Source organism: Ignavibacteriota bacterium, from assembly GCA_016713565.1.
In the GTDB taxonomy this organism is placed as follows: domain Bacteria; phylum Bacteroidota; class Ignavibacteria; order Ignavibacteriales; family Melioribacteraceae.
In genome coordinates this window covers 288,356-519,041 of record JADJOX010000008.1, presented here as the reverse complement: position 1 = coordinate 519,041, position 230,686 = coordinate 288,356, and the positions used below count along the sequence as shown (strand labels likewise).

General features: G+C 31.5%; 200 protein-coding genes, 1 tRNA gene, 1 other RNA gene and 5 pseudogenes (2 of these 207 cut by a window edge). 32 read left to right on the top strand and 175 right to left on the bottom strand.

Annotated features, from left to right (window positions below; genetic code table 11):
* From IPK06_16955 to IPK06_16940, 4 genes are all read right to left on the bottom strand, one after another.
* On the bottom strand, positions 1-36 hold the start of the coding sequence (locus tag IPK06_16955; GenBank protein MBK7981659.1) for a hypothetical protein. Its footprint begins 498 nt before the window's first position; 36 of the gene's 534 nt are visible here — the first part of the coding sequence; the start codon lies at positions 34-36; its stop codon lies beyond the left edge, outside the window.
* Entirely contained in the window at positions 33-854 is an 822-nt protein-coding gene (locus IPK06_16950; protein ID MBK7981658.1) for a purine-nucleoside phosphorylase, read from the bottom strand. Before IPK06_16950 ends, IPK06_16955 begins: the two co-directional genes overlap by 4 nt.
* A gap of 40 nt (positions 855-894) precedes the next feature.
* Entirely contained in the window at positions 895-1,593 is a 699-nt protein-coding gene (locus IPK06_16945) for a YggS family pyridoxal phosphate-dependent enzyme (GenBank protein ID MBK7981657.1), read from the bottom strand.
* 69 nt (positions 1,594-1,662) lie between these two features.
* Entirely contained in the window at positions 1,663-5,244 is a 3,582-nt protein-coding gene (locus tag IPK06_16940; GenBank protein MBK7981656.1) for a vitamin B12-dependent ribonucleotide reductase, read from the bottom strand.
* Between the two features lie 263 nt (positions 5,245-5,507).
* Between IPK06_16940 and malQ the strand changes: the two genes are divergently transcribed.
* Genes malQ through IPK06_16925 form a run of 3 tightly spaced genes read left to right on the top strand, consistent with a single transcriptional unit; the run spans position 5,508 to position 8,015 of the window.
* Positions 5,508-7,058 (top strand): 4-alpha-glucanotransferase, encoded by a 1,551-nt coding sequence (gene malQ / locus IPK06_16935; GenBank protein ID MBK7981655.1) that lies wholly within the window; start codon positions 5,508-5,510, stop codon positions 7,056-7,058.
* Positions 7,059-7,073: 15 nt separating this feature from the next.
* Positions 7,074-7,541 (top strand): TerB family tellurite resistance protein, encoded by a 468-nt coding sequence (locus IPK06_16930; protein ID MBK7981654.1) that lies wholly within the window; start codon positions 7,074-7,076, stop codon positions 7,539-7,541.
* Between the two features lie 18 nt (positions 7,542-7,559).
* The gene (locus IPK06_16925; GenBank protein ID MBK7981653.1) at positions 7,560-8,015 is read left to right on the top strand and encodes a heme-binding domain-containing protein; all 456 of its coding nucleotides are present in this window, start codon (positions 7,560-7,562) and stop codon (positions 8,013-8,015) included.
* 37 nt (positions 8,016-8,052) lie between these two features.
* Here IPK06_16925 and pta read toward each other — a convergent pair whose 3' ends face one another.
* The gene (gene pta / locus IPK06_16920; GenBank protein MBK7981652.1) at positions 8,053-9,033 is read right to left on the bottom strand and encodes a phosphate acetyltransferase; all 981 of its coding nucleotides are present in this window, start codon (positions 9,031-9,033) and stop codon (positions 8,053-8,055) included.
* A gap of 127 nt (positions 9,034-9,160) precedes the next feature.
* Here pta and IPK06_16915 point away from each other — a divergent pair, with 127 nt between their 5' ends.
* The 4 genes from IPK06_16915 to mdh all read left to right on the top strand — a co-directional run bounded on the left by IPK06_16915 (position 9,161) and on the right by mdh (position 14,049).
* Positions 9,161-10,561 (top strand): MBL fold metallo-hydrolase, encoded by a 1,401-nt coding sequence (locus tag IPK06_16915; GenBank protein MBK7981651.1) that lies wholly within the window; start codon positions 9,161-9,163, stop codon positions 10,559-10,561.
* Positions 10,542-12,488, top strand: coding sequence for a hypothetical protein (locus IPK06_16910; GenBank protein ID MBK7981650.1), 1,947 nt, complete (start codon positions 10,542-10,544; stop codon positions 12,486-12,488). Before IPK06_16915 ends, IPK06_16910 begins: the two co-directional genes overlap by 20 nt.
* A gap of 63 nt (positions 12,489-12,551) precedes the next feature.
* Positions 12,552-12,962, top strand: coding sequence for an ATP-binding protein (locus IPK06_16905; GenBank protein MBK7981649.1), 411 nt, complete (start codon positions 12,552-12,554; stop codon positions 12,960-12,962).
* 121 nt (positions 12,963-13,083) lie between these two features.
* Complete coding sequence (gene mdh / locus IPK06_16900) at positions 13,084-14,049, top strand: malate dehydrogenase (GenBank protein ID MBK7981648.1); 966 nt, start codon at positions 13,084-13,086, stop codon at positions 14,047-14,049.
* Positions 14,050-14,096: 47 nt separating this feature from the next.
* On the opposite strand, the gene IPK06_16895 is transcribed toward mdh, so the two are convergent.
* From IPK06_16895 to IPK06_16800, 20 genes are all read right to left on the bottom strand, one after another.
* A complete protein-coding gene (locus tag IPK06_16895; GenBank protein ID MBK7981647.1) occupies positions 14,097-15,221 on the bottom strand; it encodes a serine/threonine-protein phosphatase in 1,125 nt (374 codons plus the stop codon).
* A gap of 153 nt (positions 15,222-15,374) precedes the next feature.
* Positions 15,375-15,635, bottom strand: a complete 261-nt coding sequence (gene rpmA / locus IPK06_16890) for a 50S ribosomal protein L27 (protein ID MBK7981646.1) — start codon at positions 15,633-15,635, stop codon at positions 15,375-15,377.
* Between the two features lie 2 nt (positions 15,636-15,637).
* Positions 15,638-15,979 (bottom strand): 50S ribosomal protein L21, encoded by a 342-nt coding sequence (gene rplU / locus IPK06_16885; GenBank protein MBK7981645.1) that lies wholly within the window; start codon positions 15,977-15,979, stop codon positions 15,638-15,640.
* A 94-nt stretch (positions 15,980-16,073) separates the two neighbouring features.
* Positions 16,074-16,775, bottom strand: coding sequence for a phosphate signaling complex protein PhoU (gene phoU / locus IPK06_16880; protein ID MBK7981644.1), 702 nt, complete (start codon positions 16,773-16,775; stop codon positions 16,074-16,076).
* 21 nt (positions 16,776-16,796) lie between these two features.
* Positions 16,797-17,555 (bottom strand): phosphate ABC transporter ATP-binding protein, encoded by a 759-nt coding sequence (locus IPK06_16875; protein MBK7981643.1) that lies wholly within the window; start codon positions 17,553-17,555, stop codon positions 16,797-16,799.
* 16 nt (positions 17,556-17,571) lie between these two features.
* A complete protein-coding gene (pstA, locus tag IPK06_16870) occupies positions 17,572-18,480 on the bottom strand; it encodes a phosphate ABC transporter permease PstA (protein ID MBK7981642.1) in 909 nt (302 codons plus the stop codon).
* Between the two features lie 47 nt (positions 18,481-18,527).
* The gene (pstC, locus tag IPK06_16865; GenBank protein ID MBK7981641.1) at positions 18,528-19,538 is read right to left on the bottom strand and encodes a phosphate ABC transporter permease subunit PstC; all 1,011 of its coding nucleotides are present in this window, start codon (positions 19,536-19,538) and stop codon (positions 18,528-18,530) included.
* A 15-nt stretch (positions 19,539-19,553) separates the two neighbouring features.
* Positions 19,554-20,456, bottom strand: coding sequence for a phosphate ABC transporter substrate-binding protein (locus tag IPK06_16860; GenBank protein ID MBK7981640.1), 903 nt, complete (start codon positions 20,454-20,456; stop codon positions 19,554-19,556).
* Between the two features lie 175 nt (positions 20,457-20,631).
* Positions 20,632-22,227, bottom strand: a complete 1,596-nt coding sequence (locus tag IPK06_16855; GenBank protein MBK7981639.1) for a T9SS type A sorting domain-containing protein — start codon at positions 22,225-22,227, stop codon at positions 20,632-20,634.
* A gap of 19 nt (positions 22,228-22,246) precedes the next feature.
* Entirely contained in the window at positions 22,247-24,997 is a 2,751-nt protein-coding gene (locus IPK06_16850; protein ID MBK7981638.1) for a TonB-dependent receptor, read from the bottom strand.
* Positions 24,998-25,212: 215 nt separating this feature from the next.
* Positions 25,213-26,040 (bottom strand): PstS family phosphate ABC transporter substrate-binding protein, encoded by an 828-nt coding sequence (locus tag IPK06_16845; protein ID MBK7981637.1) that lies wholly within the window; start codon positions 26,038-26,040, stop codon positions 25,213-25,215.
* Between the two features lie 6 nt (positions 26,041-26,046).
* On the bottom strand, positions 26,047-27,681 hold the full coding sequence (locus IPK06_16840) for a M20/M25/M40 family metallo-hydrolase (GenBank protein MBK7981636.1): 1,635 nt from the start codon (positions 27,679-27,681) through the stop codon (positions 26,047-26,049).
* A 31-nt stretch (positions 27,682-27,712) separates the two neighbouring features.
* The gene (locus IPK06_16835; GenBank protein MBK7981635.1) at positions 27,713-28,795 is read right to left on the bottom strand and encodes a two-component sensor histidine kinase; all 1,083 of its coding nucleotides are present in this window, start codon (positions 28,793-28,795) and stop codon (positions 27,713-27,715) included.
* Positions 28,740-29,429 carry a response regulator transcription factor gene (locus IPK06_16830; GenBank protein ID MBK7981634.1) on the bottom strand — a complete coding sequence of 230 codons (690 nt, stop codon included), beginning with the start codon at positions 29,427-29,429 and terminating at the stop codon, positions 28,740-28,742. Before IPK06_16830 ends, IPK06_16835 begins: the two co-directional genes overlap by 56 nt.
* A gap of 4 nt (positions 29,430-29,433) precedes the next feature.
* A complete protein-coding gene (locus IPK06_16825) occupies positions 29,434-30,438 on the bottom strand; it encodes a Gfo/Idh/MocA family oxidoreductase (GenBank protein MBK7981633.1) in 1,005 nt (334 codons plus the stop codon).
* Entirely contained in the window at positions 30,435-32,354 is a 1,920-nt protein-coding gene (locus tag IPK06_16820) for a 1-deoxy-D-xylulose-5-phosphate synthase (protein MBK7981632.1), read from the bottom strand. The genes IPK06_16825 and IPK06_16820 overlap by 4 nt, the downstream gene beginning before the upstream one ends.
* Positions 32,355-32,382: 28 nt before the next feature.
* A complete protein-coding gene (gene xseB / locus IPK06_16815) occupies positions 32,383-32,583 on the bottom strand; it encodes an exodeoxyribonuclease VII small subunit (GenBank protein MBK7981631.1) in 201 nt (66 codons plus the stop codon).
* Positions 32,580-33,761: an exodeoxyribonuclease VII large subunit gene (locus IPK06_16810; protein ID MBK7981630.1), complete on the bottom strand. Its 1,182-nt coding sequence runs from the start codon at positions 33,759-33,761 to the stop codon at positions 32,580-32,582. The genes xseB and IPK06_16810 overlap by 4 nt, the downstream gene beginning before the upstream one ends.
* Positions 33,758-34,618, bottom strand: coding sequence for an N-6 DNA methylase (locus IPK06_16805; protein MBK7981629.1), 861 nt, complete (start codon positions 34,616-34,618; stop codon positions 33,758-33,760). Before IPK06_16805 ends, IPK06_16810 begins: the two co-directional genes overlap by 4 nt.
* Positions 34,619-35,446, bottom strand: coding sequence for a hypothetical protein (locus IPK06_16800; GenBank protein ID MBK7981628.1), 828 nt, complete (start codon positions 35,444-35,446; stop codon positions 34,619-34,621).
* Positions 35,447-35,557: 111 nt separating this feature from the next.
* On the opposite strand from IPK06_16800, the gene surE reads away from it, so the two are divergent.
* From surE to IPK06_16780, 4 genes are read left to right on the top strand one after another with little or no spacing between them, the layout of a single operon-like run.
* On the top strand, positions 35,558-36,322 hold the full coding sequence (surE, locus tag IPK06_16795; protein MBK7981627.1) for a 5'/3'-nucleotidase SurE: 765 nt from the start codon (positions 35,558-35,560) through the stop codon (positions 36,320-36,322).
* Between the two features lie 20 nt (positions 36,323-36,342).
* Entirely contained in the window at positions 36,343-38,436 is a 2,094-nt protein-coding gene (locus IPK06_16790) for a FixH family protein (protein ID MBK7981626.1), read from the top strand.
* A 14-nt stretch (positions 38,437-38,450) separates the two neighbouring features.
* Complete coding sequence (locus IPK06_16785) at positions 38,451-38,843, top strand: hemerythrin family protein (GenBank protein MBK7981625.1); 393 nt, start codon at positions 38,451-38,453, stop codon at positions 38,841-38,843.
* A 6-nt stretch (positions 38,844-38,849) separates the two neighbouring features.
* Positions 38,850-39,539 carry a ComF family protein gene (locus IPK06_16780; GenBank protein MBK7981624.1) on the top strand — a complete coding sequence of 230 codons (690 nt, stop codon included), beginning with the start codon at positions 38,850-38,852 and terminating at the stop codon, positions 39,537-39,539.
* Here IPK06_16780 and IPK06_16775 read toward each other — a convergent pair.
* The 5 genes from IPK06_16775 to IPK06_16755 all read right to left on the bottom strand — a co-directional run bounded on the left by IPK06_16775 (position 39,536) and on the right by IPK06_16755 (position 43,110).
* A complete protein-coding gene (locus IPK06_16775; protein MBK7981623.1) occupies positions 39,536-41,167 on the bottom strand; it encodes an arginine--tRNA ligase in 1,632 nt (543 codons plus the stop codon). The genes IPK06_16780 and IPK06_16775 overlap by 4 nt on opposite strands.
* 32 nt (positions 41,168-41,199) lie before the next feature.
* Positions 41,200-41,550 carry a ribosome silencing factor gene (rsfS, locus tag IPK06_16770; protein MBK7981622.1) on the bottom strand — a complete coding sequence of 117 codons (351 nt, stop codon included), beginning with the start codon at positions 41,548-41,550 and terminating at the stop codon, positions 41,200-41,202.
* Between the two features lie 2 nt (positions 41,551-41,552).
* Positions 41,553-42,047: a LytR C-terminal domain-containing protein gene (locus IPK06_16765; GenBank protein ID MBK7981621.1), complete on the bottom strand. Its 495-nt coding sequence runs from the start codon at positions 42,045-42,047 to the stop codon at positions 41,553-41,555.
* A gap of 80 nt (positions 42,048-42,127) precedes the next feature.
* Complete coding sequence (locus IPK06_16760; protein ID MBK7981620.1) at positions 42,128-42,607, bottom strand: hypothetical protein; 480 nt, start codon at positions 42,605-42,607, stop codon at positions 42,128-42,130.
* Positions 42,608-42,657: 50 nt separating this feature from the next.
* Positions 42,658-43,110: a RidA family protein gene (locus tag IPK06_16755; protein MBK7981619.1), complete on the bottom strand. Its 453-nt coding sequence runs from the start codon at positions 43,108-43,110 to the stop codon at positions 42,658-42,660.
* Between the two features lie 89 nt (positions 43,111-43,199).
* Here IPK06_16755 and mazG point away from each other — a divergent pair, with 89 nt between their 5' ends.
* Complete coding sequence (gene mazG, locus IPK06_16750) at positions 43,200-43,964, top strand: nucleoside triphosphate pyrophosphohydrolase (GenBank protein MBK7981618.1); 765 nt, start codon at positions 43,200-43,202, stop codon at positions 43,962-43,964.
* A 64-nt stretch (positions 43,965-44,028) separates the two neighbouring features.
* Positions 44,029-44,802, top strand: coding sequence for a chemotaxis protein CheW (locus IPK06_16745; GenBank protein MBK7981617.1), 774 nt, complete (start codon positions 44,029-44,031; stop codon positions 44,800-44,802).
* A 4-nt stretch (positions 44,803-44,806) separates the two neighbouring features.
* Here the strand turns inward: IPK06_16745 and IPK06_16740 are convergent, their stop codons facing one another.
* The 55 genes and pseudogenes from IPK06_16740 to IPK06_16470 all read right to left on the bottom strand — a co-directional run bounded on the left by IPK06_16740 (position 44,807) and on the right by IPK06_16470 (position 107,449).
* On the bottom strand, positions 44,807-45,766 hold the full coding sequence (locus IPK06_16740; protein ID MBK7981616.1) for a PhoH family protein: 960 nt from the start codon (positions 45,764-45,766) through the stop codon (positions 44,807-44,809).
* A 102-nt stretch (positions 45,767-45,868) separates the two neighbouring features.
* Positions 45,869-46,545: pseudogene (locus IPK06_16735) on the bottom strand (LysM peptidoglycan-binding domain-containing protein).
* A 29-nt stretch (positions 46,546-46,574) separates the two neighbouring features.
* Entirely contained in the window at positions 46,575-46,850 is a 276-nt protein-coding gene (locus tag IPK06_16730; protein MBK7981615.1) for a hypothetical protein, read from the bottom strand.
* 101 nt (positions 46,851-46,951) lie between these two features.
* Positions 46,952-47,629, bottom strand: a complete 678-nt coding sequence (radC, locus tag IPK06_16725) for a DNA repair protein RadC (protein MBK7981614.1) — start codon at positions 47,627-47,629, stop codon at positions 46,952-46,954.
* A complete protein-coding gene (gene guaA, locus IPK06_16720) occupies positions 47,630-49,171 on the bottom strand; it encodes a glutamine-hydrolyzing GMP synthase (protein ID MBK7981613.1) in 1,542 nt (513 codons plus the stop codon).
* Between the two features lie 62 nt (positions 49,172-49,233).
* Positions 49,234-49,614: a glycine cleavage system protein GcvH gene (gene gcvH / locus IPK06_16715; GenBank protein ID MBK7981612.1), complete on the bottom strand. Its 381-nt coding sequence runs from the start codon at positions 49,612-49,614 to the stop codon at positions 49,234-49,236.
* Between the two features lie 15 nt (positions 49,615-49,629).
* Positions 49,630-50,967: an acetyl-CoA carboxylase biotin carboxylase subunit gene (gene accC, locus IPK06_16710; GenBank protein ID MBK7981611.1), complete on the bottom strand. Its 1,338-nt coding sequence runs from the start codon at positions 50,965-50,967 to the stop codon at positions 49,630-49,632.
* 11 nt (positions 50,968-50,978) lie between these two features.
* Positions 50,979-51,452 (bottom strand): acetyl-CoA carboxylase biotin carboxyl carrier protein, encoded by a 474-nt coding sequence (gene accB / locus IPK06_16705; protein MBK7981610.1) that lies wholly within the window; start codon positions 51,450-51,452, stop codon positions 50,979-50,981.
* Positions 51,453-51,460: 8 nt separating this feature from the next.
* On the bottom strand, positions 51,461-52,027 hold the full coding sequence (gene efp / locus IPK06_16700; protein MBK7981609.1) for an elongation factor P: 567 nt from the start codon (positions 52,025-52,027) through the stop codon (positions 51,461-51,463).
* Between the two features lie 30 nt (positions 52,028-52,057).
* Entirely contained in the window at positions 52,058-52,741 is a 684-nt protein-coding gene (locus tag IPK06_16695; GenBank protein MBK7981608.1) for a tetratricopeptide repeat protein, read from the bottom strand.
* A 57-nt stretch (positions 52,742-52,798) separates the two neighbouring features.
* Complete coding sequence (locus IPK06_16690) at positions 52,799-53,842, bottom strand: CehA/McbA family metallohydrolase (GenBank protein ID MBK7981607.1); 1,044 nt, start codon at positions 53,840-53,842, stop codon at positions 52,799-52,801.
* A gap of 30 nt (positions 53,843-53,872) precedes the next feature.
* The gene (locus tag IPK06_16685; protein ID MBK7981606.1) at positions 53,873-54,175 is read right to left on the bottom strand and encodes a hypothetical protein; all 303 of its coding nucleotides are present in this window, start codon (positions 54,173-54,175) and stop codon (positions 53,873-53,875) included.
* Between the two features lie 8 nt (positions 54,176-54,183).
* Positions 54,184-55,065, bottom strand: coding sequence for a diaminopimelate epimerase (locus IPK06_16680; GenBank protein ID MBK7981605.1), 882 nt, complete (start codon positions 55,063-55,065; stop codon positions 54,184-54,186).
* 54 nt (positions 55,066-55,119) lie between these two features.
* Positions 55,120-57,225: a methyl-accepting chemotaxis protein gene (locus tag IPK06_16675; protein ID MBK7981604.1), complete on the bottom strand. Its 2,106-nt coding sequence runs from the start codon at positions 57,223-57,225 to the stop codon at positions 55,120-55,122.
* A 22-nt stretch (positions 57,226-57,247) separates the two neighbouring features.
* Entirely contained in the window at positions 57,248-57,802 is a 555-nt protein-coding gene (locus IPK06_16670) for a PDC sensor domain-containing protein (protein MBK7981603.1), read from the bottom strand.
* Positions 57,803-57,990: 188 nt separating this feature from the next.
* On the bottom strand, positions 57,991-58,965 hold the full coding sequence (locus IPK06_16665) for a Gfo/Idh/MocA family oxidoreductase (protein ID MBK7981602.1): 975 nt from the start codon (positions 58,963-58,965) through the stop codon (positions 57,991-57,993).
* 288 nt (positions 58,966-59,253) lie between these two features.
* Positions 59,254-60,243, bottom strand: coding sequence for a Gfo/Idh/MocA family oxidoreductase (locus tag IPK06_16660; GenBank protein ID MBK7981601.1), 990 nt, complete (start codon positions 60,241-60,243; stop codon positions 59,254-59,256).
* 6 nt (positions 60,244-60,249) lie between these two features.
* Positions 60,250-61,008, bottom strand: a complete 759-nt coding sequence (locus IPK06_16655; GenBank protein ID MBK7981600.1) for an SDR family oxidoreductase — start codon at positions 61,006-61,008, stop codon at positions 60,250-60,252.
* A 2-nt stretch (positions 61,009-61,010) separates the two neighbouring features.
* A complete protein-coding gene (gene galU / locus IPK06_16650; protein ID MBK7981599.1) occupies positions 61,011-61,886 on the bottom strand; it encodes a UTP--glucose-1-phosphate uridylyltransferase GalU in 876 nt (291 codons plus the stop codon).
* 9 nt (positions 61,887-61,895) lie between these two features.
* A complete protein-coding gene (locus IPK06_16645) occupies positions 61,896-62,891 on the bottom strand; it encodes a GHMP kinase (GenBank protein ID MBK7981598.1) in 996 nt (331 codons plus the stop codon).
* A gap of 19 nt (positions 62,892-62,910) precedes the next feature.
* Positions 62,911-64,206, bottom strand: a complete 1,296-nt coding sequence (locus IPK06_16640) for an MFS transporter (GenBank protein ID MBK7981597.1) — start codon at positions 64,204-64,206, stop codon at positions 62,911-62,913.
* Positions 64,207-64,234: 28 nt separating this feature from the next.
* Complete coding sequence (gene kduI, locus IPK06_16635) at positions 64,235-65,068, bottom strand: 5-dehydro-4-deoxy-D-glucuronate isomerase (protein ID MBK7981596.1); 834 nt, start codon at positions 65,066-65,068, stop codon at positions 64,235-64,237.
* A 34-nt stretch (positions 65,069-65,102) separates the two neighbouring features.
* Positions 65,103-66,557 (bottom strand): decarboxylating NADP(+)-dependent phosphogluconate dehydrogenase, encoded by a 1,455-nt coding sequence (gene gnd / locus IPK06_16630; protein MBK7981595.1) that lies wholly within the window; start codon positions 66,555-66,557, stop codon positions 65,103-65,105.
* A 34-nt stretch (positions 66,558-66,591) separates the two neighbouring features.
* The gene (gene pdxB, locus IPK06_16625) at positions 66,592-67,722 is read right to left on the bottom strand and encodes a 4-phosphoerythronate dehydrogenase PdxB (protein MBK7981594.1); all 1,131 of its coding nucleotides are present in this window, start codon (positions 67,720-67,722) and stop codon (positions 66,592-66,594) included.
* Between the two features lie 97 nt (positions 67,723-67,819).
* On the bottom strand, positions 67,820-69,091 hold the full coding sequence (locus IPK06_16620) for a DUF2088 domain-containing protein (protein ID MBK7981593.1): 1,272 nt from the start codon (positions 69,089-69,091) through the stop codon (positions 67,820-67,822).
* Between the two features lie 19 nt (positions 69,092-69,110).
* Positions 69,111-70,190 (bottom strand): sugar kinase, encoded by a 1,080-nt coding sequence (locus tag IPK06_16615; GenBank protein MBK7981592.1) that lies wholly within the window; start codon positions 70,188-70,190, stop codon positions 69,111-69,113.
* 27 nt (positions 70,191-70,217) lie between these two features.
* The gene (locus IPK06_16610; GenBank protein ID MBK7981591.1) at positions 70,218-71,069 is read right to left on the bottom strand and encodes an SDR family oxidoreductase; all 852 of its coding nucleotides are present in this window, start codon (positions 71,067-71,069) and stop codon (positions 70,218-70,220) included.
* 8 nt (positions 71,070-71,077) lie between these two features.
* Positions 71,078-71,716: a bifunctional 4-hydroxy-2-oxoglutarate aldolase/2-dehydro-3-deoxy-phosphogluconate aldolase gene (gene eda / locus IPK06_16605; protein ID MBK7981590.1), complete on the bottom strand. Its 639-nt coding sequence runs from the start codon at positions 71,714-71,716 to the stop codon at positions 71,078-71,080.
* Positions 71,717-71,718: 2 nt separating this feature from the next.
* Positions 71,719-73,260: a hypothetical protein gene (locus IPK06_16600; GenBank protein MBK7981589.1), complete on the bottom strand. Its 1,542-nt coding sequence runs from the start codon at positions 73,258-73,260 to the stop codon at positions 71,719-71,721.
* Between the two features lie 10 nt (positions 73,261-73,270).
* Positions 73,271-74,683 carry a glucuronate isomerase gene (uxaC, locus tag IPK06_16595; GenBank protein MBK7981588.1) on the bottom strand — a complete coding sequence of 471 codons (1,413 nt, stop codon included), beginning with the start codon at positions 74,681-74,683 and terminating at the stop codon, positions 73,271-73,273.
* Between the two features lie 8 nt (positions 74,684-74,691).
* On the bottom strand, positions 74,692-75,954 hold the full coding sequence (locus IPK06_16590) for a DUF4861 family protein (GenBank protein ID MBK7981587.1): 1,263 nt from the start codon (positions 75,952-75,954) through the stop codon (positions 74,692-74,694).
* Positions 75,941-76,651 carry a substrate-binding domain-containing protein gene (locus tag IPK06_16585; protein MBK7981586.1) on the bottom strand — a complete coding sequence of 237 codons (711 nt, stop codon included), beginning with the start codon at positions 76,649-76,651 and terminating at the stop codon, positions 75,941-75,943. Before IPK06_16585 ends, IPK06_16590 begins: the two co-directional genes overlap by 14 nt.
* Positions 76,566-76,961 (bottom strand): LacI family DNA-binding transcriptional regulator, encoded by a 396-nt coding sequence (locus IPK06_16580; protein ID MBK7981585.1) that lies wholly within the window; start codon positions 76,959-76,961, stop codon positions 76,566-76,568. The genes IPK06_16585 and IPK06_16580 overlap by 86 nt, the downstream gene beginning before the upstream one ends.
* A 334-nt stretch (positions 76,962-77,295) precedes the next feature.
* Positions 77,296-78,393: a sn-glycerol-3-phosphate ABC transporter ATP-binding protein UgpC gene (gene ugpC / locus IPK06_16575; protein MBK7981584.1), complete on the bottom strand. Its 1,098-nt coding sequence runs from the start codon at positions 78,391-78,393 to the stop codon at positions 77,296-77,298.
* A gap of 17 nt (positions 78,394-78,410) precedes the next feature.
* Positions 78,411-80,978: a hypothetical protein gene (locus IPK06_16570; protein MBK7981583.1), complete on the bottom strand. Its 2,568-nt coding sequence runs from the start codon at positions 80,976-80,978 to the stop codon at positions 78,411-78,413.
* A gap of 16 nt (positions 80,979-80,994) precedes the next feature.
* The gene (locus tag IPK06_16565; GenBank protein ID MBK7981582.1) at positions 80,995-84,111 is read right to left on the bottom strand and encodes a T9SS type A sorting domain-containing protein; all 3,117 of its coding nucleotides are present in this window, start codon (positions 84,109-84,111) and stop codon (positions 80,995-80,997) included.
* A 50-nt stretch (positions 84,112-84,161) separates the two neighbouring features.
* Positions 84,162-85,130 carry an aldo/keto reductase gene (locus IPK06_16560; protein MBK7981581.1) on the bottom strand — a complete coding sequence of 323 codons (969 nt, stop codon included), beginning with the start codon at positions 85,128-85,130 and terminating at the stop codon, positions 84,162-84,164.
* A gap of 14 nt (positions 85,131-85,144) precedes the next feature.
* Positions 85,145-87,601, bottom strand: a complete 2,457-nt coding sequence (locus IPK06_16555) for a hypothetical protein (GenBank protein ID MBK7981580.1) — start codon at positions 87,599-87,601, stop codon at positions 85,145-85,147.
* 11 nt (positions 87,602-87,612) lie between these two features.
* On the bottom strand, positions 87,613-88,851 hold the full coding sequence (locus tag IPK06_16550; protein MBK7981579.1) for a hypothetical protein: 1,239 nt from the start codon (positions 88,849-88,851) through the stop codon (positions 87,613-87,615).
* A 23-nt stretch (positions 88,852-88,874) separates the two neighbouring features.
* On the bottom strand, positions 88,875-89,783 hold the full coding sequence (locus IPK06_16545) for a glycoside hydrolase family 130 protein (protein ID MBK7981578.1): 909 nt from the start codon (positions 89,781-89,783) through the stop codon (positions 88,875-88,877).
* 15 nt (positions 89,784-89,798) lie between these two features.
* The gene (locus IPK06_16540) at positions 89,799-91,115 is read right to left on the bottom strand and encodes a glycoside hydrolase family 130 protein (GenBank protein ID MBK7981577.1); all 1,317 of its coding nucleotides are present in this window, start codon (positions 91,113-91,115) and stop codon (positions 89,799-89,801) included.
* An 8-nt stretch (positions 91,116-91,123) separates the two neighbouring features.
* Positions 91,124-91,864, bottom strand: a complete 741-nt coding sequence (locus IPK06_16535; GenBank protein ID MBK7981576.1) for a carbohydrate ABC transporter permease — start codon at positions 91,862-91,864, stop codon at positions 91,124-91,126.
* A 74-nt stretch (positions 91,865-91,938) separates the two neighbouring features.
* Positions 91,939-92,802, bottom strand: coding sequence for a sugar ABC transporter permease (locus tag IPK06_16530; protein ID MBK7981575.1), 864 nt, complete (start codon positions 92,800-92,802; stop codon positions 91,939-91,941).
* A gap of 1 nt (position 92,803) precedes the next feature.
* Positions 92,804-94,096, bottom strand: coding sequence for an extracellular solute-binding protein (locus IPK06_16525; GenBank protein ID MBK7981574.1), 1,293 nt, complete (start codon positions 94,094-94,096; stop codon positions 92,804-92,806).
* 5 nt (positions 94,097-94,101) lie between these two features.
* Positions 94,102-95,619, bottom strand: a complete 1,518-nt coding sequence (locus IPK06_16520; protein MBK7981573.1) for a hypothetical protein — start codon at positions 95,617-95,619, stop codon at positions 94,102-94,104.
* Between the two features lie 23 nt (positions 95,620-95,642).
* Positions 95,643-96,677 (bottom strand): PorV/PorQ family protein, encoded by a 1,035-nt coding sequence (locus IPK06_16515; GenBank protein MBK7981572.1) that lies wholly within the window; start codon positions 96,675-96,677, stop codon positions 95,643-95,645.
* 31 nt (positions 96,678-96,708) lie between these two features.
* Positions 96,709-99,963: a hypothetical protein gene (locus IPK06_16510; GenBank protein ID MBK7981571.1), complete on the bottom strand. Its 3,255-nt coding sequence runs from the start codon at positions 99,961-99,963 to the stop codon at positions 96,709-96,711.
* A 24-nt stretch (positions 99,964-99,987) separates the two neighbouring features.
* Complete coding sequence (locus IPK06_16505) at positions 99,988-102,678, bottom strand: TonB-dependent receptor (protein ID MBK7981570.1); 2,691 nt, start codon at positions 102,676-102,678, stop codon at positions 99,988-99,990.
* 78 nt (positions 102,679-102,756) lie between these two features.
* Positions 102,757-103,062 carry a T9SS type A sorting domain-containing protein gene (locus IPK06_16500; protein MBK7981569.1) on the bottom strand — a complete coding sequence of 102 codons (306 nt, stop codon included), beginning with the start codon at positions 103,060-103,062 and terminating at the stop codon, positions 102,757-102,759.
* A complete protein-coding gene (locus IPK06_16495) occupies positions 103,063-105,405 on the bottom strand; it encodes a hypothetical protein (protein ID MBK7981568.1) in 2,343 nt (780 codons plus the stop codon).
* Positions 105,402-106,427: a zinc-dependent alcohol dehydrogenase family protein gene (locus IPK06_16490; GenBank protein MBK7981567.1), complete on the bottom strand. Its 1,026-nt coding sequence runs from the start codon at positions 106,425-106,427 to the stop codon at positions 105,402-105,404. The genes IPK06_16495 and IPK06_16490 overlap by 4 nt, the downstream gene beginning before the upstream one ends.
* A gap of 3 nt (positions 106,428-106,430) precedes the next feature.
* Positions 106,431-106,634, bottom strand: a complete 204-nt coding sequence (locus tag IPK06_16485; protein MBK7981566.1) for a substrate-binding domain-containing protein — start codon at positions 106,632-106,634, stop codon at positions 106,431-106,433.
* Entirely contained in the window at positions 106,625-106,879 is a 255-nt protein-coding gene (locus tag IPK06_16480; GenBank protein MBK7981565.1) for a substrate-binding domain-containing protein, read from the bottom strand. The genes IPK06_16485 and IPK06_16480 overlap by 10 nt, the downstream gene beginning before the upstream one ends.
* Positions 106,852-107,388, bottom strand: coding sequence for a LacI family DNA-binding transcriptional regulator (locus tag IPK06_16475; GenBank protein MBK7981564.1), 537 nt, complete (start codon positions 107,386-107,388; stop codon positions 106,852-106,854). The genes IPK06_16480 and IPK06_16475 overlap by 28 nt, the downstream gene beginning before the upstream one ends.
* On the bottom strand, positions 107,357-107,449 hold the full coding sequence (locus IPK06_16470) for a LacI family DNA-binding transcriptional regulator (protein ID MBK7981563.1): 93 nt from the start codon (positions 107,447-107,449) through the stop codon (positions 107,357-107,359). The genes IPK06_16475 and IPK06_16470 overlap by 32 nt, the downstream gene beginning before the upstream one ends.
* Positions 107,450-108,883: 1,434 nt before the next feature.
* Between IPK06_16470 and IPK06_16465 the strand changes: the two genes are divergently transcribed.
* The 5 genes from IPK06_16465 to IPK06_16445 all read left to right on the top strand — a co-directional run bounded on the left by IPK06_16465 (position 108,884) and on the right by IPK06_16445 (position 112,837).
* The gene (locus tag IPK06_16465; protein ID MBK7981562.1) at positions 108,884-109,231 is read left to right on the top strand and encodes a hypothetical protein; all 348 of its coding nucleotides are present in this window, start codon (positions 108,884-108,886) and stop codon (positions 109,229-109,231) included.
* A 554-nt stretch (positions 109,232-109,785) separates the two neighbouring features.
* Positions 109,786-110,496 carry a hypothetical protein gene (locus IPK06_16460; GenBank protein ID MBK7981561.1) on the top strand — a complete coding sequence of 237 codons (711 nt, stop codon included), beginning with the start codon at positions 109,786-109,788 and terminating at the stop codon, positions 110,494-110,496.
* A 96-nt stretch (positions 110,497-110,592) separates the two neighbouring features.
* The gene (locus IPK06_16455) at positions 110,593-111,141 is read left to right on the top strand and encodes a hypothetical protein (GenBank protein ID MBK7981560.1); all 549 of its coding nucleotides are present in this window, start codon (positions 110,593-110,595) and stop codon (positions 111,139-111,141) included.
* 417 nt (positions 111,142-111,558) lie between these two features.
* Positions 111,559-112,062 (top strand): hypothetical protein, encoded by a 504-nt coding sequence (locus tag IPK06_16450; GenBank protein MBK7981559.1) that lies wholly within the window; start codon positions 111,559-111,561, stop codon positions 112,060-112,062.
* Positions 112,025-112,837, top strand: a complete 813-nt coding sequence (locus tag IPK06_16445; GenBank protein ID MBK7981558.1) for a hypothetical protein — start codon at positions 112,025-112,027, stop codon at positions 112,835-112,837. The genes IPK06_16450 and IPK06_16445 overlap by 38 nt, the downstream gene beginning before the upstream one ends.
* Positions 112,838-113,204: 367 nt before the next feature.
* On the opposite strand, the gene ssrA is transcribed toward IPK06_16445, so the two are convergent.
* The 4 genes from ssrA to IPK06_16425 all read right to left on the bottom strand — a co-directional run bounded on the left by ssrA (position 113,205) and on the right by IPK06_16425 (position 116,558).
* Positions 113,205-113,559: a transfer-messenger RNA gene (gene ssrA / locus IPK06_16440) on the bottom strand.
* Positions 113,552-114,100: a cob(I)yrinic acid a,c-diamide adenosyltransferase gene (locus IPK06_16435; protein MBK7981557.1), complete on the bottom strand. Its 549-nt coding sequence runs from the start codon at positions 114,098-114,100 to the stop codon at positions 113,552-113,554. The genes ssrA and IPK06_16435 overlap by 8 nt, the downstream gene beginning before the upstream one ends.
* A 2-nt stretch (positions 114,101-114,102) precedes the next feature.
* Positions 114,103-115,170: a hypothetical protein gene (locus IPK06_16430; GenBank protein MBK7981556.1), complete on the bottom strand. Its 1,068-nt coding sequence runs from the start codon at positions 115,168-115,170 to the stop codon at positions 114,103-114,105.
* Between the two features lie 14 nt (positions 115,171-115,184).
* Positions 115,185-116,558 carry a dipeptidase gene (locus IPK06_16425; protein MBK7981555.1) on the bottom strand — a complete coding sequence of 458 codons (1,374 nt, stop codon included), beginning with the start codon at positions 116,556-116,558 and terminating at the stop codon, positions 115,185-115,187.
* Between the two features lie 149 nt (positions 116,559-116,707).
* Here IPK06_16425 and IPK06_16420 point away from each other — a divergent pair, with 149 nt between their 5' ends.
* Together IPK06_16420 and IPK06_16415 are read left to right on the top strand one after the other, a co-directional pair.
* The gene (locus IPK06_16420) at positions 116,708-118,069 is read left to right on the top strand and encodes an LptF/LptG family permease (GenBank protein ID MBK7981554.1); all 1,362 of its coding nucleotides are present in this window, start codon (positions 116,708-116,710) and stop codon (positions 118,067-118,069) included.
* Positions 118,053-119,138: an LptF/LptG family permease gene (locus IPK06_16415; GenBank protein ID MBK7981553.1), complete on the top strand. Its 1,086-nt coding sequence runs from the start codon at positions 118,053-118,055 to the stop codon at positions 119,136-119,138. The genes IPK06_16420 and IPK06_16415 overlap by 17 nt, the downstream gene beginning before the upstream one ends.
* Here IPK06_16415 and IPK06_16410 read toward each other — a convergent pair whose 3' ends face one another.
* The 7 genes from IPK06_16410 to IPK06_16380 all read right to left on the bottom strand — a co-directional run bounded on the left by IPK06_16410 (position 119,139) and on the right by IPK06_16380 (position 128,448).
* On the bottom strand, positions 119,139-120,581 hold the full coding sequence (locus IPK06_16410; protein MBK7981552.1) for a hypothetical protein: 1,443 nt from the start codon (positions 120,579-120,581) through the stop codon (positions 119,139-119,141).
* Position 120,582: 1 nt separating this feature from the next.
* Positions 120,583-122,631, bottom strand: coding sequence for a hypothetical protein (locus IPK06_16405; GenBank protein ID MBK7981551.1), 2,049 nt, complete (start codon positions 122,629-122,631; stop codon positions 120,583-120,585).
* A 17-nt stretch (positions 122,632-122,648) separates the two neighbouring features.
* Positions 122,649-123,680 (bottom strand): T9SS type A sorting domain-containing protein, encoded by a 1,032-nt coding sequence (locus tag IPK06_16400; protein ID MBK7981550.1) that lies wholly within the window; start codon positions 123,678-123,680, stop codon positions 122,649-122,651.
* A gap of 112 nt (positions 123,681-123,792) precedes the next feature.
* The gene (locus tag IPK06_16395; GenBank protein ID MBK7981549.1) at positions 123,793-125,730 is read right to left on the bottom strand and encodes a hypothetical protein; all 1,938 of its coding nucleotides are present in this window, start codon (positions 125,728-125,730) and stop codon (positions 123,793-123,795) included.
* Positions 125,654-126,724, bottom strand: coding sequence for a hypothetical protein (locus IPK06_16390; GenBank protein MBK7981548.1), 1,071 nt, complete (start codon positions 126,722-126,724; stop codon positions 125,654-125,656). Before IPK06_16390 ends, IPK06_16395 begins: the two co-directional genes overlap by 77 nt.
* A 176-nt stretch (positions 126,725-126,900) precedes the next feature.
* The gene (locus IPK06_16385; protein MBK7981547.1) at positions 126,901-127,227 is read right to left on the bottom strand and encodes a DUF3467 domain-containing protein; all 327 of its coding nucleotides are present in this window, start codon (positions 127,225-127,227) and stop codon (positions 126,901-126,903) included.
* Between the two features lie 81 nt (positions 127,228-127,308).
* The gene (locus tag IPK06_16380) at positions 127,309-128,448 is read right to left on the bottom strand and encodes a tetratricopeptide repeat protein (GenBank protein ID MBK7981546.1); all 1,140 of its coding nucleotides are present in this window, start codon (positions 128,446-128,448) and stop codon (positions 127,309-127,311) included.
* A gap of 219 nt (positions 128,449-128,667) precedes the next feature.
* Between IPK06_16380 and IPK06_16375 the strand changes: the two genes are divergently transcribed.
* Genes IPK06_16375 through IPK06_16360 form a run of 4 tightly spaced genes read left to right on the top strand, consistent with a single transcriptional unit; the run spans position 128,668 to position 132,949 of the window.
* Positions 128,668-129,756 carry an adenosine deaminase gene (locus tag IPK06_16375; GenBank protein MBK7981545.1) on the top strand — a complete coding sequence of 363 codons (1,089 nt, stop codon included), beginning with the start codon at positions 128,668-128,670 and terminating at the stop codon, positions 129,754-129,756.
* A gap of 3 nt (positions 129,757-129,759) precedes the next feature.
* Positions 129,760-130,092, top strand: coding sequence for a hypothetical protein (locus tag IPK06_16370; GenBank protein ID MBK7981544.1), 333 nt, complete (start codon positions 129,760-129,762; stop codon positions 130,090-130,092).
* 2 nt (positions 130,093-130,094) lie between these two features.
* On the top strand, positions 130,095-131,750 hold the full coding sequence (gene hutU / locus IPK06_16365) for a urocanate hydratase (protein MBK7981543.1): 1,656 nt from the start codon (positions 130,095-130,097) through the stop codon (positions 131,748-131,750).
* An 11-nt stretch (positions 131,751-131,761) separates the two neighbouring features.
* The gene (locus tag IPK06_16360) at positions 131,762-132,949 is read left to right on the top strand and encodes a phosphoglycerate dehydrogenase (GenBank protein ID MBK7981542.1); all 1,188 of its coding nucleotides are present in this window, start codon (positions 131,762-131,764) and stop codon (positions 132,947-132,949) included.
* Positions 132,950-132,987: 38 nt separating this feature from the next.
* On the opposite strand, the gene IPK06_16355 is transcribed toward IPK06_16360, so the two are convergent.
* The 42 genes and pseudogenes from IPK06_16355 to IPK06_16150 all read right to left on the bottom strand — a co-directional run bounded on the left by IPK06_16355 (position 132,988) and on the right by IPK06_16150 (position 176,360).
* The gene (locus IPK06_16355) at positions 132,988-133,746 is read right to left on the bottom strand and encodes a hypothetical protein (protein MBK7981541.1); all 759 of its coding nucleotides are present in this window, start codon (positions 133,744-133,746) and stop codon (positions 132,988-132,990) included.
* A 51-nt stretch (positions 133,747-133,797) separates the two neighbouring features.
* On the bottom strand, positions 133,798-134,142 hold the full coding sequence (gene rplS, locus IPK06_16350; protein ID MBK7981540.1) for a 50S ribosomal protein L19: 345 nt from the start codon (positions 134,140-134,142) through the stop codon (positions 133,798-133,800).
* Positions 134,143-134,144: 2 nt separating this feature from the next.
* The gene (trmD, locus tag IPK06_16345) at positions 134,145-134,825 is read right to left on the bottom strand and encodes a tRNA (guanosine(37)-N1)-methyltransferase TrmD (protein MBK7981539.1); all 681 of its coding nucleotides are present in this window, start codon (positions 134,823-134,825) and stop codon (positions 134,145-134,147) included.
* Positions 134,815-135,330, bottom strand: coding sequence for a 16S rRNA processing protein RimM (rimM, locus tag IPK06_16340; GenBank protein MBK7981538.1), 516 nt, complete (start codon positions 135,328-135,330; stop codon positions 134,815-134,817). Before rimM ends, trmD begins: the two co-directional genes overlap by 11 nt.
* 4 nt (positions 135,331-135,334) lie before the next feature.
* Entirely contained in the window at positions 135,335-135,568 is a 234-nt protein-coding gene (locus IPK06_16335; protein ID MBK7981537.1) for a KH domain-containing protein, read from the bottom strand.
* An 89-nt stretch (positions 135,569-135,657) separates the two neighbouring features.
* Positions 135,658-136,125, bottom strand: a complete 468-nt coding sequence (gene rpsP / locus IPK06_16330; GenBank protein MBK7981536.1) for a 30S ribosomal protein S16 — start codon at positions 136,123-136,125, stop codon at positions 135,658-135,660.
* Positions 136,126-136,151: 26 nt separating this feature from the next.
* Positions 136,152-137,486 carry a signal recognition particle protein gene (gene ffh, locus IPK06_16325; GenBank protein ID MBK7981535.1) on the bottom strand — a complete coding sequence of 445 codons (1,335 nt, stop codon included), beginning with the start codon at positions 137,484-137,486 and terminating at the stop codon, positions 136,152-136,154.
* 23 nt (positions 137,487-137,509) lie between these two features.
* Positions 137,510-138,385, bottom strand: coding sequence for an ATP synthase F1 subunit gamma (gene atpG, locus IPK06_16320; protein MBK7981534.1), 876 nt, complete (start codon positions 138,383-138,385; stop codon positions 137,510-137,512).
* A gap of 6 nt (positions 138,386-138,391) precedes the next feature.
* Positions 138,392-139,945 (bottom strand): F0F1 ATP synthase subunit alpha, encoded by a 1,554-nt coding sequence (locus IPK06_16315; GenBank protein ID MBK7981533.1) that lies wholly within the window; start codon positions 139,943-139,945, stop codon positions 138,392-138,394.
* A gap of 24 nt (positions 139,946-139,969) precedes the next feature.
* The gene (gene atpH / locus IPK06_16310; protein MBK7981532.1) at positions 139,970-140,524 is read right to left on the bottom strand and encodes an ATP synthase F1 subunit delta; all 555 of its coding nucleotides are present in this window, start codon (positions 140,522-140,524) and stop codon (positions 139,970-139,972) included.
* A gap of 3 nt (positions 140,525-140,527) precedes the next feature.
* Positions 140,528-141,049: a F0F1 ATP synthase subunit B gene (locus IPK06_16305; GenBank protein MBK7981531.1), complete on the bottom strand. Its 522-nt coding sequence runs from the start codon at positions 141,047-141,049 to the stop codon at positions 140,528-140,530.
* A 55-nt stretch (positions 141,050-141,104) separates the two neighbouring features.
* Positions 141,105-141,323: an ATP synthase F0 subunit C gene (atpE, locus tag IPK06_16300; GenBank protein ID MBK7981530.1), complete on the bottom strand. Its 219-nt coding sequence runs from the start codon at positions 141,321-141,323 to the stop codon at positions 141,105-141,107.
* 27 nt (positions 141,324-141,350) lie between these two features.
* Entirely contained in the window at positions 141,351-142,199 is an 849-nt protein-coding gene (gene atpB / locus IPK06_16295) for a F0F1 ATP synthase subunit A (protein MBK7981529.1), read from the bottom strand.
* Positions 142,200-142,575: 376 nt separating this feature from the next.
* A complete protein-coding gene (locus tag IPK06_16290; protein ID MBK7981528.1) occupies positions 142,576-142,716 on the bottom strand; it encodes an AtpZ/AtpI family protein in 141 nt (46 codons plus the stop codon).
* Between the two features lie 76 nt (positions 142,717-142,792).
* Positions 142,793-143,173: a polymer-forming cytoskeletal protein gene (locus IPK06_16285; protein MBK7981527.1), complete on the bottom strand. Its 381-nt coding sequence runs from the start codon at positions 143,171-143,173 to the stop codon at positions 142,793-142,795.
* Between the two features lie 14 nt (positions 143,174-143,187).
* On the bottom strand, positions 143,188-144,021 hold the full coding sequence (locus IPK06_16280; GenBank protein ID MBK7981526.1) for a M23 family metallopeptidase: 834 nt from the start codon (positions 144,019-144,021) through the stop codon (positions 143,188-143,190).
* 75 nt (positions 144,022-144,096) lie between these two features.
* A complete protein-coding gene (locus tag IPK06_16275; protein ID MBK7981525.1) occupies positions 144,097-144,972 on the bottom strand; it encodes a lysophospholipid acyltransferase family protein in 876 nt (291 codons plus the stop codon).
* 5 nt (positions 144,973-144,977) lie between these two features.
* The gene (locus IPK06_16270; GenBank protein ID MBK7981524.1) at positions 144,978-146,342 is read right to left on the bottom strand and encodes a GWxTD domain-containing protein; all 1,365 of its coding nucleotides are present in this window, start codon (positions 146,340-146,342) and stop codon (positions 144,978-144,980) included.
* 31 nt (positions 146,343-146,373) lie between these two features.
* Positions 146,374-147,747: a GWxTD domain-containing protein gene (locus tag IPK06_16265; protein ID MBK7981523.1), complete on the bottom strand. Its 1,374-nt coding sequence runs from the start codon at positions 147,745-147,747 to the stop codon at positions 146,374-146,376.
* 107 nt (positions 147,748-147,854) lie between these two features.
* Positions 147,855-148,880: a PorV/PorQ family protein gene (locus IPK06_16260; GenBank protein ID MBK7981522.1), complete on the bottom strand. Its 1,026-nt coding sequence runs from the start codon at positions 148,878-148,880 to the stop codon at positions 147,855-147,857.
* Positions 148,881-148,903: 23 nt separating this feature from the next.
* Complete coding sequence (locus IPK06_16255; GenBank protein ID MBK7981521.1) at positions 148,904-152,170, bottom strand: T9SS type A sorting domain-containing protein; 3,267 nt, start codon at positions 152,168-152,170, stop codon at positions 148,904-148,906.
* Between the two features lie 41 nt (positions 152,171-152,211).
* Positions 152,212-155,220, bottom strand: a complete 3,009-nt coding sequence (locus tag IPK06_16250) for a TonB-dependent receptor (protein MBK7981520.1) — start codon at positions 155,218-155,220, stop codon at positions 152,212-152,214.
* 249 nt (positions 155,221-155,469) lie between these two features.
* On the bottom strand, positions 155,470-156,369 hold the full coding sequence (locus IPK06_16245) for a hypothetical protein (protein MBK7981519.1): 900 nt from the start codon (positions 156,367-156,369) through the stop codon (positions 155,470-155,472).
* Between the two features lie 144 nt (positions 156,370-156,513).
* Positions 156,514-156,831 carry a thioredoxin gene (trxA, locus tag IPK06_16240; GenBank protein ID MBK7981518.1) on the bottom strand — a complete coding sequence of 106 codons (318 nt, stop codon included), beginning with the start codon at positions 156,829-156,831 and terminating at the stop codon, positions 156,514-156,516.
* 27 nt (positions 156,832-156,858) lie between these two features.
* Positions 156,859-158,001, bottom strand: coding sequence for an acyl-CoA dehydrogenase family protein (locus IPK06_16235; protein ID MBK7981517.1), 1,143 nt, complete (start codon positions 157,999-158,001; stop codon positions 156,859-156,861).
* 10 nt (positions 158,002-158,011) lie between these two features.
* Positions 158,012-158,836: an SDR family oxidoreductase gene (locus IPK06_16230; protein ID MBK7981516.1), complete on the bottom strand. Its 825-nt coding sequence runs from the start codon at positions 158,834-158,836 to the stop codon at positions 158,012-158,014.
* An 80-nt stretch (positions 158,837-158,916) separates the two neighbouring features.
* A pseudogene (gene dnaE / locus IPK06_16225) lies at positions 158,917-162,365 on the bottom strand (DNA polymerase III subunit alpha).
* Between the two features lie 14 nt (positions 162,366-162,379).
* A complete protein-coding gene (dut, locus tag IPK06_16220) occupies positions 162,380-162,835 on the bottom strand; it encodes a dUTP diphosphatase (protein MBK7981515.1) in 456 nt (151 codons plus the stop codon).
* A 246-nt stretch (positions 162,836-163,081) separates the two neighbouring features.
* The gene (locus IPK06_16215) at positions 163,082-164,554 is read right to left on the bottom strand and encodes an oligosaccharide flippase family protein (GenBank protein MBK7981514.1); all 1,473 of its coding nucleotides are present in this window, start codon (positions 164,552-164,554) and stop codon (positions 163,082-163,084) included.
* A 189-nt stretch (positions 164,555-164,743) separates the two neighbouring features.
* Positions 164,744-164,989, bottom strand: coding sequence for an acyl-CoA thioesterase (locus IPK06_16210; protein MBK7981513.1), 246 nt, complete (start codon positions 164,987-164,989; stop codon positions 164,744-164,746).
* Between the two features lie 2 nt (positions 164,990-164,991).
* Positions 164,992-165,942: an acetyl-CoA carboxylase carboxyltransferase subunit alpha gene (locus tag IPK06_16205; protein MBK7981512.1), complete on the bottom strand. Its 951-nt coding sequence runs from the start codon at positions 165,940-165,942 to the stop codon at positions 164,992-164,994.
* On the bottom strand, positions 165,942-167,933 hold the full coding sequence (locus IPK06_16200) for a glycosyltransferase (GenBank protein ID MBK7981511.1): 1,992 nt from the start codon (positions 167,931-167,933) through the stop codon (positions 165,942-165,944). The genes IPK06_16205 and IPK06_16200 overlap by 1 nt, the downstream gene beginning before the upstream one ends.
* 3 nt (positions 167,934-167,936) lie before the next feature.
* A complete protein-coding gene (locus IPK06_16195; protein MBK7981510.1) occupies positions 167,937-168,653 on the bottom strand; it encodes a polyprenol monophosphomannose synthase in 717 nt (238 codons plus the stop codon).
* Positions 168,650-170,053, bottom strand: a complete 1,404-nt coding sequence (locus tag IPK06_16190) for a sugar transferase (protein MBK7981509.1) — start codon at positions 170,051-170,053, stop codon at positions 168,650-168,652. The genes IPK06_16195 and IPK06_16190 overlap by 4 nt, the downstream gene beginning before the upstream one ends.
* Positions 170,054-170,068: 15 nt before the next feature.
* On the bottom strand, positions 170,069-171,079 hold the full coding sequence (locus IPK06_16185; GenBank protein ID MBK7981508.1) for a glycosyltransferase family 2 protein: 1,011 nt from the start codon (positions 171,077-171,079) through the stop codon (positions 170,069-170,071).
* A 112-nt stretch (positions 171,080-171,191) separates the two neighbouring features.
* Positions 171,192-171,659 carry an N-acetyltransferase gene (locus IPK06_16180; GenBank protein ID MBK7981507.1) on the bottom strand — a complete coding sequence of 156 codons (468 nt, stop codon included), beginning with the start codon at positions 171,657-171,659 and terminating at the stop codon, positions 171,192-171,194.
* 12 nt (positions 171,660-171,671) lie between these two features.
* The gene (locus IPK06_16175) at positions 171,672-172,691 is read right to left on the bottom strand and encodes a Gfo/Idh/MocA family oxidoreductase (GenBank protein ID MBK7981506.1); all 1,020 of its coding nucleotides are present in this window, start codon (positions 172,689-172,691) and stop codon (positions 171,672-171,674) included.
* 20 nt (positions 172,692-172,711) lie between these two features.
* Positions 172,712-173,845 (bottom strand): DegT/DnrJ/EryC1/StrS family aminotransferase, encoded by a 1,134-nt coding sequence (locus tag IPK06_16170; GenBank protein MBK7981505.1) that lies wholly within the window; start codon positions 173,843-173,845, stop codon positions 172,712-172,714.
* A gap of 253 nt (positions 173,846-174,098) precedes the next feature.
* The gene (locus tag IPK06_16165; protein ID MBK7981504.1) at positions 174,099-174,452 is read right to left on the bottom strand and encodes a hypothetical protein; all 354 of its coding nucleotides are present in this window, start codon (positions 174,450-174,452) and stop codon (positions 174,099-174,101) included.
* The gene (locus tag IPK06_16160) at positions 174,434-174,700 is read right to left on the bottom strand and encodes a hypothetical protein (GenBank protein ID MBK7981503.1); all 267 of its coding nucleotides are present in this window, start codon (positions 174,698-174,700) and stop codon (positions 174,434-174,436) included. The genes IPK06_16165 and IPK06_16160 overlap by 19 nt, the downstream gene beginning before the upstream one ends.
* Before the next feature lie 23 nt (positions 174,701-174,723).
* Positions 174,724-175,167 carry a hypothetical protein gene (locus IPK06_16155; protein ID MBK7981502.1) on the bottom strand — a complete coding sequence of 148 codons (444 nt, stop codon included), beginning with the start codon at positions 175,165-175,167 and terminating at the stop codon, positions 174,724-174,726.
* A gap of 155 nt (positions 175,168-175,322) precedes the next feature.
* Positions 175,323-176,360 (bottom strand): glycosyltransferase family 4 protein, encoded by a 1,038-nt coding sequence (locus IPK06_16150; GenBank protein MBK7981501.1) that lies wholly within the window; start codon positions 176,358-176,360, stop codon positions 175,323-175,325.
* Positions 176,361-176,507: 147 nt separating this feature from the next.
* Here IPK06_16150 and IPK06_16145 point away from each other — a divergent pair, with 147 nt between their 5' ends.
* From IPK06_16145 to IPK06_16115, 7 genes and pseudogenes are all read left to right on the top strand, one after another.
* Positions 176,508-177,482 (top strand): NAD(P)-dependent oxidoreductase, encoded by a 975-nt coding sequence (locus IPK06_16145; GenBank protein MBK7981500.1) that lies wholly within the window; start codon positions 176,508-176,510, stop codon positions 177,480-177,482.
* Between the two features lie 7 nt (positions 177,483-177,489).
* On the top strand, positions 177,490-178,629 hold the full coding sequence (locus IPK06_16140; GenBank protein MBK7981499.1) for a LegC family aminotransferase: 1,140 nt from the start codon (positions 177,490-177,492) through the stop codon (positions 178,627-178,629).
* A gap of 43 nt (positions 178,630-178,672) precedes the next feature.
* The gene (locus tag IPK06_16135; GenBank protein ID MBK7981498.1) at positions 178,673-179,266 is read left to right on the top strand and encodes an acetyltransferase; all 594 of its coding nucleotides are present in this window, start codon (positions 178,673-178,675) and stop codon (positions 179,264-179,266) included.
* Positions 179,267-179,338: 72 nt separating this feature from the next.
* Positions 179,339-180,406, top strand: a complete 1,068-nt coding sequence (locus IPK06_16130) for an NTP transferase domain-containing protein (GenBank protein MBK7981497.1) — start codon at positions 179,339-179,341, stop codon at positions 180,404-180,406.
* The gene (locus IPK06_16125) at positions 180,403-181,545 is read left to right on the top strand and encodes a glycosyltransferase (GenBank protein ID MBK7981496.1); all 1,143 of its coding nucleotides are present in this window, start codon (positions 180,403-180,405) and stop codon (positions 181,543-181,545) included. The genes IPK06_16130 and IPK06_16125 overlap by 4 nt, the downstream gene beginning before the upstream one ends.
* Positions 181,542-182,060, top strand: a complete 519-nt coding sequence (locus IPK06_16120; protein MBK7981495.1) for an oligosaccharide flippase family protein — start codon at positions 181,542-181,544, stop codon at positions 182,058-182,060. The genes IPK06_16125 and IPK06_16120 overlap by 4 nt, the downstream gene beginning before the upstream one ends.
* Positions 181,982-182,548: pseudogene (locus tag IPK06_16115) on the top strand (oligosaccharide flippase family protein). Before IPK06_16120 ends, IPK06_16115 begins: the two are co-directional and overlap by 79 nt.
* A 245-nt stretch (positions 182,549-182,793) precedes the next feature.
* On the opposite strand, the gene IPK06_16110 reads toward IPK06_16115, so the two are convergent.
* From IPK06_16110 to IPK06_15985, 26 genes and pseudogenes are all read right to left on the bottom strand, one after another.
* The gene (locus tag IPK06_16110) at positions 182,794-184,122 is read right to left on the bottom strand and encodes an oligosaccharide repeat unit polymerase (GenBank protein ID MBK7981494.1); all 1,329 of its coding nucleotides are present in this window, start codon (positions 184,120-184,122) and stop codon (positions 182,794-182,796) included.
* Positions 184,115-184,696, bottom strand: coding sequence for a hypothetical protein (locus IPK06_16105; protein ID MBK7981493.1), 582 nt, complete (start codon positions 184,694-184,696; stop codon positions 184,115-184,117). The genes IPK06_16110 and IPK06_16105 overlap by 8 nt, the downstream gene beginning before the upstream one ends.
* Positions 184,697-184,886: 190 nt before the next feature.
* On the bottom strand, positions 184,887-185,309 hold the full coding sequence (locus tag IPK06_16100) for a hypothetical protein (protein MBK7981492.1): 423 nt from the start codon (positions 185,307-185,309) through the stop codon (positions 184,887-184,889).
* 97 nt (positions 185,310-185,406) lie between these two features.
* Positions 185,407-186,912, bottom strand: coding sequence for an SLBB domain-containing protein (locus IPK06_16095; protein ID MBK7981491.1), 1,506 nt, complete (start codon positions 186,910-186,912; stop codon positions 185,407-185,409).
* Positions 186,854-187,875: pseudogene (gene rfbB, locus IPK06_16090) on the bottom strand (dTDP-glucose 4,6-dehydratase). Before rfbB ends, IPK06_16095 begins: the two are co-directional and overlap by 59 nt.
* Before the next feature lie 4 nt (positions 187,876-187,879).
* Positions 187,880-188,605 (bottom strand): hypothetical protein, encoded by a 726-nt coding sequence (locus IPK06_16085; protein MBK7981490.1) that lies wholly within the window; start codon positions 188,603-188,605, stop codon positions 187,880-187,882.
* A gap of 196 nt (positions 188,606-188,801) precedes the next feature.
* Positions 188,802-190,028 (bottom strand): cell division protein FtsZ, encoded by a 1,227-nt coding sequence (gene ftsZ / locus IPK06_16080; GenBank protein ID MBK7981489.1) that lies wholly within the window; start codon positions 190,026-190,028, stop codon positions 188,802-188,804.
* 23 nt (positions 190,029-190,051) lie between these two features.
* Entirely contained in the window at positions 190,052-191,296 is a 1,245-nt protein-coding gene (gene ftsA, locus IPK06_16075; GenBank protein ID MBK7981488.1) for a cell division protein FtsA, read from the bottom strand.
* A complete protein-coding gene (locus IPK06_16070; protein ID MBK7981487.1) occupies positions 191,293-191,724 on the bottom strand; it encodes a cell division protein FtsQ in 432 nt (143 codons plus the stop codon). The genes ftsA and IPK06_16070 overlap by 4 nt, the downstream gene beginning before the upstream one ends.
* Positions 191,721-192,065, bottom strand: coding sequence for an FtsQ-type POTRA domain-containing protein (locus tag IPK06_16065; protein ID MBK7981486.1), 345 nt, complete (start codon positions 192,063-192,065; stop codon positions 191,721-191,723). The genes IPK06_16070 and IPK06_16065 overlap by 4 nt, the downstream gene beginning before the upstream one ends.
* Positions 192,049-193,442: pseudogene (locus IPK06_16060) on the bottom strand (UDP-N-acetylmuramate--L-alanine ligase). Before IPK06_16060 ends, IPK06_16065 begins: the two are co-directional and overlap by 17 nt.
* A 3-nt stretch (positions 193,443-193,445) precedes the next feature.
* Positions 193,446-194,558 carry an undecaprenyldiphospho-muramoylpentapeptide beta-N-acetylglucosaminyltransferase gene (gene murG, locus IPK06_16055; GenBank protein MBK7981485.1) on the bottom strand — a complete coding sequence of 371 codons (1,113 nt, stop codon included), beginning with the start codon at positions 194,556-194,558 and terminating at the stop codon, positions 193,446-193,448.
* The gene (locus IPK06_16050) at positions 194,558-195,634 is read right to left on the bottom strand and encodes an FtsW/RodA/SpoVE family cell cycle protein (GenBank protein MBK7981484.1); all 1,077 of its coding nucleotides are present in this window, start codon (positions 195,632-195,634) and stop codon (positions 194,558-194,560) included. Before IPK06_16050 ends, murG begins: the two co-directional genes overlap by 1 nt.
* A 6-nt stretch (positions 195,635-195,640) precedes the next feature.
* A complete protein-coding gene (locus IPK06_16045) occupies positions 195,641-196,987 on the bottom strand; it encodes a UDP-N-acetylmuramoyl-L-alanine--D-glutamate ligase (protein MBK7981483.1) in 1,347 nt (448 codons plus the stop codon).
* Positions 196,987-198,096 (bottom strand): phospho-N-acetylmuramoyl-pentapeptide-transferase, encoded by a 1,110-nt coding sequence (locus IPK06_16040; GenBank protein ID MBK7981482.1) that lies wholly within the window; start codon positions 198,094-198,096, stop codon positions 196,987-196,989. The genes IPK06_16045 and IPK06_16040 overlap by 1 nt, the downstream gene beginning before the upstream one ends.
* Entirely contained in the window at positions 198,096-199,472 is a 1,377-nt protein-coding gene (locus IPK06_16035; protein MBK7981481.1) for a UDP-N-acetylmuramoyl-tripeptide--D-alanyl-D-alanine ligase, read from the bottom strand. Before IPK06_16035 ends, IPK06_16040 begins: the two co-directional genes overlap by 1 nt.
* A gap of 1 nt (position 199,473) precedes the next feature.
* On the bottom strand, positions 199,474-200,937 hold the full coding sequence (locus IPK06_16030) for a UDP-N-acetylmuramoyl-L-alanyl-D-glutamate--2,6-diaminopimelate ligase (GenBank protein MBK7981480.1): 1,464 nt from the start codon (positions 200,935-200,937) through the stop codon (positions 199,474-199,476).
* Positions 200,938-202,944: a PASTA domain-containing protein gene (locus IPK06_16025; GenBank protein MBK7981479.1), complete on the bottom strand. Its 2,007-nt coding sequence runs from the start codon at positions 202,942-202,944 to the stop codon at positions 200,938-200,940. It abuts the gene before it with no gap.
* Entirely contained in the window at positions 202,937-203,140 is a 204-nt protein-coding gene (locus IPK06_16020; GenBank protein ID MBK7981478.1) for a hypothetical protein, read from the bottom strand. The genes IPK06_16025 and IPK06_16020 overlap by 8 nt, the downstream gene beginning before the upstream one ends.
* A 119-nt stretch (positions 203,141-203,259) precedes the next feature.
* A complete protein-coding gene (rsmH, locus tag IPK06_16015; GenBank protein MBK7981477.1) occupies positions 203,260-204,180 on the bottom strand; it encodes a 16S rRNA (cytosine(1402)-N(4))-methyltransferase RsmH in 921 nt (306 codons plus the stop codon).
* A gap of 3 nt (positions 204,181-204,183) precedes the next feature.
* Positions 204,184-204,624 carry a division/cell wall cluster transcriptional repressor MraZ gene (mraZ, locus tag IPK06_16010; protein MBK7981476.1) on the bottom strand — a complete coding sequence of 147 codons (441 nt, stop codon included), beginning with the start codon at positions 204,622-204,624 and terminating at the stop codon, positions 204,184-204,186.
* A 394-nt stretch (positions 204,625-205,018) separates the two neighbouring features.
* The gene (locus IPK06_16005; GenBank protein MBK7981475.1) at positions 205,019-208,144 is read right to left on the bottom strand and encodes an efflux RND transporter permease subunit; all 3,126 of its coding nucleotides are present in this window, start codon (positions 208,142-208,144) and stop codon (positions 205,019-205,021) included.
* 42 nt (positions 208,145-208,186) lie between these two features.
* On the bottom strand, positions 208,187-209,245 hold the full coding sequence (locus tag IPK06_16000; GenBank protein MBK7981474.1) for an efflux RND transporter periplasmic adaptor subunit: 1,059 nt from the start codon (positions 209,243-209,245) through the stop codon (positions 208,187-208,189).
* A gap of 14 nt (positions 209,246-209,259) precedes the next feature.
* The gene (locus IPK06_15995) at positions 209,260-210,582 is read right to left on the bottom strand and encodes a TolC family protein (protein ID MBK7981473.1); all 1,323 of its coding nucleotides are present in this window, start codon (positions 210,580-210,582) and stop codon (positions 209,260-209,262) included.
* Between the two features lie 2 nt (positions 210,583-210,584).
* Positions 210,585-211,226 (bottom strand): TetR/AcrR family transcriptional regulator, encoded by a 642-nt coding sequence (locus tag IPK06_15990; GenBank protein MBK7981472.1) that lies wholly within the window; start codon positions 211,224-211,226, stop codon positions 210,585-210,587.
* A 390-nt stretch (positions 211,227-211,616) separates the two neighbouring features.
* The gene (locus tag IPK06_15985) at positions 211,617-212,318 is read right to left on the bottom strand and encodes a hypothetical protein (protein ID MBK7981471.1); all 702 of its coding nucleotides are present in this window, start codon (positions 212,316-212,318) and stop codon (positions 211,617-211,619) included.
* A 359-nt stretch (positions 212,319-212,677) separates the two neighbouring features.
* Here IPK06_15985 and IPK06_15980 point away from each other — a divergent pair, with 359 nt between their 5' ends.
* Positions 212,678-213,922, top strand: coding sequence for a DUF4153 domain-containing protein (locus tag IPK06_15980; GenBank protein MBK7981470.1), 1,245 nt, complete (start codon positions 212,678-212,680; stop codon positions 213,920-213,922).
* Between the two features lie 158 nt (positions 213,923-214,080).
* Here the strand turns inward: IPK06_15980 and IPK06_15975 are convergent.
* The 11 genes from IPK06_15975 to IPK06_15925 form a co-directional block, all read right to left on the bottom strand.
* Positions 214,081-214,153: transfer RNA gene (locus tag IPK06_15975), tRNA-Thr, on the bottom strand.
* A gap of 115 nt (positions 214,154-214,268) precedes the next feature.
* A complete protein-coding gene (locus tag IPK06_15970) occupies positions 214,269-214,856 on the bottom strand; it encodes a tetratricopeptide repeat protein (GenBank protein ID MBK7981469.1) in 588 nt (195 codons plus the stop codon).
* An 18-nt stretch (positions 214,857-214,874) separates the two neighbouring features.
* Positions 214,875-215,177, bottom strand: coding sequence for an integration host factor subunit beta (locus IPK06_15965; GenBank protein ID MBK7981468.1), 303 nt, complete (start codon positions 215,175-215,177; stop codon positions 214,875-214,877).
* A gap of 143 nt (positions 215,178-215,320) precedes the next feature.
* Positions 215,321-216,934, bottom strand: coding sequence for a tetratricopeptide repeat protein (locus IPK06_15960; protein ID MBK7981467.1), 1,614 nt, complete (start codon positions 216,932-216,934; stop codon positions 215,321-215,323).
* 399 nt (positions 216,935-217,333) lie between these two features.
* The gene (locus tag IPK06_15955; GenBank protein ID MBK7981466.1) at positions 217,334-218,344 is read right to left on the bottom strand and encodes a guanosine monophosphate reductase; all 1,011 of its coding nucleotides are present in this window, start codon (positions 218,342-218,344) and stop codon (positions 217,334-217,336) included.
* Positions 218,345-218,358: 14 nt separating this feature from the next.
* Entirely contained in the window at positions 218,359-220,266 is a 1,908-nt protein-coding gene (gene pepF / locus IPK06_15950) for an oligoendopeptidase F (GenBank protein ID MBK7981465.1), read from the bottom strand.
* An 84-nt stretch (positions 220,267-220,350) separates the two neighbouring features.
* Entirely contained in the window at positions 220,351-223,851 is a 3,501-nt protein-coding gene (locus IPK06_15945) for a UvrD-helicase domain-containing protein (protein ID MBK7981464.1), read from the bottom strand.
* Positions 223,851-227,645, bottom strand: a complete 3,795-nt coding sequence (locus IPK06_15940; protein MBK7981463.1) for a HAMP domain-containing protein — start codon at positions 227,643-227,645, stop codon at positions 223,851-223,853. Before IPK06_15940 ends, IPK06_15945 begins: the two co-directional genes overlap by 1 nt.
* Before the next feature lie 99 nt (positions 227,646-227,744).
* Positions 227,745-228,593: a hypothetical protein gene (locus IPK06_15935; GenBank protein ID MBK7981462.1), complete on the bottom strand. Its 849-nt coding sequence runs from the start codon at positions 228,591-228,593 to the stop codon at positions 227,745-227,747.
* 146 nt (positions 228,594-228,739) lie between these two features.
* Entirely contained in the window at positions 228,740-230,029 is a 1,290-nt protein-coding gene (locus tag IPK06_15930) for a dihydroorotase (protein MBK7981461.1), read from the bottom strand.
* Positions 230,030-230,050: 21 nt separating this feature from the next.
* Positions 230,051-230,686, bottom strand: partial view of an aspartate carbamoyltransferase catalytic subunit gene (locus IPK06_15925; protein MBK7981460.1) — the 3' portion only. It continues 288 nt past the right edge of the window; only the last 636 of its 924 coding nucleotides appear in the window; its start codon lies beyond the right edge, outside the window; the stop codon is at positions 230,051-230,053.

Sequence of the window (230,686 nt, the reverse complement as noted above, 5' to 3'; positions counted from 1 at the left end):
CGGTGACAAATAATATTTAAGTTTTTTAAAGCTCATATTTGATTAATAACTTCTTTTAGTATTTTTGTCATTTTGGGTTCGGCTTTCATTGCGACTTCAATTATTTCATTAACATCAACGGGTTTTAACGAATCGGGAAAACACTCATCGGTAATTATACTTATTCCTAATACTTTCATTCCCATATGATTAGCAACAATACTTTCGGGAATTGTTGACATACCAACTACATCGGCACCGGTTGCACGTAAAAATCTATATTCTGCTTTTGTTTCTAAATTTGGACCCGGAACAGCAATATAAACTCCTTTTTGAACTTTTATGCCATTTTCCAAAGCAATCATTTCTGCAAGTTCAATTAATTTTTTATCATAAGGTTCACTCATATCCGGAAATCTCGGACCTAAAGAATCTTCGTTTTTTCCAATTAAAGGATTATCACCAAGAAGATTTATATGATCCATCATTATCATCAAATCGCCTTTTTTATAAATCGGGTTCATGCCGCCGCAAGCATTGGAAACCAATAAAGTTTTCACTCCAAGGAATTTCATCACTCTAACAGGATACGTAATATGCTGCATGCTGTAACCTTCGTAAAAGTGAAATCTTCCCTGCATTGCAATAACGTTTTTTCCATTTATAGTTCCCAGAATGAGTTTACCTGAATGGGATTCTACGGTTGATAAAGGAAAATGCGGAATTTTTTCGTATTCAATTACATTTTCAATATTTATTTCGTTAACCAAACCGCCAAGTCCGGTGCCTAAAATAATTCCAATCGGATATTCTTTTGCACTATATTTTCTTAATTCCGATAACGTTTCTTCAATTTTTTGTAATAACTCTGACATTATTTACCTTAAATTGGAAATGTAAACTTAACTAATTCTTTTATTTATTTAACAAATAATTTCTTTCTCCAAAAATTGCCGTCCCAATACGTAAAATTGTCGCGCCTTCTTCAATTGCTATCTCAAAATCACCCGTCATACCCATTGATAAATGCTGAAAATCAAAACCTTTATCGATTAATAATTTCTTAAAATTAGCCAATTTTTTGAATGAATTTCGAATAATAGTTTCATTTTCTGTAAAGGGCGCCATTGTCATTAGCCCTAAAATTCTAATATTCGGAAGATTTTTGCAATATTCTATTATTTTCACAAGACTATCAAAATCTTGAATTCCGTATTTCGAAATTTCATCGGATGTTTTAACTTCAAGTAATATTTTTTGAACTTTATCAATATTTTGTGCCCTTTTGTTAATTTCTTCAGCTAATTTAGTTGAATCAACCGAATGAATTAAATCGGCAATTGGAACAACGGTTTTAACTTTATTAGATTGTAAATGACCAATGAAATGCCAATTAAGTTCTTTCCCAAGATATTTGAATTTTTCATCCAACTCTTGAGCTTTATTTTCACCAAAATTTATTAGTCCAAATTTTGACGCAATTTTAATTTCTTCAATTGAATGAAGTTTTGAGACGGCAACCAAAGTAATTTCGGAAATGTTTCTTCCTGCTGAATCACATTTAGTTTTTATTCTCTGTAAAATATTCTCAATATTATTTTCAATTTCCCGCATAATTCTTTTTATTGGTAGTAATAAAAAAGGAGCGTTTCCGCTCCTTAAAAATACATTATGATTTTCAAATTAACTGCAGCCAGTTGTTGATCCGCAAGTTTCACATTTCAAACAAGTGCCATTTCTAACCATAGTCATACTTTGGCATTCGGGACAAATATCACCTGTATAACCTAAAATTCTTGCTTCTTGAACTTTTTTGGTCATTTGTGCTACTTTTGTATGTAATCCATTTCCATTTGAAATTCCGTTTCCGGAATTAGAATTTTTAACATTACTGTCCATAGAATTATCGAGATGGATCATTCTTTCGCTTATAACTTCTTCACTTACATATTCCGGTTCAGCAACTGTGCCATAACTTTTATTTCTTGTTAATTCATCCTCTTCAACGTGCGAAAGATCATTTCTGCTTAAATATGTAACTGCTAATTCTCTAAAAATATAATCTATTATTGAAGTAGCCATTTTAATTCTTCTATTTCCTGTTACCATTCCGCTTGGTTCAAATTTTGTAAAAACAAACGCGTCAACAAATTCTTCCAATGGAACACCATGTTGCAAACCTAATGATATTGCTATTGCAAAATTATTCAATAAGCTTCTTACAGCGGCTCCTTCTCTGTGCATATCCAGGAAAATTTCACCAAGTTGACCGTTTTCATATTCGCCGGTTCTTATATAAACTGTCTGTCCGCCTATTTTTGCTTTTTGGGTGTAGCCTGTTCTTCTATCCGGCAATCTTCTTCTTTTAGCAATATATCTATGAATAATTCTTTCGGCAATTTTAATAATTTCATTATTATTTTCATCTTCTTCTTCAATCGCGTCAATAATATCTTCCGAAGTTGAATTTAATGGTTGCGAAAGTTTTGATCCGTCTCGATATAAAGCATTTGCTTTTATCCCCATTTTCCACGAAGTCATATAAGCATCTTCAACATCCGTAATTTTTGCTTCACTAGGTAAATTTATTGTTTTGGAAATTGCCCCCGAAATGAACGGCTGAGCTGCTGCCATCATATTGATGTGCGCATGAGTTTTAATAAATCTTGTTCCTTTTTTCCCGCATTTGCTGGCTGTATCAAAAACAGGATAATGCTCATGTTTTAAGAAAGGAGCGCCTTCAATTGTCATTGTTCCGCAAACATAGTCATTTGCTATAGAGATTTCTTGTTTCTTAAATCCTATTTGTTCAAGAATATTTAGATTATAATCTTTGAATTGTTCATCCGTAAGACCAAGAACATTTTTACAAAAATCCATCCCTAGGGTATAGGTATTAATTGCAAAGTTCAATTCAAAAACTGTTGGAAGAATTGGTTCAATTTTCTTTAAAATTTCCTCAGTGAAACCTTTTAATTTTAATGTTTCATGATTGATATATGGACATCCGTTTAATGAGCCGGTGCCTTTTGCATATTTTACAATTTCATTTATTTGCTCTTGGTTATAACCAAGTCTTTTTAACGCTGGTGGAATTGATTGATTGATTATTTTGAAATATCCGCCGCCAGCCAATTTTTTAAATTTAACCAATGCATAATCTGGTTCAATTCCAGTAGTATCGCAATCCATTACCAAACCTATTGTTCCTGTCGGTGCAATAACTGTAACCTGTGCATTTCTAAAACCATATTTTTTCCCGAGATCAACCGCATTTACTGCGTCGTTCTGTGCCGCTTTCAATAAATCTGATGGACAGAATTTCGGATCAATTCCCATTGGATAGATTGAAAGACCTTCGTATTCTTCAACCGGAACATTAAATGCAGCTCTCTTGTGATTTCTGATTACTCGCTGCATATTTTCTTTATTCTGCTCATATTTTGCGAAAGTCCCCAATTCTTTAGCCATTTCGGATGATGTTGCATAAGATTTCATGTGCATAATTGCGGTAATTGCTCCGGCGATTGCCTGACCTTCTTTACTATCGTATGGAATGCCTTGGATCATTAATAATGAACCTAAATTAGCGTAACCCAAACCAAGTGTTCTGTAATCATAACTATTTTGCGCAACCGATTTACTTGGGTATTGTGCCATTAAAACACTTATTTCTAAAACAATAGTTAACAAACGTGTTGCATGACGAAATGATTTTATATCGAATATTTGTTTTTCCTCATCATAAAATTTCACCAAGTTCATTGAAGCAAGATTACAAGCCGTATCATCAAGGAACATATATTCGCTGCAAGGATTTGAGGCATTGATTTTTCCATCATTTATACACGTATGCCATTCGTTTATTGTGGTATCAAACTCTAATCCGGGATCTGCTGAAGCCCAAGCCGCAAATCCGATTTGCGCCCATAAGTCTCTTGCTCTCAATGTTTTGCATGCTTTAGGTTTTCTATTTTCTTTTTCCGCTTTTTTCTGTTCAACACGCCAAACCAATTCCCAATCAGAATCTAAAGTGACCGCATTCATAAATTCATTTGTAACTCTAACGCTGTTATTAGAATTTTGTCCGGAAACAGTAGCATAAGCTTCAGAATTCCAATCAGTGTCGTATTCAGGAAATTCTATTGAAGTAAAACCTAATTTTGCAAGTTGAATAACTCTCTCAATATAATTTTCAGGTATTTGAGATCTTCTTGCATTTATAATTGCAGCGTTTAATTTTTTATTGCTCTTTTTATTAAATCTATCATTTTCAGGATGTTCAGCATAGCATGCTTTAATAATATTATTGAGATGCAGATTGCACAATCTTGAACCCGTAACAATTGCGGCAACCTTTTGTTCTTCGTGTTGTTTCCAATCAATAAATTCTTCAATATCCGGATGATCGATATCCAATGTAACCATTTTAGCCGCTCTTCGGGTTGTTCCGCCTGATTTTATGGCACCTGCAGATCTATCTCCAATTTTTAAAAATGACATTAATCCTGATGATCTTCCACCGCCGCTTAATGGTTCGTCGGCTCCTCTAATTTTAGAAAAGTTTGTACCGGTTCCTGAACCATATTTGAACAATCTTGCTTCTCTTACCCAAAGATCCATAATTCCGTCTTCGTTTACCAAATCATCAACAACAGATTGAATAAAGCAAGCATGAGGCTGCGGATGCGTATAAGCATCTTCGGCTTGTGTTAATTCCGCTGTTTTATAATCAACATAATAATGACCTTGCGCCGGTCCGTTAATTCCATAAGCCCAATTTAATCCCGTATTAAACCATTGCGGACTATTTGGAGCTGCCATTTGATTTGCGAGCATATAACATAATTCATCATAAAATGCTTGAGCATCTTCTTCAGTATCAAAGTAATTTCCTTTCCATCCCCAATAAGTCCAAGTTCCAGCCAATCTATGAAAAACTTGTCGAGAATCTGATTCACCGCCAAATCTATCTTTTTCAGGTAGTTCATTTAACAGTTCATCATCAGGAATTGAAGGCTGAAGCCATTTTGGAACACCTTTTTCTTTCATTTTTTTTATTAACTTTGGAACGCCGGCTTTTCTGAAATATTTTTGAGTTATAATATCGGTAGCGACTTGTGACCATGATTTTGGAACCAAAACATCTTCCATTCTAAATACGATGGTTCCGTTGGGATTTTTAATTTCTGAAGTTCGCTTTGTGAATTCTATATTGGAATAAGGTTCCTGATTAGCGACAGTATAATAACGACTAATTTTCATTAAAGCCTCAAATTTTAATAAGTAAACAGATTGTCAATTTGTTATTGAAAAGTATTTTAATCCAGCCGATGATTTTGTAGGAAAAAGACTGACAACATCGGGCTCGAAAATTAAACAAATGATTTATATTTTCAAATAAATAATTTTAAAAATTAAGCGTAAAATTTATTATTTAGTTCAAAAATTTTGTGGTCAGAAAATAAAAAATAATTTATTAAACTCAATATTAATTTTCATTTTTTTTAATAAATGTAGGAATAGCAATGAAATTTGAAAGAAGTGCTGGAATTTTACTTCACCCAACTTCGCTTCCGGGTGATTATGGAATTGGGACAATTGGTAGAAATGCATATCGATTTGTTGATATTTTAGCCGAATCGGGTCAAAAACTATGGCAAATCTTTCCGCTTGGTCCAACAGGTTACGGAGATTCTCCTTATCAGTCATTTTCAACTTTTGCCGGCAATCCTCTGCTGATTGATCTTGATTTACTTAAAGAAGACGGTTTACTTTCCGAATCGGATTTAAATAGTATTCCCCATTTCCAAAATAATAATATTGATTTTGGAAAACTGATTGAAATAAAATATCAATTACTTTCTATTGCATTTCAGAATTATAAAATCTCTGGAAAAGTATTTTCAGAAAATTGCGGAACATTTTGCCATGAAAATGAATATTGGTTAAACGACTACGCTTTGTTTATGGCTGTTAAAGAATTCCATGGCGGAAAATTATGGACCGAATGGGATAAAGAAATTGCTTTCCGTTTGAACAATGCGGTAGAAAAATGGACTGAAAAATTAGAGTACAGATATAATTTTCAAAAATTTTTACAATATACTTTTTATACACAATGGAAAAATCTAAAGACCTACGCGAATTCCAAAGGAATAAAAATAATTGGCGATGTACCGATTTTTATAGCTTACGACAGTTCTGACCTTTGGGCAAATAAAGAATATTTCTCTGTTGGTAGTGACGGTAAACTTGAAACAAAAGCAGGAGTTCCGCCCGATTATTTTTCTGCTACAGGTCAGCTCTGGGGAAATCCGCTTTACAAATGGGATGTTATGCAGAAAGACAATTTCAGTTGGTGGAAAAAAAGAATTCAAAAAACGCTGGAATTGGTTGACATTGTTAGAATAGATCATTTTAGAGGATTGGAAGCATATTGGGAAATTCCCGGTGATGCGCCAACAGCTCAAATTGGTCGTTGGGTAAAAGCCCCTGGAAGAGAATTGTTTAATGAAATTAAAAAAGATCTCGGCGATCTTCCAATAATTGCCGAAGATCTTGGTGTTATAACTCCCGGCGTTGAAAAATTACGTGATGATTTTGAATTTCCGGGAATGAAAATTCTACAATTTGCTTTCGGTCCAAACGGAGACAAAAACTTTTTACCTCATAATTATGTAAAAAACTGCATTGTTTTTACCGGCTCACATGATAACGATACAACTACCGGTTTTTTCTATAAAGAAAAAGAAAATAATACCGGAGTTTATGAATGGGCGCAGAAATACTTAAATTACTTTGGCGATAATTTAACGCAAGAACTTATCAGAACAGCTTATGCGTCAGTCGCAAATTTTGTTGTTATTCCAATGCAGGATATTTTAGGATTGGGTTCAGAAGCCAGAATGAACTTCCCAGGTAAATTAGGAGGAAATTGGACTTGGCGTTTCGATTGGAGCCAAGTAAATTCTAATTTATCTTTATATTTAAAATCTTTAGTAGAACTTTATGAAAGAAATAAAGTTAAATTAGAAACAAAATCAGATACAAATACACCGGAAAAATATTTACCTTAATAAAAAAAGGCAATTATGTTTGAATTTATATTAGATAATTTTAGAAAATGCAAAGAAGGAAAAGATCTCGAAAATAAAAATCATGCAATTAAAATTGCGGCATGCGCTTTGTTTTTAGAAATGGCTCAAGCAAACGGCGATTTTAGCGAAGTTGAAAAATCCAAAATTTTTGATATTTTTAAGTCAAATTTTTCATTGACGGAAAATGAAATAAATCAGCTAATATCCGAATCACAAGAAAAAATAAAAAAATCTGTAAGTTCTTATGAATTTACAGAGATAGTTAATCAAAATTTTGATAATGAAGAAAAATATAATCTTATAAAAAGTCTTTGGCATATTGCTTTTGCTGACGGTAATTTAGATGAATTTGAAGATCATTATATAAAAAAAATCGCAAGCAATCTTAATCTATCGCATAGAGATAGAATTGCTGCAAAGTTGGAAGTTAAAACTGAATTGGGTTCATTAAAAAATAACTAAACTCTTAAAAGGAAAATAATGAATAAAATTAAAAAAATTATTTTGGTAGTAATTGCTGTTTTTGTAATTATACAATTTATCAGAATTGATAAATCAAATCCACAAACAAATCCGACAAGCGATATTATAAATATTACAAATCCGCCTTCAGAAGTGAAAAGTATTTTGAAGAACGCGTGTTACGATTGTCATTCCTACGAAACAAAATATCCTTGGTATGCGGAAATTGCTCCCGTTTCCTGGCTGCTTAAAAATCATATAAACGATGGAAGAAGACACATAAATTTTTCAACTTGGGGCGAGGTAAGTAACAATGAAAAAAAACTACATCGACTTGATGAGTGTGTTGAAGTTGTAAAAGAACGCGAGATGCCGATGAAACCTTATGTACTTATGCATAAAGAAGCCGAATTGACAGAAGAACAAGTTAATTTACTTGCAAATTGGTTTTCAGCTCAAAAAGATTCATTATAAAAATTAGCCGGATGAGAATTTTCATCCGGCTAATTATTTATGCCATTAAAGCAGCAATCGCCGAAGTATTTACAATATCATCAACACTGCATCCGCGACTTAAATCAAATAACGGTTTTTTCAAACCTTGAACAACCGGACCAACAGCTTCCGCTCCGCCTAATCTTTGAGCAATTTTATAACCAATATTTCCGGCTTGCAGATCAGGGAAAACCAAAACATTTGCGCGACCTGCAACAGTACTTTCCGGAGCTTTTTTCTTCCCAATTGAATCAACAATTGCAGCATCGAACTGAAGTTCACCGTCAATCATTAAATTTGGATTTTTTTGCTTTGCGATTGCAGTTGCTTCTAAAACTTTATCCACCAATTCATGTTTCGCGCTTCCTTTAGTAGAAAAAGAAAGCATGGCAACATAAGGTTCTTCACCGGTTAATTTTTTATGATTTTCAGCTGTTGTAATTGCTATATCGGCTAATTGAGCAGCATCGGGATTTGGAACAACCGCACAATCCGCAAAGCTGAAAACTCTGTTTGGAAAAATCATTAAAAAGAAACTTGAAACAATTGAAATTCCATCCGGCATTCCAACGCACTGCAAAGCAGCTCGTAAAACGTCTCCCGTAGAAGCGGTTGAGCCCGCAACAAATCCATCAGCTTTGGATTCTTTAACCATCATTGCGCCGAAAAATAAATCACGTTTTAATGTTTCTCTTGCCTGTTCAATTGTTAAGCCTTTGTGTTTTCTCATGTTAAAAAAAATATTGGCAAAATCGCTGAACATTTCTGATTTTTCATAATCAATTATTCTAACACCGGAAAGGTCAACTTCCAATTCTTTTGCTCTTGCACGAATTTTATCTTCATTTCCAAGTGTAATAACTTTCGCAATTCCTTCGCTTGTTAATTTTTGAGCGGCTTTTAAAACTCTGTCATCGTGTGATTCGGGAAGTACAATTGTTCTTCTTAAATTTTTTGCTTTCGATTTTATTTCTTCAATTAATTGTAAATCTGCCATAACTATCCATTTTTATTTTTTTTGTATGCTAAATATAATAAAATAGGCTATGACTTAATTATAATTTTATATTCAAATTTTGTTATTTTAAGAAAAATATTTTTATTAATAAAATTTTGGGATATTTATGGAAATCCAATTTATCGGCGCAGCGCAAACTGTTACGGGTTCAATGCATTTAGTTGCAACCGGAACTACAAAATTTTTGGTCGATTGCGGAATGTATCAAGGAAAAAGAAAAGAAGCTTTTGAGATAAATAGAAATTTTGAATTTTTTGATCCAAGAGAAATTGATTTTATAATTTTAACTCACGCGCACATCGATCACTCCGGCAATTTACCGACTTTGGTTAGTAAAGGATTTAAAGGAAAAATTTATACAACTTTCGCAACAAGAGATTTGGTTACAATTATGCTGAGAGACAGCGCACACATTCAAGAGATGGACGTTGAATTTGTAAATAAAAGAAGGGCAAAGCAGGGTAAAAATTTATTTGAGCCTCTTTATACTGCCAAAGATGTTTCTAATACATTGAAGTTAATTGTTGGATTAAACTACCATCATGATTTTGATATAACGCCAGATATTAAATTATATTTTGCGGACGCGGGACATATTTTAGGCTCTGCCGTTTCACATTTAACTATTAAAGAAAACGGGAAGGAAATAAATATTGGATTCAGCGGAGATTTAGGAAGACCAAATTTACCCATTTTAAGGGATCATGAAAAAATTAGAGACGTAGATTATTTCGTTTGTGAAAGCACATATGGCGGAAGAACTCATGATAATCCAAAGGATTCCGAACAAAGTTTGGCACGCGTTGTAAATAGAGCTGTTCAGCGTAATGCAAAGATTATTGTTCCGGCTTTCAGCGTTGGTAGAACTCAGGAATTAGTATATGCTCTGCATAGAATTTTCCTTAAAAATGATGCTCCAATTATACCGGTTTATGTTGATAGCCCGCTTTCAGTAAATGCTACGGAAGTATTCAGACTTCATCCAGAATGTTTTGATAATGAAACTGAAGAATTTATTTTAAAGAACAAAGACCCTTTCGGTTTTAATCAATTGAATTATATTTCCGAAGTTTCAGAATCAAAGGAACTAAACAATTATAATGGACCTTTGATGATAATTTCAAGTTCGGGAATGTGCGAAGCCGGTAGAATTCTTCATCATTTAAGAAATAATATAGAAGATCCTAACAATATTATTTTAATGGTTGGATATTCCGCTCAGGATACTTTAGGCAGAAGAATTATGGATAAAAGTGAATTCATAAAGATTTTTGGAGAAGAATTTAAACTTAAAGCCGAAGTAATTGTATTAAATTCTTTCAGTGCTCATGCAGATGCAAATGAGTTGATAGATTATGTTAATCAATTTGATAAGTCAAAATTAAAAGAAATATTTTTGGTTCACGGAGATTTTGATCAGCAGGAAATATTTAAAAATAGAATTTTAGAAAACGGTTTTGCTAAAGTTTATATTCCAAAACAAGGTGATGTTTTCGTTTTGGATTAGAGAAAAATATTCGGCATTATTTTGTGAAAAAATTACGAAAATATTCTTTTTTGTTTTAGCATTAACAAATATTTTGTTATCGCAAAACTTTAATGACAGTTTAAATTTTGCTTATGCCAAATATCAAAAAAACATGTTCAACAACGGATTTGAAAAAAGGCTGAATACTTTAAATCTTATTTCAAATTTATCTTTATCATCTAACACGGAAAATTTCTTTTTCGGACTTGACGAAAATTATTTTTCTTCTTTGGTCAGATCCGTCGAAAAAAATATTAAGGATGAACAATCTCTATCATTAATTGGTGAATATAAATTTTCACCTCTAATTCAGATTGGAATCTTAACAAGAAATAATATTTATTCGAATGACAGGAAAATTGCAATAAATGAAGCTTCTGTTCTTCATTCAACAGCTTACACAAAAATATCGCCGGTTGATCATCTAAAAATAATTCCATACGGCGGTTATTCAATAAACAGGCAAGTAAATGAAAATGATAACGGTTTAATTTACGGATCGAATATTTACCTGGAAAAATACAATTTAGATGAGTTTCAAATTTCCTCCAATCTTAATTTCCAAAATGAAGATATTGCTCCGCGACAAAACTACACACGATTGGCATCAATTAATTTTAAAAATGATTTTGACTATGATCTTACAAATATTATATCTGCCGATTACGGAAAAGTAAGAAAGGATTTTTATTTTGAAGCCGATTCTGTAACTTCCAGTCTTTACAATATTTCGAAAAATATTCAAAGCAGAATTGAAGATAGATATTTTATTGAAGAGAGAATTTTTAATTCAAGATTCAGTTCGGATCTTTATTTTGACTTGAGCGGAAGAGCTTCATACAGAAATATTGATAGAGTAACAAAATTTAAAAATCTTTCTAACATTCAAGTTTCATCTTTTGATTCAAGAATTAATGAATTCAGGCTGGATTTTTCGGCGCTAACGGAATACAACAGTCAACTTTTTTTTGGCAGAATAAAAGTAGATTACAGCGAGCGAGATGAAAAATACAACGCGCAGAAAATTAAAAATTCTAATCAGATATTGTATGATCAGCGAACCGAGCTTGAAAAAAGAAAAAATAACAATTCACAGTATACAACAATTTCAGGGACGGGAAATTTATCAATTTCGAAAAAAGATAATCTGCTTCTAACATTGCTGCACAGAAAATTAATTTACGATACACCGAGTGAAGAAAATTTTGACGACAGGGATGAACTGCTTTCAATTATTCGTTTGTCATATCTTAGAAATTTCAATCAGTTTTTTAATTTTTTTGTAAATCTCGAGGGAAGTTTTAACCACATTGTTTACATTTTTGCCGAAAGAAGTTCAAACAATAATACGAGAAGAAATATAAAATTAAATTCCGGCGGTGAATATACCGGTACAAATCTCTATTCAAAAAATACGTTTGAGGTTTCTGCAAATTATACTTCATATGATTTTGAAGATATAATTCCAAATATCAAAAGCTTTTCATTCAGACAGTTTAGCGCTAAAGATTCAACATCAATGAAATTGACAAAAAAACTTTATTTTGATTTTTCGGGATATATTAAATTATCAGAACAGGGTGATTTTGTGTGGGCAAATTTTACTAACAATCCAGAAAGGTTTTTAGCAGAATATTATTTGGAACCGATGCTGTATATAAAATACTCGAACCTAAATTATGGAGTAGGATTAAGATATTTTGATTTGCAAACTTTCGGATTTAATTCAAAAAATGAAAAATTTCTTTCAACAAAATATAAAAGTGTTGGACCAATAACTAACTTCCAAATCAGAATGATTAACGTCGATCTGATGTTGAATGGATGGTATGAATTTATTTCCAACGAAAAAAACAAAAAAAGAGAGCTGGCAAATTTGTTTTTCTCTGTAAATTGGCGAATTTAAAAAAATTGTATTTGTTTTAAATAAAATTTACTTTTAATATTATTAGTTAATCAGTATTGCAAAGTGACGAAAAGTTTTAATAAAACATATAAAAGTAATCCTGAAAATTTACCGGATATTGAAAAATTTGTTCTTGATACAATTCAGAATGAATTAAAAATAAATGATCAGAAAAAAGATTCGATAGAAATTGCAATAGCAGAAGCCGCTGCTAACAGTATAATTCACGGAAACCATAAGGATCCAAACAAATCCGTTTCTGTTAAAATAGTTTTAAATGCAAAAAAAATTGTTATATCCTTTAAAGATGAAGGCAACGGATTTACTCCTGAAAAAGTGCCTGATCCAACTAAACCGGAAAATATTTTAAAGGGCAGCGGACGCGGTATATATATAATGAAATCTCTTGCTGATGACGTAAAATATAAATTCACAAAAAGATCCGCAGAAGTAATTTTAACATTTAACTTATAAGTTTTAATTCCAATTTTTCATTCACACTAATAAATATTTTAAAGTATTTTCATGTAAATGAATTAACAAATTCTTATTTTAGGATAGCAAGGTTTTATTACAAATATTTAAGGAGATTATTATGGCTAAGAAAAAAATTGCATTAATTGGTGGAGGTCAAATTGGTGGAGTTTTGGCTCAGCTGATTGCTCAAAAAGAATTGGGAGATGTTGTTCTTTTTGATATAGTTGAAGATATGCCTCAAGGGAAAACGCTTGATATAGCTGAAGCTTCGCGTATTGACGGTTTCGATGTTAATTTGAAAGGCGCAAATCAATATAGTGAAATTGATAACGCGGATTTGGTTATTATTACTGCAGGTTTACCGCGTAAACCGGGAATGAGTCGTGATGATTTATTGGTAACAAATGCCAAAATTATGAAATCGGTTGCGGAAGGTGTTAAAGAATTTGCTCCAAATTCAATTGTTATAATTATTTCCAATCCTTTGGACGCAATGGTAACTCTTTTCCAAAAAGTTACAGGTTTTCCGCATAATAGAGTTATTGGTCAAGCAGGCGTCTTGGATTCCTCAAGATTTTCAACTTTTATAGCTTGGGAATTGGGCGTATCTGTTAAAGATATTAATGCAATGGTACTTGGCGGACATGGCGATACAATGGTTCCGCTTGTGCGTTATGCAAATGTTAACGGCGTTCCTGTTATGGAATTGCTTGAAAGAAAATATAACGATGCCGCTAAAGCAAAGGAAGTAATGACCGCTATGGTTGAAAGAACTAAAATGGCAGGCGGAGAAGTTGTAAAATTATTAAAAACGGGTTCGGCTTTTTATTCGCCGGCATCAGCCGCTATCTCAATGGCAGAATCGATATTAGGCGATCAAAAAAGAGTGCTCGCATCTTGCGTATATTTAAATGGCGAATATAACGTAAATGGATATTATGTAGGTGTTCCCGCTGTTCTTGGAGAAACCGGCTGTGAAAGAATTCTCGAAATTTCTCTAAACGACGAAGAGCAAGCATTATTTACAAATTCGGTTAACGCCGTATCAAGTTTAGTTGCAGATATGGAAAGATTAGGATTCTAATTTTCAAAATCATTCTAAAGCAAAACCCAACTTTTCGGTTGGGTTTTTTATTTACATTTTATTATCAGAAGTGATTGATCATCAATTTGATTTCCATATTCATTTACATTTTTTAGAAGAATTGAATAAAGCTCATCAGGTGATCTCGAAATATTTTTTTCAATAACGTTAATAAATTTCTCCAAACCATAACCGATTTTATTTACATTAAAGACTTCGGTCAATCCGTCGGAAAGTAAAATAAAAATATCTCCTGATTGATAATTGAATTTTTCACCGGTATAATTGAAATCGTGTTTCACCGAAATTGCGATTTGTTTATTCAGCAGTTTTCTCAATTCATTTTTTGAAGAATCAAAATATAAAATAGGTAAATGTCCCGCTACTGAATATTCCAAAATATTATTTTGTTTGAAGATTATTGCGGCAGCAGTTAAAAAAATGTTTTGTTTTTTCAGACTGTAAAGAGATTTGTTTGAATCATTGAATATGCCTTCCACCGTAAAATCTTTCATTAATATTGTATGAACCGAACTCTTGAACATTCCCATAAATAACCCGGATGAGATTCCATGACCGCTTACATCCGCAATATAGCAAAGGATTTCTTCATCTTTAAAACAAACATCCACTAAATCACCACCTACTTCATCTATAGGAATCGATTTACCGTAAATTAAAAATTTATTAGTCTGAATTTTAATTTCAGGAACCAAAGCTTTATGCATTTCTTTTGCTAAATCCATTTCGGCTCTTAGTTTTATTTGCGGAATTCCTTCGGTAGTGATAAAATTCATTAAAAATATATAAGCCAATATTATTGTAATAATAAGTGCAATTCCAAAAACAATATATTTTTCATGAGGTACGGTTTGTAAGGTTGAATTTTTTGTAAAATCAGATACATTAACGGAATATAAAATATGAATAAGTAAAGTTACGGGTATTAATTTTCTTTGCTTTATAAAGGAGTGGGCGAACATTGTTCCCAGAAATCCTGAAAACAGAACATTTAACGCAAGAAAACCATAGCTCTGTTTAAATCCTTGAAAAATATCTGAAGCAAAACCAATTTCAGAAAAAATTAAAAATATTGTTAGTAAAAGTTTATAATAAGATATTGATTTTAAATTTTTCCAAAATTCTTTTACATAATATTTTTTTTTCAGCATAGGAAGCCGACAATTATATTTTGGATTTTGGACGCCATGCAATTAAAAAAGTTTTGAATAAATTATAATATTTAATTTAAATTTTATTTTAGTAGTTTTAAAACAAATAACCCCTCGGTTGAGGGGTTATTTTTAACAAATATTTATCTGTTTCTAATTCTGATTTTCGTAAACGCTAACAAATTTTCTATCGTTTTTTCTAATTTCAAATTTAACAAAACCATCCATAAGAGAAAATAAAGTGTCGTCGCTTCCTTTTTTAACATTATTTCCCGGATGAAATTTTGTGCCTCTTTGTCTAACAATTATTGATCCAGCTGTAACTTTTTCACCGCCGAATCTCTTAACACCAAGATACTGCGGATTACTGTCTCTTCCGTTACGTGTAGAACCTTGACCTTTTTTATGAGCCATTATTAACTCTCCTTCTCTGCAGCTTTAGATTTTGAAGTAGAAATTCCAGTAATTTCAATTCTTGAAAGCTGTTGTCTATGACCATTTTTAATTCTGTATGATTTTCTTTTTGTTTTTTTGAACACGATCAATTTATCATCTTTTACATGTTCTAAAACTTTGGCTTTTACTTTAATGCCTTTAACGGAAGGATTACCAACTGTTGTTGTAGTTCCATCCGAGTAAATTAGAACATTATCAAAAGTAATTGATTTATTTATTTCAGAATCTAATTTTGGTACGTAGTATTTGTTTTTCTCTTCGACTTTAATTTGCTGTCCCAAAATATCAACAATTGCGTACATTTTTTCTCCATTAAATCTTAATTAGACTTGTAAAAGTACGTAAATGAATAAAATTTGTCAAATACTAAATTTATAATAATTTAACAAAATAATACTAATTGTCCTCTTCTTCATCTTCTTCTATTTCGGAATAAATATATTTTTCATATTTATGTTTAATCAGCTGGGCTTCAACTATAAAATAAACATCTTCCGCAATATTTGTTGAGTGATCGCCGGCTCGTTCAAAGTGTCTGCTTATTTCTAATAGACTTAAAGCTTCATCTATATTAGCGGAATTTTCTTTCATAATAGAAATAAGTATTTTCCTATTCTCGGCAAACAAATTATCAAGTATAACATCTGATTCAATTACTTTTTTAGCAAGTTCCGCATCGTTATTATTAAATGAGTCAATTGCGTCTTTTATCATTTTTTTTACAATTATGGTCATTTCATGATGTTTTGTTCGATTAAGAAAAAGAGGTTTTTTCTTTAGATTTTGGAAGCTTCTTGCGATATTTTTTGCCAAATCACCGAGTCGTTCTAAATTTGTATTTATGGTAAGGGCTGAAAGAACCAACCGTAAATCAATTGCTACCGGTTGACTTAGCGCAATAATTTTTTGACAAGTTTTTTCAATTTTTCGATCAAGTTTATTTATTTTATCTTCACGTTCTATAATTAAATTTGTAAGCTCGAGATTTTCTTCATTAATTGATCGAATAGCCAATTCCATTTGATCTTCTACTAAACTCGACATTTTTATTATTCGGGTTCTTAGTTTTCCCAAATGTATTTCAAATTGTCTTTCCATATTTCCCTCATTAAAAAAATTTTATCCAAATCTTCCGGTGATATAATCCTCGGTCTGTTTTTTATTTGGATTTGTAAAAATCTTAGATGTATTATCGAATTCAATAAGTTCGCCTAAATAGAAGAAAGCTGTTTTGTCGCTTACTCTTGCCGCTTGCTGCATATTATGCGTAACAATAACAATTGTGTAATTTTCTTTAAGTTCATGAATTAATTCTTCAATTTTTGCAGTTGATATTGGGTCCAACGCGCTTGCTGGTTCATCCATAAGAATTATATCCGGTTTTACGGCTAAAGCTCTAGCAATGCATAATCTCTGCTGCTGCCCGCCGGATAAACTTAACGCAGATTCATTTAATCTGTCTTTAACTTCATCCCAAATTGCGGATTGCCTTAAAGTGGTTTCAACAATTTCGTCCAATATTTTTTTATTCTTTATCCCATTAATCGATGGTCCGTAAATTATATTTTCATATATGGTTTTTGGAAATAAGTTTGATTTCTGAAAAACCATTCCAATACGTTTTCTTAAATTCACAACATCAATATCTTTTTCATAAATATCTATACCATCAACTAAAATTTTTCCGTTAATTTTAACATTTGGTATTAAATCATTCATTCTATTTATCACGCGTAAAAATGTTGATTTACCGCATCCTGAAGGACCAATAAAAGCCGTTACTTGTTTTTCAGGAATATTCACCGAAATTTCTTTAAGCGCAATTTTTTCACTGTAAAATAAACTCAATTTATCTGCGGATATTTTAATATTCTTCATTCAACATTTCTCAAAATTATATTTTACCAAGTTGTTTTCTATATCTATATCTCATTACGATTGCTGTAATATTCAGCAAAAATGTTATTCCTATTAAAACCAGAGTTGAAGCATACTGCAGAGGTAAAGTCTTTGTAGGATTTGCGGACTGCGTTGCCAAAATAAAAATATGGTAAGCCAAATACATAAATTGTTGAGCCGGATTAACCATTGTGATGCAATAATCGCCTATGCAAAGATCAACAACAGGTAAATTTGGCAGAAAAAATGCCGCGCCTAAAAATAAGATTGGAGCCGTTTCACCAACTCCTCTGCTTATAGCTAAAATAGTTCCTGTCATAATACCTGGTTTTGCCTGAGGAATAATAATTCTTTTAATTGTTTCCCATTTAGTCGCGCCTAAACCGTATGAAGCATCTCTATGACTTTTAGGCACGGAATTTAAGGCTTCTAATGTTGATACAATAACAATTGGCAATACTAAAACCGCTAATGTTGCTGATGCCCATAATAAACAAGGCTGACCCCACAATAAACCGGTTTCTAAAACTTCATCTAATCCTCTTCCTATAAACAAAACAAAAAATCCTAATCCGAATAAACCATATACTATTGAAGGAACACCGGCTAAATTATTAACTGCCGTTCTAATAATTCTTGTTAAGAATGTATCTTTAGCATATTCCGATAAATAAATTGCGGCAAATACACCAACCGGAACCGCGAATAGAACCATGAAAAGTGTTACTGCCAAAGTACCGAAAATTGCAGGAAATATTCCGCCTTCGGTCATATTGTTTCTGGGTTCATCTAAAATAAAATTGAGTGAAATTACAGAACTTCCTTCAATAATTATTTTCAATAGAATTAGAAACAAAACAAATACTAAAAAGAAAAAGATAAATTTTACGGCACTTATAAAAATTGTTCCGGTAAAATCTCTATGTTTTTTTGAAATTTCCAATTATAAACTCAAAATATATTTTTTTTGCGCATTTTATTAATAATAATTTCGGCAATTAAGTTTAAGAAAAACGTTATTGTGAAAAGTATTATTCCAATAAAAAATAAAGCATAATAGTGATCCGAACCTTGAGAGACTTCACCCATTTCGGCGGCGATAGTAGCGGTCATTGTACGTACACTTAAAAATAAATTTGTAGAAATATTTGCCGCGTTCCCCGACGCCATCAAAACAATCATCGTTTCTCCAATTGACCTGCCAAATCCTAAAATTATACTTGCTGAAACTCCGCTGAATCCTGCCGGAATAATTACCCTGCTTATAGTCTGCCATTTGGTAGCACCTAATCCGTACGAAGCCATCCTTAAATCATTCGGTATTGATCTTAACGCGTCTTCGGTCATTGATGCAATTATTGGAATTATAACGAATGATAATCCCAATGCCGCAATGAATGCGTTTAATCTGTTAACGGGATGAAACAAATCATTAAAAAAAGTAGCGCCCACAACCAATAATAAAAATCCAAGAACAACAGTTGGAATACTCGCAAAGAGTTCAATTAATGGTTTCAGGAACTCTCTTGCTTTGGGGTTTGCTATTTCTGAAAGGTAAACACCTGCCGCAACGCCAAGTATTGTTGAAAATATTGTTGCAGGAATTGCAGTTAACAATGTGCCCGCAATTAACGGAAGAAGTGAATAACGCGCAAAACTTGAGGTAGGATACCATTCGTAAACTGTTTCAATTATTCCTTTACCTTTGGGCTGATTGGAATAAATAAAATCCAAAATTCCAATATTGTTTAATGCTTGAATTCCTTCTTTAAATAAAAAAATAAAAATCAAAATTATAAACAATAACGCTACAGTACCGTTAACCGCAAAAAAATATTCAATTATCTTTTCTTTAATCCTAACTGATAATTTTATTTTTTTACTATATGGCGAAGGTTCCAATCTATTTTGATTAGAACCTTCTTCTTCAATATTTGACTCAACCTTAAGTAAATCTGACATTATAATTTTTAAGGATTATTGAGGTAACGGTATATATTCCATTTGCTTTACTAAATCTTGACCATCTTTTGATAAAATGAAATCAAGGAAATCTTGAACTTTTTTCTCGGGAGTACCATCAGTATAACAGTAAAGATAACGAGAAATTGAATAACTTCCATCCCAAATTACAGAATAATTTACCTTACCGTCTTGTGCTGGCGCTATTGCCGGAGAGTCTAAGTCCGATTTAATTTTTAATATTTTCACATCTTTTCTTTCGGCAAAGTAACCAACGCCACCATAACCAACTCCTTTACGGTCTCTCGCTACCGCCTCTCCTAATGCCGCTGTTCCTTGAAGGACTTGAGTTGAATTTGCGTAATCTCTTACATTTCCATGTTCATCTTTTCCTAAAACGTGATCTTTAAAAAATTCATAAGTTCCGCTGCTGTTTTCTCTTCCATATAGAACTATTGGTAAATCTTCACCGCCAAGTTGTTTCCAGTTTGTTAAAGTTCCTGTAAAAATATTTCTGAGCTGCTCAATTGTTAATTCATCCAATTTATTTTCAGGATTAACAATAACTGCAATACCATCTAAAGCAACTTTAATTTCTTTTGGAGTTATACCTTTGCTTTTTGCGTCTTCATATTCTTTATCTTTAAATTCTCTGCTTGCGTTTGCCAAATCAACAGTTTTATTAATTAAAGCGGCAATTCCAGTTCCTGAACCTCCTCCGGTAACTTGAATTGAAACATTTGGATTATTTTTCATATAAGTTTCAGCCCATTTCTGCGATAAGTTTACCATTGTGTCAGATCCCTTAACAGATATTACGGTTTTTTCAACTTGTTCTTTTTTCTTACAACCTGTAATTAAAACAACTCCAAGAACAATAATCGAGACTATAATTGATAATTTGCTTTTTATTTTCATTTTAACCTCTTGTGTAAATTTTTGTTAAATTATACTTTAACTTTATTCAGACAATAAAATTACTTTTAATCTGAATGACTGATGTTAAGTTTATGTTAAGAAATTGTTAAGTTTTAAAAATAAAGGACGTTCTGCAAGAACGTCCTTTTTGTCGAAGGAACCACTTGAGAGAAGGTTACTTTAATAATGTCATTTTTTTAACAATTGAGGTTGTTCCAGCATCCAACTTATAAATATAAATACCGCTTGAAATATCTTTTGCATCCCAAATTACATCATAATTTCCCGCACTTTTTGTCGCGTTAATTAAAGTCACGACTTCTTGACCGATTATATTATAAACCGACAGTTTAACATTACCGGATTTAGGTAAACTAAATGAAATTTTTGTAGTTGGATTAAATGGATTTGGATAGTTTTGTGATAATGAAAATTCTTGAGGTAAATTATTAACTTCCTCTTCTTCTTTTACGCCAACCGCAAAATCAAAGCTCGACCATCCTGCAGTCCAATTATTATTACCAAAGGCACCTACAAATGTAGCGGTTGCATCAAAGAAACCATCTGCGGGAGGTGTTCCTCCGCCTGTTAATAATGGTGATCCCGATTTCGGCATCGCATTTGGATTTTCTATATTATAAGCATCAGCTAACATTAAATCTGAATTGTTTGTATATGTTCTTCCTCCGTTATTCGTAAACCATGTCGGCATTTCTGTCTGGAAAACTGAATCTGTCGATTGAAATATATTTCCGCTTATTCCTGATATTACACTATTCTTTAAGTACATTGATCCGCTTTGTGCGTCTGATACTGTGTTGATTCCGTCTATCAATATTCCTGTCGGATATCCCATTATTACCGCATTGTTTATCTTGTTTTGTGATGATCTTCTTAAATGCATGCCTCTTTTGAATAATGAGTTTATTGTTGAGCTTGTTGTTTCTGCCGGTCCAACTAAGGTTACATTCCACCATGTTGGTGATGTTCTTGGTTCATTGGTTGATCCGCTTCCGTCATTATCTGATTCAAATCCGTTTGATCCGCTTTGATCAGCTATTTCAGGGTCTCTTACACCTAACAAAAATTGCAGCTTTCCTGAGAATCCGAAATCTGTGTCAAAATCATCATCCCACCCTCTGTAGGCTATCAAGTGTTTACAATTTACTGTTCCGCCAAACCATTCGTATGAATCGTCTCCGCTGTAGCTTACTTGTATATAATCGATTGTTGTGCCGCTGCCTACGCCGCCAAATGTCAATCCATTTATTTCATTATTAGGGGAAAATGCAATTCCCGGATATTCTATTCTTACATACTTCATTACTCCGCTGTTATCTGCCGCGTCTGTTCCTCCGTATGTATCTCCTGGTCCCTCGATTGATGCCGTTCCGCCTGCAACGTTAATTGGCGCTTTTCCTAATAATATTATTCCGCCCCAATCTCCGTATGTCGGTTCTTGGCTTGATCCTTCTTTTGTAAATTCACTTGTAAATACTATTGGACTTTCAGCTGTTCCTTCTGCCATTATTTTTCCGCCAGGTTGAACAATTAACGAGCCTTGTGAATTATATTCACCGTAAATTGTTGTTCCCGGTTCTATTGTTAATGTTGCGCCTTCTTTTACACGAACAAAACCGCTTAAAAGGTATGAATTATCAGAAGTTAATGTTAAATCGCTTGCAATATCTCCACTGATAATTTGCTGTGCAAAATTTAAGTTTGAAAAAAGAATTACAGCTTGAATTAAAATGAGTATTTTTCTCATTATTTATTCTCCATTTTTGTTACTAAAAATTATATCCGAAGCTTAATGATATCCCTCTTCCCATTATTATTTTTTCAGCAATTTTATCACCTTCGGTTGTTCTTTGCATAAAAACATGATTTTGGGAGAGTATATCTTTAGCCGTTAGTTTTAATGATAAGTTTTCTAATATGTTTTTAGAAATTGAAAAATCAACTTGGTCTCTAGGCAATTCTATAATATCACCTAAATTAGCAAAGCCAACTTTTGAAATTTTTTCACCGACCTTATTGTAAATTAATGAAGCGCTATATCCGTTTTTAAAATCATCATAGTACAAACCTAAGTTAAGAATAAAATCAGCTTGTCCTTGCAGCGGACGCTCACTTACTTGAAACCCATTTGCCTCTATTTCAATTTTTGATTTAATAAAACTTAAATTTCCAACAAATGAAAAGTCGTTAAACAGTTCGCCAATAAAATCGATATTTTTTCTTAATTCAAATTCAACCCCGTAATTCTTTGCTCTTTTTGCGTTTGAATAAGATCTCGTAGGCTCAAAACCGGAAGTAGCAATTAAAATTTGTTCAATAGGATCTTTAAAATCTTTGTAGAATATACCTAAAGCGAATAATTCTCGAGGTCCGGGAAACAGTTCAAATCTAAAATCATAATTATCAATCAAACTTCTTTTTAGTTCTGTATTACCTTGAACTAACTCTGCAGAAATAAAATCATAATAACTAAAAGGAGCCAGTTCTCTGAATTCCGGTCTGGCTAATGTTTTACTGTAGCCAAGTCTGAAATTCATAGTTTCGGTAAGAGGATAATTCAAATTTATGCTTGGTAATACATCATTATATGCATGATTTATTTTAACCAACTCTCCTGTTTGTGTTTCTGAATTCAATTTTTGAATTGAATTTTCATTTCGAAAACCGGCAACAAATTTTATAGAAAATAAATCAAAATTCGTCATCAAATAAAACGCGTAAACATCCTGATTTGATTTATAACTGTCGGATGGTTTAGTAATTTCAGATACTTCAATAAATTTATTACCGAAATTTTCCTGAGCGAAAATATTATTAACTCCGGATTGAATTACACTGTCTTCGTATGCAAAATTTCCGCCCGCAAGATTTTTGAAACCGAAAGTTCTAGCGTCGAAAATTCTATCTTTATAATCGTAATGATATCCTAACTTGAATTTAGGAAGGTTTGGGTTTTCGAATATATTTAAATTCAAATCGCTTCCGAATCCTAAATTTTCATCATTAAGATTACCGAAAAAACGTGTCGCCAGTGATTGGTCCAATTGAAATCTCAAAGGTTCCGACACATCATCGTAGCTTCTCAAATAAACATATCTTCTCGCATCGGGTTCATCTCTTTCCGATGAGGCATAATTTGCATTCCAGTTGAAGTCAATTCCGTTAAAAAGATCAAAGTGATGTTCGCCGATTACCTGAGATGAATACAGTGAACGTGAAACATACCGTAATGAACTTATTTGTCTGTAATCTGGATTATATAAATAATCTCCTTCATAAAATGTTGTTTCATCATCGGCATTTCGATTGAGAACATTTTTAAAACTAATTTTATGTTTTTGCGCAAATTTATAACTGATATTTAACAGTGCGCCAAGCGAAACTGAATGTGAATAATTAAAACCATCGTATAGATATCTAGGACCTTCAAACGTATAATTATTTTTTTCTATCTGTTGTGTGTTATATGAATTTGAATAATTTACCGAAGCAATGTAACCTAAAACATCATTTGCCGACAAATTAAACCTTTGTCCCAAATTTATTTTGAGATTACCGTTCAATGGCGTATTTGAATAGTTTGTCTGCCAATCGTTTTTAAATGACTGACCAATATTTATTAATTCATCCGCACTGTAATTTGAACGACCAACTTTTGTGTTGGTTATATATGACGGCAATGATCTTGTTCCGTCATCATAGCCCAGCCAATCTTTACTTCCACCGTTATATGATGAAAAATTTTTAAAATTTGTTACCGAATTGTAGCTTGTACCTAAATCAATATTTAAAATAAACTTTTCAGGAAACTCAACTGTATTTATTTCAACAAGTCCGCCGGAAAAATCCGCGGGTTTATCGGGCGTAAATGTTTTTGAGGTTAATATATTTTCAACTAAACTTGCGGGAAATAAATCATAAGAAAAACTTTTTTTTTCCGGATCCGTACTTGGCAAACTTGCGCCGTTTAGAAGAGTATTGTTGTATCTGTCTCCAACGCCTCTTACATAAGCGTATTTGCCTTCAGAAATTGTAACTCCTGTCATTCTTTTCAGAATATCTGTGCCATCCGAACTGTTGTTTTTACTTATTAACTCCGCGCTTAATCCGTCTACAATATTTAATGATTGTTTCTGAATATTAAGTAAAGCGCCTTCGGATGATTTAATTGCATCCGCAGTAACCAAAACTTCTTCTGTTTGAATTAAGTCGGAACTTAACGCAATATCTAATTTTACAGTTTCACCGGACTTGACAATAATATCGTTTACAATTATGCTTTGAAACGAAATAAATGAATATCTTATTTGATATTTTCCCGGAGCTAAGTTTTTAATTTCATAATGTCCGTCTATATCGGTAGATGATCCTTGCATTGTGCCAACAACCAGAACATTTGCGCCAATTAGAACTTCATTATTACCTTTATCTGTAACTTTGCCCGAAATGCTTCCGTTCTGTGCAAGTAAAGCTGAACTATATAAAAGAAAATTTAAAAATATTATAAGATTTTTTTTCATTAATAAGTTTTTACAAATAATTAAATTGAACAATTTGTTCATTTCTCTCCTCAAATTTTTAGATAAGATTTCTTCGACGTTGGAAACTTAGGCAGTTAACATTAAGAAATTGTTAAGCGTATATTAATGAATCGTTAAGATTGATTTGATTCGTGCTTAAGTAGATTTTTGAAATGATAATTAAGCAAATTGAAATGTTTGCAATTATTAGTAAACTATTTATTCAGCCAAATTGAAATATAGCCCGATTTTTCAACGACCTTTTGTCCATCCGGACTAACAACCCAATTAATAAAATCATTAACAATTCCTCTAGGTGTATCGAGGGTATAAAAACTAAGATATCTGCTGATCGGATATAAATTTTTTATTACATTTTCTTCAGTAGAAGAAATTCCATTTATTTTTGCATGAATAACACCTTCTTTATAACCAATTCCGCCATAACCAATTGCGTTTTCATGTTGTAACACTTCATTTATAATTTCATTCGTTGTTGATTTTACAACGGCATTTTCGCAATATTCTTCACCATCCAAAATGTGTTCCTTAAAATAGAAATGAGTCCCGCTATTAGGTGGTCTTATTATTGGAAGAATTTTTTGATCACTGCCATTAATTTCAGACCAATTACTAATTCCGCACGTAAATATTTTTCTCAATTGTTCCAAAGTTAAGTTATCAATTTGATTCTTTGGATTTAAGTAAATACTTAATGCGTCTTTTGCAATTAATGTCTGCATTCCAATTATTGAATATTTGTCGGCGATCATTTTAACTTCTGCGGGTTTTAAAGGGCGAGAAGCAGTACAGATATCAGTTTCTCCATTTGAAAGAGATTTTACACCTAATTCGGTTCCTCCACCTTCTACATATATCGAAACGAAAGGATGAGTTTTCATGTATTCATCAGAAAGATTTTTTGTCAGCAGAAACATTGTGTCGGAGCCTTTAATAAAAATAATATTTTCCTTTGCCGAATTATAGCTGCATGCAAAAGCTGCAATGATAATTAAAATAAATAAGATAAAATTACGGATCATAATAATTTACCTTTGCTCTGCGATTGTTTTCAATCTAATATTTTTAAAAGGAGAATTTTCATTCCATTCGGGAATTTCATCAGCGTTTGCAATTTTAAGAATAAAATTTTCCAATATTCCGATAAACTGTGAAGCCGCATTAAAATTAATCTTTTGCGAAAGGTCATCAAACGGCGTATGATAAACATTCTTGGCGAAATTTATTAAAATTTCATTTCCTTCAGACTTACTTAAATTTTCATAATCATTTCCTTCCATAAGCATTATTGAAGGAATACCGGCTTGGGCAAAAGCAATTTGATCAGATAGATAAAACGATTCATGCTGTTCAAACTGCGGAGGAATATTTGTAAGTGTAAGGTTGAGATCATTTGCGGTTTTTTGCAGAAATTTTTGCAAAGTGGAAAATTCATTACCTATTCCAATTATACTTTTTATTTTGTCAAACATTGAAATTCCATCAATATTTACATTTGCAATTGTTTTAAAAAGCGGCACAATCGGATGATCAGTATAATAAGAAGAGCCTAATAACTGTTTTTCCTCACCGGTTAAAAATAAAAATATAATTGATCTTTTTGGTTTGCACTTCATTTGCGATATTGAACGCGCTATTTCTAAAACCGCGGCAACGCCAACTGCATTATCGGCAACACCATTGTAAATTGAATCGCCGTTTATTTCAGGACTAATACCCAGATGGTCATAGTGAGCTGAAATAATTAAGTATTGATTTTTTAGAATATCGTCGGAACCTTCTAACATTGCCGCAACGTTGTAAGAAATAAAATCTCTTTCCAAAAAATTTCCGGAGAAGGACAATTTAACATTTAAAGGGAAACTTTTAATTTTATTTTGTTTGCACATTTCGAAAACATCGTTTAAAGAATATTGACAGTTTTCAAAAAGTGCGCTTGCTGAATTATTTTTAAACAATAAATTCAAATTACTTGAAACTGAATATGCCAGCGACATATCTTCAATTTCAAATTTACGCTGATAATTATTCCAATTATAAATTCGATCATCGGATGAATTTGGAATTATAATACTGCCGCTTGCACCTCTTGAAATGGCAATTCGCTGCTTAGCTTCAGCATAACTGTATAACGTTGGGAACTCTCCATTAAAATAATTTTCTACATTAGAATATGGTTCATCTGAAAGCATTACAACAATTTTTCCTTCTACATCAATATTCTGATAATCATTGTAATCAAATTCCGGCGCGGTTATTCCATAACCTACAAAAACCATTGGCAATGGTGAAGGAATAATTGTTTGTTCACCGGATTTATAAATAAAATAGTCTTTACCAAAAATAAAATTTCTTTTGGTTGTATCATTAAACAACGTAAGCTTCGAGCTTTTTAATGGAGTGCTTTGATGAATAGGCAAATTTTGATAATAGCCGTTTGCGGTTGCAGGTTTTAAATTTAATTCAGCTAATTGATTGGCAATAAACTCGGCAGCTAATACAGCGCCTTTGGTTCCTGTTTCTCTTCCTTCTAAAGAATCGCTTCCTAGAAATTCAATATTGCTTTTAAATTTTTCAATATTTACCAATAACTTTTCAGTAAAAGTTTGCGCGCTTATTTTATACAAAAGAAATGCAAAAAATATTAATAACTTTATTTTCATTTGTTTTTTTAATTTACAAATGAATAAATAACTATTCCCTCTTCAATTTAAAAGAAAATTCTGAGCCTACGTTTAATTCGCTCTGAACTTCAATAGCTGAGTTATGCGCTTCCAAAATATGTTTTACAATTGATAGACCCAAACCTGTACCGGGTATTGAACTTTCTCTATCCCTTTCGGTACGGTAAAATCTTTCAAAAATTCTGTCAATATCCTTTTCGGCAATTCCAATGCCTGTATCTTTTATCTTTATCAAAACGGATTTTTTATTCGCGATTACAATTATTTCAACTTTACCTTTTTGAGTATATTTTAAAGCGTTGCTTAACAAATTATTCATTACTTGTTTTAATTTATCTTTATCGCCATACACTTCAACATTTTTATCAAAATCAAATAATACAAGTTCTACATTTTCATTTGTTATTGTAGGTTTAATTTGCTTTACAATTTCATCAAAAAAATTAAACAAATTAAAATATCTATAACTCAATTGCATTAGACCGGATTCAATCATAGAAATGTCAATTAGATCATTTAACAGGACGTTTAGATTGTCTGAATGATATAGGGCTTTTTCAATGAATTTTTTGTTTACTTTAGGATCATTAATTGCACCATTTAATAGTGTTTCCAGATAACCTTGAATTGTAAAAATCGGTGTTCTTAATTCGTGTGAAACATAACCCAAGAATTCACTTCTGGCATTTGCTAATTTACTCATACTTGCAATGTCTTTTTGTGTTCTTAACAACATTGCCTTTATATTATCTTCCAAATCTTTTAAAGTGCCGCTTAACTTTATTTCGCTTTCATTAAGAATTTTATTTTTACGAATTGCCTTAATTACGGAATTTATTTCCTCAATTTCTTTCCTTCTTTTATTCCCTATTGAAAAAAGAATTATTAAATCAAAAATTAAAATTGTGATGATTGTAATAAATAATTGTGAGTGCGAAATATCAAAAAGTAAAATAATTAATATGCCGAATAACAAGCTTAATAAAAGAATTTCTTTAATATAAATTAATGAAGATTTGAGAATAGAAATAACGAGATTAAAATTCCTTGAAGCGATATCCAACACCTTTAATTGTTTCAATAATATCAGCATCTTTACCCAATTTTTCTCTAATTTTTCTGATATGAACATCAACCGTTCTTTCAATTACATAAATATCTTCACCCCAAACATCATTAAGAATTCTATCGCGCGGAAAAACTTTACCGGGCTTTTTTGCTAAATAATATAAAATCGCAAATTCTTTTTTGGGAAGTACAATAGTGTTTCCATGAATTTTTACTTCAAACTTATCTTTGTTTATTTCCAATGGGCCAATATTTATAACTGAAGAATTAAGTATTTGTTTTTCTTCGGTTTGTGATTTTTTCTTAACTTTTGATTTAACCCGAGCTACAAGCATTTTAGGTGAAATTGGTTTTTTAATATAATCGTCCGCACCAAGATCAAAGCCTTTCAACTCATCAAATTCACTTGTTTTTGCTGTTAGAAAAATAATTGGCACATCATTATATTGTTCGTTTAGTCTAATATTCTTACAAACTTCATATCCATTCATCTTGGGCATCATTACATCTAATACTACAATATCAGGTTTTTCTTGCATTTTTTCTAAAGCAGATTCACCATCATATGCAGTTAATACTTCAAATCCTTCAGACTCTAAGTTATATTGCAGAAATTCAACTATATCTTTTTCATCGTCAACTAATAAGACTTTTGCCATAATTTTATATTTCTATTTCAGATTGTGAATTTGCAGATTTATAAATACATTCAATTAATTTCATTCTAGAAATCGCTTCACTGCTTGAAGATATTAATGGAACAGAATCGTTTATTGCACCTACAAAATGCTTAAGTTCATTTTCGTAAGATTTCTTAAATAAATCTTTTGTCTGTGGTGATGAATTAGACGTAAAATCAACTCTATTAGAACCCATTTTTTTATAAGCTCTAAGCGGATTTAAATGACCGGTTCCTTTTGTTCCGTAAGCCGTTAATTTAAAACTTTCAACTTCATCATGAAAAGACCAGCTTGCTTCATAATTCACTACCGCAGAATTATTCATTCGTATAAAGCCAACCGCAGAGTCTTCAATATTTTGTATGGCGTGATAAAAATGCTGCGCGGAAACATTTTTTATTTTAGGATAATCCAATAGCCAAAGCGCCGTATCGATTACAACTACACCTAAATCGAACATCACTCCGCCGCCGGCAAGATTTTTTTTATTGAACCATTTTTCCTGACTACTTTGTTTACGCGACCAGCCGCTTTTTATATAAAATAAATCTCCTAATTCACCGCTATTTATTAAACTCTTAAGAAGCATTGTATCCGGTCGAAATCTGAAATTCATTCCAACCATTGCGTGACATTTATTTTTCTTTGCCTCTGAATCAATTTCTTGAGCTTCGGCTAAATTTAAGCCAATCGGTTTTTCAATTAAGACATGCTTACGTTTTGATAAACATTCAATCGCAATGCTTTTGTGCGTATTTGTAGGTGTAGAAATTACAACCGCATCAATTTCAACAGTTTCCAACATTTTTGTAAAATCTGTAAATCTGTTTTTTATATTGAATTTATCGGAAACGGAATTTAATCTTGTTTTATTGATATCCGAAACGGCAACCAATTCAACTAAATTAAGTTTTGCCAGAATTGGAACATGAACTAATTGTCCAACCGTACCTAAACCGATTACAGCAATTTTTGTTTTCTGATTCAACTAACTACCTCTTTACTTATTTTAGATTCCAAAAAATTTTGTACTATTTCAGAAATTCCATCAGGATCGATTCCGATAATTTTATGTAACTCTTGCTGTGTACCGTGATCAATAAATTTATCGGGAATACCAATTAGTTTAACATCATTTTTATAATTCATTTGATTAAAATATTCAAGAACTGCACTTCCAAAGCCACCGACAATTGAATTTTCTTCAAGCGTTACAATTTTCTTAAATTTTTGAGTTACTTCGTTAAGTAACTCAGTATCTAAAGGTTTAATAAATCTCATGTTAAATAACGCGGCAGAAATATTTTTTCCCTTTAATTGCTGAACAACTTTTTCAGCATAATTTACCATTGATCCTACAGCCAAAATCGCAATGTCATTTCCATCATTTATAATTTCTGCCTTGCCGATTTTTAATTCATCAAAACCTGGCTTAACTTCAACTCCCAACGCGCTTCCTCTCGGATATCGAATTGCTATTGGTCCAATTTTATTTTGTACGGCAGTATACAGCATATTTCGTAATTCTGCTTCGTCTTTAGGAGCCATTATAACGATACCGGGAATATATCTTAAAAAAGATAAATCAAATGTACCGTGATGAGTAGGACCATCAGCTCCGACTAATCCTGCTCTATCCAAAACAAAAACAACGTGAAGTTTTTGCAAAGCAACATCATGAATTAATTGGTCAATTGCCCGCTGAATAAATGTGGAGTATATGGCAACAACAGGAATTATACCTTGAGTAGCTAAACCTGCGGCAAAAGTAACTCCATGTTCTTCGGCAATACCCACATCAAAATATCTATTTGGAAATTCTTTTTCAACATATGAAAGTCCGGTTCCATCGGGCATAGCCGCAGTTATTCCCACAACTTTTTCATTTTGTTTCATTATTTCTACGAGTGCTTTTCCGAAAATGGAAGTATAAGACGGCGCGGCATTGGACTTTTTAATTATTTCGCCCGTAATTTTATCAAAAGGTGTAACACCATGAAACTCGGATTTACTTCCTTCAGCAGGTTTATATCCTTTACCTTTTTCACTAATAACATGGACCAAAATTGGACCGGAAAGTGATTTTACTTGTTCAAACAATTTCACCAATTTAGAAATATTATGACCATTCGCGGGACCAAAATATCTAAATCCCAGTGCCTCAAAAAGCATTCCCGGAGTAACAATCGCTTTTATTCCGGCTTCAACTCTTCCCGCAACTGTTCTTAATCTATCACCAAACTGATCAAGTTTCCCGGTTAAATCCCAAATGGCACCTTTAAATTTATTGTATTCCGGGTGTGATATTACTTCATTAAAATAATTGGAAATTTGCCAAACATTTGGAGCAATTGACATATTATTATCATTCAGCACAACAATAAGATTTTGTTTTAAAAATCCGGCATTATTCATTGCTTCATAAGCCATTCCGCCTGTCATTGCGCCATCACCTATTATAGCGATAACTTTTTTATAATCTTCACCTTTTATTTTATTTGCGGCCGCAATACCCAAAGCTGCGGATATAGATGTTGAAGCGTGTCCTGCTCCAAATTCATCATATTCACTTTCTGTTCTTTTTAAAAATCCGCTTATTCCATTTAGTTTTCTTATTGTTTTTAATTTATCTCTTCTACCCGTAATAATTTTATGCGGATAAGCTTGATGGCCTGTATCCCAAACTAATTTATCAACTGGTGTATCAAAAACTTTATGAAGCGCCACTGTTAATTCAACTGTTCCCAAACCTCCGCCGAAATGTCCTCCAATTTGAGAAATTACGTCAACCATGTAATTTCTTATTTCGCTGCATAATGTTTTAAGTTCAACTACGTTAAAATTTCTTATATCTTTCGGCGAGTTTACTTTAAATAATATTTTGTATTGTGATTCGTCTACCAATTACTTATACTCTTTCGTTAATTAATTATTAATTTTTAAATTCATTATTTAATTCTTGAACTTTTAATTCGGCATTTTCCAAAAGTTCATTACAATATTTAGATAATTTAATTCCCTCTTCGTATAACTTAATCGATTCTTCCAGAGAAACTTCATCATTTTCAAGCAGTTCCGAAATTTCTTTCAATCTGTTAAGAGATTCTTCAAAATTTTTTGTCTTTTTACTCATTTATTTAAACTCACGTTTCCGTCATAAAATTTAAGTTCTAAACCACGGTCAATTTTTAACTCAGTTTTCCTTTTAATTATTTTTTCATCCTGCTCAATAAGTACAAAACCTTTTTTTAGAATTGAATTTACGTTATTGCTCAAAATAATTTTAGAAAATAAAGATAAATTATTTTTATTCGACTTTAAAAAATTAGCAATAATAACTTGAATTCTAAAAATATAATTATCAATTGTTTGTTTTTTTGTATTTATTAAATTCGTTATATTCTTAAAACCATACGATTTATTTAAATAATTCAGCTCATATTTTAAGTTTTCAATTTTCTCTGAAATATAATTTTTATTATTATCTGAAATTTCTTCAAGAAAGCCAATAATTTCATCTTTATTTGGAGTAGCAATTTCCATTGCTGCAGATGGAGTTGGGGCTCTAAGATCGGCGGCGAAATCTGTAATAGTAAAATCTATTTCGTGACCAACACCCGATATAATTGGAATTTTGGATTTATAAATTGCCCTTGCTACAATTTCTTCGTTGAAAGCCCAAAGATCTTCTAATGAGCCGCCGCCACGCGCGATTATTATTAAGTCAATATCTTTGTGCTGATTTAAATTCTCAATACTTGCTGCAATTTGTTCAGCCGCACCTTCCCCTTGAACTCTTGTAGGAGCAATAATTAATTCTAAAATCGGATATCTTCTTTCGGCAACGCTTAACATATCTTTCAAAGCGGCAGTATCGGTTCCTGTAACAATTCCAATTTTTGCGGGAAATTTTGGAATTGGTCTTTTATGTTCATCATCAAACAAACCTTCATCGAATAATTTCCTTTTCAACTGTTCAAACGCTTTTTGCAATTCACCTTCGCCGGCTGGCTTCATTGACTTTACATCCAACTGATAATTTCCTCTGGGAGGATACACAGTTATTTTTCCGGTTACAACAATCTGCATTCCGTCCTGCGGAGTGAAAAAAACATAATTATTAAGTCCTTTCCACATTGTGCAGCTTATTTGCGCGTTTTTATCTTTTAATGTAAAATACCAATGACCTGAAGCGTGGGCCTTAAAATTTGAAATTTCACCAATTATCCTAACCTGTTCAAAGTTTTCTTCTATAACTCTTTTAATGTAATTTGTTAATTCACTTACAGAAATTGCCTTTTCCACTTTCAATTTCCTTTTCTAAAAATTAAGCAGTACTGATGATGCCTGTTACCAACCCAAGCACTGTTTACTCCAAGTGCGATAAGCGGTTTATCATCCTGAAGCCAAATTTTTTCATCTTTTAGTAACCAGCTTTTACTGCCTCTTTTTGTCAGCGAAACAGCAGTATCAAAAGCCAGCGGAAAAACCCGCCCATTGTGGAAAATGTTATTTGTAATAATTGTTAAATAACCTTTTTCTTTAGTTATATCATAAATTTGATCAAAAATTAACGCTTGTGTTTCCAAAAATTTTTCATATTCCGCAATATTCCCAATATCTTTTTTTTGTGTGGAGTATTTTGTGTCTAAACCGTTTTCATTTCTTTTTTTTTGACGTAGTGAATTTTTCTCCAACTGATTCCAATACGGAGGTGAAGTTATTGTAAAATCAATTTTTTGATTAATTTCATTTTTAATTAAAATTTCCTTAAGATTTAATGAATTACCTTTTAACGCCATTATATTATTTTCAAAATTACCGGTTTCAATTCTCTTTTTTGCAATTTTATAATACTTTTCGTTCAGTTCAATCCCAACCGCATTTCTAGTTAAATTACCGGCGGCAATTAGTGTACTCCCGCTTCCCAAAAACGGATCGAAAACCCATTCATTTTCCTTTGTAAAAAAAGCAATGAATTCTTCAACCAAACTTTCAGGATATTTTGCCGGATGCAAGATTTCATCGTTTTTCCTTCTAACCGGTTTATGAATAAACCATGATTTTGTAAATTTAATCCATTCTTTACCGGTAAGGTTATTAAGTTTATTTTTTATGTTAAACTTTCCCCTTTCACCAAGATCAATAATGCCGTTTTTATTTTTCATTTATATGTCAATTGTAAAGAAGTGAGAATACAGGCCAATGGAAATTTCATGAAAATATTTAGAAGTTTCATTTGGTTTTAAATTATATCTGTATTTTCCGTAAAAAGTAAAAACATCATATATCTTAAATAATCCTATTGAAACTTCGGCGCCAATTCCATTAAAACCTTTTAAATTACTGAATCCCGAAATTCCCGGAGCAACATATTCAATTCCCTTTATAGGGAAAAAATGTTTATAACCCAAACGGATAATATCACGAGGCTGCGCTTTGTATATGTGTGAATATTCAAATGTAATATTCCCGCTAGGATAATTATAGCCCGATCCGTAAAAAGTTATTAACGGAATTTCTTTTGTTAAACTAAAATAATTTTCTTTATTAAGTATTACCAAGTTAGGAGACGGAATTGCGTAAAGCAGCATTCCTAAAAATATAGTTGTAAACGGATTGCTGCCGGATTTTGTAAATATAAATTCATCATATGGAAGAATTACTTCAAATTCATCTGAAGTATTTTTTTCTCCGTTTTCATTTTCATAAATTATTTTATACGGTACAGTTTTATCTTTAAATTTAATTGTTGTAATATCGACTTCAATTTTATGATCTTCTAAATATTCATTACTTATGTCATATTTATATTTGTCATCGATAAGTAATTTTGTTTTTACCGGAACAGAAGTATAAAAACTAAGTTTAAAAATGTGTGGTTTTTCCGGAGTTACAAATCCATCAATAATAAAAATTTCGAGATCTTCTTGGGCAAAATTTATTGTAGTTGAAAGTAAAAACAAGAAGAATAAACTTTTAAGTATTTTTTTCATTTTATAGTTTCTAATTATTTTTTAATCAAATTAAGAACAATGCTTTAGCATTAAACTTTGGTATATTTGTATTTGTACAAAATTCTCTTTTAAAATATAGGAAAATAATTTATGAAAATTTTGGTTAGTAATGATGATGGAATAGGTGCCGAAGGAATTTTTCAACTTGCCGATGCTTTAAGTGAAATTGGAGATGTTGCAATAGTCGCTCCTTTAACGGAACAAAGTGCGGTTGGTCATTCAATTACGATGAAAGTGCCGTTAAGAGTTACAGAATATAATTTAAGAGATAAATTTGTTGGATACGCTGTAAATGGTACTCCGGCAGACTGTGTTAAGTTCGGGATTAAAAATTTGCTGCGCTCACGCCCGGATATTGTTGTTTCGGGAATAAATCATGGTTCAAATACTGCCATAAGCATAATTTATTCCGGTACTGTTTCCGCGGCAAGAGAAGCCGCTATAATGGATTGCCCCGCAATTGCTTTTTCTCTTACAAGCCACAAACCTACATTATTCGATTATGCGAAAAAAGTAGCTAAAGGAATTACTCTAAAAGTGGTAGAAAACGGTTTGCCAAATGGAACTTTACTAAATGTAAACATTCCTCATTTGCACGAAAATGAAATTAAAGGAATTAAAGCGACACATCAGGGAAATTCTAAATGGGCTGATATCTATGAAAAAAGAACTGATCCTTACGGAAATGACTATTATTGGCTTACCGGCGAAATGATGGATTTTGATAAAGACTTGAATTCTGATCAAATTGCGATTAAAAGTAATTTCGTAGCTGTAACTCCAGTTCATTTTGATTTAACAGATTATAAAACATTTAATGAGTTGCAGAATTGGAATCTATCTTCAATAAAATGAAAATTCGTTCTTGGTAATAGATGAATTTATTTGAAAATATTCGCGTGTCAATTTCCGGCAGCCCTGTCTTACTTTTTTTAGGTTTAATTCTAATATTAGTTTACTCAATTTTTGTATATAAAACCACTTTGCCTCAAATCAGAATTTGGTTAAAATCAATTTTGGTTTTCATTCGCGCACTGGCTTTAATATTAATTTATTTGTTACTTTTTGACCCGATTTTAATTACCACCACTAAAAATAAAATTGAGCCGAAAAATTTAATATTTATTGATAATTCAAAATCTATAAAGTTTATCGGCAATAACAGTGAAGTTAATAAAATTTTAAATTTATCAGAAGACCTTAAAACCCAAGTAACAAATTCCGAACTTTTTACTTTCAGCAATGAGATAAAAACATTAAAAAATATTGATTCATTGAATTTTAATAATTCGCCCACACAATTTGAAAATATAATCAGACAAATTAAAAAAACGCAAAACGTTGCTTCTGTAACAATTATAAGTGACGGATTAAATAATCAAGGAGTAGACATAACAAATGAAACTGCGCAGTTGGGAATTCCGTTTTTTACAATTGGCGTTGGCGATACTGCAACAGAGAAAGACATTGAAGTTCAGAAAATAACCGCGAATGAATTTATTTACTCTGGAAGAAAAACTGAAATTGAAGTTTCAATATCAAATAAAAATTTGACTGGTGATAAAGCCGAAGTTCAGTTAATAGAAAACGGAAAATTGATTTCGCAGCAGGAAATTATTTTAAGCGAAACGGGAATTAACAGGTTGAGATTTTCATATTCAAACGAAACTGAAGGCGAACACAAACTTGTAATAAATTCAATTTTAAATGGAAAAGAAAACAATATTCAGAATAATACTAAATCGATATTAGTAAATATTTTACCTTCCAAACAAAAAATTGCGGTAATCAGCGGCGGACCAAGCGCGGATTTATCAATAATTATAACTACTTTATCAAAATTTGAAGATTACGAAATTTTTCCAATTGTACAAACCGGCGGAAATAAATTCTTAAACGATAAAAATGATTTAAAAGTGATTAAAGAAGCTGAAATAATTTTTCTTGTAGGTTTTCCATCCAAATCTACAAACGCAAATTTATTAAAGTCGGTTTTCTCAGAAATTTCTAATCCCAATAAATCTGTATTTCTTGCGTTTTCAAATAATATTGATCTTGATATATTGAATGATTATAAAAATATTTTGCCTTTCGGCATTACTCAAATTTCAAATACTTTTGGAGAAGCTCAAATTTCGCCGCAAAATATTGCTTATTCAATTATTGGAAATTCAGAAGAAATAAAAAATTGGGAAAAACTTCCTCCGATAAATTTCACTAAAACAAAAATAAATCCAACTGCTGACTCGCAAGTTTTACTTATTGAAAATTCAGCTCAAAATCCTATTTTGTTCACAAATTCAACAAAGCAAAAATTCATAGTATTAAACTCGGCAAATTTTTGGAAGTGGAAAATTCAAACATCCGAAAAGCAATTTCAGCTTTGGGATAATTTAATTATAAATTCCATAAAGTGGTTATCGATCAATAAAGACAATCAAAAATTTAATTTAAAAACGCAAAAGAAAGTATATTCAATCGGTGAAAAAGTAATGTTCAGCGCTAATTATTATGATGCTACTTTTGAACCCGTAAACGACGCAATTATTGAAATTGAAATTTCAAGCGAAAATAATTCGCATAAAGTTGTTCTAAATTCTCTTGGCAATGGATTATACGAAGGTGAATTTATTCCGAATAAATCGGGAAAATATAATTACAAAACTGAGATCAATAATTCAAAATTTTCGAATTCGTTTATCGTAGAACCGGTTGAAATAGAAAATATTGTAAAAAGCTCAGATCGAAATTTTTTGCGCCAATTGGCTAGCCTGACAAATGGAAGTTATTTTGATTTAACCAATTCAAGCGAACTTTCCAATAAATTAAACTTATTGTATGAAAATAAAATAAGTTACAATTCTACGGATAATGAGTTGCGATTATCTTTTTTACATCTTATATTACTAATTGTTATTCTGCTTTTTACAATCGAATGGTTACTGCGTAAGATTTTTAGAATGTTATAAATTTTGAGGTAAGTATGGATTTTATAAAATTCGAAAGCAAACATGTTCTTGGCATTGAAGAAATTGATAACCAGCATAAGAAAATTTATGAAACGGTTAATAAGTTATTTGAAATGCAAAACTCAACTAAAGTAGAAATTATTGACATATACCAAAATCTACTAAAGGAATTTAAAATCCACTTTGAGACCGAAGAATCATTGATGAAAAAAAACAAGGTTGTTGAATTTATTTCACACAAACTTGAACATGACCGAGCGCTGCAAAAATATTCAGATTATTTAAAAACACTAAAAAAAGCCAATTCAAAATTGGATATGGAAATTTTAAAATCCATGAAAAATTGGCTGGAAAATCACTTTGAAAAAAAGGATATTAAGTTAAAACAATTTTTAAACTTAAATTAATAGATTTTGATCAAAGAAAATCTGAATTTACTTTTCGATTTTTTCCTTCCGCGGATTTGTTTAATCTGCAAAAACAAAATTCTAAATTCAGATAAAATTTTATGCTCAGATTGTTTCAATAAATTAGAAATAGCCCAGCATGATAGATTAGATTTTGAATTTGAGAGAAAATTTCTTTCGGATAAAATTGTACATGATTTTCAAGCCGCGTTTGTTTTTCAAGAGAACACACCCATTCGCCAAATAATTCACGAATTTAAATATGAGGACAAATTTATTATCGGCAAATATCTTGGTATAAAAGTTTCTGAATTATTGCGTGAAAAGATTGTCAATTGGAAAGCAGACATTATAACTGAAGTCCCGCTGCATAGTTTAAGAAAAGCCGAAAGAGGTTATAATCAAGCAGAAATTATTGCAATGGAAATTGGAAAACGAATTGGAATAAAATTTAACGGTAATATTTTAAAGAGAATTAAGTTTACTGAAACACAAACAAAATTGAATTTAACGGAAAGAAGAGAAAATATTAAAGACGCTTTTAAATTGAAAAAACAAAAATTAGTTAAGAATAAAAATATAATTCTGGTAGACGATGTAATTACAACAGGTGCAACAATAAGTGAATGTGCAAAAGTTCTTAAAAATAACGGAGCAAAAAATATTTATGCTTTATCCGTTGCGATTGCAGACTAATACATACTTTCGGGAGCTTCTATACCTAAAATTGTCAATCCATTTTTTAACACAATTTTAACCGCAATTATCAACGCTATTCTTGCTTCGGCTAATTTTTTCTCAGAACCTATTATTCTGCAATCCGTATAAAACTTGTGAAATAAAGCGGCAAGATTTTCTAAATAATTTGCAAGCTTATGCGGTTCAAAATTTATGGCGGCTACTTTAAGTTCTTCTTCAAATCTATGCAGATGTTTAATTAATTTTTGCTCAATTGGTTCTACTAGTAAATCTAGATTTTCCAGCGATAATTTTAATTCTTGATCCTGAGTTAATCTTAATATAGACGCAATTCTCGCGTGAGCATACTTTAAATAAAAAACGGGGTTTTCATCCGACTGCTTTTTTGCAATATCCAAATCAAAGTTCATATGAGAGGAATAATTTCGCATTATGAAAAAATAGCGGACAACATCTTTACCAACTTCGTCAATTAATTCATCCAAAGTTATAAAATTTGCTTTCCTTGTAGACATTTTAACAACTTCGCCGCCTTGCGTAATTGTTACAAATTGATAAATAATTACTTTCACTTTATCTTTCGAATAACCCAATGATTCAACTCCGGCTAAAACATCGGAATAAGTTGCGTTATGATCTGAACCGAAAATGTCAACTATCAAATCAAAACCTCTATCAAATTTTGTTTTATGATAAGCAATATCGGGAAGTCTGTATGTCGGTTCTCCGGAAGATTTTACAATTACTTTATCAGTTTCTTGTCCAAGCTCGCTGAACTTAAGCCAAATTGCCCCATCTTTTTCATATGATAATTTTTTATCTTCAAAAAATTTAAGTAAAGAATTTATATTTCCGTTTTTATAAAGGTCATCTTCATTATAGAAAAGATCAAAGACAACCGAAATTCTTTTTAAAGTTGATTTAATATCCGCAAATATTTCCTCTTCTGCAGTTGATTTGAAGATTTCATTCTCAAGGTCATCTTTAAACTTTTCGAAATATTTATCATAAATTTTTTTGGCAATGTCTTTAATATATTCGCCTTGATAATAATCATCATTGAATTTATTATTTACGTCAAAAAATTCTAAATAACGTTCAGCAACGGATGCACCTAAAACACGCATTTGCCTTCCGGCATTATTAAAATAATATTCGCGTTCAACAGAATATCCAACGGCTTCCAGCAGATTTGCGATCGTATCTCCAAGAACCGCATTTCTTCCATGTCCTACAGTCAATGGTCCGGTTGGATTTGCAGAAACAAACTCAACATTTGCTTTTTTGCCTTTAAATTCACTACTCAATCCAAATTTTTCGCCAAGTCCAATTATTGATCCTATCTTTTCATTCACAAATTTTGGATTAAAATAAAAATTAATGAATCCGGGACCGGCAATTTCGGTTTTACTTATTTTATTTTCATCTATACTTAAATTTGCAATAATTTCTTCTGCTATTTGTCTGGGATTTTTCTTTAATTTCTTCGTAAGCAGCATTGCCGCGTTGGATGAAAGATCACCATGATCTTCATCTTGAGGAACGTTGAAAAATAATGGAACTTCATTTAAAAATGATAATTTTTTAGAAGCCTCAATAAATAAGCTTTGTAAATATTCTTTCACATTATTCTCATTAAAATATTTTGGCGGGAATATTAATTTATATTTTCAATTTCGGTTATTTGGGCATCGCCCCAGAGTTTTTCCAAATTGTAAAATGCTCTCGCGTCTTTTTTGAATACATGAACTACAACGTCAAAATAATCAATCAAAACCCAATTTAACGCGTTGTAACCTTCTTTATTATGCGACTTAATACCATCGTCCCTTAGTTTTTTATCAATTTCATCCGCAATTGCTTTAACGTGTATATCTACGTCGCCGGAACAAATTATAAAATAATCTGCGACAGCCGATAAATTGGTCAAATCTAAAATTGAAATATCATAACCTTTTTTCGATTGAATAATTTCAACAATTTCATTAACAAATGTTTTTGTTTCCAAAATTAATTTTCACCTGTAATTGGTTTTAATTTATAATAATCTTTTCCTATAACTAAAGATACATCGAGAAAATAATTTTCATTCAACTGTTGAATTACTTTTACATTTTCAATACCCAATGCATTTGCGACTTTAACTGCGTTTGCTTTGTTGCCTATTCTATCAATTACGAAAGTTTCATCAACATCATATGAAACATAATTTCCAATTTCAACAACATCAAATCCTCTTGCTCTTAAAAAATCGGTATATCTATCGGCAACTCCGGATACACCGCATCCGTTTAAAACATCCAGCTGAATTATTTCTGCGGCAACACCGTTATTTTTTAATTCGTCAATTTTTTCAGATCCTTTAACTAATTTAATATAAGCCGAATAGCTTAAGTAAACTATTAAAACAACTAAAAAGAAAATCAGAATGTTATAAAAAATATTTACCGTCGATGTTTGATGATCGACTTTTTGTTCGCTCTTTTTCTTAATTGTTTTTTTCAATTCTCTTACTTCGAGTTAGGTAAACAAACGTAATATTTTAGTACCTAAAAATAATAAAATAAAATTTGTTAGCCTATTTACTAATCAAACCATCTGTTGTAATTTGAAGAGAATCTTCCGTATCCGTAATTTCCGTAATATGAATAAGGAGAGTTGGAAAACATTAGACTTATATTAAAATCTTTGGAAGGATTATAATTAATTCTTGCTCTATCAATGTAAAACCCGTTTATAGATTTTGTAAAAGATTCCCCCAAAGTGCTGTAAGGACTGTTTACAATGCTAGCATCCAGTTCAAAGTTAAAATCTTCATTAAATTTATAAGCCATATGGTTTGTATAAACGCCCAGAGCCAATCCTTCACTTCCAAAGGACGAATATGAGATACCGAAAGAATGACTCATGGAAAAATTTTCCGGGTTTATAAAACTAAATATTGAACTTACAGGATTGCTGCTCAAGATTCCGCTTTTAATATCTAAGGGTTTATTTTCATCACCTTTGAATTGCGCAAAGCTGATTGAGGAGATAAAAGTTAATATCAGTAATACTTTTTTCATTTTTATTTAACCTACTAAATAATAATTTTGTTTCAGAAAATCCAAAACAATTAAATCTCTGCAATCATTTCCACTTCAACTGAAGCATCAATCGGCAATTCATTAACACCAACGGCGCTTCTTACATGTTTGCCTTTTTCTTCAAATAATTCAACCAAAAGATCGGACGCGCCGTTAGCAACTTTTGGCTGATCCGTAAATCCATCGACACTGTTTACAAATACTGTAACTTTTACAATCTTTTTTATTTTATCTAAATCATCAATTTCAGATTTTATAACGCTTAAACAATTAATTGCGCATAATTTTGCCGCTTCTTTGCCGGTTTCCAAGTCAATTTCTTTGCCGATTTTACCTTTATATTTTAAGGTACCGTTTTCAAGAGGAATTTGTCCAGCGGTAAATACCAAATTTCCTACTCTTGTAACAGGAATGTAAGATGCCAAAGGTTTAGGCGCAACAGGAATTTTAATATTAAGCTTTTTTAATTTTTCTTCAATCATTTAAGAATCTTGTTTATATTTGTTTAAAAATAACTGATTTTTTGAAATAAAAAAATCCTAATTTTCAATCAAAAAAAGTTAAGGAAAAAATGCACAAAGAAAAATTTGATAATCTCGTTAAAATTATGCGAAGATTAAGAACGGAATGTTCTTGGGACAGTGTACAAACTTTCGATTCCATTAAAGCCGCTACACTTGAAGAAACCTATGAAGTTTTAGAAGCAATTGACGATAAAAATTATGAAACTCTTAAAAATGAACTCGGCGATCTTTTACTTCATATAGTTTTTCATTCGGTTATTGCCGAGGACTTGAATTTATTTACTATAAATGAAGTAATTGATTCAATAAGTGAAAAATTGATTAGAAGGCATCCTCATGTTTTTGAAAATTTAGCGGTTGAAAATAATAAAGAAATTGAACGAAACTGGGAGAAAATTAAAATGCAGGAAGGAAGAAATTCAATTTTGGAAGGAATTCCAAAAAATCTTCCGGAATTACAAAAATCATCAAGAATGCAGGAAAAAGTTTCTAAAATTGGATTTGATTGGGAAAACAAAGATGAGGTTTGGAATAAAGTAAAAGAAGAAATTGAAGAAATGCACGAGTCAGAAAGAACCGGCGATAGAAACCTTTTGGAAAAGGAAATGGGTGACGTATTTTTCGCGTTAATAAATTATTCAAGGTTTTTGGGAATAAATGCAGAAAATGCCTTAAGAAGGACAAATAAAAAATTTATGCAAAGGTTTAATTATATTGAACAAAAATTGAAGGAAAACAATAAATCAATAACAGAATCAAATTTGGAGGAAATGGATAAATATTGGGAAGAAAGTAAAAAATTTTTTAATTAAAAAGGATGAATAATATTTACTTTTTCAATTAATAAACGATAATATGAAAATTTTACGGTATAAAATGCTACCATCAATTATTTTTGAAAGCAATAATACTTTATTCTCAATTAATTCTGATAAAGTAGTATCAATTATATATTTACCGAAAGTAACTCAAGTACCAACATCCAATTTAAAAATTAGAGGTATTGTGAATTTTAGAGATGAAATTTTTACAGTTATTGATTTCCGTAAATTAATTTCTAGAACATCCGTTAGTGAAGAATTACAGAATTTTATACTTATGCTTGAAGAAAGAGAAAAAGACCACTTATATTGGCTCCAAACTCTTGAAAATTCAGTTATAGAAAATAAACCTTTTACATTAACAACTGATCCACACAAATGTAAATTCGGTATTTGGTACGATAACTTTAAAACTTCAAATATGGCAATTAGAAAAATATTAAAGCAATTCGACCAGCCGCACAAAAATATTCACGATTTAGCATTTAAAATAGAAAAGTGCAAATCTGAAAATCAATTGGGTAAATGTAAAGATATAATTGAGAGGAGTAGAAACAAAGAATTTAAATTATTAGTTTCGTTATTTGCCAAATTAAAACAAAATGCAAGTTTAGTGTTTCAGGAATCTGCTTTATTAATGAATTTAAACTCAAAAAAAATTGCTTTGGTAGTTGATAAAATTATTTCAGTAGAAAATATTGAATCTATAGATACATCAAATTTAGAAAATAACTCGCTTATTTCATTCAAAAAAAATTTTATTACGGGAATTGGTCAGTCGAAAGATAAAAAGTTAGTTCAGACAGTTTCGGAATTAATGCTTGTTTAATAAATTAATTTTTATTTCCGTTATTAAATTTTTCATACGCGTGAATAATGTCCTTCACTAATTTATGTCTAACAACATCACCTTTATTAAAATAAACAAAAGCGACTCCGTCAACATTTTGAAGAATTTCTTGAACCTGAATTAATCCGCTGTCGGCTTTTTTGGGCAAATCAATTTGTGTAACATCACCGGTTATTGTTGCCTTTGAATTAGGACCAATTCTTGTCAAAAACATTTTCATTTGTATATTTGTGCTGTTCTGAGCTTCATCTAAAATTATATATGAATTATTTAATGTTCTTCCTCGCATATAAGCTAAAGGAACAATTTCAATAATATTTCTTTCAATGTAATTTTTAAGCTGTTCATTTGGAAGCATATCCTGCAGCGCGTCAAACAACGGTCTTAAATATGGATCTATTTTTTCTTTAAAATCTCCGGGTAAAAATCCAAGACTTTCGCCGGCTTCAACTGCGGGTCGTGCTAAAACTATTTTTTTTACAATTCCCTTTTTCAATTGGGAAATTGCAAAAGCAACGGCAAGGTATGTTTTTCCCGTTCCTGCAGGTCCGATGCCAAAACATATATCGTTTTCGTTCATTGCCTTTAAATATTCAAACTGTGTTTCGGTTTTGGCTTTTACAACATCTTTTTTTGTATAAAGAATTATTGAATTATAGTCATCATTGCTGATTACATCTCGTCCGGAAAGCGTTAAATCAATAATTGTAGAAACATCATTAGAAGTTAAATTATTTGTAGTGTTTAAAACGTAGATCATTTCCTTAAGAATTTTTTCTACAAGCTCTACTTCTTCCGCAGAACCTTTTATTAAAGCCAAATCTCCTCGGATAGAAACAGTTGAAGACAATCTTTCTTCAAGAAGTTTTAAATTTGCGTCGTTAAAACCAAGCAGCGCAAGAAGATCAACATTTTCTAATTTTATTTTTTTTTCTACTTGTATAATTGCGGCCTCAAAACCAAAAAAGGATATTCTAAAAGTATTTGCATTAAGCTAATATGCAACTTTTAGAATATCCTAAAATTTTTAAAGAAGAACTAAAGACTATTGCATAGGAGCTGGTTTGTAATTAGCTCTTAATTTATTGTATTTAGCTGTTTCTTCTTCTGTTAAATTCGGAATAGTAAATTCTTGTTTTGGAAAAATTAAATCTGGATTTTTAATTTTATCTCTGTTTGCATTATAGATTTTTGGCCAAGCAAAACCGTTTCCATAATGTTCATTCTTTTTGCTATTCCCCAAAGATGATCACCACGAACAACTGTATAGTTAATTTCTTCAGCCGGCCATGCATCTAACATTTTTTGTAATTTACCATGAACGATATCATAAAATTGAGGTAAAGCGCTTAATTTGCTAGCTTTCAAAGCATCTAATTCAGCTTGTCTGTCTTTTTTGGTTGGTTTTTTAGCATTGATGTCAGCCATTAAAGCATTAACTTTTGCTTCATAAGCAGCAACGTCACTTTTTGAAGCGCCGACCATTGCATACATTTCTTCTTGGCAATCTTCATATGATTGTAAAGAATTTTTCTTATCTTTTAATGAATTAACAGAAGATTGCAAACTTTCTAATTCTGCTGATAAATCAGATTTTTCTTGTGTTAATCTTGCAATTTCAGCTTCCCATTCTTCAGAAGTCATTTCTTCTTGAGCGAAAACACTTGTTGAAAGGAAAACTAATAAAGCCAATAATGCAAGTAAGCTCTTAATTTGTGTCATTTATATACTCTCCTTTATTATTAAACTTTTTATAAACCTAATTTTTGTAAATTTGCTTTAGTAGCTTCCTTATCTTTTGCACATTGTGCAAGTTTAGCTTCCATTTCAGCAATTTCTCTTTCTAATTTTGTTTTTTCGCTCTTTAAAGCATTAACTTCTGTACCTAGTGCAGAAACTTCACTTCTTAAAGCATTTAATTGAGCCATTTGCTCATCACTTACACCACCACAGCCGGTCAAACTAAGTGAACCAGCAACAAAAACTACTGCCAAAGAAGTAGTGAGAAGTCTTTTGATTTTTGTCATTTGTTAATCCTCCTAATATAAAAGAATGATTTATTTATTTGTGAAAATTTTGCTAAAATATTTTAATCTTAGCATATAAGATATAAAATTTTTTTATAAAACTAAATAATTCTCTTTTCAACCAAACTTGTAAAATTTTCGCCTGCTATTATTAAATGGTCTAAAACGTTTATATCAAAAATTTTACCAGCTTCAACAAGTCTTTTCGTAATTGAAATATCTTCACGGCTTGGTTCTGAATTTCCGCTAGGATGATTATGTATTAAAAATAAACTCGCTGAATTATTATCAATCGCAACTTTAAATACTTCCCGCGGATGTACAATACTCGAATTCAAATTTCCAACGGAGATTATCTCATATTTAATTATTTGATTAGATGTATTAAGACAGACAACAATAAATTTTTCTTTATTTTCATCTTTCAGAATTGGTATAAAAATTTCGGCTAAATCTTCCGGTGATTTTATCTTTTTCTGTGAAAACCATTTTTCATTAAATTTTATTCTTCTCGAAAGTTCAAAAGCAGCGACTAATGTAGCTGCTTTATCTTTCCCAATTCCGTTTTGTTTTGTAAAAGATTCTACGGTCTTAGAAGCCAAAATTGCTATATTATCGTTACATAATAATTTTTGAGCCAATTCAATAACCGAAAGTCCCTTTGTTCCGGTTCTTAACAAAATTGCCAAAAGTTCCGAATTGCTTAAAGTCTGCGCGCCTCTTAAAACTAATTTTTCTCTAGGTCTATCATCTAAAGGCAATTCTTTAACTTTTAACATTTATTCCCATTCTATTGTTGATGGAGGTTTGGAGCTAATATCATAAACTACTCTGTTCACTCCGGAAACTTCCCTTATTATTTTGTTAGAAACATATTCTAAAAAGGAATTATCAAATCTGTACCAATCAGCTGTCATACCGTCTGTTGAAGTAACCGCACGTAAAACAATTACCGATTCATAAGTTCTCGCATCACCCATTACTCCAACGGATTGAACCGGAAGAATTACAGCAAATGCCTGCCATATCTTGTAATATAAGTCAAATTTCCTTAAAGAATCAATGTAAATTTCATCTACATCCTTTAAAATTTTAAGTTTTAATTCGGTAATTTCTCCCAAAACCCTAACAGCCAAACCCGGACCGGGAAAAGGATGACGATGAACAAATTCGTGAGGCAAACCTAAAATTTCACCTATTTCTCTTACTTCATCTTTGAACAATTCTCGGAATGGTTCAATTAACTTTAAGTTCATTTTTTCGGGCAAACCGCCCACATTATGATGTGTCTTTATTTTGTGCGATGCCGTTCCCGCAGATGCCGATTCAATTACGTCCGGATATAAAGTTCCCTGAACCAAATATTCTGCATTTTCTATTTTATTTGATTCCCGCTCAAAAATTTCTATAAATGTATTTCCGATAATTTTTCTTTTCTTTTCCGGATCTGAAACACCATTTAATTTATCTAAAAATTCTTTTGACGCGTCAACATGAATTATTTTTAAATCAAAATTTTCTTTGAAAAGCTTTACAACTTTTTCACTTTCATTTTTACGCATTAAGCCGTTATCAACGTGAACACAAGTTAAGTTTTCTCCAATTGCTTTATGAAGTAAAATAGCCGCGACCGATGAATCGACACCGCCGCTTAACGCACATATCACTTTTGAATCTTTAACTTTTTCTCTAATTTCCGCAATAGAATCTTCAATGAAATTTGTGGGTGTCCAATCCGCATTGCTTTTACAAACATCAAAAATGAAAGTTCTTAATATTTCTTTTCCGTTTTCAGTGTGGGCAACTTCGGGATGAAACTGTAGAGCAAATATCTTTTTATTATTATTAAAAATTGAACAAATTGGAGAATTTTCAGTTTGTGAATCAATCTCGAAATCTTGAGGAATTTTTGTAATATAATCACCATGACTCATCCAAACTACTGAATTTTCTTTAACGTTTTTGAGTAAACCTTCTTTTTTTAAAATTTGAATATTGGCCTTTCCATATTCCCTATTTTGCGCCGGCTCAACTTTTCCGTTATAATGCAAAGTAATGAGCTGCATTCCGTAACAAATCCCAAGTATCGGTATATTAAGATTAAAAATTTCCGGATCGATTTGCGGTGAATCTTTTTCATATGCGCTTGTTGGTCCGCCGGAGAAAATTATTCCTTTTGGATTTAGTTCTTTAATTTTCGTTAAAGAGGTAAAATATGGATAGATAATTGATCTAACCTTTTGTTCTCGAATTTTGCGCGCAATCAACTGTGTGTATTGTGAGCCAAAATCTAAAACTAAAATAGTATTATGAGTTTGCATTTTATTAAATTAGAAAAATTAAAAAATGCCGGGTTCCTAGAAGAAATCCGGCTATGTGATAATTATGCAGTAATTTGAGTTTGATAAGCTATGCTATCAAGCAGATCATCTAAATCATTAGAAGATGTAATTTCGATTTTAATAATCCATCCTTCACCGTAAGGATCGTTATTTATTAATTCCGGTTTATCGGTCAATTTGGAATTAATTTCCAAAACTTTTCCATTACACGGAGCAAATAAATCACTTACGGTTTTAACGGCTTCAATAGTTCCAAATGGTTCGCCTTTAATTATTTCACTTATATCCGATGAAATATCAACAAAAACTATATCGCCTAATTCACCCTGAGCATATTCGGTAATACCAATTTTAGCTTCGCTGCCTTCAACTTTAATCCATTCATGATCTTTGGTATATTTTAAGTCAGATGGAATATTCATTTTTACCTCAATTATTTATTTCGCAAAATATTTATCTATAAATGACGTATCATAATCGGCGTTTCTAAATTTTTCGTTCTGCAGAACTTCAATATGAAATGGTATTGTTGTTTTGATCCCGTCTATCGCAAATTCTTCAAATGCCCTTAAAGCTCGGTTAATTGCGTGTTCTCTGTCTCCGCCCCAAATTATAAGTTTTGCCAAAAGCGAATCATAATTAGGTGGAACTGTATATTGATTGTAAACATGAGAATCAACTCTAACGCCAAAACCGCCCGGGAAATGTAGATAATTTATTTTTCCGGGTGAAGGTCTGAATCCGTTTTCCGGGTCTTCGGCATTTATTCTAAATTCAAAACAATGTCCGTTTGGTTTCTTTGGAATTTCGATAATTTTATTGCCGGCAGCGACTAAAATCTGTTGTTTGATTAAGTCAATGTTATTTACCATTTCAGTAACTGGATGTTCAACTTGAATTCTTGTATTCATCTCTATGAAATAAAAATTTTGATTTTTATCGACAAGAAATTCAATCGTTCCCGCGCCTTCGTAATTTACGGATTTAGCTCCTAGAATAGCCGCTTCAGCCATTTTTCTTCTTGTTTCTTCCGTAATTATTGGACTCGGAGTTTCCTCAATTAATTTTTGATGTCTTCTTTGAATTGTACAGTCTCTTTCACCATATTGATAAACGTTTCCAAGCTGATCACCCATAACTTGAATTTCTACATGGTGGGGATTTTCAATAAATTTTTCTAAATAAAGTTCACCGTTATTAAATGCTGCCAAAGCTTCGTTGCTTGCTGTCTGGTAAGCTTTAGTAATCTCTTCTTCTTTCCAAACAATTCTCATTCCTTTACCGCCGCCTCCGGCAGATGCTTTTAACATCAAAGGATATCCAATTTCTTTAGCAATAAGTTTGGCTTCTTCAATATCTTTAACCGCGCCGTCGCTGCCCGGTACAACAGGAACGCCGCAATTTTTCATTGTTGTTTTCGCGTAGGCTTTATCGCCCATTCTATCTATCATATCAGGTGATGGACCGATAAACTTAATATTTGATTCAGCACAAATTTCGGAAAATTCGGAATTTTCGGCTAAGAATCCGTAACCTGGATGAATTGCGTCGGCACCGGTAACTTGAGCTGCTGAAATTATACTCGGGATTTTTAAGTAACTATCTTTGGAAGCCGCTGGACCAATACAAACCGCTTCATCGGCAAATACCACATGGAGCGAATCTTTATCAGCTTCTGAATAAACCGCAACTGTTGGTATGCCTAAATCCTTACATGTTCTAATAATTCTTAAAGCTATTTCACCACGATTAGCTATCAGTATTTTTTTGAACAAAAAAACTCCTATTAACTTTTTTCAATTTTGAATAAAGGTTGATTATATTCAACCGGCGTGCCGTCTTCGACAAGTATCTGAACAATTTTGCCGTCAATATCGCATTCAATCTCATTCATAAGTTTCATTGCTTCAACAATACAAAGCACAGATCCCGGATTTACAATTTCACCGACTTGAACATAAGGATCGGCGTCCGGAGCAGGAGCTCTGTAAAATGTTCCTACTATTGGTGATTTTATAACATGAAAGTTATCTTCTTTTCCTTTTGAAGTTTCCGAAACCTGTGATGAAGAACTTGATTCAGTAACAGACGAGGAAACCATTTGATTTTGAATCGGAATATTTTGGGTTGTATAAATTGGAGTATTAACGGATCCGTTTTTAGAAATTTTTATTTTTAAATTACCTTCTTGAACTGTTAATTCGGTAATTACACTTGACTCAAAAACTTTAATAAGTTTTTTTATTTCATTGATATCCATTTTTCCCCTTAAATTTTTATTCTTTCCATGTATTCGCCGGTTCTGGTATCAACTCTTAAAACATCGTCCTGATCAATAAAAAGCGGAACGTTGATAGTTACCCCGGTTTCTAATTTAGCCGGTTTCATCGCATTTGTTGCGGTATTTCCTCTAAAACCTGGCTCTGTTTCTATAACTTTAAGCTGAACAAACAATGGAATTTCTACGGTTACAATCTGTTCTTTATCGTCCATTAATAGGTCAATTTCTTCACCTTCTTTAAGAAATTTATCGCCGCCGTCAAACAAATTTTCGGAAACATTTATTTGTTCATACGTGTCGTTATCCATAATAACCAAATCATTCGATTCTCTGAATAAGTATTGGTATTTTCTTCTTTCTACTCTTACAATTTCTATACTTTCACCGGATCTGAAAGTATTGTCAAGAACTTTCCCGCTGCGGATATTCTTTAATGTTGTTCTAACAAAAGCGCCGCCTTTACCGGGTTTTACGTGTTGAAATTCTGTGATAGTATATAAATCATTCTTAAATTTAATGATTAATCCGTTTCTGAAGTCTGATGTATCTGCCATAAACCTAACAAAATTGTTAAAAAATATTATTTAAAATTTATATGTAAATCTATCCAACTCTCTTGCAGCATTTGTATTTTTATATTCGTCTTTAATCAAATCAAAAGCTTCTTTTGCTTTATCTTCGGAATTCGACTTTAAATAATTTTTACCTGCATTTAGCAAATAAGACGCGGCTTGTGTTTCAACCTTAACGATTGAAGAAGCCTTTTTATATTCTTCCGCTGCTTCAGAGTAATTTCCAAGCATTTCATCGCAAGCGGCTTTTCCCGCAATTGAACTTGCTTTAAATAAATCGCTTTTACCCGAATAATCTGAATAATATTCTTTGGCTTTTTGATAATTGCCAAGTGAGTAGTAACTGTTGGCTAAATACATTTTTGCAACTTCACCTTGTTCTGTACTGCCGAAATTATCAACTATTGAAGCCAATCCCACAACGTTTGTACCCGGCTCTCCGTCAATCGCCTTTTGATATTGTCCGCTGTCATAAAATGGAATTACTGCAGCCAATTGTGTAGTAGCTTGAAGATTATCATCATCAACTTTGCTGTTATACCAAAATACAGCTAAAATTACAGCCGCAATTACACCCAATCCAATTAAAAGGTTCTGCTGATTGTCTTTAAAAAATCCCTGAGTTTTAAAAAAGCTTGTAACAAGCTTATCTTCTTGAATCACTTTTTTAGTAATTTTTTTCTTTTTTCCTATCATCTCTTTATTCGTTTTTTTTGAATTAATATCAATTTTGAACGGGAAAAATAATAAATATTAGTTTTCAATCCTAATATGATTAGAAAAAATCCAAGCATGTCCTTCAAGATAAATTTCAACTCTATACTGTCCTGTTTTCTGAACAATAAAATCGGCTTCTGCATCTTCAACAGTGCTTAATGATTTTCCATTATGTATCAGAACAATTTTTGCGGATTTATTGGGCAGCGAAACTTTAAGATTTACTTTCTTGTTTAGTTTTATTGTTTCGCCCATCTGATAATGTTCATTTCCCATTTTAGCATAAAATTTGAAACCTTTTGAATCACCATAATAATCATTCGCAAAAAAACATCGTCCTTCTTCCAAACTTTCATAAATTATCTTTTTAGTAGTTTCAACGGAAACATTTTTTCCCCTTAGTTTTTTTTCGGTTAAAATATGCGTCCTAATTGATTTAAATAAAACTTTATATGGAAAAACTTCAACCTCAACAAATCCTAAAACATTTACTTTATGCGCGTGTGCGTCAATTCCGCCAATTCCCACAACTTTTCTTTTTTTATTAAGTTCATCCCATTTTTGCAGAGTTTTTTTTGTAGGTCCAACAATCGATTTCAACGGATGAATAAAATGATTATATTTATTTTGCTCCGTTAGACCTTCCATCCATTCGGACATATGATTCCAAATTTCTATTCCCGTAAATTCGCCTGCATCCCAATCCGTCCAAGGATAAGGCGGATGTTCTTTCATAGAATTACGTTCTTCAAACGGGTGGGCAATAAATCCAATGCCTCCCGCGTTTTTTACTTTTTTTACGTATTCTTTTGCCGATTGTCTAGTTGAATATGTTTCGGAAATATTCATTGCCAAATAATGGTTTTTATTAAATCTGTCATTTAATTCGCAGCCCACTAATAATAAAGTTTGACCATACCATTTTTCATAGCCTTCATTCAAAGCTCTTAAAGTGTTATGATCAGTTAGAATTATAAAATCCAACCCAACTTCATCTGCAAATTGGGCTATTTTGGCAGGATCTCCGGAGCCGTCGGAAAATTTGGAATGCATATGAATTGCGCCGACATATTCATACATTTTATTGATTCTTTGGTTTATGAAAGAATTTTAATTTTCAACTTCAAATAAAGTTGAATATTGTGTTGATTTTTCTTTGATCAAATCTGATAATTTAGTCATTAAAATATCTACTCTTTCATTTTCTGATTCATCAGAATCTTCCCAAGCTTGTTGAGATTTATAAACATAAATTTCTTGAAAGCTATTTTCTTTAGATTTTTGTTCAAAAACCGAATAACTTTCTAAACCATCAGATTTTATAATACTTTTTAATTCTCGAACAATTCCTAAGTAATCGTTTCTTTTTTCCGGTAAAATATCATAACTTATAGAAAATATAACTTTCGCCATGTAACTCCCTATTTTTGAAAATTGTAAGTTCCAATATAATTAATTTTTGCAGGTCCTGTTAAATTTATTTTTTCAAAATTCTCATTTTTTTTGACAAAATCCACCGTCAAAATATCATTATCTTTTGTTTTTATTGAAATCGGAGAATTTATTCCATAAATCAAATTCATTATTATTGCCGATGCGACGGTACCCGTTCCGCACGCAAAAGTTTCTTCTTCAACACCTCTTTCGTATGTTCGTATTTTATAATTATTATTTTCAATGTGAATAAAATTTACATTTGCGCCGCCGGGATTAAAATAATCATTAAATCGGATACATTTCCCTAAATATTGAATATCAAAATTATCAAAATTTTCTTCACATAAATTATTTATATCATTCCAAAAAATAACTGCATGCGGAGATCCGTTTTCTACAAAGTGAAATTTGATTTCATTTTCACCCAAAACTAATTTTTGATTTGTTTTAAGTTGATTAATTTTATTAAAATGAAATTTGATATTATCGAAATCAGTTTTTTCACCCTTATAAACCGAATTGTTGCATAAAAATTCGGTTTGATTTGCATTCAAATTTAGAAAATCAATTGCAAATTTAATTGAACATCTAGCGCCGTTACCGCATAATGAACCGAGCGAACCGTCGCAATTATAATATTCCAACTCAAAATCAAAATATTTATTTTCTTTTATAAACAGCAAGCCGTCGGCACCAATTCCTTTTCTTCTATTGCACAATTCTCTAACTAAATTTACGTTGGGGTAAAATTCCGGATTTTCTGATTGGCTGATTAAAATAAAGTCGTTTCCGGCGCCGTTCATTTTTATAAAGTTTACTTTGTTCATAAATGATAAGTTAACATTTTTTTTGATTGGTAGAAACAAAAAATCCCGCAGATGAAACTAAGCGGGATTTAAGAGTTAAGCTAAAAAATATTTTTACGAACGAACTAAAACGCCTTTTCTATTTATAACATGGTTTTTGCTAAAACTACTTGTTGCCGTTCCGTTATCTAGTTTGTATTTTGCAACCATTACTTGAAGCTGTTCGGCTAGAGAGTTAAGATTATTTGTTGCATTGGCTACTTGCTGTATTCCGCTTGATGATTCTTGAGCGACCGAGTTAATTTGTTCGATGTTCCTGCTTATTTGCTGAACAGTAGTTGACTGCTCTTCGCTTGTTGTAGCAACTTGAGATGAAAGTTCCAATACTCTGTCAGATGATTCCACAATATTTTTCATTGATTCGCCTGCACTTGTAACTTCTTCCATTCCCTTTGAAACTTCATCCGTTCCTTTCTTAATTGCAGATACGGCGTTGTTGCTGTCCTGCTGAATTTTAGTAATCATCCCGGCAATTTCATTTGTTGCAACCGTAGTTCTTTCCGCTAATTTTTTAACTTCATCTGCTACAACGGCAAATCCTCTTCCGTGTTCACCGGCTCTTGCGGCTTCAATAGCGGCATTTAATGCCAACAAATTCGTTTGATCTGCAATTTCATTTATTACTTTAATAATTTGTCCAATTTGTGTGCTGCTTTGTCCCAATTCAAATATTATTTCCGAAGCCTGTTTAACAACAGTTTCAATTTTTTGCATTCCATTAATCGTTGAATCAATCACAACCTTGCCTTGAATTGCCAAATCTTTTGAATCTTTTGCGACTTCGTTGGTTCTTATAACATTTCTAGTAGTTTCTTCAATAGTTGCAGCCATTTCTTCCATAGCAGTTGCAACTTCGCTGGTCTGACTGCTTTGTTCTTCCGAGCCCGCAGCCATTTCTTCAGTGCTTGATGTTATTTGATTTGAAGCGCTTGCCGTTGCTTGAATTACTTCCGAAAGCTGAACTAACAATTGATTAAATGATTCTGCCAAAGTATTAATACTATTTTTAATTATCTGATGATCGCCTTTGTAATTACCTTCAACTCGCGTTGTTAAATCGCCATTCGTCATTTCCTTTAAAACTGCGGCTCCATCTTCAATGGGAAGAATTACAGCATCGAGCATATCATTTATACCCTTTACTATTTCATAATATCCGCCATTGAATTTATTTGAATCTCCTCTTTCCTTCAATTTGCCTTCCAGCGCGCTTGAAGTTAAATAATCAATTATATTTTTTAAATTTTGAATTGTACTTCGCGTTTTTTCTAAAGCCGGGCTTATTTCATCTTCTGCGCTTAAAGAATTTACTGAGATATTGAAGTTACCATCCGAGATATTGTACATTTTATTCGATATATCCTGCAATGTTTCTGCGAAAGAATCCATTGATTTGGCTAAAATTCCAATTTCATCTTCGGTATCCAATTTTAATCTTTTATTTAGTTTGCCTTTTTGAAGTTCGTTCATCATTTCGGAAGCTTGAATTATAGGTTTACCTATACTTGATTTAACCAATCTCGAAATTACAAATGATAAAATTATAGATAAGATTATTCCGAAAACAATGACAGTAACCGCAAAGTTATATGAATCGTTGCTTTCCAGAGAATCTTTATCTGATGATTTCTCCAATATTTCTGTAATGTTATTTATATATTCTCTAGCATTTTCAAAAGAAGTTGTACCTTCACGGAATGAAAGTTCAATTGCTTCAATTCTTCCTTCAGGTGTATCGCTTGATCTTGCCTTTACTATTCTTTGAGAAATTTCAATCCATTTAGTTTTTGCATGTTCAAATTTTTCAATTATTTCACTGCCGATATCTACATGAGAAATTTCTTTAAATTGCTGCCATCGTTCGCCCAGCTGCTGTATATTTTCATCATTCTCTTTTAGCAATTTAGTAAAAGATTCGGAACCGACATTGGAAAAAATCATCGTCCGCTGGGCAACTAGTGCCTGCTGCATGTCTCTATCAATTTGCAGTATTAGATCCAAACTGTGAAGATCTTTTTCAGTAATTTTTAAAACTTTACCATGTATATTTGACATGTTGTAAATGCCCACGCCGCCAACAAACAGTATAAGTAAAATGAAAATTGCAAAAACAACTGAAATTTTTTTATTCACTTTTAAGTTTTTAAAAATTCGTATCATTTTTTTTCCAATCTATTATGTATTAAAGGCTATTAACGTCAATTCCAAAAGTTACTGCGCCAATTGTTTTACCGCCTTCAACAACAGGAACAGAAACTTGAATTAAATAAGTTTGAGTGCTTTCATCAAATGCCACTTTACCATAAAAAGTTGTTCCGTTTCCATTGTTGTAGCATTTAATAAATTTATCTTCATCGCCTTGCCAATAGTCGCTTGTCTTATTTGTCATTCCAACATTTGCTCCTTTATTATCCATTACGAAAGCTTCAATAACAAATTTATTTTCCTTTCTTAACGATTTTAAATATTCAGAACACTGGTTATTTAATATTTCATTCATAAAATCATCCAAACCCGAAGTTTCTGTCCATTTTTTATCTAGGCTTTTTATTTTTTCCAAAGAAATGTTTTTGGCATTCTGAGCTTTTACGGCGCTTATTATTTTGTCTGATGAAACCCAGCCGATAATTTTGGTTTTAGTTAGTTTAATTACAGATTCTGGTGTATTTTGAGCATTAAGTGAGAGTTTAAATGACAAAATAACGCAAATTATTAGAAAAGTAATTCTGATTTTCATATTTCCCCCGTAATATAAAATTAGAATAATTATTTTATTCTACTTTTATATTGATTATCGAAGTAATTTGAAAATGATTTAATCTAAAAACTTTATAAATTAGAAATTTATTAATACTAATAAAGATTTTGAAAATATCTTAGTTAGAATAAGTGAGCTAATTAGAAATATTTTTAAAAAGATAATTTTTAATAAATAATATCGGATAGAATTTTATTAGTCCTTGCGGCAGAAATTCCGGTACTGGAACAAATTCCCTTTCTTAAAATTTCTTCAACTATTGTTGTAATTAAATTTTGTTGAACATGCTGTGGGTATAGAATTTCAAATAATTCTATTTTTCCGTTTTTGTGCATTTCAATTGGTTTTGGCTCAAAAAATGAAAATACTATTTTCCCTTCTGTTCCTATTATTTCTGTTCTATCAAATCTTTCACAATTTGGCATTGTAAAACACCAAGTTCCGCTGCCAATTATATTTCCTTCAAAAATAAATGATGCTGATACAATATCTTCCACATCATATAAATTTTGCTGATTTGCCGCAATACCTTTTGCTATTTGAATTGGACCAAATAAGTAATCTAAAAAATCAAATTGATGAGATGCTAAATCATAAAAATATCCTCCGCCAGCAATTTCCTTTTTAACTCTCCAACTTAAATTACTTTTATCATAATCGGATTCATTCGGCGGAAATAATAATTGTGTATTTACCAATTTAACATTGCCAATTTCATTTTCATCAACTAGACTTTTTACTTTTTTAAAATACTCAAGTTCTCTTCTATAATAAGCGACAAATAACTTAACATTATTTTTTTCAGCGGCTACAATCATTTTCTGACATTCAGCATACGTAGCAGCCATAGGTTTTTCAACATAAATATGTTTTTTTGCTTGTGCGGCTTTAATCGCAAATTCCGCATGTGACGATGGCGGAGTTGCAATATATACCGCATCAATTTCCGGATTGTTGATAATATCATCCGCATTAGTCGTATAAGTTGGAACAGAGTGCCGTTTAGCATAACTTTTTACTTTATCTAAATTTCTTCTCATTACCATAACAATTTCAGAATTTTCAACTTTATTAAATGCTGGTCCGCTTTTCACTTCAGTAACATCACCAACGCCAATTATTCCCCATCTAACTTTATTCATTGTTCACCTTTTAATACTAAAACTTTAATAAGAATCTAATTTTTATAATATGAATTATAATATTATTTCTTCAATGATTATTGATTGTAACTAATCAACAATTGTTAAGTCCATCACCTAAAATCAAAAAATAATTAATATGATCAAATAAAACACAAACAAAGGTATTTTCGGCAAATATTACCTTACAGACAATACAATAGAAAGAGGAAAATACTTTTTACAATTTACTGTTTTAAATACGTTCAACAATTTATAATTATTTAAATTCGTTTTTGATTAATTATATCAATACTGATTTTGATATATTTCCAAAATCATTTCAGTGGCTAATTTAGCTTCTTCGCCGGATATTAAAGGCTCTCTATTATTATTTATCGCTTCAATAAAATCTTTGATTACCAATTCATGATTCGTTGTATCGTCAACTGAAGCAGTTGCAGAGCCGGTATGGGTATTTATATTTTTATGTTGTGAAGGATTTTCTACTCCATCAATTTCCCAATGAGATATAGTATCATTCTCAAGTATTAAAAACCCTTTTTCGGTATATATTTCCATCTTTGCAGGAAAACCAGGTTTAGTTGCTGTAGAACAAGTAATTGTTGAAATCATGCCATTATCATGCGAACAAATTACTGCGCCATGGTCTTCAACTTCAATATCATGAATAAAGGTATTTAGTTTACTCACCAATTTTGTTGGTTTTCCAAAGAACCAAATAAATAAATCAATATAATGCGAAGCTTGCTGCATAAATGGGCCACCGCCATCAAATTTGTATGTCCCTCTGTATTCAGAAGAATTATAATAAGCGTCATCTCTATAATTTTTAACTGAAAGATCAACCGAGAATATTTTACCTAATTTATTTTCGTCAATTAATTTTTTTATTATTGGATTATCCGAACTGAATCTTCTTTGGTAAGAAACTCCCAACTTAACATTATTTATTCTGCAACTCTCAATCATTTTATCAATCGATTTAATTTGAATGTCAATCGGTTTTTCGCATAAAATGTGTTTACCGAGTTCTGCCGCTTCAATAGCATTTTCATGATGAAAATAATTTGGAGTGCAAATAATTACCGCGTCAAAAGATTCATCAATTTCTGTAATATTTTTATAAGATTTTAATTCCGGAAATTTGGAGGGAGATTTTTGACTTCTTGAAATTACACCAATTACTTCTGCATTTTCAATATTTTTCGCAGCGGAAACATAAGTGTTCGCAATATTTCCGCTTCCGTAAATAACAAATTTTGTTTTCCTATCCATACAACATTATCTTCCCATCCATCCGCCATCAACCGTAATTACACTTCCATTAAGATAGTTTGAAGCATCAGAACTCAAAAATACTATAGCGCCCATTAAATCTTCCGGTGTTCCCCATCTTCCTTGCGGTATTCTATCGAGAATAGCTTTATTTCTAACTGCATCCTCTCGTAATGCTTTTGTATTATCTGTTGCAATATAGCCCGGAGCAATTGCGTTTACTGTTACGCCTTTTGACGCCCATTCGTTTGCAAATGACATTGTCAATTGTTTAACCCCGCCTTTTGAAGCGGCATAACCCGGCACAGTAATTCCGCCTTGAAATGCGAGAAGTGAAGCTATGAACACAACTTTACCATAACCTCTTTCAACCATATCTTTACCGAATTCCCTCGTTAAAATAAATTGTGATGAAAGATTTACTTCAATTACTTTGTCCCAATATTCATCAGGATGTTCAGCAATTGGTTTTCTCAAAATTGTTCCGGCATTGTTAATAAGGATATCAACTTTATCAATTTCAGATTTAACTTTTTTAATAAAAGCATAAACAGAATTTCTGTCGGAAAAATCTGCCGTATAAGATTTAAATTTTCTGCCTAAACCTGTAATAATTTTCTCTGTTTCGGTAAAATCAGATTCATATGAAACACCAATAATATTTGCTCCCGCTTCTGCAAGTGCTTTTGCGTACATTTGTCCAATTCCGCGATTTGAACCGGTCACCAGAGCGGTCTTTCCTTCCAATTTGAATTTATCTAAAATCATTATACTTCTCCAAATTTTTCGTTAATAATTTGCTTTAAAAATTCTCTGAATTCATTTTTAAATTCTTTTCGTTTCAATCCGAATTCCACTGTTGTCTTAAGATAATCAAGTTTATCGCCGATGTCATATCTTTTCCCTTCAAAAGTATATGAATAAACGCTTCCTCTCGATAAAAATATTCTTAGCGCATCGGTTAACTGAATTTCGTCATTCTTTCCGGCTTTTGTTTCTTCCAATGCTTTAAAAATATCCGGTGTTAAAATGTATCTTCCGGCAACTGCAAGATTTGAAGGCGCTTCTTCAATGTTTGGTTTTTCTATCATTTCATTTAATTGATAAAGCGAATCATTTATTTTTTCTCCGCCTACTATCCCGTATCTGTGAACTTTTTCTTTCGGCACTTGCTCTACACCTATTACAATTTGCTTATATTGTTCATAAATATCTATCAATTGCTGAGTGACCGGAATAACCGAACTAACGACAGTATCGCCCAATAAAACCGCGAAAGGCTCATTTCCTACGTGGTGTTTTGCGTGATAAATTGCATCGCCCAATCCTTTCAATTCTTTTTGCCGGATATAATGTATTTTCGCCATATCGGAAATGTTTTTTATTTCATTTAATGCCTGTTCATTTTTTTCTTCCAATGCAATTTCCAATTCAAAATTTCTGTCAAAATGATCTTCAATTGCGCGTTTGCCTTTGCCCGATATTATTAAAATATCTTCTATACCAGAATCAACAGCTTCTTGAACGACATATTGAATTGTCGGGGTATCAATTATTGGCAGCATCTCTTTCGGCTGTGCTTTTGTTGCCGGTAAAAATCTTGTACCTAATCCGGCTGCGGGAATAACAGCTTTTTTAATCATTAAAATCTCCTAAGAAATAAAAGGTTTTACAACTCTTACATTTACTTTTTTTAGTTCCATTATTAGTTTATGCAACATTTCGTCATTTTTGTATGTCCCGATTATAGATCCTCCGGAACCAGCAAATTTTGCAGATGCGCCGCATTTACGCGCTATATCAATCATAATTAAATTTTCATCACTTATATTCATAATTTTTTTACGCAGGTCAAAGTTTCTATTTATTAATTCCGCAAGTTGTCCGTAATCCTTTTTTAATATCGCTTTTTTACCTGCCTCAGCACAATTTGCAATTTCATTTAACGTTTCAATTACAAGCCTATCTCCTCTTTTATATCTGCTTGCAATATCATTTAATACAACACCGGAAATCTTTCCCAACGAATCTTTATAAGCCAAATAAATCTGTGGTAAATTTTCGACAGGCAATTGTTCGTACATTCCGTAATTATTTTTTTTTACAAAATCTTCATCAAAATCCATGTAAACCAAACCTTCATAAACTTGAATTACTCTATCTTGAAGTCCGGCATTTATACTTAATTCTTTTGTTTCCGCCGCGAGAATTAAGCTTGGCAGAAATTCTTTTTTAATTTCCACATTAAAAAAACTAAATAAAGCTTTCATTGTAGCAGTAAGAATCGCACTTGAGCCGGCCATTCCAACCTGTCGTGGAATTGAAGAATTATATCTTACGGAAAAATTTTTATTTTTAATTTTGATACCGTTTTCTAAACAATAATCATAAAAAGCTTTAATTCCTGCTTTTATAAGTCTATCGGCGCCATAATATCCGTGAAGTTTAATTCTATCGACAAGATCATAAATATTCTTAAAAACATTTTTATCCTGTTCAAGAACTTCTATAACCAATTCGGGAGATTCATACAATGAAATGTGAGCACCAAAATTTTTTACAATTAGTGAAATAGTTTTTCCATAGTAGCCGTCAGATGGATTTCCCAATAATCCGGCCCTTGCATAAGCTCTTGATTCAATAATCACTTTATTCTCTATTTATATATTAATCAATTTTTGCAGGTTCTAATTTAGGCACTAACAAATGCATAACAAGTAAAGCAATTAGATAAATTACTCCCGCAATTGCAAACATAATTTCATAGCTGCCGGTATTTTGTTTCAGCCAGCCGGCACCCAAATTCATAATAAATCCTCCCATTGCACCGGCAAAACCGCCAATTCCAACGACAGATCCAACCGCTTTTCGCGGAAACATATCTGATGAAATTGTAAATATATTAGCTGAAAATCCTTGATGTGCAGCTGCGGCAATTCCTATTAATATCACGGCAATCCATTGACCTTCGACATAAGGCGAAGCCGCGACAGGCAGTATTAATAAAGCACAGACCAGCATAGCGGTTTTTCTTGCAGCATTTACAGTCCAATTCTTTTTTAATAAAAATGAGCTAAGCCAGCCTCCTCCAACAGAACCAAAATCTGCGAGAACATAAACAACTACCATAGGAATCCCAATTGTTTTAAGATCAACTCCAAATCTGTCATTCATAAACAATGGGAACCAAAACAAGTAAAACCACCAAATTGCATCGGTTAAAAATTTACCTGAAGCAAATGCCCATGTTTGTTTAAATTGTAATAATCTAGACCAAGATATTGTTACTGAAGGATCCGGAGGATCACTTTCAATATAAGCTAATTCTGATTTAGAAACTTTGGGATGTTCTGAAGGTTTTTTATAAACAGGCCACCAAAAGAAAATCCAAATTAAGCCAGCCAATCCGGTAACAATAAAAGCTGATTGCCAACCCCAATTTAACGCTAACCAAGGAACAACGAGAGGAGCAATGACAGCACCAACATTTGTTCCAGCATTAAAAATACCAGTTGCTAAAGCTCTTTCTTTTTTGGGAAACCATTCTGCTACTGTTTTAATTGCAGCGGGAAAATTGCCTGATTCGCCTATGCCCAAAGCAAAACGAGCAATGCCAAATCCAAAAGCAGATTTTACAAGAGCATGTGCCGCTGCCGCAAATGACCAAACAATTAAATATAGTGTATAACCCAATTTTGATCCTACTTTATCAATAAACCAGCCTGCAAATAAAAATCCAATTGCGTAAGCCAAAGTAAATGCAGCGCTTATCATACCATAGTCTTGATCGCTCCAACCAATATCATGTCTTAATGTCGGTGCAAGAACACCAAGTACTGCTCTGTCAACATAATTAATTGTTGTAGCAAAAAATATCAAAGCAACAATAATCCATCTGTAATTTCCTATTTTTTGTATTGGATTATTTTCTGTTAACGGCAAATCTGTTTTTGATTCAAGCATTTTTATTCCCTTATTAAATGAAAAAATTTTATTTCAAATCTTTCATATCTATCCAATCCATGTCATCAAAGACTTGATTCTCGCCGCCCATTGCCCAAATGAATGAATAATTTTGAGTTCCGCATCCGGAATGCATTGACCAGCTTGTTGATAAAACCGCCTGCTCGTTTCTTATCATTACATGTCTTGTTTCCGATGCTTCGCCAAGTAAATGAACTACCAAAGATTCAGGTCGTAATTTAAAATACATATAAACTTCAGATCTTCTTTGATGAGTATGAGCTGGCATAGTATTCCAAACGCTGCCTTCGTCAAGAATAGTCAATCCCATAACCAATTGACATGATTCAACTTTACCTGGCAGAATATATTTATGAATTGTTCTTTTATTTGAATCTTGAACACTTCCGAGATTTACAGATTGAGCGTCCGCCAATTTTATTTGTTTTGTTGGAAATGATGTATGTGCGGGATAACTTACAAAATAATATTTCGCCGGTTCATTTTCATTTTCACTTTTAAATGATATTTTCTTTGAACCTTTACCTACATATAATGCATCAATATTATTCATTTCAAAATTTTTATCATCGACTAAAATGCTTCCTTTACCGCCAATATTTATTATTCCAATTTCCCTGCGTTCGGTAAAATACTCGGCAGCCATTTCTTGTTTTGTTGCCAATAAATCAAGAGTAGTTCCAACCGGAACAGCGCTTCCGGTAATTGAACGATCGACATCCGAATAAATCATTGGAATTTTATTTATTTCGAAAAGATTGTCAATTAAGAAACTTTTTCTTAATTCATCAGTAGGCATTTTCTTAAAACCATTTTTATCTGGTGAATATCTTACTTCCATTTCTATTACTCCTTATTATCAATTTCTAAAATTCTTAAACAGTATATGTTGTAGAGGCAGTTTCACCTCCGCGTCCAGTCCAATTTGTATGGAAAAATTCGCCTCTTGGTTTATCTGTTCTTTCATAAGTATGAGCGCCGAAATAATCTCTTTGAGCCTGCAGCAAGTTTGCTGGAAGTCTTTCATTTCTAAAACCATCAAAATAATTTAACGCTGTACTCATTGCGGGAATCCAGATTCCATTGGTAACAGCGGCGGCGACTACTTTTCTCCAGCTTTGCTGAGCTTCTTCAATTTTTGATTTGAAGAACGGATCAAGCAATAAATTTGTTAATTTGGGATTATTGTCAAACGCGTCTTTAATTTTACCTAAAAATACGGAACGAATGATACAACCGCCTCTCCACATTAATGCAATTCCTCCGTTATTTAAATTCCAGCCATACTCTTCTGCCGCGGCTTTCATTAAAACATACCCTTGTGCATAAGAAACTAATTTTGATGCGTATAATGCTTTTTCCAAATCATTTATAAATTCATTTTTATCGCCATTAAATTCCGGTTTAGGTCCCTCTAAAATTTTTGAAGCCTCAACTCTGTCATTTTTTTGCGCCGATAAGCATCTGCCGAATACAGATTCTCCAATTAAAGTTAAAGGAACACCCAAATCTAACGCGGCAATTCCAGTCCATTTCCCCGTTCCTTTTTGTCCGGCGGTATCTAGAATTTTATCAACTAAGGGTAAACCATCTTCATCTTTATACGCCAAAATATCGCGGGTAATTTCAATTAAATAACTGTCTAATTCACCTTCATTCCATTTCTCAAAAACTTCGTGCATTTCAAATGCAGACATACCCAGTAATTCTTTCATAATTTGATAGGTCTCTGTGATTAATTGCATATCTCCGTATTCAATTCCGTTGTGAACCATTTTAACAAAATGACCGGCACCGTTTTCTCCAACCCAATCACAGCAAGGCGTTCCGTCTGAAACTTTGGCGGCAATTGCCTGGAAGATCGTTTTAACGTGCGGCCAAGCTTGAGGAGATCCGCCGGGCATAATTGAAGGACCTAACAATGCGCCCTCTTCACCGCCGGAAACTCCGGTGCCAATATACAATAATCCTTTACTTTCAACATACTTTGTTCTTCTTGTAGTATCTGGAAAATGAGAATTTCCTCCGTCAATAATTATATCTCCATTTTCTAAATATGGAATTACAAGATCAATAAAATCATCAACCGGTTTACCGGCTTTCACCATTATCATGACTTTTTTTGGTGTTTTTAATGAACCGACAAATTCTTCAATCGTGTTTGTTCTAATAATATTTTTATCCTTACCTCTGCCTTTTACAAAATTTTCAACTTTTTCTAAAGTCCTATTATAAACCGCAACTGTAAAACCTTTGCTTTCCATATTGAGAACTAAATTCTCGCCCATAACTGCAAGTCCTACAATTCCGATATCTGCTTTTTGTTCCATTGAATTTCCAAGTTATTAATAAATATTTTAAATTTTATATTATTTGAAAACCTAATTTTAATAATTTATTCTTAAGCTCAATATCATTTAATATATTTTTGACGATGTAATTTTGAAATTCTCTTCTAATTGGGTAATCACCTCTTTGTTTTTCAAAAGTTTGAGGAGAAATTCTTAATCTCATGTCATCTTCTAAAATTTTATAAGTTGAAAAAATTATATCAGCGAAAATGTTTTGCTCACTTTTATTTTTGGTATTAACAGAAATTTCATTACCGTTTTTCGCAATTGGAACATTTTCAGGGAACCAATTTTTAGTTAAACCTAAATTAAAATATTCGTTAATTGCATTAACACAAACAGATGTACCATTTGCTTTGCCATCAGCTGAATATCCCGCAATATGCGGTGTTGCAATATCAACTATATCCAAAAGTTCCAAATCAATCTCTGGTTCATTTTCCCAGACATCTAAAATTACATTGCTAATTTTTCCCTCTTTTATTGCATTTTTTAAGGAAGATGTTTTTACAACTTCACCGCGAGAAGAATTTACTATTATTGGCTTTTTCTTAAGTTGATCAAAAAATAAATCATCTGCTAATTGATATGTTTTATCTATTCCATTTTTATTTAACGGCACATGAAAAGTAATAATATCAGACTCATTTTTAATTTTATCCAAACTGCAAAAATTTTTGCCGCCTTCTTTTCTTTCTCTCGGCGGATCATTGAGTAAAATTTTCATTCCCAATGCTTCAGCAACATTTTGGATTTTACTTCCAACATTTCCAACTCCAACAATACCAATCGTTTTATCTGCTAAATTGAATTTTTCTTTTTCAGCAATTGTGAATAATGCCGAAGTTATATATTGTTTCACTGAACCGGAATTGCAGCCTGGCGCGTTAAACCATTTAATATTATTTTCTTCACAATATTTTGTATCGATATGATCATAACCGATTGTTGCCGTTGTAATTAACTTGATGCTTGATCCATCAAGAAGTTCTTCATTACATTTTGTTCTAGTCCGAGTTATAAGCGCGTCGGCATTTTTAACTATTTCGCTGTTAATTTCTTTACCGGAATAATAATCAATATCGGCAACAGGTTCAAAAACTCCTTTAAGAAAAGGAATCTTATCATCAGCAATTATTTTAATTTTATTGAAAATATTTGTTTTTTCCATTTTGATAAAATTTTATTTGAATTAGATTCGCACTTAGCTTTACTCATCAGTGACGACTATCGTTATTTCATTAAATAAATTTTTCTTTCCAAGCCCACAATCCTAAAGCCGGATTTGATATAAAAAATATTTCCTCTCCATCAGGTAATTTATTAAAGCCGTCTTTAAGTTTATCAGGATTATAAATTTCTGTCATCTCCTTAAGATCCGCAAAATTAAAATTAACACTTTCAATTTCTTCTTTAGTTATGTTACCCGGACAATAAGTAATTTTGAATCTGCCTTCTGATGAACCATGAATTAAGTGTGCCGCGGCGCTTAAATTATTTTTTAAATCATCATTATTTTTCACAAATTCTAAAACTTCGGGAGTAGTTACATAGCCATATTTTCTAATTAATTTATCTATTCCCGGATCTTCACCAAATTCTCGTAATCCCGGTGCGAGAACAATCAATTCACCGTTATCTTCAATAGCCATGCGTGTTCTGTATATACTTTTATTTCCTAACCATGTTGTTTTAAATTCGGATGGATCTAAGTAAACAACAACTTTCTTCAAAGGATTATCAAGCATTTGAAAGTTTACTTGAAGAGATAAATCCGCCGCGAGCTTAAAACATTCAAAATCATCACCAATATATAAACCTCTGACAACTAACTTGCCATTTTCATCTTTCCCAACAACAGTTTGTACATACACTATAGGCATATGTTCAGCAAAATTATCCGAGGCATAATTTAAAACTCTTCTTACAGGTGTATCAGCTTTTCCCATCATTCTTTCCATTCCATAGGCTGCGCCTAGAAAATGACTTTTATTAATCCCTTCTGATCCGCCGGTTCCTACAAAAATATTTTTATTATAATTTGCCATACCAACAACTTCATGCGGTACTACTTGTCCAATTGAAAGAATCAGATCAAAATTTCCTTCAACCAAAAGTTTATTAACTTGAGCAGGCCAGTCATAGTCAACTCTACCTTCCGAAACTTCCTTTACAAATTCTGAAGGAACCTTTCCTAATGTAACTAAATCATTTCTCCAATTATGAACTCTGAACAAATTATGAGGAACTCCTGGAAACATTTTATCAATTTCTTTTCCAGTCATTGCAAAGTGAGTTCCGAGAGCCGGTAATATATCGGTTAATACATTTTTATAATTATCATAAATATAAGTCGTAAGTTCACCCGCACGTGAATGGTAACGGGTAAAATCGGGTGGGATAGCCAACACTTTATTTTTTTTACCTATTTTATCGAAGGATGTAAAAAGTGCTTCCTTTAAAGTTCGTGAATCGAGAACATCCTCAACAGAACCGCGTGAATAAAATAACATTTAATATTCCTTTCAATTATTATCTTTTAACTCTCGCATTGCCTTCCCAAACGCTCCAGATCATTTCCTCATCAGCAGGTTGAGCATAATCTGTTAAAAATGTTGTTGCTAATGCGCCGGAAGCCCAGCCGAATTGTATCCATTTTTCCGGAGACCAATTTTTTAAAATTCCATAAATCAAGCCGCCTACAAAACCGTCGCCTCCGCCAATTCTATCTAGTACATTTATTTGGCGTGGATTTATCACATGCCAGTTTGAACCTTCCAACATTATTGCACCCCAGAGGTGTGAATTGGTATTTTCAACTTCACGCAATGTAGTTGCAAAAACGGATGCATTTGAATATTTGTTTTTTACGCGTTTTATCATTTCCTTAAAACTTTCAATTTTTGCATCAATATCTTTTCCGCCGGCTTCCGGACCTTCAATATTTAAGCATAATTGAAAATCTTCCTCATTGCCTACAAGAATATCTGAAACTGAAGCAATCTCAGAAAATGCTGAAGCTAATTCGGCTTCTCTCCCTTTCCAGAATGATGCACGATAATTAAGATCAAATGAAATTTTTGTCCCGTACTTTTTTGCAGCCCTTGCAAGTTCTAAACAAAAATTACTTGTTTCGTGTGACAACGCTGCTATCAATCCGGATAAGTGAAGTATTTGTACTCCTTCCTTTCCAAAGATTCGATCAAGATCAAAATCTTTTACATTTAAAGTACAGCCAACCTCACCCGCTCTGTCATTATGAACTCTCGGTCCGCGCGAACCAATTCCACTATCTGCAATATTAAACTGATGACGATAACCCCATGGTCCTCCTTGGGCAACTTCTTTACCTTCATATTGCATATTTCTAGATCTAAGATTTGATTTAATTATTTGAGCAATTGGACTATCTTTTACAAAAGTTGTTAAAACCTTAACCGGCAAACCTAAATAGGAAGCAATACTTGCAACATTTGTTTCGGCACTTGTTACAAATAACGTAAAGTTTTCACTGGAATGTACCGGCTGACCATTTGCAGGAGTTATTCTAATACCCATACTTGTCGGTACTATTAAGGAATATTTGTAATCTTTTTTTAATTCGATATTCATATTAAAATCCAAATTTAATTTAATTTTTTAAACACCGCTGTAAATATTAAATCCGCCGTCAATTGGCAAAATTACTCCGGTAATGAAACTTGAAACATCCGAAAGTAAAAATAGTGTTCCGCCAATTAAATCTTCCGGTTCTCCGTATTTTCCCATTGGAGTGTTATCAATTATTTTCTTTCCCCTTGGAGTAAGCTCGTTTGTTTTTTCATCTATCAATAAAAATCTATTTTGGTTTGTAAGAAAAAATCCCGGAGCTACTGCGTTTACTCTTACATTCATCTTTGCAAAATGAACAGCAAGCCATTCTGTAAAATTATTTATTGAAGATTTAGCAGCTGAATAAGCGGGAATTTTTGTCAATGGTCTGAATGAATTCATAGATGAAATATTTAAAATAACACCTGACTTTTTTTCAACCATTTCTTGAGCGAAAACCATTGTGGGCAAAAGTGTTCCTAAAAAGTTTAAATCAAATACTTTCTGAAAACCTTCCATTTCCAAACCAAAAAATGTATCTGATAATGAATTAATATTTTCTTCAGTAATAAATTCTTCCTTTGTGGTAGCTTTAGGCGAATTTCCTCCGGCACCATTAATCAGAATATCAACTTTATTAAATTTTTCCAACACAACTTTTTTTGCTTCCAGCAATGACGATTTATCAAGTACATTTGCTTCAACTCCAATAGCTTCAGTACCAAATTCAATTCTTATTTGATCGGCAACTTTATCCGCGAACTCTTTCTTTATATCTAAAATAGCAAGTTTTACACCGGCGCCGGCTAAACCTTTTGCCAAAACCGCTCCAATAACTCCGCCGCCGCCGGTTAATACACAAACTTTATCTTTCAGATCATCAAACGAATATTTCTTCATTCAATCTCCTAATTTACTTCTAAATTTTCACAAAGCTTTTTTGCATTTTCGGTCAATGTTTTATAATCTTCTCTTTCAATTGCTTTATTGTCAACTAAAGCTGAGCCAATGCCAACAGCGCTTGCTCCGGCATTTATCCAATCAATTGCGTTTTCTAAATTAACTCCTCCGGTTGGAATAACTTTTAAGTGAGGAAGCGGAGCTTTAATTGATTTAATAAAACTCATTCCTAAATTATCCGCAGGAAAAATTTTAATAAAATCAGCGCCTTGTTCATAAGCAGTTTGAATTTCCGTTGGAGAAAAACAACCGGGAATCACAACAATATTCTTATCTATTACAGCCTGAACAACTTCTGCCTTATAAATTGGCGAAACTACAAATTTTGCTCCCGCATTTATTGCATCTAAGGCGGTTTGCTTATCTGTAACCGAACCAACTCCCAATAAAATATCGTCGCCAAATTCCTTATCCGCTGTTTCTATTGCTTGAATTGCATTTGGAATTGTCATTGTTAATTCTATTCCCGAAACGCCGCCAATTTTTATTGCTTCAATAACTTTTAATAATTGAGATGAATTTTTCATCCTTACAACAGCGACTACTTTTCTTTCTAATATTTTATTTCTTACTTCTTCTCTAGTCATAATTATTTAAATGGATTTAAATGATTTTTGAAATGGTTAATTAAATATTTATAGTGAACTTCTTCATTTTCTTTCAAACACTCGCAAATTTTATTTTTGAATAATGATGTTCCATCATCTTTTTTTGTTGTTAGCACTTTACCAAAAGTTACATGCAAAACTTGACGGGCATCATTCTGATTAAATAAATCTAATAATTGCACATCGGTATATTTATCAGAAGAATGAACATTTTCTAATTTTGCTGAAACGTGATAAGAATGTTTTTCTTTCTCATATTCTACTCTAGCAAAATCCAAAATTTTTCCGAATTCATCGGGCTGAGAAAACGCAACAACCTTCAGCGCTTCTAAATAACTTGTGCCTGCGGTTTTTACATGAGTGTATCCTCGTTTTAACTGTCCAATGGCTTTGTAAACTCCAAACTTATCACTGCCGGAATGTAAACTTATTTTATATGATCCAAAATATTCTGCAATTTTAACGTGTTTCAAATATTCTTTTTTGAAAATTTCAATATCGCCTTTGTAGTCTATTCCTTTCTCAAAATCACCGATAAATCTTGGAGCGAGACTAATAATTTTTACGCCTAATCTGTTAAGTTCAGAAGCCATAAAGAAATGTTCGAAAGGAGTTGTAACCGATTCAGTCTCGTCAACTGATATTTCAACTTCATACGGAAGATTTGAATACTTTGTGCTGAGATGATCGAATAATGTTTTTATATGCGCGACAGCGTTTCCATATTTAATTGTTGCTCTTAAAACATCTTCGTAAGAAGGTTTAATTACCAATCCTTCATTCAGATCAAATTCCTTTTCCGAATAGCGGTCAACCATTTTAGAAAATGAGTCGTTTAATTTTTCCCAGTTTATTTCTTTGGATTTATTTTCCAGTTCATGAATTGGAATTGAGTCAGCTTCATTTATCACAAATTCACCCGGATCAAATGTAAACATTGTAAATCCCGCATTCATCATTAAGTCAATATCATCAGTTGTTTTTAGGTGATCCGCATCTGAACCAAATCCGTTTTGATATCCTTCTTGAAAAACTGCCCAAATCGCGGCATCCATAACTTCATCCGGAGTTCTTTGGGTTCTTGTTAATTCTCTAATTGATTGCTGAGCAACAATAGGTTTAAATTCACTTCCTTCTAATGAGCGAAGATGCGCGGGATTTGCCAATCCGATTCTATCACCGAATCCGAAAGAATTATTTAATCCAAGCAAAATTGGTTTTGTAAATGGAAATATTTTTTGAAGTTTAACTGCATTTGCGTGAACTTGAGGACATTGCTTAATTTTTACATCAGCAGATCCAATAATCTCCCCGTGAAATTCATCTTGAGCCGATGATCCGATAGTGGATATAATGTAAAGAAATTTTTCGATACCATTTTTACCAATAAAATATGTCAATTCATTTTTCGTAATTATTGATTTAGCATAAACAGAAACATCTCCATTTGATAATGATTCTAATTTTACTAATTCGTTGTTTGCTGTTACTTCTTTTACTTTTTTAATTTCATCCAATAACATTCTTATACCTTTATAATTTATAAGCTTTTTTAACGAGATTATATGTAAGATCTTTAATTATCAATTTTGATTCTTCTAAACTTATAATTTGTCGAGCAACTAATTCAGCCAAGAAGTTTGAATCAACTCTTCTTGCCACATCATGTCTTGCCGGAATTGAAACAAACGCGCGAGTGTCATCATTAAAACCGACTGTATTATAAAATCCGGCTGTTTCAGTTATCATATGTCTATATCTATTCATTCCTTCTATACTGTCATGGAACCACCAAGCAGGACCTAATTTCATTGCGGGATAATGTCCCGCTAAAGGCGCGAGTTCACGAGAATATGTTGTTTCATCCAAAGTGAAAACAATAACCGTAAAATTCGGATTGTTTCCATAAGCATTTAATAATTCTTTAAGATTGTTGGTGTATTCGGTTTGCTGAGGAATATCGCATCCTTTATCCAAACCGTATTTATTATAAATAAACGAGTTATGATTTCGATTAGATCCGGCGTGTATCTGCATTGTTAAACCGTCTTCGCAGCTCATTCTTGCCATTTCCATTAACATGTTGGCGGTAAATAAATTTGCGTCTTTTTCATCAGCTTCATTTTTCAAAGCTCGGGAAAATATTGTGTTAACTTCATTCTCAGAAAGTTTATGAGTATATGGAGAAATAATTCCATGATCTGTTGATGTAGCGCCAATTTTCTTGAAATATTCTCTTCGCTTTTCAAGAGCAGTGATAAAATTTTTGTAATTATTTATTTCAAGTGATGTCAATTTTTCAAGCTCGGCAATTTCATTTTTCCAATTTGGATTTAAAAGATTTGTCAATCCATCAGGTCTGAAACAAGGAACAATTCTGCCGTCCCAACCCGATTCCATAATTTTTTTATGATTATCCAATTGATCCGTTGCCGCGTCGGTGGTTGATAAAACTTCAATTCTAAACCGCTTAAATAAATTTCTCGGTAAAAATTCTTTTGTTTGAAGTTTCTCATTTATTATATCATAATATTTTTGGGCATTGCTTCCGTTTAATTTCTCTTTAATTCCAAAAACAATATTGAATTCATAATCAAGCCAAACACCGGAAGGCGTTCCGGCAAATAAATAATAATTATCTCCGAATATTTGCCATACTTTGAGTGGATCGGTCCCAAGCCTTTTTCCATCTCTTTGCGGAATATCTAAATCTTCCAATTTTATTCCCTGTGAATAAAACATTCTGAAAACATAATGATCAGGTGTTATAAATAATTCCGTTGGGTTTGGAAATGGTTTATTATCAACAAATATTTTTGGTTCAACATGTCCATGCGGACTTACAATCGGCAAATCTTTTACATCATTATAAAGTTCACGAGCAATATTTCTTACCATAGGATTTGCGTCAAAAAATCTGTCTTCATGTAAATTAAATTCACTCATAAAATTCTCTAATTAATTGTAACGACCATTGGATAATTTAATTTTGTTAATTCATCATTTATATATTTTTCAAAACCGGCTTTGTTTTTAACGCCGTTTGGCTCAAGTTCCCAAGCTGCGGCAAACGCGTAATTAACTTTGCTATTTTTTGGTTTTAAAGAAACATAATAATTTAATTCGTCTTCTCCTTGCGAAATTAAATCTGAATTTTTATAAAATAGCACAATCCCGGCATTATCATTATTCAATGTTTGCTTTCCATACAAAGCTATGTATTGCCAGTCGCTGTTTTGTTTAGATTTAATAAAATCTGTATCCGGATGTTTAGCCAAGCCGGTAGTTATATTTTTGGCTCCATTATTAATAGTTAAATTTACATTTGTTATTCTGCTTCCAGCATTTATTGATAAATTGGAAACCAAATCATATTTCTTTTCGCTAACTATCCAGCCATAGTAAGATGTTTTTACTTGTGAAAATATTGGACCGTTCTCAGTTATTTCACAGGTTATTTCATTGGTTTTATGAACCATTTCTATTTTGCCTTTTTCCACCATGCCGATTGATCCAATTCCTAATGAATTGCCGACTTTAAAAATATCCATACCCCAATCCAACATGTTATGGTATGAATCTTCAATAGCAGTTACATCTTTATTTCCGACTTTACTTAAAACTAATTCGTTTACTTTTTTTCCGAATATGTCGGTCGCGTTTCTCCAATCGAGGTAAAATCTATATCCGACTTTTTCAGATTCCCAGCCGGGACCCTCATACTTAAATAACGCATCGTGATCGGTATGAATTTTAGGGACAAGCACTTTTGTGAAATTTTGAAAACCATCACCATTAAACTTTTTATCTTTATAAACGGCGTTGAATTTCATTGCCAATTCCGCGTAAGTTCTATTTTTATAATTTCTTCTCAGCTTTCCTTTTTCCAAATAGTTAACTGAAAAGATTTTTATTTCATTTGGTTTAAAATCACATACAAAGATTATTTCACAATTTAATTCACCGCAATTAAGTTGAGACGGGATTTCATTTTCATTTTCATAAATTACAAAACCATCTTTATTGAAATTCTTTTTTACCGTAGTTAACTTAGAAATATTTATTGATACCAATTCATCAATTCTTTCAATTTCAGTTGGATTTTTTACTTCAACCTTTATTTCATCGAAGAAATTAAATTCATTTTGATTCTGCGCGGATAAACTGGAAATCAATGCACAGATAATTATTAAAACTGATACATTATTTTTTAACACATGTACCTCTTAAAGTTAATTTAGTTGGGACTTCATATTCTAGCATTTTAAAATTTTCTTTGTTTTGAATATTGTCTAAAAGTATGGTAATAGCTTTTTCGGCAATCAATTCAGTTTGTTGATCAATGCAGCTAAGCGGAGGAGATAGAAATTTTTGTTCATTCGCGTTTCCAAAACAAATTATGTCTATATCATCAGGAATTTTCAATCCCAATTCATTAACAGCTTTGTAAACACCAAGCGCAACGGGATAAGTAACCGTAAAAATAACTTGCGGCAAATTATTATCTTTATATAATTTCATAAAAGAATCATAACCCGATCTTTCACCAAACTCACCTTGCATTATCCATTTTTTATTAATTGGTATCTTATATTTCTTCATCGCCTCAATAAATCCGGCATATCTCTGCAGTCCAATATTTATGCTTGAGTATCCCGCAAAATGAGCAATTTTTGTATAACCGGCTTTTATAGCTTGTTCAACGGCACAAAAAGCGCCTCCTTTATCGTCAACATAAACTTTGTTAATATTTTCCAGATTTGGAATTCTATCAATGAAAACAATTGGTACCCCTTTTTTCTTCACAGTTTCAAAAATGGAATAATCCTTAGTTTCTTGTGAAATAGAAATAATTATTCCATCCACGCGCATAGAAAGTAATGTTTGAATATGTTTTTCTCTCTCGTTCGGCATTTTCCTGAGAAACAGTTAATATTATTTCGTAATTATTTTTAAAGGCTGTATCATAAATTGATTCAATAATAGAACCGAAAAAAAAGTGCGCAATTTTTGGAATAATAACGCCGATAGTATTTGATTTTTTTGAGGATAAATTTCTTGCCATAAAGTTCGGCATATATCCAAGTTCTTCAGCGGTTTTTAAGATCAGCTTTTTAGTGGATGGCGAAATATCCGGATGATTTCTTAATGCTTTAGAAACGGTAACGGTAGAAACATTCAGCTTTTCAGCTATATCGCTCAGCCTAATTGATTTTTCCGTCATAAATTACTTTTAATTATTTATCAAACGAATTTTTTTCAATTGCGTTTCAGCTTAAGAAACCGCAATGTATATGTTAAATATGAACTTATAATTTCAGTTATTAACTATTTAAAATAATATAAACTTTTATCGATTACTTTATCATTTACTTAATCGCTAACTAAAATAATTAAATAAATAGATTTTTCAAATAATTAAAACATTATTTTAAAATAATCACAGATAGGTTTGAAAGAGAAATAAACATTTGCAAAAATGAAATCGGCAATTAATTAAACGATTTAAAATTCATAAAAGTAAAAAGAATATATGATCTCAAATTACTTAATGCGAATTAAATTTTAATTCCCGTTTCAAAATCAAAAAAGTTTATTTTCATGGCATCAATAAGCAACCCAAGCTGATCATCATGTTTTATAATTATATCTGCTTGTAATTTAGCCGTAAACTGAAGATCGTCAATATTAAAATAAATAAAAGTTTCGCTGCCCATAGGTTCAGCAACTTCTATTTTAACATTTAAATCATTTTTAATTTTATCAATTTGATTATTTGTTTTAAAATGTTCAGGTCTAATACCGGCAATAACTTCCTTACCAATATAATTGTTCAATCTTTGCGCAGTAATTGTCGGTATCGAAATTATTAGGTCCTTTTTATTTGATACAAATTTAAAACCATCATCTTTAATTAAAGTCCCATTTATAAAATTCATTGCCGGACTTCCGATAAACGAAGCGACAAATTTGTTTACCGGATTGTTATATAACTCAATTGGCTTATCAATTTGATTAATTTTGCCATCCTTCATAACAACTATTCTATCACCCATTGTCATTGCTTCAACTTGATCGTGGGTAACATAAATAATTGTCGCGTTTAATTTTTTATGAAGCTTTGAGATCTCGGTTCTCATTTGAACTCTTAATTTTGCGTCAAGATTACTTAATGGTTCATCGAATAAAAATACTTTGGGTTTTCGTACAATTGCTCTTCCGAGCGCCACACGCTGCCTTTGTCCGCCCGATAGTTGTTTTGGTTTTCTCTGCAGTAAATTTTCCAAACCTAAAATTTTGGAAGTTTCTTCTACTCTTTTCACTATTTCTTCTTTACTCATTTTTCTTATCTTTAAACCAAAAGCCATATTCTCGAAAACCGTCATGTGCGGATATAATGCATAATTTTGAAATACCATCGCTATATCTCTATCCTTTGGCTCAACGTCATTTACCAATTTATCGTCAATGTATATTTCACCTTTGCTAATTTCTTCAAGTCCGGCAATCATTCTAAGTGTAGTTGATTTTCCGCAGCCGGATGGACCAACAAGCACAACAAATTCTCTGTCATTTATTTTAAGATTTACATTATCTACTGCTTTTAAATTGCCGCTGTAAATTTTAAATACATTTTTAAGTTCAACTTCCGCCATTTAGCACCCAATATATATTATTCAAATTTTATTTCGTATATGTCAATTTTATTTACCGCGGTATTTTCAATCTTAAAACTATATACATTGTCTTCAAATTTTTCATTACTATCATTTAGTAAGGTTCCATTAATCTTAATAGAATTAATTTTATACGGTGATATAATTTCAAGATCAGTATGGTTTCCTTTGAAAGAGTCAGTTGAAAATTCCAGAGTCTTTCCAGTTTTATTGTACTCAGCAGAAATTATTTTAACATTAGCCGATTTAATGTAGGGTGAATTTATTTCTCCTAATTTTATATCTATTTTACCTTTTACGTTTGCGCCGGTTGGAATTACAGCCGATGGAAGTTCAATTCCATCATATAATATTTTGGAAATATATTTTCCCTTTCCCGTAATATTTATATTAAGCAAATTACCTTTAACTTCTAAAGGAATTTTCAATTCGTTGATATTATCCGGTTTAAAAGGATCAAAAGAAATATTCCAGTTATTCTCTCGTATTCCAAATAAATTATACAAAGAATAAAAATACCACCCGGCAGCCCACATGAATTGCGGTTTATCTATTTTCCCATATATTGCCGGATTATTTTTATCGCTTATTCTGTATTCATACATCGCCGGCTGACCATTGGGACTGTTCATAATTCCGTCGATCGTCATTGTTCTTTTAATGAAATCAAGAGCTTCTTCATTATGTCCCGTTTTAATAAGAACCAATGAATACCAAGAATTACCATGAGGCCAAATTCCGCCATTTGCATAATGATAAGGTTCACCAGCTTCATTATTTACAAAACCCATAAAATCACTTAAAGTTTTTAAATCCATCGGATAAAGAGTATAAACTCCCAAATTTTCATCCAATAAATTTTGATTAGCGGTTTGCAGCAGTTTGTTTTCCTTATCAAAGTCTAATTCGTCAAAATGCACGGCTAGCATTGAACCCATATAAATATGTTTATCTTTTGTACCATCATTATAATAACTAATCAAAGAATTTTGGTCCTCATCCCATAGTTTAGAAATTAAATCTGAATGTAAAGAATCGGCTAATTTATTATTCATTGAAATATAATTTTCATCTTTTCCAATTTCAGAACAGAAATAGTTAAACTCACGAAGAGCTTTTATTCCTAAAATCGTCATATAAGCGCGTGGACCAAAATTATGACCAATGTCCCACCAATCGGGTTGTGTAGACCAAAATAATCCATCCTTACCTCTATTTTGCATTACGGTTTCAAAGCCCCTTTTAACATAGGGAAAAATTTTCTCTGCAAACTCAATATCGTTTGAATGTCTTAAGTATCTTGAAGCGACGAGCATAAACCAAAAGTTATTCCAATTTTCGGGACCCGCATATTCCGTTGCATATGCGGAATCTTTCCAAAAATACGCGTGAGGAATTACATTATCTTTATTCGCGTGTTTTATAATGAAACTTAGATCATCTTTTACTTTTGCCAAATCAAAATTTACTCGAGCTAAATCTGTAAGCAGCACATCATGTGTAAAATAAAAATTGTATTCCGCGGGACAAGGCATTGGTTCTATTGAGCCGTCAATATAATGCTGAGTAGTCGCTAAAACCGCGTTTGCCCATTTGCTCGTAAAATCTAATATTTCATCATCTGTTTTAATTAAGTTTTTGCTATCCGCATTTTGCTCAATATATTTTTCATACTCATTAATTTCTTTAGTGTAATTATTTTTTAAATATTGTGATTTATCTGCACTATTTATATTGTTTGAAGAAATAACTTGAACGACTTTAACCGTTTCACCCGGTTTTAATTTTTTATTATAGGTAAATGCAGAAACAGGTCTTGAATTGTTTCCTTTATTAATGAGTTCGTTTGATAATTTTTTACCGCTTGTAAGCCATAGATTATCTAATGATTTGCTTTCGGAATTGTTTAAACATTTTGTTGTAAAGCTGCTTGGTTTTAAGCCTGTGTTTATTACAGATAGTTTGGTATACTTTGTTTCAACTGTATCATAAAAGTAATTAAAACATTCGTTTGCAGCATCATATTCAGTATATGCTTTTCTTATTGTGTTATAAGTATGAGAAGTTCTTAAAATCATTTCTAATTTTGTATATAGCTCATATTCTTTTTCTTTTTTTGATGAGTTTTTAACTTCGTAAGTAATTGCAAATGCCGATTCATTATTTAAAAAGTGGTAACTTATTTTAACTTCACTTTCGTCTATATTTTTATTGAATGATACCGAGTAAGGTGTTTGATCCACATTAAATGTTTCGTTTTCCAGCAGATGTTTCGGTAAATCTCCGGCTTTAAATCCAAAAGAAGTAATTCTATAATTTTCTCTTTTCCAATAATCTTCACTAATATCAATACTGTTTGCCGTAGGATAATAAAAACTGATCCTGTTTAATGTTGGAATACTTTTATGTATTTCAATTCCAACGTAATGTGAACCGACTTCAATTTGCCCGACTTCCTTCTTATTGAATATATGCAATCCATCTTTAACTTGAGAATTTATATTTATAAATAATGCGAAAACTAAAAATCCAATTACTAAAGATTTATTGAGGTCGAATCTCATTTTCCCTTTCCTCATTTTATTTTAAATAAACCAATTTAGCAGACGCATTAAAAGTATCTGTATGAAGTCTGATAAAATAAATACCGGAATTCGCAAATGTTCCGTTATCATTTATTCCATCCCAAGTTAAAGAATAATATCCAGGAGATTTTTGTTCATTTACTAACGTCTTAATTTTTTGTCCAAGCAAATTATAAATCTCCAATTCGATTTTCGTTATTTGCGATATTTGGTACCTTATGTTTGTGGTTCCATTAAATGGATTTGGATAATTTTGATATAAAAAGTTTTGTTCAGGAATTAATTTTTCATTTTCATTAATATAAGTTGACAAATCGTAAAGATTCACGATTTCATATAACGATAGTGCATAATCATAAATTCTTACATCATCAATAATGCCATTAAAGTTATAATTATTATTGCCAGGAACAGTTTGAGCAATTGTTAAATCGATGTCTGTTGTTAAAATAGCCCCTGACCAATTTTTAAATGCATCCAATTTTCCATTTAAATATATTTCAAGCTCGGCTCCTGAATATAATGCAGTAATATTATAAAGCTTATCTTTTACTAAATTTGTCTCGGAATCAAGATCAGTAATTCCACTGGCAGTTTTAATAGTAAATCGTAGTTTATTATTAGAGATCGATATTTTCCATCGTCTCTCCCAATTTCCATGAGAGATAATGTACTGTTCCCTTTCATAAAACGAATTTATTTTAAACCATAGATTTATACTAATGGAATTTGTAAAATTGAGTGAATTGCTGTTTGTAATTTTTACATAATCATTTACTCCGTCAAAGTTAAGAGCATTATTTGAATTGCCAAATCTATCGGAAACAAAGACCGCTCCACTTATTGTTCCATTATTATTATTACCGCTCTTATCGTCGGCATTTCCCGAAAATGGATAAAAGCAAATTAAGCTACCTGATTGAGTATTTGACAGATCTCTTACGGAAACCGCAATACTATCTTGTACGATTCCTCCGTTTCCGTCGCTCACTTTACAAGATATAAAATAATTACCAGCTGTGTTTGGAGCAGTCCATTTAATTGTTTCCCCGCTTCCAAAAACTATACCATTTTCTGCTTTCCATTCATATATCAATTCGTCACCGTCATCATCGGTAGCGAAACAAGTAATTTGCGTTTCGTCTCCGAGATCAATTTTACGGGGTTCTGCGTTAAAATTTAATATCACAGGATCATCATTGAATGATTCAATAACAGTAATAAATGTACTTAATGAATCTACTCCGCCGTTATTATCATTGACCATGACAGATATTTGAAATGTACCGGTTTTATTAGGAGCTGTCCAAATTATATTATCTTCGCCTGCAGATATTTTTCCATCTTCACTTTTCCATATATAATTTAATTGATCATTATCTAAATCTACCGCTGTACAAAATACTTTAATGGAATCATTGGTTGTTATTTTTATTGATTGTGGTGTTAACGCTTTAATTCTTGGCGGATGATTATTTATATTTTGTCCGGAATTAAAATCAACAACAATTCCATCCGCAGTAAATTTGTTCATATCAATTTTTTTTTCACTTCCCGTTGGCACCAATGTTACAACAATTGCACTTTTAGGAGGAATATTTAATTGTACATTTCCGGAAGCAGAACTCATGATAAAATTATTTGAGACCAACTCATAAAGATCGTTGTTGAGATTTCCGGAATCAAACTCCACACTTTTTTCGGTTTCATAAGGATTGTAAAACAAATATGTTGGATAGCTATGTTCATTAAAATAATCCGTTTTATTTAAATCTAATTTTATAATTCCTTTAACATTTGTCGTATCTATTATTCCGCCAAAAATACCAACATGCGACGAGCCGTAAAGAGCAAGGTTTGTAGAACCCCAAGCACCGCTTATCGCGTCTCCGGTAGCATATGGACTTGTACCGAAAACAGATTCCCTAATTGCTTCATGAGCAATGTAAGATTTTGTATCATATTTATGCGACCATTCTTCGCTATCTTGTTTATAATTAGGCAAATAATTTGTATAAAATAATCTTGAGGCATTTGAAGCATTTAGCATCCATTTACCAATTGCGTTTGCAAATCTATCATCATATTTTACTAACGGAACTAAAGCCGAAGCCAATTCAAAAGTATTCATTAAAAAGGCGTAATCATTGTTGCCGTTCACTTCACCGATTAATCCAGAAACATCGAGTCCGCCCCAATTTCCAATAATACTTCCCCAACTCCTTAACGAACCGATATCAAAGCACCAATTTATCAATTTAACTATATCATAATTTGTACCTAATTCCGCGTTCATTCTTGCTGCAGTATAAACACCGTATCCAAACTGCAATTCATAAGATGGGTTGAAACTCAAACTATTTAAATATTCCATCGACCACTCGGCGCCTATTCTATATTTAATTTCGTTCGTTTCTTTATACGCATTATATAATATCCATGCTATTGCTCCCGCTGCTTCAGGTTCTTTTACTCCACCTGAATAAGGAGTCATTGTTTCCAAATCATAACCACGGTAATTCATATAAGGAACCGACCAAGGATTTGATTTTCCACCCATTTGTTCAACTGACTTCAACCATTGATCAGCCACACTTTTTAGTTGCTTATCAAAGTCAATTGTATTTGGATAAAGATCATACAATTGATAGAAAAAAACATTCGGCATTGTTTCATACCACCAGTCGTCATAAGTATCGTCAACAGGATGGTTTTTATAGACATTTTGCGCAGGTCTGTTGTTAAAATATTCTTTGCACATTTTAACCCAATTATAACCGTTCTGATTTGATTTATCTACATCAACTAAGCTTGCGCCAATTACTGCCGGCAGTACATTTATTGCTTCACCTGAATTGGGAACCGTTGTTCCAACAACCGTGTGCAATCCAAAGCTTATATCGTTCGGATAGTTTACAGTGTTGTTCTCAAAATATATTAAAGGTAAGTAATCGCCTTGCAGAGTATGATTAAATACCAGCGAATCATATCCTAGGGTTACACTTTTCCAATCTCGCATCTCATACGGTACGGGGAAATCGGGCATTTGGTTTATTCTATTTATCTCAACTTGCTGAGCCAAGAAAGACGATGAATTTAAAATCAAGATCAAGTTTAACTTAAATAGAAATTTCATCAAAAAATTATATTGCTTTGTTATTTTTACCATGAGTAATATTGCGGCGCTTGACCGGCAGGCGGAAATATTTTATCAAGCTCATCCAATTGTTCTTTGGTGAATTTTATTTCAATGGCACTAACACAATTTTCAAGCTGTTCAAGTTTTCTCGGACCAATAATTGGAGCGTTGACCGCCGGCTGATGAATCAACCAGGCTAATGCGGCTTTTGCCGGCTCTTCATTAATTTGCTTACAGAAGTCTTCCCACTGAGTTATTTGAATTTTATTCTCAGCAAACTTTTTAACAACTTCATCCGTAGTTCGTCTTCCTTCTTTTGTTTTTTCAATAACACCGCCCAAAAGACCTCCTTCGAGCGGACTCCACGGAATAATTCCAACACCATAATATTCACAAGCGGGAATTACTTCCCTTTCAATTTTTCTGTTAAACAAATTATATTTGCTTTGTTCACTAACCAAACTAAACATATTATTATTTTTAAATTCATGACATGCAGTTGCTATATCCCATCCCGCAAAGTTGCTGCTTCCAACATAAATAACTTTTCCAGCATTTATTAATTGCTCCATGGCTTGCGCAATTTCATCCCATGGCGTGTTTCGGTCGATATGATGCATTTGATAAAGATCAATATGATCTGTTTTCATTCTTTTTAGACTGTCTTCGCAAGCTTTTTTAATATGGTACGCGGATAAATATCTTTCATTTGGCCAGTTTCCCATGTTACCATAAACTTTTGTCGCGAGAACAATTTTATCCCTATATGATTTATTTTCATTAAGCCATTCACCAATTATTTGTTCTGTTATTCCTTCGCCTATTTTACCGCCGTAAACATTTGCTGTATCAATAAAATTTATTCCTAATTCAATTGACTGACTCAATATATTAAAACTTGATTCCTTTGAAGTAATCGCTCCAAAGTTCATTGTTCCCAGACAAAGTCTGCTTACCTTTAATCCCGACCTCCCTAAAAAAGTATATTCCATTTCTTTACCTATTATTATATTAAAAATGTATTTAAAGAATAGATCTTTATCTTACTTATATTCATTTTATTTAAGTCGGCATAAATATTCACTATTACTTTTTCATTCGGCATAATTGAAAATCCGCGTTTTGAGAATGTTATTCCTTCAGCGAAAAGATCAACAAAATAAGCGGGTTTATCACTTAATATTTCAATTTGATTAGGATTATTTGAAACAATATTAATTTTAATTTTCGGTTGTGCCACTTTATAATATTTCCAAGGCAATTTATTATGGAACGAAAAACTTAACTGCTCTCCTTTATCATTTTTCAAATTAGCGTATAGAATAAACTTATCCAATATTTTATTATCAGAATATTTTAGCACTTCAATTTCCGATTTGTTTTTCAAAGATATACTTTTTGAAAACTCCTCAGTAACTTTTCCGGTTATTGTTTCTATGAGTTTTACCTCGCATTTAACAATTTTATTTTCATCAGCCTGATTTTGAATTTTAATGATTATGTTTTCATCTTTTTTATCAAAGTAAATTATTTGCTGAGCGAAAATATTTTTAACAAAGTGATAAGATATTTTTGGACTCTGTTCAGAATCAATAAGCGACCAACTGGCAACGGGCCAACAGTCATTCAACTGCCATATTATGCTTCCGAATGTTTTATTGTTTGTACGCCAATGTTTTAAACACTCATATAATGCATGTGCTTGATTCAACTGAGCTAAATAAATAAACTCGTCAAATTTTATGGATATTGGAAAGTGCTTTGCCAAAAATCTTATTATTCTTTCATTTCCTTCTATTTGCTTATTGTGAAATTCAAAAACAGAATCTTGAATATTTCTGTTTTGCGGCGGCAAACATTTTTCCATTGTAGTTATATTTGCCGGTGCTTGAAAACCAAATTCAGTTACAAATAGACTTTTATCATTTACTACTTCATTATAGTCAATCCACTTACTCCATAATTCCCATTGATGCCGGTTTCCGCTTAACGGTGAGTTCGGGTCTTTCTCAAAACTAAAAGGCGAAGACTGCCAATATGGTCTGTTATCAATTTGATTAATTATGTCGGGGATGATATCATTAAATATTCTAAATCCGGGCATATTTTTGTAGGAAATATTTTTCTCTTGATACCATATCCATTCATTCTCATTATTTCCGCACCAAATAATAATTGAAGGATGATGCTGTAATCTTAATACATTTTGTTTGATCTCGGTTTTAATATTTTTTATAAAATCTTTATGTTCCGGATATGCCGCACAAGCAAACATAAAATCCTGCCAAACCATTAAGCCTAATTCATCGCAAATTTCATAAAATTTATCACTTTCGTAAATACCGCCGCCCCAAACTCTAATGATATTCATGTTGGCGTCTTTTGCTGAACTTAAAAGATTTTTATATTTTGATTCAGCTATTCTTGGCAAGAACGAATCTGCCGGAATCCAATTAACACCTTTTGCAAAAATTACTTTGTTATTTATTTTAAATTTGAAAACATTCGTACCGTTTTCATTAAGTACTAGTTCGACAGTTCTAATCCCTACTTTCCTATTAAATTCATTTAATATTTGGTTGGATTTATTAATTATTTTGATTTTAAGCAAATATAAATTCTGAGAGCCTTCGCCGTTCGGCCACCATAATTCTGGATTGGGAATTTCCAAATCCACTGAATTGTTTTTTTGCTTTAATTTACTAATTGTTTTCCTTACTATTTGTTTGCAATCACTCAGTTCAACAATTACGGAATATTTTATTAAGGGTATTTTATCTAAATCGAAACCAATTCTTACCGATGCAACATTATTTTCATTTTCGATCGTTTGAAAAGTAGTGTTGATAATTTTTATTTTCTGTTTCTCTTCAATATAGATACTTTTCCAAATTCCGCTTGAAGGAAATATTGGACCCCAATCCCATCCAAATGAGTATTGAGCTTTTCTTATATAAACCCTGCTCGAATTTAACGCGACGTCTAATTTTCCATATTTTTCTTCTTGTCTATTCGCAAAATTTACCGGCGAATTAAAAATTATATTCAAGAAGTTTTTACCGTTTCGTAAATGTTTTGATACTTCAACAGTATAATTTAAAAACATATTTTCTGCGGAAAGAATCATTTTATCATTTAAAAATACTTCGGCAATTGTATCCAATCCTTCAAAAACAAGGTCGTATTTATTTGCTGTATTTTTATCTAAATTAAATTCGGTTTTATAAATCCAATCGCATTGTTCAATCCATTTTAATTTTTTTTCATTATCCGAATAAAACGGATCATCAATAATGTTATTATTCAGCAGATCAGTATGGATTGTACCGGGAACAACCGCATCATATAATTTATTTGTTTTTATTTTTAAGTTTGGATTATCTTTTAAATTAACTTTGCTTTTATACAAAGAAAATTTCCAACCCGTATTAAGGTAAAGTCTATTTGAATATTTATTTTCCATAAAGAATATTTTTAATGATTTATTTCATTTAACGATAATTTACGCGCATTAATTTCAAGTAATGATAAAAGCGCTTCAATTGTTGACTCTGCTCCGGAATTCTTGTTTACTTTTTTTTCCGATTCAATTCCGTCAAATACAATTCCTGTATTTTTGTCATACAATTTTATAGAATTCGGGTTTTTGCCTAAAAACCATTTTGCTATTTTCGCTGCACGTTCTTTATATTTTATTTCTTTTGTTAAATCACTAGCTTCTAAAAGCGCATAGATCATAGGTCGAATATTGTATGCTATCTGCGGATATTTTTTTTCATTGATAATACTTATTGTTGAGTCTGAACATGATATTTCAAATGAATTTAGATAACCGATCTTAATTAATTTTGGATAGAAGTCGTTTAATTCAAGCAACACTGAGTTTAGAATTTTATCATCTTGTAAAATTTCAAATGATTTTAATAATGCGTAAGCCTGGCAATTACCCCATGAATGCCAAGTATTTTGCCAGCTTAAAAATGCTCCGTAATATTCTGAATTCTTATCACGGATCTGCATTTCAACTAATCCATTGGTTAGCATTTTAATATAATTTAATAAGGTTTCATCTTTGTATTCATTATAGTAATTCACCAAACCAAGCAATAATATTGATGCCTGATCTGCTGCGTGTTTATATGGAAGCCAATTTGGAATTTTTATCCCGGCAATATCTTCATAATCATATTGTGTGGGAATATCTTTCTTAACCGCATTAATTAAAGATATAATGCTCGCGAGAATTTCTTCGGCGAATTTTGTATCGTAACTTTTGTAATATGTATATGATTCCGATAAAGCCCATAATGCGCGCCACGACCACCAATTAGGCTCCGCAATACTTGTTTTAAATTCTTTATTTATTGAATGGTCACTAAATATAAAGTTATAAAAGTAACCGTTTTTTGACTGCATATAAATTAAAAATTTTAGCAGTTTTTTATTTTTATCAATGTTCTCAATGTTTGAAGTCACAAAATAATTTTTAAGATAAAATATCGATGCTCTTGCCGCGTCATCAACACAAGCTGTTCCTTCATCTTCGTCATCAAGATAATTATAGTTTGGATAATTGCTATAAATGTGAATTATCGCCATTTGGATTTTATTTATCTTAATTTCTCGATATAAATGATCAAGGTGTTTTGTATTAATTTCCAATTCTCTTGAATGAATTTGTCCGCAGCCCAAAATGAAGACAATCTGAATCAATAAAAATAAATGAATTCTCCGCATTATATTCTCTTGCATACCGAAAGCAAATAATCAATTGTTGTTTCAGCAATGCAGATGTTCGTATCGGCGCCGGAATAATATATTTTAATATCTCCGTTATCTTCATCTATCCAGCCGTTAGAAAATACAACATTTCCAACATCTCCTATTCGTTCATAATCTTCTTCAGGACTTAAAATTGGTTCTTTAGTTTTTCCTTTAACAATCCATGGTTTTTCTAAGTCCAATAAAAACGCGCCAATTTTATATAATGAAGAAATACCAAATCCCCTAACGCCATGATATAGAATTAACCAACCGTCCTTTGTTTTAATTGGAGTACTCGATGATCCAATTTTATCATTTTCCCAAGTTCCTGGTTCCGGCTGAAATAATATTTTATAATCACCCCAATGTATAAGATCGGGACTTTTACTTATCCATATATCTCTATTGTTTTCGGCTGACGGTCTATCAATCTTCCAATAAAAACCATTTATCTTTTCAGGAAAAAGTGTACAGTCTTTATTGCAAGGTTCAGAAATAGGTCCGTGTATTTTAAATGATTGAAAATCTTCCGTTTCGGCAAGAATTACTAAGGGCATATATTTTGAATAGCCTGTATAAGTTAAATAAAACTTATTTTCCAATTTAGTAATTCTCGCGTCTTCAATTCCCCAATTCACATATTCAAAACAATTTTTATGATCTTCGGGAATAAGGACAGGTTTTTCAGAAACTTTGAATGTGTAACCGTCATCACTAACAGCTAAAGCAAACGATGATCTTCCAATCGGCATTTCTATTCTACAAAGCAATATATATTTATCATTAAATTTAACAGCACCCGGATTGAATATACTGTTTACTTTAAAAGGAACATCCTTATTAGTTAAAATTGGATTTCCAGAATATTTTATTATCCCCATTTTTGACTTCCGCTTTTATAAAGAAAAATTAATTTTATTTAAAATTTTATTAACATCGGCAAATGTGAATCCAGTTGCCGAATCGCTCATAGCATAAGGTATTACTAAATTGTTTTTATGAATTATTGAACCGCATGAATAAACAACATTTGGAACATAACCCTCACGCTCAATTTTATTTGGCTGAATGAGAGGTTCATCTAAAGCGCCAATTACTTTTGCGGGATTATTTAAATCCAATAGCAACGCGCTTATAACATATGTTCTAAAAGGACCAACAGCGTGTATTATTAAAAGCCAGCCTTTCTCAGTTTCAAGCGGTGAACCGCAATTTCCCAATTGAACAAATTCCCAATAATTTTGAGGCATCCTAATAATTTCTTTTGATTCCCACTTGTACAAGTTATCAGAATACATCATATATAAATTTTCACCGTCTTGTCTTGATGTAAATACAAACTTATTATTTATCTTTCGCGGGAACAAAGCAAAACCTTTGTCATAAACCGCATTTCCATACAAAGAACTTACTTTAAATTTTCTAAAATCTTCGGTTTCAAGTAATTGCGGTCTGAATGATTTTCCATTGTAAGCCGTATAAGTTCCATAATATTTAGTTATACCTTTATCCGTAAATTTTACTAAGCGTAAATCTTCCATCCCAATGTTTTCACTTGATGATTTTGGAAACAGTACTCTTTCTTCCAATGGAACTTTGGGATTAAACTCCGCTGTGTAATTAGTCAGTAAAAAATCTGTTCTTTCCTCATTCGATAAAGTATTTCCAAGTCTTCGTTTATCAATTTCCTTTTCCTGAGCAAATACATACTTCTGTGGAAGCGAGGCAAATCTGCTTTTATTTACTAAATCGATCTTGTTTTCTTTTTTTATTTTTCCTTCTCTAAATTCAATAGAAGAAATATGACCTTCACCCGCTGCGCGAAGACTTATAATAAAATTAAGTTCATCTTTACTTGATTTTGTCTGATTGGGATGAACAACAATTGAAGGATTGAAAAGAGCCGCAGCTTCAATAGAATATTCTTTGGAAAAATAAGAACCAATTAAGAGTTTTTGATCATTAGTCAACCTTTGTTTTTCGGCAATATTTTTTTTCGCCTTTTTATAATTTGCCATTAATAATTCTTCAAATAAGCGATGTCTTTTGCCAAAATCCGCAAAGACTTTAATTAATATTTTTTCTGTTATTGATTTATCTAATGATAATATTCTTTCAATCAGCTTTTTCGATCTTACTTCGCCAATATCAAAATATTGCAAAACTACTTTTTCCGAATTTGCTTTTAATTTTATATTTGATCTAGATACCATAGTTTTTATTATTCCTTAATTCCCGTTGAAGCCATACTCTGTATAAAATATTTTTGAAAAAATAAATACGCTGATATTATCGGCAATGCCAGCATAACCGCTGAAGATAGTTTTACACCAAGCTGAGATTCTGCTCTGCCGCCAACGGCAAAAAGTGTAACAAGCTGAGGCATAGTCATTAAACTTTCATCTCTAATCACAATTAAAGGCCAAAGTACTTCATTCCACGATGCCATAAAAGTAATTATGCCAATTGTTACCAAAGCGGGAATTGAATTAGGCCAAAGAATTTTAAATATTATTTGAAATTCACCGCATCCGTCCAAACGTGCTGCGTCAATTAAACTTTGCGGCAAAGTTTTAAAGTATTGCCTAAACATAATTATTCCCAAAGAGTTAATTAAATAGGGAACGATTAACGAATAAAAGGTATCAATCCATCCAAACTTTACCATAATTATATATTGAGGAATAAGTGTTATCTGAAACGGAAGCGTCATTGTAAAAATTATAATATAAAATATTGTATCCCTTCCTTTAAATTCTAACCTGGATAACGCGTAACCAATCATTGATCCGAAAATAAGGACACCAAAAGTTATAATTGAAGAAACAAACAAACTGTTTAACAAAGCTCTTCCAATTGGTATTTTGCTTATCATTTGAGAATAGCTGTTAAGTGAAATTGAAGATGGAAGCAATGTAAGATTACTTATTTCATTTTCCGGCGCAAGCGATGCCATTACCATCCAATAAAATGGATATAAAAACGATATTGCGCCAATCGTTAATAATGAATAAAATAATATTTTATTTAAACTTTTCAATTATCCGACTCTACAAACTTTTTCTGAATTACAACTACTAAAAAAATTATGAATGCAAAAAATAATCCCAAAGTTGCGGCATAACCCATATGATAATAAAAGAACCCTTGCTTATAAATATAAAGTACTGCCGATATTGTGCTGTTTAATGGTCCGCCGCCGGTCATAATATAAGGCTCAATAAAGAGTGAGAAGCCGCCGATTGTTGAAAGAATTACAATCATAAAAATTGTTGGATTTATCATTGGTAATGTAATTTTAAAAAATTTCTGTAATCTCGTCGCACCTTCAAGATCTGCGGCTTCATAATAGTGCGCGGGCACAGTTTGAAGTCCTACTAAAAATAACACAATATATAATCCGACATTTTTCCATGTCGCCATTACCGCAATAGAAATCATTGCAATATCAGGGTCGGTAAGCCAGCCTACTTTTCCAAGACCCAATTTTATTAAAGTTCTGTTCAATATTCCAGTATCAAATCCGAATAACTGCTGCCACATAATTGTTACAACCACTCCTGAAACAATCACAGGAAGAAAAAATGCGGCTCTGTAAAATCCTTGCAGCTTAATTTTTTGATTTAATATTTCCGCTAAAAATAACGCGACAATGATTTGAAGCGGGATGTGAATAACGAGAAACAAAAGTGTGTTCAATATTGATTTAAAAAATGTCGCGTCTTGAAATAGTCTTACGTAATTATTAATGCCAATGTATTTCATCGGCGAGATTATATTCCATTTGTGAAAAGTAAGTACTACTGAAAAAATGACCGGGAATGCAATAAACAATACGAAATGTATTAAGTATGGCGATACAAGAATATAAGGCAATATTTTCTTTTTATTAATTTTCATTTTATTCAAGGAATAATAAATTAACTGCATCGGCGGCGTCTTTAACTGCTTGTTCCGGAGATTTTGTTCCATAAACAACACACGCTTCATATTGCTGAGAGATCAAATCAAATATTTCTTTTAAAACCGGCGATGCGTCAGTTCCTCTTACATATTTTGCCTGCCGAGCAATAATTTTCATTTTGTGATTATTATTGAAATAATCTTCGAACAATGTATTTGTTAAGAGGTCTTTTCTTCTTGGTAATTGATTTGTGATTTTTAATAATTGCAAATCACCTTCATCATCAATCATGGTTTTTAAATATTGCCAAGCCCGTTCTGGATATTTACAAGTATTAAATATCACAATATTCTTTGGATCACCATAAGTATAAACCGGACCGGTATGATCATCCGGAATTGGCATTTCGGTAAAACTGTATTTGAAACCTTTCGGTGCAAATTTATCCGCGTGCGATATTTCCCAAGGACCTGTAAATCTTGTCGCTATTACGCTTGATAAAAACACATCCTGTCTCGATGATAATTTTTCAATTGAAAAATAATTTTTTGAATATAAAGTCCGTAGGAATTTAAATACCTCTACAGAATATTTATTGTTAAAAACGGCTTTCCTGTCTTTAATTAATGGCGCGCCGCCGGAGGCTGCAAGATACAATGGATAAAAATCGAAAAATCTCTGCCACCATGTAACTTGCACTTCGGAATATCCAAACCATCTATCTACATAGCCGTCACCATCTTCATCATTTTGAAACTCCTTTGAAGATGATAAAAATTCCGAATAAGTTTTTGGCGGCGAACCAAGTGTTAAACCATTTATTATATTTTCATTATAAATCAACATTATTGGATTTATTTTCCATGGGATTTGATATATATGTCCGTCTAATGCTCTAATTTCTTCAACAACCGTTGAATCGCATCTTTTATAAATAAACTGCATAAAACCGTCTAAGGTATCCAAGGGAATTAAAACTCCTGCTTCGGCATAAGCTTCAACATCGCCCTGCCACATATTTGAATAAATATCCGGAGTTGTTTTGCCTACGACCGCTGCAAGTATAATTTCTTCACTTGATTGACCTTCCGGGACGGGTTGAAAACTGACTTTAAAATGTTCATTATTATTATTCCAATTTTCAGTTGATGCTTTGGCAAATCTAATTTCATCCATATTGTTTGAAGACCAATATGTCAAATTATTTTCATCATGTTTATCACTAAAACCGCATGAAATAAAAACTGTGCATGTCAATAAGAACAAAATATTTATATGTGATATTTTCATATTAACTATTGCCAATTGGCCCAGTCCGGATCAATTGATGGAAATGCCGGACGCGGAATTAATCCATCTTTTTTCACTGTATAAAAGTCAATTGCTTTTCTATTATTTTCAGATGAAATATTAATTTTCTCTAGTACCTGTTTATTGATTGTGATCTTATATTTCTTCTTCAACTCCAATATCTTATATAAAATTTTTTTTGATAACTTATCATTAAGCTTTTCTTTTTCCGTCAAATTTGTATTTTCAAGACTTACTTCATTATTTTCCAAAACAATGGATTTTGAATATTGATCTCTTAATGCGGCGTAAGCAATTTTATCTTTCCACCATTCACTTTGTTTTTTCACCCAATCATTATCAAAGTAATTTTTTTCCCTTGCCTGCTTTGATAATAATTTATCTCTTAACATTTGCCATACGTAATTATCCAGCGATTTTGAGAATTCATCTCTGCTTGATTTATTGAATTTTAAGTATTGTTCCCTGTTATTATACCAATAAATAAAATCTTCCAGTTTGATATTTCCGTTGTTTGTTTCAATAAGGTTAATGCCGGGATATTTATCGTTTTTAGTCAAGCCCAAATTACTTAGAGATGATTCCAATTTTTTATCCAATTCCCATTCAGCATATAAATCTTTATTTAGAATATATTTTCCTAAATATGATCTTAAAATATTGAAAGCGTCTCTCTTAATTATTGGTTTACTTTTTATGATAAGCTCATTTACATAAACTTCCGATAGCGAATCGGATTTGCTTTTTAATAAGTATTCCTTAGCTTCTTTTTTTAGTTTATTTGATTCAGACTCAGTTTTAATTAAATCTGTTGTTTTGTTTACTACTTTAAAAATGTAAAATCCATCATCAGTTATTATTTTTGCCGAAGCATTTCCTACTGTCATTGTATCTATTATTTTTGCGAGTTCGTTATTTTTTTTTATGAGGTTGAATAACGAAATACGCATCGATCTCTGATCGGCAAAAACAGAATCGTTAATCTGTGAGTTGAACAAAGAATCAAAACTTATTCTATTGCTCAATGATTTTAAATAACCGTCAACTTTATTTTCATCTTTGGAATAAAGCCATTGTATATCCAACTCGCATTTTTTGTCCGCCGCAATTTTATTAATTTCAGAATCTTTAATTTGCACTTTATCATATATTTCATTTTTAAATAATTCTTCCGATGCAATATCTGCTTCAATATCATAATAAATATTCTTTGTGTTTGCATCATTAAACATGCCATGTGCGTAAGCTTCCAATGCGAGAAGTTTTTCATTGATCATATTATTCAGAAAAATATCCTTTGATTTTTTTTCTCTTTTTGCAAAAGCCGGACCATACTCATAATTATAAAAGAATTCTTCAGCGGTAACGCTAATAGTGTCAATAGAAGCGACAACAGTGTTTGGCTGAATTTTATTTTTGTTAAGTTCATCAAAAAAAGACTGAGCACTTAAATCATTTATACTTCCAAACAATATTAAAAAGAGAATATTATATTTTTTCATTAAAAGTAAAACAACTTTATTTATTAGAAATCAAAACCCAATGAAAAAGTATGAATAAAATTCAATCTTCCAAAATCTCTATAAGCATAATCAAAATTTACTTTCGCAGTACTGAGAAGCATTTTAGAATTAACTCCTACGCCTAAAGATAAGCCGCCTTCTCCATCCTGCAGAAATAATGAATTATATCCGCCACGTATTTTAATGTAATCCAAAAATGAAAATTCAGCGCCTACATTCATACTTTGATAATCACTATTCGGCACAATCGCGTCAGCGGCTATTAATAGTTTGTAATCATCATAATTAAATACAAATGTAGAAACGCCAATTTGGAATATTAAAGGAAGTTCCCATTGATCAAGTTCGATGTTGGTTGGTATTCTGTCGTTAGACCCCAATTTAGAATCATCCACGCGGATAAAATATCTAGTATCTCTTCCGTCCATTTTCATGGTTGTTCCAAAATTTGAAATAGAAGCACCAATAGTCATTCCACCGAAAAGATCAGTTTTAAAAAGCGTACCCGCATCAATGGCGAATGCGCTTGCCTTCATATGCCAAATATTTTGTTGTATATATTTTGCTGTAAAGCCGATTGAAAATCTTTCAGTAAGTTTTCTTGCGTATGAAACTCCAAATGAAATATCTCCCGCTGAAAAATATTCTCCTGTTCCTTCCGGAAGTTCGATAGTCCGAACTTTCATATCATCCATAGATAATGAAGTAAAACTAAATCCAATATTACCAAATTCGCCCATTGGAATGACTAACCCGGCATAGTCAAAACTTGTTTCGGCAATCCAGTTTGTATGAACAACAATACCCGAATATTTTTCAGAATTGGCAATACCACCGGCATTCCAATAAAGCGCCGAAGCGTCATTTGCCACACTTACAAATGCTCCGCCTAAACCAAGCGCATTGCCGCCAACGCCTATTCCTAAAAATTCCGCTGAAGTAGTTCCAGTCTTAGAAACATTCTGCGCAAGTGTTGAGTTAGTATACGAAATAAATAAAATATTGAATAAAATTATTATTCGAAATAATTTATTCATAGTTTCCCCCGAATAAATTGTTACCTTCTTATTATTTAATAATTGCAAATCTTCCTACTTTTTCACCTATACCGGGCGCATCAACGTGAAATACATATACTCCAAATGAAATATCCATTGAATCCTTTGATACTAAATCCCAGCTTTCCTGTCCGTCTTGAATATTACTGTCATGTTCAATTGTATCAACAAGTTTGCCGCTGATAGTATATATTCTTATGGTGCATTTGTGAGGTAAATGAATAAAATTAATTTTTCTTTCACCTCTTCCTACTTCATTTGAATATTTTTCCCAAGAAGCGGCGCCAACATATGGATTTGGTACAACGGCAATATCATCAAGTTCTTTTTTTGCTTTTGATAAATCCAATTTTTGTGCTTTAGTCGTAAATTGATAGAACTCATCATTTCTAAATGGTTTTTTTGTACTAATCTTATAAACGTCTCCATAACTTGGATGTATTCTATCACTTTCAATTATTGTTGTATCGTTTACCAAAGTCATAGACCAGCCTATTTTAAGATTTGATAAATTTGTCGCAGGTTTTCCAATCGAATCTCCAAATACAATAAATATTGCGTCGCCATTATCAAACTCCTGATTTTTGTTTTCATCTCTGAAAATAAACTGTGAATGCTCAATTCCATCGGTAATATTTTTAACAATAATATTTGATTGAATAGGCTGACTAAATGAAGTTGACGGAAATGATAAATCGCCTTGTCCTGGTTCCGTAATATGTATTTCAAAATCAGCGGGGTAATAAACTCTTTTACCTTGATACGCGGCCGCAAATCTTGAATCAAATCCAAGCTGAATTAAATAATTGCTGCTTCCGGCAAGCCATTTCGAATTATCGGTATCGATTGTAACAAGAGTGTCATTTACAATATCCAAGGTGAATCCATCTATAACTGATGATTGAATTTCCTGATCCTCAATAATTACATTTTTTACTAAAGTATCGCTATCTGTTAAATCAATTAAAGAATATAATGGATGCGGATCATTATGAAATACAGACTGCTCCTTAAAGACTAATTTATATGTATGAAAATCTTTAATAGAGTCAGGATCAAGAATTGTAATAGAAACATGACCGCTGCCCGGACCGCTTGCTTCAAACGATTGAATTTCGGGAGAAACATATCCGGCTGATGCGGGTCTTGGTGTAACAACCGCTGTATTCACATCGGTTGTAATTTGACCATTAATATCTTCTTTAAGAATGGTTGTTGTTTCTGAAGGCGGAATTCCTTCAAAATTTCCCGTTACATCAGTAGAAGTAAATCCTTGATCATAAGCGGAAACGGCATAATAATAAGTTTGTCCGTTTTGAACAGTTGTATCAACAAATGAATGCTTCAAACCTGTATCATCACCTAAGTAAAATAAAGCGCCGTTAACATTTATCGGATGCAAACCGGTCAGCCCGTCTACTACGTCAAATTGAGCAATCGGCGATCTATAAGTTGGTTTGCCGTAAGCATCGGTTATTATTTTATTTTCAAGGAAATTAGGTTCGGTTGAACGATAAATTCTATAACCTTCAAAATTTACTCTTTGATAAAATGCATCAAAAGATTTTTCCGCTCTGTCATCCCAAAATAACGTTACTTTTCCATCACCCGGAATTGCCTTTAGAATTGGCTTTTCAGGAGGCTTTGCAAATCTATAGTTAGCGTTGTAAATCTGCTGAACTGTTTTTTTCCTTCTGAATAAATCATTTTGGTTAATACCGAATATCATTGACATTGAAAATCTTTCCGTTTCGCCTGCTTCTTCATTTTCACCCGTCAAAGTTGAATAAGTATCGCGTCCATTCATACTGAAAAGATAGCTTGAAAAATAATTTGCTAAATTTACACCCGCTAATGTTTGTCCATGCGGTGACGGAAGTCCGGAAAGTACCGTCCAATTTTCTTCATCATTATCCAATTCATATTTATGTACGGGATATATTGCAAAACCCGTTAAACCCAATTGATCGGATTCATCTTTGTCGAGTATTCCAAAATTCGGTTCGCCTTGTTCGGGTCTACCGTTGCCTTCTGATCCATCCGTATCCGGACCTTGATATCCTTCATCAAAGGGACCAATTCCATCGGAACCAACATCATCATTTAATGATTCATTGCTGTCCCAAGTGCCGTTTTTGTTGGCGTCTAAAAAGGATCTCCAATTTGCGTTTTCATCTGCGTCCCAGTGCGGTCTCCATGAATATCCGTAAAATTCATTGAATTTAGTTGTATCGGCAAATACGTTGATCAAATAGCTGTCTTCATTTGGGGAGTTAATGAAAACTTTCGCATCATTGTCTCTTTTTTCATTTGTTAATCCATCAGAATCATTATCTCTGCTGTCGTCGGGAACGCCTGGGCTTTCCAAGAATGCATAACCTGCTAACCCAACCGGGCTCCAATTTCCGGGACTGCCGAATGAAACTGTTGACCAAGCGTATGACATGTCCAACAATTCGTTATAGTCTCCGGCATTGTTCGATGAATTATCATGCCCGCCAATTCCCCAATCGACATACTGCGCGAATAATGTTTTATCATAATTATAATTGCCGATATTTGTAATTTCGTAAAACCAAAAAATTACATCTTCCGCTAAAACTTGAGACCATTGAAAACCACGCGCGCGAACCTGCATTCCCAAGCCGCCTCTCAGTGGATCTTGATCGTCCGGTCTAAAATTATTCTCCAGCAAATATTGTCTGTCTTCATTATCATCAAACACAAAGTAAGTTTCAACATCCGCGTTAAAAATTCCCTTACCAAAATAGCCATTCCATGTTCCGTTCCAATCCGAAGGTCTATCCGGCCAGCTGTTAGGCCAGGTTTTCGGATCATCGCTTCTTGCTGGCGTTGAAATATATGGAGCGGCATATCCGGGTAAAGACCACCATCCGTATGTTACGCCTGTTGCCTGGTCATACCTAGTAAATTCGTAATAATTTGATTCCAACGGATGAATTAATTTTCCCTGCGGATCTAGAGCTTCTGCTTGAACGATAATTGCGACTCCGTCAACGTAAGTATGGTTTGTCCCTTTCGGCCAAACTCCGCTTCGACTTGGTTCATTTTCCCAATCAGCAATTTCACCAAAATTATAATATACTGTGGCGGCAAGGTTTCCATCCATAAAACCTTTCCTCGTTTGGTTGTGATCGCCTTTATTTTTATCAACTATTCTTTGTGCGTTAATAGTTTTAAAATGCGCGATCATACTTAAAAAACTAAGGATGAAAAAAACAGAATATTTTTTTATCCTCGACACATTTTCCTCCTGGAATAGATGTAACTATAATGTAATTGATGCGCCTAAAATAATTTGACGAGGCGCGGAATAAAAATCCGGTCTTGTAAAAAACTCTTTTAGTGTATTAACTCCTCTTGGCTGTTCCTGTTCTCTGGTTAATTCAAGTGAGTAACCAGATCTTCCCGTATCACCAAAAACATCTAACTCATTTTTTGTATCCAATAGATTAAATATTTTTGCGAAAACCGAAATTTGATGAGTGCCAATAGAAAAATATTTGGTAATGTAAAAATCTAAATTATATATCGCCGGTTTATTGTCGCTGTTTTCCAATCCTGTTCTTTGGTTTTGAACAGAAGGAGTATAAGGCAGCCCTGAACCTAATCTTCCAATCATGCTTGTAATATAATCGCCCGGAATTCCGGCAGTTAATGTAAAATTAAGTGAATGTGTTCTATCCCAATTTAATGGAACAAGCTGTTTATTTATGAGTATCGGCGGATTTGCTTGTGCTTTATTAAACGCGTCATTTGGATCTGAAGCATTTCCTTTGGCAACTTGATATGTGTAATCTACAGTTAACCCATATCCTTCGTTAAATCTTTTTTCAAACGTAAATGTAACTCCTTTAACAGCTCCATAGTCTTTATTAATCAATCTGCTGAATTTTCTAAATTCATTTTTAATAAATATTTCCGTGCTTAATAAATTTCTAATGTCTTTATAATAGCCTGTAACCGTAACACCAAACTGCTCATTTAATTCCTGCTGTAAACCAATTTCATACATTGTTGTTTGTTGAGGTTTTAAATTCGCATTGCCGATTGTATTTCCCACATTTTCAGGAAAGTCTCCCGTTAGTGGAATTCTATAATTTGGATTTCTATATAGATTTTCAAATGGAGGAATTTGGAAAAAATGACCATACGAAATGTGGATAGCACCTTTATCGGTTATCGGATATGATAAACCTATACGCGGACTAATTTGATATTTTGCGTCGGCTTTTTGAATAAGTGAATCTGGAAACGGCGGCTGTAATTCGTCCAATTCATTTATCTTATTCGGATTAATTAAAAATTCTCCGTCAGGTTCAAAATAATCTAAACGTGAGCCGGCATTTACAACAAGATATTCCAACTCAATTTTATCTTGTAAGTAATAAGCAAATTGAAATGGGTTTGCCTGATATACGTTGTAATTGAATGAACCCGGTGTTGGTAAAGTTGGATTAAAATTTGTCGACGCATCTATTACAATTTGGAAATCTTCATAATCCAACGAATGATGCTGAAATTCAAATCCGGTTTTTATTTGATTTATATTATCTATCTGCCATGTAAAATCTGTTTTTCCCGTTAAAGTTGTTGTTGTATGATTGAACTGCCAATTTTCCGTTCCAGCTGTTAAAAATGCGTTTCCACTTACTACTTGTTTCATCTGCGGATCAACATATCTTGAATCTAAAGGATTTTCAAAAACATATTGATTGAACTCCGATCTGATACCAGAAAAAATGAAATCAATAAACGCTGAATTATTCAAGACAAGTGTGTAGCTGCCGATTCCTAAAAAGCTATTATGATGCTTTTGATAATTGCCGTCGGGATTAAGTTTATAAGAATGATTATAATCATTATAATTTTGATTTTGATACATTCCTGTAAGTACAATTCCTTTGCTTCCACCAACATTAACCGACAATTTTCCTTGTAAAGACAATCTTTCGTTAAATGCCATTGGAATATATTTATTATCTCCGGTCGCGCCAATTATCCAATCATCGGGATTATTTGCAGAAAAATCAGAAACATCAGACGGATTGAACATTCTTTTTCCATAAATATATCCGTCATCGTAATTATATCTTCCGGAGACAAAGTACTTTAGCAGATCCGCAAGCCCCGGAATTGGACCGCTGAAATTTCCTTGAACATTGTTTACTTTAATTGGATTAATGTTATCAATATTTTCAAAAATATTTGAATGCGAACTTACATAATCGCCCATATACGCAGATACTTCACCTTCATAATTTTCTCCTGCAATTTTAGTAACCTGATTTACAACTCCGGATAAAGCTTCTCCATATTCAGCGTTGAATGTTCCGGTAAGAACTTGAATTTCTTCAATACTGTTAACTTCAGCAGATAATGAAGACTGTCCGGAAAAAGCGTCATTAACAGGAACACCGTCTATCAAATATTTTACTTCATTACTTCTGCCGCCTCTAAAGTGTCCGTCAACAACGCCTGCCTGCAGATTAACAACTGATGCGACATCTTCCAACGGAAGCATTGAGATTTGATTACCGCTTATACTAGCTTCAGTTGATGTAAGATCATGCTGAACAATCGGTTTTTCAGCAGAGATTACTACTTCATTAATTTGAATAGATTCAGAACTTAATGAAAAATCCAAATTTGTTGTCTGATCGACAGAAACCCTTACACTTTTATATGAAACTTGAGTATAACCAATACTTGATGCTCTTACTTCATAATTACCGGGTGGAATATTGATGATGAAATAATTACCATCCATATCTGCCGCACCGCCATAGTTTGTTCCCACAATTAAAATGTTGGCGCCAATTAACGGCTCTCCTGTAGATTTATCAATTACTTTACCTGCAATTTTACCGGTAGTTCCGGCAAAACTCAGGGAAACAAACACAAAAGTTAAAATCGGAGTTATAGAAAATATTTTTCTTATATTGTCTAAAGTGAACATTAAATTCACCTACATTTGTTGGATTTTAATTTTTAAATTTGAAAGAAGGACACCAAAAAGTGTCCTTCTTTATATTTTTTACTTCAGCAGCATCATCTTTTTGGATTGAATAAAATCACCGGCTTTAATTGTAAAGATATAAGTACCGCTTGCAACTTTACTTCCCGAATTATTATCACCATTCCATTGAATGTAGTTTACACCTGAACTCTGTATATCATTAACTAACATTTTTATTTCTTTACCAAGCATATCATAAATCTTAATTGTAACGAATGAAGCTTTTGGTAAAGCATAGCTAATTACTGTTGAAGGATTAAAAGGATTCGGATAATTTTGGAATAAAGTATAAGTTGTTGGAATAAATTCATTTTTTAACGCCAGTTACTTCAGATATTTTTTTTCCACAGTCAATCCGTCAAAGTATACCGTTCCTTGGAATCTTCCCAATGGATGTAATCTCAATGAAAACGCTTTCGATCCTTCGGGAACTGTTACGTCTATATAAAATTGTGTCCAGTCAAATTCAGTTACTTTCGGGAAGGCTAACGCTATGTCACTTGACCAGAATTCTCCCCACCCTGAATTATTGCCTACTGTATTATGGAATATTGGGGTTAATGCTACACTCCATTGATCGCCTACCGCTGAGGCTGAATCCGGTTTCAAGTCTTTTCCCTTTATCCAAACGCTTACTCTAAGTACATCGCCCGGAACTACGCCGCTTAATTCACTTATGTCTTTACTTCCTCCATTACTAACAGCTTTACCCAAAGCGCTTCCGTCTATAGCGTATTTTCTTGTTCCTACAAATCCGTCATGCGTTCCCGGCAGCATGTCAAACTTTAATGATTTCTTTCCATAATACGACTCTTCTTCTGTTACTACTGTTCTTTCATATCCGTCGCTTAACTTTCCGTCATTGCCTCCAACCGGTGGTAACCAGTAAAACCATCCCGTCGGTACGCCCAATTCCGTGTTCCAGTTTTGTCCTGCCCAGCCTCCTCTGCCTACAAATACATAATTATCTGTCCATACCGTGCCTACAGCATCTTTTCCGCCTACAAACCTTATTATTGTCTTGTAACTATCTTCAGGCAAGATTATCTCGCCTACTTCAGTCGTATCCTCTACCCATCCGCTTGTACTTGATACACTTTGATCTAGTTCAAACTTCTTCTCGCCTATCAGTCCTCCGTCTTCTCTGTAAAAACTATAACTTACATACCATTTCGAATCTTCATTGCCTGGGTTTGTATTTACTCCGCTTGTCTTATACGATACTCCCATCTTTATATCTACATCCTTAAAATGATGTTCCGACCATAGATCAGCCATATTTTCACTTTCCCACATTGCTGCTTCACCCGTACTGTTCTTTTGTATCTTCAAGCTTCTGCCCATTGATATATACTCGTCATTTGACCAGGTTAATGTTGATCCGCCCGGTTCTTTGCCTTTGGTCCAATATGACGGTAATTCCTGTTCAAAGCTGCCTATCTCACTTATTTTCGGCAGATCTAATTTTTCTACGGTCAATCCGTCAAAGTATACCGTTCCTTGGAATCTTCCCAATGGATGTAATCTCAATGAAAACGCTTTCGATCCTTCGGGAACTGTTACGTCTATATAAAATTGTGTCCAGTCAAATTCAGTTACTTTCGGGAAGGCTAACGCTATGTCACTTGACCAGAATTCTCCCCACCCTGAATTATTGCCTACTGTATTATGGAATATTGGGGTTAATGCTACACTCCATTGATCGCCTACCGCTGAGGCTGAATCCGGTTTCAAGTCTTTTCCCTTTATCCAAACGCTTACTCTAAGTACATCGCCCGGAACTACGCCGCTTAATTCACTTATGTCTTTACTTCCTCCATTACTAACAGCTTTACCCAAAGCGCTTCCGTCTATAGCGTATTTTCTTGTTCCTACAAATCCGTCATGCGTTCCCGGCAGCATGTCAAACTTTAATGATTTCTTTCCATAATACGACTCTTCTTCTGTTACTACTGTTCTTTCATATCCGTCGCTTAACTTTCCGTCATTGCCTCCAACCGGTGGTAACCAGTAAAACCATCCCGTCGGTACGCCCAATTCCGTGTTCCAGTTTTGTCCTGCCCAGCCTCCTCTGCCTACAAATACATAATTATCTGTCCATACCGTGCCTACAGCATCTTTTCCGCCTACAAACCTTATTATTGTCTTGTAACTATCTTCAGGCAAGATTATCTCGCCTACTTCAGTCGTATCCTCTACCCATCCGCTTGTACTTGATACACTTTGATCTAGTTCAAACTTCTTCTCGCCTATCAGTCCTCCGTCTTCTCTGTAAAAACTATAACTTACATACCATTTCGAATCTTCATTGCCTGGGTTTGTATTTACTCCGCTTGTCTTATACGATACTCCCATCTTTATATCTACATCCTTAAAATGATGTTCCGACCATAGATCAGCCATATTTTCACTTTCCCACATTGCTGCTTCACCCGTACTGTTCTTTTGTATCTTCAAGCTTCTGCCCATTGATATATACTCGTCATTTGACCAGGTTAATGTTGATCCGCCCGGTTCTTTGCCTTTGGTCCAATATGACGGTAATTCCTGTTCAAAACTGCCTATATTGTTAATGCCGCTTTGCGCATTAATTGGAATGCCATTTATCAAAAAAAGTATAGATAAATTAATTATACACCACTTTTTTAAGCGCGTAAATCTACTCATACTGCCTCCTTGATATTATTTTTATATTGATACTTAATTATCCGAGAATTTGAAAAATTTCCTAAAACATTTTGAAGTTGATTTAAAGAAATAAACTCATTTACTAATTTGTCAACCTTTATTTTATTATTTACCAATAAATGAACCGCTTGTTGAAACGTATTAGGGTTTAAAAGAGAATTAAAAATTTTAATTTCATTTTGAAATAATTTCTGAAGATTTAATTGTACATCATGATTTTTGGGGGCTAATCCGAATATGACTATTTTTGTTCCTTTACCAGCCAAATTGATTGAAAGTTCTACCGTTTCCTTACTCCCTACACATTCAATAATAACACCAACATCTTTTTTTGTCGCATCATAAAAATTTTCTAAGAAATGTTCAGCTTTCGGATTGAATACATAATCTGCTCCTAACTGAAGACCCAAATTTCTTTTAAATTCTACCGGCTCAATTAAAAATACATTTGAAGCACCTGCCAGCTTAGCTAATTGAATAAACAGCAATCCAATTGATCCTCCGCCTATTACGACTGCATTTTCACCTAATATATTGTTTAGTTGATTAATTCCATGAAGACAACATGAAAGTGGTTCCGCAAAAGCAGCGGTGCTTAAGTCAAATTCATTTGGTAAAGTATATAATTGAGAAGTGGGAACAATAGAATATTCTGCAAAACCGCCATTTAAAGTAACACCTAAAGCTTTAAGATGGGTACATAAATTAATTTTACCCTTTTTACAAAATGTACATGTACCGCATATTATATTAGGATCAACTACAACTTTATCCCCATGTTTGAATTGAAGATTATTATTGTTGTCTACAATAATGCCAGAATATTCATGTCCTAATATTACAGATTTTGCCGAAGGTGCCGTACCTTCAAAAATATGTTTATCCGTGCCGCAAATTCCGCAATTTGTTACGTGAATTAAAACTTCATTGGAGTTCAATTTACGAATTGAATAATCTTCAATATCTATATTTTGAATATTCTTTAAAACTGCAGCTTTCATTTATTATTTTTCTAATTGTTTCGTTGACTTTCTAATTATTAATTCAACAGGAACAAGAATTTTTTTTGCATTGGATTTGTTCTTTATAAGTTCAATAATTACTCTAAGCGCTTCAGCGCCTAATTCAACTTTTGGTACCCTAATTGTTGTTAACGGAGGATCAAGTAATAGATCCGCTTCAACATCATCAAATCCTATTATTGAAATATCTTCAGAATTTTATAATTATTTTCTTTCAAAAAATGCATAGCTCCAATAGCCATTGCGTCATTACAAGCAAAGATTGCAGTCACATTTTCATTTTGCTTCAGTAACTTTTGTACCGACCTGTATCCGTATTGTCTATCGGGATAAGCAGCATCAATAACAATTAAATTGTTTTTAATTTTTAAATTAGCTTTTTCAAGTGCATGTTTGTAACCATTCAACCTTCCCCTAATACTTGGGTGCATAATATCACCGCCAATAAAACCGATATTTTATGTCCCAACTGAATTAAGTGCTGAGCCGCCAATACTCCGCCTTGAAAATTATCAATTAAAATGGAAGGGCAATTATTATTACTTATCTCAAAATCAACAAATACAATTGGAAGTTTTAATGTGCAAATTCTATCAATAAGATTCTGGGGAACTTTTCCTGCAATAATAATACCATCTACATTTTTTTCAAGAATGTACCGAGGTAAAGGAGAATTTTCATCAAAATCTGATTTAATTGTTGTTAGTAAAACATAATATTCACCATCGCGTGCTTCAAACTCAGTACCCAAAAATATTCTTGTATAAAATGGTTCGGTTCTTAAAAAATGATCATCAGTTAAAATGAATCCTATGTTTCCCGTAATTTTTGATACTAATCCTCTTGCTGAGCGTGATGGATGAAAATCCAAATCTTTAATCGCATTTTGAACTTTCTTTTTTGTCTGGTTAGAAATTCTTGAATTGCCGTGAATAACCAAAGGAAACTGTGGCTGTTGAAACACCAGCTTTTTCTGCTACATTTTTTATTGTCGCACTCATTTCACACTCGGTTAAACGTTTAACTAAACTTACATTATTTTTCTCTTTCGGTCAAGATATTTTTTAATATTTTTGGATTAATTACAAAACTATACAAATAGATATTTTCAACAGCTTATGCCAATTGGATGTGAGAGACTATTTATTAAAATGTATTATTTTAATAGTAAACAATTTATTTAGATTAAACGTTTAACTTAATTAACAAATAATCATCATAGTATTATATGTAATACTATAATTTAGATTAGAATTTTTGTTGAAAATATATCATATATAAGAATTTGAGGAATTATTTTAAAATTGTTTTTTAAATAGCAGCTTAACAAATTTATTACCCCATCTTAATTCAATTTCATTTTTATCTATTAGTTACACTTTTTTCATTGTGTAATAATTTGCAATTTTTTTAATGTCGACGTAAGTAAAATGATCATCTATTTTTTTTTAAGGAATGATAAGGACTCAGTGATTTTTCGGAATTAAAGAATTTGGGAATTGAATTAGTAAAGCAAATTTTCCTTTTTATTAAGATATTTTGCAATATTATTTATTGCCTTTTTGTATTCGACATACTCAAAAACTAAAGCTGCAATTATTAAATTAACTTTGCTTATTTTATAACTTTAATATGTAATATCAGCACAATTGAATTCAATTCCATTGGCTTTATTTTTATTTCTTTCTTCGGAAGTTTTCATGAACGCTGGATTTATATCATTACAAATTATTTTTTAATTTGGGCTATTCACTAATCTATCAAATCTGTTTCCGCCTTAAATAGCCTTGTATTGCCGCGGTATACGATAAGTAAGTATAAATGGTTTTTATACATGATCTGATATTAATTGAGCTTGTCCAATTTCGGGTATGGACGTATGTTTTTTAGAATCATCTAATGTGATATTATTCCAAATATTTTTCATTCACTTATATAATATTATCTCATCTATATAAATTTATTGTAATTCGAAAATATTTGCTGTAGAAGTCGATTTGCTTTTGCATGGAATTTGTTTTATAAAAATATCTAATTCTAAATTGTACGTATTTATACTTATTTACAATAAGATAATATTCTCTTATATTATATTTATATTTTAAGTTAATACTATAAAACTGAGATTAATGTAACTTAAATGGCGAAGTTTTGTAAATAATGACAAACAAATATTTTTTTATGTCATATTCTTTATTATCTGAAAGATTGGAAGTTACTAAATATAATAAAAGTATAAATTTTATCGAACTAAGGGATTTCAATATATTCATTTCAGAATTACTAAAATTTAATTCAAATATTGAAATGAAATAATACCAAACTTATCTTATCAAATTTCCTTAGGAAATGAATGTTCAAAAAAACTATTAAGCTGCGGACAACATTCAGCAAGTTAATTTTTTTTTAGCAAAAATACATAGGAGAAAAATAATATGAGAATAAAAATAATTATTGTATCAGTTATTTTTTTTATAATTGGCTGCGTTGAACAAAAAGTCGATTATTTAAATATGGGTAAGGATATTTTATCAACAAATACTATGGATAAAACCGAATTATTACGCGCTATAGAATATTTTAACTCTGAATTAAAAATAAATCCAAACTCAGTTGAAACGTTAAAAAATCTCGCAATCGCTTATAGCAAAATACATGATGATGAAAAATCATATAAAGTACTAAGTAAGGCAATAGATCAAAATAATATAATTGCGGAGGAACTTCATACTCTTAAAGGCTTACAGTATTTTGCAAAAATAAATATGAAGAATCAATATTAAATTTTCAAGAAGCTCTTAAACTTAATCCAGCAAATCAAAATATTTACAAGTTAATATTTACTTCTAAATTATGGCAGAAGTATAAAAAAAATGGAGCGTGGGAAAGTTTTGATAAAAGCGATGTACAATTTTTAATAGATGAAGTTTATGGAGAAAGTTCAGTTAAGCCAACTTATGAAGAGCTGATTGCGCTTTTTAACCAAGCAAAGTAACATTTGATAAATGTTGTGATATGGAATGTAAAATTGTTAATGTTAACATAGAACCAACCTTAATTAAAGCAGAAATTATAGCAAAAGAACTTCAAAAATATTTTGACAATTACCATCAACAGCTTGCCGAAAAATATTTATGTCTATAAACAAAATAAATAGGTAAATGTTAAATATGGATTTAATTGCGGCTACTCTAAAATTGAAGTTCTGTTTATTAAAATATGCAGAGGTTATTATAATTTGGAGTACTTAGTAAAATATGAGCAATATAATACAATGCAATTAAGCTGATTTAATTCCATAAAAAAATAAAAAATTAGCAATTAAAAGAAGGTTAAAATGAAAAGTATATTCTTCACGTTTGTCCTATTTTTATTCTTAAGTTGTGAAAATCCATTAGAAGATAGAGTAGATGATCTAGAAAAACGGCAAGTGGAACAAGAAATAAAATATCAAGAAACATTAGATTCGTTAATGTTGATAATTCAAAATCAAAATGAGCAAATTGCCGGAATAATTGTTAAAAGTCAGAAAATGATCGATTCACTATCAAATCTTTACAACAGTCAATTAGATTCTTTAAGCTCGGCTCAAAGATCACTGATCGATTCATTGATCAATGAGCAACAAACCACTATCGATTCAATGCTGGCTTATCAGCAAAGTTTAATTGAAAGTATTATTAAAACACAGCCCAAAAAAGATTTTGTTGATGAACAATTATTTAATTCTTTATGTCCGCAAGAATGGACAGAATTTGATGTTAGTCATATTGTAGGAAAAAAGAAAACACTTTTAATTTTAAGAGTTGATCGAGTATTGACAAATTCAGATTACATAGCTTTTAGACCAAACGGAGAAACGAAAGATTGGTTATCAGATAGTTCAAGTTGGAAGAATGGAGCTAATTCATTATCAATTGTAAATTTAAAATACGCGGAATCCGGCTTAGCGATGGTTTATACAGATGATGAAGGTAAAATTGAGATGAGAGCTAATCTTGAAAGCAACGTTTATATCATACTTAAGTTAATCTTTTATATTAACTGATAATGTATATATGAATAATAATTTTTTTACTAAAGCATTGTCTACATAAATTTTGATTGTCATGTTATTTTAACATCATTATACTGCGATAAATAAATGGAAATTAAAAACATTATAGTAATTCTAATAATTTTATTTTGCGGAAAATTATTTAGTCAAGCTGATACTTCTTCTGCGAATCCAAATAAGTTACTTAAAAATTCAAAATTTTTTGGGATTCAAATTGAAGCCGTTTCCGCAATAGCAATAAATGAAATTGGGATTTCCGGTGATTATGATTTTTATTCTTCAATAAATAAAAAATATAATTTTGGATTACGAATTAGTACGGAATATTATAAAATACTGGATTTGGATGTTGGTGGCGGAAGCACATTTGGACCTTATTGGGATTTTAGTCTTTTAGGTCGTTATAGTGTTAGGGGTAATTTTATTTGGTTTTCTCCATTATTGGGAATTACATTGCATAATAATTTAGAAGAGACAAAATCTGATTCTAAACTATTGATGAAGTTGGGTATTGAGTTTAAATTTAATTTGTACAAAGATAATATTGGCTTACTTCTAAAATTTATTTCCGGACTTGCAGAAGAAAGGTCCGGATATGGAGGAATTGGCTTAACGATTGGTTTTTATAATAATTAATTCGGCATAACTAACAAAACCTCTTTGATCCAAGGGTTGCCATTGGCAGAGTCCTTTGGACAACTTGACTTCTAATGAATCGTGACAAGCTGCGCGCTAATTTGTTAGAATTTTGTAAAAAATAACCTTCAATGTTTTGTGACAGAATAATAGATTGACTTGCTCTTATACAAAGTCAAAAATAAATCTCTATGAAAAATAATTGTGTATTTAACAAACGAATATTTTAATTTAATTTTAGAACAATTTGTTTAAATGATTTATGGAGTATTTTAATGAAATTAAAAATCTTTTTGTTTCCAGTAATACTAACAATAATCATATGTAATTCAATTTTCCCCAGAAGTATTAATAAAAACAACAAAATTGATAATCTTATGTCACAATATGAGGATTTAACAGAATTTTTCTTTAAATATGCGAAAATATAAAATTGTAGAAAGTATAAAAAATATAAATGAGGAAATTAATCTTATTAACAATATTTTAACTATCGAGAGTTTTAATCAACTAAAAGCAAACCAAAATGAAATTAGTAAATTATCAAAAAATCAAGACTATGCTTCAATAGCATTAATAGCGGTTGATTCATACAAAATTTTAGCTTTAGAATTAGATTATACAAAACTGAAAATTCCACAAGAAGTAGTTCTTTTCGATTATGTTGGATTCAAGATTAAATCATTATTAATTCAAAAAGTAATTGATTGGAACAATATAAAAGCAATTTCAAAAACTACGGAAAATTTATGGGATAATGTAAAAGTACGAATCAAAAATGATGCCTTAAAAGATTTAGTGAGCGACATTGTTTTAGGCTTAAAAAATTCAGTTAGTACCCAAAATAAGAATATGCTAAATTTTGGGGCTCAGATGAATTTAGATGCTGTTGATCTTTTGGAGGCGTATTTTGAAAAATAATATTTTAAATAATCCAACCGAAGCAAATAATGTAAAATTACTAAACAGAATTCCGCAAATTGTTTTTATTTACTGGGTTATAAAAATTGCCGCAACCACTTTATGTGAAACTGTGGCAGATATGTTTTCAATGACTCTGAATTTGGGTTATGGTGAAACAATAATTATATTCCTTGTATTATTTATTATTCTACTTTCTTACAAAATTAAAATTAAAAAATACGAACCAATAGCCTACTGGCTTGTTTTTACTTCTACAGCAATAGTTGGAACCGGAATTTCAGATTTTATTGATAGAACACTTGGTATTGGATACACATTTGGTTCTATACTTTTAATATTTCTTTTATTAATTATTTTAATGCTCTGGTATCAAAAAGAAAAATCAATTGCAGTAGAAAATATAACTTCTACTTCAGCAGAAATTTATTATTGGATTGCATTTTTAATTGCCAATACATTAGGCACTGCTGCCGGTGACTTTCTTTCAGATAGTTTAGGATTGGGTTTTTTAATTAGCGCTTTATTAATTACTATATTATTAGTTATAATAATTTTTTTACATTTTTATTCCAAACTGTCAAAAACTTTTCTCTTTTGGTTTGCGTTTGTTTTAACTAGACCTTTTGGCGCAACATTCGGAGACCTATTAACAAAATCCGTTGATAAAGGTGGTCTTAATTTAGGGACTATTGGCGCCTCTATTTTTTTTACAATTTTATTAATTTTTGGACTGTATAAGGAAGTGCAACTTGAAAAAGTTAGAAATTTATAAATTCATAATAACTAATAAATCAGAGTAATTACTGCAGAATGCTTTTGGTAAAATTTTGAGATTATTTTATAAAGAAAGTTCAGAAGTTTAATTTTTATTTCGGTAAGCATAACATTAACTTTAAGGCGGCAAGTAATATGCTATTGTTAAACAAAAAAATCGCAATTATTAACGTAATGGGTTATTATATCTCTTATAATAAAAAGTTTTGTTGAAAATTACCCAAACAATTATTTAATCATTAATGAGTAAACAAACATCCTTCAACTTATTCTGGTTAAAGAAAAAAAGTAAATGGAGATTAAAATAAATTTTGGACTTAGTGATGTTTTAAGGTGTTACTAAACTCACTATTTTTATTATAATTTTGTGGAGGTGGCGGGAGTTGAACCCGCGTCCGAAGATACCTTTCAGTGAACGTCTACACACATAGTTTATTATTTAAATTTCAAAAACCAAACCCAAACAAACATGGTTTTAATTTTCTATCTCCGTTAAAATTTCGCTTCATCTACCAGAGAACTCGAATCCACTAGTGCACCTAACGGCGTTCATCCTAATTTCGGCACACACAAATTAGGCGAACGGCTACTTACAAATTAAGCAGCTAATGCGTAGTTATAGTCGTCGTCTCGACTTTGTTCCGTCGTTTAGCGTGTCTACGGAGAACACGGTGCGCAGTTCAAAGAACAAATAACCCCGTCGAAGCCAATTTCACCCCCGAGGTTTCCAAATTATTTCAGCAGTTGACCGCGATAAATTATGATATCGCGCCAAAACAAAAAATAAATCGGAAAGTCTGTTAACATAAATTAACACATTCTTGCTTACCAATTCGAATTCTTTTAATTCCACAATTATTCTTTCCGCTCTTCTGCAAACAGTACGCGCAAAATGTAATTGCGCGGCGGAATTATTTCCTCCGGGTAAAATAAAATTCTTTAACGGAGGCAATTTTTCATCGAATTTATCAATTAGAGTTTCTAAATTTTTTACGTCCTCTTCGGAAGTTCTTTTAATAATATTGCTTTTAACATTCTCCGGTGAAGCAAGTTCCGACCCGATTTGAAATAATACATTTTGAATATTTTCTAATTCAAATTTTATTTCATCATTAATATCGCCGGATACAGCTATTCCAATTACTGAATTCAATTCATCAATTGTACCGTAAGCATTGATTCGAATATTATTTTTTTGAACACGTGTTCCGCCGAATAAACTTGTACTTCCGTCGTCACCGGTTTTTGTATAAATTTTCATAACTAATCTAACAATTTAACTAAAAATTTTTGATCTGTATTATCACTTTGAGCTAATTCAAATTCTATATTTTTATCAATTAGAGCTTTCTTAAAGTATCCCAAACCTTCAAATTTATTCAGCTCAATATTGTCTGTAAGTGTCGTAATTGTGCAAACTACCTCGTTCTCGGTATTTACCAAGTCGGCTGGTAATTTTATATTATTTGAGTTAATGACAAATTTTTTAAGATCCTTCTGAACTTTATCGTAAGTTTCTAATCGAGCAATGACTTCCTGTCCGATAAAGCATCCTTTAGAAAAACTTACATCATTTATTAAATTAGCTTCATGCGGATTATATTTATCGGTTATTTCTCTTCCGCCTTTGGAAACTTTGTTTATCACTCTGTATCTATCAAACGCCGCTTCTCCAATCATCTCCAAATCAAATACGCTTTTATGATTTAAAAGATATTCTATCATCGCTTCAGCATTTTCAACCTTCGATAGCAACCAATAAATAATTTCTCCGCTGTGTGCTTTTTTCTTTAACAGGAAAGCCGTTTTAGTATCAATAATAACTTGGTGAAGTCTGTTATTATCAAGTTCATCAACTTCCTTTCCGCAAATCAATGTTAAATATGATTCAGCCTGCGGACCAATAATATCGAGTATTAAATATTTGTTCGAACAATTTTCACACTTTACGTTTTCGGTAATAATATATTTTTCAATCCACCTTAATAACATCATATCGTTAAATTTACTTCCAATTAAAAAATATTCATCTTCATATCTTATCAGCGCAGTTCTGTCAATCAACTTCCCTTTCTCGTTGGTAAATAATGTACTTACGTAATGGTATGGTTCTAAATTGATAACTTCATTTGTTGATATTCTGTTAAGAAAATCCAGGACATCTTTTCCAACAAGTTTTAAAACAGCAGATTCCGATCTATCGTAAATTCCAACTCCGAATTTAATCGCGTCATTTTCTATTTTATAATCAGAATAAATTTCAACCGTATCATCCGCGTTGATCTTTAAATTTTCAAATCTTTGTTTATAATATGAATTTAATAAACCCAAAATACTCCTCTTAACTAAATTTTTATTTGCGAATACTCGTTAATAAAATATGCCGAACTTAAAATTCCCAATTCAAAGCTTTTCAAACTAAAATGCTCGTTAGGCGAATGAATATTATCGGAATCCAATCCCAATCCCATAAGAATTGCCGGAGCTTTAAGCTGTTTAACAAAATCAACCACAATTGGTATTGAACCGCCTTCCCTTGTATAAACTGTTTTTTTACCAAACGCTTTTTCAACCGCTTTTGAAGCTGCCATTATTGCCGGATCTTCCAACGATACAACAACCGGATAACCGCCGTGCATATCTGTTATTTTTACGCTAACGCTTTTCGGCGCAAGTAATTTAATATATTTTGTAAATTCCTTCGAGATTTTTTTCGGATCTTGATTCGGAACCAATCTCATACTGATTTTTGCGGTTGCTTTTGAAGGCAGAACCGTTTTTGCTCCTTCGCCTGTAAATCCTCCGAATATGCCATTGCAATCTAAAGTCGGTCTTCCCCAAATTCTTTGTAAAGTGTTAAATCCTTTTTCGCCTTGCAGTTCTTTTACTCCTAATTCTTTTGCGTAATTTTTATCGGAAAATTTTAAATTATTAATATTCTCAATTTCCTTTTTTGTAAATGGAAGTACGTCTTTATAAAAGTCAGGAATTGTAACTTTTCCGTTTTTATCATGAAGTTTGCTTATAATTTTTGCCAATTCATTTATGGGATTAGCGACTGAGCCGCCGAAACTTCCGGAATGAAGGTCTTTATTTGGTCCGGTAAGTTCAACTTCCATATAACTTAAGCCGCGTAAGCCGTAATTTAATGTCGGAGTTCCTTCTTTGTATAAGCTAGTATCTGAAATTAACACCGCATCGCATTTTAATTTATCCTTGTTGGCTTTAAGAAATTTCTCTAAATTTTCGCTGCCGACTTCTTCTTCACCCTCTATTAAAAATTTAACATTAAGCGGAAGTTTATTTTCAGATTTTAAAAATGCTTCAACACTTTTAATGTGAACAAAATTTTGACCCTTATTATCATTTGCGCCGCGTGCCCAAATTTTACCATCTTCAATTACGGGTTCAAAAGGATCTGATTTCCATAAATTTATCGGATCAACAGGCTGAACATCATAATGACCGTATATTAAAACTGTTGGTTTTCCGGGAGCATTAAGCCATTCTCCGTAAACCAATGGGTTGCCTTCAGTTTTGAGTATTTCAACTTTATCTAATCCGGCGTCTTTCATTTTTTTTGATACAAATTCGGCGCATTTCAACATATCATTTTTGTGTGAACTTAATGTAGAAATACTCGGAATTCGTAAATAATCTTTCAATTCATTTACATAATTCTCTTTATTTTTAGATATATAATTTAATACTGATTCCACGATCTCTCCTTTTGTTAAAGATGGAAAAACACTTTTAAAACTTAAGAAATTCTTTTTAATTATAATAGAAATAGAAGGAATAGAATTGAGATTTCCCAAATAAAATTGAAAAGATTATTTATTTTTGAAAAAGTATTAACTTATAACATATGATATTATTCAAATACATATCTAAAAATTTGCTGATGCCGTTTTTGTTTGCGCTGTTTACATTAATGTCGGTTTTTCTTTTGCAGTTCTTAATGAAAATTGCGGATAAACTTGTCGGTAAAGGTTTGAGCTTTATTGTAATTTCCAAATTGATAATTTACAGCTTAAGCTGGATGTTTGTTCTAGCCGTTCCAATGGCTGTTTTAATAGCCACTTTAATGGCTTTCGGAAGTATGGCTCAAAATAACGAAGTCGCAATAATGAAAGCTTCCGGAATTAGTTTGTACAAAATGATGCTGCCGCCGCTTGCCGGAAGTATTCTGATCGCCTTCTTGCTAGTTCAGTTTAACAACAATATTTATCCCGAAGCAAATCACGCTTTAAGAGTTTTAACTCAGGATATTTCCAATCAAAAGCCAACTTTATCTTTGGTACCGGGAGTATTTTCTCAAGAAATGCCGAGATATTCATTATTGGCAAGAGAAATTGATTCTGAAACTAATGAACTTAAAAATCTTACAATATATGATTATTCTACCGCTCAGAGTTATAATGTTGTTACTGCCAAACGAGGTGAAATTTATTTTACAGCAGATAGAAAAAAATTAATTTTAAATTTATTCGACGGTGAAATACATACGTCAAATATCGGAAACCTAAAACCATACAGAAAATTAGAATTTAAAAATCATATTATAGCAATGGACGCGGATCAATTTTCACTTAGAGAATCCGCGCTCGGCGGCAGACGCGGCGATAGAGAACTTGGTGCGCCCGCAATTTTAGCTTTAGTAGACAGCATTGCCCAATTGAATAACGAAGAAACAAAAAGATTGGAAAAACAAATTACATCTAATTTCGTTAAGGATACTTTACATTTTGCAAATATTGAAAAACATAATAAAAGTCTAAAGATAAGTTTATTTCATGCTGAAGATAAAGTAAGAGCGACAAAGAACGCGCTTATGCCAATTTTAAGGCGCATTGACGCCAATGAAAAAAGAATGGATAGCTACTGGGTTGAGATTCATAAAAAATACTCAATTCCATTTGCCTGCATAGTGTTTGTTTTAATCGGTGTTCCTCTCGGCACAATGACTCGAAGAGGGGGTTTTGGCGTTGCCGCGGGAATTAGTTTGGGATTCTTCCTTGTTTACTGGGCATTTTTAATCGGTGGTGAAAAACTTTCCGATAGAGGAATGCTTTCACCTTTTTGGGGCACATGGACGGCAAATATTGTTTTAGGTATTATTGGAATTATTTTAGTTCGTAAGGGCGCGAAAGAAAGAGTAGAACTGAATTTAGATTTTTTCAAAAAATTCGTACCAAAAAGCTGGAGAATAAATTCTGAAAATAATTGATAAATATCTGATTAGACAATTTATTCAAACCGTACTTTTTGGTTTGATCACATTTACATTAATTTTTGTTGTAATTGACATGATGGAAAAACTTGATGATTTCATCGACGCAAACACAACATGGAATATTGTCGTTCAGTATTACTTTGTTTTTATTCCTGAAATAATAAGATTGATGATGCCGGTCGCGGTTATGCTCGGCGCGCTTTTCACAGTTGGTAAACTATCAAATCAAAATGAATTGACGGCAATAAAAGCAGGCGGAATAAGTTTCTATAGATTCACATTGCCGTTTTTGTCAACCGCATTTATTATAAGTCTCTTCGCTATTTATTTTGGCGGATTTGTTGTTCCTGAAGCAAATAAAAATAGAATCTTTATTGAGCAAAATTATTTAAATAAAAATATGATCAGCTCCGGCAGTAATATTTATTTTCAGGATTCAGCAACCAGAATTGTAACTATAACTTATTTTAATGTTAAAATGGGTCGTGCCAATAGAGTTAGTATTCAGGAATTTGATGAAAAAAATATTGAAAAAATGATTTCAAGAATCGACGCGCAATCAATGAAATACGATTCTACAAAAAAAGCTTGGCAATTATCTGACGGGGTACAAAGGTTTTTCTTTAACGGGAAAGATTCTGTTTCCGAATTTAAAGAACTAGATGTAAACTATCTTACTTTTACACCAGATGAAGTTATACAAAAACAAAAAATACCCGATGAAATGACTTTAAGTGAATTGAAAAAATATTCGCAGGAACAATTTAATGCGGGTACAGATCCAACGAGAATTGAAATTGAATATCACTCAAGAATAGCTTTTGCATTCGCCAGTTTTGTAGTAATTTTGTTTGGAATGACAATTTCCGCTAATAAGCGCAAAGGCGGAACCGCTATCCAATTCGGTATAAATGTTTTGCTTACTTTTGTTTATTTGGTTTTTATGAAAATAAGTCAAGCGTTTGGTAAAAACGGTGTGTTCAATCCGCTTATTACAGCATGGCTAGCAAACATTATATTTTTTATCGCGGGAGTATTTAACCTAATTCGAATAAAAAAATGATCAGAATTTCCATCTGCTTGACATTGCAAATCCCAATCTTTTTGCGTTGTTTCCGTCAAACAAAGAGTGAACATACGAAGCCGCAAAATCGAAATCCAATAATCCCGAACTGAATCCTAACCCAAATGCCCAATTAAAATCTTCAATTCCTCCGTAAGAAATTCCGCTTCTCAAATTAAACCAGTTCCATGGGCTGTATTGAGAACCTAATGAAAATCTTGGCTCTGTAGTGTTTGCGGGCATATTATTAAAACCCTGCTGATAGTTGAATTCAATTAATAATTTTCCCGGGAAATTTCCATTTAAAAATTTATCAAGTTTAAATGCAACTCCCAATTTCATTGCGGTTGCCAGACTTGTAGAAAACTCATTAATATATCTTCCCTCGCCTGTTATAGCTTTGCCAAGAGAATCTAAAAGTGTTTCATCGGTAATATCTTCCAAAAGATACGTGGTTGAAGAAGCGTATTCAATTGATTCATTATTCCAGTTTATTTTACCAAGATCTGTTAAGGCAACAGCGAAAGACCATGCTTTATTCAATTCCGCGTTAAATCCTAAATCCATTCCAAAACCCGTTCCCGCTGGTTTATTAAATAGACCTAATTGTGTTTCTTTCTCAATTCCGTCTTCATCAAAATCGTACTTAATGCCAAAATTTGGCGAAGCAGCCATAAGCATTCTTGAATTGCCGTTGACTTGAATACCGAAATTATTTTGCGTCTGAAGCGTGGTATTCATATTTTCAAAACCTGCATAGAAATAACCGTGCACCATTTTTAAGGTGATGCCCGCGGTAAAGGATCTAAATGCGTCAGGAAATAAATTCGATAAATCTTTAGCATATGAAAGCGTATAATTTCTTAAATACCAGGTTTTCAAATCCATGTCGCTTAAGTCAAAAACTTTTTCCGTTTCATTTCCAAAAAGAACTAATTCAAAAATTTGTTTAGGCAGACTTACATTTGCGCTAACCCAATCCTGGACTGAAATTCCAAACGCGCCCAATTTTTTTGATGGATAAAAAGTAGCGGAAAATATTGTAGTTCCGAAATTTGTATTTATCATTGAACCGTTTGAAAATAAATCTAAAAATTTATTTTTCTCAGCTTCATTCAAATATTTACCTACTATTTGGCCAGAACTATTCTCTTCGCCTGTGAAAAAATATTTGTAATCACTAATTGTAATAAAATCATTTCCCGCTGAAAAATTTAAATTAGGAAGCGGTAAAACTGTTGATATTTCAATTTTATGTTCTTGTTCTGTTGCTAAATTTGCGGGGTTAACTCCAATTGCATAAACTCCTGTTGATGAAACAGCGTTTGTTCCTGCCATTGAAATATTTTTTGCGTCAACAGAACCGAAAGATCCGAAACCTTGAGCAAATTCAAGTGATGAAATAAATAAACTTAACAGTATGATAATTTTTCTAAATTTCATATTATTCCCCGCTAAAATCAGCTCTGTAACTCGCTTTAACTTTAATACTGATATTGATTTTATTGCTCGTTCTGAATTTTACATTTTGTTCATCTGAATTCGGGGTTTCAAACGCGAACATTATTTTTAGGAACGGATGTTTAATTAGTTCAATTATTTCATCATTATACAATTTCAATGTATGTTCGGATTTAACCGTGTTCAGTACATCGCCTTCACTTGAAACCGTAGGAGATTGAACTTCCAAATATGACGTTGGATTATTTTCAGTCGGCAGCGGCATTATTTCATTATTATTTGAATCCAGAACCATTGCGTTGAATCTAAGATTTACAGGCACGCTGTTTTCAATATTTACTGTAACTTCCCCGTAATTAATGTTATCAATATCATCATCTTTAATATCACCTAAGTTAAGATCGATTGTATCAATAAATGTTGCTTCGCCAATCCCGACATTCAAAGGTATTTCAAATTTCATATTGCCGAAAATAGAATCTTGAGAGCTTACAGTTCCTACTTCATAATCCGGATTAATTATTCCACTGCCGATGAGTTTAAAATTATACGGCAGATCTTTGGAGTAATCATTTAATAATTCAGAAATATCTACTTCGCCTCCGTTATCTGAAGGAAGAATTATATTATCTAATATAATTGATTTTGTTGTTTGTCCATTGGTTGAAGTTATAACTCCATTTATTTTAAACTTTAAGTTAGATGAACTTCCAAGATTAAGCAGAATTTTCGAGTTTTTAAATTTAGCCGATTGAAAATCTAAATTACTATCAAAACTTCCATAATCGAGATTAAATTCGCTTTCGGTAATGTTGAATGGAGTCGGTTTAAGTTTACCAGTTATAGATTTTAATATTATATCATCAAAATCTATATTAAATGAAATACTGTCGTTTTTTTCGACTGTTGAGATTTCACCGGTTGAATCCGTTACAATTTCAAATTTATAATTTAACTTATTTGTTAATTCACCCGGACTTGTGGAAGAAATAAACCAACCCGATAAATCATTTATGTTAACAACTTTTTGCTTTTGATTTTTTTCGAGAGGAACAAAAATTGAATATTTATTTTTACTTGCATCCAAAATATTTTCAAATGTGATTTTCACATTCAAATGAACGTCTAAATTGTTATTAAAAATAATATTCCCGCGTCCGTCCGAAATTTCCGCGGTTTCAATATATGTAGAGTCATCGAGAACAATTGCCTTTTCCGCGGTTATATTTTGAACAGGTAGCGGAGCAGTAGCGCCGGAAATTGTTAGATCGTCAAATAACGCTAAAATTGTTGTTCCGGATTCTTCAGGAATTACAACTTCAATTCCATCACTTCCTTTACTGTAAATGGTTCCAACGTATTCTAATTGATTTGAGATTTCGGAATTTATTAGCGGAAACTTTAACGAATCAATCTGATATTTAGGAACCTTCACCCAATTATCTATTGTATTAATTTGCTCAGCTACAATGCTTTGATCTATTTTATTTCTAATAATTATTCCTCTTAGTTCAATATCAACCGGAAGATTATTGAAGATAATTAATTTAAGAACACCATCTTCAACATATATTTTTTCTACAGTTTTAATACCTTCCACATCTAAAGTAACATTACCTTCCTGTTCAGGGAAAATTTGTGTCGAGCCGCTTGTTACATCTTCAGCCCATTCTTCAACTTTAATATTGGTTGCAGTGGGAATTGGAATGTTTATTTTTATTGAACCAAGCTGCTGTGAATTATTTATTTGAAATCCGTTAATGGAAAGCTGATTATCAATTTTTACCGTTGATATTGGCTTTTCGTCTCCAAAATAAATCAAGCCCATTGATTGCGGATCTTCCGAAGATTTTAAAAATGAGCTGTCCTTTTCAACAATCTCCAAAAGTGAAAATTCTTTTTTTGTTATAGGAATATTTAAATCAACATCCCAAGTGGGACTAACAAACTCGTTAGGTTTATCGAAACATGAATTAAGAAATAATGCGACTATTAAAACAATATAAACTTGATTTTGTTTGACAAACTTCATTTGAATTCCTATGTAAATTATTTCGTCAGAATCATTTTCCGCACAACCCTATAATTATCGGCCTGCAATGAGTAAAAATAAATTCCACTCGTCATTCGGATCAGTTGATTCGTATCAAAATTAATTTCGTAAACACCTGATCTTTTATTTTCATTAACCAGAGTTAATATCTGCCTACCGAGAACGTCAAAAATTTTAATAGAAACTTTTGCGGAATTTTTGTTATAAAGTTGTGGGATTGAAAATTTAATTTTTGTACTTGGGTTAAAAGGGTTTGGATAATTTTGAAATAGTTCAAAATTATTGGGGATTTCATTTAACTCATTTAGCTCAATTCCGGAAGTAGGATTCACTTTCGCAATTGCTTTCTTCTTTCCGCCTCCGATTCTGGATAAATGAATTGCTTTAAATTTAATCGAATCCGCTGTCTCAATTGTTTGAATTCCTTCAGGTGTCCAATCATCTACATTTTTTAAATTAATGTTCTGTTCTTCCAAATAAGCAAAGGCAAGACTATCATCCTGACTTATATTTGTCATATTCAAGAATTCTAAAAATTCCGGAGATTTTGGAACAGAAAAATATGCATGATAACCTTCATTAAAATAATAGCTGGTTTTTTCCGGGTATAAATTTGAATCCGGCAATTCCCAAATTCTAATCTCAAAATATGAGAACAGCGTATCTTTATCTACTCCTAAATTTAAATATGTATTTCCATTTGGCACTAATTTTCTAATGAAGATTTTCATAATTATGTCATTATTTAAAGCACCGTATTCAACTGTGAAAACACCGCCGGTAAGAGCATCATATAATTTTTGATACATCGAAAAGTCAATTGGGCTTGAAGGTAACGTTGTTTTAGGAATAACAAATCCTTTTCCTTCTTTAAAAGAGCCTTCATCAACCTTTGTATCCAATGTGCCGAATGACACAGGTTTCTCAAGCCACAAGCTATAATTTACCACATTGGAATCTTGCGCATATATCGAAATTTTTAAAAAAATGATTAAAAGTAAAAAACTAAATTTTACTGCAGATTTCATTATTTCCCTTTTAGATGTAATAATTACCGATATTTAATTAAAAGGAATAATAGCATAAGTCAAGATTTGAATACGATAATTAACCAAATACTATAAATTTATAATCGTATTATTAGCCGATATGTTTAAACTGAAATTGAGATTTAAATTCTGATTTATTCTTCATTGAAAGGTTTTCTCTATTTTGACCTTTCACATAATACATATCAATACTTCCTTTGCCTTTTGTATCAACTTTTCCGCGGTATTCGCATTCAAAATGATCTCTGACAAGCATATAAGTATAACCTGAAATGTTTATTTCTCCGGGTTCTCCGGAACTTTCCATCCTGCTTGCAATATTTACAGTATCGCCCCAAATATCATAAGTAAATTTCTTTGTTCCTACAACTCCCGCAACAACGCTGCCTGAATGAATTCCAAGACGCATATCCCATTTTATTGCAGAGGCTTTATTTCTTTCTTTAATAAATCTCTGAAAGTCTATTGCGGCATATACAATTCTTACAGCATGATCATCTAGTTCATTCGGAATTCCGCATGCGGCCATGTAAGAATCGCCAATGGTTTTTAATTTTTCCAAACCGTATTTATCAATTAATTTATCAAAGTTTTTAAAGATATCGTTAAGCTCATTTACCAATTCTTCAGGTGGAAGCACACTTGTTGTGTAAGTAAATGCTTTAAAATCAGTAAATAAAATTGAAACATTTGAAAACTTTCTGGGCTTTACTCTCCCATTTACTTTCAATTCATTTACCAAAGAGGAAGGTAAAATGTTATGCAGCAATTCATCACTTTTATTTTTTTCCAATTCAAGTTCGCTCGTTCTTTTTCTAACCATTGCTTCAAGCGCTTCATTTCTTTTTTGAACTTGCAGTGTTTTATAATAATAAAGGTAATAAGCAAAACTTGATATGCTTAATATTGTCAAAGTTATAAACCACCAAGTTTTATAAAATGGGGGAGATATCTTAAATGAACTTAATATTTTTGCTTCTCCAATCGTATTATCGCTGTTTTTTGCTCTTACCCAAAAATTATAACTACCTGGCGGAAGCGCTCTATATGTTACTGTATGCTCTTTTGTTTGAGCCCAGTTATTTTCAATTCCTTCTAATTTAATTTCAAAAATTGTCTCTTCGGGTTTTGAGAATGAAATTCCGTAAAACTCGAATGAAATATTGTTCTGATTATAGTCAAGTTCATCTTGATTAAATGATTTGAATGGAATTTCATTTTGTCCGTCTGATACTTTTGCATTGGTAAGAAAAACCGAAGGATTTTCATCTAAAGCTGCTTTGTTCGGATTTATTTTAATTACTCCGTTCATTGTTCCAAACCATAATAAACCATCTCTGTCTTTAAAAAATGCTTTTTGGTTGACTTCTATATTTGGAATTCCTTCATTTTTTGTCAGATATCTAAACTTTATTTTATTTTCGTTTTTAAATTTTTGATTATCTAAAATTGAAAGTCCATTTATGGTTCCGATATAAAGCTTATGATTATCTTCTAAAATAAAATAGCATGTATTTGCAGAAAGACCTTCTTTTTCAGTAATAGTTTGAAAGTTTTTTCCATCATAACGTGTAATTCCGCCGCCATCGGTTCCAAGCCAAAAATAACCGTATTCGTCTTGCATAATTGAAAAAATGTTATTTACTGGCAGACCCTTTGCCGTATCGATTTGCACAAAAGTTTTACCATTATATTTTAGCAATCCGCTGTAATGAGTTGCAAACCAAATATTCCCTTTTTTATCTTCAAGAATGTCGTTTACTTCAAATTTGTTAAATCCTTGTACATCGGTAAGAACCTCTGTAATATTTCCGGTTTGTGGTGAATATTTACTTATTCCGCCAACAGCGCCAAACCAAATGTCGCCATTGCTATCTTCATAAACCTTTAAAATATAATCGTGTTTTAAGCCTCTGTTTCTATCGAATGAAACAACTCCTCCCTTTCCAAATTTAGTAACTCCGGAAAGTGTTCCGAACCAAAGGTTTTTTTTTACTGTCCAATAATATTGAACTGAGGTCGTTTCCAATCAATCCCGAAGCTGTAGTTAACCTGCTGAAATATCCGTTATCCAAAACCGTAACGCCTTTCCCATAATGTCCAAAATACATTTTACCATTATCGTCCTGCGAAATTGGATAAACCGCTCTATCTGCCAAACCGTTAGAAGTAGAATAAATTTCAAACCAATCGGCAGGCAACCTGCTAACGCCGCCTAAAAAAGTTCCAAACCAAATATCTCCTCTTCTATCAACAAATCCGGATCTAATTTCATCACTTTGCAGTCCTTCATGACGGTAGATTTTTTTCCCGTCATAACGCATAACGCCGTTATTGTATAATCCAAGCCAAATATTCCTATTTGCGTCTTCAAGAATAACACTAACTTCTTCTTCAGGAAAACCGTCTTTTGAGGAAAAATTATAAAAATATTTACCGTTAAAGGTTGAAACTCCTCTATCCGATCCGATCCACAAAATTTTATCGCTGTCTTCAAAAATGGTTAAAATATTATCACTAATTAATCCGTTCTTTGAATTATAAACCGTGAAATTTTTCCCGTCATATTTAATTAAGCCTTTATTTGAAGAGGTAAACCATAAATTTCCATTGGAATCAAGAAGTACATCCGAGAGCTCATTGCTTGGAAATCCATTCTGCTCGGTATATTTGGTTATTTTTTTACCTTCAAATTTACACGCGCCGCCGTATCTTGTAGCAACCCAAATATTATTTTTTTTATCATTTGTTATGCCTTCTATAAAATTATCACTCAATCCGTTGGCGGTTGTAAAACTTGTAATTTCGTCTTCGAATAAAAGTGACAATCCGTCATTTGTGCCAATCCAAAGCGTGCCATGCTTATCCATAAATAAAGCCCAAACATTGGTTCCAACCAAACCATCAGATAAGCTGTATGTTTTAACTTTAATACCGTCAAATCTTCCAACTCCTGCTTCTGTTCCAAACCAAATAAAGCCTGTGGAATCTTGAACAATATCGTAAACTGTGCTTTGAGGCAAACCGTTGTCGGTTGAATAGTGTTGAAAGTTTAAAGATTGGGATAAGAGGACATTCCAATATAATGCACTAAAAATTAGCGCCGAAATAATATGTTTGAAGAAATTGTACAATAATTTTCTAATTTATTTGATATTTTCTATTTATTATCGGCGAAAATTTTATTTCTGTTAGATTATTAATTAATTCTTTCGTCTTTATTCAAATTGGTAAAGCCAAATTGAGGGGACGATTGACCATCTATATTTATTTCACCGAATCTTTTTTCAAATTTTGAAATATTATCTTGTAATGCTTTTAATAGCATTTTGGCATGCTGTGGCGTTGTAATTATCCTTGCATGTACTTTTGCTTTCGGCACACCCGGTACAACTCTGGTAAAATCTAAAATAAATTCTGCCGGAGAATGCGTAATAATTGCCAAATTGGAGTAAATTCCTTCAGCTTCTTTTTCACCAAGTTCAATATTGATTTGCTGTGCCTTATTTTCGCTGTTTTTTTCCATTGTAGTCCTCAATTAAATGAAAAGCCCATAGGTTGTCAAGAAAGACAAAGTATGGGCTCCTAATAATTATTAAAAATTTAATTATTTGTACATATCAGCTTTTTTGAATGCATCTTCGGATTTATCTTTCATTCCAAGATTTGCATAAACTTTGCCCAATAAATCCCAAACTGCCGCTTCTTTTTCGTTTATTGAAAGAAATTTTTCGAGATATGGTAATGCTGCTTCAAATTTTTGTTTAAATTCGTCTGATTTCAATTCTTTTGCTTCTGATTCTTCTCTAATTGTTGCACCCCATTTAACATAAGTAACTGCCAAATTGTAAAGTGCGTTTTCATAATTCGGATCAATCTCAATTGCCTTTTTCAATTGCACTTCAGCCTCAGGATATTCTTCAGCATTAAGCAACAATGAGCCATAGTTATATCTGTAAAATTTATTTTCTGGTTCTTGAATAACGCCGGCTTTGAAAGCTTCTTTAGCAACGTCAAGTTTTTCGGCACCAATGTATGCATTAGAAAGTAACAATAAAATATCGCCATTAGAGGGATGTTCTTTTCTTCCTTTTTCCAAAATTTCAATAGATTTATTAAAAGATTCCATGCTTTTGTCTTTATCACCTGCTTCTTTTAATTCAACGCCTTTTTGAATATAAATTTCACCGAGCTGAACATATGAATCAGGACTATTTGTTAGTTCCATAATTTTTTTGAAAGGTACAATAGCAGCTTCTCTGTCGCCTTGATTCAAATGAGCATAAGCCAAATTCAAGTATGTGTCAGCAGAATCCGGTTCGCAGGCGATTGCATCGTTAAATTTGTTAATTGCATCACCAAATATAACTTTGGCGCTATCAGTATTTCCTGCTTTAGCTCCGCGGTTGAATAATTGAACTCCTTTATTGAAATTATCTGCCCAGTGGTATTTTCTGGATTCAGTAATATTCTTTTCAAATTTATTGCTGATTTTTAATGACTGATCGAAATTTTCCAACATCTTTGGTATATCACCTTTTTCACCATGTAAAAAACCTAACAGGTAATAACCCTCATCGCTTTTAGGATTTTTTTGAATTTCTTTTTCAAGTGATTCCATTGCTTTATCATAATTATTTTGTTGAATATACAATTTTGCACTTGTTAATTCTGTGGATGAGCATTGAAATGCTGAAAATCCCAAAACAAATGAAATAATTAAAATTACACTTACCGTCCTCTTCATTTAGACCTCTTTTTTATTTTGATTTTAATTTTTAAAGTTATTTTACGTTTTTTCCAGTATGTAAAATTAACATTTTCCATACTATTTTGCTTTAATTAATTAGCCAACTTTGCAATTTATTCTTATTCATATTTTGTATATTATAACTCATTATTGTTTTTACCTAAAATTGATTTTACCGGTTAAAAAGAATATTTTTATAAATAAAATAAGACTTTTATGACCACTGAAAATATAATAAGAGAAGTTCCTAAAGTATTGCTACATGATCATCTTGACGGCGGATTAAGACCTGAGACAATAATTGATTTAGCAATAAAACAGAACTATAAAAAACTTCCAACTAATAACCCCGTTGAATTAGCTGATTGGTTTCACCGCGGTGCGAATAAAGGAAACTTAGTTGAATATCTTCAAGGCTTTGAACACACTTGCGCACTTATGCAGACAAAAGAGTCGTTGGAAAGAGTTGCTTATGAAATGATGGAAGATATGCATAACGATGGTATCTGTTATGTTGAAACGAGATTTGCGCCGATTCTGCATTTAGAAAAAGGCCTTCATTATGATGATGTAGTTAGCGCGGTTTTAGAAGGTTTGGAAAAAGGTAAAAAGGATTTTGGCGTTGGTTACGGACTTATACTCTGCGGAATGAGAAATATGAAAAAATCACTGGAGATTGCAGAGCTCGCAGTAAATTACAGAAACAAAGGTGTTGTTGGGTTTGATTTGGCAGGTGAAGAAGGCGGCTATCCTCCTAAAGATCACCTTGACGCATTTCAATTTATACAAAGAGAAAATTTCAATATTACTATTCATGCGGGTGAAGCTTTTGGTAAGGAATCAATATGGCAGGCAATTCAATTTTGCGGTGCTCACAGAATCGGTCATGCAACAAGATTATTGGAAGATGTAATCATTGATAAAAATGGTGAAGTTGTTGCTTTAGGTGAATTAGCACAGTATGTATTGGATAAACGTTTGCCGTTGGAAATTTGTCTTTTAAGCAATGTCCATACTGGTGCGGTAGACCTTTTAGAAAACCATCCGTTTAGCATTTTTTATAAAAAGAAATTTAGAGTTTTTCTTAATACCGACGACAGATTAATGAGTGACACAACGCTCACAAAAGAATATTTGATTGCTACTCAATTGTTCGGAATATCACTTGACGATATTGAAAAACTCAATATCAATGCGATGAAATCATCCTTTCTAACTTACGAAGAAAGATTAAAATATATATACAATATCATTAAACCCGGCTATCAAAAAGTCCGGGAAAAATTATTATCCCTTAAAGTATAGTCTATGAAAAAATTATTCAAAAATTACGAATTCGAATTTGATAATAATCAGAAAAAAATAATAACTTCGTTTTCCAAACAAGCAGTTAAGCAAATGGAAAGCGACGAAAGATTTGCAAGAGATGTTAATATTTTCAAATCAATTATTGATAAGTTGAGTTCCGCTGAAGAAAAAGTAAAATTAACAAAGGAAGAAAAAACTCGTTTAAGTTTTCAGCTGAAAGAAAATACAAAACATTTGGATAAAAAAGTTAAATCGAGTTGGTTTCTTACAAAATGGTTTTATAAAAACATGCTGAATCAGTATAACAATATTTTATCTATTTTTGAAGATTAATCATGGTTAATAAATCAATTAAAGCTCCAACCGGAACATTACTTACTTGCAAAGGGTGGATTCAAGAAGCGGCAATGAGAATGCTGATGAATAACCTTGATCCTGAAGTTGCCGAAAATTCCGATGAATTAATTGTTTATGGCGGTTCCGGTAAAGCAGCCCGCAATTGGGAATCTTATACTGCAATTATTGATTCGCTTAAAAAATTAGAAAATGATGAAACTTTACTAATTCAATCAGGCAAACCCGTCGGTATATTTTCTACACATTCCAACGCGCCTCGCGTTATTATTTCTAATTCAATGTTAGTTCCGGATTGGGCAAATTGGAATGAATTCCGCAGACTTGAAAAACTTGGTTTAACGATGTACGGTCAAATGACAGCAGGAAGCTGGATATACATCGGAACTCAGGGGATACTTCAAGGTACATATGAAACTTTTGCGGAATGCGCAAGGCAGCATTTTAATGGAACTTTAGAAGGCAAATTTCTTCTTACTGCAGGAATTGGAGGAATGGGCGGCGCACAGCCTCTTGCCGCAACAATGAACGGTGCTGCGTTTTTAGGAATTGACGTAGATAGATCCCGACTCGAAAAAAGATTAAATACCAAATACCTGGATGTAATTTCAGAAAATCTTTATGAAGCTCTTGACATTATTCTAAAAGCAAAAGAAAATAAAAATGCAATTTCTGTTGGATTGGTAGGAAATGCGGCAGAAATACTTCCGCGAATATTAGAACGTGGAATTGTTCCCGACGTTTTGACAGATCAAACCTCGGCGCATGATACTTTAAATGGTTATGTTCCAATGGGGATAAGTTTTGAAGATGCAAAAATTCTAAGAAAAAATGATCCTGATGAATACATTAAACTAGCAAAGCATACAATTGTAAAGCACGTTCAAGCAATGCTTGAATTTCAAAAGTTAGGTTCAATCACTTTTGATTACGGAAATAACATCCGTGGTGAAGCAAAAGAAAACGGCGTTAATAACGCATTTGATTTTCCTGGTTTTGTTCCCGCATATATTCGTCCTTTATTCTGTGATGGAAAAGGTCCATTCCGCTGGGCTGCGCTTTCTGGTGATCCGAATGATATTTATGAAACTGATAAAGCCGTTCTTGAAACCTTTCCGGAAAATAAAGCATTGGTTAGATGGATTAAAATGGCTCAGGAAAAAGTTGCATTCCAAGGTTTACCATCGCGTATATGCTGGCTTGGATATGGTGAACGCGCTAAAATGGGTACAATTTTTAATAAAATGGTAGCCGACGGAAAATTAAAAGCTCCTATTGTTATTGGCAGGGATCATCTCGACTGCGGTTCTGTAGCATCGCCTTACCGTGAAACAGAAGGAATGATGGACGGAAGTGATGCAATTGCCGACTGGCCGATTCTTAATGCGTTACTTAACTCTATTGGAGGTGCAAGCTGGGTTTCTGTTCATCACGGCGGTGGAGTTGGCATTGGAAAATCAATTCATTCAGGAATGGTTGTTGTTGCCGATGGAACAAAAGAGGCTGAAGAAAGATTGAATAGAGTTTTAAATTATGATCCCGGGATGGGTATTATTCGTCATTCAGACGCCGGCTATGAAAGAGCAATAGAAAACGCAAAATACTTTGAAATAAAAATTCCAATGATGAAAAAATAAAAGGTAATTAAATGAAAGTTTTAATAGCAGACTCGCTACCTGATTTTTATATCGAGCGTTTAAGAAAAAACAATATAGAAGTTATTTACAGTCCTAAGTTAGGTGAAAATGATTTACCCGAAGCAGCAAAGGATGTTGATATTATTGTTGTAAGATCGACAAAGGTAAATGAAAAAACTATTTTAGAATCAAAATGTTTAAATTTAATTGTAAGAGCAGGAGCCGGATATAACAACATAAATGTTGCCGCCGCAAACAAACGAGGAGTTTATGTTGCCAATTGCCCGGGTAAAAACGCTCATGCCGTCGCTGAATTAGCAATCGGGTTGATGATTTCATTAGATAGACAAATTCCCTCTAATGTAAGTGATTTTAAAAACGGAGTTTGGAATAAGGCAAAATATTCAAAATCTAAAGGCTTGTTTGGTAAAACTTTGGCTATTGTAGGAATGGGAAATATAGGTCGGGAAGTTGCTACAATCGCAAATGCAATGGGAATGAATGTATACGGAAAAGATATTTCAAGAATTGAAGGTGTTGAATATAAAGATTTTTCAGAATTTGATCAGGTATTGCCACTGGCAGATGTTATTTCACTCCATTTACCTGTAACAACACAAACTAAAGGTATGTTTGATGATAAAATGTTTGGATACATTAAACCCGGAGCAATATTAATAAATACTTCACGCGCGGAAGTTATCAACGAAGATTCACTAATTAAAGCGGTAAAAGAGAAAAATATTAAAGTAGCATTAGATGTTTTTGCCGGTGAACCGGAAGGAAAAGATGGCGCGGTAAGTTCAAAGTTGCAAGATTTGGAAAATGTATATGTCACTCATCACATCGGCGCATCAACTGAACAAGCTCAAAATGCCGTAGCCGAAGAAGCGGTTAATATAATATTAAAATATATTGAAAGCGGAACGATTGCGCATTGGGTAAACAAAGCTAAATCATTAAACTCTTATTACCAGTTAGCAGTAAAGCATTTTGATAAACCCGGAGTCTTAGCTTCAATAATGGATGTTTTACGTCAGGGAAATATTAATATTGAAGAAGTGGAAAACATTATTTTTGACGGCGGTTTGGTTGCGCTTTGCACAATGAAATTAGTCGACCCGGCTACAAACAATATGTTGGAAGCAATAAGAAAAAATCCAAACATTATAAATGTTTCACATACTGTTATAGGATAAATAACATTTTAAGCTGTTGAAATTATTTTCGGCAGCTTTTAAACAAACTTCACGTCAATCATATCGTTTAATATTTGATGAAAATATAAAAGTTTTACTAGTTCCAAATAACTTTCATTTCCATATAATTCAAAATTATAAATCAAACAATCGCTGTTGGTTATTAAGAAATCGTTTATCTCTTCACCTAAATTAATTTTCTTTATCATCTGTTCAAAATTTGAGGATAAATTATTTAGCAGATCTTTATTTTGTTCATGAAAATTCTCGAGCTGGGTTTTTGAATTTGAAACTAATAAATAATTTATATAAGGCAATTCTAAAAACTCAGTAATTTGTTCTGAAAAACTTATACCGATTCCAAATCTATTGTTATTCCAGTTCAAGTTTCCCGAAACTAAATAATTTTTAGCGTCATTAAACTTTTCATAAACATCTAATTCAATTTCCGGCTGAATATTATATATTTCTTTGAATATGATTTTTGAAAGCAGAACTTCATTGGCGCTGACATCACCTTTTAACAAAACTTTTTCAAATTCATTCACTGCACTTGCAAAATACAAATATGAATTGGAAATGTACGATTCAAAGCCAATACAGAATTTGCTTGAGACATATAGATCTTTGTGATTAATTAAATCCAATGATGGAATAAATGCTAATGTTTCTTGATCCTTCAGTAGTTCTTTCACAATAAGCGAAGATTCTTTAACCAGGAATTCGGGCTTAAATTTTTCATCAATTGCTAAATAAAAAAGAGAAGAAAAAATATTGTTCGGTGCAATTAGTTTCATACGTTTAAAAATTAAAAAGTCCGGCAGAACCGGACTCTCCAAAAATTCTGATTAAATATTTTTTGATTTAATACGGGCTGCTTTACCTGCAAGATTTCTAAGATAAAACAATTTTGCTCTTCTAACTTTACCTTTTCTAACTAATTCAATTTTAGCAATTTTTGGTGAATTCATATGGAAAATTCTTTCTACACCAACACCGCTGGAAATTTTTCTTACGGTAAAAGTTTTACTGTTAGCCGCGCCTCTAATACTAATTACGTCACCTTCGAACGGCTGAATTCTTTCCTTGTTTCCTTCAATAACTCTAACGTGAACTTTAATTCTATCACCGGAATTAAAATCTGGGAACTCTGTTGTTCTTGGTTCTTCAATTAGTTCTTTTAACTTATCCATTACTACTCCAAACTATTTATTTTTTTCCAATTTTCTGTTAAACTTTTTGATTTTTCTTCTTTCCACAATTTAATTTCTTTTTCATTGCCGGAAAGTAAAATATCGGGTACTTTCATACCTTTATATTCCGCTGGTCTTGTATAATGCGGTGCTTCTATTATTTCACCATCCATAAAAGAATCATTCAGCATCGATTCGCTGTCGCCGATTGCTCCAGGTAAAATTCTTACAATAGAATCCGTAATTATTAAGGTTAAAAGTTCGCCGCCGCTAATAATAAAATTTCCAATTGAAATTTCATCTGTTGCAAATTTTTCTCTTACTCTATCATCAATGCCTTTATAATGCCCGGCAATAATCATAATATTATCTGCAAGCGAAAATTTATTCGCCAATGCTTGATTATATATTTTTCCTTTTGGAGTCGTAAAGATAACGTGATCATATTTTCTTTCGCTCAGCAGTTTTTCCAAACATTCAAAAAAAGGTTCCGGTTTCAGCAGCATTCCTGCGCCGCCTCCAAAGGGTTTATCATCAATTTGTTTATGTTTATTATATGCAAAATCTCTTAAATTATGGACGAATATTTCTACTGATTTTTTTTCAACGGCTCTTTTAATGATACTTGTATTTAAAGTACTTGCCAAAGAATCGGGTACAGCAGAAACTATATCAATTCTCATCTTTAAAAATCTCAGCCTCTTGTGAGAGATAAATCTTTTTTTCTTCAGGCAGTATTTTATCAAAATATTTTTTCACAGCTGGAATCAGAATTTCATTATTATTACTGTCCAAAATTACATAAACATCATTATTCTGCAAATTTAAAACGTCAGTCATTTTTCCAAAGAACACATTTCCAAAATAAACTTCACTTTCAATCAGATCATGAATATAAAAGGAATCTTCCGGAAGTTTAAAGAGATTTTCTGAATCAACGTACAATTTTTTTCCTATTAAAAATCGTACATCTTCTTCTGTATTAAATTTCGCAAATTTTAATACAATATTTTCATTGATCTTCTTGGATTTCAGAACAATTAGTTCTTTTTTTCTGCCTCCAAAATCAATATAGACTTTCTTGAGTTTATTAAACCGGTCCGGAAAGTCCGAAAATGATTTTATAATAACGGATCCATCTGAATTAAATGAACCGGAAATTTCCGCTATTAAAAAAAAATCACTCAATCAATTAGTCAAGAATTTTAAGTATTGCTCTCTTACCTTCTTTAGCGGCAATTGCCGTAAGAAGAGTTCTCATTGCTTGAGCAGTCTTACCTTGTTTGCCAATAACTTTACCAACGTCATCGGCGCTAACTTTTAGGGTAAGCTCCACAGTATTTTCGTTGGGTACAGACTCCTGAATGCTCACGCCGTCAGGGCTATCGACCAAGTGTTTTGCAATAAATTCAACGAATTCTTTCATGAGACTACCTTTAGATAAATTTGAGAATAGGATACTCTTAATAAATCTAAAAAGTTTCTAAATAAATTACATTGACGATTGATACTAAATTAAGAAACTTCCCCAGAAGCTGTATCCTTAACTTCCGTATTTTCAGATTCTTTCTCTTTCAATTCTTGTGCTAACTTTTTCTTATCAGCTTCAGCTTTTTCTTGTTTCTTTTTTTCAGCTTTAGCATTTTTATCTGCAAGAACAGAATTTTTCAAATTTTTCCAATCTTCAAACTTTGCATTAATTTCACTTTCGTTAAGACCTTGTTTTTTAAGATCTCTTTTGAGCAAAATTCCTTCTTTATTTAACAAAGTTTTTACCGTTATTGTTGGCTGTGCACCGCAGTTTAACCAATAAAGAACTCTTTCTTCATTCAGATCTACCGCAGCAGGATTACTTTTTGGATTATAAGATCCAACAGCTTCAATAATTTTTCCATCTCTTGGTGAACGAACATCAGCAGCTACAACTTTATAAATAGGTTGTCTTTTTTTGCCCATTCTTAATAATCTTAACTTTACTGCCAAATTAAATTATCCTCCGATATATTACATTAATTATATTTCAAATTATTTAAATTTCCAAGTAGTTTTTTTCCTCCCTTGGAATTAAATTGTTTCATCATTCTAAGCATTTCGTCATATTGCTTTATCAAACGATTAACATCTTGTATAGAATTTCCGCTACCTCTTGCAATTCTTTTCCTTCTACTGCCGTTTAAGATTTTAGGTTTTGCCCTTTCCTCTTTTGTCATTGATTGAATTATTGATTCAACTCTAACTAATTGCTTATCATCAATTTCGGCATTTTTTACCGCAGAGCTAACCCCAGGAATCATACTTATCAATGATTTTAAAGAACCCATTTTCTTAATCATCTTAATTTGCTTAAGAAAATCTTCAAAGTCAAATTTATTCGCAAGTAATTTTTTCTCTAAATCTTCGGCTTCTTTGTCATCAAACTGCTGTTGAGCTTTTTCAACAAGCGAAATTACATCGCCTCGGCCAATAATTCTTGAGGCTAACCTATCAGGATGAAAAACTTCTATTGAATCTAATTTCTCGCCTAAACTTACAAATTTTATAGGCTTTTCAACTACTGCTTTAATAGAAAGTGCGCATCCGCCTCTTGAATCTCCGTCTAATTTAGAAAGAACTACTCCGTCAAAATTCATTACATCATTAAATGCCTTTGCCGAGTTTACCGCATCCTGACCTGTCATTGAGTCTACAACAAATAAAATTTCCGTTGGATTTACTTTATTTTTAATTGCAAGAACTTCATCCATAAGTTCTTGGTCAACATGCAATCTTCCGGCTGTATCAATAATAATCGTATTTAAAGAATTTTCTTTGGCAAATTTAACAGATTCTTCTGCAATTTTCACAGCGTCTTTACTGCCGTCAATGCTAAATACAGGAACATTTATCTGCTTTCCTAGCATTTTCAATTGATCAATTGCCGCGGGTCTGTAAATATCTGCCGCGGTAAGCAGTACTTTTCTTTTTTTATCGGAAAGGTATTTTGCCAATTTTCCGCTAAAAGTTGTTTTACCGCTTCCCTGTAATCCAACCATTAAAACAACCGTTGGACCATTTGGGTTTAATTTCAGTTCTTGACTCGTAGAGCCCATCAGTTTTGTCAATTCATCATAAATAATTTTTGTGATGAGTTGACCAGGCGTAACTGAAACAAGAACTTCCTGACCTAAAGCTTTTTCTTTTACTTGTTCAATAAAATCTTTTGCGACTTTATAATTAACATCAGCATCTAAAAGAACACGTCTAATTTCCCTAAGGGTTTCGGAAATATTATTTTCGGTAATTCTTCCTTGCCCTGTAACTTTTTTTAAAGCTTTTTCAAATTTTAAAGTAATATCTTCAAGCATCTAAATTAGAACCTTAAAACAAGTTACGCGGATTTAAGTGCATTTGCACCTGAAACTATTTCTAAAATTTCTTTTGTAATAGAAGCCTGTCTTTCCTTGTTATATTTAATTTGCAATGTCCTTATCATTTCTTTAGCGTTTTCAGTTGCCATTTCCATGGCTGTCATTCTTGCGCCTAATTCAGCTGCGTATGAATCCAAAAGAACAGTCCACATTTGACCTTTTAAATGTCTTGGCAACAGTGAATCAACAATTTCTTTTTGATTCGGTTCATAAATATATTCAATATGTTTTATTCCGGAATCGGCAGAGTTTTCAATATTTTGAATTGGTAAAAATTGTTTTAAAGTAATCTTCTGTTGAATTACGGATTTAAATTCATTATAAATAATTAGAACTTTATCATAAGCTCCGCTTAAAAATTTTGCAGATAAATCATTTGCAAGAGTCGCGGCAAATTCAAATTCCAGTTTTGAAAATATACCTGGATATGCGCCAACAATTTTTACATTACTCTTTGTCTTAAAATAATCATAACCTTTTTTACCAACACAATATAAATCAACATTACCAAGATTTTTTAATTCATTATTAAGCGTGTCTTCAGTCAAGCGGATAGCATTCATATTAAAACCGCCGCATAATCCTCTATCTGAAGTTACAACTACAACCGCGCAAGATTTAACTTCTCTTTCTATGAATAAAGGATTATTATTGCCCAAACTTTTCAATAGATGACTCAATACTTCAGCCATTTTTCTTGAATATGGTTTGGCATTAATAATATTTTCTTGAGCTCTGCGCAACCTTGCAGCGGCAACCATTTTCATTGCTTTTGTAATTTGCTGAGTACTTTTAATACCGCTAATTCTTTGTTTAATATCTCTTAATGTTGCCATTTAAGATTATTCGCTTTTCTTAAATTTCGAAATAAAATCTGATACAATTTTCTTAATATTTTCAATTATTTCATCGTTTAATTGTTTTTTTACTCTAATGTCTTCAAACAATTTTTTATTATTTACTTCAATATATTCAAGCATTTCTTTTTCAAATCTTTTAACATCTTTAACACTTATGCTATCCATAAATCCATTTGTTGCGGCAAAAATACTAACCATTTGTTTTTCAACAGGAACCGGATTGTATTGACCTTGTTTTAAAAGTTCAACTAATCTTTCACCCTTTGCTAACGTTCTTTGTGTAGCTTGATCTAAATCTGAACCAAATTTGGCAAAAGCTTCTAATTCTCTATATTGTGCTAAATCTAATTTAAGAGTTCCGGCAACTTTTTTCATTGCTTTAATTTGAGCGTTTCCGCCAACTCTAGAAACGCTTATACCAACGTTAATTGCTGGACGAACACCGGCATTAAATAAGTTCGGTTCCAAATAAATTTGTCCGTCTGTAATAGAAATTACATTAGTTGGAATGTAAGCTGAAACGTCGCCTTGCTGTGTTTCGATAATAGGCAGCGCGGTTAAACTGCCGCCTCCGAGTTCTTCGCTCAATTTGGAAGCTCTTTCCAAAAGTCTTGAATGCAAATAGAAAATATCACCAGGATAGGCTTCACGTCCTGGAGGTCTTCTTAACAAAAGAGAAAGTTCTCTATACGCGACAGCCTGTTTAGAAAGATCATCATAAACAGCTAAAGCATGTTTTCCATTGTCTCTAAAATATTCTGCCAAAGTTGCGCCTGAATATGGAGCAATATACTGTAATGGTGCCGGATCAGAACTAGAAGCCGACACAACCGTTGTATAAGCCATTGCTCCCTGCTCTTCCAACTTTTTAACAACTTGTGCTACAGTAGAAGCTTTTTGACCAATTGCAACATATACACAATAGACTGGTTTTATTCCATTCGCTTTTGCTTCTTCTGTATGCGTATATTTTTGATTTATTATTGTATCAATGGCAACTGCGGTTTTACCGGTTTGTCTGTCGCCTATTATTAATTCACGCTGACCTCTGCCAATGGGAATCATTGCGTCAACAGCTGCAATTCCGGTTTGCAAAGGTTCTGTAACGGGATGCCTGGCAACAACACCTAAAGCTTTTCTTTCAATTGGAAGGTATTTATTAGACTGAATTGGTCCTTTACCGTCTATCGGAATACCAAGCGGGGTAATAACTCTACCTAAAAATTCTTCACCGACTTGTATAGAAGCAACACGTTTTGTTCTTTTTACTTCGTCACCTTCTTTAATAAGTGAGCTATCACCAAAAAGAACGCAACCTACGCTGTCTTCATCCAGATTTAATACCATTCCAATTATATCGTTAGGAAATTCAATTAGTTCACTCGCCATTACTTTTGAAAGTCCGTAAACTTGGGCAATTCCGTCACCAACAGATAAAACAGTTCCAACGTCATAAATATCAATTTCATTATCAAAACCGGATAATTGTTTTCTTAAAATTGCAGAAACTTCATCTGGTCTAACGTGAGCCATTATAATTACCTTTTAAAATTTTCAAAATTAATTACTTAAGTAACTTTGCTTTAACAATCGTTTCTTTAATAATTCCAATTGGTGCTGAATTGATGCATCAATAATTGAGTCATTGAATTTTGCTTTAAAACCTCCAATGATTGAATTATCAATTTCATACTCAGCAATAATATTTTTATTAAGCATTTCTTTCAATTTAGTTTCAATGTTAGTTTTTTGGTCAATACTTAACTCAATTGCGCTTATAATATTTACGTTTGCGTTATTCAGTTTTTCATCCGCTAAATTTAAAAACCTTTTCATAATATCCGTTAAAAGATTTTCTCTTTTTTTAACTACTAAAAATTTTAAGAAATCACTTAATTCTTTACTTATGTGCGAATTAAAAATTTCATTTAAGATTGTTATTTTCTTTTGTGAATTTATTGTTGGATTAACGAGTAAATTTCTCAATTCCTTTGAATTTGATAAAGTTTTACTTATAAATTTAACCTCTGCAATAATTTGCGGAAAAAGATTATTCTTTTCGGCAATACCCATAAAGGCATTAGCATATCTTGTTGAAATTACAAATTCACTCATTTATTAATTCTTCGATAAATCTTTAATAAATTCACTCACAATTTTTTCTTGTTTATCTTTATCTAAGTTTGCTCTTAGAATTTTTTCTGCAGCTTGTACTGCTATTGAAGCAACTTCATCTTTAAGAGTATTGAAAGCTTCAGCATTTTTTCTTTCAATTTCCAATGAAGCGTTTTCAATCATTTTCTTTGCTTCGTTTTTACTTTCCTCAACTATTTGGGATTTCAAACTTTCGGCATATTCTCTGCCTTGCGCAATTATCTTCTGAGCTTCATCTTCGGCTTTTGCTAAATTCTGCTTATTTTGTTCAAGAAGCGCTTCCGCTTCTTTTTTCGCAGTTTCAGCTTTTTCAACCGATTGTTTAATAAAATTTTCTCTTTCATTAAGCGAGGTCAATATTGGTTTCCAAGCCATCTTTTTCAGTACTAACAGCAATAAAATAAATGTTACAGCTGTCCAAACAATTAAGCCTGGATTAACATCTAAAAGACTGCCGGAACTTTCACCGCCTGAAAAAAGTAACATAATGAAAGCGGAAAATGTAGTCATAATAATTTTCCTATTTAATTAAATATATAAACTATTTAAGAGCTAAAAGAATACAGATTACAAGTGCAAATAGCGAAATACCTTCAATAAGAGCAGCAGCAATAATCATTGAAGTTCTAATATCTCCGGCAGCTTCTGGCTGACGACCACTTGCTTCCATTGCTGATGCAGCTAATTTTCCAATTCCTAAAGCACCGCCAAAAATTGTTAATCCGGCACCCAAACCAGCAGCTAAATAAGCAAATTCCATTTATATCCTCCTAATGTTAAATAATTATTAATGTTCTTGATGAACTGCCATACCTATAAACAGTGATGACAACATTGTAAATATATATGCTTGAATCAATGCAACTAAAATTTCAAGTAAATAAATAAATAAAGCAAATGCGACCGAAACCGGCGCAACAAAATAAGTGTGTAAAATAAATATAAGTCCGAGCAAAGCCATAATAACAATATGCCCGGCTGTCATATTTGCAAATAACCTGATTGCTAAGGCAAATGGTTTTGTAAATAAACCAAGTATTTCAACAACAAACATTATTGGTAACAGCCAAGTAGGAACGCCATGCGGAATTAACCCTTTAAAGTAACCGAACATTCCATTCTTGATCATTCCACCAGCCTGAATAACAATGAAAGAAATTATTGCCAGCGTAGCCGTAACCGAAATATTACTTGTTGCTGTTGAACCATAAGGAAGCAATCCTAAAAAATTACATACAAGAATAAAAAAGAATACAGTCAATAAATATGGTAAAAACCTTTCGTAACCCTTTCCAATTGTTGGTTTGGCAATTTCATCTCTTACAAAAAGAACCATTATTTCCATAACATTAGTGAGTCCTTTTGGCAATAATGATTTTTTATATGATTTAGCGACCAGTCTGAAAATCAAAACCAAAATTGCGAAAGCGATCCACATAAAAACAATATGCTTAGTAATTGAAATATCAAGACCAAACAAATGAATTTGAGGTAATGGAATAGAAAAAAACGGTTCAAAATCCAGTGTTCTGCTATCCATTATATGATGCATTATCCAACCGGTACCGCCTTCACTATGTGCATTCGCCGTCGTTTTCAAACTATCAGCAATGTTATTAATCTCTTCGGAATACATCAAGATTTACTATTTTCTTTATATTTAATGTAAAAAAACACTTCTAGTATCAATGAAATAAAGTAAAATAAAAAGAATATAAATATAAATGCATATTTATCAATATTCAAGAATTTTATTATTATTAGAAATACGACCAATAGTCCCATTAGTCTAATTCCCAAACCACCAAAATTATAAATTAAAAATGATGTACTGCCTTTTTTATATGAAATTTGAAATAATTTTACTGCGACAAATGCATTAAGTAAATTCAATCCGGCAGCCAAAAGTGATGAAGTAAAAAACAAAAGTGAAATAATATTAAGGAATAATAGTATTACTAAAATTATTAAGCTTATTGTATACAAAAAAAGAATTTGCTTATAAAACTGTTTCACTTTTTCTTTTTATTTAATTCAAGAGTAGCTTTAATTACATTATAAATTCCGGCAAATCCGCCCAGTAATGTGAAAATTATTGTAAGAACAGGGTAAATTTGAATTTTATCATCTAACCATTTTCCTAAAAAGAACATTAGAATTATTGAAGCTGCCAATTGAGTTCCTAATCCTAAATATGGACCTATTTCTTTATATGAATTTATTAACTTTTTATTTTGTTCCACTTTCAGAAAATAAATTATTTGACGTATTGTTTGTCATTGAACTTTTTCCATCAAATTTAGCGCCTTCAATAACAACTAAAATTTTTGTTATAATATCCCCTTTAATTACACTTGATGCTTCAAGAGTAAGTTTTTCTTCAATTTTAAGTACACCCTCAACTTTACCGCTAACAGTCATGTTTTTAGCTGAAACTTGTCCCTTTATTTCAGCAGATTGTCCAAGAGTAAGATTTCCTTTTACATTTACATCACCGTTAATTTTACCATCAATTCTAACATTACCATTACTTGATATTTTACCTTCAATATTAACACCGTCACTTAAAATACTTACATCTTCAGAATAACCATTTTCTTTTTTTGACATTTTTATTAATCCTATCATTTGATGAAAAATTCTTTTGGATTTACCGGTTTGCCTAATTTCCATATTTCAAAGTGAAGATGCGGACCGGTTGTGTTTTTTCCAGTATTTCCGCTTAAGCCTATCAGCTCACCTTGATTTACAAAATCTCTTTCTTTTTTTAATATTGTCGAACAATGTTTATAAATTGTTATATAACCGTTTTCATGCTGAATTATTATTTTATTACCGTCGTCAAGTGTAAAATCGGCAAAAATTACTAATCCACCCGAAGATGCATAAATTGAAGTGCCTGATGATACGGCAAAGTCAATTCCAAAATGTCCTTCTTCAGGATTGAAATCATTTATTATTATTCCCGAACTCGGTTTTATAAAAATACTTTTCTCTGCATCTTGAAAAAAAGTTATTTTATTTATAAAAGAATTTATAATAAACAATAAACTCCCGCCGTAAGGAAGGTTTTTATTAGGTTCATATTTAAGACTATCATAAATCGCATCTGTAGTATCAATTGAATCCGAGGTTGCGAGTAAATATGCGTATTTCAGTTTTTTATTTGTAGATGCTATCGATTCCAACTCTTTGGTAAGAATAATTACTTTTTTTTCCAGCTCAATTGTTTTTTTAGCTTGAGTTTTCATCTGACTATTTTCATAATAAAAAAGTGAATTTTTTAATGGAGTTAGGTAAAGAATTATTACGGTAAAAAAGACAATTAAAAAAGTATACGCCAATAAATAAAGCAATAATTCCGTTATTCTAAATTTATATCTTACTGTTTCATTGCTGAAAATATTCGGCGTAATATAAATGCTTGTCTTTAATAATTCTTTGAAGTTTATTTTCATATTATTGAATTTTTGTATATGTAAATATAGTAATAAAATGAAAATAAAATATTTGCGTCTTTATAAATGTTTAATTCAATATTTCCAAATGTTATGCATCCATAACCACTGATCGGGATATTTTCTAATTATTTCTTCTAATTGCTCCATAAAATATTGATTAAAATAAAATATCTTTTCTTCCTTTGTTTTAAGACTTTCGTCCATTTTAAATTCTGTTAAAATCAAATCGAATTGACCATTTTGTTTTCTTACAATGAAAACAAAAATTACCGGACAATTAGTTTTAACAGCTATAGTTGCCGTTCCGCTGAAAACAGAAGTTTTTCTGCCAAAAAAATTTACTTTCATTGCATCTCTTGGTCCACGCTGATCGCCAACAATTCCAACAATTTCACCTTTTTTTATAGCGGAATAAATTTCTCTAACATTGGTTCCTAAAGTAATTTGTTTGTTCCCAAATTTTTCTCGTATACTTTTCATCCAGTCGCGTACATATGGATTTTTTTGATTTTTAATTAATACATTTACTTTGCTTTCAAGAATAAGTCCGCCGACCAATGCGCCAAGCTCCCAATTACCAACATGACCTGTAAGGAAAATTATTCCTTGCTTATTTTCAGTAATTTTTTTCAGGTCATTTAAATTTTCTTCGGTAAATAAGGAGAGTAATTCATTTTTGCCGAATTTTTCTAAATGGAAAATTTCTAAAAACGTTTGGGCAACATTTATATAATTTTTGAATGCTAATTTTTTAATTTCATTTTTACTGAGATGCGGAAAAGCAATTGAAAGATTTTTAATCACTACTTGTTTACGAATTGGAATAAGATAGAAAAAAATAATCGCAAAAAATTTGGCGGAATGCTTAGCATTTTTAAATCCAAAAACGCCTAATAGTTTTCCCAAAATAATAAAAAAGTAGAATTCTAATTTATATTTATCTGGCATAATTATTAATTTGCGCTAATTCTGTTAAGCCAATTCGGGTCTTGAATTTCACCGCGTTTTGTAGAATGGATTAGTTCGTAATTTCCATAACCGCTAAAATCTCCAAAAATAAAAATTACTCCGCCTTCAATATCATTGTAAGCCCAAATTTCGTATGGCTTGGTATCCGTTTCATTGGGAAATCTATCAATTTCATCGGGCTCACCGTATAAAATATAAACTCTTCCTCTATCAGTTTTAAATCCGGATGTTGAAAGAAATTTATATTTAGAATTGGAAATTTCTACTCTTGATAGATATATTTTCTTAAACTCATTTGATTGTGTTTCCGGCGATTCATCTCTTTTTTTCCAAAAATTAAAGAGAAATTCTCTCTTTTTATCTATTGAATCTAATTTTTTATATTCGTCAATTTCAAATTTTTCAGCTATAAATTTTGATTTTTCAAAAAGATCATCACATTCTTCCAATTCCATCACACCAAATTCTGAGTTGATGTAATTAGGATTTTTGTTCGAATTTTTTGCAACTGCAATACCGGGATTAACAAAATAAAATTTCTTGCTGGATGTTGTGGACTGTTTAGATTTGCTATCAATTAATTTTATGACAAAAGTGTAAGTATCAGTTGGAAATTTTTTTAGACTTACAATCCCAACTTCAACTATAGAAGTTTTATTTGCCTGAACCTCTTTTGAATTTTCATAAACTAAATTATTTTTGCTGTCGTATAACTTTCTTTCAAGAATTACTTTTGCAGCAGAAATATTTTGTAGATTGTAAATTTCTGAATAATAAAAAAGTACTGGTGATTTATCAGAATAAACTATTGAAGGATTTGGAAAAACCTCAAGTGTGTTTTTATAGAATATAGAATTCTTATTAGCGTTTTCATTTATAATTCTTGTGGCTAACTCAATATCGCTAATCGCAAAATTTCTTCTGGAAAAAGGTATTATAATTATGTTTTCTGTAAATTCTTTTCTTGCATTCTGATTAAGTATATCTTCAATGCTTATATCAATTGAATAAGAACCGGTTTTCAGATTGAATCCAACAACACCAAGTAGCGACTTCCCATTTTTATAATCGGCCGTATCTTTCATTGGCTGTGTTAATTTCCAATCTTTATTTACAACCAATTCGTCAGTTGTACTGTTTTGAATTTGAATCGTCATTTTTGCTTTTATTACTGTTTGTCCGTCTTCTTTAATTGTTTTAAAGTCAGCTGGATAAAAAGCGTAATAAATTTCCAAATAATTGTTAGTTGAATCATATTGGAATTGAGCAAAGTCAAAATCAAATTTTACATTGCTTTGACAAAAAAAAGAATTAAGAAAAAGAAAAAAAACAAGAATAGTTTTTTTCATAGTTAATAATGTTAGTAATATTTAATAATTTTTATTGATTTGTATCATAAATTGAAATTCTGTCTCCCCATGATTCATTTCGAATTTCTCCAATTTTAGTTGAGTGAAGCAGTTCTAGATCAGAAATTCCCATAGTGTCGCCAAAAATAAATTGAACACCGCCTTCAATAGTGTCATAATACCAAATCTCGTAAGGCTTAATTGTCGATTCATTTTCAAATTTATCTATTCTGTCGGGCTGTCCGTATAATAAAATTACTCTTCCTCTATCCGTCTTATAACCATCTTTAAATTTATTACCAAAATTTGAATTGGCAAAGTCCAATCTTTCAAAGTACTTTATTTTATATTCATTGGAAACTGTATTTTGATCACTGTCTCTCTTTCTCCAGAAATCTGAAAGAAATTTTCGTTTTGCCTCTAACTGAGTAAGATTTTCGTATAAATCGATTTCTGGTTTTGCCGCAATAAATCTTGATACATCAAAAGTATAATCACATTCTTCTTCATCCATTAAATCAAACTCATTTCCGCCTAAATTAGCAATTGCATTATTTTCTTCTTCTTTTACATTTGGATTAAAAACATAAAATTTCTTAGAACTATTTGCCAATAATTTATTTTGTGAATCAACAATGTTTATAGAAAGAGTATAAGTTCCGGAGGAAAATTTTGATATTTTAATAAATCCGGCTTTTACTAGAGCATTATTGCTAAAATTTAAATTTTCTTCATCACTGAATTTAATCGTTTCATTTTTATAAATAACTCTTTTTAACTTAAGGTTTGATGGCAATGGATTTAGATTGTTGTAAACTTCAAGATAGTAAAACATTACCGGAGAATTTACACCATAAATTCCTTGAGGATTTGGTATTGTTTCAAGGCTATTTTTAAAATAAATAGAATTTGGGTTTGCATCTTCTCTAATAATATTTGAACATAACTGAATATCGCTGATTTGAATTTTATTTACAGACGTAAAATCAATTTTTTCACTTATTGATTTAGAATTATTTTTATTGTAGTTGTCGATAACTTCAATTTTAAAATCATATTTACCGAAAGGAACTTTATAACTTAACATTCCCACTAAATCTTCCGATTGAAATTTTAACGAAGCAGTATCGGCTTTGGTTTTCATATTATAATTTTCGTTTATTACTTTTTCATTTTGATCATTTACCAATAAAATTTTAATCCCCGCAGAAATAAAATTTCCCGAATCGGTTTTTGAAACTGAAAAAGTCTTTTGCGCTATAGAATAGTAAATTTCAAAATAAGAATTATTTTCATCATATTTAAATTTCGCGTAATCAAACTCAAATCCAATATTTTTTTGTCCGAATAAAAGCGCAGAATATAAAAAGATAATTGTAAGAAATAAGTAAATTTTGATTTTCATAACCCCTCATCCAAAGAAATAAAAAAGTCAATTTAAAATAAAAATTCCTGAGTCTAAGTAAATAGACCCAGGAAAATTAATTATAATTGACTAAACTAAAAGTGCAATTATTCAATACCTAATGATAAAGAAATTAGGTGTGTGTCGTCAAAGAACTCTGTTGGTAAATAAGCGTAATCAATTTTAACACCAACACCGCTTAAATTATAATTGATACCAAATCCGGCACTGAATTTATAAAGAGTTTCAGTTGATTCGAATTCGGTTGTATAACTATAACCGCCTCTAAAGAAAAGCAAATTGTCATAGCTATATTCTGCACCAACTTTGTATTGATCGGTATAGAAATTATGATTAACAAAAGTACCAACAAAGTTAAGATGGTTTTCTGCATCAATTGCAACATCATAACCTAAGCCGATATCTAAAGTTGTTGGCAATGAGAAAGAAGCCGCATCTATTTTGTAGAATTGTTCTCCTCTTGATTGATCATCATTTGTAGCATTTATCCACAAACCTGAACCGTCATATTTCATATCACTTCCGATATTTTTAAGAATAACGGCCATATCAAAACCATTAATTCCACCAAGATCAGAATAAGTAACGCCAAAGTCAAAACCCAAACCTGAAGCACTTACAAGATCAATGGTTTCATTAACATAGTTTATGTTTAAACCGACTGATACTCTGTCGCTTAACATTTTAGAATATGATAATCCTAAAGTTGTATATTGCGGAGCAAAAGTCTGTCCGGTTCCATCTGGATTGTCAACAGTTGTTTTAAGAATATCACCTATACTGAGTGATTTAATACTGAAAGCTATACTTCCAAAATCCTGAAAATTTACGCCAACTGCACCAAATTCAACGCCAATATCTGCGATATATGTCATATGTGAAACCATAACATCAACAGAATTTGTTGAACGAGCAATATTAGCAGGATTCCAGAAAATAGCATCAACGCCAATTGAATTTGTTAAATTAGCACTACCCATTGCAACGCCGCGTCCGCCAACCGGGATAAGCAGTTCAGTAGCACCCGCAGTCCCAATTCTATCAGATTGACCAAACAGCATGCCAGTAGCAACGAGCATTAGAATCATTAAAATTAAATTTATTTTCTTCATTTTTTTCTCCTTTAAATTAAACACTAAAATCTGTCAAGAATTTGTGTTTCCTGGATTATTGCTACTTTTACTATTTTGGTTTTGCCCAAGCCTGGCATATCAATGTATGCAATATAAACGCCGCTTGCAACTGGTAATCCGTTATCATTTTGAAGATTCCATCTTGCAAATTGTGTTGCATCATCTTTTTCAATTGTGCTTACCAACTGTCCGCCCATGTTAAACAACCTAATTGTAGCTTTTGCAGGTAAATGATTAAAGGTTACATATCTTTGATATTTGTTAATTTCATTTGGATTAACTCCATAATATGGATTTGGGAAAACGTTAATTTTCTTAACATCTTCTTTAGCTTGTGCAGCATCAGTACTAAAATCTGGAGCAGTAAAAGTAAATTTATCATTAGCAGTTACTGGTTTTGATGTAATAATTCTAACTGTTGTACCTGCCGGAGGAGGTGTACCGTCTTGTGCGTAATCACAAACAGTCATTCTTCCCCATGGATATACAAATCCACCGTAGAAATTAGCATTGTAATCGCCAGCTGCAGGATCAGTATCAAATTGATAATCATAAATTGCCCCTGCACCACCGGATTGCGTACATGAATTTGCAAATTGATCATAACCAACAGAACCAGGAGTTGCATCTTTAGGATCCATCCAATAAATCCAATCAGATTCTGCGTATCCAAAATATGGATCTGTTCCGGTTGCATAACCCCAGAATGGTTTTGTTGAATCGTTTTCAACAATAAATGGAATCATTCTTATATCATCAGAAGGATCATTAACTGTAGCAACGCCAATATCCCAAAGTTCAAATGGAACTGTACAAATTTTATCATCTGTAAAAGCATAAATACCAAAACCACCGGCTTCTGTAAATCTTAATTCAAAATCTCTTGGTGAGGCATAAGTAACCCAACGATATAATCTATCTAATCCGCCGGTTCCACCGCCTGCACTAATATAATAATCATTAGTAGAATTAAGACTATGCCAAACTTTATTTCCGCCATATGGTGCACCACCGGCGTCAGTTTTAACTGGAGATACTCCACCATAAGCAACTTCAACCAATGCGTTTCCGGCGCCTTTTATTTCTGCGCTTGCACTTTGAGGAGCTACTTGCAAACCTTCAGCAATTAAATAGGTATTTTGAACACCGCTTAAATTTGTTTGATTTGCTAATACTGTTGCTCCACTAGTAACATTTACCAAATTCCAACTAATAGTACCAGCTTCGTCTTCAGCGAAATCAACTCTATAGTTATCACCAGTTACAGCTTTTGGATCAACAACTTTTACATTTACCACACCGTCACTAACACCGGTTGAATGTGCAACTTGAATTGCATCCTCAACTTCTGATTCCGCTGATTCTCCTGGTTTTAATGTTTGAGGAATAATTTCTTTTACTATTACAGGGCTTTCCAAATAATTAGGAACAACACCAAGATCTTCATTAACGCAATAAGCAGTTACTGCATAATAATATGGCGTACCATTATTAAGAGGTGTGTTTCCTTTAAATAGATCTTCCTTTAATGTAATATATCTCTTTATTCCCGAATCACTACCAAATTTTAATACTTTATCCAACACAACACCGCCACTTACATCAAACTGTGGACCGATAACTTTTCCTATACCATCAACTAAATCATAAGTTGCAACAATTTTTGCATCTTCAAATTGAGCATTCGCAGATGGGTATTGATAAACAACGTAACCTTGGAATTTATATCCTAAAGCGTCATAATTTTCAATTGCCTGTCTTGTTGCTGCGTCTTGATCCCAAATAAGTACTACTTCTTCATCCATTTCGCTAACTGTTACAACAGGAGCTTTGGGTGATTCTGGAACTTTAAAGAAATTGTCATAAGCTGATTGAGCTTCAAGATCATAGAATTTTAATAATTGAACTGCACCTAACCTATCTACAGATCCGAATGCGCCAGCTACTAATTCAGCAACAACTATTTCTTGAGTATCACCAGGAGCCATTGTAAAAGGACCTGAAACCATTCCCTGTCTTCTGTCGCCAGGTGAATGTAAAAGTCCATCAACCCAACCTTGACCTGTAACAGGATCCCCTGACAAGGTGAATTTTGTATCTTCACCAGTTGTTGGATCCACGAAAGGTTGTCCGGTACCAGAAATTAATCCTCTAAACAAGTTATGAAATTGCAATGTACCATTAACATAATCACCTAAATCTGGATCAGCATAAATAGGGTCACTATTTATAAAGAAGTAATGAGCTGACATAGGTAAATTTTTATAACCTGTTTTAACTTTATTGTTAAAAATTGCTTCATCGGTAGGTTCACCAGGAACTATAGGTCCTTGGAAAAAGTCGAACCCAGTAGCGGGAGGTGTTTTTCCATAAACACCATCATCAGCATCACCATTGTAGGTAAACATCAATGATTTTTCAACATCGCAACCTGAATAATCGTCGCCAGCATCACCAAGATCAACGTCAGACCACATAGAAACATACATATCTTCAAATGTATCTGCACTTTTGTTAATTATAACATACTTTCTAAAAAAAGTATTTCCTAATGCGCTTGAACTTTTGTATGACCAAAATGTTGCTTGCATTTCAATACCCATAGGATCTGAGCCATATAAACTTTGACATGTTGCTGAATCTAAGTCATTTGCAACATACCAAATGGTTTGATTTGCGCCTGGGAAACCAGGTTTGTCAACATCGGCATTAAATTGTCCATTTCCATCAACATCTTCGTATGGCGCACCGTAAGCAACCGGCCATTCATTCCAATCTTTTTCATATTGGGCCTTAACCTCAGCTTCAGTTCCTTCACCGTCATTTACTTCTGAACTAAAGTCTACATTTGGATCATTCCAATCAGGTCTAACTCTATAAATACGAACATGAGATGCGTTTTCATCTTCTCTTTGTCCATTGGGAAGAATAGCGCCTGGAATTAATCCTTGCGAATATGTTGAACCGCCTACTCTTTTTTCACCGTTAACATCAGCACCCCAAACAAATCCTGATTCAAATACTGCACCTTTATTACTTCCTTTTGGAAATATCAAACCAGAGTTACCATTAGGGTCTATATCTGAATTTCCGTTATTGTAAATCCATGTTGATATATTATTTATATTCAATCTGGTTCTAGAAGGTGTACCGCTAATTTTATTTAGCTTACCCCCTCCATGATTTACATCTCCTTCTGCTTCTATTTGAACTGTACTTAGTACAATTGCCAAGAATAAAAAGAGAAATTTAATTTTTGTATAAGTCATATATTTAACTCCTATTTCTTTAATTTCTCAATAAAAATTGACTAATATTCTAATCTAATGCCGAATAAAACTTGTCTTGCATCTGAATAGAAACCATTGTAATCAATTTCTAATGCATTATAAATTTTGCCGTAAACAGCACCATAGGTTTCTAATAGTTTGCCACCAAGATCAGGATCAGCTATGTAACCATCGTCATTTGCAGCACCGGTTCTTATGTAAACTTGATCTACATTTCTATTATCAAATAAATTGATTACACGAATGTATACATTAGCAAATAATTGATCAAAAATTTGGAATGATTTATCAATTTTTAAATCAACATTAAATGTAGAAGGAGTTAAAGATGAATTTAATGGCTCCAACGGTTGTCTAAATCTTGCATCGTCTTCAATATTAGCACCACCAAAACCTCTTGTAAAAGGATGACCACTGCTGAAAGATGCTAACACAGATACACCCAATTGTTCAAGTACTGCAGGACCATCATCAATACCAAAACGGTAATCCAAGAATAAATTGCCTTTGAATGGTCTATCATAAGTTAAAGGAGCAACATAATTTGGTCTATAAATCGTAACACCATCAAGAGGCGCACCAACTATACCCGCATTGCTATTTGGATTAGTACCGGTACCTTCAGCATCTTGGAAAGATAATGAAGCAGATCCGCTCAACCTTTGATATCTTCTCATTGTTAATTGAAGTTCAACACCTTTTGTTGTAGCAAAATCACCATTTGTCTTTATATTGTAACCTTCGTAAGCTGAACTTTGATCAGTTTGTTGTAAATCAAAATAAACTTGACCTTTAATATCATCATAGAATCCAGTAATATCAAATGCCATAAAATCAGTCAATTGTTGTCTGAAACCGAATTCATAGTGTGTTTTTCTTATTGGTCTTAAATTTTGACCAGTAGGATCTGAGAAGAAGAAACTTTGACCCATTTCATAAGCTAAACTATGATAACCTAAATATGCTTCGCTTAAAGCTGGCTGTTGAACATATTTACCAAAACCAGCATGAAATACTGTTCTGTCTGTTACAGGGAAAGAAACACTTAATCTAGGGCTTAACGAGCTAAATGTTGGAACTTCTTTAAATCCTGTCATATCTAATTTACCACTGTTCCAAACTGATGACAAACCTAATTCAGGCATGCTTGGATCAACTAGTTGTAGATTATCCATATCAAAATAGTCATATCTTAAACCTAGATTTAAAATAATGTCGTCGAATTCAACTTTATCTTGAATATAGAAACCAACTTCAACCGGTTTATGAGGAGCGTAAAATCCTTCAGCATCCGTTTTATTTCCATAAATATCATAGCCGTAATTATTAACACCAGAGTTATATAATATTTTTGCTTTCTCAGAATTAATTTGTTCTAAAGTTGGGTTATCACCATATTGTTCAAGGTTATTTGCAAGTGTTCTTGCATAACCATTTTGAGTGGTTCTTGTACTCCAATTTCTAAGAGTATATTGTTTAAACTCACCACCAATTTTTACGTTATGATGCTTTGATGGAAGATAAGTAAGATCAAATCTTCCAGTTAATCCTAATTGTTCAAATTTAGATGTATTAGCTGCTAGAGCCCCATCAGCATCAAAATTATAACCATAAATTGAATAATCAGTCGGTTCCAAGTAACGAGTATCAGCTGGAGTTAAATTATTTTGGTTAACCCATGTATCAATTTCTCTAGCTTTTCTAACCCAAACATTTCCAGCTTGAGCATTTGCAACGCTATCTCCGTATGCCCAAAAATCTGTTGATAAGAATGGATCAGATACTTCACCTTTGTTTAGTGAAAGTCCGCCAGTTAATTCATAAAATAAATTTCCGCTAACTACATGTTTCAACTTTAAACTAAAACTTCCGTTTGCCCAATTATTAGTTGAAACTCTGCTGTTAAGAACATCAAATACTCCGTCACCACCAACATCATTCCAACCGTCGGTATATGTTCCAGTTAATCTAATTAAGAATGGATTAAAATCCATAGTAACTGTACCGGAATGTGTATAAGCTTCTCTTAATTGATTTTGTTTTATACCTTGTGGGTAAAACAAGTTTATAGTATCATTATAAATAGCTTTTGAAGAAAGACCATCGCCAATATTTCCAAATTCTAATCCAGGGTATCCTTTTTTAGCTTGGCTTCTATCAAATTTATAATCTAAATTGTAGAAAAATTTAATTTGATTTTCTACAACAGGACCGCTTAATGAAAAACTAGTTTCATTATTTCCATACCAGTATGATCCTAGTCTTTGAGATTGATCCCTAAAATTATCTTTTGAACTGAAACCAACATTGTCAGTAATATATTCAACACTGGCATGAAAATCATTTGTTCCTGATTTTAATTGAGAACGAATAATACCGGCATTTGAACCACCGAAATCAGCGGTAAAGCCACCGGTTTCAACTTGTAATTCTTCAACCGCATCATTTGATAAAGTTACTGCTCTTCCGCCATCTTCAGGGTCGGCAATGTTAATTCCTTCAAGATAATAACCAACTTCATCAGGTCGGCTACCGCGAATATGAATGTTTCCGCCATCAACTACAACGCCAGCTTGTAAACCAATAATATTTGTAACTCCCCTAACTGGTAAATTTGAAATGTCTTCACCAGATACACTGCGAATTGAGCTGGTAGCGTCTTTTGTTATAAGCGGTTTTTGTGCAACAATTGTAACTGTTCCAACAGAAATTTCTTCTGCAGGTAATTGAAAATCTACTTCCGTAGTTAAATCTAAACTTACTCTCACATTTGTAATTGTAATACTTTGATATCCTAAATAACTGGCTTTAACTGTGTATTGACCAGCATCAAGGTTCATTATTACATAGTCCCCGTTAACATCAGTTGCAGCACCAAAGCTGGAACCTACAACAACAACGTTAGCGCCAACTAATGCTTCACCTGTTGATAAATCTGTTACTTTACCTTTAATTCTACCGTCTCCGGCAAATACTTGAAGTGGAACTAAGGCAAAGAGTAATAAAACGTAAATAATTTTACGACTCATATTTTTCTCCTAAATTAGTTTTTTATAAAGCGTTTGTACAATTAAAATGCTTAACAACTATTCATCAAGACCTCCGTCTTTAGGTGTGTTACTATTATTAAATAATTCAGCAATATTGAATATTAAAAAATTCTGCAAAAAATAACAAATTTTAATTTGCTATTTTAAATTTATAATTAGTCTTATTTACAAAAAAAACAAGTTAATTTATCAGTTTCAATTCACAAAATTAGTAGCATTTTTATTTATTTACTTAAAAATATAAATTCCCTTAAAATGTGTTCCAACATATTTGTTACCATTTTTATCTATTTTAACTCTATAAACCAAATTATCTTCCAAAAAAGAATTTGTTTTGTCAAATACTTTCCATTCATTTCCGCTTATTCTAATTAGTCCTGAACCAAATGAACCAACCCAAATTGAACCATCTATATCTTCAGCTAATGAATAAACAACATTTGAAGGTAACGCCGAATTTTCTCTCGTAAAAAGATTTGTCTTATTTTTTTTTATCTTACCAACTCCGCCGTGTTTATAACCAACCCAAACGGTTGAATCATTATCAACTATAACAGAATAAACACTCACGGACGGCAGGCCTAAATTTTCTGCGTAGTTAAACCAATTATTATTGTTGTCAAATTTTAACAGTCCTTTTAATGTTCCTACCCATTTATTATTGCTTTTATCAATGAAAACAGACGGAACTTTATAAGTTGGAATGGGTGAATTTTTATCGTTATATTCTGTCCAATTTTCATTATCAAATTTAATAAGTCCGCTGCCTGATGTGCCAAACCATTTGTTATTTTCTTTATCAATAGATATTGAATAAATCCAGTTATGTTTAATTCCCGAATTATCAACGTTATAAACAATTATTTGACTATCAGACAAGTCCATTTTTGCGGCACCGCCTCCAAATGTTCCTATCCAAAGAAAATTTGATGAATCTAAAGCCAAAGTGTAAACATTATTATGAGGTAAGTTTGAATTATTTATGTTAAAATTAGTAAATTCATTTCCATCAAACCTAATTAACCCTGCATCGGATGAGCCGAACCAAACTATGTTTTTTTTATCAAATTCTATTGTCTGGATTGTATTGGAAAAAATTGGAGAATTGCTTTGATTAAAGTTTTTCACTTCAAAGTCTTGAGAGAATATTACTAAATTGTAAACAAACAATATAAAAAAAAGTAACTTTAAGATAAAAAAGCTCTCCTAATAAATTTAAAACTTGGATAGAAGTAATTTAATTATCCAAGTTTCAATATTTTTTGAATTTTATTATAGCGCTTTTATTTTATCTAAAAATACTGCTTTTGGAACAGCGCCTATAATAGTGTCTTTAACTTTTCCATCTTTTAATAACAAAACCGTAGGTATGCTTCTAACTCCGTATTTTATTGCGGTTTGCTGATTAACGTCAACGTCTAATTTACCCACTTTTAATTTTCCATTAAATTCATCGGCAAGTTCTTCAATAATTGGAGCAATCATTCTGCAAGGACCGCACCATGCAGCCCAAAAATCAATCAAAACAGGTAATTCAGAATTTATGGCTTCATTTTCAAAATTATCATCAGTAAATGTTATTGGTTTCATTAAAATTTTCTCCTTTATTTTATATGCTTACATTGTTCCTTTTTTCTTTAAAATATCTCTGGCTATAATTGTTTTTTGAATTTCATTTGTGCCTTCAAAAATCCTATTTATTCTGGAATCTCTATAGAATCTTTCAATCGGCAATTCTCTCGAGTATCCCATACCGCCATGAATCTGCACAGCTCTGTCAGCAATTTCGTCTAAGGATTCTGAACAATATAATTTTACCATTGCTGATTGGCGCGAAATGTTCTTTCCTTTATCATATTCAACTGCTGTTCTATAAACAATAGATTCCATATTATAAATCATTGTTGCCATTTCAGCTAAATAAAATTGAATTGCTTGAAAATGGCTTATCGGTTCATCAAACTGTTCTCTTTCCTGAGCATATTGAGCAGACATTTCCAATAATTCTTTAGCGGCTCCTAAACAAGCGGCACCCAAACCAAGTCTGCCTGCATCAAGCGTTTTCATTGCTAAAAGAAACCCTCTGCCATCAGTTCCGATTAAATTTTCTTCAGGAATTTTTACATTATCAAATGTGATTGCATTTGTTGTACTGCCTTTAATTCCCATTTTCTTTTCAGGGGGACCTGCAAAAAATCCTTGCGAATTAGTTTCAACAATAAATGCGCTTATTCCTTTTGGGGTTCTAGCAAAAACAGAAACGATATCCGCAATTCCTCCGTTTGTAATCCATAATTTTTCGCCATTTAAAATCCAATTGTCATCAATTTTTTCTGCTTTTGTTTTTAAATTAAATGAGTCTGATCCTGCTTGTGCTTCTGTTAAACAAAATGCAGCTATTTTTTCTCCATTTGCCAAAGGAGTTAGATATTTCTTTTTTTGATTTTCATTTCCGCCGAGATAAATAACATTAGCACCAATTGATTGATGCGCACCAATTGTTGTTGCGGTCGACATACAGCCTCTAGCAATTTCTTCTTGTGCAATGCAGTAACCAACTTCACCAAATCCGCCTCCGCCGTACTCTTCGGGAAATGAAATTCCCAATATTCCAATCTCACCTAATTTATTTAATAATTCTTTTGGAATTTTACCTTCTTCGTCAATTTTTGAAGAAATTGGTTTAATTTCTTTATTAGTAAAATCCCTTACCATTTCACGCAGCATTTGCTGGTCTTCAGAAAAACCGAATTCGAACATAAATTTCTCCCTATTTAACAGGTTTACAAATAATTTCTCCTGTATAGCTTACATTGTATTCTCCGCCGTCAACACCAATAACGTTGCCGGTTATCCAATCTGCTTCAGGATTACATAACATTACAATTGCTTTAGCAACTTCTTCGGGAACAGTGAGTTTTCCCATAGGGTTTTTTTCCCTTGCAGCTTTAATCATCAATTCATTACCAGGAATTTTTCTTAAAGCAGGTGTATCAGTTACTCCTGCCATAATTGCATTTGCGGTTATTCGCATTGAGCCTAATTCAACTGAAAGCTGACGAATATGCGCTTCTAATGCTGCTTTTGCGGCAGATACAGCCCCATAAGTCGGTATTACTTGTTGCGAACCGGCACTTGTTAAAGCGAATATTCTGGCACCTTTTGCAAGTAAATCTCTATGAACCAAACCCTGGGTCCAATAAACTAAAGTATGCGCCATTACATCAAGTGTCATTTCCATTTGCGATTTGGAAATACAATCATTAGGAGATTTAGTTATAAACGGTTTTAAAGCTCCAAAGGCTAATGAATGGATAAGTACGTTAATTAATGGATGTTCTTTTGTGGCAAATCTTTCTTTTATTTCATCAAGGGTATCGTTTCTTTTCAATTGATCGGCAGCATTCATATTATAAAATACAGCTTGATGACCGGTTTTTTCTATTTTTTTAATTATTAGATCAACTTTATGCATTGTACTTTGACGATCTAAATGAATTCCAAAAATATTATAACCGTTCTTAGCTAATTCGATTGCAGATGCACCGCCAAACCCGCTTGATGCACCTAAAATTAATGCCCATTTTTGTGTCATGTTTTCCTTTGTTTGTATATTTGTTTGTAAAAATTAAATAAATAAAAAAGCTAAATCAATAATTGATAATTTAATAACTTTTACATAGTTTGAAGAGCAACTGAATCCTCGCCAAGAAATTCATATAATTTTTGTATTAATTTTTCGTTTACAGATACTTTATTTTGAATAATATATCTTTTAGAAGAACCATTAATTTTTACATAAACCCAAACAGGAATTTTGCCGTCATTTTTATCAAAGATTGCTTTTATTTTTTTTACGGTATCAGGCGTGTGTTTTTCTTCATCGAATAAAATTCCGATGCTTTTTGTAAATTTTTGTGCAACTTTATCCAGTGAAATTGCGTCATCGGCGTGAAGTTTTACTGCGTCTCCACTGCTCTCTAATTTACCAATCACCATAATCGTTGACTCGGGAACTATTAAACTGCCAAGTTCACTATAAGCTTTGCCGAACATTATACATTCGCATGAACCGGAAAAATCATCTAAAGTAAAAAATGCCATATTTTTTCCGGACTTATCCATTCTTGTCCTAATTGAGGTAACAACTCCGCATGCTCTTACACTATCTAAAAAATTATATGTATCTGGATCACCTAATTTTATGGTTGAAAAGGAATTATATTCAATTTCATATTTTCTAAGCGGATGATCGGATAAATAAAATCCTAAAGCTTCACGTTCCTTAGCAAGCGCATATTTTTGATCCCATTCTTCAACATCGGGTAGTATTGGTTCTGTAAAATCCACCGCTTCTATATCACCAAACAAACTTTCTTTTTGATTTTCCATTGCCGATTGAACTTTATTACCAAAAGAAAGCGCGCTTTCAATTGCAGCAAAATTTTTGGCTCTTCCTCCATCAACAGAATCAAAAGCGCCGGCAAGCACTAATCCTTCCAAAGCTCTTTTATTTACAATTCTTGTATCAACATTGGATGTAAAATCATATATACTTTTGAAATTTCTATTTAAATTTTTATGCGAATCTTCTATAGCTTTAACGGCATTAACCCCAACATTTTTAATTGCGGACATGCCAAAAACTATTTTTCCTTTATCAACATTAAATTTAACCGAAGGTCTATTTATATCCGGAACCATGACAGGAATTTTTAATTTTCTGCAATCTTCAAGTAATAACGTAACTTTATCCGGATTTCCAAATTCGTTTGTAAGGTTTGCTGCCAAAAACTCAGGTGTAAAATTAGCCTTTAAATAGGCGGTCTGATAGGCAACAACAGAATAAGCAACTGCATGACTTTTGTTAAATCCATAATTTGCGAATTTATCAATTACAACAAATATTTCTTCTGCAATTTTTTGCGGAATTTCGCTTCTTACGGCTCCATCAACAAATTTACTTTTTTGTCTCTGCATTTCATCTAAATCTTTTTACCCATTGCTCTTCTTAAGATATCGGCTTCGGCAAGTGTCATTCCCGCAATTTTATTTGCAATTTGAATAACTTGTTCTTGGTAAACAATAATTCCATAAGTTTCACTTAAAATTTCTTCCAAAGATGAGTGTAAATACTCAATTGGTTTTTTGCCATGCTTTCTATCAATAAAATCCGGAATAAAATCCATTGGACCCGGACGGTATAAAGCATTCATTGCAGAAAGATCTTTTATTGAAGTCGGTTTTAAATTCTTTAAATGTTCTTTCATTGGAGCAGATTCAAATTGGAACACTCCGGTAGTCTGCCCATTCCAAAAAAGTTTATACGTTTTCTCATCATCTATTGGAATTGAATCTATATCTATATCAATATTTTGGGTTAACTTAATTAAATCAATTGTGTCGCGAATTATTGTCAAAGTCCGCAAACCTAAAAAATCCATTTTTAGAATTCCGGCTGAATCCAATTCCTTCATGTTATACTGAGTTACAAGATCGCCGTTTGCTCCTGCAGAAGCTAAGGGAACCAAATCACTTACTTCACCTGGAGTTATAACAACGCCGGCAGCGTGTTTGCTGGCGTTTCTATTCATACCTTCTAAAATTCTTGCGTACTTAAATAAGTTTTGAATATTTTCATCGTCGGAATCTTTTACCCATTTCAATTCAGGAACTTCATCCAATGCTTGATCTATTGTAAAAACTCTTCCAAATTTTGAAGGGATCCACTTAGTAATATTATTTACGGTTGGTATAGGAATATTTAAAACTCTAGCAACATCTCTTAAAACCGCTTTCGATGATAATCTATTAAATGTTATAATTTGACTAACGGAATTTTCACCATATTTTTCTTTTACATACTCAATAACTTCACCGCGCTGATCATCTGCAAAATCAATATCAATATCGGGCATTGATTTTCTTGAAGGATTTAAGAATCTTTCAAACAATAAATCATATTCAAGCGGATTTACATTTGTAATTCCCAATGAATAAGCAACCAAGCTCCCGGCGGCACTTCCTCTTCCCGGGCCGACAGGAATTCCCTTATTTTTTGCGGCATTAATAAAATCTTGAGTAATTAAAAAATATCCGGAATAACCCATGGTTTTAATAATTTCAACTTCATATTTGAATCTGTCTTCAATAGTTGTATTTAATTTATCAAATCTTTTGTGAAGTCCTTCTCTGGCAAGGATTTCGAAATACTCATCTAAATTTTTTGCGTTTGAGTTATCTGGAATTGGAAATATTGGGTAATGAAATTTTTCAAAATCCAGACTAACGTTAATTTTTTCTTCAACCGCCAATGTATTTTCAATTGCTCCTTTGTATGAAGAAAATAATTTTTTCATTTGCTCTGATGACTTAAAATAAATTTCATCTGTTCTATATCTTAATTCTTTATAATCTTTAGTTCCGGTTTTATCTGATAGCAATAGTAAAATATTATGGGCAATTGCGTGTTCTTTTTCAATGTAATGAATGTCATTTGTCGCAATCATAGGAATTCCAAGTTCTTTGGAAAGTTTTGGAATTCCTTCCAATACAGCTTTATCCTCTTCCTGCCCATGATCTTGTAATTCAAGATAAAAATCATCGCCAAAAATTTCATGCAGGATTATTGAATTTTCCTTAGCTTTTTGATAATCACCGTTGAGCAAATGACTGGCAACAGGTCCGGCCAAACATGCTGAAGTACAAATTAATCCTTCTGATCTTTCACGCAGCAAATCCAAATCGATTCGTGGTTTATAATAAAATCCTTCAGTAAAACCCAACGTAGAAAGTTTAATTAAATTTTTATATCCAACCTCATTTTTTGCAATAAGTACAAGATGATTATATTGTTTTGATTTTTTCCTTAAATTCGTGCTTTCGTTTTTTTCAAAACGTGTTCCTTCAAAATTGATGTAAGCTTCAACACCGATTATTGGTTTGATATGCGCTTTCTTTGCTTTTTTATAGAATTCGGAAATGCCGTACATAACACCGTGATCGGTTAATGCTATCGCGTGCATATTATTTTTTTGCGTTGCGGTAATTAACGAATCAATTGTGCATGCAGCATCCTGCAAGCTGTAATGAGAATGGTTATGTAAATGTACAAAATCACACATAATTATTTTTCATCCTAAGATTTTCCGGTGTGACCAAATCCACCTTCTCCCCTTTGAGATGAATTTAAATCTTCAACTTGATTAATATTTGCTAAAATTACTTGCGCTAAAACTAATTGAGCAATTCTATCGCCTCGTTTAATAATAAAATCTTCTTCGCCAAAGTTAAACAAAATTATTTTTAATTCGCCTCGGTAATCAGAATCTATTGTTCCCGGTGAATTTAAAACACCGATTCCGTTTTTTGCGGCTAATCCGCTTCTCGGTCTAACTTGAATTTCATACCCGATTGGAATTTCAACAGATAAATTCGTCGGGACTAAAACAATTTTTCCGGCTTTAAGAATTATTTCGCTTTCAACTGCCGCTCTTATATCCATGCCTGAACTTCCCTCGGTTGAATAAGCAGGAAGAGAAATATCTTCAAATGTTTTTGAAATTCGTTTAATATTTAAATCGATTTTTTTCATAAGGATTAGGATTTATTTTGGAAGATTTACAAAATGAATTTATAAAAAAATATGTAAAGGAAAAACTTGCAGTTTAAAAAAGTTATTTACTGTTAAGTAATAATTGAATATCTATGTAAAAAAATATGGATTAAATTTTTTTTATTTAGACATATATTAAGGAAAAAAGTTGAGTCAATTTTTCAGTTCAAAAATAGGTAAGATAATCCAAAAATATACAACATTACCTTTAGAGAATGTAAAAATCTATACAGCCGGATTATTTTTCTTTTTGAATATTAAATTCAAAGTTGAACTTATATCTTTTTTCTTTACAATTTTTAATATTGCAAAAGCGCTGAAATAAAAAAGTAATAGAATAATTTTTATTGAAAACGTAATTCCTGTAGTAAACACATAATAATAGAAAACGCCGCAAACCAAAAATATTATTGTCATAATTTTTATTATCACAGAATATTCATAATCAATTTTATAAAATTTCTGCGATACTATAAAAATTCCGATAGACATAAAAATGTAACTAAATAATGTTGAAATCGCGCCGCCGAAAATTCCAATAACAGGTACTAATATAAAGTTGCTGACAATATTTATTAACGCGCCAATTCCGGTAATAGCCGGAAGATATTTTGTTTTCTCTTCCAAGTAAATTCCGGCAATAAAATTTATATAAAGACCATGAAAAATATATGAAAGAAGAATAATTGGAACTATATAAATTCCGGTTAAATACTCTTTGCCAATCATACTTCTGCCGTGATAAAATTGAAGACTTGCAATATTATCAATAAAAAGGGAAAGTATTATCCACATAAAACTTGAAAAAATTAAAAATAGACTGAGTACTTTTGAAAATATTTTTTTGGCGTTTTCTTCCTTTGCATTTGTTAGGAAAAACGGCTGCCAAGCATATTGAAACATGGAAACGAAAAGCATCATAAAAATTCCGAGTTTATAATTTGCCCGGTAAATTCCTAATGTTGCTTCGTTTGTAAGAGCACGAACAATTGGCACATCAATAACTTGGACAATCATTGCGGCAACGCTTGCGGGCAAATATGTCAATCCGAAAAACAGCATTTTCTTAAGATAAAATTTATTAATCGTAAATTCCAAATTTCTGTAAATATCCGGAATTAGTGTGACGAAAGAAAAAATTGAAGCGGCTAAATTGCTTATGAAAATTGCTTCAATTCCAAATTTATATTTTAGAATAAGAATAAAATTTAAGCCGACATTTATCAAAATATTAATGATTTTTATTAAGGCAAATTTGAAAGCTTTTCTCTCTAAACGAAGATTTGAAAATGGAATTAACGTGGCAGTATCAAGAAACAGTATTCCAATTACATATAATAAAATATAAGAATAATCCGATAAATCTGCTTTATCAGCAAGCCATTGATGAATTAGTACTAGAAAAATAGAAAATAGTAAAGTTGTAACTGTAACAAAAATATAACCGGTAGAATAAACTTTTCTTTTATCGCTTTCTTCAACAGTAGCGTATTTCATAAACGCGGCATCCATACCGTAGATGTAAACAATATTTGCAAATGCTAAAAAAGCATAAATATATGATTGAATACCAAAATCTGTTGGAGAAAATACATTGGTATAAAACGGAACCAAAATAAATCCTAAAAATCTTCCAACAATTGTGCTTATTCCGTAAAGTGCCGTGTCTTTTGTTAATTCTTTAATTTTATCTAACATCGGAATTCTTCATTTTGCAAAATTTACACAAAATATTTTTTGAGAGCGTTTATATAAATTTCAGGTGGTTTGGTCGGTCTTTTTGTTTCTTCCCTAATAAACATGTGAGTTGTAAATCCTGTTACTAATATTTCTTCGGAGTTTTCTCTTTTAATAGAATATTCTATGTGTACTTTTGCGGAATATAATTCAGAAATTTTTGCCGTAATTAAGTAAAACATCATCATAATATGCGGGCATTTTATATTTTAATCCGGCTTCAATTAGAGGCAGTTGATAACCAATTTTTTCCAATTCACTATATGCTAATCCGCAGCTTCGCAACAATTCAGTTCTACCCACTTCAAAATACTCTAAATATTTACCATTATACACAAACTGCATTTTGTCTGTATCAGCATATCTTACTCTAATTGAAGTTGTATGAGAGAGCATAATTATTCTTGGTACACTCCCATTTTACCGAATTTCTCAATTCTATTTGAAATTAATTTTTCCGGTTTAATTTTCTTTAACAGCGAAATTTCTTCAATTAAAATTTGTTTTAATGTATCAGCTATTACTTTGTGATCTCTGTGGGCTCCGCCAAGTGGTTCAGGAACTATTCTATCGATAATATTTAATTCAAGTAAATCCGGTGCGGTTAATTTTAAAGCTTCTGCAGCTTGTTCTTTAAATTCCCAGCTTCTCCATAAAATACTGGAACAAGATTCGGGACTTATTACAGAATACCAAGTATTTTCTAGCATTAAAATTCTGTCGCCAACGCCCATTCCCAACGCGCCGCCGCTAGCGCCTTCACCAATAATAACAACAATTACCGGAACTTTCAAACGGCTCATTTCAAATAGATTTTTTGCAATTGCTTCGGCTTGACCTCTTTCTTCGGCTTCAATTCCCGGGTATGCGCCCGGAGTATCCAATAAAGTAACAATTGGAATATTAAATTTCTCGGCAAGTTTCATCAATCGTAAAGCTTTTCTATATCCTTCCGGATTGGGCATTCCAAAATTTCTTTCCAAATTTGATTTTGTATCTCTTCCTTTTTGATGTCCGATTAACATTACTTTTTGACCATCAATAGTCGCAAATCCGCCGACTATTGCTTTATCGTCTTTAAAATGTCTGTCACCGTGAAGTTCAATAAAATTCTCAGTCATTAAGAAAATATAATCAAGAGTATAAGGTCTTTCCGAATGCCGGGCAAGCTGCACTCTCTGCCATCGAGTTAAATTTTCATATATATTTTTTTTAAGTAGATTTACCTTACTTTCCAAATTTGAAATTTCCGCGGTTATATCAAGATTGTCCTCAAGTTTTTTCATTTCCTCAATTTTCTTTTCAAGCTCAAAGATTGGTTTTTCAAATTCCAATATATTTTTTGCCATTATTTCTCCATGTTTTCAAATATTTTAGAAATAGATTTACCTAATATTTCTAAATCTAACCATATATTTTGATTTTTTGCATAAAATAAATTTATTCTGATTTTTTCTTCTACGTCGTTTTCATTTATATTTTCAGTAAACCAAAGTCCTGTAATTCCCTTTTTTCCCAAATATAAATCCTGATAAAATTCCTCATTTTGCGGACCGACAAAACTTTTTCTTCCAATAAAAACTTCAGGAATTTGTAAAAGTGAATTAATTAAAAATGTTCTTTTCAAACCAATTTTTGAAAACAGCCATACAAACGGATAAATCAAAAACATTAAAATTAAGGAAAGAATTATATCAAAAATTCTTTTAATAAATTTATGAATAAACATAGAAATATTATATTCAACTTTTAACAGCGGAACATTTTCAACATGAGTTATGGTCGATTTACCTACCATAAAATCAAGTTCGCTTCCGGACATTAAAAAATTAACGTTTTCACCTTGGCACTGTGAAACTGTTGAAAAAATTTTATCGAAGCCAATGCTTTCTGTTGAAAAAATAACATTGCTAATTTGATGTTCACGAATTACTTTAGTTAAATTTTCCAGTGAACCAATCACTTTTAAATTCTCTATTTGCTTATCAATATCTTTGATATTCAATCCAATTAATCCGACTAATTTATATTGAATAGTTAAATTAGATCGAAGTTTATTTAAAAAATTTAATGCTGTTCCGTCAATTCCAACAAGAACGGTTCTTAAAGGCAAATCGTTACTCGATGATTTATTGAGCCAAATTAATTTGTAAATTATTCGCCACAACGAAAACGCAATAACGGCAAATACGTATGTTAACAAAACTACAACTCTACTGAAAGCAAATTGTTTAAAGAAAAAAGTCAATGATGTAATTGCAACCATTCCAATGAACAAAGCAATAAAATTTTTCAACACAGAAAAGGAATTTCTTTTATAAACTCCGCTCAAAGTAGAAATTAAAATTTGAATAACCGCTGGAATTATGTAGACCCAAGGTTTGAATATGTCTGGAAAACCGGGCCATTTTTCATTTGAATGAATTTGTTCTGAGAAATAAATTAGAAAAATGTAAATTATAAAATCAAAAGTTACGGAAATAATGACGAGTTTATTTTTATTTGCAAAAGCAAAAGCTTTACGCAATATTATTGCAAATTGTAGAATGATTTCTACGATAAATGAAGAAGAAAAATGTTTACTTACAAAAAGATGCATCGCATTATAAAAGATTTTCGTCTCGTCAATTTTACTTCGTTTTGTACTTTCTCCTTTGTAATGAATAATTTCCGTTTTGTGCACATAAAATACTTTTAAACCAGCTTTTTGAATTCTATAACACAAATCTAAATCTTCGCCGTACATAAAAAAATCGGTATCAAATCCGCCAACTTTATTATACGCTTCTCTGGTCATCATCATAAACGAACCGGAAATTGCGTCGACTTCATATGATTTATTTTCGTCAAGATATGTCAAATTATATTTTGCGAACAATTTACTATTCGGAAAAATTTTGCTCAAACCGGTAACTTTTGTAAAGGAAACCCAGGGTTTTGGAAAACTTCTTCTACAGGCTAATTGAAGAGTGCCATCGGGATTTAAGACTTTACAACCTGCAATTCCAACTTTTGGATTTTGTTCAAGAAAATTTATCATTTCAGAAAATGTATTTTCTCTTACTATAGTATCAGGATTTAAAAGTAAAATAAATTTACCGGAAGAAATTTCCAATGCTTGATTATTTGCTGCTCCAAAACCAACATTTACGTTGTTTTGAATAGTACGAACTTCCGGATATTTTTCATTTATTGCGGGAATGCTGCCGTCATCGGAATTATTATCAACAACAATTATTTCAGTAGAAATATTCTTTGAAGCTTGTTTTATAGAATCAAGCAAATTCAATAAATATTCCTTTACGTTATAATTAACGATTATTATTGATAGATCAATCATTTATTATTTCAAAATTCCAAGCATGTGTCTAAATCGTAATTTCCAAACTCTGAAGATTGCTTCTTTAACAATTTTTTTCGACATTTTTGAAGTACCAGCAACTCTATCCATAAAAATTATAGAGACTTCTTTCAATTTAAATCCTTTTATCCATGCTTTGTAATTCATTTCGATCTGAAATGCGTAGCCGTTTGATTTGATCTCATCAAGATTTATTGTTTCTAAAACTTTTCGTTTAAAACATTTAAAGCCGCCGGTGCTGTCTTTAAGCGGTAATCCAGTAATAACTTTAGTATAATAATTTGCAAAATAACTCAGCAACAGTCTTTTCATTGGCCAGTTTATAACATTAACTCCTTGAATGTATCTGCTTCCAATTATAAGATCATATTCATCAACATACTTTAAAAAATTAGAAATTTCTTTTGGATCATGAGAAAAATCAGCGTCCATTTGAAACGCAATATCATAACCATTTTTAAGCATATATTTGTAACCGGCGACATATGCTGTTCCAAGTCCTTGCTTTTTAACCCGTGAAATTAATTTAACTCTAGAGTTGTCTTTGCTTAAATTATCTATAAAACTTCCCGTTCCGTCGGGCGAGTTATCATCGACAACGAGAATATCTAAATTCTCATAAAGAGTTAAAAGCTCAGGTACTAATTTCTTAATATTGTTCAACTCATTAAATGTTGGTATAATAACAATTGATTTCACTCGAAATGTCCCTTGCCGAATATTACAACAAATATTGTTCTGAATAAAATTTTAAAATCCATTCTTAATGACATATTTTCTATATAAAAAAGGTCAAATCTTAATTTTGTATGAACATCTTCAATGCTTTCATCATACTTATGTTTTACTTGTGCCCAACCCGTTATTCCAGGTCGAACTTTTAATCTTCTTTTATATAACGGAATTTCTTTAGCTAATTTCTCAACAAAAAAAGGTCGTTCCGGTCTAGGCCCGACTAAACTCATTTCACCTTTTAAAACGTTGAACATTTGAGGAATTTCATCAATTCTTACTTTTCTAATAAACTTTCCCACATTTGTTATTCTCGGATCATCTTTTGAAGACCAAACCGGTCCCGATTTTCTTTCGGCATCTTTAACCATTGATCGAAATTTATAAACATTAAACACCTTTCCATTCATTCCGGTTCTTTCCTGCTTAAAAATTAATGGACCTTTACTGTCTAATTTTATTAAAATTGAAACAATCAATAAAATCGGCGATAAAAATATTATACCAATTAGTGAGAAAAAAATATCCAAAAATCTTTTAACTTTTTTTTCCCATTCCGGCATGAGCTGCGGCATGATGTCTATTAAAGGAAAACCATAAATCTGCATTGTTCGTGCTTGACCGCTTATAATTTCGTATAAGTCCGGAACAATTTTGAGATTAACTTTTTCATCCTCGCATTTTGAAATAACATATATCAGTATATCATCTTCATTTTTTTCTAAAGATAAAATCACTTCTTGAGCATTAACTTTTTTTATAACTTTTTCAATATTTGTAACATTATCCAAAACTTCTACACCGTCAAATTTTTTACCAATATTTTTTTCATTCACCGCAATGTATCCGGCAACGTCAAGTCCGAGTCCTCGGTATTTTTGAATTTTTCTATGAATATCTTTAGCTTTTGAATTGAATCCGACAATTAGTGTATTTCTTCTTCCAAAGCCATTGATAAGTAGTTTTCTTTGCAAGCTTCGTACAAACAACCTTCCGAAACCAACGAAAAAAAGAAACATTCCCCAATAAAAAAATATTAAAAAACGATTTCCGGATTGTTCATTGTGCAATAAATCGTCAGACAATATAAGAGTAAAAAGAATAAAGATTCCTGCAAATGAAGCTTTGAATAAAGAAGTTAATTCATCAAAACGTGAGCTTGCAAACCAGGTTCTATACATTCCTACAAATGTAAAAATTAGCAGCCAATAGAAATAAATAATCAGCATACTAAGAAAAAATTCCGGTGAAGTAAATATGCTGAATAACCCGGAATTTACTCTTACAAAATAATATACAAACCAAGTAAGATTTATCGTTAAAAAATCGATTCCTACTACAAATATTTTTTCTAATTTTTTATTCAATTTTAAATAAAAATATTAAATTACAGTTTCTTTAGATTTTATAAGTCCATATATAAAACCTGTTCCCCAACTAATGTGCATAATAAAAATTAAAAAAGGCATAAATAATAAATAACTTAATTTATTAGGAAATAATTTCAAAAAGATCGTGATAATATTTATTAAAAAATAAATTCCGAGCTCGATCAATAAGACATTAAAACCAACTTTATATAATAAGCTAGTTAAAAAAGTAATAATCAAAATAATAACAAAAATTGGCGGAATTAAATGAAGTAGTTTAATTGAATTAAAATGTTTTTTAACAACATTTACTCTAAGAATTCCATATCTAAAAATTTGTTTAATAAAACTTATTATGGAATCTCTCGGATAATAGTAACTTTTGATTTTGGGTGAATATAATATTTTGTATCCGGCATTTCTAATTCTCCAATTTAATTCGGCATCTTCCGATATTGTAAAATTTTCTTCAAAATATCCAATTTCATTAAAAAGTTCCTTTTTATACGCAGCGTAAACAACAGTGTCAACATATTGTTCTTTATTACTCCATCTGTACTTCGCACTTCCCATTGCAAACGGAAGCTCCATAGCAGTTCCAATTAAGTTTTGAGTAAAAGTTAACCCCAAATTTTCTTGTGTTCCGCCAGTTACATAAACATTTTTTTCCTGGATTAACTCATTATTGAACTTAATAAAATTTTTATCAATTGTAGCGTGAGCGCCAAGTATTACAATTATTTCGCCGGAAGAATTTTTTATACCAATATTTAAGCCTTGAGGAGTTTTTTTAAATTGATTTGTTAACAAAATAATGTTATTGAATTTTTTTTGATATTCCTTAATAATATTTATTGTATTATCCTCAGAAATTCCGTCAACAACAATTATTTCAATTTTTGATATTGGATAATTTTGATTAAAAATAGAATCTAAACATTTACCTATATATCTTTCTTCATTACGGCAAGGAATAACAACTGAAAATTTTTGTTCTCGTATTTTTTCGGAATTATTGACCAATTTTTTACCAAGTTTAATTTTAACACAAAATTAAATATAGTATTATTTTTTTATTTAAAATTAGGAAGAAATATAGATAAGCCGTTAAATTTTAACGGCTTTTAAGGATTGATTATAATTTTTTAATGATTTTAGCAGGTACACCGGCTACAACAACATTTGCAGGAACATCTTTTGTTACTACTGCTCCGGCACCTATTATTGAATTTTCACCAATTGTAACGCCACCCATAATTGTAGAAGATGAACCAATTGAAACTTTATCTTTTACAAATGTTTCAATTAGTTTCCAATCAGCTTCAGTTTGCATACTGCCATCTGGATTTACCGCACGCGGATATTTATCATTTATAAATGTAACATTATGCCCTACAAAAACTCCGTCGCCAATGTGAACACCTTCACAAATAAAAGTGTGCGATGAAATTTTGCAATTTTTGCCAATTGATGCGCCTTTTTGAATTTCAACAAAAGTACCGACTTTTGTTCCGTCATCAATTGAACATCCGTACAAATTAACAAAGTCGAAAATTCTAACATCTTTTCCTAATTTTACATTATTGATATTTTTCTTTTCCATAAGAAATCCAAATTATTTAACTGATTCTAACTGATTGATTTCAATTAGCTTGCCTTTATTTTTAATTGATTTTTCACTTGCTTCTAAAATTTTAACAACATTTAATCCGTCAACACCATTTGTAATAGGAGCTCTGTTTTCTTTAATTGCAGAAATAAATTCAGAGGCACCCAATGCTAATGCTTCTGTTGCTTTAACTTTTGGCGAATACATATCACCCATTCTATATTGCACAAGGGCTTCGTGAATTTTTTCTTTGGATGACATTTCAACTCCTGCGTCGTAAACTTTAATTTTTTCAAAGTTTTCCATATCATCAAAAACGAGCATTTTTTTATCTCCGCCGACAAGCATTCTTCTTATTTTTACCGGGGATGTCCAATTTACATGAAAATGAGCAAAGCAATTATTTTCAAAATAGACAGAAAGATGAGCTACGTTTTCATGATCATAATAATTTGCAATTCCATGAGCTGAAACTGCAGAAACTTTATAATTCGGCATAAGATAATTCATAATTGATAAATCATGAGGTGCCAAATCCCAAATCACATTTACATCGTGCTGGAACAAACCTAGGTTAATTCTTACGGAATCAAAATACCTAATTTCACCCATTTCTCCTGAATCGACAAGTTGACGCATTTTTTGGACAGCTCCTGTATAGATAAATGTGTGATCAACAAATATTTTTAGATTCTTTTTTTCAGCTATTTCAATTAATTGAATTGCTTCATTAGAAGTTGCGGTAAATGGTTTCTCGACCCAAATGTTTTTTCCTGCATCAAGAGCCATTTTTCCAAATTTGAAATGCGTATCAACAGGAGTTGCGATTGCAATAATGTCGATATCTTTAAGCAGCAGTTCGTTATAATCCTTTAAAACTTCTACCGAGGGAAATCTTGATTTAATGAATTTTAATCTGTCATCACTTAAATCGCATCCATATACCTGCTGAACTTCCGGATGTGCCATAAAATTTCTAACTAAGTTTGGACCCCAATATCCTAATCCAATAATTCCAACTTTCATTTTAACCTCTTACAATAAAATTATTTTTTAAAGAACTCATGAATTTTTTCCGAAACAAAATTTATTTGTTCGTCAGTTAATTCCGGAAACATAGGTAAAGATAATCCTTGTTCTGCTAAAGCTTCAGTTACTGGAAAATCTCCGTATTTATACCCTAAATTTTCAAAACATTTTTGCTGATGTAAAGGAAGCGGGTAATGTAAACCTGTTGCAATATCATTATCACCAAGAAATTTTTGCAAATTGTTTCTAACTTCAGATCTTCCTTCACCGTCTTTGCCTAATACTTGAATTACGAAGAGATGATAAACATGTTTTGCATAATCCATTTCAGTGGGAAGTTTAATTCCATTAACATCCGACAGAAGCTCTCTATATTTTGCTGCTACACTTCTTCTTCCATCAGTCCAATTATTCAAATGATTCAACTTAACGCCTAATACAGCTCCTTGAATTCCTTCCATTCTATAATTATGGCCAAGAATTTCATGATTATATTTTTCTTTACCTCCGTGATCTCTAAGCATTTTTGATAAAGTAGCTAATTCATCACTATTTGTAGTAATTGCACCGCCTTCACCATATGCCCCAAGATTTTTACCAGGATAAAAACTATAAGAAGTAATATCTGAAAGTGCTCCAATTCTTTTACCTTTATATTCTGCAAAGTGTGATTGAGCAGCATCTTCAAGCAAATAAATATTATGTTTTTTTGCAATTTCTCTTAGCGGATCCATATCGGCTGCTTGTCCGTATAAATGGACTGCCACAATAGCTTTGGTTTTAGGAGTAATTGCGGCTTCAACTTTGGAAGGATCAATATTGTAACTTTCTGGATGACAATCTACAAAAACAGGAGTTGCGCCGCATAAAGTTGCACCCCATGCAGTTGCAATAAAAGTATTAGCTGGGATAATAATTTCATCTCCCGGTTTAATTCCCAATGCCCATAAAGCAACATGATTTCCATCTGTTCCGGAACTTAAAGCAACGCAATGTTTTGCTCCATGTTCAGCTGCAAAACGCGATTCAAATTCAAAAACGGGTTTTCCTAATACATAAGCTGTATTTTCAAGTACATTATGAATTGCGGGCAAAACTTCGTCTTTAATTGTATTATATTGAGCTTTCAAATCAAGAAAAGGAACTTTCATAAAAATTGCCTCCAAAGAGTGATATAAAATATTTTAATATGTTCAATAAGTAGAATTTTAATTCACATGCAAAGAAAAAAAGTCAACAAAAATGGACAAATTTAATTAAATGTGATTTAAAATAAGACATATAAAATTACAATTGATAAAATAATGGATTCCAATGTCTAATAAAAACCATTTTTCAATTAGTTAATATATTGTCGGAAGTTATTGTAGAATTTTGAGACAGGAAAATATAATTTTAATCGAATTATCTCGGTTGATTTAAGAAATAATATTCATTTGGCGTAATAAAAGTAACATTTTGAGATTCTAAATATTCTAGACATTTTTTAAATTCATCAAATTTTAAACTATCCCACATATTTGGGTGAAGTTGGAAGGTTAGTACACTATCGTTCGGTAAATAATTATTTAAAAATTTTTGATAATCCGGAAACCCATAAGGAAATTCGATTTCGGACTTTCTTTCCAAAATCATTTTTGAGGAATTTTTATTACCGAAAAACCAAATTTTAATATCATTTGTATTATTAATAACATCATTTGTAATCTCATCAATTGCATTTCCCGGAGCGCCAAAGGTTATAGGAGTATAACCCAAGTATTTATTGCACAGAAATTCTGTTCTGTTGAGCGCATAAAACTGATAATCATAACTAGTTTTTTGAAATTCTGAAAAACAGTGCCATCATCACTTATACCACCAACAATATGTTTATAACCGTGATTCCAAATTTCAAAATAATTTGATTTAATTAAGTCCTTGAGAAAATTGTAATATTTTGAATTTCCTGCTTCTAGAGAATTTCCAAGAATACCGAGTGATGCTACTATATTTTTTTCAAACATATAGTCTATAAAATTATGCCAATTTAAAGAAACAATTGAAGCATTGTTAAAATAAGATCATCAGCTTTAAGAATAACAAACTGTTTGTAAACAAAGATATGTACAGAATCAATTTGTTCAACTTCGTCCGTTCCGGTCGGATAAAAGATAGATGTGAGTCCCACACTATCTGAGGCAACAAAAAAAAATTTCGAGTTATGTATTTTAATTTTATTTCTTTTTGAGTTAACCCTAAATCTATTTTGATTCTGATAAATATTTTCATAAAAATCGATTGCAACGGAATCATTAATCTTTATACATTTCGGAAAGGCTAATTTTTTTTTATCAAAATTAAAATTCTCATTAATAACATTTCTCATTGGCATTTTAATTAATTCTTGGTCCAACGGATTTTTTGAGTCACATGAATAAAAAGAAATAATAATAAATGAGTATATTAAATATGTAAAGTAAATTTTTTTCATAAATTCAAAATAAAAGATAACCAAAACATTTAATTAATTAATTAATGAATAATATAAATTAATTAACACATTTGCATCATTATTCCAATTATATTTTTCTTCAACTGCTTTTCTACCATTTTTTCCATAATCAAAATTTTTATTTGAAATTTCAATCAACTTTTAGCAAAATCATATTCATCATTTGATTTAAAGACTTTGCCGGAATTGGTTTCTAAAATAATTCTGCTCATCGGTTTTGCATCAGAAACTAAAACAGTTTTTCCTTGTGACATATATTCAAATAATTTATTAGGTACTCCAGAATTAATAAAATCATTACTAGGTTGTGGTATAATACAAACATTTGCAGAATACATATAATCAGCAATTTTACTATGTCCAGGCCATGAGAAAAATTCAACATTATCATTTATATTCAAAATGTTCACAAATTTAATCAAATCATTTTTTGCTGGTCCTTCACCTACAATCATAAATAAAACATTATGTAACACTTTTTTTATTATAGGAATTGCCTTAATAGGCACTTCCAAACCTCTTTCATTGCTAACTATCCCGGTATAAAGAAATATAAATTTATCATAATATTTTTCTTTAATTGAAGTTTTAGGATTTTGAATACAAAACGTTTTTAAATCAACAGTATTGGAAACTACAAATATTTTATTTTCAGAAACATTTTGATCAATTAATTTTTGTTTATGTTCTTCAACTACAACAATTAGTATATCTGATTTTTTCAAACAGTATTTTTCAAGAATTTTAGCAAGTTTAGGATTTTTAAATAAAAAATTTACAAAACCTTTCTTTTTGAAAAAAATCAAAGCTTCGGGATAGCTTTCATGAACATCAAAAACGACAGGTTTTTTAAAAAACTTCTTAATAAGCAAAGCTAATGGAACCATAGGTAAATCGTGTGCATGAATAAAATCTGGTTTAAATTTCCAATAAATTTGAAAAATTTTAATAACAAATCTAGGATTTATAAACAAAGGAAAATTTAAAATTTTATTTAGTATTGTATTACTAAATAAAGCATTAATTCTAAAGATTTCACAGTTTGGAAATTTAGGCGAGTTGTTTTTGATATATTGATTACATAAAATTCCAATTTTGAATCCATTTTCGAATAATGAATTTATTTCTCTTTCAACTCTAATATCCGGTGGAAATGGAGACTGTAAAAGCATTAAAATTTTTTTATTTTTATTTTTTTGTATCAATTTAATTTTTAATAAATGAAAAATTATTCTTCTTTTTTGATGACGTAAATTTATCTAATAATTAATAAAAATTTCACTATAATTATTTGTAAAAATTTAATTTACTGAGGAATTATGCGGAAAATATTGGTAACTGGAGCAGCAGGTTATATTGGATCAGTATTAACAAGACAATTACTTGAAAGGGGCTATTATGTTTTAGGAGTAGATTCCTTGTTTTTTGGTGGTGAATCTTTAATTGGAATATATAATAATCCAAAATTTGAATTTATTAAAGGTGATTTAAGAAATAGTGTATTTACCAATAAAATTTTAAATGGAATAACAGATGTTGTTCATTTAGCTGCAATTGTTGGTGATCCAGCATGTTCAAAACAACCTACACTTGCCCAAGAAATCAATTGGATTGCATCTAAAAATTTATTCGATTTTTGTAACGAAAATGAAAAAATAAATCATTTTATTTTTGCTTCTACCTGTAGTAATTATGGTAAGATGAAAAGTGGAGGTTATGTTACTGAAGATTCGGAACTGAGTCCTGTTTCACTTTACGCTGAATTGAAAGTTAAATTTGAAAATTATATGCTCAACGAAAATATTAGGAATAATTTCTACCCAACGTCTTTGAGATTTTCTACTGTATATGGGTTGTCTTCAAGGATAAGATTTGATTTAACTGTTAATGAGTTTATTCGTGATGTCACGTTCGGTAAAGAATTACAAATATTCGGCGAACAATTTTGGCGACCTTATTGCCATGTTGAGGATCTAGCTTATTCTTGTATAAAAGTATTAGAATCGCCTATCGAGAAGGTCAAACAAAATGTATTTAATGTTGGCGCTACAGAAGAAAATTACCAAAAGAAAATGATTGCAGAAGAAATTTTAAAGATTATTCCAACTGCAAAAATTACTTATATAAAAAAGAATGAGGACCCTAGAGACTATCGTGTCGATTTTTCAAAAATAAAAAATGTTTTAAATTTTGAAATTTCGAAAAAGGTGCCCGATGGACTAAAAGAGATAAATAAAATTTTGGAGGATGGTTTACTATCAGATCCGTATTCAGAAAAATTTAAAAATATTTAATATCGATATGATCGAAAAGACAATTAAATTTATTAAGCAGCTTTATAATACTGATAACTTTATTGCGCTGCACTCGCCGGTCTTCATTGGTAATGAAAAAAAATACTTAAATGATTGTATTGACTCAACGTTTGTTTCTTATATTGGAAAATATGTTACTAAATTTGAAGAAATGACAGCAAAATATACAGGTTCTAATTATGCAATCGCTGTTGTAAATGGAACAACTGCTCTGCAAATTGCTTTGAATTTACTTGGTGTTGAAGACGGTGATGAAGTTATTACTCAACCTCTAACTTTTGTTGCTACTGCAAATGCTATCAAACATGCTGGGGGTGAACCTGTTTTTGTTGATGTTGATATCGATACACTAGGCATGTCTCCAAATAAATTAGAAGATTTCTTAAAAAAAAATTGTGAAATTCGAAATGAGTTATGTTATAATAAATATAGCAAAAAAAAAATTAAAGCAATTGTTCCAATGCATACATTTGGTTTTCCTGTTAGAATTAAAGAAATTATAAGTATAGCGAATAAATATCATATTAAATTAGTTGAAGATTCAGCTGAATCACTTGGTTCATTTTACGAAGGTCAGCATACCGGAACATTTGGTGAAATTGGAATTTTAAGCTACAATGGAAACAAAGTAATAACGACAGGTGGCGGTGGTATAATATTAACCAATAATAAAGATTTAGCTCAAAAAGCTAAACATATTACAACAACTGCCAAAATTCCGCATAAATGGGAATATGTTCATGATATGGTAGCATATAATTATAGAATGACTAATGTAACTGCAGCATTGGGTGTAGCTCAAATGGAAAATTTAAATGAATTTTTAGAAAATAAAAGAAAAACTGCTGAACAATATGACAAATTTTTTACAAATTCAGAATATAGGTTAATTAAATCTCCCCTTAACGTTATAACAAATAATTGGTTAAATACAATTCAAGTTAGTAATAAAATTGTACGAGACGAGTTTCTCGAAAAAACAAATAATGTAGGCATAATGACAAGACCTGTTTGGCAGCTAATGAATAAATTAGAAATGTTTAAAAATTGCTTTAAAGGAAATTTAGATAATTCAGTTTGGCTTGCCGATAGATTAGTAAATATTCCTAGTGGTTTTAGAAAATAGCTATTTATGAAAGAGAAAATTGTTATCATCGGTGGAGGCGGACATGCAAAAGTTATTGCGTCTATCATTAAAAAAGATTGGCGAATTTGAAATAATTGGTTATACCGATGAAGAAGATAAAGGCGTTATACTTGAATTTCCTTTTTTAGGAAATGATAATCAATTCTTATCAAATAATTTTCAAAATATTAAATGCGCTGCAATCGGAATTGGACAAATCAAATCATCTGCATTAAGAAAAAAAGTCGTTGATCAATACAAAAATGCCGGATTTCATTTTCCCATTATCATTTCGCCATATGCAATTGTTAATGAGAATGTTGGAATAGGTGAAGGTACAGTTATTTTTGATGGTGCAGTAATTAACACTTATTCTAGTATCGGTAGTTTTGTAATTATTAATACAAATTCAACCGTAGAACACGATTGTAATATTGGTGATTTTGTTCATTTAGCTTCAAACTCTGTTTTAAGTGGAAATGTAATAATTGGTAATGGTACATTTATAGGTGCAGGTGCAACAATAATACAAGGAATTGAAATTGAGCATGATGTAATCATTGGTGCTGGTAGTACTGCTACAAAAAATTGTTTTGCTGGAAAAACTTATATTGGAGTTCCTGCAAAATTATTATAAATATTATCTTTTTCACATAATACTATTTCATATTTCTTACTTTAATTTTGATTAAAATAAAAACTTACAAAAATGAAATTTGACGAAAGAATTAATAAGCTAGTAATTTCACCTGAGGATTCATTAATTAACGCAATGAAGTTGATGGATAAATTAGATTCTAAACTTTTATTGGTAATGCTTGATAAAAAATATATTGGCATAATAAGTATTGGTGATATTCAAAGAGCAATCTTAAAAAATATTTCAATTACTGAAAAAATTAAAAATATTATTAGATCAAATATTCGAGTTTGTTACAGTACCGATAATTTTGATAAAATAAAATCAACTATGATTGAATTCAGGACGGAATTTATGCCTATACTTAATAGTAATGATGAACTTGAGAAGATAATTTTTTGGTCAGATATTTTTGAAGAGCAAGTTGAATCATTTAGAAAGAAATTGACTTTACCTGTTGTGATAATGGCTGGCGGATTAGGTAAACGACTGAAACCTTTTACAAATATTATTCCTAAACCACTAATTCCTATGGGTGAGAAGCCAATTATTGAAATTATTATGGATAAATTTAATAGTATCGGCTCAAATGAGTTTTATATAACTGTTAATTATAAACGTGAAATGCTCGAATATTACTTAGATAGAAATATGTCACAAAATTATAAGATTAATTATGTAAGAGAAGATGAACCATTAGGAACAGCAGGCAGTCTCTATTTATTAAAAGATAAAATAAAATCAACATTTTTTGTTTCTAACTGTGATATTCTAATAAATCAAGATTTAAGAGATGTCTATCAATATCACAAATCAAATAATAATGAATTAACTGCAGTTGGTGCCATTTTAAATAAAAGTATTCCTTACGGAATTTTTGAAACCGGTAATAATGGTCAATTGTTAAATTTAACCGAAAAACCGGAGTTTTCATATCTTGCAAATACAGGTGTTTATATACTTGAACATAAATTATTAGACGAAATTCCTATTGGTAAATCATTTAACATTACAGATCTAATTTTAAATCTCTTAAATCAGAATCGTAAAGTAGGTATTTTCCCAATTAGCGAAAAATCTTGGTCTGATATAGGAGAATGGAAAAGTTTTTGGGATATAAATTTAAATAAACAATGAACTTCCTTTTTATTGGTAACCCAGCATCCACACTTATTCAGCAATTGTGTTATGAGTTAAAAAAAAATAAAAATATAAGCATCGATATAATCTCTACATCTTTTTTTGATTCACAAATTAATTATTCTAATTATTTCAACAACATATACTACTTAGAAGATAAATATAAATTACTTCGAAAAATACCGTATTTAAAGATTATATATTTTATTTATAACTTAAGATCACTATTAAAAAAATTACCTACTTATAACGCTGTTTCAATACATTATGTATACTATTTCTATGCCTTTTTAATTGAAGATTTTAAAAGCAAAGGAAACAAAATTATTTTAAGTTTTTGGGGAAGCGATTTTAATAGTACAAATTATTGGCAAAAATATTTTATTAGAATTGCAGTTAATAACGCTGATATAATTACAACTGCAAATGAAGAAATGAAAGATCGATTAATTAAAAAATATAAAATTCCAAATGAAAAATGTATAATTGCCAGGTTTGGTTTAAATATCCTTGAAATTATCAAAATAAATTTTGAATTATTAAATAAAAGCAATGCTAAGAAGTATTTTAAAATAAGTGACAATTTTATTATAACCATTGGCTATAACTCAAATAGGAATCAGCAGCATATAAGAATTATTAATGAAATAAATTCGATTAAAGATAAACTTCCCCAAAATTATATTCTACTTTTTCCATTGACATACAATTTTAAGAATTCATCAGATTATATTGCTTTAATTCAGAATAAACTTATTAAATATAAATTAAATTATAAATTTATTGATTACTATTTAACTGATATTGAAGTAGCAAATTTAAGAGTTGCCACTGATATTTTAATTCAACTTCAGAAACACGATTTATTTTCCGGATCAATGCAGGAGCATTTTTCAGCAGGCAGTCTTGTTATTACAGGAAGGTGGTTACCTTATCAAAAATTCAAAGATGTAGGAATTTATTTTCGTGAAATTGAAGACTTTTCGAAATTAAATAAACTATTATTAGAAGCAATCTCTAATTATAACGAGGAAAATAAACTTCTAAAAAATAACTTTATAAAAGTATGGAACTTAAGTAGTTGGGAAAAAGTAATTTCGAAATGGGAACACATATTAGGAATTATTAAAAATTGAAAAAATTATTACTAGAAATAAAAGAATTATTTATTATTACTAAAAATAAAGGTTTTTTTCATTTATTGTTTTCAAATATTTTTGTAAACTTCTTTGCTTTTGGTAGCCAACTTCTTGTTGCTTGGATATTAACACCTGTTGAATTAGGCCAAATAAAAATATTACAAGCATTTGTTTCTGTCGCTGTAATCTTTGCAAGTTTTGGTTTTGATTCTTCAACTTTAAAATTATGTTCTGAAAATATTGATATTACAAAAAAGAAAGAACTATTTAAATCTGCAAATATTTTTACTACTTATACTACACTTTTCACATACATAATATTATATATTTTATCATTTTTTAATATAATTTCGTCTGATAATTTTATTAATAAATACTTTAATTTATTTTTTATCGCTTTAATACCACAAACATTTAACATGCTTCATTTCTCATATTTACAAGCATTAAAAAGATTGAACTCATTGCAAAAATATCAGTTTATTCTAAAACTATATCGTTTATTTTCATAATAATTATTACTTACTTTTTTAATGTTTTTGGTTTCATTATTGCATTTTTATTAGGGTACCTTTTTACAAGTATTTTTTTATATAAAAACATAAAAGCTGATTTAGCAAAAATTAGTGTTAGTTTATACAGTTATTTTCCAGTTCATTGGAAATATTCCAAATTTGCGTTCTTATCTAATTTAACAAGTGGACTTACAAGATATTTGGATTTATTTATTATAAATTATTTTATAGCTGACCGTATTTCTATCGGGATGTATAGTTTTGCACTAAATGTAATTTTAGTTTTGCAAATTATTGGGGATACTATTCAAAAAATCTCCATTCCGCACTTTTCAGAAAATTCTTCAAACATAAATAATTGGAAAATAATTTTTAATAAATACTACAAAATTTTCATTATCATTACTTTAATAATTTTAATAATTTTAAATATTTTTATTGAACCATTTATAAAATTTATTTTTAATAACAAGTATGATAATTCACTAATATTCATTAGGATTTTATCATTACGATGGTTTTTTTATGCACTTGTTCAATTTCAAGGTTCTGCTCTTTTTGGATTAGGTAAAATAAATTATAATTTTTATGGATCTCTGGTATTCCTAATTATTAATTTTATAATTCAATATATACTTGTAATTAATTATGGTATTTTTGGTGTTGTTTATGGTGTAACAATTGGTAATTTTATTTACTATTTTATTTATAGTATAATTTTCAAGTATGCCTATAGGTCGTCTTGATTTCTATTTGTAAATTTTCGATATAGCAAATATGAAAATTCAATAATGATTATATGAAAGAATAAATTTATAGACAGTAAAACTGATTTAATCATATAAGAAAAGAAAGACATTCCAATAACTATTGTAAGATTTACTAAACCTAAGAAATAATATATATCATTACTTTCGTAGAATTTTATCCAAAAAAAAGAAGCAAATAATCCAACAAAGAATGGAAACCAAATTATTCCTAGCGGACCAAAATCCCTATATAAATCTCTAAGATAAGAACCTGAATTTGTCCAATAAGGAATATAATAACCTGGCATATCATATCCAATTTTTTCGTGTAATCCGAAAATACCTAGGATTGTATATAATTCTCTAAACGTATTTTGTGCCCAATAAGTATTTTTTTCTTCCATTGTAATGGATCTTGATAATACAGCAACATGTGAAGATAGATATAAATAAATTGACGGCGAAATAAATGCACCTCCGTCAAATTGAGTTAGTGAACTGCTTGTACCACTAAAATTGTCAGGGGCATTACGACTAACTTTTACAAATCCTGCAGCTGCAACTAAAATGGAAATAACTATAAAAGCACCTATAATTATTTTACGATTTGATTTTTTATTTTTTCCGAGTGAATCAGCCGCAACTGAGTATCTGAAATAAATATAAGATGTTATATACAATAACATACCAACTAAAATTCCACTTCTCACAAACCTTGCCATTTCTTTTAAAATAATTCCAAGTATTGCTATAATTGTAACAAATTCAATTTTCCCTTTTTTTGCATTACTAATGCCAGCATAAAAAACTGCTAAATAAGAGCCTAACCACAAATAGGGAATACTATTATCATCAAGACCATCAGCTCTCTGTCTATATATTCTTGCAGCATGAAATATTATCTTTGTGAAAGAACCATATTCCTCGAGCAAAACCCACCAATGATGTATTGCTGCAAATAGACCAATTAATGCAAGAGACCAAATAATTCTATTAAAAAATTTATTATTATTAAAAAAAATAAAATCACTTTTTTTAGAATTAATAGTCCTATAATTTATATTAAAATTAACTCCTTTGGTCGTAAAACAAATTGCAACGCCTAAAAAAAAAGCTAAATAACTTCCAATTATTATTATCCATGTATCAGACGAAAGATTGATGAAAGGCATTAATTTCAATTCATAAGCACTTAACATTGATCCCCAAACAATGCTATAAATTAATAATGAATTAAACCATCTTTGGAAAAAATATTTAGAAATTCCAATGGCTATTATAATTACAATTAAAATAAAGAAATTACTCATCTGTTTTAATTTTATAGAATTTTTCTAAAAAATTATAAAATCTTTTTTCTTTTTCAAGTAGCGGGTTTCGAGGAACGATATTTTTGAGGTTATCAGCTCTAAAAATAAATAATATTGTTACTAATAAGAAAATCGAAAAAATTGTAATAATAACTAATGCTTTCTTTGGTCCATATTTTAATTGGGGTGGAACTGCTTTATCAACAACAATCAATGTTGGGATACTTTTTTGTTCATCAATCTTTGCTTGCTCATACATAGGATAAAGAAATTCTTTAATTTTACTCTGGATTTCAAGTTCCCTAAAGAGTCTTAGATATTCAAAAGATAAATCTGGAATTTTCTTAAATGATAGGAAATAACTTCCTTCATTTTTATTTTTAAAGTCTCCAAGCTTTTGCCTAATTGATAATATCTGATATTCAATATCTTTGTATTGTGGAGAATTTTTGTTGATTTGATTTGATATTGAATTAAGATATATCTCCTTTTGAATGAGATTTTTTTCTAATTCACCTGCAGCTTGAACTGCAACTTTTATCTGTTCAGGAATATCAAATACACCATTATTCAATTGAAATTTATGATAAGCAACTTCTGCATTTTCAAGGTCAATTTGGTTTTGTAAAAATCTTTTTTCTATAAATTTTCTATTATTTTTGGCATTTTCTGTCTTTAATACAATATTTAGACTATCAGCTAAGTAAGCAAAGTAATTTGAAATATCAGCACTTTTTGCGGATTTTTATTTATAGTGTAAATCTCTAGCAATCCAAATTCATTTGGAGTAAAATGAGATCATCTTTGAAACTTTTAATAACTTTATCATAGTTTCGATCTGTTATATTATAATCATAAAAAAGATTAAATTTGTTTATTACTTTTGTCATAATATTTCTACTATTTAATAACCCAAGTATTAAATCCATATTAGGAGAACTACTTCCTAATAAACTAGCTCCAAAGGATAATGCGGAATTATCAGAAAGTAAATTCCCGATTCCAAATTCTTTTTCTTGAGGAATCATCATTAGTGCTTTTGATTTATATGTTTCGGGGATACTAAACGAATATATTGTTGCGACTATAAAAATAATTGACAAATTAATAATAATTAATTTTTTCCATTTGTAGAGAGTGTATAGATAATCAGATAAACCTTTTTCATTTCTTGAAACTGTCGTCATATATAATCCCATAATAATACTTGACCAAAAAAATTATGTCATTTTAAAATCATTTATTTAATAAAGTTATTAATTATTATAATAAAATTTATGATAATTATTTAAAGGCAAGATAAATTGTAGCTAATCCACCAAAAATTCCTGCAACTGCCCCAATTCTACCTAAATAGTACCAAAATTCTTCAGTAGGCCTTTCTTTTTTAATATAAATATAATCACCAGCTTCTATATTGAATGTATGGTCGTCATCTACCTTTAACCAATCACAAGATTTTCCTTTTATTAAGTAAACTTCATCATCGCCGTAAGCAATGTCAGTATATCCACCTGCATTGTTGATATAGTCAAATACATTATATTCTTTTATAAATTCATAATAACCAGTCTTTTTAACTCCACCCCAAACAAATACTTCATTGGTTTCTTTTGGCACAATAATTATGTCTCCATCATTTAGAATAAATTTACTCGTAAATGAGTTATCATCCTTTAATTCTTCAAAATTCAGTTGATAGTTTTTTTCAAGCATCCTTAATTTATTATCAATATTAAAATATAGAGTATCCCTTATTTGCAAGTTTGCATTTCTCAAAATTTCTAATTCATCTAATTTTTGCAATTGTAAAAGTTTAAGCTTAAGATCAATTATAGTGTTTGGATTTTCAAAAGTCTGCATAACAGATTGTTTCCTCAATGTCGAATAAGAATCATTTTCTCTCATTAATTCTGAGAATTTTAATGAAGCTTGAGAAGTAAAACCGCCTGCTTTTTTTATCGCTACTTTAATTGTAGTAGAATCTTTAGAAATTGAAATATATCCAGGATTATTAACTTCTCCAACTATTAAAACTTTATAATCTCTTCGATAGGTATTGTCAGAAATTACTCTGATTCTATCACCTGCCATAAGGTTAAACTCTTCATTTTCATTAACCACAATAATATTTTCTTTATTACCGTCAAAATTTAATCTGGATATTTCAATTCGTTCTATTTTAGGATATGCTTTGTTAATTCCCTGTGCAAATAAAAGCGCATCGCTTAATTTATCACCTTGAACAAATTGGAATTTACATTCTTTGTTAACCGCACCGGATATATCAATAAAGTTTTTATCCAAATCCGGAGTGGGGAATATAAGTACATCATCATTTTTTAAATAAGGATTATTGATAAAATCTCCGGTAGCTCTAAATTTCTGTAAGTCTATCTTAACCGTTTCTCCGGAAAATCTCTTTAACATTATATTTCTTTTTGCAATGCCATCGATATTAGTTTTAATAAGTGTAAGAATCTTTTCATCCTGCGTAACCTTAAACAGTTCGGCTTTATATTGTTCTAAAATTCTTGTAATTAATTGATCAACTCTTTCTGTTCGAGATGCCGGATAAGTTCCACTCATGGGAAAACTTCCGCCTATGGTAACATTTATTAAATTCAGAGCTTCCAAACTACTAGAACTCATATCTGAATTGGATAATGATTGCGCTTGGAAATTAGAAACAAAAAAAGGTAATAATCCAAATAATATTATTAAAAATAATTTATTTCGCATTTTTTTTGTATCCATATTGTTGCTGGTAGTAGTCTTTGTAACTTCCATTAATAATTTTTCCCACCAATTTTTATTTTGTAAGTACCAATCTATTGTATTTTCTATCGCATTTTCAAAGTCAAATTTTGGTGACCATCCCAAGTCTTCGCGTATTTTGTTGAATCAATTGCATATCTTCTGTCGTGACCAAGTCTGTCTTTTACGTACTCAATTAGACTTTCATCTTTACCTAACTTATTCAATATCAACTTTATTATATCAATATTTTTCATTTCTCTGCTGGCGCCAATATTATAAACTTCGCCTACTTTACCGTTTTCTAAAACTAATGTTATAGCCTTGTTATGATCAATAACGTAAATCCAATCTCTTACATTTAGTCCATCGCCGTAAACAGGAAGTTTTTGTCGTTGAGTGCATTTATGATCATTAGCGGAATTAATTTTTCTGGGAATTGGAATTGTCCATAGTTGTTGGAACACCTCGTAATTACAACCGGCAATCCGTATGTGTGATAAAATGAAATAGCCATCATGTCAGCCGATGCTTTGCTGGAAGAATAAGGACTATTTGGAGAAAGCGGAGTGTTTTCTGTAAATAAACCGGTGTCACCCAAACTTCCATATACTTCATCAGTGGAAACCTGAAGAAATTTTTCAACGTTATATCTTTTAGCAGCTTCCAATAAAACGTTTGTGCCAATAACGTTTGTAGTAAAGAATATTTCTGAACCAAGTATGCTTCTATCTACGTGGGATTCCGCGGCAAAATTTACCACATAATCAAATTTATATTTTTGAAATAAATAATCTATAAGCTCTTTATTGGTAATGTCACCTTTAACAAATGTGTAATTTTTATGGTTTTCTATATTTTCAGGTTTTCAAGATTTCCGGCATAAGTAAGCTTATCAATATTTACAATTTGAAGGTCATCTCTTTCTTGAAGAAGAGAATTTAAATAATTGCTGCCTATAAATCCGGCACCGCCGGTAATTAATATTTTTTTCATAATTTTAGAATGCAAATAGTCCTATAAAAATACCAGTTTGTATTAAAAATCCGCTTCCGTTCAATCCTGATGGAGCATCATTTAATTTTTTTCCGTTTGAAAATGACCAATCATTTCCAAAAGTAAATTGATATCCAACTCCGCCTCGAAAGGCTAAAAATCTTGTTATTGGAAAATCAAGATTTAAAGTCGGTGAAATTAAAAAAAATGAGTTTGATAAGTTATAATTTTTATCGATATCATTAGTATTATTAATCACATTTTCCCAAATATTTTGCCAGCTGTAAGATCCGGAATTTTTATAGATATTTATATCAATTCCGCCGCCGCCCAACATTATTCCAGCCGAAAGCGCCATATTTTTTACAAATGGAAAAGTATATTCTATTGTTAAAGCACCGCCGCCTAGAGAATATACCAATTCGTTATCAAAACCATTTAATTTATTTTTTTCCGATTGAAATCCGCTAAATCCAATTCCGCCTAATCTAAGATTATCAATTATCATAACATAAACATAACCGCTTCCGCCCCATCCAAATAACGGACCGCTTAATTTGTTCATCCCAAGTTTACCGGCTTTAACATTAACGGCATTGTAATTGGGAAAAAGGATAATTGGCGAAAATCCTCCCGCGCCTCCAAATTTTGCAACCCAGCCAACTTGTGACTCAGTTTGAGCAAAAATTGTTGACATAATAAAAAAATAAATGAATAGATATTTTTTCATACTTACACTTTTTAGAGTATCAAATTTAATGAATTTACCGTTATTATAAAATTAAATATGATTCAAAATAAAAGGCTGTGATGATTTCCGTGGGTAACTGACGAATTACCAACAACAAGGATGAAATCGATTACAGCCTTTATAAAAACGAAAAATTTACTAATCCATCATCATTCTTAAAAATGACGAACCGCCTCTATTTTTCTTTTCTTCTTTTTCCTTCAACTTGAACACCATCAAATGCATCCAATTGATCAATTTTAAAACCGCTTCTTGGTATTAAATTTTCTTCTGAAAGAATTTTATTTGTGCCCTTCACCCTGAATATTGTTGGTGTATCTAATTCTTCAGCACCATTTGGAACTTCAAAATTCTCAACTGTATATCCAGCGAACTTTTTATCTTTATCTTCTATCTGTTCTTTTTTCTCTGTAACAATCTTGCTTTCTTTTTTATTGCTGTTTCCAAATCCGGTCGCAATAACAGTATAAGAAACACTGTCATTCATTTCTTCTTTACTCACCCATCCAAATATTACATTGGCTTCTTCTCCTGCCGCCTCATAAATAACTTTGTTGCCTTCGTCTATTTCCTGCATAGTCAAATCATCAGAACCGGTTACGTTCAATAAAATATTTTTTGCGCCTTTAATACTTATACCATCCAATAGAGGTGAAGATATTGCTTTTTGAGCTGCTTCAATTGCCCTATTTTCTCCGCTTGCAGTTCCGGCTCCCATTAAAGCTTCTCCGCTTGCATTCATTACAGATCTTACGTCGGCAAAATCAACATTAATAATTCCCGGAATTGTTATTATATCTGCTATTCCTCTCGTTGCTTCATATAATACTTCATTTGGTTTTTCAAAAGCTGTTCTTGCGGAAACCGTTTTATCTAGTATGCTTAACAATCTGTCATTTGGTATTACAATTAAACTGTCAACACTTCTTCTTAAGTCATGAATTCCTTCATCTGCATTTAACATTCTCCTCTTACCTTCCCATTTAAAAGGCTTAGTTACAATTCCAATTACTAACGCACCTAAACTTTTTGCAATTGCAGCAACTACAGGCGCTCCGCCGGTTCCAGTTCCTCCGCCCATTCCGGCAGTAACAAAAACCATGTCGCTTCCTTCAAGTACTTTTGTAATTTTTTCTCTATCTTCTTCAATTGCTTTACGACCAACATTGGGATCTGCCCCTGCACCTAATCCTCTTGTTATTGTGTTGCCAATTTGAATTTTGTGATTTGCACTGCTCATTCTTAATACTTGAGCATCGGTATTAACAGCAACGTATTCTACACCTTTCAAACCTCGCTGCATCATACTTTCAATTGCGTTACAGCCTCCGCCTCCAACTCCAACAACTTTAAGCTTTGCTGATAACATGTCTTCTCTGTCAAGCGTTACAAAACTTGGCATGATTCCTCCTTGTTGATTTATAATTATAATTCGTCAAAAAATTCTTGTACTTTCTTAAAAAACTTTGAAATTCCTAAATCTTTAACCATAACTTTATTCTTAACGTTAAACATTGCCTGTGAGCTTGTTGTACCGGGCATTCCTCTAATCAATCCGGCAACTGTAGCAAATTCCGGACTTTCAATTTCATTTGAAAGACCAGCGCCTAAATCCAACGGAACACCGATTCTTGTCGGAAGTCCAAATACTGATTCTGCTAATTCTGTTACACCGCTCAGTAAAGACCCGCCGCCAGTTAACACTATTCCGGCTTTGATTTTATTTTTAAATCCTGCTTGCCTAAGTTCATTATCTATCAATGTAAAAAGTTCTTTCATTCTTACATGAATAATTTGCGTTAACAAAGAAATTGGAATTTTAATATTTCCTCTTGCTCCAACACCTTTTATATAAATATCTTCATCTTTAATGATTGCTTCTTCCAAGGCATAGCCGTGTTCTTTCTTAAGCTTTTCTGCTTCTTCGGTTACAATTCCAAGTGATTCTCTTATGTCATTAGTAACTTGATTACCCGCAACACCAATTACTTTTGTAAACTTTATACTTTTTTCATGAAACACAGCAATGTCGGTTGTTCCGCCGCCTATATCAATTAACGCAACGCCTAAATCTTTTTCATTTTCTTCAAGTACCGAAACACTGGAAGCTATTGGTTGAAGGATGTAATCTTGTACAGTGTAACCGGCACGTTCAACTGATTTTTTAATATTCTGCATAGCTGGAATTGAAGCTAACACAACGTGATTCAAAGCCTCTAATCTGCTTCCGCACATTCCTATTGGATTTTCAATTCCACCTTGATGATCAATATAAAATTCTTCAGGAATAATATGCAAGATTTGCCTATCCGCGGGAATTCTTATTGTTTTTACATCGGCTTTCAATCTATCAATATCTGCTTGAGTAATTTCTTTATCAGGATTGTTTATAGTAACATAATTTCTATGACGAAGACTTGTAATATGTTCTCCGGCAACACCTACATTTAAGGATCTTACGTCAATATCAGCTCTATTTGACGCGATTGTCATTGCCTGTTTTATTGCTTCGGCGGTTTTTGCAATGTTGGCAACCAAACCTCTGTTTAATCCGTCAGACGGAGCAACACCGAAGCCAAGTATATCAATTTTATTTTCCTGCTGTTCTGCAATTACAGCTCCTACTTTTGTAGTTCCTAAATCCAATCCAGCAATAATATTTTTTTTCATATTTTTTCCTCTAAAGAAACTAACTTATCCTTAAAACCCAGGTAGACCAAATCAGTAAATCTTAGGTCAAGATAATTCACATAATTTGATAAGCCATTATTTTTTATGTGCTTTAGTATCTTTGATAAATAAATTGTTTTTTCAACTTCTGAATCGCTGCCCATGTAAATTGGAAATTCTTGATCAGAAATTGTAACTGTAATATCTTTACCATTATTCAAATTAATTTCAGAAATCCTTTTACTTAAATTTTCATCGTAAATTTCTGAAGTTGAAATAATTTTCAGTGCGTTTTTTAAATTTTGATATTTACCGGCAAACGAAAAGACATTAATTTCGTCTGCATTTTTAACATTAACAATTACCGGCAAATCAATATTTTTTGTTGATGAATAAAATGGAATAATTTCGCCGCTGCCTGTTATCAGAAATTGTTTTTATCAGTTAAGATCAAAGCCTCAAAAGTTTTCTCAATAATTTTTATTCTTATTGTACCTCTTTCCGCAAGCCACACATCTGCGTTATTTACATAAGGATGTTTTTCAATTCTATCTTGAATTACGGTAATATTTATATTTGGGTCCTTTTCAAAGTTAGAAAGATTTGCAATTTCCATATAATCTTTGGACGATAAATAATTTGCACCCTCAATTTCAATTTTATTAATTGAATTTAAATTGGAGTTTTTCAATGAAAATGAGAGCAATCCAAATATTGCAATCAGAAGAACAAACAATATTGAATGTTTAATTTTATTTATTGTTTTCATCTTTATTTTTCAATTTATATTCATCGACAAATTTTTCGCCATATTTCCAAATATCACCTGCCCCAAGTGTTATAACTATATCATCTTTCTTAACAATGTTCAAAAGTAAATTTGGTATATTATTCTTATCGGCTTCGTAAATAACATTTTTATGTCCAAAATCTTTTGCCGCGTCGGCAATTAATTTACCGCTGATTCCTTCAATCGGTTTTTCTCTGGCAGGATAAACATCCGTACAAATAAAGACATCAGAATTTAAAAACGATCTGCCGAACTCTGCGTAAAAATCTCTTGTCCTTGAATAAAGATGCGGCTGAAAAACAGCAACAATTCTCTTCTTCCAGCCAGTTCTTATTCCTAATAAAGTGGCGGTGGTTTCGGTTGGATGATGACCATAATCATCAAAACCAAAATATCATTTTCATATTTCTTTTCGAATCTTCTATAAACGCCTGAAAATGAACTTAATGCTTTTTGAATTTTCTCAAAATCAATTCCAAGCTCTTTAGCAATTGTTACTGCAACGAGAGAATTTTTTACATAGTGCAATCCGGGCATATTCAGATTTATTTTACCTAATTCCTCGCCCTTATAAATAATTGTATAACTGCTTTTGTTCTTATCGAATGTAATATCAACGGCTCTAACATCGGCTTGAGGCGAAACGCCGTAAGTGATAATTGTTTTATTTATATGAGGAATAATATCCTGAAGCGCTGGCTCATCCAAACATAGAACAACAAAACCGTAAAACGGAACTTTGTTTGCAAATTGAATAAACGCAGTTTTAATATCATCTAAATCTTTATATGTATCAAGATGTTCTTTTTCTAATGTTGTAATTGCAGCTATGCTTGGAGTCAGCTGTAAAAATGTTCTGTCAAATTCATCGGCTTCAACAACAATATATTCTCCGTTTCCAAGTCTGGCATTTGTTCCGCCAAGACTGCTCAATTTTCCCCCTACAATAATGGTAGGGTCAATTCCGCCTTCTGTTAATACCAATCCAACCATTGAAGTTGTACTGGTTTTTCCATGAGTTCCGGCAATGCCTATGCCGTTCTTCATCCTCATTGTTTCCGCAAGCATTTCCGCTCGTTTAATTGTCGGTATCTTCCTTTCAATAGCTTCTTTTACTTCCGGATTTTCCTGATTAACCGCTGATGAATAAACAACCAGGTCAATATCTTTTATATTTTCTTTTGAATGTCCTTTGAATATTTCTACTCCTAATGACTGCAATCTTTCTGTAATATCTGTTAACGACAAATCCGAACCGGAAACTTTAAAACCCTGACTTAATAAGATTTCCGCTAAACCGCTCATTCCTATTCCGCCAATACCTACAAAGTGAATTTTTTTAATAATATTTTTCAGCATTTAATTTCTCGTACTTTTAAAATTTTTGTCAGCCATTTTAATAATTTCAGCGGCTATTGTTTTAGCTGCGTCGGGTTTGGAAAACTTTTTTATATTTTCACTCAAATCATTTAGCATTTTTTCATCGGCAATGGATTTTATTATCAAACTTCCCAATCTAAGATTCAATTCGGAATCTTCAATCAATAAAGCTGCTTTATTTTCGGCAAGTGATTGCGCATTAAGATACTGATGGTTAGCCGCAACATTTTTTGAAGGAACAAATAAAACGGGCAATCCTAAAAATGCCGCTTCAGCAATTGTTGTTGCTCCGGCTCGCGCTACAAGCAGATCACACGCCGAGTAAGCTTTATCCATTTCGGATATAAATGGAAATATCTTTACATATTCACTTTGTAATTTTTTATATTGATTAAAATATTTATCACCTGTTTGCCAAATAACTTGAATATTTGATCTTTTCAATAAATCTAAATTTTCTTCCACAGCAAAGTTCATTGATGATGCACCAAGGCTTCCGCCTAAAACGAGTAATGTTTTTTTTGTTTCCTCAAGATTAAAATATTTTAAAGATTCCATTTTGTCGGCTAATTTCATAGTTGTTCTAATCGGATTTCCGGTAACATAAAGTTTTGATTTATTGTTAAAATATTTTTTTGAATCTTCAAAACTTAAATGTATTTGATCAGCTTTTTTTTCCAGCATTCTGTTTGTTACGCCCGGAAAACTGTTTTGTTCAAGTAGTACAACTTTGGCACCGAATAATTTAGCAGTAGTAATAACGGGACCAGAAACATAAGCTCCGGCGCCAATTGCAACACTTGGCTTAAATTTTAAATTGATAAAAAAAGATTGAATCGATCCGACAATTAATTTTATCGGGAATAAAATATTTTTCAGCGTAAGTTTTCGGCTGAATCCGCTTATCCAAATTGATTTAAATTTATAGTTCAATTGAGGAATAACTCGAGCTTCAATTTTATCTTTTGTGCCAACAAATAATATATTTGATTGCGGCTGCAACAACTTAATTTGTTCAGCAACGGCAACTGCCGGATAAAGATGTCCGCCTGTTCCGCCTGCTGCAAATATAAAATTTAACTGTTTAGCCATCATGTCCTAGCTCTTCTCATTTCTCTGTGTTTGCCGGATATCATTGCAATATTTATTAGAATCCCCAATGAAATTGAAAATATAATTATAGATGTACCGCCAAAACTTATAAATGGCAATGTTATACCGGTGGTCGGAAGTAGTCCAAGTCCAACACCAACGTGTATAAATGCACTCATCACTATTGTAAATGAAATTCCAAATGCCAGCAATTGACCAAATTCATCTTTTGCTTTTTTTGCAATTAATAATCCAACAAAAAATATTGCCATATACGCAAATAAAATTGCAAGAGCACCTAAAAAACCAAGTTCTTCGCCAACAACTGAAAAAACAAAATCGTTATGCGGCTCCGGTAAAAATAAATCGCTTTGTCTGCTTTGACCTATACCTAACCCAAAAAATCCGCCGCTGCCTAAAGCAATTTTTGATTGAAGCACTTGCAAATTTATACTGCCGCCTTCGGTTATGCTTTTAACAAAACCTAAAATTCTTGCTCTAGAATGTGGCAGTGCCATCGCTCCTAAAGCGCCAATTGCTCCAACTGAACCAATTATTCCGCTTAAGTGAGAGATTCGTGCACCACCGACAAATAATAAAATAAATGATGTTGAAACCACTATAATTGTTGTACTAACATTCGGCTGAATAAAAATTAAAAGACTTACAACACCAATCCACAGCAGCATATAAAGTAAACCATTATTAAAATCTTTTATCATTTCACCTTTCTTTTCAATTAGCACTGCAAGGTGAATCAATAAAAATATCTTTGCAAATTCAGAAGGCTGAAAACTCATAAAACCTAAATTCATCCATCGTGAAGCGCCTTTTACGGCAGGCGAGAATAATGTATAAATTAGCGCAAGAATAATTCCCATTAGCATATACTTGCTAATTTCCTTGTAATATTTATAAGGAATTACCGCGAATAAAACAAATGCCGCACTGGCAAAAATAACCTTGCTTATGTGCGATATAAAGAATGAATAACCTCTAGCGGAAAAGATTATTATTGTTCCAAGTATTATGAGAAATATTACAATTCCAATTAAAGTTCTAGCTAAATTTTTCATTTTCTCTTATCTGTTATTTACTATTGATTTAAATTGAGTTCCACGATCTTCATAATTTTTAAACATATCAAAACTTGCACATGCCGGTGAAAGAAGAACAATATCACCAACTGCGGCATCAGCTAAACCATGTTCTACGGCCGCTGCTAAAGAATCTACAATTCCTACCGGTTTAATATTTTTAAAGAACTCATAAACCTTTTGAGCAGAAGATCCTATTGCATAAATTTTCTTTACTCTTTTCTTTACTTCTTCTTTTATATCGTTGTAATTATTTCCTTTGTCTTTACCGCCTAGAATAAGATATATCGGTTCATCAAAACTTCTCAGCGCATACCAAACAGAATCAACATTTGTCGCTTTTGAATCATTAATGAATTTAATACCATTTATTTCTCTTACAAATTCCAATCTATGCTCAACACCTTTAAATGATCCTAAAGCCTCTACTAATTTTTCTTTATCAATTCCAATAAGCATTGCGGTTGAAATCACAGCCATGGAATTCATTAAATTGTGTTCTCCCTTAAGTGACAAATCTTCAATTGTACATACATCTTCTTCAAAACCATCATTGGCAAAAACAATCCAATCATCATCAAGATAACAGCCGTTGCTAATACTTTTATCTAATGAAAAAGCAAACAAATTCACTTTGTTTGAAACATATCCTATCGGAATATTTTCATCATCTCCATTATAAATAAAGTTATGTTTTTCATTTTGATTTTTGATTATTCTCATTTTTGATTTAATATATAAATCAAATCTATTTTCATATCTGTCTAAATGATCAGGCGTAATATTCAGCATTACAGCATAATCCGGCGCAAATTTGTCAATAAAGTCAAGCTGAAAACTTGAGACTTCGAGAACAACGTATTCGTCTTTTTTAACTTGAGTAACAATTTCGGAAAACGGAATACCAATGTTGCCTGCGGCATAAGCAGTAACATCTGAGCAATTTAAAACATGCGTGCAAAGACTTGTTGTTGTCGTTTTTCCATTTGTTCCGGTTATTGCAATTATTTTACCTTCACAGAACCAATATGCAAATTCAATTTCGCTGATTATTTTAATATCATTTTCTTTTGCTTTAACTAATACTTCAGAATCAGATGGAACACCCGGGCTTGTTATTATAAAATCACAATCATAAATTTTCTCTGAATGACCGCCCAGTTCAAAATTTATTTTCAACTCATTAAGAATTTCAACGTTATTTCTAATTTCCGGATTATCATTCATATCGCTGACAAATGGAATTGCTCCTTTGATTTTAGCAAGTTTTGCAGCACTTAATCCGCTTCTTACTGCACCTAGAATACTTATTTTTTTATCTTTAATTTCCATTAACGTATCTTGAATGAAGCCAAACTAATTATTACTAATATGATAGTTACTATATAAAACCTAATTACGATTTTCGGTTCAGCCCAACCCATTAATTCATAATGATGGTGAATGGGCGCCATTTTAAAAACACGCTTACCCTCACCGGTTCTTTTTTTTGTATACTTGAAATAAAGCCTTTGAATAATTACCGATATTGTTTCAAGGAAAAATACGCCGCCCAAAATGGGGATTAATAATTCTTTCTTAATTAATATTGCAATTATGCCGAAAGCTCCGCCAAGCGCTAATGATCCGGTATCACCCATGAAAACTTGTGCAGGATAAAAATTAAACCACAAAAAGCCTAAACCTGCGCCTATAAATGCGGCAATAAAAACTGTAAGTTCTCCTGAACCCGGTAAATAAATCACGTTAAGATAATCCGCGTAAATTTTATTTCCGGAAACGTAACTTAGAATTGCCACCGCCAACATTACAATTATCATTGAGCCGATTGCCAATCCATCTAATCCATCCGTTAAATTAACGGCGTTTGAAGTAGCTGTTATAATGAAAATTACCATCGGTATATAGAAATATGAAAAATCAAAATTCAAATTTTTCATAAACGGCAAGGTTGTTTGTGTATTGTATTCACTAAATTCCGGCAGGAAATAAATTGAACATCCTACAACAATTCCAATTAAAATTTGACCTAACAATTTATATCGCGCAATCAAACCTTTTGATTTCTTCATTACAACTTTCATATAATCATCAATAAATCCAACTACACCTAACCATAAAGTCCCGACTAATACTAAAATTATATAAATGCTGTTTATATCTGCCCATAACAAAACAGGAACAACAACAGAAAAAATGATAATTACACCGCCCATAGTCGGCGTGCCTGCTTTCAGCTTGTGAGTTTGAGGTCCCAATTCTCTTATTGTTTCGCCAATCTGTTTTATTCTCAGATAGTTGATTATTTTTGGGCCTACGTAAAACGCTAAAAATAATCCGGTTATGGCAGCCAATGCAGATCTAAATGATAAGAATTTGAAAATGCCGAATCCGGGAGGGGCATAAAGTTCGTTCAAATAATTAAAAAGGTGATATAACATCAGGCATTTTTCCTTTTAATTGTTTCAACAAATTCTTCCATTTTCATACCGCGCGAACCTTTAACTAAAATCACGGAATCTTTTAAGTCCAATGACTCAAGATATGAATGAAGTTTATTTCTATTGTTAAAATGAATTCCCTTAATCGCACCTAATTTTTTTGAATTATTAAGAACTTTTGTGTTTTTACCAATTGACAACAATAAATTTATCTTCGTTTTCTTAATATTTGCAGCGAGTTCAGAATGTATATTTTCGGTCTCGTCCCCAAGCTCGAACATATCACCAAGTAAAAGAATCTTGTTTTTTCTCTTTCCAAAAGTTCTTAAAACATCCAAAGCGTTTTTTACACTTTCGGGATTCGCATTATATGTATCATCAATAATAGTAAATTGATTGAAGTCAAATTCACATAATCTGCCTTTTACGGGCTTCAGTGTTTTTATTGAATTAATTATTTCAGCTTTACTTAAACCTAATTTTAATGCTACCGCTATTGCTGTAATTATATTTTGAATATTGGCTTTTCCCAATAAAGGAATTACAATATTGAAATTTTTATTTAAACCGTTAATATTTATTTTATACTTAGAATCATTTGAAATGCTCACGATTTCATAACTTAAATCTAGATTTTTACGCGAACCATATGTAATTGAATTCTTTCTAACCTTAATTTGGTTCTTTAAGAATTTATCATCAGCGTTTATAAAAACATTTCCGTTTGATTTCACATAATCAAAAAGTTTTGTTTTTTCTTCGTAAACTTTTTCAGCTGATATCAAATACTGCAGATGAGATGAACCAATGTTGGTTATTAGCCCATAATCAGGCTGCGCGATTTTTGCAGTAAATTCAATTTCGCCAAAGTGATTTGTACCATGCTCAAGCACCATTATTTCCGAGTTATTTGGTGCGGTTAATATTGTAAGCGGAACGCCAATATTATTATTATTATTTGAAACTGTTTTATGAACTTTATATTTAGCCGAAAGTAAATGAGCAATCATTTCTTTTGTTGTTGTTTTTCCGTTGCTGCCTGTAATTGAAATGACCTTACCGGAAAATTTATTTCTGATGATATTTGCCAATTCACCATAAGCTTTAATTGTATTACTGACTGAGATTATCGGCAAATCGACAAAATCCAATGATGATAATTTATTTTTGTTAACTAATATTGCTGAGGCGCCTTTTTTAATGGCTTCTTGAATATAATTGTGACCGTCAAAATTTTTGCCTTTAATAGCGACAAATAAAGAATTCTTTTTGATTGTTCGTGTATCGGTTGAGACTGAATTAACTGTTCTATATAAATCCGGATTATAGATTACAGCTGAATTAAGATTAAATATGTCTATTAAGGTTAATTTCATATTATAAATATTTTTCAGCGGTTTCTTTATCGGAGAAATAATTTCTTACTCCGCTGATCTCCTGATAATTTTCGTGTCCTTTCCCGGCAATAAGTATTACAGCATTTTCTTCACTTTCGTTAATTGCTGATTTTATTGCTGTTTCTCTATCTTCAATTACTTTAAAATTTTTCGTATTAATATTTGAGGTAATATCTTTAATAATATCGTACGGATCTTCCGAACGCGGATTATCTGAAGTTATAAAGACAAATTTGCTGTTTTCAACGGCAATTTTCCCCATAATTGGTCTTTTTGTTTTGTCTCTATCTCCGCCGCAGCCGAAAACAGTATAAATTGGTCTATCATTTTTAACAATATGATGTATTGCTTCAAGCGCTTGCTGCAAACTATCCGCAGTATGAGAATAGTCAACTATCACTTTTTTATTTTTTGAAGAAATGACTTCAAATCTGCCCGGAACTTGAATTGTAGAGTAAATTCCATCAATTGATTTTTCTATCGGCACATTTGAATATAATGCTGCTCCTATTGCGGCAACTGCGTTATAGGCATTAAACTTTCCAATCAATTTGGTTATTACTGAGTAATTTTTATTCCGAAATGTTAAATCGAATTTTGTACCATCAAGATCATATTCCAGTTCATTAATTTTTAAGTCGGAAGTTAAGTTCAATGAGTATGAGACTTTTTCCGCTTCTGATTCAGACAGCAATATTCCGCTGTTTTCATCGTCTTTATTATAAATAATGAACGCGTCTTTTTTTAATGATGTAAAAAATTTCTTTTTTGCGTTTAGATAATTTTCAAAAGTTTTATGATAATCTAAATGATCTGAAGTAATGTTTGTAAACACGCCAATATTAAAATCAAGATTTGAAACTCTTTCCATTTCAACCGCGTGAGAAGAGACTTCCATAACGCAATTGACACAATCTTCATTGACCATATTGGACATTAATTCATTTAAAACATGTGATTCCGGCGTTGTATATTTTGTTGGAATATCTTTATCGCCAATCATATTTTTGTTCGTTCCGATTAAACCTGTTTTTTGTCCCGAACTTTCTAAAATATTCTTTAAATAATATGATGTTGTCGTTTTGCCTTTGGTCCCTGTTATTCCAATAAGGTTCAATTTTGATGAAGGATCATCAAACAAAGTTTTTGAGAACTGCGATAATGCGGTTCTTGAATTATTTACAAGAATTTTAACAATATTATTGCTCGCCAATAATCTGTCGATATTTGAATTTTCTTCATCTACAACAATTGCAGAAACACCATTACTGACAGCCTGTTGAATATACTTATGTCCGTCCGTTTTCAATCCTTTTAACGCAATAAACACCGAACCTTTAGCGGTTGTTCTGGAATCAATTGAAATTTTATTTATATCAATTTCATTTGAGTTACCAATTACCTGAATGACCGGAAGATTATTTAAAATCTTACTTAATAACATTTAGTCATTCCCCGCGTTTGAAGTTGAACCCGTCAATTTACATTCGGTCTTTGATGAAATCCTACTTCCTGGCTTTACGGTTTGACTTACAATTCTACCATAACCTTCAATTGAATATTTTATATTCAATCCGCTCAGAATAGATACCGCTTCTCTGATAGTCTTATTTGTTAAATTGGGCATCACAGATTTATTAATTTTTGTATCAATTTTTTTCTCAGTTTTTACATTGGAAACATTTGCAAATGAAATTTGTTCATCTCTTTCATCCGAAATATTTACTTCTGCCATTAAATTCTGCATTAGTTCATTTCGTTCAATTTTATTTTTATTCCTTGGAATTGAGAAATCAGTTTCAAGTATTTTAGTTGTTATATTCTTGAAAATCGGCGCTGCTGCTTGTCCGCCGTATCTTCCTACTTGCGGAGCATCGAGTAGAATAAAACATATCACTTTAGGATTTTCAACCGGGAAAAATCCGATAAAAGATGAATTATATTCCCAACTTGAATATCTTCCATTAACTAGTTTTTGCGCCGTTCCGGTCTTTCCGCCAACATAAATATTATCTTGTCTCGCATTTGATCCTGTTCCTTTTTCAACTACGCCAAGCATAATATCTTTCATTTTCTGAGACGTTTCTTCACTTATAACATTTCTAATTTTATTCGGTTCAAACTCTTCGTCTACGGAACCATTTGGTGATATTATTTTTTTAAGAATATACGGCTGATATAAATTTCCTCCATTTATAATTGCGGAATATGCCATAACCATTTGAATCGGTGTAACAGAAATTTCGTATCCGTGAGCCATAAATGCTTTGCTAATTTTTGAGAATTGATTGGGCTTCTTTAAATTTCCTCTTGTTTCTCCAAGCATATCTATGGACGTTAAATTTCCAAAACCGAAGTCACGCAATCCTTTATAGAAATCGTTGTTATCAATTTTTTCACTTAATTTAACCATTCCAATATTACTTGATTGTTCGAGAACACCTCTAACAGTTAGCGAAGAAAATTCATGAGTATCGCTTATCAAGGCTCCTCTTATTTTATATCTTCCATTTTCTGTATTAATCAGATCATTTTCGTTTACAATATTATCATTAAGCAGAATTGACAATACTACTGATTTCATTGTAGAGCCAGGCTCGTATGTATCCGTTAAAGCCCTATTTCTTCTTGCAAAGTCATCAAATTTATTATATTCATTCGGATCATAATCCGGAACATTCGCCATTGCAAGAATTTCTCCGGTTTGCGGATTTGCAATTATTCCAATTCCCGATTTAGCATTATAGAGTTTAACACCTTCTGTAAGTTCGGTAACTAAAATTTTCTGGTACACTTTATCTATTGTTAGCATAAATGAATAGCCGGGAACTGGCGCAACTGATTCATCGTAATTTATGGAAACAGTATGTCCTATTGCATCATTTTCAATATGAAGTTCACCATCCTCGCCTTTAAGCCTTTGGTTAAATAACTTTTCAAGTCCGGCAAGTCCCTCAGATTGTTTATCGACATATCCCAAAATATGCGAGGTTATATTTTTATACGGATATACTCTTGTATAATCTTCAACCTTAAAAAAACCATCAACAATAAAATTATTTAACAACAGTGATTTGTCTTTTGGAATTTTTCTTTCAAGACAAATATTTCCTTTACTGCCGCTAATCATTTTGAGATATTTATTTTCATCTGTATTGAAAATTTTAGCTAATTCTTTTGCAACTTTAAGTTTGTTCTTTGGTCTTTTATTCAGCATTCTTGCGTCGGCAAATAAAGAAACGTCGTCTTTTGTATAAGCCATAATTTCTTTATTTCTATCGAAAATAATTCCGCGTTCAGCTTTAACTGTATGAATACTGTTTTGCTGCTGATCGGCTTTTGCTTTATAAGCAGTATGCTGCCCGACTTGAACATAAAACAGTTTTACAACCAATCCAATAAATGCGATTAGTACAAAAAATGATATTATCAATGCCCGCGTGTTATTCATACTTTTTATTTACAAAATTTTTAATGTTTTCAATTTGGCTTTTACTTACTGAAATTGTGCTTAAATTACTAATTCTGACTAATGCAAACTTATCTTTTGCTTTTTGCACTACTTCGTCTTCCGAGGTTAATCTCTGTAATTCAACTTTTTTTATTTCTAATTTATTTTCTTTTTCGCGCAATTCTTCTAATTTCAAATTTTTTAGGGCGTTAAGATTTTTTATATCTTTTATCACAAACATATTAATAAAAAGAAGCGGTGCTATTGTGAATAGAACCACCGTAACATATCGAAAAAATTTACTTTTCTGCTTTGTTATATTTTCTGTGCTACTCTTAATTTTGCGCTCCTTGATCTTGAATTACTTTTTAATTCACTTTCACCCGCGGTTAATGGTTTTTTGGTAATTATTTCCAGTCTTTTTTTCTTTCCGCAAACACAAACCGGAACTTCAGGTGGACAAATGCAGCTTAAAGCTTCGTACTTAAAAAAATCTTTAACAATTCTATCTTCCAAAGAATGATAAGACAGAATTACAATCCTTCCTTCATTATTCAAAAGTTCGACCGATTTTTCTAAAAATAATTTAAGTTCTTCAAGTTCATTATTAACGTAAATTCTTAATGCTTGAAAAACTCTTGATAAAGTTTTATTTAAATGACGTTCCGGTAAAACCTTTTTAATAATTTCTTTCAATTGTGTCGTTGATTTAAGATAATTCAGTTTACGTTCTTCAATAATCGTTTTTGCAATTTTTCTTGAATTCTTTTCTTCACCATATTTATAAATAACATCGGCAATTTCTTTTGCTTCCGCTGAATTGATAAATTTATGTGCAGGTTCACCTTTCGATTTATCCATTCGCAAATCAAGAATTGCTTCTTCTCTATATGTAAATCCGGAATCCGCATTATCAAATTGAAAAGAAGAAACACCTAGATCCGCAAAAATACCGTCGTAACCGTCAATTCCTTCCAGAAGTGTTATGTTTCTAATTTCCGAAAAGCTTGAATTATAAATTGAAATTCTTTTATCGTTTTCAAACAATTTTTCGCAGTATTTTATTGCATCAATATCCTTATCCGTTGCAATAATTTTTGCGTTATTGTTTAGATGTTTAAGAAAATTTGAAGAATGTCCGCCAAAACCAATTGTTCCGTCAAAGTATGTGCCCGAGTTATTTTTAGTAAGGAGTTCCGTTGTTTCATTCAACATAACCGGCACATGATACAACATACGTCAAGCACCCATAACTTTTTTGGCAACTTCTTCAAAGGATAGCTCGCTGGACTTCAAATATTCTTCGTAGATTTTTGGATTCCAAATTTCAATTCTCTTTATGGCACCAAGTATAAGAACGTCTTTATCAATTTGAGCATAGTCAATTAAATTTTTCGGAATTAGCAATCTTGCTTGAGTATCTAACTTATCTTCAGCTGCTTCTTGTAAAAACATTCTTAAGAAACGCGCATCGTTGGGTTCAAAGTTGTTTAGATTTTTCAACTTTTCATTAACAAGATCTTCCCAAAGATTCATTGGATAGATTTCGATACATTGTACTGTTCCACGAGTCATTACAAACGAATCGTTAGCTTTAGGATCAAGGAATTTTCTCATTTTTGCAGGGATGCTAACCCTTCCTTTTGAGTCAATTGAATATTTAAAACTTCCTAAAAACATTTCCTTATCCTATTAATTGGGAATATTAAACACTTTTACCCACTACGTGAAAAATAATGCTTTTATAGTTCAAAAGTCAAGTTTTTTTTACCACTTTATTATATTTTAATATAAGGTAGGTTTACTAGATTTGAAGTTTCAAAAGTAAGTTTAACGTTTTATAATTTTGAGAAAGATTTTAAATTTTCGGATTGGCTTAATCTTTTGCTTAATGTTGATTAGAATTTTTAAAAAATTGTAAGATTTATTCCTATAAAAAAATAAAATTAATCTTACATTTTTTTAAAAATAAATTTTGAAAAGTGTTTTTGAGGTAAATTTTTTAATATTTAAAAATTGTTTAACAAAAAAGGGAACCTAAGTTCCCTTTATTTTTCACTTAAATAAAAATTATTTACGCTTCAGCCATTTTCTGTTTCTTTGGAATAAATTTTTTGAAAAAACGTGGAATTGAAACTCTAAGTTCTTCAGTTTTTGAATAAACAATCGGTACAAAAACAAGCGTTAATACCAAAGAACTTGTTAACCCACCTACAATTGCCCAAGCCAATCCGGATTTCCATTCGCCTCCCGCAGACGCGGAGAGAGCAATTGGAAGCATTCCGAAAATCATTGTAAATGTTGTCATTAGAATTGGGCGTAAACGCATTTTGCCGGCATCAATAAGTGCGTCATAAACGTTAAGTCCTTCAGCACGAACAGCGTTAGTTCTATCGACAAGCAATATTGCGTTTTTACCAACTAAGCCAACCAACATTATAACGCCAAGAATTGAAAAAATACTCAAAGACTTCATCGTTAAAGCTAAAGCTAGAAAAGCTCCAATCATAGCCAACGGAATTGAAAATAACACGACAAAGGGATAAACAAACGAATCATATAAAGCAACCATAATTAAATATGTGAAGATTATTGCCGCAAACATCGCAAGTCCTAAATCAGCAAAAGATTGCTTCTGATTTTTAACATCTCCGGAAAATGAAATGACAACATTTTTTGGTAATTTAACATTTTTAAGCGCGTTTTCTATATCAGCCGAAACACTTCCGCTGGGTTTGCCAACAACTTGTGAATAAACCGTTACCGAAGCATTTCTATCTTGTCTTTGTAATTTTGTTGGACCAAGATTTCGTTCAACTGTCGCAAACTGGTTTAGTTCAATTTGCTGCCCTTTACGGTTTACAAAAGTTATATTTTCCAAATCGGAAGTTTTGGCTCTGTCAAATTCATCGAGCCGAATTCTTATATCATACTCATTTGGTCCATCTCTAAATTTTGATTCATCGTCACCGGTTAACGCAATTCTTAATGTTTGACCAACTTCAGCAAGTGTTAATCCCAAAAAGTTCATTTTATCTCTGTCAATAATAATTCTCGATTCAGGTTTTCCTTCTTCGGATGATAACCTTACGTCGGCTGTTCCTTGAACTGTTTTAACTTTTTCTTCAACAATTTTTGAAGCAATTATTACATCATCATAATTTGGACCTGTTACTAATAATTGAATTGGCGTTTGATTTGCAACGCCGAAAATACCAATTGGATTAACTCTGGCTTTAATTCCCGGAATTAATACAAGTTTTTCTTTAATGTAAGCAATCATTTCATTTGTAGATTTTTTTCGTTTGTTTTTCTCTACAAGCGCAACATTTATTTCTGTAATATTATTTGACGCAAATCCTATCAGACCTTCGCTTGACGTTCCTACGTTTACAAAAGTTTTTTCTACTTCTGGCATATTGTTAAGCATATTTTCTATTTGCCTTGAAACTATATTTGTCTGCTCCAATTTTGTTCCAAGCGGCAATTCAACCGTTACCGCAAATTCACCTCTATCTGCAACTGATATAAATTCCGATCCGATAAATCCTAATGGAATAAGCGCAAATGATGCAATAAATAATACAACTGTAGCAATTACAACCTTACCTCTATTTACCAATGCCCATTTCAAAATTTTAATATAATCATCAGCTACAATATGGTAAATCTTTTCAAAGCCTAACGCAAATCTTCCAAGTAAGGTTTTACTTGTCAATCGTTCAAGCTTCGCAAATCTTGAAGCAAGCATAGGTGTAATTGTAAAGGAAACAAATAAACTCATTAAAGTTGAAAACACAACAACAAGAGCAAATTGACGCATAATATTTCCAATGATTCCACCAACTAAAGCAATAGGAAGAAATACAACTACATCTACTAGAGTTATAGCAAGTGCGGCAAATCCAATTTCGTTTCTTCCCCTAAGTGCTGCAACTTTTTTATCTTCACCTTTTTCAATGTGATGATAAATATTTTCAAGAACAACTATTGAGTCATCAACAAGAATACCTACGACTAAAGATAAACCTAGCAGTGTCATCATATTAAGAGTAAAATTAAACGCGTACATTACCGCAAACGTTGAAATAAGTGATGAAGGTATTGCGATCATAACAATTACTGAATTTCTTATACTATGAAGAAACATCAGCATTACTAAAGCAACTAGTAAAACCGCAATTGCCAAATCTTCCTTAACTGCATTAGCGGCATCTATTGTAAAGAGTGAACCATCCTGCACAATATTGAATTTTAAGTTTATAGATTTATATTTTTCTTCCAATTCGGAAATACTTTTTCGAGATAATTTACTGACATCAACCGCGTTGGCATCTGATTGTTTGGAAATAAACAACGCGACTGTCGAGACACCATTTATTCTAACGTGATTTGTATAATCTTTAATTCCGTTATTTATTTCCGCTACATCACTAAGTTTAATTGCGCCGCCATTTCTTGAAACTCCAATAGCAAGATTTCGCAATTCATTTAGATTATTAAATTTTCCGGAAACACGAACTACAAATTGTTCGTCGGAATCTTTAATATTTCCTGTGGGAAAATCTAGGTTAGACGCTTTTACAATTTGAGCCACTTGAGAAATTGATAAACCGAATGATTTTAATTTTTGGCGATCAAGATTAACTTGAATTTCCCTTTCATCACCGCCTATCAGTGTTATTTGTCCAACCCCCGAAATTTTTGAAAGATGAGGTTTAACTTGATCTTTTAAAAAGGTATTAAATTCCTTTGGAGGTAAATTTGAAGTTACTCCCGATCGAATAACTGGTATTTCATCAATAGCTATTTTTGAGATTGTAGGCGACTTTGCGCCGTTAGGAAATTTTGATAAAACTTCGCTGATTTTTCTTTGTGCATCTTGTAATGCAATATCAGGATTTGCAGACTGCAGCAATTCAATAGTTACAAATGAAACACCTTCAAATGATTGAGATCTGATTTCGGAAATTTTATCCATTCCGGAAAGTGCGTCTTCAACTACTTTTGTTATACCGGTTTCCACTTCGGAAGGAGAAGCGCCCGGATAGATTGTTGTTACGGTTACAATTGGCGGTGAAAATTTAGGCAATAGTTCATAATCCAACTGATTGAAACTAAATATTCCAAGTACTGCAAGAGCAGTAAAAATTACAATTATAAGAGATGGTCTTTTAATTGCTATTTCAGTTAATGTCATTTAATTTTTCCCTTACTTCTATTTAGATTTCTCTAAGAATTTTTATTTTACTATTTCGACTTTAAAATTATTTTGAATTAAATTTTGACCGCTTATCACAACATCGTCTCCTTCATTAACTCCATTTATTACTTCAACAAAAGTATCGTATTGATTACCAACCGAAATATCTCTGAGTCTTGCGGTTCCATCTTTTACAACAAAAACTTGTGGAGTACGGATGCTGCCTACAATTGCTTCTCTTGGAATTAATATTAGATGAGAATTTACAAGGCTGGAGAAATAAATTCTTGCAAACATGCCGGCTTTAAGCGGTTTTTCTTGCCTATTTTGAATTGAGATCTCAATAGGATATGTATGCGCTTCGTCTCCTTTAGATGATATACTTGCAATTTTTCCTAAATATTTTGCATCGGGGTAAACATCAGTCGTCACTTCTACGTTATCGCCGGATTTTAAAAGAAAAGCATCTTTTTCAGAAATGTTAACTTTGACTTTTAATTTTGATATGTCAACAACATTAGCAATCATAGTTGCATTTGGTCCGCTTGCTACATAAGAACCAACATCTACTAAACGAGAGGTTATATAGCCTGAAATAGGAGTTGTAATTTTTGTATCATTCAGTTGACGTTTGGCAATTATAAATTGACTTTCGGCATTAACGTAAGCTAATTTTGCCGCGTCAAACTGAACATCAGAAGCAGATTTTGATTCAAGCAGCGACTGCATTCTTTCAAAATCTTTTTTTGATTTTTCATAATTTGCGAGTGCTGAACTGTATGCTGCTTTCTTTAATTCATCATCAACTTGAACTATAACTGAACCAGCTTGTTTATAATCACCAACATTAGCAAGAACCTGAGTAACTCTGCCGCTTGTCTCTGAAATAATATTCACATCGTTGTTTGCCGTTATGGTCCCGACTAAGGAAATATTTTCAGTTGGAATTTTACTTTCGGCTTTTGCGACAGACACATAAAATTTCTCGCGATATTCGATCTTTGACTGAGCTTGAATTTTTTTCTTATTATAGAATAATAACAATATTACAGCAACAAACATTACAACAGCTATAATAATATATTTTGATTTTTTCATTTTAAAAATTTCTCCTATTCACCTAATGATTTATGAAGTTTGGCTTTTGCCAATTCGTAATCTACAATTGTATTTGTATAATTTGTTTTTGCCTGCAGAAGCGCAACGTCCGCGTCAATAACATCTGAACTTGTAACCAATCCAAGTTTAAACTTTTCATTTATTATGCGCATATTTTCTTCTGCCTGTGTTAAGCCTTTTTCAGAAATATCAATTTTTAATTTATTCTGATTAACAGTTAAATAATTCTGCGTAACTTCAAGTGTAACTGCATCTTTAATAATTCCTAATCCGTCCCTGGTCTGCGTAAGTACGGCTTCTGCTTGCTCGGTTTGATACGAAGTTGAAAACCAATTCCATACATCCCAATTGAGCGAAATACCAGCATCCCATGTTTCGTTGAATTTATCTTGTCCCGGTACAATTCTAGGATTTGGACGGCTGTAATAAAAATTAGAGAATAAAAGAATTTGCGGATACCAATTTGATTTTGCCAGTGTAATTCCGCTTTCGCCAGCCTTAATTTTGTAGTTCGCAGATTTTATTTCTGATCTGTTGTTAATTGCATTATTCACTAAATTATTTAACTCATCAAATTCTTCATTACTTTGATTCGGTAGAGTTTCAATTTCTATCTCGGTGTTTAATGATATTCCCATAATGCTATTTAAATTGATCATTGCAAGTTTGAGATTGTTGTTTACATCAACTTGATGAAGCAGCGCATCATAGTATTGAACTTCTATTTTAAGTATATCATTATTTGTTAGCATTCCTTGATTTAGTAAATTTTTTGCGTCATTCAAATGCACATTTATTTGATCAACATTTTCATCAATGACTTTTTTTATCTGTACAGCTTTAAATAATCCCCAATAACTGTTTCTGATATTAAAGATCAAATCGTTTTTATCCTTATTAAATTCTTCATTAGTCGCGCTGGCGGAATATTCAGCCATTTCACTTAAACTCTGTAATTTGAAACCCGTAAAAATAGGCTGCGCCAAAGAAAGTTTAGTTTGATAATTATTTAAAATTGACGGTGAAATATTAAAAGTACCAAATGGTGTTGTGATACTGAAAGGATCAACATTGCTTAATCTTGTATAACCAGTGCTGAATTTTAATGACGGAAGTCTTGAAGCATCCGTTTCTTTTAATTTTGCTTCGCTAGATTTTAACCTTGCTAAAGAAGAATTAAGCATTTTACTATTTTTTAACCCAATCTCAATAGCTTCATTTACATTTAATTTTAATATATCCTGAGCATTTAGATAATTTACGGCAAAGCCAGTAAATGTAAGTAAGAAAAAATATTTTATAATATTAGTTTTCAATATTAGAATACCTCCGATTTATCTTTTGAATCGAACTGTAAGTTAATGTAACGGAATCTTCCCTTTTCAGATAGAATTCCCTCAAACAACATTTTTATAATTTCATGATAGACTTGATTTTTTGACATTGGAATTTGAGACAATATATCGGGAACCATTATTTCTCTGAGCGCCGCACTGTAAACCAGAACAGTAAGCTGACTCGAAATATCCGATTTTATGAAACCTTCCCGCATCCCTTGCTCAATTAAACGCGAAAATTGTACGTGACTCTTTTTACGCTTAAACTCTTGAATTTCACTCCATATTTCCGGATGATTTAAAATTATATCACTTGTAAGATGACCCTGCATATATTTTACATTTTCACCAATTATATCAAAAACACCTTGAAGTTTTTGAATAAAATCTGAATTTTCATCTGAAAGAACTATTTCAAATTTTTGTTCAACTTCACATTTAACCGAAGAGATTACTTCTGTTAAAATGTGTTTTTTATTTGAAAAAAATTTGTAAAGCGTTTTTTTACTAATTCCAAGATTTTGAGCAATTTCTTCCATCGTCACTTTTGAATAGCCAAATTTTTGAAACATTTCATGGGATTTATCTAAAATTCTTTTCTTTGTTACTTGTTCTTCCAACATTTTAAACCTTTAATTTAGAAACGATTTATACAACTTTTGATTATTTTGAATCAATTTCATTCGTTAAATTGTAGAAAAAGACAACAATGGAAACATTATTCGTAAAAAACGTTTCCAAATAAAATATTTTTTTTATTGTTTGTCAAATTAATTTTTAAAGCTTAGAAGTGATATAGAATTTTGTTTTGATTTTTTTGATTTTTTAAAAGTGCGTTAAACTGCTTATAAGAAATTAAAATACTAAACTTGATGTAGTTTATTTTAAAAAGAATAGTTTTTTAAATTTAATCGACTTATATAAAATATTTTTTTTGACTTTTTCTTTTACAAATACAACAATTTTGATATGAATTCTATCATTTAATTGATTTGCAAATTTTCGAAAAAATATTACTCCTTCTGAAGTATATTCATATTTACGATTATTCCAAGATGAAATGATAGAAAATCCGTCTTAGATTTTTCCTTTTTAAATATTGGATTTCCATTTAAGTCAATGCCAAGGAAGCTGTTTTCCGTTAAATATTCTGCTTCAGTACCAAATAAATATCTCGATTTGAAATCAAAATAAATTGCATCAACATTTTCCATTTCACCGGCAATTTTAAATAATATTCCAACTCCTCCGCCGTAATTCCAAGTAAAATCATCATAATTTGTAGTAGAGGCAATATCTTCATCTTCATAATCCGCATTAACCGAAGTCTGTGTAAAAATGTAAGATCCTCCGAATAAACCTTCCAAATATGGTCTTATTGTTCCGAAAAAAGGACTAACTTCCATTAAAATATGAAAATTCGCCAAACTGTTTGTTCTGCTTAAATTCAGGTAGACACCAGGAAAACCCACCCAAGGTTTTCTCTCATCTACTTGTCCATAAACTAAATATCCCAAATCCAACCCTATTGTATAAGGCATTTCGTGCGTAGGCGTCCAAAAAGTTCCATGTAATTGACCGCCGAATCCCATTCTGTCTACGTTTGATCTGAAATCTCCTTGTGGGTAGCCGAACATAAAACTAAGTCCGAGCTGCTGAGAAAACAAAGTAGTGCTAATAGTAAATATAAAAATAACGGTAATTAATTTTTTCAATTTTCCTCCTACTTAATCACTTAAAAATTTCGTACCATATTTAATTATAAAGGAATAATAAATTTTATGAATATAAAATTATTATTTTATTTAGCAATAAATCAATACCGGCATATTAAATTGATTAATTTTATTTTGAAAAGAAATTTTTAAAAACCGTGAAATTACAAAGCTTAAATAAACTTCGCGAATTATTAAAATCTTATGCATTGACACTTTTTATTTATTTTAATATACAATTATAAAATTTATAATTTAATGAATCTGATTTAGAACTTTATTCAACTATATTTATAAAAACAAATTGGCTTTATGATTTCTGCTCTTTGTTAAATAAAATATCAAATAAAAGACTTATAATGAAAAACAAAATAATTGAAAATATAAATAATCCGGAAATGCTTGAATATCTCTATAGAAAAAATAAAAATGATTTCTCGAATTCGTTTTTTGAAATTTCGAAGGATTATAATACTGACTTAGTAAAATTTTGGAAGTTACGTCTTACTGAGGAAAAAGATAGCAAATTTATAAAAATTTCGAAGTATGATTTTTTTACGATTCTAATAATTACTTTTTTCACCGGAATTATTCTTAAAATTCCCAATTTATTGCCAAATATTAATGCAGATTTTTTTTACTTAAAGTATTTGGCAATTTTTGTTTTTAACGGTTTAATAGTTTTTACGTTCCTGCAAAATAAAATTTTCGATAGAAAGAAAATTTTTATTTATCTGCTCGTAATTTTTGCCTTAGTGATTTACGTTTATTTTCTCCCAAATATCAAAAGTGATTCAATATTATTAACTTTTATGCATGTTCCGTTTTTAATGTGGTGTTTATTCGGTTTGATATTTATTTCTTTCGATTATAAAAATTTGGAAAAACGATTTCAGTTCATTCGTTTCAACGGCGAACTTTTGATTATGACAGGATTATTGTTTATTGCCTGCGGATTTCTTACCGGAATTACATTTGCGTTATTTACCGCTATAGGTATGAATATTCAGCAATTCTACTTAGAAAATATTGGAGTTTTTGGCGGTACTGCCGTCCCAATTGTTGCTTATTATTTGATCAAAATTTATCCAGATATAACGAGTAAAATTTCTCCTGTGATCGCAAGAATTTTTACCCCGCTAATTTTAATAATGCTGATTGCCTATTTGATAACAATTGTTTTTTCCAATAATAAATTTTTAGTTGATAGAAATCTTTTGATTGTTTTTAATCTTATGCTTTTTATCGTAACCGCAATAATAGTATTTTCGATTTCAGAACAAAATAAAACAAATGACAAGAATATTAATATACTGATTCTGTTTGCTTTGGCAATTACCGCAATCATTATTAATTCAATTGCTTTAACTGCGATAGTATCACGCGTATTAACCGGAGTTACGCCAAACAGACTTGCAGTTCTAATTTCCAATATATTAATTTTCATGAATTTAATTTTAATCGCAAAGGATTTATTCAGATCTTATTACCAAATTAAGTTTCTTAATACAGTTGAAATCACAGTAGCAAAATTTTTAACTGTGTATATGATTTACACAATACTAATGATTTTTATATTTCCGTTTTTATTTGGATTTAAATAGATATTATTGTTATAAGCCGGTACAATTAAATAATAGGCTTGGCTAATAAAATATTATTAAGTTTATTTATGATATAAGTGAAGAATAGAATAATAAATTTTAAAGAAATGTTAAATGCAGAAACTCTATTTTTCCGCCAAATAAGAGGTAAATTACCGAGCCAACTGGGGGAATCGAACCCCCGACCTACTCATTACGAATGAGTTGCTCTACCAGCTGAGCTAAATTGGCAGGCAAAAACTATTTACCTTTTTTCTTATGTCTATTCTTTCTTAATCTTTTCTTTCTTTTGTGAGTAGCCATTTTGTGTCGTTTTCTTTTCTTACCGCAAGGCATGTACACGCTCCTAGTTATTTGTTTTTAATAATTCTTCTGCTTTTTTTCCAATGTTAGAGTTGGGATCAATATCACGAGCCTTTCCCCACCATTCTTTTGCTTTTTCGCTATTGCCATTTGCTAAATTTACAATTCCCAAATTAAAATTTGCAATTTGATGCTTGGGATTCAATTTCACCGCATTTTCTATTGTAGTTATAGATTCATTATAATTCTTTAATTCAAAATAACAAACTCCCATATCAACAATAACATCTACATTATCGGGGTGAAGTTTTAAATATTGATCATATTTATCAATAGCTCTTTGATAAAATCCGTTATCATTAAGCATATGTCCCAAACTCAATAAAAGTTCATGATCATTTGGATTATTCTTAAACTCTTCTTCAAGTTTATTTATTTCACTAATTTTATTTAAGTCAACGGACTGCTGATTTTGCTGATTTAAATTATTATTTGTATTCGGAATTATGTTTGGTTCAGGGGTATCAAAAATTCCTGAAATAATTAACAAAAATATTCCAATAGTTGAAAGGCTTAAAATTGTAATAAAAAGTTGTAAGTTTGAAATTTCTTTTTTTATTTCTTTTCCCATGTTTATCATTTCATCAAATTATTCTTCAGAACCTGAATTTTTCATTCCTCTATCAACAGCAGATTTAAAATCTTTTGAAAATTTAAAAACCGGCACATAATGCTCCGGGACATAAACTTTAACTCCTGATCTTGGGTTTCTAGCATATCGAGCATTTTTTTTCTTAGTTTTATAGCTTCCGAATCCTCTTATTTCAATACTATTGCCTTCGCGTAAAGACTGAATAACAGTATTTAGAAATCCTTCTATAATTGCTTCGGTTTCTAATTTTGTTAATCCGGTTCCCGAAGCTACTTTTTCTACAATATCAGCTTTTGTCATTTTTTAATTTCCATTTTGGTTAATTCTTCAAACGAAGTTGCTAAAATATGAAAGATTTTCGACTAAATCAAACAATGATGGAACTTAAATCAATAAAAAACAATCAGTTAGGAACGTTCGTAATGTGAAAAGTGCTTGCGTTTTTATCCAATTTGCTTATTTACGTAATTAGTTAAAGGCTTTAATTTCTCTTCAGTGTGTTTTTCTAAATTATTAATATTCGATAATTTATATTTAACGGTATGATAATGATCTTTTTCAAAGCTTATTAATGCGTTTAAAATCTGAGAATCAACTTTAAAAATTTCAGCCTGTTTATTTTCGTTGATTTCTCTAATTTCATTAGTCAAACCAGCTTCCAATTTTAAAGCGTTGTTAACTATTTCTATACTTTTATTAAACTTGCCGCTATTCACTGCATCTTGAATTTCTTTTTGAGCGGTTTTAACGTTACCATTGGCATAATTAATTTTGGAGCTCAAAATTTTAAAATCATCACTTAAAGAAATATCTTTATAGTTTTCGATCTCGGTTTGGGCTTCTTTGAGTAAACCTAATTTAACTAAACATTGAATTTTAATAATAACAGCATTCTCAGAATCGGGATTCAACTTTAGGTATTCTTCTAATGTTAAATTTGCTTTCTGATAATTTTGACTCAAAAACTCCAAAATTCCTTTCTGCAAATATGCATCACTCATTTCAGAATTAAATTGAATGCATTTTTCCAAACTTTCTAAAGCAGAAGAAAAATTATTTAATTTATATTCGGTAAAAGCTAAATGATAATATAAATTTGCATCGTTATTTTTCAATTTAATTGCAGCAAGAATATCATTTTTTGCCCCTTCAAAATCATAAATCATCGTTTTAAGAGCGGCTTTTTTTAAAATAATATTTGTATTTCCAGGTTCAAATGTTTGGTATAAATCTAAATCTTCAATCATTCCTTCATAATTTTCAGAAAGATTATTTAATTCGGCTTTTAGTAAAATTGCGTATTTATTGTTGGGCTCAATTTCCAATGATTTATCAATTGATCGCTTAGCTTCTTCAAACTCATTAATTTGATAAAGAATTTTGGCTTTATTAAAATGGTAACATGCTTTTTCGGGATTGATTTTTATAGCATATTCAAAATTTTCAATTGCTTCTGAAAATTTTTCACATTCCACATTTATCAAACCTCTTAGATTAAATAGATAATCTTCTTCTGAAGAAATTTCAATTGCTTTATTTATATCAATCAAAGCAGAATCATATTTTTTTAAAGCAAAATTTATCAATCCATGTAAATATCTTATGTTGAAATTTTTAGGCATTAACTCACAAATTCTGTCGGCAAGAATTAAAGCTTCTTCATATTCCCCATTAAAATATTTCATACGCGCGGTAAAGAACTGAATTTTATGATCATTAGGATTTGATTTATAATATTTTGAAGCGTAGGCTGATGCGTTTTTAGTATCATTTAATTTAAGATATACTTTTGATAGAAAAAAATTTTGAAGCGGGTTGTAATCAAGTTTTATTTTTTCTAAAAGTTGTAAATCGTAAAGTGAATCTAAATAATGTTTAACCTTATAATGAAGCATTCCTCTGTTCAGTAAAGCTTCTTCGTTTTTTTCGTCAATTTCTAAAGCAAAAGTAAAATCTTTAATTGCCATATAATAATTTCCGCTTATGACATTTTCTCTTCCGCTTTCAAGAAACATTTCTAATTTTTTGCCATAGAACATTTTTTTTACAAAATTCATGCGTCCCCTTCAGTTTTCGCATCAAAATATTTATAATAAATTTTAACATGGAAAATATGCCGACAAAATTTATATCTTAATTTGCAAATAATCAATTATTATAAAAGTTAATGAAAAATATGGAAGATTCAATTAAAATCTTTGGGGGGAATTTCCAAAATTTGACATAACAGTAGATGCAAAGTTAAACAAACCTGACTTTTATACATTTAATACAAATATTAAAGTAAAAATATTTAACAATGAAAATATAAAAGACATTTGCTATAAAATTATTTATTGACCATTTACAATTTTATTCCAAATTTATAACAACACCATTAAATAATATTAAGTAAATCTTTTAACCAATAACATTATCAAAATCGTATAAAATAAATTGTTATTTAAATTCAACTATTATTTTTTCGGAAGCCGTTCCAAAGATGAACTATGACTCATAACCGCAAAAGTATTTACGTTTTTCATTTCGTCAATTGAAAAACAATTCATATAGCTCATAGAACTTCTTAATCCATCGGAAATAGAATCAATTACTGTTTTAACTGGACCTTTGTATGGAATCATAGTTTCTTCGCCTTCAATAAATTCATTTTTCATTTTAACTCCGAAAGATGCAGAACCTCTGTATTTTTTCCATAATTGATCATTGTATTTAATTACTTCGCCAGGAGCTTCTTTTGTTCCCGCCAACATACGTCCAAGCATTACAACATCAGCTCCAAGAGCTAATGCTTTTGCAACGTCCCCGGGATTTTTAATTCCGCCGTCGGCAATTAATTCAATTTTCAAATTTTTCTCTTCACGCGCAAAATACAAATCTATCAATGAAGATGCTTGTCCAATCCCTATCCCGGTTTGAATTGAAGTTGTACACATACTTCCACCTCCAATTCCAATTCTAACCGCATCAGCTCCTGCATTTACCAAATCATTTAAAGAACTTCCTTGCGCAACGTTGCCAACTATAATTTTAACATTATGTTTATTTTTTATTTCTTCGCATTTTTTCAATACGGTACTGTTGTTTGCATTTGCCGTATCTATGCATATAATTAAATTATATTCCGCAAGTTTAGCTATTAGATTTTCATTATTATTTAAACTTATGGAAACCGCCGAAATTCCTTCCGCATTAATTTTAACAATTTCTTCCAATGATGAATCAAATCGGTTTACAATTCCCATACAGCCCATTTTATCCAGAGCTTGCGCCATAGTTAACCCAGTTACAGAATCCATCGGGCTAGCTAAAACGGGAAGAAGTAACTTCTTCCCTAAAAATTCTGTTTTAGTTATTGCTTCGGTTCGGCTTTTAATTCTTGAAATTTCGCAAGGCACCAAACTAATATCATCGTATGTTAGTGATAAATCGTAATCATTCAAATCTTTTTTAGAAAAAATTTTCATTTTAAATTCCGAATTTATTCCGCTAATAAAGCTTCTAATTTATCTAGCAATTCATTCATTTTATTAACAACTGCCAACACCGGTTTTGGTGAAGTCATATCAACTCCGGCAGTCTTTAATACATCAATAGGATATTTAGAACTTCCCGCTTTCAGGAATGATAAAAATCTGTCTATTGCAGGCTGACCTTCTTTTTTGATCTGCGCAACCAATTCCTGCGATGCTGCGTAACTTGTTGCATATTGATAAACATAGAAATTATAATAGAAATGGGGAATTCTTGCCCATGTATAAGTTTCTTCATCATCAACAACCATTTCAGGACCCCAATATTTTTGATACATATCGCCGTACAATTTGCACAAAACATCAGGCGTTAAAGCTTCACCGGCTTCTGTTTTTTGATGGACCAATTCTTCATATTCTGCAAATCTAGTTTGTCTGAAAAAAGTTAAAGTCATACTGGTTAATTGATTTTCTATTAAAGCCATTTTCTCTTCTTTTGTTTCTGCATTCTCTATAAGATAATCCAACAATAAAGCTTCGTTTGCAGTTGAAGCTACTTCCGCAACAAATATTGAATAGTTTGCATACGGATATGGTTGATTTTTTTCGGTATAATATGAATGCATATTATGACCCATTTCATGCGCAAAGGTAAAAACGTCGTTTAACTGATCAGACCAATTTAATAAAACGTAAGGATGAACACCGTATGAAACACCCGATGAATATGCACCGCTTCGTTTACCCTTTGTTTCGTGAACGTCTATCCATCTATTATTAAATGCAAGTTGAAGACTTTTTAAATAATCTTCACCGAGAGGTTTTAATGCTTTAAGTAATATTTCCTTCGATTGTTCATAATTATATTCTTTTTTAACTCCGGGAAAAAGAGTTACATAAGTATCGTATGCATGCAGACTGTCAATTCCCAAAATTTTCTTCTTCAGTTTTCCCCATCTGTGTAATGGTTCTAGATTTTGATTAACTGTATTTACTAAATTATCATAAACAGATAAAGGAATATTGTTTGCATCTAAAGCTGCAGCACGAGTGGATTCATAATTTCTTGCCTTAGCATTAAACATAGAAGCTTTTATATTTCCGTTAAACAATGCAACTAATGTGTTTTTATAATTTTTAAATGGTTCGTAAAGACCTTTATAAACTCTTTTCCTGTAATCACGATCAGTAGAATACAATGCTGCCCCATATCTTCCATGTGAAATTTTTATTTCATCTCCACCGTTTTCACCTTTTACCATTGGAAATTGAATATCGGCATTATTGAACATTCCAAAAACATTGTATGGAACTTCTCTAACCGGTGCAGACAGTGCCATTAATTCCTCTTCTCGCGGCGAAAGAGTGTGAGCCTTTGTTCTAAGTAAATCTTGCAATTGATGTTCGTAAACTTTTAGTCCAACCTCATTTTTTACAAATTCCCATAACTTATTTTCCGGAATTTCTAAAATTTCAGGTCGGATATAAGAGCTTGCGGCAGAAAGCGTTGAACTGAGTGCTGAAATTCTTTCATACCTTGCTTGATTTTCAGCATTTCCTAAATCAAGATCTTTGGCAAGTGAAGAATATAAATATAAGCGGCTAACTTTTATACCGTTTTCATCGTCAAATTTCAGACAATTTAATAATTCCGAAGCTGAGCTTCCTAATTTTCCTTTGAACTCGCTATATTTGGAAATTGAACTTTCCAGTAATTTATAATCTTTTTCCCATATATCGGGTGTGGCATAAATATCCTCAAGATTCCAAGTTTGGTCTACAGCAATATCTTTTCTGTTTGGCAAATCGCCTTTATTTTGAGCAATATTTAAATTGCTGCTGAATAGATTTAATATTAAGTTCAAGATTAAAAAACTCCTTAATAAGTTATTTTCAAAAAAATTTTTGTTTATCATTTTTGCCTCTGAAATTATTTTTTAGTGAAATAAATTTAATTAATTTGCTTCGATTTCTAAAGTTTTACGAAGTAAATAATTATTTTATTTTTCGCATTCATCAAGCAAATAGAACCTCATATCTTTGCAGCCTTCCGTAAATTCATTAAAATTCTTATTTCTTATTTTAATTACCGATGTATATATAACATTACCGAATTCAGCAATTTCATTTTCACGCAAATTTATTATAGTTGAATAATCATCATTTCTTAAAAATATAAGCCTTAATTCAAAATTTTTAATTTTCGGATATTTTGAAGTAAGAATAAAAGAGTAAAATTTAAGTTGATTTAAATATGTTTCTCTTTTTACAGCAATGTTTTTTTCGGAAATTTTATCGGTTTTGTAATCTATGATAATTATTTTTTCATCCATCACAACTAGCTTATCAATAATTCCATAAAGGAAATAATCAGATTCTCGTTTATATATTTCAATTTCGTTATGAAATGTTTTAAACCTAGATATTTGCCAAAATGATTTTGATGTATAATAATCATTTATCAGTTTAAAAATTTCATCTGTTAATTTTTCTTTTGATTCCGAGCTTAAAAAAATAAGTTCGTTTTCAATTTCAATCTCTTTTTTTATTTCATAAATTAATTTCTTTTCATCAACTTCATACTTTAGAATTGAATGAACAATTTTCCCTAAAATATTGGCAGGAATATTTTCATCTTCCTTATCGTTATATTCAATTTCATTATCTTTTCTGAAAAGCCGTGTTAATTCACCATATCCGAATTCATAGGTAAGTTGGTATTTTTTGGGGCAGTGCAAAAACAAACTTATCTTTGACGCTGAAATAATTTCATTTTTCTCATTGCTTTTAATATTGTTAAGAAGAAATTTATAGTTGTTATTTTTAGAAATGATTTTTTTATTGAGTTTTACATAATCAACATTCCTAATTAATTGAACTTCCGTTTCAACTTTTTCATCAAGTGTGTAATAATTATTATGTTCAAATTTCATGAAAGTCAAATTTCCTGCTAACATTTTTCTTTCTTTATTAAGATCAATATTCAAAGCATCTATAATTTGTTGAGCGAATGAATCTTTGTAGAATTTCCCCTTTTGTGTCTGCATGCTTATTATTAAATATTCTTCGCTTCTTGTAACCGCTACATAAAGAAGCCGCTTTAGTTCTGCAAGGGATTTTTTATTTTGATAATAGTTAAATAGTCCAACAATTGGTGCTTGCCGGAAATCTTCAAAATAATTATTTCTATAAGGTAATTTTGCCAAGATTCCGAAATCCTTGTCAATATTGATGTCTTTCGATTTTAATGTCTCATCAAAATTTTTTTGATTTGATTTAAAAAGAATTACTACCTTAAATTCCAAACCTTTGGATTGGTGAATTGTCATTATTTTAACTGTATTTTCTGCTGTGTTCAATTCGGCATGACCTTCATCGTCCAAATTATTTATTGCATCTTTTAAATAATTTGTAAAATCATATAAAGTATTAAATCCTTGTTCAGTAATACTTATTGCCTGATATATTAATTTTTCAAGATTTGCGATATCTTGTTTCCCGTTGTGTTTATTAGCAAGAAAAGCCCAATAATTAGTATCGTTATTTATAATTCTTATCAATTCGCTTAATTCGGTCTTTGAAGATAGCGCGCTGTGCCTGTTTAGCAATTTTAAAATTTCATTATAAATATTTTTTGAATAAACATAATTTTTGAATTTATCAAAATAACTTTCGCCTTTTTCAAAGGATATTTCTGTTATTTCTGAATCTGACAAAGCATAATATGGTGATCTTAAAATTGATAAGAACGCAAGGTCATTTTTATTATTTATTAAGAACGAAAGGTAATTGTAAACATCCAGAATAATTTGCTGCTGATAAAATCCTTTTCCGCCAACTATTGAAAAAGGAATGTCATATTTAATAAACTCTTTTTCAAGTTCGGCAAAATTTTTTCTTACTCTGCAAAGAATTGTTATATCATTAAAATCATATTCACTACTGTTCACTATATTTAATATTTTTTTTGCAATTAATTCCGCTTCATTTGTGTTTTCTTCTTTCTCTGAAAGTAAAATATCAACTTTGCCTTTTTGTGTTTTTGAATAAGCACAAACAAGTTCATTATATTCAACTTCATTAAAATTTCTATTTGGAGCATGAAATAAGTTATTAAAAAGCAGATTAGTAAATAACGCAATATTCGGACTTAATCTAAAAGAATGAGGAAGCTGTAAAATTCCATCTTTACCGACTTTTGATTCAATTTGTTTTTTTGTATCGTCAAAGACTTTTACTTCAGCTTCGCGGAACATATAAATACTTTGTTTGTCATCGCCGACAACAAATAAATTCCCAACGGTTAGATATTGCAAAATAGGCATAAATATTTCGTACTGTATTTCATTAGTATCTTGATATTCATCAACCATTACATATTTATATTTCAGTGATAATTTGTTCACAACATCTTTATTCTGTACAAGGTAAAATGTTTTGATAAGCAAATCTTCAAAATCCAAAAAGGATTTTTGATGTTTTTTAAATCTATACTTTTCACTTACTTCATTGTAAAACTCTATAAGTGATTTGCCGAATTTTGCCAAATCAAAATTAAGTTCCGTATAATTTTCATCAATTTCAATTTTCTTAATCTCTTCAAATTTTTCATTTATTGTATTAATCAATAATTCATTTTCCGAATACAATTTTGCGCTAAGATATTTTTGCTGCCGCACTTTTCCATCTGTTTTGATCAAAACATCCGCAATATTTTTCAATAAAATAAATTTTTCTAAAAATATAGTTTTCGATTTTAGTTCAATTAAAAGTCTGTTTACTTCTATAGAGATTTCTGAAGATTTACTGTTTTCAGCAATTAAATTCAGTTGGGCTATTTCTTCAACAAGGTTTTGAATTAAATCAAAAAAAGTATCACTTAACTTTGTTTTAAAATTACTTTTAAGCCAAAGTGAAATTTCATTAACATCATTAGAATAATAGTTGAGAATTAACTTTTCTGTAGTTTTTCTTTTTGCAAAAAGCTGTTTTATCTTTTGAGCTAATTGAAATTTATTTCCAAAAATTCTTATTAAGTTTTTGATTGACGTTTTGTCTTCCTTCAAATTTTTAATTACAATTTCGTCAATTGTCTGCTCCAACAACTCATCTGAAGTTCTTGCGTCAATTGGAAAGAAACTCGCGTCTATGCCGGCTTCCGGCGCAAAGTCTTTTAATATATCTATACAAAAAGAATGAATAGTTGATATTTTAGCCGAAACCAAATTCCTTCTGATATTTTCTAATTTACTTTTAACATTAAAATCAGCATTGGAAATTTTATTATTTATTTCGTTTGCAATTTTTGAGTAAAGTTCACTTGCGGCTTTTTCAGTAAAAGTAATAGCAACAATATTGTTAAGTGTAACGTTTTCCTGTAAAAGAATTTCAACAAATCTTTTCGATAACACCGTAGTTTTCCCGGAGCCCGCATTTGCGGTTAGCGAAATGTGTTTATCAAATTTTAATGCTTCTTTTTGATATTGTGTAAGCAAAGTCATTATTTAAAAAAATTAATTTGAAATGTAGTTCCGTCTTCTGAAGTTTTGATTAATTGTATATCAGCGTTAGAACCGTTTAAATATCTCTTTGCTAAACTTAAACCCAATCCCATACCGTCATTTTTTGTGGTAAAGTTCATATCAAATATTTTTTCGATATTTTCATTTTTTATTCCATCGCCGTTATCAGAAATATTCAATTGGTATTCTTTTTCATTAGCTGATAATTCAAATGTGATTTTATCTGAATTTGCCTGAATTGAATTTCTTATCAAATTTATTATTGTTCTTCTAAGCTGCTGCGAATCTCCATTAATTTTAATTTTTTCAAATTTGGAAATGAAATCGATTTTAACATTCTCACCTGAAAATAAATTTATAGACTGTTTAACTATTTCTATCAAATCGATTTCTTCTAATTCTAGCTTAGGCATTCTGGCAAAATTTGAAAATTCATTTGCAATATTTTTCAAAGTTTCAATTTGATTTAAAATAGTTGATGTAACTTTTTGGAAAAACATTTCAAATTTATCCGATTTATCTTCATATGCTGTAATAAGCTGTTGTACGCTTAACTTCATTGGAGTTAAGGGATTTTTAATTTCATGCGCTACCTGCTTTGCCATTTCCTTCCAAGCTTCTTCACGTTCTATCTCGGCTAACATTGCCTGGTTTTCTTTTATTTCTTTCACCATATATTGAAATCCGGATACTAATTCTTTCATTTCGCCTTTTGCGTTTGTTTTTAGTTCCAGACTTAAATCCCCGGCAGCAATTGATTTTGTGGCTAATGTAAGTTTTCTAATTGGCGCAGAAATTTGATTTGCCATAATCGCGCTGAATAAGATAATAAATATTGCGGCAAGAGAATAAGTTCCAAATAAAAAAACATCAACTGCAGAACCGCTTAATGGCAGTAGAATTTTATTAAAACCTTCAGAGACTTTAATAATAATTTCCGAATTAGATATATTAGCTTTGTAATAAAACGACTTATATGCGTAATTATCAATATTTTCATTAACAAGAATTTCTTGTTCTCCATCTACAAATAATTTTTGATATACTATAGGGTTCAGTAATTTCGGCAAAATTCCAACATCGTAAATTAAATCATCCGTGCTGTATTCTATTTGATTTTTTGAAAATACGGAGTAGTTGATATTCAAATCATAAGAGGCATTCGCAAAGTTTAATTTTGAATTATCATTATGATTATTAAGATAAGTTTCTATTGAAAATGCTCTTCTACCAAGGTTATAATATATCGTTTCTTCATTATTGTTTTCGGTAATTTCTCTAAAATAAAATGCTATGAAAAGCAATGGAATTAAAGAAATGATCAGGAAAGCAATTAATAATTTGTCTCTTAAATTTAATTGATAAGATTTATATCTTTCATAATAAGCACTAAAATAAATTAAGGCTGCAAATAATAAAATAATTGAATGCGTAAAAAATACTTTGAAGAAATCGAATAAACCTATTGAAAGTTCTTTTTCTTTCAACGCAACCGCTACTATTCTTTCAATGCCATATAAATTCACTTTTTTTACATAAAAGATATATTCTGAATCATTATAATGCTTTTCAAACCAAGCGTCGTTTTTGTCCGTTAATTTTGTATTTAAAATTACATCATTAACTTCTGCCGATGGATTTAACGAACCATATACAAGTTTTAATTGTTTATTGCGGTAATCTAAAATTGACAATTTATTTAATTTCAAAATTGCTCGGTCATTCAATTTTCCAGTTGAAATAAATTCCGGATGAGTACTGAATCCGAAGTCATTTAAGTCGGATAGTATTGAAACATCTAAGTAGCCGAGGAATGCATATTCATCTTTTAATGGAAATATTCCTCTTATTATTTTATGAGAATCACCGTCTAATTTTTCTTCAAAAATTTTTATTTCTTCAATTACTGCATTTGTATCAATAATATTTTTGATAGTAAACTGAGGATATATCGAACCGAATCCGCCAAGAAGGTTTCCTTTTAGATCCAAAAAGTTAACAGATGAATTAATAGATTCCTTCTGTAAATTGCTTTTGCTCCATATCATAAATGCATATGAATTAAAATTTGTTTTTGAATTCTGAAAAGCTTCGGTCGCAATTTTCCGGCTAAAATCATCAAGAAGTGTTTCAAAAATTATTGCTCTATAAAAATCATCATTCTCCCTAGTTATCACTCTGGCTGTTGTTTTTAATGATTCTTTTTCAAGTTCGGAATTGTAAAAAAGTAAAGTTATTATAGAAGCAAATGACGCAATAAAATAAATGGCTAAAATTTTGGTGGAGTTTTTTAATTCATATTTGGTTAACAGAAAGACTAAAATAAAAACCAAAATTACATGTGTGGTTTGAATAAAAATTGTGCTTTGAGGATTTTTTTGGATGAATTGGTAAAATATGATCCCGCAAATATATATTATTGAAAAAACAATAAAGAATAATTCAATATTCTTATTAAAAATTAATTTGTAAGATTTTGCTAAAAATAATATTAATGTTGAAGAGCCCAATATAGAACAGATCCCCAACACTAAAACATTAATGTGCATTAATAATGTTGGAAAATCAAAATTCAAAGAAGGATCTTGAAAGTATCTAATTGAAGTATCAAATACAAAACTTCTTGACGCTGCGCTAAATCCGCGAAGCGAAACAGCATATAATACAATTGAAAATATAAACAGTAAATAAAATTTAAAGAAATTAGATTTTTTATTACTTGCTTTATAATATATCAATGTATATCTGAAAGCCGTAAACAAAATTAAGAAAAGAATTATAAGCGTAATAAATAATTCTATAGGAGAATTAGTTAATCCAAAACCAAAATCCGAATAATAAACCTTTGAATCAAATATTCCGCTTGATGAAATGCCTTGTGGAATTTTAATAAATATCAATAAATATCGAAGCGCAATAAAATAAAGAGAATATAAAATAAATTTACTAAATAAATTTTGCTTAGCACTAATTTTCTGATAAAGTACCACTCCTAAAAGCAAATAACCTAAAAGCGCTAGCATACTTTGAATAAGAAAAATATTGGCATTTAAGTTTTCTACATATTTTTCTCTTGTCTGCTTAACAAACACAACGGATGCAATTTTATTATTGTTATTATTCTTTACATCAAACGAATATTTTCTTCCGTCTTTATTCTTTAAATTTTGTGATGAATAATTTATTGTAAAATCTACACCGAATTTTAATTGTAATTCATTGGTTAAACTGATTTTTTTAAAATAAGCCGAATTCAATTCATATTGTTTTTCAACAATTGTTCCGCAAATCAGATATTGATTTGGACTTTTAGCGCTGATAGTATCTTTGATGAGTAAATAAGTATCAATTCCGGATTTTAAAAAATAAGTTTCCCCAAAACTGATTTTAAATGAATCATTTTTTATTATCAGTTGGTTAAAGTTAGAATTCCAGAAAATTATATTACTGCTGTCAAACACGGCAAAAATATTTTCCGTGTTATGATTATTTATAAATTGTTTTTGAATTTCCGAAAAATCTAAAGAATCAATTTTTTTAAGATTATTTTTAAGTAAATCCTTTTCCAAAATCAATTCAGTTTGGATTGTATTGATGTAATCAATTGAGCCGCTTTCAATTGAATTATTTTTTTGATCAATAGTTTCAGACCAATTTTCGATTTCGTTATTAATAATTCTATTTCCAATTACACCAACAGAAATTATTGATAGAATTACGAATAGTAAAATTGATATAGTCTTATTTCTCTTAAGAAATGAAGTAAAATTCATTTGAATCAAATTGATTATTTCAGATTTCAAAATAGTTAAAGGAAAATAAAAAAGCATACTCAATTGAGTATGCTTTCTATTTTAGAGATTTTTATAAAGTTACTTTTTTATAACTTTTTCAGGTAGTTTATTTCTGGTTTCAGCGTTTCTGTTTGTTTTAAGCTGTTGTTCGCCTTCAAGTAATTGATAAGCCCAATCAAAAATAATTCTATCTCCGGAAATTGCTTTGACTCTAATTTTTGCGTAATGATTATCCCATGTCCAAATTACGTAAGTATGTCCGACAAAAGCTCTTGTATATTTTACATTTTCACCTTCAACCATTGGAACCCAGCCGTCTAAAGGAGCATAATAAATATCCAGGAAACTATTTGTATAACCCATATCTTGAATATCAGTATCATCCCAAACGTTTAGATAAAACTCGCCATTATAATTTTCAAAGAAAAAGTCACTTGAATAATCATCATTATAAGCGTCAAAAGGTACCACTGCATATTCGCTAAAATCGTATCCTGAACTATTAGGATAAACATTATAATCGTAAATTGATTTATTCATTCCTTCAGGTCTTGCAACACCATAAACCATGTCATAACTCAACTCACTTTCATTTCCATCGTAATCATATGCTGCAACAGCATAGTAATACAATTCTCCGTTTATTGCATCGTTATCTACATAATTATTTCCAGACGTATTTCCAATTAGTTCGTATTCACCCCAATAATCATATGAGAAATAAATATTATAACCGGCAACATCTCTTTCCGTATTATTTTCCCAAGTTATTTCAACCAATCCGTCACCGACGTAGGTTACTACATTTTCAGGCGCAGATGGAGGTGTGTTGTCATATTCATAGTTCAAATTTGGATCGCAATTTGTGAATAAAAATAATGTTGCGATTAAAAGAAGTATTTGATATAAAGTTTTTTCATTTTTCATTTCATCCTCCAACGAAATTCTAATTTATCTATTTCAAGGAAGATGCCAAATAAAAAAGCCTCAAATTTTTTCAAATTCAAGGCTTTTTAAAAATTAGTATTTATTTTGTATTCAGTAATAAGTTGTATTGTATAGAAAAATATACATCATATTTCAATAAAATTTCCATCTATATATATTTTAGAATTGTTTATTACCGCAATTGGTTTTCCGGTCAATAATCTTTTATCGAAGGGTGAATTTTTAGATTTTGATTTGAATTTTTTCAAATCAACTGTCCAAATCTCATTTGGATCAAAAATTGTTAAGTTTGCTTTTTCACCTGTTTTAAATTGTGGTACCGGAATATTTAATATTTTTCGTGGATTTACCGCTAATTTTTCAATAAGCATGTTTATAGACAAATGATTTTTATGTACTAATTCACTTAACGATAAACCAAGCTGAGTTTCCAAACCCAAAATTCCATTCGGCGCATATATAAATTCAGCTTCTTTCTCTTCAATTGCATGAGGTGCATGATCGCTTGCTATACAATCAATTGTACCATCTTTTAATCCCTCAATCATAGCCTTAACATCTTCTTCAGTTCTTAAAGGCGGATTCATTTTGTAATTTGAATCATACGTAATCAATGATTCATCTGTCAAAGTAAAATGATGTGGAGTTACTTCAGCTGTAACCTTCAAACCTTTTGCTTTAGCTTCTCTAACTAACTGAACTGAATTTTTTGAACTTATATGAGCTATATGAATTCTACCTCCAACATATTCCGCAACAGCAATATCTCGCATTACGGTTAAATCTTCCGCAATTGTTGGAATTGATGGAAGTCCCAACATTGTAGAAACCGTTCCTTCATTCATTGCTCCACCTGCAAGGGATTCATCTTCGCAATGTTCAATAATGGGAAGATCATACATTTTCAAGTATTCGAGTGCATTTCTGAGCAATGACGCACTTTTTACCGCAACACCGTCATCAGAAAACGCAACAACACCCGCAGTTACCAATTCTGCAATAGGAGCTAAATGTTCACCTTTTCTTTCTTTGCTTACTGCGCCAATTGGATAAACATCAACTAGATGAGTTTCGGCTTTGTCTTTAATAAAATTCACAACTTCTGCCGAATCAATTGCGGGTTTTGTATTTGGCATACAAGCAACACCTGTAAAACCGCCTGCCGCTGCTGCATTTGATCCTGTAAAAATCGTTTCGGTATCTTCTCTTCCGGGTTCTCGCAAATGAACATGCATATCGAAAAGCCCGGGTGAACAAATTTTCCCATCCAACTCAAAAACTTTCGCATTCGCCAAATCTTCTTTATTTAGATTTCCTATTTTTTGGATAATCCCATTTTCAATTAGAATATCATTTTTTTCATCAAGATTTTGTTCTGGGTTAATAATTCTAACTTTATTTAATACAATTTTCATTTTGTAATCCAATTTTAATAATTACGAATTTTTTGTCCCAAGCAAATACAAAACAGCCATTCTGACAGCAACTCCGTTTGTAACTTGATCTAATATAATTTGATACGGTCCATCTGCAACTTCGGAAGACAATTCAACTCCTCTGTTAATTGGTCCGGGATGAAGAATTAAAATATCTTTATTATTATTTTCAATTACTTCGGTAGTAATTCCAAAATAATTATGATATTCACGCAAAGAAGGAATTGTAGTTCCTGCATCACGTTCTAGCTGAATTCTTAAAACATTTAATACGTCATTTTCACTAACAGCTTTATTAATATCATGATATATTTTAATTCCGAACTGTTCAATATTTCTGGGTATCATTGTTGGAGGTGCGCAAAGCGAAACCTCGGCTCCCATTGTTTTCAATCCGAAAATATTAGAAAGAGCAACTCTACTGTGGGCAATATCTCCTACAATACATACTTTCAATCCACTTAACTTACCAAGTTTTTCCCTAATTGAATACAGATCCAACAGAGCTTGAGTTGGATGTTCGTGTCTGCCGTCGCCGGCATTAATAATAGCCGCTTTAGAAATTCTAGATAAATATAATGGAACTCCGGCTGATTGATGACGAACAACAATCATATCGATTTTCATCGCTTCAAT

Coding starts and splice junctions, on each gene's coding strand:
- IPK06_16950 (MBK7981658.1), bottom strand. CDS start 854: ATGTCAGAGTTATTACAAAAAATTGAAGAAACGTTATCGGAATTAAGA.
- IPK06_16945 (MBK7981657.1), bottom strand. CDS start 1,593: ATGCGGGAAATTGAAAATAATATTGAGAATATTTTACAGAGAATAAAA.
- IPK06_16940 (MBK7981656.1), bottom strand. CDS start 5,244: ATGAAAATTAGTCGTTATTATACTGTCGCTAATCAGGAACCTTATTCC.
- malQ (MBK7981655.1), top strand. CDS start 5,508: ATGAAATTTGAAAGAAGTGCTGGAATTTTACTTCACCCAACTTCGCTT.
- IPK06_16930 (MBK7981654.1), top strand. CDS start 7,074: ATGTTTGAATTTATATTAGATAATTTTAGAAAATGCAAAGAAGGAAAA.
- IPK06_16925 (MBK7981653.1), top strand. CDS start 7,560: ATGAATAAAATTAAAAAAATTATTTTGGTAGTAATTGCTGTTTTTGTA.
- pta (MBK7981652.1), bottom strand. CDS start 9,033: ATGGCAGATTTACAATTAATTGAAGAAATAAAATCGAAAGCAAAAAAT.
- IPK06_16915 (MBK7981651.1), top strand. CDS start 9,161: ATGGAAATCCAATTTATCGGCGCAGCGCAAACTGTTACGGGTTCAATG.
- IPK06_16910 (MBK7981650.1), top strand. CDS start 10,542: ATGTTTTCGTTTTGGATTAGAGAAAAATATTCGGCATTATTTTGTGAA.
- mdh (MBK7981648.1), top strand. CDS start 13,084: ATGGCTAAGAAAAAAATTGCATTAATTGGTGGAGGTCAAATTGGTGGA.
- IPK06_16895 (MBK7981647.1), bottom strand. CDS start 15,221: ATGCTGAAAAAAAAATATTATGTAAAAGAATTTTGGAAAAATTTAAAA.
- rpmA (MBK7981646.1), bottom strand. CDS start 15,635: ATGGCTCATAAAAAAGGTCAAGGTTCTACACGTAACGGAAGAGACAGT.
- rplU (MBK7981645.1), bottom strand. CDS start 15,979: ATGTACGCAATTGTTGATATTTTGGGACAGCAAATTAAAGTCGAAGAG.
- phoU (MBK7981644.1), bottom strand. CDS start 16,775: ATGGAAAGACAATTTGAAATACATTTGGGAAAACTAAGAACCCGAATA.
- IPK06_16875 (MBK7981643.1), bottom strand. CDS start 17,555: ATGAAGAATATTAAAATATCCGCAGATAAATTGAGTTTATTTTACAGT.
- pstC (MBK7981641.1), bottom strand. CDS start 19,538: ATGTCAGATTTACTTAAGGTTGAGTCAAATATTGAAGAAGAAGGTTCT.
- IPK06_16860 (MBK7981640.1), bottom strand. CDS start 20,456: ATGAAAATAAAAAGCAAATTATCAATTATAGTCTCGATTATTGTTCTT.
- IPK06_16850 (MBK7981638.1), bottom strand. CDS start 24,997: ATGAAAAAAAATCTTATAATATTTTTAAATTTTCTTTTATATAGTTCA.
- IPK06_16845 (MBK7981637.1), bottom strand. CDS start 26,040: ATGATCCGTAATTTTATCTTATTTATTTTAATTATCATTGCAGCTTTT.
- IPK06_16840 (MBK7981636.1), bottom strand. CDS start 27,681: ATGAAAATAAAGTTATTAATATTTTTTGCATTTCTTTTGTATAAAATA.
- IPK06_16835 (MBK7981635.1), bottom strand. CDS start 28,795: ATGCTGATATTATTGAAACAATTAAAGGTGTTGGATATCGCTTCAAGG.
- IPK06_16830 (MBK7981634.1), bottom strand. CDS start 29,429: ATGGCAAAAGTCTTATTAGTTGACGATGAAAAAGATATAGTTGAATTT.
- xseB (MBK7981631.1), bottom strand. CDS start 32,583: ATGAGTAAAAAGACAAAAAATTTTGAAGAATCTCTTAACAGATTGAAA.
- IPK06_16805 (MBK7981629.1), bottom strand. CDS start 34,618: ATGAAAAATAAAAACGGCATTATTGATCTTGGTGAAAGGGGAAAGTTT.
- IPK06_16800 (MBK7981628.1), bottom strand. CDS start 35,446: ATGAAAAAAATACTTAAAAGTTTATTCTTCTTGTTTTTACTTTCAACT.
- surE (MBK7981627.1), top strand. CDS start 35,558: ATGAAAATTTTGGTTAGTAATGATGATGGAATAGGTGCCGAAGGAATT.
- IPK06_16790 (MBK7981626.1), top strand. CDS start 36,343: ATGAATTTATTTGAAAATATTCGCGTGTCAATTTCCGGCAGCCCTGTC.
- IPK06_16785 (MBK7981625.1), top strand. CDS start 38,451: ATGGATTTTATAAAATTCGAAAGCAAACATGTTCTTGGCATTGAAGAA.
- IPK06_16760 (MBK7981620.1), bottom strand. CDS start 42,607: ATGAAAAAAGTATTACTGATATTAACTTTTATCTCCTCAATCAGCTTT.
- IPK06_16755 (MBK7981619.1), bottom strand. CDS start 43,110: ATGATTGAAGAAAAATTAAAAAAGCTTAATATTAAAATTCCTGTTGCG.
- mazG (MBK7981618.1), top strand. CDS start 43,200: ATGCACAAAGAAAAATTTGATAATCTCGTTAAAATTATGCGAAGATTA.
- IPK06_16745 (MBK7981617.1), top strand. CDS start 44,029: ATGCTACCATCAATTATTTTTGAAAGCAATAATACTTTATTCTCAATT.
- IPK06_16730 (MBK7981615.1), bottom strand. CDS start 46,850: ATGACAAAAATCAAAAGACTTCTCACTACTTCTTTGGCAGTAGTTTTT.
- radC (MBK7981614.1), bottom strand. CDS start 47,629: ATGTTAAAAGTTAAAGAATTGCCTTTAGATGATAGACCTAGAGAAAAA.
- guaA (MBK7981613.1), bottom strand. CDS start 49,171: ATGCAAACTCATAATACTATTTTAGTTTTAGATTTTGGCTCACAATAC.
- gcvH (MBK7981612.1), bottom strand. CDS start 49,614: ATGAATATTCCATCTGACTTAAAATATACCAAAGATCATGAATGGATT.
- accB (MBK7981610.1), bottom strand. CDS start 51,452: ATGGATATCAATGAAATAAAAAAACTTATTAAAGTTTTTGAGTCAAGT.
- efp (MBK7981609.1), bottom strand. CDS start 52,027: ATGGCAGATACATCAGACTTCAGAAACGGATTAATCATTAAATTTAAG.
- IPK06_16695 (MBK7981608.1), bottom strand. CDS start 52,741: ATGATAGGAAAAAAGAAAAAAATTACTAAAAAAGTGATTCAAGAAGAT.
- IPK06_16690 (MBK7981607.1), bottom strand. CDS start 53,842: ATGTATGAATATGTCGGCGCAATTCATATGCATTCCAAATTTTCCGAC.
- IPK06_16685 (MBK7981606.1), bottom strand. CDS start 54,175: ATGGCGAAAGTTATATTTTCTATAAGTTATGATATTTTACCGGAAAAA.
- IPK06_16675 (MBK7981604.1), bottom strand. CDS start 57,225: ATGATACGAATTTTTAAAAACTTAAAAGTGAATAAAAAAATTTCAGTT.
- IPK06_16670 (MBK7981603.1), bottom strand. CDS start 57,802: ATGAAAATCAGAATTACTTTTCTAATAATTTGCGTTATTTTGTCATTT.
- IPK06_16665 (MBK7981602.1), bottom strand. CDS start 58,965: ATGAATAAAGTTAGATGGGGAATAATTGGCGTTGGTGATGTTACTGAA.
- IPK06_16660 (MBK7981601.1), bottom strand. CDS start 60,243: ATGGATAGGAAAACAAAATTTGTTATTTACGGAAGCGGAAATATTGCG.
- galU (MBK7981599.1), bottom strand. CDS start 61,886: ATGATTAAAAAAGCTGTTATTCCCGCAGCCGGATTAGGTACAAGATTT.
- IPK06_16640 (MBK7981597.1), bottom strand. CDS start 64,206: ATGCTTGAATCAAAAACAGATTTGCCGTTAACAGAAAATAATCCAATA.
- kduI (MBK7981596.1), bottom strand. CDS start 65,068: ATGGAAGTAAGATATTCACCAGATAAAAATGGTTTTAAGAAAATGCCT.
- gnd (MBK7981595.1), bottom strand. CDS start 66,557: ATGGAACAAAAAGCAGATATCGGAATTGTAGGACTTGCAGTTATGGGC.
- IPK06_16620 (MBK7981593.1), bottom strand. CDS start 69,091: ATGTTATTTTATTCACGCGGTTCTGTTGAGGATGTTCTCGATTCACGA.
- IPK06_16615 (MBK7981592.1), bottom strand. CDS start 70,190: ATGAATATCGAATTAAAAAAAGATTACAAATATTCCTTAATAGTACCG.
- IPK06_16610 (MBK7981591.1), bottom strand. CDS start 71,069: ATGAAGAAATATTCGTTTGATGATCTGAAAGATAAAGTTTGTGTATTA.
- eda (MBK7981590.1), bottom strand. CDS start 71,716: ATGACTAGAGAAGAAGTAAGAAATAAAATATTAGAAAGAAAAGTAGTC.
- IPK06_16600 (MBK7981589.1), bottom strand. CDS start 73,260: ATGTTATTGGATGAAATTAAAAAAGTAAAAGAAGTAACAGCAAACAAC.
- uxaC (MBK7981588.1), bottom strand. CDS start 74,683: ATGAGTGAATTTAATTTACATGAAGACAGATTTTTTGACGCAAATCCT.
- IPK06_16585 (MBK7981586.1), bottom strand. CDS start 76,651: ATGCCGAACGAGAGAGAAAAACATATTCAAACATTACTTTCTATGCGC.
- IPK06_16580 (MBK7981585.1), bottom strand. CDS start 76,961: ATGACGGAAAAATCAATTAGGCTGAGCGATATAGCTGAAAAGCTGAAT.
- ugpC (MBK7981584.1), bottom strand. CDS start 78,393: ATGGCGGAAGTTGAACTTAAAAATGTATTTAAAATTTACAGCGGCAAT.
- IPK06_16570 (MBK7981583.1), bottom strand. CDS start 80,978: ATGAGATTCGACCTCAATAAATCTTTAGTAATTGGATTTTTAGTTTTC.
- IPK06_16560 (MBK7981581.1), bottom strand. CDS start 85,130: ATGGAATATACTTTTTTAGGGAGGTCGGGATTAAAGGTAAGCAGACTT.
- IPK06_16555 (MBK7981580.1), bottom strand. CDS start 87,601: ATGGAAAATAAATATTCAAATAGACTTTACCTTAATACGGGTTGGAAA.
- IPK06_16545 (MBK7981578.1), bottom strand. CDS start 89,783: ATGGGGATAATAAAATATTCTGGAAATCCAATTTTAACTAATAAGGAT.
- IPK06_16540 (MBK7981577.1), bottom strand. CDS start 91,115: ATGGTATCTAGATCAAATATAAAATTAAAAGCAAATTCGGAAAAAGTA.
- IPK06_16535 (MBK7981576.1), bottom strand. CDS start 91,864: ATGGTAATGGCATCGCTTGCGCCGGAAAATGAAATAAGTAATCTTACA.
- IPK06_16530 (MBK7981575.1), bottom strand. CDS start 92,802: ATGAAAATTAATAAAAAGAAAATATTGCCTTATATTCTTGTATCGCCA.
- IPK06_16525 (MBK7981574.1), bottom strand. CDS start 94,096: ATGAAAATATCACATATAAATATTTTGTTCTTATTGACATGCACAGTT.
- IPK06_16520 (MBK7981573.1), bottom strand. CDS start 95,619: ATGAAAAAATATAATATTCTCTTTTTAATATTGTTTGGAAGTATAAAT.
- IPK06_16515 (MBK7981572.1), bottom strand. CDS start 96,677: ATGAATAAATTATTTCGAATAATAATTTTATTCAATATTTTATTTATT.
- IPK06_16505 (MBK7981570.1), bottom strand. CDS start 102,678: ATGTTCACTTTAGACAATATAAGAAAAATATTTTCTATAACTCCGATT.
- IPK06_16495 (MBK7981568.1), bottom strand. CDS start 105,405: ATGAGTAGATTTACGCGCTTAAAAAAGTGGTGTATAATTAATTTATCT.
- IPK06_16490 (MBK7981567.1), bottom strand. CDS start 106,427: ATGAAAGCTGCAGTTTTAAAGAATATTCAAAATATAGATATTGAAGAT.
- IPK06_16480 (MBK7981565.1), bottom strand. CDS start 106,879: ATGCACCCAAGTATTAGGGGAAGGTTGAATGGTTACAAACATGCACTT.
- IPK06_16470 (MBK7981563.1), bottom strand. CDS start 107,449: ATGAGTGCGACAATAAAAAATGTAGCAGAAAAAGCTGGTGTTTCAACA.
- IPK06_16465 (MBK7981562.1), top strand. CDS start 108,884: ATGAGAATAAAAATAATTATTGTATCAGTTATTTTTTTTATAATTGGC.
- IPK06_16460 (MBK7981561.1), top strand. CDS start 109,786: ATGAAAAGTATATTCTTCACGTTTGTCCTATTTTTATTCTTAAGTTGT.
- IPK06_16455 (MBK7981560.1), top strand. CDS start 110,593: ATGGAAATTAAAAACATTATAGTAATTCTAATAATTTTATTTTGCGGA.
- IPK06_16450 (MBK7981559.1), top strand. CDS start 111,559: ATGCGAAAATATAAAATTGTAGAAAGTATAAAAAATATAAATGAGGAA.
- IPK06_16445 (MBK7981558.1), top strand. CDS start 112,025: ATGCTGTTGATCTTTTGGAGGCGTATTTTGAAAAATAATATTTTAAAT.
- IPK06_16435 (MBK7981557.1), bottom strand. CDS start 114,100: ATGAAAATTTATACAAAAACCGGTGACGACGGAAGTACAAGTTTATTC.
- IPK06_16420 (MBK7981554.1), top strand. CDS start 116,708: ATGATATTATTCAAATACATATCTAAAAATTTGCTGATGCCGTTTTTG.
- IPK06_16410 (MBK7981552.1), bottom strand. CDS start 120,581: ATGAAATTTAGAAAAATTATCATACTGTTAAGTTTATTTATTTCATCA.
- IPK06_16405 (MBK7981551.1), bottom strand. CDS start 122,631: ATGAAGTTTGTCAAACAAAATCAAGTTTATATTGTTTTAATAGTCGCA.
- IPK06_16400 (MBK7981550.1), bottom strand. CDS start 123,680: ATGAAATCTGCAGTAAAATTTAGTTTTTTACTTTTAATCATTTTTTTA.
- IPK06_16385 (MBK7981547.1), bottom strand. CDS start 127,227: ATGGAAAAAAACAGCGAAAATAAGGCACAGCAAATCAATATTGAACTT.
- IPK06_16380 (MBK7981546.1), bottom strand. CDS start 128,448: ATGAAGAGGACGGTAAGTGTAATTTTAATTATTTCATTTGTTTTGGGA.
- IPK06_16375 (MBK7981545.1), top strand. CDS start 128,668: ATGACCACTGAAAATATAATAAGAGAAGTTCCTAAAGTATTGCTACAT.
- IPK06_16370 (MBK7981544.1), top strand. CDS start 129,760: ATGAAAAAATTATTCAAAAATTACGAATTCGAATTTGATAATAATCAG.
- hutU (MBK7981543.1), top strand. CDS start 130,095: ATGGTTAATAAATCAATTAAAGCTCCAACCGGAACATTACTTACTTGC.
- IPK06_16360 (MBK7981542.1), top strand. CDS start 131,762: ATGAAAGTTTTAATAGCAGACTCGCTACCTGATTTTTATATCGAGCGT.
- IPK06_16355 (MBK7981541.1), bottom strand. CDS start 133,746: ATGAAACTAATTGCACCGAACAATATTTTTTCTTCTCTTTTTTATTTA.
- rplS (MBK7981540.1), bottom strand. CDS start 134,142: ATGGATAAGTTAAAAGAACTAATTGAAGAACCAAGAACAACAGAGTTC.
- trmD (MBK7981539.1), bottom strand. CDS start 134,825: ATGAGAATTGATATAGTTTCTGCTGTACCCGATTCTTTGGCAAGTACT.
- IPK06_16335 (MBK7981537.1), bottom strand. CDS start 135,568: ATGAAAGAATTCGTTGAATTTATTGCAAAACACTTGGTCGATAGCCCT.
- ffh (MBK7981535.1), bottom strand. CDS start 137,486: ATGCTTGAAGATATTACTTTAAAATTTGAAAAAGCTTTAAAAAAAGTT.
- atpG (MBK7981534.1), bottom strand. CDS start 138,385: ATGGCAACATTAAGAGATATTAAACAAAGAATTAGCGGTATTAAAAGT.
- atpH (MBK7981532.1), bottom strand. CDS start 140,524: ATGAGTGAATTTGTAATTTCAACAAGATATGCTAATGCCTTTATGGGT.
- IPK06_16305 (MBK7981531.1), bottom strand. CDS start 141,049: ATGTTACTTTTTTCAGGCGGTGAAAGTTCCGGCAGTCTTTTAGATGTT.
- atpE (MBK7981530.1), bottom strand. CDS start 141,323: ATGGAATTTGCTTATTTAGCTGCTGGTTTGGGTGCCGGATTAACAATT.
- atpB (MBK7981529.1), bottom strand. CDS start 142,199: ATGTATTCCGAAGAGATTAATAACATTGCTGATAGTTTGAAAACGACG.
- IPK06_16290 (MBK7981528.1), bottom strand. CDS start 142,716: ATGTTCTTTTTAGGAAAATGGTTAGATGATAAAATTCAAATTTACCCT.
- IPK06_16285 (MBK7981527.1), bottom strand. CDS start 143,173: ATGTCAAAAAAAGAAAATGGTTATTCTGAAGATGTAAGTATTTTAAGT.
- IPK06_16280 (MBK7981526.1), bottom strand. CDS start 144,021: ATGAAAATAAACTTCAAAGAATTATTAAAGACAAGCATTTATATTACG.
- IPK06_16275 (MBK7981525.1), bottom strand. CDS start 144,972: ATGCCAGATAAATATAAATTAGAATTCTACTTTTTTATTATTTTGGGA.
- IPK06_16270 (MBK7981524.1), bottom strand. CDS start 146,342: ATGAAAAAAACTATTCTTGTTTTTTTTCTTTTTCTTAATTCTTTTTTT.
- IPK06_16265 (MBK7981523.1), bottom strand. CDS start 147,747: ATGAAAATCAAAATTTACTTATTTCTTACAATTATCTTTTTATATTCT.
- IPK06_16260 (MBK7981522.1), bottom strand. CDS start 148,880: ATGAAGAAAATAAATTTAATTTTAATGATTCTAATGCTCGTTGCTACT.
- IPK06_16255 (MBK7981521.1), bottom strand. CDS start 152,170: ATGACTTATACAAAAATTAAATTTCTCTTTTTATTCTTGGCAATTGTA.
- IPK06_16250 (MBK7981520.1), bottom strand. CDS start 155,220: ATGAGTCGTAAAATTATTTACGTTTTATTACTCTTTGCCTTAGTTCCA.
- trxA (MBK7981518.1), bottom strand. CDS start 156,831: ATGAAACCAATAACATTTACTGATGATAATTTTGAAAATGAAGCCATA.
- IPK06_16235 (MBK7981517.1), bottom strand. CDS start 158,001: ATGTTCGAATTCGGTTTTTCTGAAGACCAGCAAATGCTGCGTGAAATG.
- IPK06_16230 (MBK7981516.1), bottom strand. CDS start 158,836: ATGACACAAAAATGGGCATTAATTTTAGGTGCATCAAGCGGGTTTGGC.
- dut (MBK7981515.1), bottom strand. CDS start 162,835: ATGAAAAAAATCGATTTAAATATTAAACGAATTTCAAAAACATTTGAA.
- IPK06_16215 (MBK7981514.1), bottom strand. CDS start 164,554: ATGTTAGATAAAATTAAAGAATTAACAAAAGACACGGCACTTTACGGA.
- IPK06_16210 (MBK7981513.1), bottom strand. CDS start 164,989: ATGCTCTCTCATACAACTTCAATTAGAGTAAGATATGCTGATACAGAC.
- IPK06_16205 (MBK7981512.1), bottom strand. CDS start 165,942: ATGGCAAAAAATATATTGGAATTTGAAAAACCAATCTTTGAGCTTGAA.
- IPK06_16200 (MBK7981511.1), bottom strand. CDS start 167,933: ATGATTGATCTATCAATAATAATCGTTAATTATAACGTAAAGGAATAT.
- IPK06_16180 (MBK7981507.1), bottom strand. CDS start 171,659: ATGGAAAAGAAAAATATCAATAATGTAAAATTAGGAAAAGATGTTAGA.
- IPK06_16175 (MBK7981506.1), bottom strand. CDS start 172,691: ATGAAAGTTGGAATTATTGGATTAGGATATTGGGGTCCAAACTTAGTT.
- IPK06_16170 (MBK7981505.1), bottom strand. CDS start 173,845: ATGAAAGTTCCTTTTCTTGATTTGAAAGCTCAATATAATACAATTAAA.
- IPK06_16160 (MBK7981503.1), bottom strand. CDS start 174,700: ATGTTTGAAAAAAATATAGTAGCATCACTCGGTATTCTTGGAAATTCT.
- IPK06_16155 (MBK7981502.1), bottom strand. CDS start 175,167: ATGAAAAAAATTTACTTTACATATTTAATATACTCATTTATTATTATT.
- IPK06_16150 (MBK7981501.1), bottom strand. CDS start 176,360: ATGCTTTTACAGTCTCCATTTCCACCGGATATTAGAGTTGAAAGAGAA.
- IPK06_16145 (MBK7981500.1), top strand. CDS start 176,508: ATGCGGAAAATATTGGTAACTGGAGCAGCAGGTTATATTGGATCAGTA.
- IPK06_16140 (MBK7981499.1), top strand. CDS start 177,490: ATGATCGAAAAGACAATTAAATTTATTAAGCAGCTTTATAATACTGAT.
- IPK06_16135 (MBK7981498.1), top strand. CDS start 178,673: ATGCAAAAGTTATTGCGTCTATCATTAAAAAAGATTGGCGAATTTGAA.
- IPK06_16130 (MBK7981497.1), top strand. CDS start 179,339: ATGAAATTTGACGAAAGAATTAATAAGCTAGTAATTTCACCTGAGGAT.
- IPK06_16125 (MBK7981496.1), top strand. CDS start 180,403: ATGAACTTCCTTTTTATTGGTAACCCAGCATCCACACTTATTCAGCAA.
- IPK06_16110 (MBK7981494.1), bottom strand. CDS start 184,122: ATGAGTAATTTCTTTATTTTAATTGTAATTATAATAGCCATTGGAATT.
- IPK06_16100 (MBK7981492.1), bottom strand. CDS start 185,309: ATGACGACAGTTTCAAGAAATGAAAAAGGTTTATCTGATTATCTATAC.
- IPK06_16095 (MBK7981491.1), bottom strand. CDS start 186,912: ATGGAAGTTACAAAGACTACTACCAGCAACAATATGGATACAAAAAAA.
- IPK06_16085 (MBK7981490.1), bottom strand. CDS start 188,605: ATGAAAAAATATCTATTCATTTATTTTTTTATTATGTCAACAATTTTT.
- ftsZ (MBK7981489.1), bottom strand. CDS start 190,028: ATGCCAAGTTTTGTAACGCTTGACAGAGAAGACATGTTATCAGCAAAG.
- ftsA (MBK7981488.1), bottom strand. CDS start 191,296: ATGAAAAAAAATATTATTGCTGGATTGGATTTAGGAACTACAAAAGTA.
- IPK06_16065 (MBK7981486.1), bottom strand. CDS start 192,065: ATGAAAACAATAAATAAAATTAAACATTCAATATTGTTTGTTCTTCTG.
- murG (MBK7981485.1), bottom strand. CDS start 194,558: ATGGCTAAACAGTTAAATTTTATATTTGCAGCAGGCGGAACAGGCGGA.
- IPK06_16050 (MBK7981484.1), bottom strand. CDS start 195,634: ATGAAAAATTTAGCTAGAACTTTAATTGGAATTGTAATATTTCTCATA.
- IPK06_16045 (MBK7981483.1), bottom strand. CDS start 196,987: ATGGAAATTAAAGATAAAAAAATAAGTATTCTAGGTGCAGTAAGAAGC.
- IPK06_16040 (MBK7981482.1), bottom strand. CDS start 198,096: ATGTTATATCACCTTTTTAATTATTTGAACGAACTTTATGCCCCTCCC.
- IPK06_16035 (MBK7981481.1), bottom strand. CDS start 199,472: ATGAAATTAACCTTAATAGACATATTTAATCTTAATTCAGCTGTAATC.
- IPK06_16030 (MBK7981480.1), bottom strand. CDS start 200,937: ATGTTATTAAGTAAGATTTTAAATAATCTTCCGGTCATTCAGGTAATT.
- IPK06_16025 (MBK7981479.1), bottom strand. CDS start 202,944: ATGAATAACACGCGGGCATTGATAATATCATTTTTTGTACTAATCGCA.
- rsmH (MBK7981477.1), bottom strand. CDS start 204,180: ATGTTGTATCATGTGCCGGTTATGTTGAATGAAACAACGGAACTCCTT.
- mraZ (MBK7981476.1), bottom strand. CDS start 204,624: ATGTTTTTAGGAAGTTTTAAATATTCAATTGACTCAAAAGGAAGGGTT.
- IPK06_16005 (MBK7981475.1), bottom strand. CDS start 208,144: ATGACATTAACTGAAATAGCAATTAAAAGACCATCTCTTATAATTGTA.
- IPK06_16000 (MBK7981474.1), bottom strand. CDS start 209,245: ATGAAAAAATCAAAATATATTATTATAGCTGTTGTAATGTTTGTTGCT.
- IPK06_15990 (MBK7981472.1), bottom strand. CDS start 211,226: ATGTTGGAAGAACAAGTAACAAAGAAAAGAATTTTAGATAAATCCCAT.
- IPK06_15980 (MBK7981470.1), top strand. CDS start 212,678: ATGAAAAACAAAATAATTGAAAATATAAATAATCCGGAAATGCTTGAA.
- IPK06_15970 (MBK7981469.1), bottom strand. CDS start 214,856: ATGGGAAAAGAAATAAAAAAAGAAATTTCAAACTTACAACTTTTTATT.
- IPK06_15965 (MBK7981468.1), bottom strand. CDS start 215,177: ATGACAAAAGCTGATATTGTAGAAAAAGTAGCTTCGGGAACCGGATTA.
- IPK06_15960 (MBK7981467.1), bottom strand. CDS start 216,934: ATGAATTTTGTAAAAAAAATGTTCTATGGCAAAAAATTAGAAATGTTT.
- IPK06_15955 (MBK7981466.1), bottom strand. CDS start 218,344: ATGAAAATTTTTTCTAAAAAAGATTTGAATGATTACGATTTATCACTA.
- pepF (MBK7981465.1), bottom strand. CDS start 220,266: ATGATAAACAAAAATTTTTTTGAAAATAACTTATTAAGGAGTTTTTTA.
- IPK06_15945 (MBK7981464.1), bottom strand. CDS start 223,851: ATGACTTTGCTTACACAATATCAAAAAGAAGCATTAAAATTTGATAAA.
- IPK06_15940 (MBK7981463.1), bottom strand. CDS start 227,645: ATGAATTTTACTTCATTTCTTAAGAGAAATAAGACTATATCAATTTTA.
- IPK06_15935 (MBK7981462.1), bottom strand. CDS start 228,593: ATGAAAAATGAAAAAACTTTATATCAAATACTTCTTTTAATCGCAACA.
- IPK06_15930 (MBK7981461.1), bottom strand. CDS start 230,029: ATGAAAATTGTATTAAATAAAGTTAGAATTATTAACCCAGAACAAAAT.